The sequence below is a fragment of the Mycobacterium dioxanotrophicus genome (assembly GCF_002157835.1).
Lineage (GTDB): Bacteria > Actinomycetota > Actinomycetes > Mycobacteriales > Mycobacteriaceae > Mycobacterium > Mycobacterium dioxanotrophicus.
In genome coordinates this window covers 1-230,686 of record NZ_CP020809.1, presented here as the reverse complement: position 1 = coordinate 230,686, position 230,686 = coordinate 1, and the positions used below count along the sequence as shown (strand labels likewise).

Sequence of the window (230,686 nt, the reverse complement as noted above, 5' to 3'; positions counted from 1 at the left end):
TTCCCGTGACGGCCGGTCGCCCGCCGGTGCGCGCACCGCCCCGCGGTCACGTCCGCAGGAGACGGACCTTGACCGGGTGAGCGCGGCAACGCCGAAAATGGTGGACTGTCCGTCACTCCTTACGCCAGAGCACGCCGGTACCGTCGATTTCGACGATCTCTGCGGTGATCCCGTGCTTCGCGCGGTAGTCCGTGACGGCCTTCTTGCAGCCGTCGATCGCGTGGTAGTCGTCGATGATGCAAAAACCACCGGGCGACAGCCGCGAGTACAGGCCGTCGAGCGCCTGGATCGTGGATTCGTAGAGGTCGCCGTCGAGTCGCAGCACGGCGATCTGTTGGATCGGGGCGTCGGTCAACGTGTCCTTGAACCAGCCCGGAAGGAAGCGGACCCTGTCGTCCAACAGACCGTAGCGCTCGAAATTGGCGCGCACGTCCTTCTCTGGGACCGCAAGGATGGGAGCAGCGAGGTGCAGCTTGTCGCCCTTGTCGGCCTTGTAGTTGTCGGCGTCCGGCGCAGGCACGCCTGCGAACGAATCCGCCAGCCAGACCTGCCGCGTCTGGTCTCCGTACGCGGCCAGGACTGCGCGCATCAGGATGGAAGCCCCGCCTCGCCACACGCCGCATTCGACGAGGTCGCCCGGAATCTCCTCGGCGAGCACCGTCTCGATGCAGTTCTGCAAACTCGTCAGGCGCTGCATACCGATCATGGTCAGCGCATCGGCCGGCCAATCCAGCCCCAAGTCGCGTTTGCGGGCATCGAACGGCCGCTTGCGCACGAGCATGAGGTTGCCAAACTTGAAGACAGGACGGTGCAGGCGAGCCCATCCCACAGGCACCAACTCGTCGACCCCGTACCTGGTGAGATCCTGCCGAAGCAGGTCCAGATAGGCGGATCGAGTGCCACGGTCGGTCACGGTCAAAAAAGTGCCCCTTATCTCCTCAATCGGTACTCCCGGTGACAAGACTAGCGCCCTGAACAGGGCGCTAAAACTTTTCCGAAGTGACGGCAGGCCTTGCAGCCGAGAGGCTTTCGGCGAAATCGCCGGAACTTCACATCGAGTTGCAAAACAGGCTAACGAGTTTGACTCGACGCTTTCATCGACGATATGGGGCTATCACTGATCAGTGCGGCCGTGGCAAACAAAGAGAATAAACTGTCAGCAGTGCAAATTCATCGGAAAGCCGCACGGGACAAGTGCTTCGGTTCGGCGGCTCGATGGACCACCACGACTGAGTCAAACACCTCGATCCGGTCGATGATGGTTGCCGCCAACGGCACCTCCACCTCCCTGGCCCGCTTCGGGTGCCCCTCCATGAACTCGAACACCGATGACATCTTCATGTATGGCGCGTGCATCGCATCCATCAACCATCGGGTGAAATCGATGAACGATTCGGAGCGGTCGCGGTAACCCGTCCAATAGTTGGCGCAAACATCCTCGACCGCATACACCCCACCTGGCGCCAAGCGGGGAAACAGATACTGGAAGGAACCGATCATCTGGCTGGGTTGATGCCCGCCGTCGTCGAGAATCGTGTCGAACGGGCCGAACTCGTCGAGGACACGGCCCAGGAATCCGGTGTCGGACTGATCCCCGATGCGCACATGAATGTCGTCCTCGGGGGCGTCGTACTGGGCAGACTTCGGGTTGAAGTCGAGCCCCACGATCGTGGCCTTGGGCAGGTATTCCCGCCACATGCGCAATGATCCGCCTCTGTCCACGCCGATCTCGAGCATCCGCTCGGTCCTGGCCAGCACAGACTCGTAGATCGGCAGATAGTGGCGGAGCTTGTGCACGTTCTCGGTCTCGCTGAAGATCCGCCCGATGGCGGTCTCCTCCGGAGGACTGTCGTCCGCGCTCATCACCACGGGCCGCGCCAGATCGGGCCCCAACGCTTCGAGCATCCGCCGGCGGCCCTTGTACGGGTAGCGGCGAAATATGAATGGCGGTTTCGGCAGCAATGTCAATCGGAACATGGCCATAGTCACGTGATCCTATGGACAGCCGAGGTGGCTGCGGTTCGGATCACGAGAATCGTTGCAAATCACAGGGATAGCCTATCGACACATCAGCACCATCCGTCCCGCCGCGAGCGCAGCGGGCGATGCAGACGGATACGAGCAAACTGCGCAACAGAAGGCAGTCAGGGTCTTTACTGCGCCACCTTCCGCGAGGGGCAAATGAAGCAAAGCGACAGGCATCAGCCGATGTCGGCGGGTCGACGGCCCAGATCCGTTATTACTCTCGCTAATTCAGCGTGCTCGACGCCAGGCGTTGCGGAACCTCAGAGCAGACCCATGCCCCTGAAAACAGCCGATACGCCGATCACCGTGAAGATGACGGCCAGGATCTGCTGGCGGTGAGCCAATGCCCACCCACGCAGCCGCCGCAGCACGGCCTCGGTCCTCACCGGCGCCAACAGATGACTGACGAGCACGATTTCGACGACACCCAGAACGCCCACGATGTAAGCGATGGCGGTGCTGAGTTGGGCGCCGATCGCGGCTCCCGAGGTCAGGATGGTGGCGAGCACAAGTAGGACGATCTCGGGCGCCGGCCCCATCGCCAGCCCGATCACAAATGCCACCCACAGCGATCCGTTCTCCCAGGCGTTGCGGGCGCGGGTGATCAGGCGTCGAACCGCGGACCCGATCTTCGACGGGACATCGGTGCCGTCCCCGCCCACACTTCCGGCGGAAGAACCCGGGTCGAGTGCCAGGATCAGCTTGCTCGCGGCCGGCATCTGCACGTTCGCGCCCTGGCGTGCCCGGGACCGCGCGATCAGCAGCACGGCGATGGTCAGCGCGAATGCGCCCAACCCGATCTGGAAGTGACCGACGCTGGAACTTGTTGCAGGCGTGGACAAATCATGAGTGAACTCGTCCAGCACCGGGGTGAAGTGAAGGACGACCAACGGCGCCAGAATCGAAAGGATGCTCGCTACCAGGCAGCCGGACCAGAAGACCAGGAGGTTCTGCGCCGGCCGCTGCCGGGAGATGAGCAACAGGGTCACGCCGAGACGCACCGGGTTGAGCGCACCCATGAGCGCCAGGCCCAGCACTGAGCTCCACACCGACGCCACGCTACCGTGTCGCTGTTGTCCACTGGTCTTTTTGGGGACTCCCCTGCCTCGCGGACGCATCACCGGACTGCACTGGCTCGCGTTCGAATTCGGGCATTTGCCGCGCTCCGATCAGCGAAACCCTGCCGCGGAGATCTATTCGAAATCGGCTGTGTACGAGAATCGCTCGGGCTAACCGACCGTGGGTATCGGACCGCCATTTTTCGGTGATGCCGCACCGTCGACCAACCCCGTCACTTATTCTGACCGAGCCGGCGAAGCCGGCACAGTACTGCCGCACCACGACAAATTCAGTGCCGATATCTCTGCGAAAATCCCGGAGAGGCCAAGTTTGGTGAAGCCCGAGTACCTCCGAGATCGATGAATTACCACCAATTTCCGTCGGCACCCATGGAGCTGGCAAATCGACGAGATGGAAACCCGCCTCAAACAAAGGAACATGTTCATGACAGTGCCCTCCCAGCAGAACCGGAGTTCGGCCCGCCCAGTGATTCTGTTCGTCTTGGGAATGGGAAGGTCTGGAACGTCGGCGCTCACCCGCGTTCTGTCCCTGTGCGGTGCCGCACTTCCGACGGGCATGATGGGCGCCGACACCGGCAACCCGCGTGGCTATTGGGAGCCCCGCGCAGCTCTCCTCCTCAACAGGGCGATCCTGGACCGGCACGGCAGCGCGTGGTGGGACCCGTCGTTTCGACTGCTCGAGGAAGGCACTTTCACGCCCCAGGAAAGGGCGCAGTGCGTCGCCGAGATCGGTGAGTTCCTCGACAAGCTGCCGCCCGCGCCGCTTGTGGTGATCAAGGAGCTCACCATCGGTGTGCTCCATGACATGTGGTTCGAGGCGGCGCGCCGGGCCGGCTACGACATCTCCGCAGTGATCTCCGTGCGTCACCCGGAGGAGGTCGTCGCCTCGCTAGGCGCTGCCGTCAAGGCCACACCCGAGCTAACAAGCGCGTTGTGGCTGAAGGGCAATCTGCTGGCCGAGCGCTACACGCGAGACATACCGCGCGCGTTCATCGAATACTCCAACCTGCTCGACGACTGGCGACGCGAGATCAAGCGGATCTCGGCTGCGCTCGGCGTCGACCTCACGCCCGCCGACGAGGCACCGATCGATGAGTTCCTGGCACAGGGTCTGCACCGCCAACGCCACAGCGCCGAAGTGGTGGACCGCTTCGGTACCGACTGGGTGTCGGAAGTATATGAAGCGATGCGGGCGGCCGCCGCGGATGGCGAACTCGACCTGGCGACGCTCGACCGGGTTTTCGACGCGTATCAGACGACCGAACACGACTTCCGCAAAGCGTTCGACTGTTCCCGTGGCTATCAGGACGGAGTACTCAACAAGCTCGTTCGCCCCTCCATAGCCAAACCGATCCTCGAACTGCGGGCGATTGCTCACCGGCGGAAGGGGACCTGGGTCTAGGACGCGTCTGCAGAACGTCGTTTGACCTGTCAGCCTTCACAATTCGTTGTGCCGATAGCCGGGACGGACCGTGGGATGCGGCGTCGTATCGCCGTATTCCCCGGATCCTGCCGCGATATGGTGGAATTTGTGTTCGCCCGACTCGACGAATGCTTTACCTGATAAGGGAATAGACATGCACGGCATCATTCTCGCCGGTGGCTCTGGCACCCGGCTACACCCGATCACGATGGGTGTCAGCAAGCAGCTGCTACCGGTGTACGACAAGCCGCTCATCTACTACCCGCTTTCCACTTTGATCATGGCGGGGATCCGCGACATCCTCGTGATCACCACACCGGCCGACGCGCCGGCGTTCGAGCGGCTCCTCGGCGACGGCTCCGCGTTCGGCGTGAATTTGCGCTACGCGGTGCAGAAGGAGCCCGAGGGTCTTGCGCAGGCATTTGTGATCGGCGCAGACCATATCGGCAACAACACTGTCGCGCTGGCTCTGGGTGACAACATCTTCTATGGGCCCGGGTTGGGCACCAGCTTGAAGCGGTTCGAAAATGTCAGTGGTGGCGCTGTTTTCGCATATTGGGTGGCCAATCCTTCCGCCTACGGCGTGGTCGAGTTCGGAGCCGACGGAACCGCGCTGTCGCTCGAGGAGAAGCCGGCAACACCGAAGTCCCACTATGCGATTCCAGGCCTGTATTTCTACGACAACAATGTCATCGAGATCGCCCGGTCCCTCCGGAAGTCTGCTCGGGGCGAGTACGAGATCACCGAGGTGAACCAGACCTACCTGAACCGCGGTCAGCTCTCCGTCGAAGTGCTGCCACGCGGTACCGCCTGGCTCGATACCGGCACGTTCGATTCACTGTTGGACGCCAGCGATTTCGTGCGCACTATCGAGCTCCGGCAAGGTTTGAAAGTCAGCGTGCCCGAAGAAATTGCCTGGCGGGCGGGCTTTATCGACGACGATCAGCTCGCTGCGCGAGCCAACGAGCTGCTCAAATCGGGATACGGCAGTTACCTGCTGGAATTGTTGGAGCGAAACTAGCCGACACTCACTGTAACCGGATACCGTGGTAACGCGCCGGAAACTCTGAGAGATAAACAGATACGGGTGTCACACCCGGCGCAAGAGTTTGCGGCTGATGAGTTGGTGGTGGCTGAGCCGATCGGCTGGCCCGGTTTCAGGTCTTGGCTGCATGGCTACAGTTGATGTTGTCAGTTACGAGGAGGGGACTGAACAATGAAGAAATTTTCGCTGAATACGCTCGCTGTCACGGTGGGGGGTCTGGCGTTGTCGTTGTCGGCCGGGGCGGGTCTCGCATCCGCACAACCCGACATCGGCCCGATGGTCGACTCACCGTGTACGTATGAACAGGCGATGGCAGCGGTACACGCGGAGAATCCGATGGCCGCGCAGTACCTCGACCAGTCGCCGCCCAACCAGCAGTTCCTGCGGGTGTTCCTCAGCTCGCCGCGGGATCAGCGCGTCAACCTGCTGAACCAGATCAAGAACAATCAAGGAGCGGCACAAGCCCTTCCGGTCTTCACGCAGATGTTGACCAGCTGCACGAAGTACTGAGCGCAGTAACGCGATACGGGTGCGGTGCACGCTATGTGCACCGCACCCGTATCTGCTTCAAGGGCTCTACCAGCATGCGACAGGCGCGCCAAACCGCCTGCTACACCGCCTTATTCGGGCAGTTTACTCCCGAATCTTCGCGAACTGCACCGTAGGTGCTTCGTACGGGTTCAGCGGGCTTCCGAGCAGTGACCGTACCGCCGGACGCGGACCGTAAGGGCGCAGCAACGCACTGGCGGGACGCGGCCGCACGCGCTGCGGCCACCAGAACCACCGTCCGAGCAACGCCGCGATCGATGGCGTCATGAACGAACGAACGATCAAGGTATCGAACAACAATCCCAGACCGATGGTGGTTCCGATCTGACCGATGACCTGAAGCTCACTGACCACCATGGAGGCCATGGTCGCCGCGAATACCAGCCCGGCCGACGTGACCACCTTTCCGGTGCCGCCCATGGCCCGGATGATGCCGGTGTTGATGCCTGCGCCGATTTCTTCCTTCATGCGGGAGACCAGCAACAGGTTGTAGTCAGACCCGACCGCAAGCAGGATGATCACCGACATCGCCAGCACCATCCAGTGCAGATTGATGCCGAGGATGTACTGCCACAGCAGCACGGACATGCCGAACGACGCACCCAGCGACAGCGCGACCGTACCCACGATCACGAGGGCAGCGATGAAACTGCGCGTGATGATGAGCATGATCGCGAAAACCAGGCAGAGCGCGGCGATCCCCGCGATCAACAGATCGTATCCGGATCCGTCTTTCCAGTCCTTCGCCGTCGATGCGGCGCCGGCGAGATAGATCTTGCCGCCCACCAGCGGCGTCCCTTTGAGCGCTTCCTCTGCCGCAGTTCGGATTTGCTCGATGCGCTTGATGCCCTCCGGGGTGGCCGGATCTCCGTTGTGGGAGATGATGAATCGAACCGTCTTGCCGTCCGGCGACAGGAATGAACTCATCGCCCGCTTGAAGTCCGGGTTCTCGAACACCTCCGGCGGCAGGAAGAACGTGTCGTCGTTCTTCGCGGCATCGAACGCCTGTCCCATGGCGTTGGCGTCCTTGCTCGATTCGTCCATCTGGGACAGCAGTCCCGCCATGGTGGCGTGCGAAGTCAGCGTCATGTCCCGCATGGTCTGCATGACGGCGATCATCTGCGGGTACTGCATCAGCAGCTGCGGCAGGATCGCGGCCATCTCGTCCATGTTGTCGACCAGGACTGCGAGCTTGTCATCAAGGGCGTCAACAGAATCCAGTGCATCGAACACCGACCGCAACGACCAACAGATCGGGATGTCGAAGCAGTGCGGCTCCCAGTAGAAGTAGCTGCGGATCGGTCGCAGGAAGTCATCGAAAAGGGCCAGATTGGCCCGCAATTCATCGGTGAGTTCCTGTAGGTCATGCGTATGCGCGACCATGCTCTGCATCGTCGCCGAAAGCTCTTTCATCACCTCGTAGGTGTGCTGCATCGCGTCGATCATCTTGGTCATGTCGTCGGCCTGCTTCACCATGTCATCGATGCGAGCCTTCTGGAATTCCGTGGCTTGCGTCTGACCGGCGTTCTGCAGACTGAGCAGGAAGGGGACCGACGTGTGATCGATCGGGGTGCCCTCGGGTCGGGTGATGCCCTGCACCCGCGAGATACCGCGCACCTTGAATATCGCCTTGGCGAGTCTGTTGAGCACCAGGAAGTCGGCGGGGTTCCGCAGATCGTGGTCGGTTTCCACCACGAGCACATCGGGGGTTACCCGCGACTGGGAGAAATGCCGTTCTGCCGCATCGAATCCCTGTTTGGCGGGGATGCTGCTGGGGATGTACTGCCGGTCGTTGTAGCTGGTCTTGTAACCCGGCAGCGTCACGAGGCCGACCAGTGCCACCGCTAACGACGCGACCAGGATGGGCCCGGGCCAGCGGACCACTGCTGTGCCGATGCCACGCCAGCGATGGACCCGCAGCTTTCGCTTCGGCTCCAGCAACCCGAATCCGGTGGCCAGCACGATGCCTGCGGGCACCAGCGTGATCGCAGCGAGGACAGAGACGACCATGCCGACCGCGCAGGGGATTCCCATGGTGTGGAAGTAGGGCAGCCTGGCGAAGTGCAGGCAGAACACGGCCCCGGAGATCGTCAGCCCGGAAGCCAGAACGACCGGGGTGACGCTGCGATACGTGGTGTAGTAGGCCTTTGCCGGACTCTCACCGGCTTGGCGCGCTTCCTGATATCGGCCGAAATAGAAGATCCCGTAATCGGTTCCGGCCGCGATGCTGAGGAAGACCAGCATGTTGACCGCATAGGTCGACAACACGAAGACGTCGTTGTGCCCGAGAAAGGCGACGATGCCGCGGGCCGCGGCCAATTCGAGGCCGACCATGGTCAACAGCAGAATCACCGTGATGGCCGAGCGGTAGACCAGCAGCAGCATCGTGAAGATGATCACGACGGTGACCGCGGTGATTTTCAGAATGGAGTTGTTACCGCTGTGCTGGATGTCGGAGGCCAGCGGCGCCGCTCCGGTGACATAGGTCTTGACCCCGTCGGGAGCCGGTATGCGAGCGACGATGTCGCGGACCGCGGCAACCGATGCGTCGCCCTCGGCGGTGCCTTGGTTACCGACCAGGTTCAGCTGCACATAGGTCGCCTTGCCGTCCGGGCTCTGCACGCTCGACGACGTGAGGCGGTCTCCCCACAGATCCTGAACATGCTCGACATGCTGAGGGTCGGCACGGAGATCGCGAATCAGTTGGTCGTAGTACTTGTGGGAGTCCTCGCCGAGCGGCTGCTGCCCTTCGAGGACGATCATCGCCGCGCTGTCCGAATTGGATTCTTTGAAATCCTGACCCATGCGCAGGATGGCCTTCACCGACGGCGCGTCCCGGGGCATCAGTGCGACAGACCGCTCTTCGGCGACGTGCTCCAACGCCGGGATCGCCGACTTCCACTTCCAATCGACGGATGCCAAGGTGCTGAACAGGATCAGCGCCAGCCACGCCAGGATGACCAGTGGCGAAAGCTTACGTATCGCGCGCGCAACGAACGGCGGCGAGTGCTCGGTCCTCATCGGTGCTCGCTAATCCCTCATCAGCAGGGAACGCACCAGCGGGCGCGGACCAACCGGTCGCAGCATCGAACTGGCGGGGCGGGGACGCACCATCTGCGGCCACCAGAACCACCGGCCCAACAGTGCGGCGATGGACGGTGTCATGAAGGCGCGCACGATCAAGGTGTCGAACAACAGGCCCAGACCGATTGTCGTACCGACCTGTCCGATGGTCAGCAGGTCGCTGACGATCATCGACGCCATCGTGGCCGCGAACACCAGGCCGGCGGCCGTCACCACCTTGCCGGTACCGCCCATGGCCCGGATGATGCCGGTGTTGATGCCGGCCGCCAGTTCCTCTTTCATGCGCGACACCAACAACAGGTTGTAGTCGGAACCGACCGCCAACAGCACGATCACCGACATCGCCAGCACCACCCAGTTGATCTGGAGGCCCAGAATGTGCTGCCAGACAAGGACGGACAGGCCGAACGACGCGCCCAGCGACATCGCCACCGTACCGACGATGACCAGCGCAGCGACCAGACTCCGCGTCATGATCAGCATGATGACGAAGATCAGGCACAGCGCCGCCACACCGGCGATCAGCAAGTCGTATTTGGAGCCGTCGACCAGATCCTTCACTCCCGCAGCGGTACCCGCGAGGGAAAGTTTGGCGGTCTCCAGCGGCGTGCCCTTGAGCGCTTCCTCGGCCGCGATCTGAATCGGTTCGACTCGCGAAATGCCCTCGGGCGTCGCGGGATCGCCGCGCTGGGTGATGAGCATGCGCGCGGCCTTCCCGTCGGGCGACAGGAAGATCTTCATGATGCGCTGGAAGTCCTTGTTGTTCAGGACATCTGGGGGCAGGTAGAAGGAGTCGTCGTTCTTCGACGCGTCGAACGCCTTCCCCATCGCCGTCGCGTTCTCGGTCGAGTCGTCCATCTGGGAGAAGATGCCGGACATGGTGCTGTGCATCGTCAGCATCATCTGACGGGTGCTCTGCATCGACTCGATCATCGGCGGGAACTGATCGAGCATCTGCGGCATGAGCGTGTCCAAATGGTCGAGATCTTTGACCATGATCTGCATCTTGTCGGTCACCCGGTCGACACCGTCGAGTGCGTCAAAGATCGACCGGACCGACCAGCACAGCGGAATGTCGTAGCAGTGCGGTTCCCAGTACAGGTAGTTGCGGATCGGGCGCCAGAAGTCATCGAAATCCGCGACATGGTCCCGCAGTACCGCCATGTCCTCCTGGAGATCGTGAGTGGTCCCGACCATCCGATGGGTCGTCGCCACCATCTCCTGCATCAGGCCGTACATGCGCTGCATGAGCGCGATGGTCTTCGACATCTCGTCGGCCTGCGTGAGCATGTCTTCCATCCGCTCCTTCTGGAACGGCAGGCTCAGACGTTGACTGGCGTTCGACATGCTGAGCATGAACGGGATCGACGAGTGTTCGAGCTGAGTTCCCTCGGGCCGCGTGATCGACTGCACGTTGGCGATACCGGGAACCGCGAACACTGCCTTGGCCAGCTTGTTCAGCACCAGCAGATCCGCCGGGGTGCGCATGTCGTGATCGGACTCGATCAACAGGAGATCCGGCGTCGTCATCTTCGATTGCGGGAAATGGCGCTCGGCGGCCGTAAATCCCTGATTGGCCGGGATGTCCTGCGGAATGAACTTCTGGTCGCTGTAACTCGGGTTGTATCCCGGCAACGTCAGCAGACCGATCGCCGCCACGGCAATCGTCGCGGCCAGGATGGGGGCGGGCCAGCGCACGATCGCGGTGCCGATCCGCCGCCACCGGCGCGTGGTGACAAGGCGTTTGGGGTCGAAGAAGCCGAACCGGCTGCCGGCAGCGATGGCGGCGGGCACCAACGTGAGGGCCACTGCGACCGCCACCAATATGCCCACGGCGCCGGGAATGCCCAGCGGTTTGAAGTAGGGCAACCGGGTAAAGCTCAGGCAGGCAATCGCTCCCGCGATCGTCACGCCGGATGCCAGGACGACCTTCGCAACTCCGTGGTAGGCGGTGTAGTACGCGGTTTCGCGGTCCTCGCCGGCCTGCCTCGCCTCTTGATATCGCCCGGTGAAGAAGATCCCGTAGTCGGTTCCGGCGGCGATGCCGACGGACACCAACAGATTGACGACATAGGTCGTGAGCCCGACTATGCCGTGCAATCCGAGAAATGCCACCAAACCGCGGGCCACCTGCAGCTCGATGGCCACGGTCAGCAGCAGGATGATGACGGTGATGAAGGAGCGGTAGAGCAAGAGCAGCATCAGGAAGATGACCCCGATGCTGACCACCGTGATCAGGATGACGGTCCGGTTCCCGCTCTGGCCCATGTCCGCGACGATCGCGGCGGGACCGGTTACATAGGTGCGGAGACCCGGCGGCTGCGGCGTGTTCTTCACGACGTCCTGAACGGCCTTCACCGACTCGTTCGCCGCAGCCTGCCCGAAGCTTCCGTGCAGGTTCAACTGAACGTATGCGGCCTTACCGTCGGCACTTTGAGCAGCACCGGCGGTGAGCGGATCTCCCCAGAAATCCTGGACGTGCTGGATGTGCGTCGGGTCGGCCTTGAGCTGCCGTATAACGCTGTCGTAGTACTTGTGTGCCTCGTCGCCGAGAGGTTCGTCGCCCTCCAGGACGATAACCGCGACACTCTCCGAATTGGATTCCTGGAACACCTCGCCCATGCGCTTCATCGCCAGCACCGACGGCGCATCGGGCGGGCTCAGCGACACCGAGTGCTTGGCCTCGACGACTTCGAGCGGAGGAATGGCGACCGTCACCAGAACCGTGATGGCCACCCACCCGAGAATGATGAGCACGGAGCTCTTCCGGATGAAAGTCGCAATCCGAGAGCGAGGAGCCTGGTCCGCGACTACTTGTGCGTGGCTCATGCGGCCTTCAGGAGGCAGGAGGTAAACGCGTTCACTTCGTTCGACACCTTCTCGGCCTTGACCTCATCATCCACGGTGATGCGGCAGCCGATGTTGTCACTATCGCCCTGGGCCATGATGCTTCCGATGGCAGTGGTCTTGGTGATGTCGAATTGCAGCGACCAGGGCAGGCTGACGTTCTTGATGAACTGCGGATCGGTATTGATGTCGAAGTAGCTGATGGACGCCACGGTGCCCGGGGATCCGAAGACTTCGTACGTCAGTCGCTTGGGGTTGAAAGGTTTGGTGTCCGCCAATTGGGTATCGGCATATGATTGGCGCTTTTCATTGCCGAATATGCTGTGCAGACGGGACACGGTAAAGCCTCCGGCACCAATCACCGCGAGCACGAGTAGCGGAATCCATAACCGCCGCAGAAGCCCAAAAATCGTAGCCCTCCTCGCCTATCCCCGCACCCGGGCACCATGCTGCGGCATGTGCAGCTTGATCGCAATCCCGAGACACCACCGGGGCGCAACGTAGTCGTTGAAGACTAGACCATGCCGGATACGGGCATATAGGTCCGTTCCCCACGCGATATCTGATCGGAACGCACACTACATGCGTGCGTCACTCCCGCTTTTCTACACATAGTCTTGAATACTTCTTCGCTGGTTGCAAAACGCGCAGCACACGTCATAAATAGCAAATTGGCCATTTATTGACGATATGTGCGAAATCCAGCCAGAATCCCGGATGTCGCCCATGCTGGCGAACAACCGGCTCAGCGGCTCGACGGCCGGCCGGGAGGCCCGGCGCCAGCCGGCCGAACCAGATGATCGGATCACGTCTGGATCACGAGAAGTCAGCAAGATCGCGGGAAATCCACACCGTCCTGCCGGGATCGTGCCCGTCGCCGGCCGGCCCGCAGCAGGTGGCTGGCGGTCCGACAGGCCGGCGGATCGCGGTCTCCCGGCCAACTCGCGACCCGTGCCGATCGATCGAGAACGCGCCCGACATCGATCCGAGCGGCGGTATCGGCCGTTCCTGCGGGCTTCCGGCCCCGCCCCGCAGACCGGCGCGCCTGCGCCTCGCCAAAACTCGCAGGTCGGCGCAGCGACAGCGCCTCATGAGCGCAAGCTGTGAAGGTCCTCGCAGGCCCGTCGGCCCCGAGCGGCTGCGGTGGCGCGCCGCAGGGGCAGGAGAGCCCGACATGAATTAACGCAAGCGCAAACAAACCGCTCGATGCGTTCAAGTTTCTTCCGGAATATCGCGATAATCGCCCCGCCGGCATAGTCGGCGTTCGCCATTTGCCTGTTTATGTCGACGGTGCATCTGCGAAATCGACCGGCATCGGCGTTGACGGTGGAGTGACTGGCGCCAAAGCCATTTTGAACAAACTCCGAAAACCCGGACCGATGTCACAACAAGGCGCGGATTTCTCGACCCAAACCGTTGTCGGTCGAAGTTCGCCGATGGCCTGTTCCAGACCGGCGACGATATTCGTCGTGCGTTGTTTCTATGTATTCGTCAGCCCCGCCCAGCCGTACCGGACGGCCCCGTCTGAACGCATATTTCTCGGCGTCAGTTCGATGAATTCGTCGCGCAACCTGCCGGCCCGATATGCGGGTCGCAAAATCGGGTAAAGGGGTTCTCGGGGCCGACCCTGATCAGGTCCCGTCCGCTGCGCTGCGCCACGCCGCACTGCGCAACAACCGAAGTCCGTTCAGCCCCACGATGACGGTGGAACCTTCGTGCCCGGCCACACCCAACGGCAGCGGCAAGGTCGCCGTGAGGTCCCAGATCACCAGCGCGGCAATGAATGTCGCAGCGATGGCCAGGTTGGCGACGACCACGCGGCGTGCCCGGCGCGACAGCGCGATCACGGTCGCGACCGCGTTCAGGTCGTCACCGATGATCACGGCATCGGCGGTCTGCAACGTCAGATCCGACCCGGCACCGCCCATGGCCACACCCGTATGGGCCGCGGCCAACGCCGGTGCGTCGTTGATGCCGTCGCCGACCATCGCCAACCGCGTTCCATCGGCCTGCAGTTCCGCGACAGCGTCGACCTTGTGGTGCGGAAGCAGACCCGCACGGACATCGGTGATGCCCACGCGGTCGGCCAATATCGTTGCCGCGGTGTCGTTGTCGCCGGTCAAGAGCACCGGAGTGCACCCGGTCAGCCGGGCGGCGGCCGTCACCGCACCGGGCGCGTCCGGCCGCAGTTGGTCAGTCAAGCCCAGCACTCCGACCGGGCGATCCGCAGCAGTCACGATCACCGCCGTGCAGCCCCGCTGTTGCACGAGCCCGACCACCTCGGCGTCCGCACCGGCGAGGGTGTCGGGCAACGCCGTTGGCGACGCGACGGTGACGCGCGTGCCGTTGACGGTTGCACTGACACCGAGCCCCGGTTTCGCGATGAAATCGGTTGCGGCGGGCCATCGCAGCCCACAGGTCTTCGCCGCGCGCACAATCGCCGCACCGAGTGGGTGCTCGCTGGGATGCTCGACCGCAGCTGCCAGCACCAGCACGTCGTCATCGGTCATACCTGGTGCGAGGACGTGGATTTCGGCGAGTTCCGGGACACCGCGGGTCAGGGTGCCGGTCTTGTCGAATGCAATCCTGGTGGTGGTGCCGAGTTGCTCCATGACGACTGCCGACTTGACCAGCACGCCGTGGCGGCCGGCGTTGGCGATCGCGGCGAGCAGCGGAGGCATGGTCGCGAGTACCACAGCGCACGGCGAGGCGACGATCATGAACGTCATCGCGCGCAGCAGCGATGCCTGCAAGGTGTCGCCGAACAGCAGCGGGATGACGAATACGGCGATGGTGACCGCGACCATGCCGATCGAGTAGCGCTGCTCGATCTTCTCGATGAACAACTGCGTGCGGGCCTTGGTCTGGCTGGCCTCGTGCACCAGCGCGACGATCCGCGCGACGACCGAATCTTCGGCGCGGCGGTCTACCCGAATCCGTAGCGCCCCAGTGCCGTTGAGAGTGCCCGCGAAGACCTCGTCGCCCGCCGATTTGTCGACCGGCAGCGGTTCGCCGGTGATGGTTGCCTGGTCGATCTCGCTGGCGCCGGTGATCACCGTGGCGTCGGCGCCGACCCGCTCCCCGGGCCGCACCAGCACCACATCGCCGATCTCGAGGTCGGCTGCCCTGACGGTCTCCTCACTGCCGTCGTCGGATATCCGGGTGGCGGTGTCCGGGGCAAGGTCGAGCAGGCCGCGCACGGCGTCCTCGGTACGGGCGGTGGCCACGGCCTCCAGCGCACCGGAGGTCGCGAAGATCACGATCAACAGCGCCCCGTCGGTGATCTGGCCGATGGCGGCTGCGCCGATCGCAGCGGCGACCATCAGCAGATCCACGTCCAGCGTCTTGTCACGCAGCGCCTGCAGGCCGGCCAGCGCGGGTTCCCAGCCACCGGTCAGGTAGCTCGCCAGGTACAGCGTCCACCAGGACCATGCCGGGGCGCCCGCGAGCTGCACCGCCAGCCCCGTCAGGAAAAACGCTAATGCTGCTGCAGCCCAACGGCTTTCGGGCAGATCGAACACTCTGCGTCGGCCGGCAAGTGCTGACGACGCGACAGTCGCACGCTGGGCGGGCTCCGTGAGCGCCGGCATGACGTCACCTCCAATGACGATGAGCACGTACGGTCGCGACGATATCAGAACACATGAACATGTCTTCATTCGTTGCTGTCAGTACACTGCAACGATGGGCCACGGTGTCGAAGGACGTGATCGCCCTGCCGGGCGGCTGGACGCGGATGCTGCCGCGCAGGTGGCCACCACACTGCAAGCGCTCGCCACACCGAGCCGATTGATGATCCTGACCGAGTTACGCCAGGGCTCGTGCTCGGTCTCGGAGCTCGCCGATGCCATCGGATTGGAGCAATCCCTGGTCTCGCATCAACTCCGGCTGCTACGCAATCTCGGGTTGGTCACCGGAACTCGCTCGGGCCGAAGCATCGTCTACAGCCTGTATGACAACCACGTCGCCCAACTTCTCGACGAAGCCGTCTACCACAGTGAACACCTGCGACTCGGCCTCACCGATCGCACCAACGACGTCGGCTGAGCGCGCCTACCGTGCAGCGCTGCGTCTCGAGCGGGGCGCCCCGACGAGAACCGCCAGCGCGGCCAACACCAGGCCGATTGCCAGCATTCCGGCGTTCAGGGTCACGGCAGTGGCAACAACACCGACGAGCAGCGGTCCCCCGGCATCACCGAGCTCGCGGCCGATCTCGGCGGATCCCATGGTCTGGCCAAGCCGTTCGGGTGGGCTGGTCTGAGCCAGGTGCGCGAAGCCCAGAGGGGTGATCAGCCCGGTGCCGGCTCCGATGGTGACCGCCGCCAGCAGGATGCCTGCCAGCCCCGGCACCACAGTGGCGACCGCGGTTCCGGTCGCCGCCAGCAGAAGACCGACGGTCATGCCGGTCCGGTCCTGCAGCCGCCCGGCGTCTCGAGCGCGTCCCACTCGCGGCTGGATCAGCGCGGCAGCGGCCGCCAACACCGATACGACCGCACCCGTGGCCAAGGGCCCGAGGCCGTGGCGCGCACCGATCGCCGGCAGGAACCCGACGCCGACGGCCAGGGCTGCGGTGGCGCCGGCCAAAGCCGCTGTCGGGCGCAAGAAACTGCCGCTGGCCAGGCGTCGCGCCAAGTCCACGACGGTCTGACGCTTCTTCGGGAGCACCTCGGCGGCAGGCACCACGACCAGCGCCCAGCCCGCCACCAGTGCGGCGAGCACCGCCAATGTGCTGAACAGCAGCCGGTACCCACCCGCCGCGATCAGGACGCCACCCAGAACCGGGCCCAGGGTGTACCCGAGCCCTTTCCATGCGCCGTAGCTGCCATAGGCACGACCGTGCGCGGTGGCCGGTGTCAGCCGAGCAAGCATCGCCCCGGCCGCGGGCGAGAAGGCCGCAGCCGCAGCGCCCTGGCCGAACCGGGCCAACCCGATCAGGCCGGGATTGCCTGCCAGCACGAACGCGGCGGATGCCAGGGCGAACGCCACCAGACCACCGAGCAACACGGGGCGTGCCCCGACGCGGTCCGCCAGCGTTCCGAACACCGGTTTGAGGAGGACTTCCGCGCCGTCGTACACGGCCAGCAGCAACCCCAACGTGAGCAGGCTGGTGTGCTCGGCCTGTGTATAGCCCGCGAGGCTGGCCGCAATGCTGTGCGCCCCGAATGCGGTGACGAAACCCGCGGCGTACAGCGGCAGTAATCGGGCCCGAGGAATACGTGGGTCCACGGTCATGGTGCAGACTCCGGTTTCACATCTGGTGCAGGGCCGCGAAGACCCGCTCGGTGTAGTCGGCCAAGCGGTCGGCGCAGTGCTTGAGCTGCTGATCGGCCTCCGCGGCGGCGGAAGCGCCGAACACATCCCGGGCCTTGATGTCGCGATGCCAGCGGCGTAACCGCTCGAGGCTCTGCTCCTCTTCCTCCAATTCAGCCATGGTGAACTTGCCCTTGGCGATCTCCTTGTCGATCTCGGCGTCGAAACCCCTACAGTCAGAAAGGAATTCCGACCACTCCTCGGCGCGCTCGGCGGTGAACATGGCTTCGAGCCGATCCGCATCGGGCTCCTGATGCCCGGCGGCGTCAAGCATCAGCACCTCGCCTTCACCGCGTCGGGCCAGCTCGATCACGCGCGCGACACCCTCGGCGAAGACCGGCACGTTCGGCACCACCCATACGCCCTGACCGATCTGCAGGGCGCCAACGCGGCGCAGCTCCCGCCAGACCGCGACCCGATGACGCGAGGGCTCCGCCGGCACCCGCACCACCAGTACGAGCCAGCGCACCACCTCGGGTTGTTCTGTCACGACAGGGAATGTAACAGGCGTTACTTCTCCAGGTGAACCCACGCGCAGTTCTCCGGAGCCGACCCGGAAGCGCGTGAGAAGGCCGCCCTGCGGGTGATCGCACTGTCGTTCTTCGCCCTCGCCGGCTACATCGTCGTCGAATCGATCCGCTCGCTCACCGGTGCCACCGAGGCGCGCCATTCCGTGATCGGCATCGCCCTCACCGCCACCAGCCTTGTCGTGATGCCACTGCTGTCGTTCGCGCAGCGGCGCGCCGGCCGTGAGCTCCGCTCCCGTTCCGCGGTCGCCGATTCCAAACAGACCCTGCTGTGCACCTACCTGTCAGCGGTGGTGCTCGCCGGGCTGGTGCTCAACAGTCTGTTCGGCTGGAGCTGGGCCGACCCGGTCGCCGCGCTGCTGCTCGCCGCGGTCGCCGTCAACGAAGGCCGCGAGGCGTGGCGGGGCGAAACCTGCTGCGACTGAACAGGTCACGCCTGTCAGCCGCGCCCTCACGCGTCGGGTGCGATGACGAGGTCACGGGCCCGTAGCGCCAGCCACAGTTCGGCCGTATGGGCGGTGGCAGCGAGGTTGCGGCCGGTGATCTCTTCGATGCGCCGCAGCCGATAGGCGACGGTCTGCCGATGCACCCCGACCTCGTTGGCCGTGAGCTGCCACGACTTGTCCAGTCGCAGAAACGTGTCCAGCGTCTCGACGAACGTGGTGCCGTGTTCGGCGTCGTAGGCCAGCAAGTCACCGAGGACCCGGTCGACGACAAGCTGTGCCTCGTCGGCGTCACGCAGGACCGACAGCATCGTCGCATCGGCGTAATGGCATTGGCGCTCGGCCATGTTGGCGGCGTCGCGCACGGCCCAGTTGGCTTCCCGGACGGCCGCGGGCGCCCGCCCGGCAGCCACGAGCGGATCACTGATCCCGATCAGCGCATCAGGTCCCAGCCGGCGGCGCAGCACCGCCACCGGCTGGGGTCCTGCCGGCAACAACGCATAGAGCAATCCGGCCCGACGCAACAGCAGATGGGAGGTCCGGTGGCGATCGAGACTCAGATGCAGATCGCGTTCGCCGGTGCTGCTGCCGCCTTGCACCGCCACGAGAACACAGCGTTCGGCCGGGAGCCCCGCCTCGTCGAGCTGACGCGCCAACTCGCGTTCACCCAACCGCAGGTCGATCAGATTGGCCAAGGTCTCCGCACCCCGCCGGCGCCGGTGCTCACGGCGGATGCCCTGTTGCACCAGAAGCACCCCCGCAGCAGTGGCCACGTGTTGCAGGACCACGAGGTCCGGCGGTGCGCCGCGGAAGTCATAGGTCACCAGGACCGTCGGATCCGGATCGGGGACCTCCACGATCTGGCCCCGGAAGCCGTCGGCGTCCAGGTGCAGAACTCCGGGAAGCATCCCGCCGCGTTGCGCGATGAGATCGACCACCGCGCGCCGCAGTCTCTCGGGCGGCTCCGCACTGCCGTCGAGCACCGCAATACCGGTCTCACCATCGAGAAGGGCCAGGCGGCAACGCAATTCGCGGGAGAACTGGTCGAGGATCCCGCCCTTGCCGGGATTGAGCACCGACCGCTGGATGAGGGTGTAGACGCGTTCGGTCATGGCAAGCCGCCGGCCCTCGTCGGACATGTTGGCCTCGGCGACCGCCCGCCCGATCGTGGTGAACCCGGCCGAGAACGGTGCGATGAGGATCGGCAGGCCCAACTGGTCGGCGACATCGACGGCGTCCTGCTGCAGTTCCGGAGTGTCAGGGTCCATGCCGAGCACCAGGCCTGCGGTACCGGTATCGGACAACGCGCGCAGGAGTGCGATCTGAGACTCGACGTCGGCGGGCAGGGTGCGGCCGTTCTTCATCAACAGCTCTCCCCCGGTCATCCACTCCCATGGAGTACTCAGATCGGACGCTTGGGCCCAGGTCACATGCCGGTCGACGCCCTTACCGCCCGCGCGCAGCTTCAGACGCAGGTGTGGCATCTCGATGAGATCGAGCACTGTCGGCCCCATGCATCTCTCCCCGTACCCAAGGCTGAATGACGTCTAGGAATTCATACTGACTGAGTATTCACGGGCGTGCACGACCGCTGCATAGTCAACCCTCAACACCTTCTGTGAGGAGCGCCCCCATGCGTCCGGACACCCGAAGTCACAAAGCCCCAGCCGACCCCCCGCACCACGAGGTCGAGAAACTCAATCGCGGGTTCACGCTCCGCTCGGCGTTCTCCCTTGCCTTCGCCGACGTGTCACCGATCGTGGCGCTCTACGCGATCTTCACCCTGGGCCTGTTCACCGCCGGGCCACGGTTCTTCTGGGCCTTCCCGATCGTGCTCGTCGGCCAGCTGGCGGTGGCAGCTGTGTTCGGCGAGCTGTCCTCACGATGGCCGTATGCCGGCAGCGTGTATCAGTGGGCGCGCCACGTTCGCGGCACCACCGCGGGGTGGACCGCCGCATGGGCCTACATGTGGGGCTTGACCATCGCGCTCTCGACACTCGCGTACGCCGCCGCCGGATTCCTCCTCGAAGTGCTCGGCATCGAGGAACGCAGCCGGTGGACCACCACGCTGGTGGCCATCGCCATCATCGCGATCGGCACCGCCACCAACATGATCGGCCGACGGGTGCTCAAGGTGATGGTGATCGCCAGTATCACGTGCGAAATCCTCGGATCGGTCGGGCTGGGCATCGTCCTGCTGATCTTCTATCGCGAGAACCCGTTCTCCGCACTGCTGCACGGACTGCCCGGCTCAGGAGGCTGGATGTCAGGCCCGATGCTGCTTGCCATCGCCTACGCCGGCTGGGCATTCGTGGGGTTCGAGTCGGCGGGTTCCATCGCCGAAGAGGTCGACGACCCCGCCCGCAACGTGCCCAAGGCCATCATCGGCAGCCTGTTCGGTGTCGGTCTGATCGTCATGTTCTCCAGTGCCGCACTGATTTTGGCCATACCCGATCTCGACAAGGTGCTCACCGAGCAGACCGGCGACCCGGTCGCAGGCACCCTGACCGCACATCTGGGATCCGGGGTCGCCAAACCGCTGCTCATCATGTTCGTCATCGGATTCATCTCCAGCTTCCTGGCGGTGCAGGCAGCGGTGTCCCGGTGTATCTGGGGTGCCGCGCGCGACCGCGGGTTGCCGTCGTCCAAGCTGTTCAGCAAGCTGGCCGGGCCGGAGCGCATGCCGATCAACGCCATCGGCCTCACCGCTGTCGTGGCGATCGCGCTCGTGCTTCTCGCCGGCTCCAACTTCTACAACATCCTGGTCAATTTCACGGTCATCGGCTTCTACATCGCCTTCGGCATCCCGGTGTTGGGTGCGGCGTGGGCCCGGTTGACGGGCCGCTGGACGCCAGGGGTGTTCACCCTCGGGCGCTGGGGAGCGCCGATCACCTACTTCGCCGCGGTGTGGATCGTGGTCCAGACGATCAACGTGGTGTGGCCCCGGGTTCAGCCGGGCCAGCCGTGGTACATCAACTGGAGCATGGTCATCACCACCGTGGTGCTCGGAGCGATCGGCGCGGTGATCTATGTGAGCCTGCGCGGCCGCATCGCCGAGCCGGTGGCCGACCGCTTGCGGCTCGAGCAGCAGGCAAAACTGTGAGCCCGCGGGTCGCGGTGGTGACGGGTGCAGCGTCGGGCATCGGCGCGGCCGTCAGTGCCGAGCTGGCAGGGCACGGGTGGACGGTCGCTGGCCTGGACCTCCAACCCGCCGACATCGGCGAATTATCCGTGACCGCAGACGTTTCCGATGCGGTCCAGGTCCGCGAAGCCGTCGGCATCGTCCGCGCCGAGCTCGGCCCGATCGAGGCGTTGGTGACAGCCGCCGGTTACTACGAGATGGTGCCGGTCTCGGAGATCACAGCGCAGGCGTGGACCCGCATGCTGCGCGTGCACCTCGGCGGCCTGCGCAACGCCACCTGCGCGGTCCTGCCGGAGATGCGTGAGCGGCGCCGCGGCGCCATCGTCGCGATCGCATCGGAGCTGGCGATCGGCGGTGGCGACGGCGACGCGCATTACGCGGCCGCGAAAGGCGGCATCATCGGATTCGTCCGGAGCCTGGCAACCGAAGTGGCGGCCGACGGCATCCGGGTCAACGCGGTCGCACCCGGCCCGACGGACACGCCGCTGCTCGCGGCCAATTCCCCGTGGCGGGCTCCCGACTACCTGGCGACGCTTCCGGCAGGCCGCCTGTGCCGGGCCGACGAAGTGGCACAGGTGGTTCAGTTCCTGATCGACGAATCTTCCTTCTGCACCGGTGAAGTCGTATCGCCCAACAGCGGAGCGGTGATCTGATGAGCTCACGTCGCATCCCCGTCGCGGTCGTCACGGGTGCCACACAGGGCATCGGGCAGGCGATCGCCGAGCAGCTGGCCGGCGACGGCTACTACGTCGGCGTGAACGGCCGCAGCGAGACGCCCCAGATGAAAGAGGTCGTCGAATCCGTCCGCGGGTTCGCCGTGCCCGCCGATATCCACGACCGTGCGGCGGTGTCGGAGGCCATCGCCGAGATCGACCAGCGGCACGACGGCATCGACGTTCTGGTGTGCAACGCGGCCTACATGTCGATGGCGCCGTTGACCGACCACGATGAGGACGACTGGTGGAAGGTTGTCGACACCAACCTCGGCGGCACGTTCCACACCATTGCGGCCGTGCTGCCCGGCATGCGCCGAATCGGCCAAGGGCGCATCGTGATCGTGACATCCGAATGGGGTGTCACGGGTTGGCCCAACGCCACCGCGTACGCCGCATCGAAGGCCGGCCTGATAGCGCTCACCAAGACCTTGGGCCGCGAACTGGCCCGCGAGAACATCGTCGTCAACGCGGTGGCACCCGGCGTCATCGACACCCCGCAACTTCAGGTCGACGCCGCCGATGCGGGTATCAGCCTCGCCGAGATGCACCAACGGTATTCCGAGGGCATACCCGTCGGCCGGATCGGCCACCCCGAGGAGATCGCGGCCGCCGTCGCGCTGCTGGTGCGGCCGCAGCTGGGATCGGTCATCGGGCAGACATTTCAGATCAACGGAGGGACCACCCGATGCAGAGTATGACCAACGGCCAGCCCACACCGACCCCCGCCCCGACCGGTCCGATCGACGGGCTGCAGGTCCCGCGTTACGCCGGGCATACCACCTTCGCGCGGCTCCCGCGGATCGAGGACGTGCAGCGGCACGACATCGCAGTCGTCGGCATCCCGTTCGACACCGGGGTCACCTACCGCCCCGGTGCCCGTTTCGGGCCTGCGCACATTCGTCAGTCCTCCCGGCTGCTCCGCCCGTACAACCCGGCGCTGGACGTCGCACCGTTCGCCCATCGACAGGTGGTCGACGCCGGTGACCTGACCTTCAATCCGTTCGACATCGAAACCGCCGTCGCGCAGATCGAACACGGTGCCGTCGAACTCCTCCGCGACGGCGCCACCCTGGTCTCGCTCGGCGGAGATCACACCATCGCCTATCCACTCCTGAAGGCCGTCAACAGGATTCACGGCCAAGTGGCACTCGTGCACTTCGACGCCCACCTCGACACATGGGACACCTACTTCAACACCCCGCTGACCCACGGCACGCCGTTTCGGCGGGCCGCCGAGGAGGGTTTGTTCGTCTCGGGCCACAGCGCCCATGTCGGCATCCGCGGGTCGCTGTACTCGCGCAACGATCTGGCCGAAGATGCCGACATGGGGTTCCACGTCGTGCACTGTCGCGATCTTCACCGCCGGTCGATCGACGACATCGTCGACGCGCTGCGGCGCAGCATCGGCGAGCTGCCGCTGTACGTATCGGTCGACATCGACGTGCTCGATCCGGCACACGCACCGGGCACCGGGACACCTGAAGCCGGGGGTATGACGAGCCGCGAATTACTGGAAATAGTACGGGGATTCGACGGGCTCAACCTGGTGGCCGCCGACATCGTCGAAGTGTCACCCGCCTACGACCACGCCGAGATCACCGGTGTCGCGGCGGCCAACCTCGCCTACGAATTCGTCTCACTGCTGGCGAGAAAGTCATGACCATGCGCGCCGCAGGGCCGGTGTCGTGGCCGCGCGGCAACCGCGCGGCCGCGAGCTTCACCTTCGACGTGGACGCCGAATCGGCTCTCCTCGGGGTCGACACCGCGTTGGCCGGTCGAATGTCGGTGATGTCCCATCAGGCCTACGGGCCGCTCGTGGGTGTCCCCCGTATCTTGGCCCTCCTCGCGCGACACGACGTGCGGTCGACCTTCTTCGTACCCGGCTACACGGCGGTGCGCTACCCCGACGTCGTGCGCGCGATCGCCGACGCAGGCCACGAGATCGCGCATCACGGTTACCTGCACGAAGTGCTGACCGGCATGACTCCCGAGCAGGAGAGTGTCGTGATCGACCGCGGCATCGAGGCTCTCGCCGCGGTGACCGGTAGCGCACCCGTCGGATTCCGGGCGCCGATGTGGGAACTGAACTGGCACACCCCGAAGCTGTTGGCCGACCGGGGGTTTCTCTACGACACGAGTCTGATGGACGCCGACCACCCGTACGAGTTGACCGTGGCCGGTGGCGGGCAGCTCGTCGAGATCCCGATCCAGTGGGCCCTCGACGACTGGGAGCAGTACTGCTACATCCCGGAATTCTCCGGGTCCGGGTTGATCGAAAGCCCACGCAAGGCCGCAGAGATCTGGCGGCTGGAGTTCGAAGGGCTGCGTTCGGCCGGCGGGTGCTTCGTGTTGACCAACCACCCGTTCCTGTCGGGTCGGCCGTCGCGCGCGGCGGCGTTGGAGGAACTCGTCGAATACGTGGCTTCGTGTTCCGATGTGTGGCTGGCGCCCCTGCACGAGATCGCGGCGCATGTGCGCGGCCTGGCGCTGACACCGCGGTCGATCGTGCGGCCCGACCCTGCCCAATTCTGAACCCGCATGGCCCGTTTCAACGTGGCCGGATGCGCCGACTAAACCGTTGCCCGCGTGGATTGTTGGCGCGTCACATACCACGTCGTCGCGCCGACCGGACATGACGGTTTGGCATCGGTGTGGTCACGCCCGCGGCGCGACCGCATGTCGACCCCGCATCTAATTACACGGATGTATGGACGCCGTGCGCGCGCGGCTCTACATTTCAGCTGCACAAATTTTCGTGACAGTCATTTCGAAGCACGATCGAGGGAGTCGTCGGGGATGATCAGCTTTGCTCGAATCGCAGTCAAAGTTGTTGCCAGCGCCGGAGTTTGCGTGGCCGCCGCGGCGGTGTGCCCGACCGCCGGGGCCGCTACGCTGAAGGCGGGCGGATACAAATGTCTTGACGCGGCCGCAGGAACGGCAGCGCCAGGTGCCGCACCCGTAGCAGCGGCCGCCCCGTGCGCCGCGCCGGCCGTCGAAGCCGCAGGAGCGGCCGTGCCTGTCGTGCCCGCGGCCATCGCACCGGTCCCGGTCGTACCCCCGCAGGCATCCCACCGGTGCCCGTGGTGCCCCGCTGGGCGCCCGCCCGTACCGCTCGCACCACCGCTGCCTGTCGTGCCCGCGGCCGCAGGCGCACCCATCGCCGCGGCGGCCGGACCCGCCGGTGCTCCGCTGGCGGACATGGTCGGCGTGGGGGCCGGAAAAGAGGCGCCCACGAGCCGGCCCGCCGATGCCGGCGGACCGGCACCGGGCGTTCCGGTTCAGCCCGGTCCCCAGGGCTGATCCGCGCCCGCACGACGGGCGCACCTGAAGACGGGCGGCGATCACACGATCGCCGCCCGTTGTCGTATGTCGGACCGCCGAAAACGGCTGTCGCAGTGACTATTCCTGCACGATCACCGGGTCGCCGACGTTGACCGTCTTGAAGTACCACTCGGCGGCGGCCGGGGTCAGGCTGATGCACCCGTGGCTGGTGTTCTCGAATCCGATCGATTGCACGGCCCACGGAGCAGAATGCACGAACAGCCCTCGGCGGGTGAACCGCACGGCGTACTCGACGTCGGTGAGGTAGCCGTCAGGAGATTCCACGGGTATGCCCACACTGCTGGAATCCATTGTCACAGAGCGTTCTTTCCCGAGAACCGTGTAATTGCCGACGGGAGTGGCGTACTCCGGCCGACCCATGGAGGCCAGCAGCACGCCAGGTTCGCCGAGGTGCGGCAGGTGGTGCGGGGATGGCATGTCGAGCGGTGACTCCCCGTCAATCGTCACGGTGAACGTGTGCTCGGAGATACTGGCTACTCCGACAACTTTCGGCCCCGTCTTGAATTCGAGCGGCATACCGCCGACGGACAGGCTGATGGTGCTGTGCGCCGGCCAGTACTGGTCGGGCACCCATTGCACGACCTTGTCGTCAAGCCACTCGTACTTTCCGGTCATCGCCGGTGCGGACGTGAGTCCGATGGCGCGCTCGGCAGCATCGCGGTTGGCGACGGGCCGCTTGAACGTCAGCAGCACCGGGTGCGCGACACCTACGGCGGCAGTCCCGGTCGGCAGGATCGACTCGATGTCCGAACTCAGCGGCAGCCGAACCGCCGCGGTATCGACGCGTGCGGTACCCCCGGAAACCATCAGGGCTATGACGACCAACGCGAGAACACAATGAAGTACCGCCCGCATCAGCCTGACCCCTTGATGATGACCGCCTGGTTGTGAACCCCGTCATGGTATGGGCAGTCCCTCGGCCGAACGCTTCGGCGCGCGTTGATGATTCGGTCAAGAGTTCGTCACGGTTCGGCCACGCCGCGGGAGGCACGGGCGGGCGGCTAACGTCGACGGGGCCGACGCTGGATCCGGTTCAACACCACGATGGTTATCTGGAGTCCGGCCGCCGCGAGTGCGAGCAAGAGCACGACAAACACATCACGCACTTGCAGGCCTTTCATCGTCCGAGAGCGTATGCACCGTTCGTGCCGTCGCTCAGCTCACCGCACAAGAGCCTACGTGGTGATGCACGTTGATCGCACCCACAATATGTGCAGAAACAGTGTTCGGTGATGCCCACACCGAGGCACGGTTGACGGGTGCGGTCACCTCTACAGTGAGACCTCGACAGGTCGAAGCTTCTGCCATGGAGAAGATGCGTTGAAACATGTGTTGCGCACGTTGGTGATTGGCACGGCGGCCGCCGCCGCGCTCGCGGTTGCCACTCCACGGGTCCCGCGCAGCCGCCCGCCGAACACTCTGCACCGCCGGTCACCGGCGCCGTCTTCTTCGGGGACAGCCTGACCGACGCAGGCACCTATGGATTCCGCTTCACCACGAACCCCGGACAGACCTGGGCTCAGCACATCGCCACCTCGCTCGGCCAGTCCACCGAGCCCAACGAACATGTCGGCAGCTGCGACGACGTATACGTAGGCAAGCCGGGTTCGGCAAGGCCGGGCGGCCTCAACTACGCCGAAGGCGGTCCTCGTGCCGGCCTGCCCTACTCGATGGTGTCGCAGAATCCCGAGGGCACGCCCATTTCGACGCAGGTGCAGCTACAGCACTTCCTGCACATCATGTGACTTCAAACCACGCTCACGAACTGCTCGCTGATTATGTCCGGCAACAAGCGGGATTGCGGTAGCCGCACAGTGGATCGGCCAATTCGTCAACGCTTGCATGCGAGGTCGACGTACACCGTGGTGTATTGCAATACCTGACCGGGCCCCATTGTGGTGATTCCATTGGCCACTGCCGGCGGCTGCGGACCGGTTACCGAACGTCCTTGCCGAACCGCACTGACCACGCAATCATCGATCGACCCACTGCCAACCTTGCTGACGATGACACGGTAGCCCTCGCTCTGTAGCTGACCGATGGTCTCGCTCGCCGACGATTCCGGCGAAGGTGCGGCAGAAGCAGACACAGCGTTCACCGCCCCAACAGTCCCCAACCCGATGAACGCCATTGCCGCCACATTCGCACCTATTGTCATTGAGTCCGTCATGCCCTTCTAGGAATTTGTTCATCGATTCGTCAACTTTATAGAGCGACATACAATGGCGCGCGACTTCATATCGAATTCAAATAGAAGTGAGTTGCATATCGAATTCAGGCCAAACACATACCGAACAATGCGGCGCCGGCCGATCCGGTGGCGGAGCCATCGCGTGCCCGCTCCTCGGCGTTATCGTTAGCACCGAGCGCCGACGCGACTGCGGTCGAATGAGGTGCACCGGTGCATCTCGGGCTGTGTCGAAGGAGGTTCTCGTGTCGGAACCCGTGACCCTCTGGATCATCAAGAAACTCTTCGATGCGGCATCTGACCCGATCCGTAAGAAATACAGCAAGAAATTCAGCGCACTCATCCTCGGGGACCCCCTGGAGAACGCGCTCAAGGGGCCGACCGACGTCGCCCTGAAAGCAGCGGTCGCGTCCGCCCTGGGTGCCGAGGCCACCGAGGCACAACGTCAACGCGCGTTCAACATCTTGGAGATGTTCTGGAAGGACGGGGTCAATGTCGGCGGCGCCCCGCTCGGCTCCACCATTACCGAGACCCTGCACAGCATCGTCGCCGCAGGAATCAACGAGGCCAACGCGCCGGTCCGGGGGCTCCCGGAGGACTACCCGGCGACGACCTCGTTGACGTCGCTGTCGGACGAGATGGGCATCCCCAAGATCGATGCCGATGCGTTCGCTGCGGTGTTCACCGCGACGTGGCTCGCACAGGTCCGCATACAGTCCGTGACCAACGCCGACCTTCAACAACTCGCCAAGCTGCTCTCCGACGAAGAAACCCGCGATCAACTCGCCGGCGTCGAGTCTCGGCTGTCCGAGGAGATCCGTTCGGCGGTGCAGTCATTCGTCGAGCATGTCCTGGCCGATGGAGACCTGAGCACGGCGAAACGACGAGTGTGGTTCAACAATCACATCCGCCCCGCCCACCAGCTCATGCACGAAGTCGCCGAGGATTACCAGTCGGGGTTCGGGGAAACACTCGAGGCGCTGCGCACCGGCACGAGCCTGACAGAAACAATGCAGCGACTCAGAACACTGCGACGCAGGAAGATACTCGGGCGCACGAGCCTCGATCGCGTCGCCGCGAAGTTGGAGGCCGACCGCAAACTGTTCGGCACATCCGTCGACGCACCCTTGATCGAATACGTCAAAGCGGTCCAGGCGTTCAAGCGCGCTGATCGGTCCTTGGATCCGCCCTACGGCACCTGGTACAGCACCTACATCGACAAGTTCGTCGCGCTGATCGAGCGGGGCGCAGACCCACACGAACGATCGAACTACTCAGAGATCGCGGCCGTCACCGACCTTCCCGGCCAGCTCGCGGTCGCACTCGAGAACGTGGTCGACGTGGTGATCCCGCAGCGATGGGCCGCATACACGGATGCCTACCTCGAGCTCCAAAAGGTCGTCGAGGCAACCGACTAGCGGTCGTGGTCGACGGTCCCACCGCCGGGCGGCGCGGACGCGGGTTGCGGCTCATCCGATGTCGGTGTGCCACCGATGAAGTCGTCCCAGTGCCGGCGTACCGGTGCCCAGCGTCGGTCGAAGGCGGCGGCACGGCGTTGGGCATGTGCCAGCTTCTTCGCGTCGTAGCGCCAGCGCGCCCACGGTGAGGTCGGTCGGGCCAGCCGCACGGCGGCCACCCAGGCGACCGGTGAGACGAACAAGCCGACCAGGGCGGTCGGGTACTTGCCTTTCAAGGCCGTGAGGGCGACCACCAAGAAGTGGAACACGAGCAGCACCACCGCCGCGATCCGCACCGCGGTGACGGCCCCGGGGACGTCATGCACCTTGACCGGTGACACCCCGACCGCCGCCAGACCGATGCATGCCGCCGCGAGGGTGACGATGTTCACCGACAGCTGGCCTTCCTGCGACCAGTACACGTCCTGCAACCGGAAGATCATCGCGAATTCGTCGAGCACGAGGGACGCCCCGACGCCGATCAGCACACCCGCCACATAGGTCCACACCGACAGCGGTGGCGAACCGACGCCCATGAACGCACCCGCGATGAGCAGCAGCACTCCCGGCGTCGAGTGGTGCATGTGGACGCCACCGGTGCTGACGTTGTGGAAGGGGCCCTTGCCGGCTCGGATCAGCCGGGTGATGGTCCGGGTCGTCACGAAGGTCACGACGAACGCCACGAAGCTCAGCAGCAGCGGCCCTTTGTACCCATGGACGATCTCGTGCTGCCACCACTCGTTGAGCCAGACCATCCCCAGATAGTAGGGATCAGGCACGTGACCTGCAGTTCGTGCCCTACTCTCCGCGGGCGGGTGCGGTCTGCAGGGTCGGGGCGGCCGCTGCCAGCAGTGCCGTCCTGTCCCGATCCAGCGGCGGGTAGATGCGTTGGGTGTTGATGACGCGCTTGGTGATCTTGGCCTGCTCACCGTCGGCCACCACGTGGCGGTCCCAACCTTCGGTATAGACGGCGCCCGCCGGACCGAGGTCGAGAACCGTGACGTACCAAGGGATTCGCAGGGGCAGCAGGGGTTCACCGCACAAGTCGCTGATCACGTTGTAGCCCGCGTACCGGCCCATCGGCCGCGAGTGCTGGCACGACATCACCGAGAGATGTTCGTCGTCCATGCGCGCTGCGGCGACATCGCCCGCGGCGAACACTCCGGGCACGCCGATCACCCGCAGATAGTCGTCGACCGGTACCCGCCCCAAACCGTCTCGCTCGACGCCGAGTTGCGCGGTCAACGGGTTGGCCCGCATGCCCGCGCACCACACGACGGTGGCCGCCGGCAGCACCTCACCCGAGGACAGCGTGATGCCCGTCCGGTCGACGGTGGCCACCCGAACACCCGTCATCGCCTCTACTCCGTTGTCCGCCAACGCTTTCTCGATGACCGGACGTGCGGATTCACCCATGTTCGAGCCGACGTAGGGGTTGTGGTCGATCAGCACCACATGCGGTGTCACGTCGCCGCCGAATGCCGTCCTCATGATGTCCGGCAATTCGCACGCCGTCTCGATGCCCGTGAGACCGGCCCCAACCACCACCGCCGTCGCCGCCGTGGGGTCCCCGACGCAGCCGGCGAGGGTTCGGAGGTGATCCTGCAGCCGCTGCGCGGCGTCATAGGTGTCGACGTCAAACCCGAACTCCAACAAGCCAGGGAGGCTGGGGCGGACCACCTCGCTGCCCACCGCGAGCACCAACCGATCGAAGCCGTACGTCGTGCCATCGGCCAGGGACACGGTGCGTGCCGCTGTGTCGATGCCGGTCACGTCACCGACGACGTGCTGGACTCCGGCGGGTTCGAGTACATCGTCCAGCGGTATGCGGCACGCACTGATGTCGGCTTCATAATTGCGGACCCGGATGTCGTGGAACGGTTGCGCGCTGATGACCACCACCTCGACGGCGTCGGGCGACACACCGAGCTCGTCAAGGCGACGGGCTGCTCCGAGCGCCGCCCACAAGCCTGCGAAACCGGATCCGAGGACAAGCACGCGATCGGTCACCGAATACATGATTCCAAGAGCCGGTTCGAAGGGGACCGTTTTGCGGCGCCGAAAGGCCGCGCTGATACGGGCTCGGTCACGTGACATCGATAACAAACACGTACGGACACCCAGCGGGGACGGGCATCAGCGTGTATTGGGCCCGGTCGGCACGTTAATGTGCTGTGGTCGGCTTCAGCGAACAAGCCGATGGAAGAGTTGAGCACATTCATGACCGCAGCAGAGACGTCGGCACTCGAATCCCGGGTCGGCCACTATTACCAGGCGGACGACACCTACCGAGTCGGCCGCGAGAAGGTGCGCGAGTACGCCCGTGCCGTGCAGGACTACCACCCCGCACATTGGAACGTCTCCGCCGCCGCTGAGCTGGGCTATTCCGGTCTGGTCGCGCCGCTGACGTTCACTTCGACCCCGGCCATGGCGGCCAACCGTCGCATGTTCGAGTCGGTGGTCGTCGGTTATGACACCTACTTGCAGACCGAAGAGGTCTTCGAGCAGCATCGCCCGATCGTCGCCGGCGACGAGTTGCAGGTCGACGTGGAGCTGACGTCCGTGCGCAGGATCGCCGGCCGAGATCTGATCACGGTCACCAACACTTTCACCGACACCGGCGGCGAGCGCGTGCACACCTTGCACACCACGGTGGTCGGCGTCACTGCGGACGACATCAACCCAGGGACGATGGCGGCCGTGCAGAACGCGATGATGCACGACGTGGACTTCTCCGGTATCGGCGCGTCCGACGCCGACTATCAGAAGACCGTGCGGCCGGAAGGCGAGGTGCGCATCGCCCGGCCTGACACGCGTACCCCGGGGACGCCGTCCTTCGAGGACGTGAAGGTCGGTGACGAGCTGGGCGTGCACAACTACCGGCTCTCTCGCGGCGACCTGGTGAACTACGCGGGCGTCGCAGGCGACGCCAACCCGATCCACTGGGACGAGGACATCGCCAAACTCGCGGGTCTGCCCGACGTGATCGCCCACGGCATGCTGACCATGGGCTTGGGCGCCGGATTTGTCTCCGCTTGGTCGGGCGACCCCGGTGCGGTGACCCGCTACGCCGTGCGGCTGTCTCAGCCTGCCATCGTGTCGGCCAAAGAGGGATCGGACATCGAGTTCAGCGGCCGCATCAAGTCGCTGGACCCGCAGACCCGCACCGGCGTCGTCATCGTCGCGGCGAAATCCGGTGGCCGCAAGATCTTCGGCCTGGCGACGATGGATGTACGCTTCCGCTGAGCCGTCATCTCGCGAGCTCCCACTGGCCGAAATCGGCTGCCAGAACGTCATTTACGTCAACATGGATGCCGTCGATCACGAAACCCGGGTCGGACGCGGTGACGACCTCCCTCTGGAAGAGCACGGCGGCCGGCTCACGCTCGCCCCGTGACCAGGCCTTCGTCTGCCAGGCCCACCGATAGCCTGGGTTGCTCGACGCTCCGATGACGCCGTCGGCGATGGCCCAGCCGCACTGGCGGCGCCCACCGTAGATACCGGTGCGGGCAACGCCGAGGACGGAGTTGATACCTCGAAACCATTGCACGGCTGTCGATTTCCATGTCGCGGCGTCGATGTCCTCGTCGACACTGAAGAAGATGGGTGCCGTCACCGGGCCGCCGGCGGCGGTGTGCAGTCCCACAGCCGTCTGAGCGTCGGCCACGCCTCCTTCGTAGCCGCGGGTGAAGTCTGACGGCGTCGGCCACCCAGGCTTGCCGAACTGGTAGCAGCTGACGATCTGCAGGCCCGCCGCCCGGAGGCGGTCGGCATAGTCACGAGTGACGGGCTTGAAGTCGAAGGTGGCCCCCGGCCGCAGTTCGGAGACGTAGACCAGGGCTCCGCCGAATCCGGCGGACTTGATCTGCTCGGGCTGGACCAGCCGGTCGGCGAAATCGACGAGTTGCAGGCCGTCGGCCGATGCTGCCGGCATCCCGAGTGTCGCGGCCAGAGCACCGGGAACGGCCAGCGCCGGTGCGAGCAGCGCCGCACGTTTGAGAACTTCGCGCCGTGAAGCAGTTTGCGTCACGCAGGGTAGCGTATCCGACCATTGCGGTCTCACCCCATGCGTTGGTCGAACCGGGCGCCCGCAACTCTTTGACAAATCAGACAACAGCAACGAACTGTGCCGTAACTGTCGCCGCCGCCGGGACTGCCGGCAGCGACCTCAAGTGTTTTCATTCGCGACGACTGCCGCGAGTCCCCCTGCGCCTGTGGGAAATTGGAGTAGTGCACTACGCATTCACTGCGGTCACCTCGATGGCTACCTTGGCACCCAGATCAGATCCGCCGTGGGAGGAGACCACCCGTGACTACCTCATCCATGGAGAGCGAGTCCTACGCTCCCCTCTCCCCGTTCACCGAAACGTTCGACTTCGCCGAGCAGGGAGAAGCATTCCCGGCAGAGTCGGAGAATCTGGAATCAGCCAGCAGCACAGGCGGTTTCGAGTTCTTCACCGAACTGGAAAGCCCGTTCCGCTCGGCCTACGACGAAGTCGTCGCCGAGGGCTCGGACATCCACCGGGAAGCGTACGACGAAGTGGTCTCGAGCCTGTACGAGAGCGAGTTCTCCGAGGCGCTGTACGAGCTCGCGGCCGAGGCGTCGTCGAGCATGTCCGAGCAGATCGGCGAAGCCTCCACGAACGAGGCCGAACGCTACCTCGAGAACTACATGACACCGGTAGCGCGCGAAGCAGAGTCGTTTCTGGAGCGGTACGCGGAACAGTATGCCCAACACGACATCTCGCAGATCACCGAGCAAGAACTGGATCGGCTCTTCGAGACCATCCAGCCCAGCTTCGAACACCTCTCACCGGGTGTCGAGAACTTCCTCGGGGGACTCTGGAAGAAGGCAAAGGCGGTCGCCGGCGGAGCAATCAGACTGGCCAAGAAGGGAATCGCCGCGGTAGGTAAGGTCATTCCGCTCGGCTTCATTCTCAACGGCCTGAAGAAGATCGTCCGGCCCCTGCTGAAGCGAGTACTCGATCTCGCACTCAGCCGGCTACCCGTATCACTGCGGCCCGCCGCACGGAAAGTCGCGACCAAACTGTTCGGGATCGGCGAGACCGAGGGCGAATTCGAGAGCTACTTCGGCGGTTCCGCAGAACAGATGGAAGCCGCAGGCAACGAACTCCAAGCACTGGCACATACCGACGTCGACTCCATCCAACACGAGATCGACGCCAAGCTGGTCGGTGAACTCTTCGCCGAGTCCAGCGAGAGCTCCGAAGCCTGGATGTCGGGCGAGTCCGTCACCTCAGAGACCGAAACCGACCACCGGCTGGCCGAGCTCGACGCCGCCCGTGAGCGGTTCATCACCGAGATCTCGCAGGCCACCAACGAGGCCTCCATCAACACGGCCATGGAGAACTTCATTCCGGCCATCATCGCGGCGCTGCGCATCGGTATCTCGGTCATCGGGCGCGACCGGGTTGTGGGGTTCCTCGCCAAGTATCTTGCCGCGCTCGTACGTCCCTACATCGGGCCCACGATCGCCACCCAACTGTCACAGGCCATCGTCTCGACCGGTATGAGCATGATCGGCCTCGAAGTGCCCGGCAACCAAACCCAACTGGCCGCTGAAGCCGTCGCCTCGGCGGTGGAAGGTACTGTGCAGCGGCTCACCGAACTCGAATCCGAGACTTTCGAGGACCAACGCCTGCTGGAGGCGGTGGTGCAGGAAGCATTCGCCGAAGCGGCATCAGAATCATTCCCCACCAATGTGATCCGGGAGCAATACCAAGAGGTCTCCACGCGCCTGCGGCATCGCGGAACGTGGATTCTGCGTCCGCGCAACGGCCGTAAGCGCTACCGCTTCTACTCCCGGCCGCTCGATGTGACGGTGACACACCAGTTGGCCAAGTCGGTGACCGGCTTCGGCGGAATTCACTTGGGTACCTTCCTGAAATCGCGTTACGGCGTTACCGGGCCCGTCGCGTGCAAGGCGTACCTGTTCGAGGCCATGGTCGGGACGAAACTCTCCACGATCGCGCGTCTGGAGACCCACGTGCCCGGTCTGGGTCCCACCCACCCGCGCGGCTGGCGGCTGTTCATACCGCTGACCCGGCACAATGCGACCGCTCTCTTCGGCGAGCCTGGCCTCGGTCGAGATGTGCCCAACCACTACCTGCATTCACACCGCCGCATCGCAGTCCGACAGCGGTTCGTCGTGCTCGTACCCCAGCGGGCACACACCACGGCACACCCGACAAGCCCGGGCACATCGTCGCAGCCGGTGAAGCTGCGTGGTCACTCGAGTCAGGTGAACATCACGCTGGACTTCCCGACTTCCACTGCGCGCCTGTGCATTCACCTCGACGAAAGCGACGCGCAGGCAGTGGCAGCCTCGATCCGGCGCGGCGAATCGGTAACGCCCGCTTTGATTCTGCTCAGGCGTGTCTACGTGGCCGGGGTCAAGAGCGTTCTTTCGGGAAATGCGTCCCGCCACGTCAAGATCATCCACGAGGTGGCATCCGAGGAACAGTTCGTCGGTGGTGCGCTCAGTGCGATCGGCGCGAAGATCCTCGAAAAGCTCGCGGACAAGGTCATCGAGTGGGTCGGTACCGCGGTCTCCGAATACCTTCAGCGCCGCAGACAAGAGTTCCTCACCGCAGCCGACAAGCCGGCCCAAGGGGTCACCATCGTCGTCGCCATCCGCCACGCGGGCGCGATGAAACTGCTCGACGACGCGCTGCGCGGTAAGGGTCTGGGCTCTTTCACAGCGGTGGCGCGGGCCATCCTGGGTTCTCCCGAAGTCACCGTGCGTTCGGTAGCGGGCTTCCAGTCATGATCAGCCAGCAGGACTCCATCGTCTTTGAGCTCAGAGGCGAGATCGCACACTGGCAAACAGCGATGGTCGGCCTCAGCGACTTGGAGAACTTCGCCGCCACCAGCGCTTGGCAGTCCCTGGAACGGTACGTCGGCGTCGCGCTGCGTCGCCACCTGACGAGCCTCATCGGGGCCACCCAGCTCGAACTCGACGCCCTCCAAACCGATCTGCGCGCAGCTTCCACGGTTGACGACCTGCGTCGCTGCCACGCCCGGGTCACCCGGTTCCGCCGACGGTTTCTGCAACTCGAGACGGTACTGAGCTTCTACGGCAATGCCGTTCGTTCCCGGACGAGTGCGGCACTCGGAGAACTCCTGCGTGCCTTCGACTTTCTCGCCGCGGAAAGCATGCGGGCCGCGTTGCGCCCGCTGCGCCTCGACACACCGCCTGTTCTCGTGTATCTCGACAACGGGCTCGGTGCGTCGATTCTGCGGGCAGGCTGGCGGGCGTGGGAAGGCGGATCACCGTCCCCGGCCGCGGCGATCAAACTCACGCGGTTCAACATGATGCGGCCGACGTCGATGCTGCACGAAGCAGGCCACCAGGTGGCACACCTGACCGGATGGAACGACGAGTTGACCACCGCTCTGCGGCGCGGCATCGCCGATCCGATCGTCGCCGAGATGTGGTCAGGCTGGGCGACTGAACTCGGACCAGACCTCCTTGCGTTCGCGCACAGCGGGTTCGGTGCGGTGGCTGCGCTGCACGACGTGGTCAACGACGTCCAGCGGGTGTTTGCGTTGCCGCTCGGTGATCCGCATCCGATCGCCTACCTGCGGGTGCTGGTGGGTGTCGAGATGTGCAAGCGCTTCTATGGCACGGGCCCCTGGGATACCCTCGCACAGGCTTGGCAGGTCGCCTATCCGCTCGCGGCGGCACCTGCCGCGGTTCGGCCGTTGATCGAACGCAGCATCGAGTCGCTTCCGCGGATCGTCGAGATCGGCCTGCGAACACCGATGCGGGCCTTCGCCGGTAAGGCACTGTGCGACGTCGTCGACCCGGGCCGGGTATCACCGGCCGCGCTGGCGGACCTCGAGCGCACAGCCGGAACCGCGCTGACGGTGTCGAGTCATTACCTGCAGTCCGAGGGACTGCGTCTGTTGGCGCTCGCGTCCTACAACGTGGCAGCCAAACCGGAGAGTGCCGCCGCGTCGGCGCGCGATTTCGAGATCTGGATGCGCCGGCTGGGAACCCTCACCGACGCGGCACAAGTAGCGTGAAAGGGATTGAGAGCCATGCCAACAACAACGTCGGAGTCCGCGCGCGGTGCCAGCGGCGGACAACCTTCTGCCGGTAACGGCCACCAGTCCGGCGGCGACATCGAGCTGCTCACGACTGTGGTCAGAGCATTCGGTAACCAGCTCAAAGAGGGCAATCAGACACTGCTGGATCAGCTGATCAATGCCCTCGGTACCCGTTTCGTCATGCCGGGTACCGACTACACCGCCGAGGAACGGCAGATCGTCAACCGGTATGCGGCACTGCGACAACAACTCGCGGGCCCCGATGACGACGATGTGATCGGCCCCGGACGGCTGGTCTCGCTGCACGTCTACGAGTGCGAGACTCAACCGGTGGTGGTCTTCGTGCTCCAGTCTGCCGCTGCCGCAGACGATGTCGCGTTCAGCACCGGTGTCGACGGCGGCGTGCTCAATGTGGTGCCCACGCCCTTGACAGTCCGGTGCGCCGGCTCGACCAGCGGCCGCCAGTGGTACCAGGCAGTGATACCGGACGGCGCGACGACCGGACCCGTCACCGTTCGCACGACGGCTAACGAATCCTTCACCACCACGTTCGATGTGCACATCCCCACCGCAAAAGGAGCAGTCCGATGATGCTCGAACTGGCCAGTTGGTTCGCCGACCTGGAACGTGCCAGTGGCACAACCGATGTCATTGAGCAGGCCACCAAAGCGGCCAACGATGTATTCGCCCTGCACCCGGAGGAGATCCTCCGGTTTCTCGAGGAGTCATGGGCGTACGGAAGTCAATCACTGCCGGGCTTCCAGTTGCCGCCGGCACTGCTCTACGGCCAGGCACCCGGCTTCGAATCCGGGCTTCATAAGCGGTTGAGCGCTGTCAACGGCACCATCTACGGCACCCTGCCCACCTGGGCCTCGGCGCCGCCGCCCGATTCCGGCACGGGAGCGCGCTGGGACCACCTCATCTACGCGTATCTCATCGAGAACACACGTCTGCTCCCGATCTTCTTCCGGGTGGTCACCGAGTTCCTGCACGGCGAGCGTCTCGAAGTACCGTCGCCGGCCACACAGCAGTGGTTGAGAACCACCGAGGCCCTGTTCATGCGTGACCTACCCTCCCGATCCATCGGGGCGATCACCAGTTCGGTCCGGCCCGACCTCGAGGCCACCCGGCGAAACGCCTACTACCGGCTGTTCGGGGTCGACCTCAACCACGGAGCCAACAACGGGGCCCCGTACAGCTATGTACGCGCCCAAGCCGCCAACACCGGCCTCATCCGCACCTTCGAGGATTTCCTTCGCGAGGTGTGGACGGCGTCGGAGAATTACCGAAATACCAGTGGCATCAACAGCAAAGACGACGCAGCCATCGCGACGCATGCCCGGGACATGCAGGACATGCTGACCACCCGACGTCGTTTCGGCAACCTGGCGCGCGAAGAATTCGTGATCGTCAGCATGCTCTCGTGGTTCGACCTGACTCTCGAATCGAACAACTCCGTCGTCGTCGATCTCAAGGCCACCGCCGCCAGCCCCGAGGAACGGCTCCGGAAGATCGGTGAGCGCGTCGGGCTCGCACCGCACGCGCAGTCGGAGAGCTTCTTCCGGCTTGCGCCCCGGATGTCACCGCTGTTCCGGCACATCGAGGAGGGCGTCTACAACTCGATCAGCGCAGTCAGCGCGCTCTATGCCGACCCGACCTCGGGTCCGCCGAACCAACTCCGCCGCGACATGCTCGACATCATCAACCAGTGGTCGATCGCGACCGGCCGCGACATGAAGGCCAAGCGCACGACCCCGACACCGCGAACCGCTCCCGTCAACGGGCGGGCGCTGTTGGCAGTCGGAAATGGTTCTGCCGCACGGTAGCTAGCCGATCGCCCGCGCCACCCCCTGGATGGCGCGCAGCCGTCCGTCGGCGAGCGCGGCCGTGAGGTTGTGGGCCTTGCGAGCGAAATCGGGAACGAAGGTGTGCAGCCCGAGCGCCCTGACCGGCTGCGAGAGCACCGTCTGCATCAAGGCACCGGCCTGATCGGTGAGATCGTTCCACTGCTCGACGGCGAACCCGGCGTACGCGACCGCACTTCGTAATTCGTCGGGTGTGACCAAGAAGCTGACGCCGGGTTGATCGGCCCACGGCAAGGGAAAGTCCGGCTCCTCGCCCTCACCACGCGTGATGTCCCACAGCGCCAGGACTCCCCCGTCCTGCAACACCCGGCGGGCTTCCCGGTACAAGGCCGTCTTGTCGGCGACGTTCATCTGGACGTGCTGGCTCACCACGGCCTGAAACGCGCCGTCGGCGAAGGGCAGCGCCGTGACGTCCGCCGTGCGGACGGTGATTTGGTCCTCCAGTCCCACAATATGATTGAGCCAGCGGGCGGTATCGCAGTACTCCTCGGTCAGATCGACCGCGGTCACCGCGCAGCCGTACCGGTCTGCGAGGTAGCGGGCAGTGCCTCCTACCCCGCTGCCCGCGTCGAGTACGGCGGTATGGCCGGTGATTCCGGCGAGATCGATCAGTTGGCCGGTGGCGATGCGGCCCATGGTGTGGAAGTCCTCGAGTATCCCCAGGTCCGCGGGTTGGAGCTTTCCGAGGTTCAACCCTGCGCCGGTCAGAGCCTCCTCGATGTTGCTGCGGGAGAGGCCGGTCGCGTACTGGTCGTCGATCCGGGTGGTCCTCATGGTGTGGCCTTTCCGTCAGGCAATGCGATGTGTACGAGTTCAACGGGAACCGGCAGGCCGAGCATCCGTAGCAGCGCTGCAAGTTTGTCATCGAGCTGTGCTCCGACCTGCGCGATACGCGCGTCGCCGAAACTGTCGAACTTGCTCGACGGCTGATCGATGCTGAGATGCACGGCGCCCTCGGTGTCTTCATAGATCTCGACGCGCAGCGGTGCGTACAGCATGACACCGGGATGGTGACGGTACATGGTCTCGACGATGACGTTGTTGCCCATCATGTAGGTGATCGCGCGGGTCGTATGCCCCACCAGCCTCATCATCGGGGTCGGGTCGAGCGTCCAGAAGGTGGCGAACGAATGCGGCGCGTGGTCGGCGGTGTAGCGCTGCACCTGCGCCAGGTCGCCCGACTCGATCTGCTCGGTCAGCTCTGCGAAATCCATTGCCGGAACCAGTGATTCAAATCGGTTCCGGAGGTCGTCGAACGGCGCGTCCGAATCGATCACAAGGCGGTTGACGAGGTGGGCAATGGTCTCGGGCATGTCATGCTCCAATGGGTGTCGGGACGGATGCGGGCTTGCTGGCCACCGCGATCTTGCGCAGCGACAGCACGTGCAGTGCCGCGGCGAGCGGTACCACGGTGGTAGGGATCAGGACCAGCGGCAGCAACGCGAGTTGCTCGGTGGTCGGGTGCAGCGACAGCACGTGCGCGACGCCGGGGGCGGCGGCGACACCGATCGTGGTCGCCACTACCAGGTCCAGCAGCCCCAGAATGTTGAACCACACCGCCCGGCGGCCGACGACACCACGCCGAATGCTGCGCGCCACATAGACCGCGCCGATCCCGGTGGCGATATCGCCCAGCCCTGCCGGCAGCGCGAACCCGGCCGGTAGTGCGCCGAGAGCCATCGCCATCAGAAAGACCACACCCTCGACCCGAAAGTACTGCGGTACCGTCAGCCGCCACAGCGCCTGCTGTTCGGCCAGGATGCGCGACACCACCGGGACACGGGTGGCGAGTAGCACCGCCGCCAGCGCCGTGAACATCGCGACGGGAAGCCACGGCTGTGCCTTGTTCGATGCGAACCGATATACGTCGGCGTGCGCGAGGATCGCGCTGGCGAAAACCCAAGTCGCCCAGGATGTTCCCGCTATGAGCGCGACCCCGGCGGAGATGCGAGGACCATGGCCGGTGCCACGCGCGCCATGCCACAGCATCACGCAGATCGTTGCGGTGGTGCCGATCAACCCGGCCAGCACGATCGCCGAGACGTAGATCGGGAGTGTGCTCATGACGCCTCCAGGCGATGTGGCCAAACACTGGGTACGTTTCCGTACATCGTGTTCAATTAAAGTGACGCCGCCGGTATTCCGTCAACGACCAGTGGAGGCCAGATGTCCAGTATCGAACACGGACGCCGAAATGTACGGAAACCAACGGGTTCCGGCGCCGCGATCGGCGATCGGCGCGTGAGGCGCACCCGCAAGTTGTTGCACGACGCGTTCTTGGAACTTGTGCTCGAAAAGGGCTACGAGAAAACCACAATCCAGGACATCCTCGACCGAGCCGATGTCGGCCGCTCGACCTTCTACGGTCATTTCCGGGACAAGGAAGCGCTGCTGACGGCGAGTTTCGACGGCATGCGCGCTCAGCTCGAACACGACCTCGCCGGCATCGACGCCACCGGGCCCGTCGACGTCACGCTGCCCGCCGCATTGCTCTACGAACACGCCCACCGAAACCAGCGGGTGTATCGGGCCCTGTGCGGGCACCAGGGCGGTGCTCTGGTTCAGCGCTACCTACGCGGACTGATCAGCGATCTCCTGCGAAAGCACCTGCAGCCCAGCGCCGCTCACCCGGACGTACCTGACGACGTGGCTGCCGAGTTCTATACCTCTGCGACCCTGGGCCTGATGGTGTGGTGGATCGACCACGATTTCTGCAACGGTCCAGCCTGGTTGACGGCAGCATACCGAGCGCTGGCAATCCCGGCCGAGGGAGATGCTCTCGTGCAACGCATTTCACGGCATTAGCTACGTCACGGCTGAACGCCGTCGCCCAGAATCGTGGGGAAGAACTGCAGCGCCGCCCCGATGACCGTAAGGGAAATCGGTGTGCCGATCGGGATGGGCTTCGCGGTGCCGGGTGCGGCGCTCGCGGCGCGGTCGTGGCCGGTCGTCCCGGTGGCATGAACGCGAGCGGACCCGGCTGCAGCACGCATGTGCCCGGCGGCCCCAACGGTGTGGGCGTGCGGTCCGGCTCCCATGGCGTGGGTGGATGCGTTGGCCACAGCGGGTGAGAGGGCCCCGAGCATCAGGCCTGCCGCGACGGCGCCGATCAGCGGTAAACGATTCATGAGCGTGGCCTTTCGATGAGGAAAAGTTCAATGTGAACTTGCCTGCACGAAGTTAGGTGCCCGTGGTCGCGGCGTCGCGCTTGTGCGCGCTAGTCGCGAAAGCGGCTGTTCTTCTGCTTTTGCGCATTGCGCTCACCGCCGGATCGCGGGAATACAGTACGGGCGCGCCGGGCTGCGGTCGGGTGACGCGACACCCGCGCCCGGCTACCGTTGGTCCGGTGTCAAGATCGCGCGTCGCACCGATCCACGCGATTGCAGTCGTCTTGCTCGCCCTCGGCGCTGTGCCGTCGTGTGGGCAATCAGCGTCACCGCCGCCGGCTACCAGCACCTCGATAATCGCTCCTCCGATCACGACGACAACCACGACCACGACGCCGCCACCGGTCGTTCCCGAGGGAGATTTCACCCCCGTCGCCCGGCTGGTCGACGATTCGATTGCGGCGCACCGACTGCCCGGCGCGGTGGTTCAGATCGGGCATGCCGGCAACGTCGTCTTCCGCCAGGCGTTCGGCTCGCGCAAGCTAGCCGACGAACCCGGGCTCGACGGGGCACCCGCACCGGCCGAGGCGATGACCGAGGACACGATCTTCGACCTGGCATCGTTGACGAAGAGCCTCGCGACCACCGTCGCCGTCCTCCAGCTCTATGAACAGGGCCGCCTTCAGATCGACGACCCCGTGCAGAAGTACCTACCCGAATTCAACCCGGGGAATGACCCACGACGCGCGCAGGTGACGCTGCGCATGCTGCTGACGCACACCTCGGGCATCGCCGGCGATTTGAGCCTCGACGGGCCTTGGGGACTGGACCACGCCGACAAAGCTCAAGGCATTCGTCGTGCACTCGCCGCATGGGTGGTGTTCGACCCCGGAACGCTCTTTCACTACTCCGACATCAACTTCATCATCCTCGGCGCACTGGTCGAGAAGATCACCGGTGAAACGTTGGATACGTACGTGCCGCGCAACGTCTTTGCTCCGTTGGGCCTGGCCGACACCCGCTACCTTCCCGCGGACAAGGCGTGCGGACCGCACCAGATTCGGGGTACGGCAATCGTTTTCGACAAGAACGCAGACCCGCCGGGGGCATGCCCCGAAGGCACCTGGAGCACTGCTCTCCTGGCCCGGATCGCACCCACCGCCCACGACGGGGACACCCCGGGCCTCAACCCCGACTTCGATCAGCTGCTGCGCGGCACCGTGCACGACCCGACGGCCCGCCGCATGGGTGGCGTGAGCGGCAGCGCCGGGGTGTTCTCGACGGTGCACGATGTCGGAAGGTATGCGCAGGCCCTCCTCGACCGGCTCGCCGGACGACCCAGCCCGTTCCCGCTGAAGCGGTCCACGCTGGAGGCGATGACGACGCCGCAGCAACCTGGGCACAACGCTGCGCAACTGCAGGCTGCCAACGAAGCGACCCGTCGAGCGGTCGAAAACAACCCCAACACGACGGATCCCCTGCTCGCGCCGAACTATCCGGCGATCGCCGGCCAAAACCTCCGCGGCTTCGGCTGGGATATCGACACCGAGCAGTCCCGCCCGCGCGGAATGCTCTTCCCGATCGGTAGCTTCGGCCACACCGGCTTCACCGGGGTATCGCTATGGATAGACCCCGGCTCGGACACCTATGTGATCGTCCTGGCAAACGTGATCCATCAACCGGGCGGCCCGCCGATCGTGAAGCTCAGCGGCGACATCGCCACCACGGCCGCGCGAATCCTGCATCTGTACGGTGCGTAGCAGCGTCCATGGCCGCAGTCACGACAAGACGACGCGGACGAACCTGGTCACCTCGGAACCGGCGTTGACGTAAGCATACTGCTGAGCGCTGCCGTAAACCGCGTGGTCACCCAATTCGAGTGTCATATCACCGCTTTCGCGCTCGATCCGCAGCCGCCCGGCGGTGACGAGCACCATCTCGTGCCATCCGGCAGGGTTAGGGTTGGCGTCATACCGGTCACCCACGCCAAGGCTCCAGACCCAGAGCTGTCCCTCCCGGTGTGCCACCGCGCTGCCGAGCAGTACCGCGTGGCTGTCGTCAGCGTCGCCCCTCCACAACAGGGCATCGATGCGCTCCGGGGTTGCGGCGGGTGCGAGGACCAGGTCGACGAACGTCGCACCGAGGGCATCGGCAATCGTATCCAGCGACGACAGGCTGACGTTTGCTGAGCCGGCCTCCAGATTCACGATGGTCCGCCGGCTGAGCCCCGCGGCGGTGGCCAGCTCCGACTGGCTCAGCCCCGATGCCGCACGCAGGCGCCGTACGTTCGCCCCGACGCACGCCAGGACATCGGTTCGCTCACCAGCACTCATCGCTGCCACTGTAACCGATGTGCATTATTTTGCGCATCGCGCCGCTCCGCCCTACAGTGTGCAGAATGTTGCACACCTCGATTCGCGAGCGGTTGCCGTCGGGTCCCGAGCTGGCCCTGATCGGCGTCACCGCGATCTGGGGATCGACGTTCCCGATCGTGCACGAGGCCATGAATCACAGCGGGCCGTCGTTCTTCGTGGGCCTACGGTTTGTGATCGCAGGTGTGCTCGCTGCCGCCGTGTTCTACAAGACCCTTCGAGGCATCAGTCTCGCCGAGGTCGGGGCCGGTGTGGCGATCGGTGCAGCCATCGCGTTCGGCTACGGCTTACAGACCTATGGCCTGCAGTCCATCAGCTCGAGCGTCTCCGCGTTCATCACCGCTCTCTATGTGCCGCTGGTGCCGCTGTTGCAGTGGGCGGTGATGCGCCGCCGCCCCGATCGAGGGGCACTGGTCGGGGTGGTGCTCGCCTTCATCGGTCTCGTTCTGCTGGCTGGTCCGAGCGCCACCGGCATCAGCCTCGGCCACGGCGAATTGGCGACGCTCCTGGGCGCTGTGGCCATGGCTGCCGAGATCCTGCTGATCAGCGTTTTTGCGGGCAAGGTAGACCTCGGCAGAATCACCGTCATCCAGCTGCTGGCCGCCGGGGCCTTCGCCTTCCTCGCCATGCCCGTGACGGGCGAGACCGTTCCGGCGTTTTCGTGGTGGTGGTTCGGGGCCGCGGTCGGGATGGGCGTCTCGAGTTGTTTGATCCAGGCGACCATGAATTGGGCCCAGCGCTCGGTCTCGCCGACCCGCGCCACCATCATCTATGCGGGCGAGCCCGTCTGGGGCGGCATCTTCGGCCGGATCGCAGGAGACCGCCTGCCCGGACTCGCGATCGTCGGCGCCATCTTCATCGTGGTCGGCGTCATCGTCAGCGAGCTCAAGCCCCGATCGCGCCGCGAAGAAGCCGCCGCCGCCGAGGAAATCGACTGCGCCACAGCAAGTCAGGCGTAGTCCGAACGAGAATATCGGCGGATGATCGTGCGCTTCTGATCGGCGTTGATGTCCGTAGCGGCCTCGACGCCGTCGCGCCGGCAGGTAAGGATTAGCCCATGACCACGATCGACGCGACCGCACCGGTGCTTGTCACGGGCGCCAGCGGATACATCGGCAGCTGGATCGTCCGACGCCTCCTCGAAGGCGGGCACACCGTGCACGGCACGGTGCGCAATCCGCAAAAAGACACCGGCCTGGAGCATCTGCACAAGCTCTCCGCCGACCACCCGGGCCGACTCCGGCTGTTCAAGGCAGACCTCCTCGACCCCGGCAGCTTCGACGACGCCATGGTCGGGTGTGAGCTCGTCATGCACACCGCATCGCCATTCATCCTCTCCGGGTTCACTGATCCGCAGGAGGCACTCGTGCGGCCGGCCCTGGAAGGCACCCGCAACGTGCTGGACTCGGTGAACCGCGCGCCGAGTATCAAGCGTGTGGTGCTGACCAGCAGCGTGGTCGCGATCTACGGCGACGCCCGCGAATCACGGGACGTTCCCGGTGGCGTCTTCACCGACGAGCGCTGGAACACCACCAGTAGCGTTGACCACCAACCATATTCGTATTCCAAGACGGTGGCCGAGCAGGAGGCCTGGCGGTACCAGAAGGCGCAGGACCGTTGGGACATGGTCACCATCCATCGCGGCCTGGTGCTGGGGCCTTCGCTGACCAGTGCCAGCGACTCGGCCAGCCTGAGCACCATGAAGCAGTTCATCGACGGCACCCTGCTGACCGGGGCTCCGGCGTTGACCATGGGTGTGGTGGACGTCCGCGATGTCGCCGACGCGCACGTGCTCGCCGGCTTCACTCCCGAGGCCCACGGCCGCTACATCGTCAACGCCGACTCCCTGACCCTGCTGCAGATCGGCAAGATTCTGCGCCGCGGGTATGGTCCGTTCTATCCGTTCCCGAGGGCCACGGCGCCCAAGGCCGTCGTCAAACTCGTCGCTCCGCTGGCCGGGCTGACACGAAAGTACGTCGATACCAACGTCGGTTACCCGTTGGCCTTCGACAACAGCCGCAGCCGGGGTGAGCTCGGGCTGACGTATCGGCCCGTCGAAGAGACCATCACCGACCACTTCCAGCAGATGCTCGACGACGGCATCGCTCCGCGCCGACCCGGCGGGCGGTGACCTGGTCAGTCCGGTCTGCTGTCGAAGAGACGCCCGAGCGCCTGCCTGCCGATGATGCCAGATCGATTGCCGTACCTGGCGTTCGGCGACAGCGGGTTTCACCACCACATGTTGAACTAGTCAGCAGAAGGGAATTGAGGCGATCATCGCTCCGTCGCCGGTGACGAGGCTGTCCTTCGCCAACGTCGCACCGAAGTAGGTCGCCTGTCGATCGACCACCACCCGCTGATCGTCGTGGTGCAGCGCCAGCACCTCCCGCGCCAGCCGGGCGAACGAGATCTTCTCGGGCCCACCGATGTTGATCACGCGGTTGCGCGGCGGCGATATCGCGACCTCGGCCAAGAAGGCCGCCACTTCGTCGGCCGCGATGGGCTGGATCAGCGCATCCGGCACCCGGACGTCATGCTCGTCCTCCTCGTCCGCGTCGGTTTCGACAACCAGCGACTCGACGATCGCGTCCGCGAACTCACGAAACTGGGTCGCTCGCACGATGGTGTACGGCAGCCCCGACGACGAGATGATCTGCTCCTGCGCGACCTTGGCCCGCATGTAGCCGCTGTCCGGTAGTTCGTCGACGCCCACAATCGACAGTGCCACGTAATGGCCCACCCCGGCCGCCCGCGCCGCGGCCACCAGATTGGTGGTCGACCTGACGAAGAAATCCGTCACTTCCTCGTCGTCGAATGACGGCGAGTTGGTGACATCGACCAGGGTGTCAGCGCCGGCGAGCGCCTTGGGGAGGCCGAGGCCACTGAGCACGTCGACACCGGAACGCCGGGACGCTGAGACCACGTCCTCACCCTCGCGGGTCAACAGCTCGACGAGCAGACCTCCGATGAGGCCGCTGGCCCCCATAACTGTGACCTTCACTGTGCGAACACCTTTCGTCGTGGCCCCGACTTGGGAGTCGGAGACCCAGACTACGTCGCGCAGTGCGCCGCGGGTTGCGAAAACAGGATCCGGTAGTCGCCGACGAGGCGGGCGGTGTTTTAGGGCGAACAACCAGTGTGGCGTGCACTTGATATGGGAACCGTGAGGTATGACCGACACCAGAGCCGAGGACGAAAAGGAACATGCCGAGGAGAAGGAGCGAGCGCCAGATCCCGACGACGCGAGCAAGCCAGAATCGCCCGACGACCTGACCAAGGCCTCGTGGCGGTTCGTGTTACGTAAGACGGCCCGCGAATTCACCGAAGACCAGTGCACCGACCTGGCCGCGGCGCTGACCTACTATGCGGTGTTGTCGCTCTTTCCGGCCTTACTGGTGATGGTGTCGTTGCTCGGCGTGTTCGGCCAAGGAGAGCGCACTGTCAACGCCCTGATCGAGGCCGCCGGCAATGTGGCGCCGGCATCAGCACTCGACATATTGCGTCCGACTGTCAAGCAGGTGGTCGAAAGTCCGTCGGCCGGATTGACCCTTGTCGTCGGTGTCCTCGGCGCGCTGTGGTCGGCGTCGGGCTACATCGGTGCTTTCGGGCGCTCGATGAACCGCATTTACGAGATCGCTGAGGGCCGCCCGGCATGGAAGCTGCGACCCATGCAGCTACTCCTCACCTTAGGGGCCTTGATCCTTGCTGCTGCAGTTGCGTTGATGCTCGCGATCAGCGGGCCCGTCGCCGCAACCGTAGGCCGCACCCTCGGCCTCGGCGACGTGGCGCAGACTTTGTGGGCAGTCGCCAAGTGGCCCGTGGTGCTGGTACTCGTCAGCGTCGCCGTCGCCATCCTCTACTACGCCGCCCCCAACGTACGGCAGCCTAAGTTCCGATGGCTCAGCATCGGCTCGGCCGTCGCGATCGTGGTGTGGGTGCTGGCATCGGTCGGGTTCGGGTTCTACGTCAGCAACTTCGGCAGCTACAACAAGACCTACGGCACGCTGGCCGGAGTGATCGTATTCCTCCTGTGGTTGTGGCTGACCAACCTTGCCCTGCTGTTCGGCGCCGAACTGGATGCCGAACTGGAGCGCGGTCGTCAACTGCAGGCCGGCATACCCGCCGAGCGCGAACTGCAGTTGCCGCCCAAAGACACCCGCGTCATGAAAAAGACCGAAGCCGCCGACGACAAGGACGTCAAACTCGGACGCCGACTGCGCCACACCCGGGGACGCAGCGAGTGAAAGTCGCCGAAGCGAGGACCGCGCTGCTGTTGTGCAGCCCCACCGGCGCACGTGAACCCGGCGCGACTTTCCCGATCCGCCCGTAGCGCAAACGAACTCGACCGGTGAGCGACAGACCGAACTACGATCACCTGCAAAGAGTGCACCGCTGAAGCTGGTGCTACTCGTTGTGCCCGCAGACCGACAGTGGTATTGCTAAGTGATGCGGTGCCCGACGTGCGGGGCTCCGATCACCATCATCGCCGCCGCTGCTCTCGATGAGCTCGACAGAAGCGAATGCAGCTCCTGCCCATGGTCGATCTATGTCGACGGCTCTGTGCAAAACAGACGTTATGTCCCGTTCGTTGCGGATTCAGAAACCAAGGGCACCAACGTAAACGAGCCATCGCGACCCTACAGATCGGAATAGAGGCGCTCTAGGTCGACTAGACCGCACATGTGGGCCGAAGAGGACAACCCGTGAGCACAACACAGAACCACCCGACGTCGGAATACCGGATTGAGGAAACGACGAGATCGCACGCCCCGTTCGGCGATACGGTTGGGGCCGCGGCAACGGCCCTGGAGCACCTCGACACGCTGCCACCCGGCGCCGCCATGCTGGTCGTCAAACGCGGCCCCTCCGTCGGACTACGGTTCGTATTGCATCAGCCCATCACCGTCGCCGGGCGTCATCCCCGCAGCGACATCTATCTCGACGACATCACGGTCAGCCGGCTGCACGCCGAATTCCACTGCGACAAGGGAGAGTTCCAGATCATAGACACCAACAGCCTCAACGGCACCTACCTCAACCGTCAACCGGTGGAGTGCGCGACACTGACCAATGGCGACGAAATTCAAATTGGCAATTTCCGCCTGCTGTTCTTCACCAGCACCGCAGCCAGCTGATCAGAGTGCGATGCGCGATGTTCACTGGCTGGTCCAGACCATCCGGTCCTGTGCGCCATCGTTGTAGGCAACGAGCGTGGGAGCGGGACCGGTCACGTCGAAATAGATGTGCCCGGTGGTGCGCTGACCTTCACTCATCGGCGACACATCAAGATCGGGCGCCAGTGCCTGGTCCAGCACCCGGTAGCTCTGGCCGTCTGCCGTGCGGGCGTTGAATGACCGCATCGCGGGGACGACCGACCCGCGGACGGCAGCCACCGTGGTCGTCGCGTACCAAAGCCGGCCCGCCAATGGGACACCGGTGGTTCCCGGCACATTCAACATCGTGCTGTTGGTTGGCTGCAGGTCAGTGACGCTGTAGGCGACCACAGACCCGTTCGGGTCGACCAGCTGCTGCTCGCTGCCGATGGGGCTGGCCGAGGAAGTTGCCGGCGCGCCGATCCCGAGCGCCAGCACGACGGCGACTGCACCCGCCGTTGCTGCAGCGGTTCTCAATCCACTCATGGCCTTCTCCTCCCTTGTCGCGCGAACGCCAGGGGCGTGTGGTCACGTGTTTGCCGGTTTCAGCAGGTTTAAACTCCCCGATCGCTACTCCGGGACGCGGCCACCTACGCCAGCTGCGGCAATACGTCGTGCTGCCAGGCGGTAAAGAAGCCGTCCATGTCCGGGCCGATCTGCTGTACGTACACTTCGTCGGCGCCGGCGTCCAGGTAGCGCCGGACCTGTGCGGCATGCTCGTCGGCATCGTCACCACACGTCACGGATTGTGCGACCGTTTCGGCCGGTACCAGGGTCATCGCGTCGGCGAAATCCTGCGGGGTCGGGAGGGTTTGCGCCAAACGTCCCGGCAACTGCTCGTTGGCCCACAGCCGGTGGGCGGCCTTGAGGGCGGTGTCGTGGTCGCGATCCCAGCTGACCTTCGTGCCGGCTTGCACCGTCTTGGATCCGCCGCCGCTGTCGCGGAAAGTCTTGATCAGTTCGCTGTCGGGCATCGCGGTGCAGTAGCCGTCACCGATACGCCCGGCCAGTGCGGCCGACTGCGGCCCGAAGCCCGAGACGTAGATGGGAACCGGCTGGTCCGGGCAGGTGTAGATCCGGGCCTCCTGGACCTCGTAGTGCTGGCCGTGACGGCTGACCTGGTGTCCCTTGTGCAGCAGCCGGATCACCTCGACCGCCTCTTCGAGCATGTCCTGGCGCACCCCCACCGACGGCCATCGGTCACCGAGCACATGTTCGTTCAGCGCTTCGCCGCTGCCGACACCCAGAATGAACCGGCCATCCAGCTGGACAGCGGCCGTCGCCGCAGCTTGGGCGATGATCGCCGGGTGTATGCGGGTTGTAGGGCAGGTCACCGCGGTGGACACTGGCAGCGACGTCACCTGCGAGAGCGCGCCGATCACACCCCAGACGAAAGGACTCTGGCCCTGCTCATCGTTCCAGGGATGGAAATGATCCGAGATCCACAGCGCCTCAAAACCAGCTGCCTCGGCACGTTTGGCTTGATCGATCAGCTGCGCTGGACCGAACTGTTCACACGATAAGAAGTATCCGATTTTTCCCATGTCCTCGGACTACCCACACCCCATGGGGCTACGCACCTGCACGGGATAGCGGGATAGACAGCCCCGCCTTCCCGGCGAATGATCAACGGAGACGCGACTGTCACAAGGCATTCGAGTTCTCGGATGCATGGGTCGCTGCCCTCCCGAGGAGGAATCATGGCTACGACAGATCCCACGTTTTACCGCAGCCCGGGCGTCGCCGTGGCGGCCGCGCCCGAGCAGTTGGCCTATGTCGTCGCTTTCGACCCGGCGGGCCAGGCGAAGGACGCGCTCGCGGTGGTGGATTGCGACGCGGCGTCGTCGACATACGGTGGCGTGGTCGGCTGGGCGGAGTTGCCGACGGCGGGCAACGAACTGCATCACTTCGGGTGGAGCGCATGCTCGAGTGCACTGTGCCACGACGGGCATGGCGGCGATCACGGGACATCGCTCGAGCGGCGCTATCTGCTCGTCCCCGGCATTCGCTCGTCGACCACCTATGTCCTCGACACCAAGCCGGATCCCCGCCGCCCGATCGTGACGCGGACGATCGAGGCCAGTGAGCTGGCAGCCAAAGCCGGATACTCGCGCCCACACACGGTGCACTGTGGCCCGGGCGGCATCTTCATGTCGGCGTTGGGCGGAGCCAACGGCGAGGACGGTCCCGGCGGCATCGCGCTGATCGACCACGACACCTTCGAGGTGATCGGACAGTGGGAGCTGGACCGCGGATCGCAGACCTTGGCCTACGACGTGTGGTGGCACCTTAATTACGACACACTCGTGACATCGGAGTGGGGGCCGATCTCGATCATCGAGCGCGGGCTCAACCCCGAAGACTTGCTCGGCCGCAAATTCGGGCACCACGTGAACTTCTGGAGCATGTCCGAGCGCAAACTGACCCAGCGCGTCGACCTCGGTGACCAGCACCAGATGGTGCTCGAGCTGCGTCCGGCCCACGACCCGTCCAAGGCATTCGGCTTCGTGGGAGTGGTGATCAGCGTCGAGGATCTGTCGGCGTCGGTGTGGCTGTGGCACCAGGACGGTGATCGATGGTCGGTCGACAAGGTGATCACCATCCCGCCCGAGCCAGCCGACCCCGAGGACCTGCCGCCGGCGCTGAAGCCCTTCGGTGCGGCGCCGCCGCTGGTCAGCGATATCGATCTGTCGGTCGACGATCGCTGGCTGTACGTATCCTGCTTTGGCACAGGCGAACTCAAGCAGTACGACGTCAGCGACCCGTTCCACCCCCGAGAGACGGCATCGGTGCGGCTCGGCGGCGTCGTGCGGCATGAGCCACACCCGGCGGTGCCGGACCTGCGGCTCAGCGGCGGGCCCCAGATGGTGGAAATCAGCCGCGACGGCCGGCGGGTGTACGTCACGAACTCGCTCTATGGATCCTGGGACGGCATCTTCTATCCCGAAGGCGTCGGGGCATGGATGGCCAAGCTCGACGCCGACGTCTCCGCCGGCGGTCTGATCCCCGATACCGGCTTCTTCCCGCACGGCGACGACTTCCGCGGCCACAGCATCCACCAAACCCGACTCCAAGGCGGCGACGCGTCCAGCGACTCGTATTGCTTCACCGACTCAGCGTGAGCGCGCCGGCCAGACGTTGTCCTGTAGCGACGTCGTGAAAGATTCCGGCCGCTCATTCGAATGTCGTTGTCGCCGCCCCTAATTCGTCGATGACGTCTTCGACGTTTTCGCGACGGTGCCATACGCGGCGCTGCCGCATCGCGCCGTTGCCCGCCTGCGCGATGCGCGCCAACTCGTCGCGGGCCATGTCGTAGTCACCCAACGCTTCGAGTGCCGGCCGCACGTGTTCGATGAGCCCGGCCACCAGCAGCCGCGTCGATGCCAATGAATAACCGGCCATCAGATCGATCGCCTGGCCGCCGAGCCCATCGTGGGCCGCTCTCCAGTGGGCGGCGCGTAAGGCCCAATCCGTGGGCCGCGGTGCGCGATCCCCGTCCTCCCGGGCTTGCAGCGCCGTCATCACACAGGCCCGGATAAGCGTGGCCAGCAACACCGTCTCGGCCACCGTGGCGGGCACGTCGGCCACGCGCACCTCGACTGTCGGAAAGCGGGCGGACGGCCGCACATCCCAATAGACCATGCCGTAGTCGAGCGCGGCACCAGACTCGAGCAGGGCATGGACCGTGGCGTCGTACTGCTCGACCGTCTCGAAGTACGGCGGCGGCCCAGAGCTCGGCCAGTGGGCCCAGAGCATGCTGCGGAAACTCGCGTAGCCGGTGTCGGTGTTGCGGTAGATCGCCGAGTTGGCGGTCAATGCCAGCAATAGATGCAGGACGGGTCGGATTCGGTTACTGACGTCGATGGCGGCCGCGCGGCTGGGTACCGCGACGTGCACATGGCACCCGCAGACGCCCTGCTCGTGGGCGATGATGCCGAACCGATCGGCAATCCGGTGGTAGCGCGGCTTGTTGGTGACCGGGAACGCGTGCGGCACGGTCGGTGGCAGCGCGACGGCCAACAGCCGCGTGTCATTGGCCTCCGCCGCCTTCGAGGCGATGCGACGCAGTCGACTGAGCTCGGCGCGCAACTCAGTGCTGCTACTGACCACGTCAGTCGTGGTCTCAACCTGGCAACTGGTCAGTTCGAGCTGCAACTCGACGCCCTGCTTGGCCGCATACTCAGCGACAGCTTTATTGCGGGCGGCAGGGTAGCCATGTCGCCCATCCACGAGGAGAAACTCCTCCTCCACGCCGACCGTGGGATGACTGCTCATGGCTTGGGATTGCCCGGCGCGCGGCACACCAAACGTTGCGCCGCCATACCGACGATCCCGTGTTGCGCAAGGGTTTCCGATATGGGGTCTCCCTCGTGTTCACTCGCGAGGGCTTGGCCGGCAAACGGCCACCTGCCGATCTGCTGACTGTGCTCTCAGCCAGCCGGCGTATACGGTCCGCCGTTGAGGGCCTTTGTGCGGCTGATGGCCTCAGCCAGGCTTGGAGCTGTCTGCAACTGGTCGAGCAGCACCCACAGCCGAGTTGCCCGGTACGGGGCACCGTTGGGTATCGGCTCAAACGGGGGCAACTGGGGCCCGAGGCTGTAGACCGCATGGGGCCGTGCTGCGAGCGGATTCTTCTTGGTCGTCATATACGGATAGCGGTCTTGGAGGTGCGGCACCACGTCAGCATCGATGACGCGGTGGATGCGACGCACGGCTCCATCCCATCGAAACGCCATGAAGTTCGGCGGCTCGGTAGGCCAGCCGCCTTCACCGTAGGGATGGAAGTAGGCGAGTTGATCGGTAACGATCTCCTTGAAAGTCGCTCCCCCACCCGGTCGTTCGTCGTTGAGCACAACGCTGTAGGTCCAACTCTCGGCGACATTGCGCACCTTCACGACCTCCTTGAGGTATGCCCGCAGCTCATCCAGCCATACTCGTTCGCGCCCCCTGCAGTCAGGTTTGACCGCCTCGATATCAGCCAATACCTCAGCCCATGGCAGGTGGACAACGCGAATCCCGTCCACAGTCGCAGGCAGGCTCGTTCGAGCCAGGGCATGCGATGCCTGGGACAGACTTATCAATGCCCCTCGGCCGTGGTGTTCGATGCGGTTCGCGTACTGCTCGAGCTGGGCTTGCGACGGCAGCAGCCAGCCGCGCTTCGCCTCCACGATGAATAGCGCGTTTCCCACGCGAATCTCAAGATCGGTGCGACCAACCTCCCCACGCACCTCAAGTGCCAACGATGACTCACCTTCCACGCGAATCTTCAACGCGTGCGAAACCCGACCCAAGAGCTCGACCGCTAGTTGCGGACACCGCGATAGCCCGAATCCGAAGGCGGCGGTGAGGTCGTTCTCGTTGTGGCCGAGAAGGTCGAACGCCGACACCACTTCAGCCCCGTGAGGGGGACCCAGTTGGTGGTCCAGCCGTTATGCGACTTTCGGTTGGTGGGTCGCCGACCACTGTAGGGCAAACTCGGCAGGGGTGAGTTCGCCGTGGGCTGAGTGGGGCCGGTTGGCGTTGTAATCGCGGCGCCAGTCCTCGATGATCACCCGGGCTTCCAACAGAGAGTCGAAGCGCCACGAGTTGAGCAGTTCGTCGCGCAGTCGGCCGTTGAATGATTCGACGAAGGCGTTCTGCCACGGCGAGCCGGGATCGATGAAAAGTGATCGGGCACTGTTGAATCGGCACCAATCAGCCACCGCGTGCGCCACGAATTCGGGGCCGTTGTCGAAACGTACGTAGACCGGTGCGCCGTGCACCAGCGCGAGGCGGTCCAAGACCTCGACGACACCGTCGGCGTCGATGGATCGGGCGACCTCGATCGCCAGTGCTTCGCGGGTGAACTCGTCGATGACGTTGAGCATCTTGATGGTGCGCCCATCAGCAGTGGTGTCGAACTGAAAGTCCATCGCCCAGATCACGTTCGGGCGAATCGGCGACATCGCACCCACGGCGACACCGATGCCGGTCAACCGCTTCTTGCGGCGCCGTTGCGGCACCCGCAGGCCCTCCTCCCGCCAGAGCCGGCGGATGCGCTTGTTGTTGATCTTCCAGCCCGCTCGGCGGGCCATCTTGGCAGCCCGGCGCCATCCCCAGCGGGGCCGGTCGATGGAGAACCGGCGCAGCCAGGCCCGTAGTTCGGCTTCCTCGGAGGCGATCGGTGATGGCGTCAAGCGCATCGTGGAGCGGTGCAGACCGACCACGGTGCAGGCGCGGCGCTGCGACACCCCGAACCGCTCACGCAGCATGGTCGCTGCGCGGCGTTTGCGGTTCGGGGTCAGAAGTTTCCCGACGAAATCTCCTTGAGCATGTCGATGTCGAGAGCCTGGTTGGCGACCAGCTTCTTGAGCCGGGCGTTTTCGGCCTCGAGCTCTTTGAGGCGCTTGGCGTCGTTGGCCTTCATGCCCCCGTATTGGGCCAGCCAGCGATGCCACGTCGATTCCGCGATCTCCAGGTGCCGGCACACCTCGGCCAGTTCCTGGCCCGACGCGAGCAGCTTGTTGCCCTCGGCGAGCTTGCGGATGATCTGATCCGGCGTATGCCGCCGGCGCTTGTTCGATGCCATGTCGTTGTCGATTCTTCCTACCCGAACACTCGGGCAACAGAGTCCCACAACGACTGGACCACTACAGAGGGCTCACCTCACTGCTCCCCCTGTTTCACCAACACCTCGAGCAGCGGGCCAACAGTCGGACTATGAACCACCGCACCGCGTGGCTATTCCCCGGTTACACTCCCGGACAACATATCTCGGAGCAGTCGCTCATGCACCGGCTACGCGGTCTCGGCATCGACATCAAGGCCGCACGCAACGCGGCACTGCACGACCTCACGAAAGAAATCGACGCCGCCTCACTGGCCGACCTGCTCGGCTACTCCACCCAGGTCATGAACATTCACGCCGCTCGTGCCGCAGTACCCATGGCCACCTACCCCGCCATCGGAGCCCTCCGACGCGGACGCGCAGCGGGTGCGGACCCGAAACACACCGCGGCTGGCACTCCCACCCCGCCAACACAAGGCCGGATGTGATCATGCCCGGCCAGCCGAATGAAACGGGGATAGCGATAGCGCGCCGCCTAGTCGCGGAACGCTACCCGCAATCACGGGCAGCATGGTTGGGTGGCAGCGTAGCCGCTGGAACCCACAGAGAGACATCGGATCTCGACATAACTGTCCTACTCGCGGGGCCACCGGCACCATACCGACATTCTGAAACCATTGACGGGTGGCCAGTCGAATGGTTCGTTCAGACCGAGGAATCTCTGCTGCGATTCTGCGACGATGACCGCACGCGGCGGCGGCGCCCCACCACGATGCGCCTCGTCGGCTCAGCGATAGTGCTGGTCGACACGGATGGATCAGGACTTCGGCTGCAGCACGATCTTCACGAAATGGATCGCCAGGGACCGCCACCTGTCTCCTTCTCCGAACTGGAGAATCAGCGCTACGCGGTCACTGACCTCCTTGCGGATCTAACCGCTGCACACAGCGACGATGAGCTACTTACAGTTGCGGCAGCATTGACTTGGGCGGCCGCCGACTTGCTCTTGGCGGTCAACCGACGATGGAGTGGCAGTGGGAAATGGCTGCTGCGCGAAGTTGAGCGCCTCGACAGCGATCTCGCTGCCACTCATGCTGCCCAACTCATTAGCGGACTTCGCAGTGCGGGTACCGGCGACCCAGTCCCTCTACGCGACAACGTCCTTGACATTCTCACCATGGCCGGTGGGCCCCTCTTTACTGGCTACCGGCGCGGTGCTGACGGCGGCGAGCCAGCCCAGACCAATTTCACCGCGGAGAGCAACCGATTCACCCTGGTCGAACTGGGCCACCGAAACCATAGAGATCGTCGACGCAGACCCAGACTGGGAAGCGCAAGGAAAACGCCTGTGCGACAACCTGCAAGCACTTCTCGCGCCATGGCTCGTCGCCCGCATCGAGCACGTTGGCTCCACCGCGATTCCAGGCCTGCCGGCCAAACCAATCATCGACCTCCAAGCCGCAGTGGCTCATCTGGACGCTTCAGACTCGATGGCAGCGGTCCTCTCCAAGCACGATTGGCATTACGTCACCCCGGATCTGGACCGACGACCTTGGCGACGATTCTTCGTAAAAGTCAACGAGGGCCACCGATCTGCTCACCTGCACATCATGACCACCGACAGCGCACGCTGGCACCAGCAGATTGCGTTTCGTGACGCCCTTCGAGCGGATCCATCCACGACGGCCAATTACGCAGCGCTCAAACGTTCCCTCGCGGCCGAACATGGCGACGACCGCGAGGCCTACAGCGCGGCCAAGTACTCATTCATTCAAGCCGTTCTCAACGCGCGATCCGACTAAGCGCCGGTTGTAAAGCCGTGCAAGCGGGCCTTCGTACGCCCGAAATGGCAGGAGATTTCGACTAAACCTGATAATGCCGTTATCCAGTGAAGTACGCCATGTTCATCAGATGAATCAGCACGAACCACGGGGCTTGACCCCGGATGTTGGACACGGGATTTGGATTAAGCAGCTGTCTGCAGCGTAGCGGGTGTGTGGCTCTTTTCGTAGGTGGCGGGGCTGGAATAGGCGCAGCGGGAGTGCCGTCGTGTGAGGTTATAGCGAACCAACCAGCGGAACACTTCGCGGCGACAGACAACAGCGTCAGGCCATTGGCTGCGGTCTTGGAGGATCTCGCGCTTTAGGGAGGCGTTAAACGATTCGGCCAACGCGTTATCGGCATGACCCCACGCCACCCATAGACTGGGTGGCACCTAGATCTGTGCAGAGTTTCGCGAAATCCTTTGAGGTGTACTGACTTCCGTGATCGGTATGGAACACCGCACCGGTCAATGAACCCCGCAGTGAATCAGCGGCTTTGAGCGCGTCCTCGACAAGCTCGGTGCGCATGTGATCGGCAATTGCCCACCCCGCGACCCGCCCCGAGGAGCAGTCGATCACCGTCGCCAGATACAGATTCGAGCCGGTGGCCAATGGCAAGTAGGTGATGTCCCCGACATAGCGGATGTTGGCTGCTGGTGCGGTGAAGTCCCGTTTGAGCAAGTCCGGAACCTTCTGATTAGCCGGATCCGGCGTGGTGGTCTTCACCCGGCGTCTTCGCCGGTATCCGACGATCCCGACGGTACGCATCACCCTGGCCACCCGTTTATGGTTGACCCGCTGATCAGCGCAGGCACCATCGTTGAGCTCGGCGGTGATCCGCGGTGCCCCGTAGGTGTTGTCGTCGTCGTGCACGGTGCGGATCCTCTCGGCCAGCACCTGGTCAGCCTCAGCACGGGCAGCGCGGGCATCCGCGCCGGCCAGCCAGGCATAGAACGACGATCGCGCGACCTCGACAACCGCGCACAGCCACTTCACCTCAAAGGCGTCGGAGTGGTCGGCAACGAACTGGAAGCGGCTCACCAGTTCGTCTCCCCGGCGAAATATTTGGCCGCCGACCGCAGAATGTCACGCTCAGTGGACAACCGAGCCTCGGTGGCGCGCAACGCCTTATTCTCGGCCCGCAGCCGGGCCAACTCCTGCTCTGGCGTCTCACCGCCGGAGGCTGGCTCACCGACCGCCGCGGGATTGCGGTGGCGGATCGCCACCCCCGCCGCCTTGCACCACGCCGAGAGCGTCACACCGGAGACGCCCAGCTCAGCAGCGATCTGGGTGACCGTCGCGCCCTCGGTATCTCGGTACAGCGCCACCGCGTCCCGTTTGAACTCGTCGGGATAGTTTTTCCTTGCCATCGTGTTGGATCATCTCGCTTCCCCCGGCAATCTTCCGGGATTAAACGTGTCCAACACACGGGGTCAGGACCCCTTAGCGGTGGCGGGCTTGGCGGTCATGGTGTTCATCCTTTCTTGGTCTGGTGGCGGCGTAGCGTTTTCGGGCGCGGGCGATCTCGGTACGTTCATTTTGGCGCTGTTTGCGGAAGGTGGTCAGGGTGACCAGTGACGGTCGGGGTCGGCGGTGTAGGTGATGTGCTGGTTGACTTGACCGCAGCGAAACCGCAACTCCCACAGTTTGTCTGAGAGGCGCCGGTTTCGGGGCTGGATTAGCATCCGCCTTCACTTCTCCACGGCGCTGAAGGCGGCCGCTATCCAGGCGCTGAGTGGGCACTACAGCGGGGACGGCCGGTGCTCACTGTTCCAGAGTGAGCGCCAGGACTCCGCTCTGTTTCAAGGTCGCGAGAATCAACGATGTTTCGAAGCGATAGGAGAGACGGAACCAGGGTTCCTTGAACATCAGATCGTAGAGTTCGGAGCGGCTGGACGCTCGCACTTCGGCCATGATCTGGTAGTCGCCCATCACGACGACGGCGTACCTGACCATGGGGTTCTCTTGGATCGCCTGTACGACGGTATCGAAGTTTTCCGGAACTGGTGCGATGCGAAGCAGGGCGCCGACCGGAAACCCGAGGAGCGCGGGATCAACGAGCGCGCGGATGACCAGAAGACCCGCCGTTCGCATCTGGTCGATGCGGCGGTTTACCGTCTGCTCTGACACATCAGAACGTAACGCGATGTCCTCGAAGGATCGGCGGCCATCTTCCACCAGGCATTTGAGGATGTACTTCCCGGTTCGGTCCAACTCGATGGGCGCGGAGAACTGGGGCCATTCTGCGAGGCGGGGGATGTTCCGCAGTTCGTCGATCTCGTCCGCGGTGAGAATGTTCGGCTGCCAGTCGTGAACCGTCCTGAGGTAGCGCATGATCGGCGAAACGGTGAAGGAGTTCACTCCGGAGATGGCGCCGAGCTCGTGGCCGAGCAGGTTGGCTAGTTGAGCGTCCGGGCTCCACCAGTCCACGAAGCAGTCGGCGGTGCCGCTCGTCAGGTGCGCCACGACGGACTCGCGTCTGCGTGCGAGTGAGGATGCCACAGCCCAAGCCTTGCCCGGCACGCAGTGGGTGTGCACCACTGCGGGCTCTGCCTTATGGATCCGATGTGGGTCTGCCAGCCCGTGCACGGACACCGCCTTTCGGGCCAGCAGATCACTTCCGCGCCGGTGGACGGTGCGTTCGGGGATGTCTAGCACCTGGGCGATGCGACGCCACGATGCCCGTCCGTCGACGTGCAGAGCAGCGACGATGCGTTGATCTGTCGGGGGCAGCGGGCCCTCGATGTGCTTCATCTGAGCCATAATTGTGGCTATATCCTCCAGATTTCTCCGTGTTATGGCGATTCACCTTCGGCCATGTGACTGTTGTGTTGCACGTCATACTAGTGAGGAGAATTGATGACTACCACAGCGCCTCGCCGCCGCGTCACGATCAAGCAACTGCATGAGAAGAAGCGGAAGGGTGAAATCATCACGACGCTCGGCGTATACGACGCGCCGATGGCGAAGATCGCCGAACGCATCGGATTCGACATGGTGATGAACGGCAACGGCGGTCCGATGTCGATTCTGGGTCACTCCGATCCCACCACGGTCCTCTTCGAGGAGCAGTTGGCTCTGACGAAAGCGGTTGCGCGCATGACGAAGACGGCCATGGTCGTCAGTCATCTACCCTTCTTGAGCTACCACGAGAGTAAAGCTCAGGCGATCCGCAGCGCCGGCCGCATGGTTTCCGAGGGCGGCGCCCAGGCCGTCAAATGCGAAGGCAATGTGCGCACCGCGGAGTACATCGGCGAAATCGTCAGCGCGGGTGTTCCAGTCGTCGGGCACATCGGAATGCAGGCATCACGAAGGACTGAACAGAGCGGGTTCGGAAAGAAGGGCCGCACCGCCGAAGCCGCCAAGGAGATCGTAGACGGGGCAAAGGCATTCGTCGACGCAGGTGTCTTCGCCTTCATTGTCGAGCAGGTGCCGGCGGAAGTTGCGACCTACCTGGCCAAGACCCTTTTGATTCCCGTCATCGGGGTGGTGGCGGGTCGTGACCTCGACGGAATCTACGAGATCAGCGGAGACCTCTGTGGTTACAGCTCTTTTCGGCCTCCGACGGACAAGCGGGTGTTCGCCAACGTCGGCGAGACCATCGAGGATGCATTGCGGCAGTACAAGCAGGAGTCGCTGGAGGGTAAGTACCCGCCGGACGAGCACACGCTCGACATGGACGCCGACGAGTACAAGAAGTTTCTCGACCTGGTTTAACAGCAGCACCGCCGACTTCCCTATCGTGAAAAGGACGAGAATACGTTGACTTCCACCGATCTCTTTGAGAGCGCGATCGCTAAAGCACGTTGGGAGATCGTGCCCGTACGCGATCCGGAGAAAGCGATTGCGGCACTGCCCGAGCGGTCAACCGTGACCGTGGGCTGCTTCGCCAAAACAGCGGACGGTTATCTACAAACGCTGTCGATCGTCGAACGGCTGTCGGGAGCCGATTTCCACGCCGTTCCCCACATCCCGGCCAGGTCATTCGACTCGAAGAACCACGCGTTGGAGATAGCCAAAAGGTACGTAGACTCCGGAGTGACCGAGGTTTTTGTGGTGGGCGGCAACGCCGACGAGCCACATGGACCGTTCAACGGCGCCATCGACCTGCTGCGGTGCCTGGCCGATTCCAACGTGTCCTTCTCCAGCGTCGGTGTGGCCGCTTACCCGGAAGGACATCCTTCTCCGGCGTTCGACTATTACGGTGGCCTGCGGGAGAAGTCGGAGTTTGCGTCGTACTGCGTCACTCAGGTGTGTTTTGATGGCTCGGCCATCAAAGACGAGGCGAGACGGCTCCGCGAACAAGACATCGAGTTACCGATGCATGTCGGCGTGCCAGGGGTGCTGGCGCAGACGGAACTGCTCAAGTTGTCACGATGGATGGGCATCGGAAACTCGATGAAATTCCTGCTGAAGCAGCGAAAGTTGGCCACGCGTCTGCTGCGGCCGACGGAATACAACCCACACGAACTGATCGAAGATCTGCTGCCCGCCGTCCACGAGCCGGCCAGCGGGATAATCGGCCTACACCTGAACACGTTCAATCAGGTGGCCAGGACCCGGGAATGGGTGCGAGGGATGCTCGGAACCGATGAGCCACTCGGTGCTGGTAATCATGGCAACTCGTAGCGAAAGTCCTCAGCTGGGCAATGCCCAGCAAGACGGGTCGACCGGCATGCGTAGAGTGGCCTCTTCGAGCCTTCTGGGTTGTGTGCTCGAGTGGTATGACTTCTACCTTTACGGCTTTGCCGCCGCACTGGTTTTCAACAAGGTGTTCTTCCCGTCGTTGTCGCCTGTGGCCGGTACCCTCATGGCGCTCAGTACGTTCACGGTCGGGTTCATCGCCCGGCCGCTCGGCGGGGTCCTTTGCGGACACTTTGGCGACCGCATCGGACGCAAGGCGATGCTCATTCTGACCATCGTCGTGATGGGCACCGCAACGATGCTCTTCGGTGTGCTTCCGACCTACGACCAAGTAGGGATCTGGGCCCCGATTTGCCTAGTGGTACTGCGATTCCTACAAGGCCTTGCGCTCGGCGGCGAATGGGGTGGCGCAGTCTTGATGGTGGTCGAACACGCCGACCAGCGGCGTCGCGGATTCTGGGGCAGTGTAGTGCAGTTGGGTGCACCACTGGGCCAGGCATTGGCGACCGGCGCCCTACTTATCTGCTCGTTGAGCCTGTCCAACGAGGCCTTCCAGTCGTGGGGCTGGCGAATTCCGTTCCTGGCCAGTGGACTACTGCTCGTGGTTGCGCTCTACATTCGCCTGAAGGTCGCCGAGTCGCCCGAATTCGAGCAGGTGAAGGCCAGCGAGGACCGAGTAGCGATGCCGATTGTCGAGACGCTGAAGCGTCACTTCAAGGGCGTCGTGCTGTGCTTCTCGCTCTACATGGGCGCCATCACCGTGCCGTTCTTCATCAACGGTGTCTTTATGACCTCTTACGGGACAAGTGTTCTGGAGATCAACCGGAACGCCGTGCTGTCCGCCGTTGTGTTGACCCACGCCGTGTTCTTCACCGCGGCCACTCTGCTTGGCGGCGCCCTCGCCGACAGATTCGGCAATCGGCGGATCTACATGTTCGGAAGTGTCGCGATCCTGCTGGCAGCCTTCCCGACTTTCTGGATCGTAGGCGGCGGTTCACTCGGGTGGCTGATCGTCGGCATGTGTTTGTTCGGCATACCCATGTGGGTGTGCTGGGGTGTCACCCCCGCCTATTTCACCCAGCAGTTTCCCGCGAATATCCGCTACAGCGCCATCAGCGTCAGCGGTCAGGCTGCCACGGTCGTGGGCGGCATCGTCCCACCGGCCGCCACGGCGCTGGTGAGTTGGTCCGGCGGACCGTGGCCGGTCGCAGCCATCGGGACGGTGGGCGCCGCAGTGGCCCTCATTGCCCTTGTCACGCTGGGGAAAGACCGGCACAAGACGTCTTCGAGGAGTTGAAATGGCCCCAACATTAAATGGCTCAGGCCGCAAGGTCACGCTCCCCGCAATCGCCGGCAAGAAGGCCGCGCGGGAACAGATCATCCAGTTTGCAGTGTCGAACTACCGCCAGGCGCGCGTCGCCGATCGGGTTGGTGCCGACATCGTGGTGGCCACCGACGCGGTAGCCATGACCGAACTCGGGCGCCCCAACGGCCTCACTTTGGATCTCGCTGAGATGAAGCTCTTCGGCGAGGCGGTTGCGCGGGGTACCACAACGGCACTGACGATGGTCACCATGCCCTACTGGTCGTACCACTCCTCGATCGAGAAGGCAGTGGAGAACGCCGGTTGGCTGATCCAGAACACCGGTGTCGAGGCTCTCGAGTGCGAAGGCAATGTCCATCACGCGCCCGCGATCGCGGCAATCGTCAAGGCCGGAATTCCGGTGCAGGCCCACATCGGCCTGACCAGCATGCGCATCCCCCAGATAGGTGGGCTGCGGGCACAGGGCAAGACTGTCGACAGGGCGAAAGAAATCATCGACGACGCATGGGCGATGGTGGACGCGGGGTGCTTCTCCGTCCTTTGTGAAATCACCACCGAAGAGCTCACCCAGCACCTGGCTGAAATCTTGCCGGTACCAGTGATTTCGATCGGAGCAGGCCGGGGATCCGACGGATCAGCTATCGTCGTCGACGACATTCTAGGCCTTTACGAGGAACATGTACCGCGCCATGTCAAGCTGTACTCCGATCTGATCACGTCGATGGAGACTGCAATGGCCGAGTTCGTCGATGACGTACGGAGTGGGGAGTACCCCCAGGAACGCCACGTGGTGCAGATGTCACACGAGGTCAATTCGAAGTTTCGTTCCGCGGTGTCGTCCCACGTGGACGGTCGGACTACGGCAGCCGCGCAGTAGAGCCGGGTTCCTATGGCAAACACTCACATTGATTCCCCGGCCGTCGACTATAGATTCACCCTGGCCAATGAGCGCACTTACCTGGCGTGGATCAGGACCGCCATGGCGTTTCTCGCCGGCGGAGTGGCAGTGGTTCATCTGATGCCGGAGACCATGGGTGCGAATTTGGGACCCGCGGTCGGCATCCCGTTGTTCCTTCTGGCGATCGGTATCTCATGCAGCTCGCTGCGCCGGTGGAGACTGAACAACGAGGCCATCGAACGCAACGGGGAGTTGCCGAAGACGAGCATGGTTCTGACGGTCGCCGTGGTCATCACCGGTCTCGGGCTGGCGGGCCTGGCCGTCATGATCTTCACTTCGGTGACACATGTCTGATCGCGACGAGATGCGGACCGACCGCGGCAGAGCGGGCTATCGCACGGTATTGTCGTGGCGCAGAACGGCTCTCACCACAGCGGCGGTCGGATTCGCCGCGGTCTTTTCCCTGGTGGACCAATCGGCCCCCACGGAATGGCTGTCCATCGTGGTGGTCGCAGGCACGGTGACGCTGCTTCTCACGGCGGCGGCGCTACGTGGTGCGCATCTCACCGCCGGTGTCGTGGAGATTGGGAGAAACCTCCCGCTAGCGGCAATGTCGGGCGTGGTGTGTCTGTGCGCGGGGGTTTTGCTCGTCGACTCGGCCCTGCGCGTGATCCGGTAGGCATGATCAGGAGGTGGAGATGGGTACACATGCCCCGGTGTTCATGGGCATCATCAATGTAACTCCCGACTCGTTCAGCGACGGTGGGCAGTACCACGCACGCTCCGCAGCAATCCGCCTCGCGGATGACTTGGTAGACAGCGGTGCGGGTTGGCTGGACATCGGTGGGGAGTCCACCCGACCGGGAGCAATGCCGGTCGACGAGGCGACGGAGCTGGGTCGCGTGATTCCGGCGGTTCGAACGATTGCTGCTCGGCATCGTCTACCGATTTCGATCGACACCAGCAAGTCAGTGGTGGCAGAACGGGCGATCGATGCAGGTGCGACCATTGTCAACGACGTCACCGGGGGTTGCGCAGATCCCGATGTCCTGAGCGTCGTCAAGGGTGCGCCTGCCCGTTTCATCATCGGGCACTGGCCGAAGCACATTCCCGAGCGCTACCGGGACACGCGGCCAGGCGCGGACTGCGCCGAGCGGGTCTTCGTCGAACTCGAGCGCCTCGTAACGTCTGCCGTGGATGCCGGACTGGAACCGTCCCAACTGCTGGTGGACCCGGGAATAGGTTTCGGCAAGGAGATGGTCGACAACTGGTCGATTCTGCGAAACCTCTCCCGGTTGGCAGACCGGTGCCGCTTACCAATCGTCGTCGGTGTCAGTCGCAAGCGCCTCCTGGCTGACCGGACGCCGGACGTGCCCAACGAACGCGACTTTGCGACCAGCAGCCTGCATGCACAGCTCATGAACGCGGGTTCAGTCGACGTGCTACGGGCGCACAACATCGTTGCATTACGCCAGGCCGCTCTGGTGGCGCAGCGGTGGAGTGGTGTGGTTTCCGAAGAGGACCGTTGAGGTGTTCAGGCATTTCCTGTGCGCCCGTGAAAGTTTGGATCCCCAGCGTCTCCTGGTGGCGTTGCACCGCCGCGCCGACATGCACGGTCAACCACCACCTGCCGCCGTCATGGGCGACTGGCTCGGCCTCGATGTGGTCATCGCCCCGTCGGTCGACATCACCGATTCTTCACCTCAGGAGTTCATGAATCTCCGCCTCTGGGATGCAGATCCGCGGGCCACAAGCGGGATGCGGGTGGGTGGAGGTTGGTTCGGATGCCTCCGATACCCGAGATCCGTTGACGCGCAACCCGTCGCATACCAAGGATGGACCGACGAGGTGATCGTGCTCGACGAGTACGGGTGGTGGTATGAGAGTCTGCGCCTTAGCGAGGTGCCCAAACACATCTCGAGCCAACTCGGACAGGCGATGACCTCGACCGCGGTCACACCCTGGGAAGTGCGGTGGACAGCCCCGGACCGGGACCACCATCAGCGAAGCGTGAACGCCTGCCTAGAGGCGATCACGGCGGGGGAAATCTACCAAGCCTGCGTGGTCACGCACTTCCTCGGTCGGCTGTCGGGACACCCGGTCGATCTGTTCAGCGATGTCGCCGCTGCGACCCAGCCGGCGAAGGCGGCCTATCTCAGTGGTGGCTGGGGTGCCATTGCGTCCTTCTCGCCGGAATTGTTCCTACGGCGAGAGGGATGCACCGTCGAGTCCCGTCCGATCAAGGGCACGATTCCGCGTCACCTCGATCCAGAGCTCCTGCTGCGGTCGGACAAAGATGTCGCGGAGAACGTAATGATCGTGGACCTGGTTCGCAATGACCTCGGCAAGGTCGCCGACACCGGCACGGTCCGTGTTTCGGAACTGCTGCGTGTGGTTGAGGCACCCGCGGTGTGGCATCTGGTGTCGACAGTCAGGGCGTCGATCGACCCTGCGGTAACCAATGCCGCCCTGATTGCTGCAGCATTCCCGCCGGCATCGGTCACCGGTACACCGAAGCGCAGGGCGCAACAACTCACCGCGGCCTGGGAGCCCCACAAGCGCGGAATCTATTGCGGCGCAGTAGGAATATGCTCTCCGATCGCCGGTCTCGACCTCAACGTGGCCATCAGAACCGTCGAGATCAGCGGAGCGGGTGCGTGCTCACTCGGCGTCGGTGGGGGTATCACTTCTGACTCCCGGCCTGCCGGAGAGTGGGACGAGTGCATGGTCAAGGCAAGTTCGATCGTCGATCGGACAACCACCGGGGGCCGCACCCAGGCAGCATCGTGACGGTCCTCGCATCGCCTCGTGACTACCTGGCGAACCTGCCGGGTCATGAGACCACGGGCACCATTTCAGCTCCCGGCCTGGATCGGATGGAGAAACTCGTCGACGCATTGGGCCGTCCCAACGAGCGTTACCCGGCCGTCCACATCACCGGCACCAATGGCAAAGGGTCTGTCGCGGCGTTAGTAACCCAATTGCTGGGCGTCCACGGTCTGGAGGTGGGGACGTTCACCAGCCCGCACCTGTCCTGTATCACCGAACGGGTGCGAATCGATGGGGCTCCGGTAACGAACAAAGTCTTCGACGGTGCACTTTCCCGCGTCGCGCAGGCAGCTCTGCGTGCGGGAGTGGTGCCCACCTGGTTCGAAGCGGTGACCGCGACTGGGCTGCTGGTTTTCGCGCAGGCCAAGGTGGATGTCGCTGTGATCGAGGTTGGCATGTTGGGTCGTTGGGACGCAACGAATGTGGTGCGCAGTGAGGTGGCTGTGGTCACGAACGTCGAACTGGACCACCTCGACTATGCCGGACCGACCAGGATGCACATCGCACGCGAGAAGGCGGGCATCGTCGGCCCGGAGTCCACACTCGTGGCGGGCGAGATGACGGACGGACTCGAAACGGTGTTCGCTGATCGTGGTCCGAAACGGATGTACCGGTACGGCCGCGAGTTCACGATGGCTCGGGCTCGGACCGCGGCGGGCTTTTCTGTGAGAATCGTGACCCCCAGCTGTAGTTACGAGTCGCTCGTGGTGCAGCTCAAGGGCGAGCATCAGTGCACGAATGCGGCGCTGGCGGTCATGGCCACCGAGGCCCATCTGGGCAGGTCGCTCGACATCGAGATGACTCGAAAGGCTCTGTGGTCCACAGTGCTTGCCGGACGCGCAGAGATCATCCGGGAATCCGATCCGCAGGTTCTGCTCGATGGTGCTCACAATCCGGCGGCAGCCACCGCGCTGGGCCGCATGGTAAACGAACAGTTCCTGCATGCGAACCCGCGAATACTGCTCTGCGCTATGTCCGGCTCCAGAGATCCCCGATCATTCCTGTCGAACATCGACGCGCCGAATTTCGATCTGATCGTCGCCACTCAACTCCGCTCGCGACGGGCAGTCGAGGCGAACGCCTGGACACAGCCTGCGCGTGACATGAACCTGCAGATCGTCTCCATCGAGGATGTGCACGCCGCCACGAAGTACGCGATGCGAGCGGCTCGGCATGGGCTAGTCGTCGTCACCGGTTCACTACACTTGCTGGCGTCCGTGAGCGAAACCGTTCTGGCCGGGTTCTAGCTTTCGCGCTGGCAGTCAAGGTTGAGGTGGGGCGTGGTTGATCGGCCGGGCGGGGTACTCGGCTTTTGGCGCGATGAACAGAGCGTCGTTGTTGGTCGGTGGGCCGTCGTGTTCCGGCAGGCTGATTAGTCGCCGTGAGCGGCAGGCTTTCGTGTGCGCCGTGGTTGGCGGCCCAGGGCGAGCGGGCGGCAAGCTAGGTTGCGCCGTCGTGCGGCATAGCTACCGTGGCCGTCACCGTTCGCCGCTGAGCCTTCCTTGACGATAGCGCTGTTCATCGAAGGGTTGTTGGGTTCGGAGCAGTCGGTATGCCAGCCGGCATGCGTGGCGGGCCAGCGCGACACGGGCCTGGATCGGTGCCATGCCACGGGCTCGCAGTTGGGCGTCGCGTTCAGCGAACGACGGTGAGTTTTGCGCCAACCCCCAGGCGATCCCCATCAGTGCATCGCGGTGCTCAGCCAGACCCTGTCGAGAGATCCGCCCTCGACGGTTCAGGGTCGCTGACTGATAAAGAGCCGGCGCCAAACCTGTTGCCGAGTAGAGATGTTCAGCATCGGGGAAGCGTTCGATCGGAAGACTGTGCGCGGCTGATGGCGCTAAAGAAGACTGCCCAGAGATGCTAAGCGAAATTGCCCAGTTGGCTTGAGTGGCTAAGGTTAGCAGGTTCGTCGTTGCAGGGGAACGATTGTGCCGTCGCCGGGGGTGCTGGGGCGGGCAGCTTCTGGAGTGGTCAGCAAAGCGACGATGGTGATGGGTTCGCCGCAATGCGGGCAGGAACGGGTGGCGGCCGGCTGTGGGGCGGGTGGCCGGGCCTCGGTGACGGTGGCGGCGGTGTCGCTGTGTTTGCGTTGCTCCCAGGCGTGTTTGCGGCAGCGGTCTGAGCAGTAGATCTTGGTCGGTGTGGTGGCGGTGAATTCGGTCCAGCAGGCTTGGCAGGAACGGGTCTCAGCTGACATGGGCGGCGACCGCCTTACGCATCGTTTCGGCGGTGGCTTGGTGGTTGCGCAGCCGGTAGCTGGGTCCGTCGATACCGACCACGGTGGCGCGGTGCAGTAGCCTGTCCAACATGGCGGCTGCGACGGTGGCGTCTCCGAAAGCGGTTGCCCAGTCAGCGATCCCAACATTGGTTGTCAGAATCGTACTCGACTTCAGATACCGTTGGTTGATCACCTGGAACAACGCGGATGCCCATCGCCGGGCAGCGGAAGGTAGCCAAGTTCGTCAATCACCAACAGTTTCGGTCCGGCGAAGAACCGCATGCAGGTGTGCCAGCGGCCTTCCAGGGCGGCTTTGTGGCAGCGGGCCGCCAGGTCGGCGGCGGTGGTGAAATACACCCGGTGGCCGGCCTCGACCGCGCCGCGGGCCAACGCGACGGCCAGCATGGTCTTGCCGACCCCGGGTGGGCCGACGAACAGCACGTTGGCCGCGTCGTCGAGGAAGCGCAGACTGGCCAGGTCGTTGATCAGTTTGGCGTCGACCCCGGGCTGGGCGGCGAAATCGAAATCGGCCATGGTCCAGGGTTCGGGCAGACAGGCGAACCGCAACCGTGAGGTCAGCCGGCGGGCTTCGGTGGCGTTGACCTCGATCTCCAACAGCCGCTCCAAAGCGGCGGTCAGGGACAGGTTTTCGGCGCGGCGGCATCGAGGATGCGGGTAGCGCTTCGGCTGCGTCGCCGAGTTTCAGATAGGACAGATGTGCCCGGAGTTGTTGGTATCGGCGGGCTTCGCTCATCTGTGGGACGGTTTTGCTCAAGGGGGTTACTCCTGGTTCTGTTCGGTTGGATGGTGTTGGGGAACAACGGATAGCCGTGCTGCGGTCGCCGCATAGACGGCCAGATCGATCACTACCTTCTGGGCGGGATCGTTCGCCGGGGCACCACGCAGCCGCGCGGCCTCGGCAACGGCGGCCACCGAGGGCGGTCGCCGGGTCTTATGAGTGCAAGGCCTGGCCGTCGAGAACCCCGATAGCACTGCCTGTTCGAGCGCGACGACGTGACCGGCATCGCGCACCACCGCGCCGCTGCCGTCGACCGCGCGGCGGTGCGCGGCAACAACGGCTCCCGATGCCGTGGTCAATTGCACGGTGTCAGAGCCCAGGCGGTGGGTGACGGTCACCGTGGCCCCGGCCAGCCCCGGCGGCACCGAGTACTGATTGCCCCGCCAGGACACCAACGCTTGTGGAGTGACGATGCGGTGTTCGGTCAACTCGGCCGGATACGAACCCGTCGGCAGTGACCGTAGTGGTTCGGCATCGGCCAGGGCGCCGACGGTGGTGGCCTGCCCGTCGCGGCGCCGGCGGCGCCCGTCGAGCTTCACGCACAGCCGGTCCAGCGACGCCTGGGCTTGCTCGATCGTGGTGTCGTCGGTGACGGTGCGCCACCAGCGTTGGGCGGCAGCGTGATTGGACTTCTCCACCACACCCTTGCGGTTGCCCCGTCGTGGCGGGCACACATCGACGGCGACAGCGTAGTGTTTGGCCACCCCGGCGAACGCCGCGGTGATCCGGCCCGATTCGGGATGACATACCGTGGCCATCCGGTCGAACCGCCACCGCTGGGTGACCCCACCCAACCGGATGCTGACCGCCTCGATCGCTTCCACGACGTGCGCGAAGTCCTCGGCCGGGGCCAGCGCCCGCGCCAGCGGCTCGAATGGGCCAACGCCCGACCAGCAGGTGGGCATGCCGGTCAGCCGCCCACGATGCTGGTGGATCGGGCAGCTCGACCCAGTCCCACTGAGTCTCGACCCCGGGCGGATGATCGATGACCGCGACGTCGCGGCCCTTGACCGACTGACACGGCTCGCAATGCGGTCGCAGCCCAGGTTTCGGATTGCCAGGGTCAGCGACGGATACGAGCCGGTAAAACCTAGCTCGACGAGTTCGTCGAACAGGGTTGAGGCCACAGGTGCGGATCGTCAGCCAGGCGGATCCGGCAGTACTCGACGAACGGATCGATCACCAGCGGTTCAGAGCGTTGGCGTTGCCCGGGTACTCGTTCCCCAGCCAGATAGGCCCGAACGGTTCGGCGATTGATCCCGAGATGGCGAGCGATCGCCGATATCGACCAACCCTGCTCCCGAAGCGCATGCGCTTCCACATCACCCTCCAGCGACAGCAAACGACGGCCCTCCCATTCATCAGCGGAAACACAACTCCGCTGACGATGAGCAGAACCCCGACAAGCAGTCCGACGACACGCCGAACCACCGCTGCCAACTGGGCACTTTCAATTAGCGAGACTGAGCACTTTCACTTAGCGCCATCACGGCGAAAGCCGCGGCACGAACGGAGGCGACGCCGGGAAGGGTGGTCAGGATCTGGCCGTCGGTCTCGGCGAGTAACGCCACGACTTCAACCTCGAGGGCATCGATGTCTGTCCGGAGTCGGCGGTATCGGTCCAGATCACGAGCCAGCCTGTGGGCACGTTGATCAGCATCATCCGGCGGAGGCAGACATCCGCGCCACCGCTGCAGCCAGTACTGAGCGGTGCTGGTCGTGAGCCGTCCCGGCGCCCGGCACATTAGTGACCGCAATTGCGGTGGCCGTCCTGCAAACGCAGCGGCACAGGCGAGTACCGCCAGACCCGTCGGCGTTTCCACCGGTAGGGATCGCCCATGGCCCGCCGGCGCTGACAATCCAGGGCATAGGACATTTAGCTGATCGTGCAGTCGCTGCTGAGCGACCTTGCGGTCAGCTACCAAACCCCGACGATGTCGCACCGCGGCACGTAACCCCTCCACCGGTGACTCCTGGCCATAGCGTCGACCGCCGCCCTGGCGGGCCATGTACGTCAACGCCGCGCAGTCGCGATCATCGGTCTTGAACCTGCCCGAGCCCAGTTGTGTGCGAGCAGACTTCGTCTCCGACGGCGCGAAGAGCCGCACTGAACCAGGATGGCGCCGTTCCAGTTCAGCGACCCACGGCCGATGCAGACTGCCGGTCGCCTCGATCGCGATCACGGGGTCATCTGGACCGTGCTTGTTCAGCGCCAGCTCAAGCTGCGCAATGCCTTCTCGCGAGACCGATAACGACATCGGATCAGCGAGCAGACCGGACCCGTTACTGATCCACACCCGATTGAACGCCTTACCAGGATCCACAGCGACGATCACCGTGGACGGATCAAGCGCGACCTCTAACACCGACATGAGCAGCCTCCTCCGAACCGGACCTCCTACGAGGATCCGCCCAGTGACTACTCATGGCCTATCAGCTACTTCGACCTGAAAAAGTCGGGCGTGCTTTCGGGCTCGGATGAGCTTTGAGCTGGGATAATGTCCTTGAAATCCTTGCCGAGAAGGATTCGAGGACATTGTGTTTCGTACTGCAAATGATCAGCCGACGCTGGGGGATGCGATCCTGCCGCTGGAGTTGTTGGCGTTGCCGGTGGAATTGGGTCGAGTTGATGAGCTGCTCGATGATCCGGTGTTCTTCGCGCCGTTCGCGACATCTCAGGTGAAATGGACGATATCATGATAGCATTGTTTGCATGGCGCAGATTCTCATCCGTCAGCTCGACGACGACACCAAGACCAAGCTGCAGCGATTGGCGCGTCAACATGGGCGCAGCACCGAAGAGGAGGTGCGCGAGATCCTGCGCAATGCGGTGCGTAGCGTCGACGAGCCTCTTGGTCGGCTGGGTTCGCGCATCGCCTCGCGGTTCGCCGGAGCTGGACTTGATGAGGAGATCCCGGAGTTGCGGGGGCAGGCTGTTCAGCCCGCGGAGTTCGACGCGTGATCGTGCTGGACACCAACGTGCTGTCGGCGTTAATGAAGACGGTGCCGGATCCAGCTGTGGTGCAGTGGTTGGACCAGCAACCAGCGGAGTCAATGTGGACGACCTCGATCACAGTGTTCGAGATTCGCACGGGCATCGACCTGCTGGCTCAAGGCCGGCGTCGCAGTCAGCTCGATGAAATGTTCTCCGATCTGTTGGCCTACGACCTCGAGGGACGCGTGCAGGCTTTCGATCAGTCGGCAGCGCAGGCAGCTGGCACTATCGCTGCGGCCCGCCAGCGGCAAGGGCGTGTCGTGGAGATCCGTGATGTGCAGATCGCTGGCATTGTCGCGTCGCGGCACGCGACCGTGGCTACCCGCAACGTCCGCCACTTCGAAGGAACCGGTGTGGAACTGGTGAACCCATGGGGCTAAACAACTCGGCGAACGCAGCCTTCGGCGTATCCGGCTGTCAATCCGGCGTCACGGGGCTAAATGAAGCCTGGGCCGCCCAGGGTGAGCATGGAACGCGTGGCGCGCATCGGCGCGTCTGAAGCGGTGGACATAAAAGTGAGACTTCGCGGTATGGACATCGCGTGAGAATGCCGCTGTCGGCGCAGCTCCCGGGAACGCGATTGGACACAACGTGTGAGAAGCCACACCTGGGTGAATCGATGACTGAACACTCTGCTAAGCAGTCCGCCGGCTGAAACCGGGTATTCCGCTGGGCTGCAATGCTATTCGCAGCCGCGGTCACCTTGCACGCCACTGACCACCTACGACCCGGCATGGACATCTTGCCACCGGCGGTGATGGTGGCGGGCATGGTGTAAATGGTGCTGGCGGCGGCCGTCGTCGCACTGGTGTTCCTTGGGAATCGGTGGGCGCCTCACGCGGCCGTCACCATCGGCTTTGTCAGCGCCTTCGGATTTACAGTCGCCCACCTCCTACCCTCCTGGGGCTTCTTTAGCGACAGCTTCATCAACGCAGCGCCCTCGGCGCATGTCACTTGGTTCTCATCGGTGACCGCCATCTTCGAATTTGTCGCTGGCGTTCTGTTTGGGCTCGCCGGTATTGCCGCGATGAGATCGCAGGACTCGGATGTAGGAGAACTAGACTGACTACGGCGACACAACTACCAAACGTCAGCAAACTACTGAGGCCTGCCGTCGCCTACACCATGCGCCCGCCTAGCGCTGCAGTCGTGAAGGTGGTCAAGGACGCGACGCGCGCCAGCGTGCCCCTTCAGATTCGCGTTCCACTCCGGAGGAATACGACCAGATCGAATATGGCGGGTTACCACTAACAGTTGGCAGGTGTGCGAACTGACACTTGACGTACACGAATCGTCTCAGAATACTTGGCGGTATGGCAATCCCCCGCATCGTCGATCTGATCGACAAGTACCGGGCCGCTCACGGGGTCAGCGAATCTGAGGTGGCCCGCCGGATCGGCATGTCCCGGGAGAATCTGCGTAAATGGCGGGTCAATGGTGTGAGCCGCCTACCGGACCGCGAGAATCTTGCGGCCGTCGCGCGCGTGATCGGCAAGCCCTATCGCGAAGTCATCTCCGCGGCCCTGTTTGATACCGGATACCTCACCGACGACCAGGCTTCCACTCCCAGGCCTCACGATGAAGTACTCCACGACGCGATCAACGTGCTTACCGAAGCAACCCGACTAACCAATCAGCCTATGCGCCAGACGAGCTCAGGCCAGTGGGAAGTGGACCCCGATCCACGCGCTGCGCTGCGAATCGACTGGGCTGCCTTCGTGACCCTGGCCCTGGCGGGCGCTGCCGCCAACGTTGGAAGCATCGAGGAGGCGCTAGAAGGCCGGCCGGGCTCGTGGGAGGCCGAAATGGTGCGGCGCACAATAGAAGCCACGGTTTTCGACGACAAGGACTTGTTGCGCCATCGCACCGAGCCGGTAGTGGTTGACCTCTGGGTGGAAAGCATCCTCGCCCAGGTCGACGACCGCAGCGACGACGCCTATGCCGACGCACAGGTCGAACTCGACGGCCGCGCCGACGCCGTTCCTGAGCCCACCGACGTGCCGCCAGGCCCCTTCTCCCCCGACGACCCCCGCATCGCGGCCGTGAACTGGGTGAACGTGGACGACAACGGCTACCTGGTCATCACCCCCGACGACTGGACCGGCGACGCTGACGACGTCGCCCTGCTGACCGAACTCTCAGCGGAGGCCGAAGCCTATCGCGATCCGACCCCCGGGGAGATCGCCTATGAGCAGGCCATGCAGTCGATCGCGGCGCTGGTCGACGCGCTCGATGACCAGCGAAGGCGCGAATACGCCGACTACGCGGCCCGACTCACCGAGGCTGTCGAAGCGAAGCTCGCGGCCCTGGAGCTGGCGGTGCCGCTCACGATCACTATCACCCCCGCCCCTGAGACCTGGGATCCCGAGGACTTCGACAAACACGCACCTCCGGCGTACCCACGCAGCGCCATCGAAGGCGCTGGCGTGTTCCCACTGATTGGGTCCATGCAGTTTTAGAGTCCTGTAGCCCGATGTCGGGCGTGAAGGGACGATGAACGTATGGCTGGTCGGAAGCGGCATTCCGCGGAGGACATTGTGCGCAAGCTGCGTCGCGCGGACGAGTTGGCTGCGGCGGGTAAGACCGGTGAGGAGATCGCCGCTGAGCTGGAGGTGTCGGCGGCGACGCTGTACAACTGGCGCCGCGCCTATGGCGGGATGGACACCGATGCCGCCAAGGAACTCAAGGAGCTGCGCGAGCAGAACGCTCGGCTCAAGCGGCTGCTGGCCGAGGCTGAGCTGGTCAAAGACGCCTTGCGGGAGGTCGCCAAGGGAAAATTCTAGGCCCAGCTGCCAAGCGCCGCGCCGTCGTCATGCTCACCACCACGTTGGGCATGTCGGAACGGTTGGCGTGCACCGCAGTTGGGCTGGCCCGCTCCACCCACCGCCGCCTGCCACTGTCGCAGACCCCCGTCGATCCGGACGCCGAGACGCGGGCCTGGCTGCGTTCCTACGCCACCAAACACCCATGTCACGGGTTCCGCCGCGCCTGGGCGGCGTTGCGCTACGACGAGCGCCGTGAGGTCAACAAGAAGAAGATCCACCGTCTGTGGCGCGAGGAGGGGCTGCAGGTGAAAGTCAGGTCGCCGCGTAAGCGGGCTGGGGTGTCGTCGATCCCGCCGATCGAGGCCGATGCTCCGAAGGTGGTGTGGGCGATCGACTTCCAGTTCGATTCCACTGTCGACGGCAAGGCGATCAAGATCGCCTCGATGGTCGACGAGCACACCCGCGAGTCGCTGCTGAACATGGTCGAACGCTCGATCACCGGCAAGGAGCTCGTCGATGAGCTGGAGAAGGTGTTCGCCGTGGCCGGCGGGCCGCCGAAGGTGCTGCGGATGGATAACGGTCCGGAGTTCATTTCTCAAGCGCTGCAACAGTTTTGCGACGGCAAGTTAGGTACGTCGTATATTCCGCCAGGGACGCCGTGGAATAACGGGCATATTGAATCATTTAACAACCGGCTTCGGAAGGAGTGCCTCAACCGCAATCACTGGAACACCCTGTTCGAGGCCCGCGTGGTCATCGGAGACTTCAAGGAAGAGCATAACCACCGACACCGCCACTCATCGCTGGGTTACCTAACGCCGGCCGAGTACGCTGCGGCATGCAGGTGCACCCACACCCCGGTGGCCTGCGAGATCAACTGAATCTGGATCAACCAAACCCCGACTCCAAGACCGGGTGGACTCAGAAACGGGGACTCGCCAGCGCCATCGAAAGCGCCGTCATGGACACCCCCACCCCTGCATCACTCCCCGGCAGTCCCCTCGAACGGCTCGAAGCAAGCCGGAAAGGTTAGCCCCATGAGCGAGGTACTTCTTCACCACGTCGAGTGCGGTCCCTTGCCGCTGCTCAACACCACCGCAGCGCCGGCCACGGTGCTCACCGGTCTGCCCGGCCCTGACGGCGATACCCACCTGTGCGCTCAACTGGCGACTCCGGTCAAGCACCGCTTGCCGGCGACTGCGGAGGCCGCCGACCATCCGGCGGCCCAGTTCGGCCGGGACGCGCAGGGGCCGTTCCTGTGGATCTACTACGTGGCTCTGCATCCGCGCGTCCCAGGGACCGACCTGGCCACGCCCGCCACCGACCTTCCCGTGGACATCTCCTACATCTTGGACCCCAGCATCGGCCAGGCCGATGTTCTCGACGCAAAGAAGATGGTTTGGGTCGCCACCGCATTCCTGGACCACCTCTCGGGCCACACCACGTCACCGCTACCTTCGTGGCCGGACCTCGGCGACCTCCACACGGCCGGCGAGGCACGCTCCGAAGCGGCGATCGAAGCCCGTATCGACCGCGCATTGGCGCAGCTGAGCGCGATCGCGAGGCTCGGGGTGAAGCGAAGTCTCCCCCGCCCGCGGTTCCAGGCATTCCCCGCAGTCGATATCCCCGGGGCTGCCTACACCGTCGAGGACGGCCTTGTCCGCTATCAGTCTATGGATGTCCTGACTGGCCGGCCACGCACGCGCCAGACCGCCGACGTCGACGAGCTGCTGTACTGGATCATCGACGACGCGGCCCGCGCGCTCGCGTGGAACACGGCCTACCGCTCCCCCGCCGCCACCAGCGGCGCCAGCGCCGACACACTGAAGGCGACCGTGGCCCTGCCGCTGTGGGCCGCCTTCGTCAGTGCCCTCGACCCGCAGTGGGGCTCGAAAACCCAAGCCACGATCGAGACTCTCCTCCACAGCTCCAAGCCCGCCCGCCGCGCGAGCTAGCGTCATCGGCGCAGGTGAGGCGCGTGGCGGACGAAGGCTGCACGGTCAATTTTCTACGGTTGACTCGCGGAACGAAAGTCGTGCCGCAACGAGAGGACCCCTGACCGTGAATACTGACACCGCCGACCCGAGATCCTCGTTTTCGAACGTCGCGCCCAGCCGCATGATGGAGATGTGCGTCGAGTACTACCGCGAGTGCCAAATATCGCCGGCCGGGCAACGTCGAGGCGCAACTGAGCGACCACGAGACCGTCATCGCCTCAGCCACCCGCTATCTGCCCCCCGACGCCGACGTTGCCGCGATGGTCGCCGACGGCGTGCTCCGGATGGCGCCGCGCATCGTCGGTCACCGTTGCGCACGGGCCGGGATTACCGTCGCGCGCACCAGCGTCGGCAGCGCCGCCGACCGGCGGTTCGAGCAGCCGATGCTGACGATCCACGACCGCCCATTCCCTGTCGACGACCGCTCCGAGGCCGGACATTAGAAGGGTGATCTCATCATCGGTGACAACCACCTTTCGGCGATCGGCACCCTCGTCGAACCACCCCGGAGCAGGCTGCTCAGGATTCAACCGGAGCTGACACCGATCCGTGACGACCAAAGGCGAAGCGCTCGGAGATCGTTACTGCCGCCCTTGACGCCAGCTACACGAGTGCGCGCAGCTGCTAGCGCAACAGCGGGTGCAACATTACGCCTGACAGGCTCGGCGACATCGCGTATGGCAACGGTGTGACCACTCGCAGGTGCCGTTAGTCAGGGAAAATTGTGCACGAGGGGCCTCGGCGGCGACCATAGGCTCGGGTGCATGAGCCTGCACGAGCAACCCGCGCCAGGGCGGTCTCTGGGAGTCGCTGAGAACACCCCCGCTGATGGCGACCGCCGCCGGGCCGGCACCTTCTTCATGGGGTGGCTGATCCTCTCGGCCTCGATGTCGTTAGCCGGCAATGTTGGGCACGCGCTGCTCATCGCCCCTTCGGAAACGCGCTGGCTGGCCGCGCTCGCAGCTCTGGTACCTCCAATAGTCCTTCTGGCAGCTACCCATTCGGCAACCTGGTTAGTCCGAGCCCGATCTGTCGGCTGGGTGTATTGGGTAGCGCTCGCGCTCACCGCAGCACTAGCACTGGGATCATTTGCGCTGTCGTTCGACGCGTTACGCTCCTTCGCAATGATGTTGGGCATTCGCGATTCCATGTCGTGGATCTGGCCGGCGGTGATCGACGTCGCGATCGCGCACGCGACGCTGTGCCTGCTATCGCTGACCAGACCCAAGCGCGCCAACACCTCTTCATGCGAGATTGCCGAAGCAACAACGGCTCCGGGCAGTGCGACCAATGCCGTGAAGGTTCACCGCCAACACACACAGACCCACATACTGGAGATGGCTCAGGAGCTGCCGCAACCGGTACCGCCGCAGCTTCCGATGCCATCGGTCGACACTGCGCCCATACCCACTGAGGGTCTAACGGAGGACGCTCCCGACAGCGCTGCGTGCAGCACGAATACGGTCGCCGAAACCACGAGTGTGAACGGCGCTGCGCGGGTGCCGAGCGCGCCGCTGTCAGCTGACGCCGCAACACAGGCACCGCGGCGACCGGAACGCGATTTGAGCGCGGTACCAGCGGCGGAATACCTGCCGCCCCGGAACGTCTCGCCGGGCCCTGCGGCAGCTGAGCCGAACACGGAGTGCGGTGCGGCTGTGGATTGTTGGCAACCGGTCGCTGAGTCACTGGTGCGCGAAGGCATTACGAACAAAGACCCTGACCTGATTGCCAAGATTCTGGCCGACAGCGCCGCGGGCACACCACCGAGCACCATCGGCCGCCGCCACGAAGTCCACCACACCACGGTCAGCCGGATTCTCTCGGCCGCCGAGCAGCTCGCCGAGGCCAGCACCGCAACGGGGTGAGGGCCCCAATCGGCCCATCACTCCGGCTCCACGGGTGAGCCTCGGGCAGTGCAGGCGGCGGCCTCTTGCCGAAGCTGCGCCCCTTGGCCTTCGGCAGGGCGGCGGTCGATAATACGGGACAGCTGGTCCGTATGTTGGCCTGGGTGAGTAAAAATGGCTCGGGCCGCGACGACCGCACGTAACAGCGAGGGGTTGCCACCGTCAAGTATCCTCCGCCACTTGGACCGTCAACCGGCAGTAAGCTATAGCGCCAACTGTGAGTTGGCTAACGTACCGGACGGATGGGCGTGACCAAGTCGCACAGAAATCCTGCCGACGACGCTCGACGATGCCGAGATGGGTTAAGACTAGATTTAGTCGTTGCGCCGGGCCGGACTGTCGTCCAGCAATAGGCTGACAGTGCCTGCGGAGCAAACAGCCCGGCATTCGTCACTGTGACGTTTCAAGGGATATCGTACCGGACGGATGGGCGTGACCAAGTCGGAACGGAAATCCTGCCGACGACGCCCGACAGTGCCGAGATGGGTTAGCTGTCCAGGCTGGATTTAGTCGTTGAGCCTGGGCGTCGTAGCGCCAACTGTGACGGCTTGATTTTCGTCAAAAGCTCTAAATGCGAATAATTTGTCGCTAACTACCGTTACCATCTGTGCCCGTCGGTGAGGGCAAACGTTGATTGACCTTTGAGTTCGATTAGTCACTCACGATGGTCAAGCGCGCGGTCTCCGAGCCGGGGCGAGGTGGCAGTTGATCCCATTGCTGCCGATCCAAGATCACCGGGAGTTCGGTGATGCTGACTCGCTGCCGGAAGATGGCGAGGGCTTCACCCAAGCCAGTCGCGGCTGGGGCCAATATTCCGTGATATTCGAGCTGATGGGCCGTCGCGGCGACGCGCTGACACGCTGTGTAGTCACCGACCGCCGAAGTGATGTCATCGTCGGTCAAGCCCACCTCGACACGCGCATCCGCCGGGCGCAGATCGAGCACCTTATGTACCTCGACACGAACTCGATACAACACACGCGGCCTTACCAGGTGCGCCGGCACACCGGCGTCGTCGACGAGATGGCGGTACGCCTCTTCGACGCAGCTGTCGAGCGGCCTGCCGACGTAGACGACGGGAAACGACTCACCCCAACGACCGCCGTAGCCACCGGCGAACGCCTCCCGATTGGGTGCGGCGTGGCGAAGGAACACTCCGGCGACGTCCAGGCCACCAACACCGGCGATCCGCTCCGCGAGCGTTCTCGGCCGGTTCATCGTCGAGGACCACCGGCCAGGCGCTCGATGGCGTCGAGCACTTCCGCGAACTGGCCGTCCCTTAGCAGCTCCAACGGCGATCGACCGGCGAGGCTTCGTTGGCGCGAGTGCAACCAGATCTCGATTCCCTCGTCTTCGTAGACATCGGCGAGACCTTCAATCACGTACTTCAGCTCAAGGAGGCGTTCCCTCGCGTCGCCCTCTGGCCGGCTCTTGCCTGCTGCCCAATTCTGCACCGCCCGCTCACTTACACCGGTAACCCCGCCGATCTCGCTGACCGTCAGCCCGCGACGCGTATCAGCCACGACCCTGGTGTAGACGAGGGACTGCGCCTTGCCCGCGGCCGTGTTCATACTTCTCCTTGCCGTTCATGCTAGAGTTCACTATGTACTTCGTACTGTAGTACGTCCAGAGATGTACATCAACTGGGAACTACGAGATGGGAGGGCGCTGATGGACCTGTTCTTGCGCGCCGGCCGGTCAGACAACCTCGTTGTCGATGAACTGCTGGCACCGGCCACCGCGGGCGTGCCCTTTGGTGGGCGCAGCGTGCCCATGCGCGGTCTCGTAATCGACGCCCCGACAGCTGCTGCGCAGCCAGCACTACGGCAGGCCGCAGAGGCCGCCGGCCTGCCGCTCATCGTTGACCCGCTCACGCACTTGTTTCAGGACGAGCAAGTCCCCGACAAGGGCTGGGCCGCACTCAATTTCGCCGATCCTGATCCATATTCACCGGAGCGCTTCCGCGAAGATTCCGTTCTGGCCACGCTGGTGCAGGAAACACTTGCCTTCCAACTCGACCATGGCGCATCAATCCTGGTTCCCCCGTACTTCTACGCGAAATCCCCACCGATCCTTGGTTTCAGGTCCAGCTCGCGGCCAACAGAAAAACCGCGGACTACCTCGCCGGGGAGCGCATCAGCCTCCCGGTCGCACCGATCTTCGTCGGCAGCTTGAAGAGTTTCGGCGCTCGACGGTTCTGGGAAACCGGCGTCGATCTGTTCCTCCGAAGCCTGTCCAAATTGAACGTGCGGTACGTGCCGGTAGCCCTGTCGTCGAGCCGCGGGCAGAACGGTGATACCGAAGACAGACTCGGCGCGTACTTGGCTACCGTACGACACTTAGGGGCAGCGGCTCCGGTCATCGCCTGGCGGCAAGGCCAATACGGTCTCGCAGCCGTCGCCGCCGGCGCGGTGGGATATCAGACCGGGCCAGGCATCGATGAGCGGTGCGACTTCGCCCAGCATTCCCGTACCCGGCGGCCGAAGCCGCCATCCGAGAAAAAGAACGAACCGAAGATGCCACGGCACATTTACCTCGGCCGCTTCGGTCGCAGCGTATCCGGTCGGGCAGCGAATGCTCTGCTCGGCAACGGCCAACTTCAGGGAACCATCACTTGCACGGACCCCATCTGCTGTCCTGACGGGGCATCCAGCATGACCACCAACTGGCGCCAACATGCCGTGCGATCACGCGCACGTGAACTCGACGAACTCAGTCAGATGCCCGACGCAAGCTGGCGGCTCAATCACGTTGCGCGCCTAGCTGAACGGGCTGCCGACGCCGCCCGCTCGGCCAACGAAGTCCTGGCCAAGTCGAACATCAAAGAGAGACTCCCCGAGGCAAGTTTTCGGTCGCTGACGATCGTGACCGATGCCATTCGTGAGCAGAGCAACCGTCGCGCCGGATAGCAGGCGGCTAGGTTGCTGACGCAATAATCGGCGATGCGTCGCAGCTGGTAACAAGCCTGACCCCGGCGCTCCATCCTGCCAACTCCGACGGCGCCCGCACTGGTTTTGGCGTCCAAGCGCAAGGTTTCGCCACTCCCCCGCCCGATCGCTCACGCCGATAATCAGGGATAATTGTCATTATCCATGAAAGACGGCGGCCGCTCCGGGTCACACGCTCGACAAAGGCGGCGACGAATTCGTCGCGTTTTGAGCGGGCGGCACGGCGTCCTTCCTGAGGTCCTCTCACGAGTGCCGGAGTTCTCGGTACCAAGCGGGTGTCAGATCCTCGCTGCGGCTGACCTGAGCTGCCCAGGACGGGTGCGCTGTTCGTAGGCGGTGATGACCAGCCCGACTCCGCCGGCCGCCGGTACGAGGACGCCCTGCACGTGCAGAAACCAGGCGGCGTGACCCACCGCTTGGCAGGCCGATCAGTCGTCGTCAACGATGTCGTCGTCGTCAAGCCCCACCGCGTCGCGGGCCTCGGCAGTGGTGAGGTCCACGACCGCGAGGTCGGTGGCATCGATGATGTGCAGCCGGTACTGGGCTTCGAGCATTTTCTCGGGGTCGTCGACGCCGCGTGCGCGGCCCGTTCGACTTCCACCACGCATGCGTGCGTGCGCGGAATCGGACAGATAGATCCGAGAACAAGCGGGCGGGTTCCACCTGCCGCCGGACCTGCGCGCCCCCTCCCCCGACCTCGACGTTTTGCACTTCGACGGGATCGTGCTGACCTCCAACGTCGGCGGCCACTACTTCGGGCAGCCCTACCTCGAACCCGTGCTCGCCGAGCTGGCGCGACGCGAGGTTCCGGTGTTCGTCCACCCCACTGAATGCCGGGAGGCCGCGGAGCTGAACTTCGGGCGGGTCGGATCCATCGTGGAGTTTCCGATGGACACCGGTCGCAACATCACCAACGCCATCCTCACCGGAGTGTTTTAGCGCCATCCCTGGTCTCATCCTGATTCTGGCGCACTGCGGGGGTGTGCTGCCGACGCTGGGCTGGCGCATCGCCGAACACCTCGGCCTGGGCAGGGCCCCGGCGACGTCGACCACGTGGCCACGGTCCAGCGCAACCCGCACTACGAAACCGCCCTGGCCGTCGCGCCCAACACACTGCTGCCGACACTGCAAGGTCACCGGCTACCAGAACATCCTGTTCCGCACCGACTACGCCGCGGCACCCGAGAACGTCATCACCCACAATATCGAGAACCTAGGACGCTCAACCACTTTCGATGCCGCTGAACTACGCGCGGTCGAACGCGCCAATGCCGAAGGATGTTCCCTCGGCTCGCTTTGCATCAGCCGAACTCAATGTAACAGCGACTGCGCCAATGTTCGTGGCTCAAGTAATGAAATGGAAGATCGCCGGTCCTTAAGGAGATCGATCACCAGCCGAGGACAGGTCCACGCAGGTAGGCGAGCTTGGTCAACGAATGCCACCGTCAGACCGGCCTTCGAGTGTTGAGCCTCCTGCGCCACGACCCAAAGCCAGGTCTAGTCAAGCAAATTCCTGAAGAACCGCCAGGCCGGCCTCCGCAATTGTTTGATTCTGCTCGCCCGAGCCTCCGCTGACACCTAAGCCACCGATGACTGCGTCACCGCGCCTGAGCGGAACACCGCCAGCGAAGATGATGACCTTCCCGTCGTTGGTGCCGTGGATTCCGTAGAACTGCTGAGTCGGTTGAGCGTTTTCGCCGAGATCCCTGGTCTGGATATCGAAGGCGCGGGAGGTCCAGGCTTTCTTGATCGCGATGTCGACGCTGCCGATCCAGGCACCGTCCTGTCGAATGTGAGCCCTGAGGTTGCCGCCGGCGTCGACGACGGCGATGTTGACCGGCTGGCCCACCTCATCGGCGCGCTTTGCGGCGGCGGCCATGACGTTCTGGGCATCGTGCAGGGTGAGTGTAGACATTCTCCTTCCTTACCGTGAGTACTGAATTGGTGAACCTAGGGGCGCCTATGTGATCGCGCTGGGTCGGTCTCGCTGCAATGCCGCTGCGGGCCCGGGTGTGCTGCCCACGGTCGCACGACGAGACTTTCAAGTAGCAGTCTTCGCGCTCGCCCGATGAGGACGTGATCGTCATCGCTGACCGCCGTTGCGAGACATTCGCGGCTCGCGATCTCTGCGAAGCGTTTCATTAGGAGGTCCTTGCGGAGTCCGAACTGCTCGAACACTTCGTCGTCGGGGGGTTCGCCAAACGGCGCCCACAGCAGAATGAACGTCAGGATGCGTCGGTCGAACCAGTCCATCGGATCCCTCATGTACGGCTTATCAGGTAACGGAGTGAGGTCCGGGCCCGTTAAGTTGATTGCGCGTTAGCCCAGCCGCTTTGCAGTTTGATGGTTGTGCTCGGTGAATACGAGGGTCGTTAGTCCGGCAAGACCGCAGGGTCCGAGTCCTTATGGCAGCCGGCGCGTTGCGGTCTCGCCCCGAGAGCTTCATCGGGGTTCTGCTCTAGCCACTGCAACACCTGCTCGGCCTGCATGCCCCGCTACCCTGGCTCGAACAAGCGTTAACGTCCACAGCCGCCCGGCGCGGGCGGCCCGGCGATCCAGGCCGACTGCAGGCGTCAGGCGGCGACAGCGGTAACAGCGGTGACCACGCTCAGTGAAACGTTATGGAGCCCAAGCGTGTTGCATGTTCAGTTTTCCGCGGAAAATTGGACTGCTTGCGTCGCATACCCGCTGGTCAGAAGGTTTCCTGGCGCGACTGCGGCCCCGCCAGTTCGTTACGAGGCGTGGCCGAGCACCGGGTCGCGCAAGCAGGTTTTCCGCGGAAAACTCGACCACTACGCCCTTGGCTTCGCCACCTTCCGGCTCGGGGCATGCCAATCGACATTGCTCGGGCCGTCAGTTTTCCGCGGAAAACTGGGTTGCACCAAGGGTGGGGCAGCGTCGACCCTCGGTGCAATTGCGAACACGAATTCAACCCGAATTTCAGCGTGTCTCTGGCGCGGATCGCGTCTCGTCGAAGTATCTTAAGATACCTCCCTACACGAAGGTCGCACCTCGACCGAACCATGCCAAGGACACTTCGCGCCATGACTAAAGTTGTCACTCTCCTCAACCAAAAGGGCGGGGTCGGAAAGAGCACCGGCACCGTCAACCTCGCCGCTGTTCGCGCCGAGAAGCTCGCCGCACAAGACGATCCCGGAGCCTCCTCCCCCGTTGCGGCGGTCTCCATCGATCCCCAAGGTTCCGCCTTGTGGTGGGGTAACCGAGTTGATGAGCTGCCGTTCCATCTCATCCAGGCACACGACGATCCCCTGGACTGGCTCGCTCAGCTCAACAACCTGCCCGGAATCGAGGAGGTGTATGTCGACACCCCCGGTTGGTTCGACCTCGATCCCGACTCTTCCGGGGACGGCCTCGGAGACGGCTACTCAGCCGAGGCGCTGCGGGTCGTCCTGGATGTGACCGACGAGGTGTTGGTGCCCATGTTGACCCAGCCAATGTGTTTCGACCCCACTGCACGCACGATCCGAAAGATCTTGGAGCCGCGCGGCCTGCCCTACCGCGTTTTCATCAATGACTGGCACGCGCGGGACGGCCGGAAATGGCTGGAGGAGACCCAGCGGTTCGTTCACAGGCGTGGTTACCCGCTCGCAGAGACCGCCGTCAGGCACTACATGATTCATACCAATGCCAGCAGCGAGGGCCTTGTCGTCACTCAGTACCCCCATGACAAGGTGTCTCAACTGGCAGCACAGGACTATCGCAACCTGGCTAATGAGCTCGACACGGCGCCGGCCACGCGCCCGGTCGGCTTGATCGGAGCTCGATGATGGCGCGTGGTGGTGTGAAGTCCTTCGAATCGCTAGTCGACGCCGTCGGAGATGACTCCTCCGTGGATGGAACCGCACAGTCGTCGATGGCTCCTTCGCGGTCTTCATTGTCGCGGTCGGTTCCGCTGCGGGATTTGGTGGGCAACCCCCATAACCCGCGGGACTCGGTCGGCGATTTGGCGGAGTTGGCCTCGATCGCCGAGTTTCAGCTCCAACCGGTCGTGGCCGTGACACGACAGGCGTTCTTGAGCCTGTACCCCGACGCAGCGCTGACCGCCCGTTGGGTGGTGATTCTCGGCAACCGGCGCCTTGCAGCGGCGCACAAGTTTGGCAGGACCACCCTTGACATCGTCGTCAAGGACGAGCTGGCTGTCGATCGCGGCACTCTTCTGAGCGCGATCATCGCCGAGAACGTTGATCGTTCAGGCTTCGACGTCATCGAGGAAGCCAAGGCGGTAGCCAGCCTGGTTCAGGAATTCGGCCGAGCCGACCAGGCGGCGGATCATCTTCGCAAGAGCAAAACGTGGGTCAGCCAGCGGCTTGGGCTACTCAAACTCGCACCCGACTTGCAGCAGGCCCTTCGCCGGGGGGATCTCGCGATCCGCGAAGCGAGGACCTTGGCGCAAGTACCTCTCGAACAACAGGTGATCCGGTGGAACGCCGGCCGCAAGGGGTCAGGCGGTGGTGCGGGGGAGGCCGAAGCTGGTGCGGAATCGGCGGACGACATCGCTGGCGAGAAAGCCGGTCGTGACACGGGCGCTCCGCCCATGCGCTCGCTTACTCGGGCCGTCCGAAACTTCCACGACGAGCCGGGTGCGCTGGCTGCGGCGTTACACGACCAGCTCGGGGAGTCCGGCACCCGAACACTAATGAGCCACCTCAGGAAGATTCTCAAGTAGCCGTTGACTTTCCGCGGAGAACGGTGGACCGTTTAGCCCCAGGCCCGCTCTGGGGTGGCGCTCGGTCGAGCGTCCGGCGGTCTGGGGTAGGTCCGCGCACGACTAGGCAAGCGCTAGGGGAGTCTGCGGTGACAGGTAGTCGCGACGCATGAGTGTGCGACCGGCGGGCGACATCGAACGGCGGGATTGACCGCAGTGCCGCGAGTCGAATGACCGGCGAGGCAAGGTCAGTTTTCCGCGGAAAACTAGGCTACCAGCGATCGATCACTCGTCTCGCGGCGAGGGCACCAAGGCGTCAATCCCGCTAAGGGGCAATAATTTTCGCGATTCGCCTCATGGTCTGCGCGCTCTGCGCAGGCGGGGAGTCGGCGCAGGTGATGGACTCGTTCGACGCACCCGGGCGCATTCCCCTTGCCGTCCCGCGTCTCTGTTTCGTCACTGTGACGATTCAACGTTCAGCAGGCACAACCTCCCGGCCGGCCGCGACCGTGCTGTCAGTTCTCATCCGATCTGAAGCATTCTCATTTGATGTGACACATCGGCGCGCCTTTCTCATTTGATCTGATACAGCCGGTACCGTTCTGGGCATGTCGATGCTGGCCGGTGATGCTGTTGCCGCGGGCCGGTGCGATGCGGTGTTTGAGGTAGCCGACGTGGATGGGACTTCCCGTCTTCCATTGGAGTTGGCTCATGGGATCCGGTTCGATGTCGATTGCGAGCCGGTGCGGTCGTTTCCGTCGTTTCGTGGGCAACGGAATTTTCCTGGGCTGTGGTGGTTCGCGACGACGCGCCGGCACATCGGTTATGAATCGTGGGTTGAGCGGGATCAGCTGATGGCATTGGATGCTAATCCTGAAACCGTTGGCGTTGCCTCCCAACCTTTTCGGCTGCGATGGCCCGATGGCCGTCATCATGTGCCCGACTACTACGCTCGCAGATCCGACGGCACGGTCGTGATCGTCGATGTTCGTCCCGATGACCGGATTCCTGAGTCTGATGCGGAGTTGTTCGCCCGCTCGGAGGTCGTGTGCATTGCGGCCGGCTGGCAGTACCGGCGCGTCGGTGTATTGGACCCTGTGCTGGCGGCGAACCTGCGGTGGCTGTCTGGGTACCGGCATCCGAGAGCGTTGCGACCTGGCGTGGCGGCAGAACTGTTGAGCTGTTTCGCCCGCGAGCAGCCCCTTCTGGAGGGCGCGACGGCGGTGGGCGACCCGCTGGTGGTGCTGCCTGTGCTGTTCCATCTGCTCTGGCATCGACGCTTGGTGGTCGATCTGTCCGGACGGTCCTCGACGATCGGACGGCAGTGAGCGCGGCAGCGTTATGAGTTCGCTTCGAGGCGGTGTGATCCGTGAAGGCGATGAAATCCGTCTAGGTTCACGGGTTTTCACGGTCGCAAGTCTGGCCGGAGGATCGGTACGGCTTGTCGACGCTGTTGGTGAACGCACAACCGTTCCCCTGTCGATGGTATTGGCCGATTCGACTCTGGAGGTTCTGGCGGGGTCACGACCGGTGCTGTGGTCTGTTGAGGCGCTCGAAGGTGTCCCCGAGGAGGTCGCTGATCGCGCACGATGGTGGGAGCAGCACATCGTTGAGGTATTGACCGGGCGCCGACCCGAAAGTCCGCCTGGGCAGCCAATCCGGCCAGAGTTCGATCCGGCGGTCCGATCCCTTCGCCAGAGGGAGCTGACCAAGCTTGAGGAGCTTCGAGCAGCCGGTCACGATCTGGCGTTGATCACCCTGCAGCGTCAGCGATCTCGCTACGAGGCCAAAGGTCTTCTGGGATTGGTGGACGGCCGCTATCTCGCCAAACGTCCAGTGTTGGGCCGTGTCGATGAGCGTGTCGTTGCCGTGGTCCGGCGTCTGATCGACAACGAAACTGAGCTATCAACCGGCACGGTGAGCAGACTTCAGCGCAAGCTGGAGAAGGCGCTGTTGGCCGAATACGGTCCCGACGACGCCCGAAGGCCCGTCACAGGCGACCTTCTACCGGCTCGTCAAACGCCTGGAGGAAGGCAAACACACCTTCGGTTCCGCCCGTACTCGCAGGTCATTGGCCAAGCAACCCGACGGCCCCTTCGGCACGGTAACCGCGGCCCGTCCCGGTGAAATGGTGGAAATCGACTCCACCCCGCTGGACGTGCGGGTGGTCCTTGACGACGGTGTAGTCGATCGGGTGGAGCTGACCGCCATGGTCGACAACGTCACCCGCTCGATCCCGGCGGCAGTTCTGCGGCCCACCACCAAGGCCGTCGATGCCGCGCTGCTGTTGGCCAAGGCGCTGACCCCAGAGCCGATGCGCCCGGGTTGGTCCGATGCGTTGCGGTTGTCACGCTCGGTGTTGCCGCATCGGCGTTTGACCGATATCGATCAACGGCTCGCCGATGCCGCGGCTCGCCCGGTGATCGCTCCCGAGACCATCGTCTGTGATCACGGGAAAGCGTTTCTCTCCAAGACATTTGAGCAGGCGTGCTGCTCACTGGGCATCAACCTGCAACCCGCTCATCCGGATCAGCCCACCGACAAACCGAAGGTGGAACGCACCCTGCAGTCGGTGGGTACATTGTTCGCCCAGTATGTCGCCGGGTATGTCGGTTCCAGCGTGGAACGTCGCGGCAAGAACGCCGACCAGGACGCAGTGTGGTCGCTGGTGGAACTGCAGGCGTTGCTCGATGAGTGGCTCGTCGCGGTGTGGCAGAACCGTCCCACGACGGACTACGTGACCCGGTGACCCGGGCAAAGCGCTGACGCCGAACGAGAAGTTCGCGGCCCTGGTCGAAGTCGCTGGTTACGTCCCGGTGCCTCTGAGCGCTGATGCTTACATCGAGTTGTTGCCCGCGACGTGGCGCACCATCGGCTCAGCGGGTATCCGGGTCAATCACCGGACCTACGATGCCCGGGCATTGAACCCGTACCGGCGAGTCGACTCTGGGGTTCGTTCCCGCAACGGCCGGTGGGAGGTTCATTACGACCCCTATGACGTCTCTCAGATTTGGGTTCGCAATCACCACGACGACGGTTGGATCACCGCGACCTGGACCCACATGCGCACCGCTGCAGTGCCGTTCGGGGACACCGTGTGGAAACAGGCCCAAGCGATCGTCGCCGAAAGGGGCGCAGATCCGGTGACCGAAGCCGAGATCGCGGCGGCGGCCGACGCCCTGCTGGACCGTGCCGAACGCGGCCCCGACACCCAGCAGGACCCGCCAGCAGCTCGACGCGCAGCCGCCAGGGCCCGATCCATCCCCGAGCCGTCCTGGCCACACCCCAGTGTCGAGGGCACCAACCAGAACCAGGAACCGTCTGAGGTGAGCACCGACAGGCCAGCGAACTCCGACGATGACGATCTTGCTGATGTCATCCCGTTGCCGGTGTTCGACGCACGTAAGGAGGCCGAGCAGTGGCATTGGTGAGTCCGATCAGTCAACTCGAGGAGCGCCGGCAGCCGACGACAACCCTGGAAGGGTGGCGACGGTTCATTGACGCTGACCGGCCTGAATTCACCTTGCTGCCCGACCAAGACTGGTCCGATCTCGACGATGCTGATCGGATCGCCTACAACGAGGCCAGGGTGGCCCACCATTCCGAGCTCGTCGTGGTGACCACCTCGGCGATCCAGAAGATCACCAACGAGGGTCAGCTGCTCACTTTGCTGAATCAACGCGAGATCGGCGCCCGGCGAGGGCTGATCGTCTCCGGTGGCGCAGCCACCGGAAAGACCACGGCCATCAAACAACTCGGCCGGTTCCACGAACTTCGGATCCGCACCCGTTACTCGGACAAAACCCGCATCCCTGTCGTCTACGTGACCGCTCCACCGAAGGGCTCAGCACGCAAGCTCGCAATGGAATTCGCCCGCTTCCTCGGGCTTCCACCGGTACGACGGATGAACGTCACCGATATCGCCGACGCGGTGTGCCAAGTGCTCATCGATGCGCGTACCGACATAGTGGTCGTCGACGAGATCCATAACCTCAATCTCGATACCCGTGCCGGAGAAGAACTTTCCGATCACCTCAAGTACTTCACCGAACACCTGCCCGCGACCTTCGTCTACGCCGGCATTGACGTCGAACGCTCCGGAGTGTTTACCGGTACTCGCGGCCGCCAGCTTGCCGGGCGCTGCGGTGTCATCAACACAGCGGCCTTCCCGTATGGGCAGGAGTGGCGGCTCTGGTCGCCGCGATGGAGGGAACCCTGCGACTGCACCGACACGAGCCGGGCACGCTCGTGCGCCAGACGAAACACCTGCACCAGCGCACCGGCGGAATGATCGGAAGCCTCGCCCACCTCATCCGCTCGGCAGCCATCCGGGCAATGCTGGACCACACCGAACACATCGACCGCGAGGGCTTGGACAGCGTCCTCATCGACTACGCGGCTCAGGCCTCAGCCCAACGCAGCGCCGGATAGCAGTGATCACCGACTGGCCCCGACTCCCACCACGACCACTTCCGCAGTCAGTCACCGCATTTCGCGATGAGACCGTGTACTCCTTCACCACCCGACTCGCCCACGCCAACAGAATCCCACCCCAAAGCCTGCGCGACTACGCCGCACGCGAGAGCCATTACGTCGACCCTGAGCGCCTCGCCCGCCTCAGCGGCTACCCACGACATGTCCTCTGCGCCCGACTGCGGGGCCTGACCGCTGATGAACGTGATCTCACCCGCCAGCGGGCACGTGCCCGCCCGATTTGCCGGTACTGCACAGCACGGCGAGGGGTGCCCCAGCCGGTCCATTGCTGGTTGCCCGACCACCTCACCGTCTGTCATCGCCACGGCCGCTGGATTGGCCCCTCCGCCCAGCGATGGGACGATCAGATGTCACTGAAACACCATCCAGCTGTTGCCCGATCTGCCAGGGCACATCATGCCCTGGCCAAGCGCAATGCCCCCGACATCGTTGAGCTAGCGATCAACGACGCATCACGTATAGTGCTGCGGCAGCGCCGATTCCGACGGGATGACGGTCTCGGTGATAGCGCGGCCACCGGTATCGCATTACGGGGGCGATGGGCCAGCATCTCAACGGTCAACCTGCACATCGCCACCTACGTCGAAACAGTCCGGATGGCCGCAGTCATCATTGACCAGCGGCCAGCATTGTTGAACCGCACCGGCGATCCCAGTGTCGCCCGCGTAGCTCTCTTGGCAGCCGCGAACGCAGTGTTCGGCGCCGAGGATGAGACGGCGACCACCGCGGCCCTCGACGGCTGGCTGAACAACCAGCAGATCATCCGGAAGTCCCGCGATAAATCAATGATCGTTCATACCTGATGCAAAAGTCTTTATCTTGCAACCATATTCGTAGGAAAACCCATTGCCAGCCGACCGTGAGGCATACGTAGATGGAAATACTAGACGAGCTAGAAAGCTAGGCCGCCGATCAGGATGACAATACCCAGTCCGATCAGAACAATCGGGAACAGGATGTGTTCCCATCGTTCGAGGATCTCCGCGATCGGGCGGCGGGTGGCAACATATCTGGCGATGACCACCAGCACCCCGACGAGAAGAAGGAAGACGACGCAGTAGGCCACGACGGCTGCGTGTCCGACGCTGAGGAAGACCGGGACGTAGACGCCGACGTTGTCGCCGCCGTTGGCGAAGGTCACGCCAGCGACCGCCCAGACGCTGACGGTCTTGCCCGCAACCTTCGCGTCACCATCATCGTCACCGTTTCCGCGCCAGGCTTGCCAAGCCGCCTTCAGTCCCAGGGCGAGGGGGATGAGTCCGAAGAACGGGATGACGTCGGGCGGCAGGAATGCGCCCGCACCTAGGGTCACGAGGACGGCGGCGCCGAGAATTCCAGCGAATCCCAGGTATTGGCCGGCGGTGATCCGGGAGGTGGTCCCGCGTTGTCCTGCGCCGCGGGCGAAGAACAGTGAAAGCACGATGATGTCGTCGATGTTGGTGACGATGAACAGCCCGATCGCGGGCAGAACCGACGACAGGATCATGGTGTGTGCCATCGGTGGTCACGACGGGGCACCCACTGCGGTCGCGGTGGCTAGGTTGGTTGACCGCTGTGCGGTGAGTGCGGTCAGTGCTGTGGTGCGGCCGGCGCGCACACCGTTGGCGATGACCACGATTTCGGCGAGTTCATGGACGAGCACGACGGCGGCCAACCCGAGCACCCCGAACAAAGCCAGCGGCATCAGCACAATGATCAGTCCGAGGGATAGGCCGACGTTTTGCAGCATGATCCGTCGGGCGCGGCGGGCATGGGTGAATGTTTGTGGCAGGTGGCGTAGGTCTTCACCCATGAGTGCGACGTCGGCGGTTTCGATGGCGACGTCGGTGCCCATGGCGCCCATCGCGATGCCGAGGTCGGCGGTAGCCAGTGCGGGGGCGTCGTTGACGCCATCGCCGACCATCGCGGTGGGGCGCTGGGTGCGGAGCTGTTCGATCAGTCGGGCTTTGTCTTCGGGGCGCAGATCGGCGTGCACGGTGTCGATGCCGACTTCGCGGGCCAGGGCGGCCGCGGTGGCGTGGTTGTCGCCGGTGAGCATCGCCACCTGGTAGCCGTCGCGGCGCAGCTGGGTGATGACTTCGGTTGCCTCGGGCCGCAATTCGTCACGCACGGCGATGGCACCGATCACCTGTCCGTTGTCTTCGACCAGGACGGCGGTGGCTCCGGCCTGCTGCATCCGGGTGACCTCGGCGGTGAGCGGACCTCGGTCGAGCCAGCCGGGGCGGCCCAGCCGGATGCGGTGCCCGTCGCGGTGGCCGGTGAGTCCGGCGCCGGTGACTGCCTCGACGTCGGCGGCGGGGGTGACGGTGCCGGCGGCGGCCAGGATCGCCGCGGCCAGGGGGTGTTCACTGCGGGCCTCTACGGCGGCCGCGAGGTCCAGGACGTGCTCGGGGGTGACGTCGGGGGTGGTGGCCACCTCGATGACGGTGGGCCGGTTGGCGGTGAGGGTACCGGTCTTATCCAGGGCGACCCCACGGATCCTGCCCAGCGCTTCCAGCGCGGCGCCACCTTTGACCAGGGCGCCCAGCTTGCTGGCGGCGCCGATGGCGGCGACGACCGTGACCGGTACCGAAATCGCCAGAGCACAGGGCGAGGCGGCGACCAGCACCACCAGAGCGCGTTCGATCCAGGTGGCGGGGTCACCGAGCAGGCTCCCCGCGACGGCGATCAGGGCGGCGGCGATCATCACGGCGGGGACCAGGGGTTTGGCGATGCGGTCAGCCAAACGTTGGGCGGCGCCCTTGCGGGACTGCTCGGCTTCCACGATGCGCACGATGCGGGCCAGGGAATTGTCCTCGGCGGTGGTGCTGACTTCTACTTCGAGGGCGCCGGCTCCGTTGATCGACCCGGCGAACACCTCATCACCGGGGCCGGCTTCAACGGGCACTGATTCGCCGGTGATGGCCGAGAGGTCCAGGGCGGTGCGGCCCGGGTGATGATGCCGTCAGTGGCGACTCGTTCTCCGGGTTTGACGACCATGAGGTCACCGATGCGCAATTCTGTTGGCGCGATGGTTGTTTCGGTGCCGTCGCGGCGAACGGTGGCCTCATCGGGCACCAGCGACAGTAGTGCGCGCAGTCCGCGGCGGGTGCGGGCCAGCGAGTATTCCTCCAGGCCTTCGCTGATGGAGAACAGGAACGCCAGCATCGCGGCCTCACCGACCTCGCCGAGCAGCACCGCGCCCACGGCGGCGATGGTCATCAGCGTGCCGACCCCGATCTTGCCCTTGGCCAGCCGCCCCAGGGTGGACGGCACGAAGGTATAGGCGCCGGCCAGCAGCGCCGCTGCCTCCAACGTGAGCACCACCGGGTCGGCGGCGCCGACCAGGTTGGCGATCAACGCCGCCAGCAGCAGTACCCCGGAGAGCGCGGCGAACTGCAATTCTGTGATCTGCCAGAGCCGTTCGGGTTCACGCTCCTGCTCCTCGGCGCTGCGGGGTTCGTCGCTGCCGCAGCCACAGGCATCGCTCATTGCCGCGTCTCCTCGGTGTCGATCGCCGCACCCCGGGCGCCGGTTCCATAGGTGGGACACAACGCCACCGCGTTGCCGGTGGCCGCCAGCAGCGTTTCCGCCGCAGCGAGCACGTCCAGCAGCTCGGGGCGAGACAAGGAATAGAACACCTGACGGCCTTCTGGGCGGCCGGTGACCAGCCCACAGTCCCGCAGGCACGCCACGTGCGCGGAGACGGTGGATTGCGCCAACCCCAGCTCACCGATCAGATCGACAACTCGCGCCTCCCGTCAGCCAGGCGGCGCACGATCGTCAACCGCGTCGCATCGGAGAGACTGTGGAACAGTGCCACCGCGGCATCGAGGTCGGACGTGTTGCCGGCCAGGCAGGTGTCCCGCTTATTCATCGTCACACAACGATGATAACCATCGAAGCCGATTTAGCGAAAGGGGCGCATTCGTGACAGCCATTCTCGGAGCTGCTCCCGGTCGCGGCGAGCGTCGCAGACGAATTCGGTCGTGCATCAGATCGGCTGATAAAGCTGGTCAAGTGGAATTCTCATCCGATCTGATACACCGCAGTTCAGCTCACTGGTCCTGTGTCAGATCAAATGAGAACGGACACGTGCCGCCTGCAGTCGCTTGGCGGCGCCACTGTACGGGCCCTGGGACGATACTCGAAGCGAACCCTAAGGTCGGCTCTCGAGGGCAACGTCGTGGGTGAGGGCCTGAGCGAGGAGCTCGATCACGGCCTCCCATATCGCGTGCTGATTGCGTCGGTAGTGCACTCGCCCCATGCCGTCCTCCCGAGTGATGAGCCCGGCAGTCGTGAGGTCTTTGAGCGGTTGCTGAATGGCGCTCTGTGCGCGGAATCCGAGGTCGGCGGCCAAATCGGTGGGATTCACCAACCCGTCGCTCTGGGCGATCGCAGCCATCACCGCGAGGCGATGCTTCTGGCCGAATACCACCGATGAGAGTTCTTGGACTCTCGCCGATTGCGCATACGACACGACTGAGATGCTATTACAGCATTTCCGTTACGGGATACTTGTTACTGATATCCTGTTATCTAAATCGTGTAATGCCAGTTCAGGGAACCAGGACCAGTCAACCACGATCATGAGGTGAACGGAGCGACTATGGCGGACACGACCGCAGAGACGAAGGCGGCTCGTCGTCGCGGCGACTGGCGGCATCGCGAGAACCGCGCGTCGTCGAAATACATCGCCAAGCGTGTCACCGAGGAAGACCACTTGGCCTTGACCAAGTACGCAGAGGACCACGGTGTGAAGATCGCCGAGCTGCTCACTCCGTTTGTGCACGATCTCATTCAGCGAGCCCACGAACATTGCGGGCAGCCCCAGGCGTACCCGACTTCGGCGAAGGCGTCGTAACCGTTCGGTCGTCATCGAGAAGGATCGGTTCAGCCAGGTGATGTGCGCCCGCACTTCGGCCCGCCTTGCGGGAGAGGGGTGGGACACATCGCTGCCAGCCGTCGCTGCGTGTGGCCGCCGCTATAGGCGATCAATTGAACCCCGGCAAGACGCCACATGTAGACGGTCATCGGGCCCAGCGCCCGGGAAACCTCCTGGGCTAGAGACGATCCGGCCGCGAACGCCATAGATTCCCACGGCAATTCAGCCAATGCTCTTGCTGAGCTCTTGCGTTTCAGGCGGCTCGGGTCGGCCAGACACAGACTGTGATTCGCACGCCTGGACGAGCATCTCGACCGGCAATGTCCTCGGTGCCCGCGTCCGGGCCGCCCCATCTGCGCGGACCACAAGACGGGGTCAAGGACCCGTCTCCCGGCCAGCGCATGCTCGGCGTCGGTCATTTAGAGGAATCTAGGGCACGTCAGCCTTGGGCGTAGGAGTCCACGTGGCCGAGAGTTGAACTCTGAGGTCGGCGCTCCACAGTCGAGCTACTGAACCGTCGAGGTTCATGAAGAGCGGCACTACCTCAGCCTCCTCACCTTCTCGTTCGGTGATCTGCAGCGCGACAATGGGCAGCGCGTTGCCAGCCGAGTCCGACACCAGTCAGTCCGGGTGGCGCGGGGATGACACTCCGGTGCCTGACTCATCGGGACATGTCTGACATGTCCTCCACGGTAGCGGCGTGCACCGACTTTTCGCCACACACCTCGGCGGCGACGAACCCGGCTGCCGAGAGGTCAACCCCATGAAAACAGAGCATGGACCATCACTTTGACGGCCATAGGCTTGAGACAGGTGTGGACGGCTCACTCCGCATCGTCTGTGTCCGGCACCTTCATACCTCCAGCGCCTCCGAAACCGCCACGTGGGCCTTATTGAGACGGCCTATCTGACAAGGGGATACGAGTAGTGCGATCCACACCGTCAACGACTAACGACCACGCAGCGGCGTGGTCGACGATGCGTGCGGATCGCCGCTTCTTGTGCCCTCTGCTGACAGTGGCCACCACGCTTTCTGTGGGAGGCAATGTCGGGCACGCCTGGTTAACCGTCGAGACGGCTGCGAGTAGGGGAGTGGCAATCGGGTGGGCTGCTGCTCCACCGGCGTCGTTGATGCTCGCCATTCACGGGTTGCCGACCCTGGGACGGGTGCTTGGTAGCGAAGAGCGCGACAGGCTGCTGACGTTCGTTCACCGTCGGTGCGTTCGGGTGGTCGGCGTTCAGCATCTTTGGCTTCACCACCGAGACGGGTGTGCCGGAACAGATGGCATGGGTGGCGCCATTCGTCATCGATCTATCGGTCTTCGGTGCTACACGAGGGCTGGTGCTCACTGCGCCACTGGCGGCCCGCACGGACGACGATGCCAGGCATCGACCTGCAGCGTGCGTTCCGAGGCCGAGGTGACACCGGTGGCCGCGGACGCCGAGGTGAAGGCGGCCGTGGCCTGGCGCGGTCATCGGCGCTGCCCCGGCGGCCAACCCCACGGTATCTGACTCGGTGGAAACCCAACCCGCCGTCGCAGCCATTACGACGCCCGTCGTAACCGCCGAACCGATGCTCGGGAATGAGTCAGTCAAAACTGAATCACCGTCGCCTGCCGTGGATCTCGGAACAGATGGGCTGGCCCCTGCCTGTGTGACCGACGCCCCCCGGTCAACACCAACCGTCGCTGCGGGAACGCGGGAACTGGCCGAGCAGATCGTGGCTGCCGGTGCGGTGCGCAAGCCGGTCGAGACGGTGATCGCAATCCTCTCTGCGGCTGAGAGGGAACCCCGCAAAGCGGTTATCGCCGAGCACACCGGAGTGCATCATCCGGTCGTGACCAAGACTCTGGAGGACGCGGCGGCCGATCGCCGCAAGCCCTTGGCCGTGATCGGATAGCACTGGCCGTCGACGAGCCGTTTCACCCGGCCTATCTGTCTAGGTGCCGGCGCCGACCAAGATGCGCGCGCCCATCACCTCTGTGACGAGTGCGATGGCCGCGGCTTCCTCGTCAATCGGAGGTGGCCCGTGCGCCAGGACTGCGGCCAGGTACTCCGCATTCTCTCCCGGAACCGGCTCCTCAACGGCGATTTCACGCCATTCACCGGTCGCCGGGATGATTCCCTTCAGCTTGTCCTGTAAGGCCAGCCAATCGTGCCAGGCGGCCCGTTCTCGCCGGTATCGCGCGATGCGGTCAGCCTGCACGTCGTCGAGGTGGTGGGCGGCGGCGACGTCGTCGAGGGTCACCGTGCCCAGCGCCACCGTCCGCCCCGAACGGGAGACAAGCCCAAACGTTGCGAGCGTCGACAGCGTCAGTTGTCCGGCGCGTGCGCTCAACCGGGCCCCGGCGTAGATGTCGGCCGGCGATGTGAGCCCCGTGTAGGTCATCAGCTCGAAGACCGCCCGGTGCTGGCGGCCGATGACGCTCCACGCTGGGTGTACGTCTTGGACACGAACACGCTCGAGCGGGATCGGAGTTATGTGGTCCGGACCCCCGGTCGTCAGCGCATAGTAATCGGGTTCTCGTCCCACCCTGGGTCGGACGAGAACGATCGGCGACCCCACCATGTCCCTGATCCGCCGGAGGACCTCGAATACCGTCGTAGCCGGCATCAACCCAGCCGACAGTGACAGTCCTCGACCACCGACCCCGACGATGGGAGTACCTGAACGGACCTCACCGGCGACTGCAGCCTTGACCGCGAGGGACTGAAGCACATCACGCACCGTCCATCGCGCCGGCCTTCCCTGGAACTCTCTGTCCGCCCAGGCGAGTGCGTGGGCTAGCTGTACTGACCACGGACGTTAGGTACGGCGTGGCGTGGTGACATGAAGAAGACCTCCGAGTGAAGTGCGAGCTGTCTAGGAACGCACCAACCCTCTCGGAGGTCTTCGTGTCACACCGTAATGCCCCGCTGTCAGAAACTGGTCGTCTGCGCTTGGCCCGTTGTGTCGTCGATGACGGCTGGTCGCTGCGCCGCGCGGCCGAGCGATTCCAGGTCGCGGTTACCACAGCGGCACGCTGGGCAGGCCGCTACCGCGAGCAGGGTGAGGCCGGCATGGTCGACCGCAGCTCACGCCCACGCCACAGCCCCAACCGCACGCCCACTCGTATCGAGCGGCGGATCATCAAAGTTCGCGTACTGCGTCGCTGGGGACCTGCACGCATCGCATACCTGTTAGGACTCAACGTTTCCACGGTGCACCGGGTCTTGACTCGTTACGGCCTGGCCAAATTGCGTTGGCTCGACCGCCCCACGGACGGGTCATCCGCCGGATGGAATCGGCTGCCTGCGGCGACATGGTCCACGTTGACGTCAAGAAACTGGGCAAGATCCCCGCCGGCGGCGGCTGGCGGATGCTGGGAAAGTCAGTCGGCAAACGCAACAAACAAGCCGATAAGAGTTCGGGCAGCAGACCAAGCACCACAATCCAGTGCGCGGCTATCACTTCCTGCACAGCGCGATCGACGCGCATTCGCGTTTGGCCTACTCCGAGCTGCTCTCTGATGAGCGCAAGGACACCGCCGCCGCTTTCTGGCTGCGAGCCAACGCCTGGTTCACCCGGCACGGCATCACCGTACGAAAAGTATTGACCGACAACGGTTCCTGCTACCGATCACACGCATTCGGCGAGGCACTGGGCGGCATCGAGCATCGCCGCACTCGGCCGTATCGACCGCAGACTAACGGCAAAGTGGAGCGTTTCCACCGCACTCTGGCTGACGAGTGGGCCTACGCGCGTCTCTACACCAGCGACGCCGAACGCTGCGCCGAATATCCCCGCTGGCTGCACACCTACAATCACCACCGCGGCCACACCGCACTCGGCGGCCAACCACCCGCCAGCCGCGTACCTAACCTCTCAGGTCAGTACAGCTAGCCAGCGCGACTGCGGGCTGTCTGCGGGAGAGCCCCCCGACTGTGAGTATCTGTACCTGTGTGCGGACGGATTCGTTTTCGCGGGCAGTGTGGAGGCGTACCGCAAGGCTTTGCGGACGTCGCGAGCGAGTTGCGCGTCGGCGTTGGGTCCGTGTTTGGTGCGGTAGGACTCGCCTAGCCCGCTCCATTGCTGGCCGGGAAAGCTCTGGGCGCGGATCTCGGCGTGGCTATGGCCGCGAAGGACGGCATTGAGGACCGCTGACATGCGGGCCTCGGACTGACTGCGCCACGTCGTGCGGGTGAGCACGCCGCTGGAGAGGAATGCGGCGACGTCAAGGGGCATGGGCTTCGTCCAGCGGGCGCCCTCGGTCATCCGTTCGTGCTCACCGCGGCCGGTGGTGCCCTCGGCGTGGCGGGAGGTGCCCTCGGCGTGGCGGGAGGTGCCCTCGGCGTGGCGGGAGGTGCCCTCGGCGTGGCGGGAGGTGTGGGTCGACGACGTCGGGGTGCTTGGCAGTGTTCCGAGTAAGGCGTAGAGCGCCGGCAGAAGGGTGGGTTCGCTGCGTTCTGTGAGGGCGTTGATGGCGTCGACGAGCGATCCGTCAAGGATCCGGTGGCCGCCCCCGGCACAAGGGGTGCTAGGGACCGAGATGCAGCCCTCCTTCGGGTTCTGCATCGGTTTGGGGTCGAAGCTGGGCAGGCGCGCTTGCAGCTGACGCAATAACGGTTGGATCTCGTCGAAGCTGGCGGTCGTGCCGATCGCAAGGGGAACCAGGATGTGACGGCCGCCGTTGGTGGATCTGTCGGTGACAACGCGGGCTCCGCAGGCGGTGAGCCATTCCAGGGTGCGGGCGAAGTCGGCGTCGACTTGATCTCGGCCGTGGGTCTTGCTGTCGAAGTCCAGCGCGAGCAGGGTGGTACGGCGGTTCTTGTACAGATAGACGGCGGCCATGAAGGGGGGCAGCCTATCGCTGATCCGCCGCGTCTTGGCGTACTCCTTGGTCTCCGGATCGAAGACCTTCATTCTGTCGCGGCCGGGCTGCGAGAGCCGCCGCGCGAGTGCCTTCCAGACCGCCGCTGGGGGAGGCGGCGCACTCATCGTGGGGGGTGGGTATGACGCGGCCGTCGAGTGGGTTGGTGCGGAGTGGGTCCTGGCTGTGGGCCAGTATCTTGGACTATTGCGGCTCACGAGGGCGTCCTCTATCCTGAAGCCACCTGCAAAGGTGGCAGCTACACGGGGTGTGACATGTTTCGTTGTGGCGGCCTTCCGGATGAGAGGTGAGGCTCCCGTCCGGGAAATCAGATGGCCCCGCTTCGGCGGGGTTTTCTGCATTCTGGGCCGTACTGTGACGAGCTCGGCTGCGTGGGGTTGATGTGCCTCCTGATGGTCGTGTGCCGACGAGTTTGGCATGACGTGGCGGATTATCCGGTCAGACACGCTGGTCACTACCCAGATTGAACGCGGCCCCACAGCGTACGACGTGGTGCGGGACCGGCCAGCGGATGACTGATAATCATGCTGTTTGCTCCCATGGACGAGGGGTGCTGCCCAGGTAGGGGACCAGCAGTGCGGTGTCACCGCCTGGGCGGACGTTCCACCCGGCCGCAGCGAGCCGCTCACGCTGCTCGACGTCGGGGATGAATGCTGCGGAAGCGGTTGTGTGACTACTGCGGTCAGTATCGAGCGCAGGGTAGAGCTGGTGCCGGTGATACCCCACTATGGTGCGGCGGTCGTCGAGCAGTACCCAGCCGCCGCCGGCGCACGTCCGGGTCGCTGAGCATGAGATATTCGCGAGCGCTCAAAGGGGTGACGAACACCGCGCCAAACTGGCGATCGACCGACGGAGCCAACGCGGGCCGGGCCGGACGTCGAGGAGTGCGTGTGCAGACGGCGTCGAGCGATCTCGGTCATCGGAGGTCACCGCATCCGCCGTCTCCGAAATCTTGCCGGGGGACGAATCGTTCCCGGTCACACCAGAATCCCCACGGCCGCAGCCACGGACCGGTGACGACCAAGGTGGTGCAGGGACTCTCGCATCCACGCTCATCGGCCGCGAGCACGACGCGATGGGTATGGGTAGCGCGCCGAAACGCCACCTGTCCTGGTGTGCGCCAACGGCCGGGCCGACTGACTCCTCGAAATCTGCCCCGCAACACCATTGAGAAGAAGTGCCACGGCTGATCATGAGGTGTTGACTCGTCGGACGATGAAGCGATATCGGTCCTTACACATGTTCGATCGGCGCCGTTACCGTCCCGGGGTAGGTCAGGAAGTGTCCGACAAAACTGGGCCGTGCTCATCGGTACAGCCGCGTGTCCAGATCGGACAATGTTTGCGCACAGCGCATTTCGTAGTCGTTGTGGGTTTCCCATGTCGCCGCCAGCGTTAGTCGTCTGCGCCGGCCTCGTCTGCGACGTTGAATCCGCCATGGGCGGCTAGTGATCGAAGTTGGCGCAGCGCGAATTTGCGGCCTCGGCCCTCTTTGGGGAGGTTGACCCCTGACCACATGCCTTCGGCGCCGGGGGTGTCGAGGGCATCTTTGGCGCATTGCCAGCGGCGCGGGCAGCCACGGCATAGTGCTTTCAACTCCGGATCTTCGCCGCCGGCGGCCCACCGATCCGGATCGGAAATGCATGGCAGGGTGCTGTCGCGCACCGTTGGTCGTTCCAGTGTCACTGTCACCGTCGCTCCTCCCACTGAGCTATCGAATCACCCGAACTTTAGCACCTAGCTTTAGCAGTGCACTATCTACCGATAAATTTCAACGATGAAGTTTTGCGCCCTGGACCGCCCATCGCAGCCGAGCAGCGTTAGCGCGTACTTCACTGGAATCGGGCCAATATGTGCCTCGTGATGTTCGGAAACCGTGATAACCGCTGGTTACACTGACGCGGTGGAGGAAGGCGACACAGACGACGGGATTGCCCGCGCGGGTGCCGCTGCCGCAGCTCGCCGACGTGAATTGGGGATTTCCCAGCGCGAGCTGGCACGCCAGAAAGTCATCACCGCCCCGGCGCTGATCCACTTCGAAAAGGGCCGGTCCTGGCCCAGGGAGCGCACCAGGCACACCCTGGAAGAACTTTTGCAGTGGCCGGCGGGAACGATAGCGCGCATCCGGGCCGGGAGCACAGCTGATGAAGTGGCCGCCCCGCCGCCGGATGGGTCCGAGAGCGCTGTGCTGGTGGTGGATGCGCTCAAGTTGGCCCTAGCCCGCTTCGACACTGCGATCGACGATCTGCCCCCGGCCTCGTCACCCGACTTCGCAAAACGCGCGTCGACGATCCTGGCTGACCTGCGCAAGCTAGAGGCTCTTGCCGCGCGGGCGATGCGCCACAGCCAGGGCTCGCCAGCTGAGGTGGTCAAGTCTCTGGGGCTCATTCGCCGCCGCTATGACGAACTCATGCTCAAGGCCGCGGCCCATCCGGACGCCTCACTGGGCCAGCGGCTCTACGCCGCACGGCGCCGGGCGAACTTAAGCGCCGGTGAGGCGGCCGCGGTGGGCGGGCTCTCGGCGGAGCTGGTGGAGTCTGCCGAAACGGGCAAGCCGATGGACCCAGGAAGCGCTGCGCGGGTGGAAGCGTTGATCGCCGAACTCGCCGAGCCGTGACGTGTAATCGAAATTCGTGCAGGCGGGTTTCGATGTGGGCATGAAAATGGATACATGAGAACACGTTTTGGTGACTGCGCTGACATTGGCCGCCGCTGTGGCGGCGGCCCCCGCCTCGGCGTGCGCCGCTCCGGTTGAGGCGGCGGCGGCCACGGCGACGGTGCTGCGCGTAGTTGACGGTGACACAGTGGACGTCCTCGACGACGCTCGCGGACGTCTGCGCGTGCGCGTGCTGGGCATCTTCCCCGATGCTGCGTCACGCCCTGCCGCTGCTGCGGGCGCCGGACAAGGCGAAGAAGGGCCAGCAGTAGCAGAACACAACCTGAGCCCGTCCAGCGCGGGAAGCCCGCACGGCGAGAGGGGTCACGCAGTGCCGCGTGCACGGCTAGGCGTCGACGGTGAATGCGTGCACGTAGTCCGGTCCGCCGAGGTGCTCATAGACGTGTGTGATGGCGACGCGGTTCCAGTGATGTCCCATCAGGACTGCCAATCCGAGTGGACCGATGAGGAACAGATGCAGCGGTCCCGTGCTGGCGTGGCGGCGGGCGAGGTCGCGCACCGCGACAGCGAGGCTGTTGGCGGTAGCTGGTGTGGGCACCGCCCGTGGGCCCGTTCCGGCCGACGGTGTGGCCGTCACGATGGTCCCCACCGGCAGTTCCGATTGTTGTATCCATTCGATGGCGGCGGATGCGGCGTCGGCGGCGACGTTAACGATGAGCGCGGTGCCCGCGCCGGAGCCGACGGTCTGCTCCGCCACGTCCAGCGGGTAGGTCTGAGTGGCTTCTTCACTACTCCAGAGTTGGTCGCCCTGGCGGATGCCGACCTCGTACCCCAGGACCCGACGGAGTTCGGCGCCCACGAGAAAACCGGTGGCCTGCCGCAAGTGGCCACCGACGAGGATGCGGCGCGCACCACCTAGTCCGGGCGGCAGCGTGGCGACGTCGGCGGCCAACTCGTCCCACGTATGCGGCGGCGCTGGGGCCACCCGGGTCCAGTCCTTGTCGCCGGCGATGCGCTCGACCCAATCGATGCTGACTGCGGCCTGGTCGGCGAGCGGGTCATGTTTGATGGTCGCGATGGAGACGGTGGTCCACGGGGAGCCCGCGCGTAGATTCAGGGAGGTCACCGCGTCCTTGATGTCATCGAGGCTCAGCCGGCGGTGTCCGGCACGGACCTGCGCGGCGATCCAGCCCGCACCCTGATCGACCGCGTTGTCGTCTGACCTGAGTCCGTTGGCGGTCATCAACAGGCTGATCTCGTGGCGCAACCGCTGCACGTCGTAGGCGACGTCGAGGTAGAAATCGTTGAGAAAGCGCATCAGCGTCGGCTCGTCGGTGTCTGCTGTCTGAGCCCACGCCGTGCGGGCCTGGCCCCGTTCGGATCCCGGCGTTCCTTGAGCTGCGCGTGGAACCAGTCGTCCGTCACGGCCATCGCGGTCACGCAGCAGCAGGTCGTGAGGGTCGATGGTGCGGTTGGTGACCAGGCGCATCTCGACGAGGACGCTTTCGGTAGTCAACGTCGTGTGCGTGGCGACCATCTTCTTAAGGATGCCCTTGTCGTCCAGATAGGTCAGGCCCACCGGGGTGCGGTGGTCGACGGCGTACTTGACTTGCATGTACGCATGTGGTGGTTGTCGGCGGTGTCGGACGACGTCGTCGCCGTTGCCGACACCGGGTTCCTCGACGCCGACGGCGATCGTGGGATTGCCCGCGTATGCCGTCGAGTCCTGGTGCAGGGCTTCCATACACACCCGCCATGCGTGCAACCACTGGTAGTCGTCGCCGGCGATCCTGACGCCGGTTGCGCTGGGAAGTTGCATGCCGGTCACGGTCACGCTCCTAGGGGTGAGATGCTGCGGGCCAGGGCGTGGGGGACTCACCGCGGATCGCCGCGGTCGTGGGGATCGTCGATCTGTGGTGCGGCCGTGGGGAGGCCGCCGGTCAACCGGATGGTGCAGACGCGCGGGGTGAGCGCGACGATGCGGCGGGCGTCGAGCACGTATCCGTGATTGGTTCTGCGGACCACGATCTGGGTGGGGTTGGGCTGCCGGGGATGCTTCATCGAGATGACACCCAGCGTCGCCATGTCGGTCCGGCTGGGACCGACATCCTGGGGATGGGTGTGCCAGTCCCCGAGATAGCCCAGCCGCCGATCGAACGCTCGTGCGTCGAGAACGGCGGTCTGGGTGGCTCCGGCGGGGATGCGGTAGTGCGAGCGGCCCCGGTCGCTGGTCTGGATTTCGATGGCCCTGGTGACCCAGGGGTGTCCGTCGAGGTAGACACCGACCAGGATGCCACCGGTTTCGCAGGGATGGGTCCGAGCGGCGGCGATCGTCATCGTCGACAGAGCTGTCTCGGCGATAAGAAGCTCGGCACGCACGTCACACATCCACGGAGAGGTGGGGGTCCAGGGTGCCCCTGCGATCGAATGGGGGGCCCATGGTGCGGAGCACGGTGATGCGCTCATCGGGACGTTCGCATCGATCGGTGAGCAGATCCACTGCTGCGCAGGCGATGTCGGCGGCGATCGAGAGCACCGCGATCGGTGGGGCGTTGTTCACCGGGGCAGTGCAGCCCAGTTCCAGGAAGCCGGCAGTGGCGGGGCTTTGGTCCTCCGCCGGTAGAGGAAGGTACTTCGCGTCCGATTGACGTGCCGCGATCAGGGTGTCGCCGTCGGCTTGCCGCTGTACGCGCGCGAGCGCACCGTGGTGATACAGGGCGCCGTTGATGAGGGGCACCGTGCTTCGACGGCAGGTTTCCGCGAGCGCGGCGGTGATCGAGAAGATTCCGGTGCAGTCGATGACCAGATCGGCGCCTTCGATGGCGGCTTGCAACTCGTGTGGGCCGTAAGGCAGGTCGTCGTGATGGGTCACTGCGCACCACGGGGCGTGCTGTGTGACGACGTGACCCACGGCGTGGGTTTTTTTGTAGCCGACGTGCTGGCGGCTGCAGACGTGGCGCACGAGGTTGACGCTGGTGAGGCGGTCGCTGTCCCAGAGATGGAGGGTGCCCACACCGCTGGAGGCGATGGCGACTGCTACGTGGCCGCCGACGGAGCCGACGCCGGCGAGCAAGACCGTCTTGTCCGCGAGCAGGTCCGCGTCGGGTCCGGCACGTCGCCGAAGGGACGCAATGTCGTTGGAGGTCGGCGCCATCACCGACGCCTGCAGGGTGTCGTGGGTGCCGGCGAAACCGAGCACGACCGCATCGTGGTCGTCGTCGTGGCGGGGCCAGGCCAACACAACGAAATCGTGCCCGCCGCTGGGCTCGTTCAAGGACACAGCGGATCGGCGGGCCAATCCTCGGTCAAGGTGCCTGCGTTGATGGCGGGACAGCGCCGCGCGGACATCGTCGAAGGTGCGAGGCGGAACGTCGACGTCGGCGCGCAGATAGAACGCGCCGTGGAGGACGGCCTTGCCGATCGTGCGCGGATCCGGCGGATTGCCGTGGTCGATGAGCAGGGCTTCGCCTTGCACGGTGGCGAACAGTTCGGCGGCGTAGCCGTCGGATCCGCCGTCAATCAACTCACGCAGTGGTAGTTCCGCGGCGAAGGTGTTCTGGTCAACGTAGAGGCGGTAGGCGTCGAGGGCTCGGTCTACAGGGGCGAAGCCCTGCCGGGCAGCCGCAGCCCACTGATCGAGCCGGTCCCACAGTGCATTGAGCTCGCGCCCATCGATCTGGGCGGGGTCGTCCTCGGCCCAGAGGCAGATGGTGCCCTGGGCGTCGTGTTCGGTTTTGAGTCCCGCAACGAATACGTGCGCGTAGCGCAGCGGCCAACCCGGATAGAACCGAATCTGCATGCGGGTGGCGTCGGTCAGAGAGCGCAGACTTGCCCTGATCGGTCCTGTCCAGCGCGGCAGGTCGTCGTCGTGGACCGGCGAGAAGCCGGCATTGACCAGTTCCGAGCGGAACCGGTCGTACGCGGCATCATCGTAGGTGTCCAACGCTGCTCAGTTGCGACCGACGCAGGTGCCGTCGGGCAGGGCGAAGCCGCGCGGCTGGTTGCTTCCCACCGCAGACACGGCGGTGACTGACCCGACCGGAAAACCGGCCGCGTCGCAGCCATCGGGCAGGAGCAGGACGTGGCCACGCTCGTTAGTGCCGAGGATGTCGCGCCAGATCTTGGCTGCTCGGCATCGCTCAGCGGCCAGCGCGTCCCGAGCTTCAGTGGCGAGACGGTCAAAGGTTTGGGCTGCTGAGGTCCACTGCCAGTATTCGAGTGCAGGTTTCAGCGGCGTGCCGAGCACGGGATCGCGCAACCCGTCTTCGGCACTGTCGTTCAGCCGAGCCGACACCTGCTCCAGCGTCGAGGCGAGCAACTCCGCCCAGGAGGTCCCGGTAACGAGCTGGTCGTTCCACACGTAGTAGGCCGCGATTTCGACGAACAGGCCACCAGGCCGTTGCCCGCCGAGGTGGACGTGGCGCACCTGACGCAGCAGCCGAACAATCGGCCGGTAGGCGTTCGTCGTGCCGACGATAGGACTCCAGGACGCGGTGGCCAAGGTGTTGGTGTCGGCCGCGAACTGCACCGGGTCGGTCTTGATCCATCGCTTGTCATCGTTGTCCCACTTATCGCGGTCGCGGTTGGGGATCGCCCAATGGCCCTGCCATGGCACCGCCGGGACCGCATCGATCGCGAAAGAGGTGTCGCTGAAGTGCTCCTCAGGATCAGGAAAGTCGATTTTCAGCGACCGTGACTGGCGGGTGATGCGCCCCCCCCCCGAATCCTCGTCTTTGAGGCCGTACTGCTCGACGAGGACCCGTTCGACCGCGTTATAGATTTTCTCGGGGCTGTGGTGCACCGAGAGGTTGGTGAAACGCAGGAAGACGTCGACGTCCTTGCCGGGATAGCGTGCAGTTTGACGCGCGTAGGAACCGATGAGGATCGTGTCGATGCCCCAGTCGCTCAACTCGGGGTCGGCTTCCAACAAACCGCGGACTTCGGTATGCGCGGCGATCGCCCGGTCGCGCTTCTCGCCGTGGACGGTGACATTGCGGACTGCCTGGGCGAACTCATCATTGAGCGTTTCCATCGGGATCCTCGGCCTTCTAGGTGTGGAACCACCATAAGTGCTGCGTGGCCGCGTCCATCGCCGACGCGTGCGACGCGCTCGTACCGACTGCAGAACGCTCACCGATGGCCCGGCGGAAGGCTGTCGTCGGCCCCGTCGTGGCGCAGAGCGTGTCCTCACCGTAGACTCGAATGTGATTCAAAATGAATCATGGGAGGTGAGGGTCATGTCGACTGACGTCGCCGACGCCCAGCAGCGGCTGACGGCCAGAGCCGCACGGCAACGCATCGATGAGCGTGAGCTAGAGCGCGCCATCTACCAGGCCGCCAACCATGCGGGGCTCTCGCAGCGGCAGATCAGCGACATCGTGGGCATCCATTCGCAGGCCACCGTCCAGCGCATCCTGCGCCGCCTCACCGAGGACCCCGCGCTGCTCGAGGAAAGACCCGCTGAGATCATCGATCGCCGCGCCGCCGGACTCATCAACACCAAAGACATGATGGACAGGCTCCTTAACTGGAGATACTCCTTCGGAGGTGTCGTACGTATCGATGGTGTCGCCACTGACGCCTACGCTACCGGCGACTGGGACGAGATCGAGATGGCCTTTTACCGAGGCTTGCTCAGCGACGACGAGTTCCAAGCCCTGGCCGCCCGCCACCTCAAGAGCATGGGCAGTGGCCTCGGAGGCTGACCTGCGCGCTGCAGTAGCCGAACAGCTCACCACCCGATCGGTGGCAGGCGGACCGCTACATCGGGAGGCCGCCGAATGCACTGAATACCGGTACGCCACCGATGTCCGCCGCGCGCAGTTGCACAAACACCTCATTGACAGGTATCTCGCCCGCGAGAATCCCCGCCGTGATGGCCGCTCAGCGATCGTCACCGCTGGCGCGCCAGGTTCGGGAAAAAGCTCGATGTTGCGCACCGTCGTCCCTGATCTGGGCGACTACCGCGTGATCGACGCCGACATCATCAAGGACTACCTCATCGAGCAGGCCCTCGACGATGGCATCTATGACCACCTACGAGCCGTGATTCTTGCCGACGGTCACGCACTGGCACCTCGCGAACTTGCCGCGCTCGTACACCTCGAATCGGTGAAGCTGGCCGACCAGATTCGACGACTGTGCATCATCCGCAAAGAGAACATCGTCGTCGAGGGCACGCTCACTTGGGATGGGCAGGGGCCGAGGATCTTTCGTGAACTCGCCGACTCCGAATACACCGATATCGAGGTGTATGGAGTCGACATCGGACAGGCCGGCGCCCACGAGCAGGCCCTGGCCCGGTGGTGGCAGGGCCGGCAACTCTGGGTCAACAACGCCGACCCGTTCGGGGGGCGATTCACACCGGCCGATGCCATCGATATCTGCTACACGAACGCCGGAGTTTCCGTATGCACTACCCACGCAATGCAATTCATCGACACAGCCCAATCCGGCGAGATCCCGCACGTCCATGTCAGCATCCTGGGCAGGAACCCAAGTGGCGCGCTGGAAGTGACCGACGAACGGCACTACCGCCAGTAATCTCGACCGCACGCCAAAGCCGAGAGCAATCACCCGAGGCTTGTACTGACAGTCAGGGCCCTTGACGTCCTGGCCACCAACATCTGGCTGAGTCGCTGCAGGCCGTCAGCGTCGGCTTGAGCTAGTGTCGTGCGTCATTCATTAGTTTACAGCGTGGGATGATGGTGTATGCCGTCACCTGCGTTGGTGATCAGTCCTGAAGTTCGTGCGACGTTGGAGTCGTGGGCGCGGTCCTCGACCGCATCGCCCGGCCATGTCGAACGGGTACGGATCGTGTTGGCGGTCGCTGATGGCGCCGGCACCTCAGGTGCAGCGCGGCAGATGGGAGTGTCTCGCCCGACAGTGATCAAGTGGCGGGATCGGTTTGCCCGTTCAGCATCGCCGTTCCTTTACCTTTGCCTGCAAATCAGCGTTTGTCGGTGTGACGATTCCGCCTGAGAGGGTGACGTCGATGATCAGTTGCGAGATCTGACTGCTCATCGGAGAGCGCAGGAGGGCTGGAGGCCGGCGCAGTCGACGCGGCATCCGAGGGTGTCGGGTCGACGCAGCCGGCGGTGAGCAGTGCCACTGCGGTCAATGCCTTGAGTGTCCTATGCGCTGTCACGGTTACGCCCATCATGGCCAGGTGAGTCAGCGTGCCCCGTAAGAGTCCGGCCATCCCGTTTACGCCGATCGCGCATCGCACCGAACATCACCACGGCGGCCACGACGATGGCGGGTCCGAACGCGGGCACGGTCGGCAGAAACGACTGATCGGCGAGGTGCAGGGGGTCGAGGAGCAAACCCGCCCAATCCGGCGCTAAGGATTTACCGCACATAGTGTCATACTATGTGCGATCGGATAACGGGTCGATGCGCCCCAGTCGGGCGACTCGAGAACCTGTGCGCGGTAGTAGTTCGAGGTTGATGACATGGGGCGGGTTCACAGGTTGTCGACGTCGGCGAGTGATGTGCGGCTGGCCGATGCAGTACAGATCTACTTGGCGACGATTATGGTGTCGAACACCCGCGCAACCTACGCGGCGGCGCTGAATCGGTTGGTGGTCGACTTCGGGCGGATACGAATGTGGCGTTGCTGGGCTCGGAGCCGGATCGGGTCAGTGGCTGGTTCACCTTCGTGTGGGGTGGCAAGTCGGCGAAGACGTTTAACATCCGATTGACTGCGCTGGGGTCGGCGTGCGCATATTGGCGCGATCAGCAGTGGTTGGCCGGCGATCCGTTAGTGCGGTTGCGAACGCGGCCCGCACCGCCGGACACCAGTAGGGCGTTGAGCAAGGATCGGGTCACCGAGATCTTGGGATCGGATGCGGCCCAGAGGGAACAGGTGTTATGGCACATGCTCTACGAATCCGCGGCGCGTGCCGAGGAGGTGTTGATGCTGGATGTGCCCGACCTCGACACAGCGAACCGCTGCGCGGAGGTGACACGCAAGGGCGGGGCACGCGAACTCTGAACCACCCTGGATCTGATGGAGACCTGGTTCAAGCCACGTCGCGGTCGGAGGTGGCTGTCGAGCGTTGTTGACGGTACTCGTTTTCGTAGTCGATGGGCGGTTGGTATCCGATCGAGGAGTGCAGGCGGCTGGTGTTGAACCAATGCACCCAGGAAGCCGTCTCGCGCTCGACCTCGCTGCGCCCGCTCCACGACTTCTGCCGGTCGATCAGCTCGGTCTTGTACAACCCGATCGTCGATTCCATCAACGCATTGTCGAGCGCGTCGCCGACGCTGCCGATCGATCCAGCGATGCCGGATTCGATCAACGCCTCGGTGAACGCCAGAGACGTATACTGGGAACCGCGTCCGAGTGATGGACCAAACCCGTTGCAGTGAACGCGAAGTCGGACCGGCGACGTGTGAACAATGCTTGCTCGAGTACACCCGACACCAGCGGCGTCGCCTTCGTCGTCATGACCCTCCACCCGAGAATCCGGCGGGAGAACACATCGACCACGAACGAGGTGTACACGAAACCAACCAACGTCCAGCAATAAGTAAAATCGGCAACCCACCACTGGTCCGGTTGAGTCGGCGCGCCCCACTGCCGGGCAATCAGATCCGGATGTCGAGGGGCACGATCATCGCGTTCGGTGGTCACCGTACGCCGGCGTCCGCGGACAACACCCTCTGCTCCGCAGATCGTCATCAACCGAGCGACCTGATCGCGGCCGATCTCGTGACCAGCGCGTTTCATTGCATGCCAGATTTTCTTGGCTCCGTAGAGGCGTCTGTTTGCCACGAAGAACCCGTGAACGGTGTTCGTGGCGTACGCCTCTTCCAGTGCCGCTGCGGAGACGGTGCCGCGTTTCTTGGCGGCGTAGTAGGTGGACGGGGCGATCTTGATGCCGTGCTCTTTGAGTACGGTGCAGATCGGGTCGACCCGAAAAGGTGGCGGTATTCGTCGATGTACTCGACGATCACCGAAGTCGGCGGTCGACCTCCGCCGCTGCGAAAAACGCTGACGCTGTCTTGAGAATCTCGTTGGCTCTTCGCAATTCGGAGTTCTCACGCCGTAGCGCCTTCAACTCCTCGTCGCGGTCAACTCCTGCGACGGGCCCGTGTGCCTCGGTGGCCGGATCGTTCTTCTCGATCCAGTTTCGGATCGTCGCCGGGTTGATATCGAGCAGAGCCCCGACGTGCTTACGGGCCGTTACTTTCGGCTCGCCGTACTCCTTGAGCCGGTCGCGATACATCCGAACTGCCCGCTCCCGCGTCTCAGCATCGAACTTCCTTGGTGCACCCATATCTGCATTCTCCTGGTGAGATCACAGTCTCCACCAGCCCCAGGGTGGTTCACTCGTCGCGTGGCAGAGCGCTACCGCGCGCCTGTTGCCGCGGATGCTGGCCGACCGCACGAGCGGTCCACTGTTCCTCACCGCCCGAAAAGCCCGATCGTCCGTGGCTGCACGCGATGTCGACTCGTCGACGGGGCGGGCACGGCTGTCTTATCGGCGCGCGGCCGAGATGTTCGAAGGCCACACCGTCCACTACGACGACGGCCCGTACACGCTGCACCAACTACGGCATTCACGGCTGACGCATGCGGCCGAGGATGGCGCGTCGATGCCGGTGTTGATGACGCTGTCGGGTCAGATGTCGGTGCGAGGCCTTGTCGAGTACGCAAGAATCTCCGACGATGGGCTACGGCGCTTTCAGGCCGAGAGCGATCCGGCGGCGCGTCGGCCAGGGCGGTGATCGGCGCAGTGAGTCGCACCGTCAATCGCTCTCGTGGGCATCGGGATCGCGCAGCGGCCGGTGTGTTCCACCGAGGTCTGGTAAGTGGAAGGCGTAGTGGCCGTCGATACCGATGTGGGTGCGGATAAACGCCGATAGTCGCTGCGCGTCGGCGTCGAGCACCGGATAGCCCTGCGCGCGTAGCTGTTCCAGAGCGCGGTTGGTGTATAACGTATTCCACAGAACTGTGCAGTTGAGCACCAACCCCAGTGCGGAGAGTTGATCTTCCATGCCTTCGTAGTAGGTACGGGTCATCTCCCCCTTCTTTCCGTGGTAGATCCGGCGCGCCAGGTCGTGACGCCCTTCTCCGAGATTGGCCTGAATCTTGCCTTCCCTGCGGTACGGTTCGTCGTCGGCCAGGCGCAGGATGTGCAGGGTTTTGAAGATCCGCCCATAATGGGCGATCGCTTGACCCAAGGGGGTAGGTTTCCCGTCCGGGAGATCATCCGGGTGACGTCGTGAGCGGAGACCTCACACTCGTTGATCGACACTGCAACTCGGCACATGTCCTCCCAGTGCGCGGCGATCTTGTCGGTGTCGATGTGACCCGAGCGGCCTGGTTGAGTGGCCCGTAGTCCGCGGACCGGTCGAACCGCCATAACCGCTGATCGGGCAGATTCGCTAACTGCGGCCGGTATCTCTTGCCGATCAGGTGCATCAGACCGAACACGATGTCGCTGTAGGAGCCGGTGTCGGTGACGATCTCGTCGGGAGCTTTTCCGCCCTGCTGAAGCTGCACCACATCGATGAAGTTCAGGGAGTCGCGGGGCGTCCCGGACACGACCTTGGCCGCCAGCCCGGCGGACTGGTCGTTGAGCATGTTCAACCAGGTGATCCCGCGCTTACGGCCGAAGTACTTCGGGTTCGGTCTCGCGTGGATGGTGCGGACCGGAACCACGAACCGCATACCGTCCACCGAGGCGAGTAGCCCACCACCCCACAGCTGCGCCAATTCGATCTCGGACTGGGCCTCTACCAGCTCGACGTTGGCCGCAGTCAACGTCTCCACGCGAACGTAGTTCTGGTCGACATGGTGCAGACGGTCACGGGTCAGCGCGTGAACACCAGGGCTGGTCACCGGTGTGAAACCCACGTTCATCGCGTGCGCGCACAGTACGGCCGCGACCGACAATCCGAGATCGGCGACGCGGGCACCGTTGCCGGAGGCGTGGGTGAACGACTCGGTGAACCGGGGCACCCAGGACATGACTTCCAAGACCAGCTCGGGCAGGTCGACCTCGGGCAACATTGTCTGGACCCGGCGACGTAGATCGACCAGCGACGGCGGGTCCGGTTCTGCTTTCAGCGAGGCGAGGTGGAGACGCCCGTCCTCGCCGACGCTCGCCGGACCGTCACTGTCCAACCTCGCGGCGACCTCACGGTAGGCAGTGTCCATCGTGGCGGCATGCTCGGCGAGCAGCGGTGCCGGATCGCCCGGTAGGTTCAACGCGTTCATCCCGGCCTCGCGGGAGCGATCCCATGCTTGCCCGACCAGCAGCTGGGCTCGAGGGTCACGCCATCGCGTCGAGTGCGGGGCAAAGATGTTGCGATACTTGAGATGTCGATGGAACTGCTCCAGTAGGCACAAGGTGTAGGCGGCGCGGTCGACCGTCTCCGGTGGCCGAGGATCGCGATAGACCAGCCTCTTCCAGCCGCCACCGATGAGATCATGGTCGATCTGGCGGGCATCGAGCCAGCTCGCGGGTAGTTTCGACTTCGTCGACATCAGCTCACCGAGGGTCTTCATCGCTGCCAGTACCGCCGCACCGTCCGCGGTCGCTCCGAACGTCACGGTGTTCATCAGCCGGGGCAGGAACACCCGGACCGTGGCCAAGCGTCCCGCCAACTCTTCCAGGCGCTGCCCATCGAGTTCCGCGTCATCGACCGGCACCAACTCGTCGATCACCGCTACCGACGCGCGCAGCTCACTTTTGGTCGCGATGTTCTCGATCAGATCCCACAGCATGTTGACGCTGAGGTTCGGCTCGACCTCACTCATCTCCAACAGCATCTTGACCGCTGCCGAGAGCTTGCCTGCATGACGTGAGACGCGTGGGTATCGGCGCAGCTTCTCATCGCGTGACTCACGTTCGGCCTTCGACATCAGGTTCGTGACCATCAAAAGATCGAACAACTCGAGCACGTCATCAGTTGCCCTGTTCGACAGCACTTTCACCGTGGCGACCAGCACCGCCAGGCGATTGCGGCGGGCTCGATGCGCCGCAATGTAGGGGCCTTACTCGATAGCCCGTAGGTGGCCAGTGCGATCACTCGACGCTGCGGAACCATCGACACATCCAGTGATTGCCCGCCCAGCCCGATGAGGTCGGTCAACCGTTCCAGGGCGTCGAGCATACCCTTCGAGCTGGTCCGGAACACGCCCCGGCGAAGCCGCTCCAGTTCGCTGACACGACGTTTGCCCTCGGGTACATCGAGCAACGCCAGTAGCGCCGAAGCAGAACCAGCAGTGAGTTGATCGGTCAGCTGACTCCACAACCGCTGATCAGCGGCCTGTCGCCCGTCGGTCACCACACGTACCAGAGTGCGGGGACCGGGAAGCAGCGCCTGATGTTCACGTAACCAGTCGACCGCACTGGCGAATATCGCTTTCGGCCCATCGCCGGTGACCCACGCCTGATCGGCGACCCACGCCGCCAACTCCGCCTCGACCTCAGCATAGGAACTCAAGCCGTACTCGCGCTGGATCTCCCAAGCGTGTTCGAGTTTGGTTTTCTTCCGCTCGGTGTACTGCTTCACACACGAGGAGTCCTCGATACCCAACTGCTCGGCGAGATAGTCGACCAGCTCCAGGGGCGCATCGAGCGGATCAGCCAAAAACATTCCGAGTTGGCGGACTGTCACGATCTGAAGGGCGAACCCCAACCGGTTGTAGTCACGACGCCGACCAGCGATCAGCTTCCGGTCCTCGTCATCGAGGTAGAAAAACCGTTCCAGCTCAACACGGGACAACGCCCCGAACCGGCCGTAGCCGCCCTCATCGGTCATGCCGACATGAAATCACCTGTAGGTCCACGCCGCCGACGTCACCGCTCGATGTTCATCGCTTAGCGCCGGATTGGGCGGGTTTTGCTCCTCGACCCCCACATCGCCGATCTCTTGTATGGCATCCACCGCTGCACGCACGGCCATGGCGACGAACTCCCCGATGGCTTCGAATTGACTCCGTACGTCAATGGCATCGCGTTGTTCGAAGGCAGCCGCGGAAAGCTCCGACTGTCGGCTTCCGCAGTGCTCGGGTTGCTCGGCGTCGCCGTCTTCGCACCCGAGAACCACGACCAGCGCGTTCCCAATCCGAACTACAACCTAAGTTGGGGAGGCTACATCTTCCCGATCAACGCATGGTGGGGCTGGCAGGAACACTTCCGTGCGGTCATCAGTCAGGACGCTTCCCCACGCGTCACCCTCGAGTTCGGCGACTGGTGGGACGGCTGGGTCCCAGCTAAGTGACAGTTGTGACATCGCGTGACAACGAACCGACCGGCACCGACAACTGACAGAGATGAGATTTGGCATCACCGCACGTGAAGCGGTGTTTTCAACTGTGCCCCCGGCAGGATTCGAACCTGCGGCCTTCTGCTCCGGAGGCAGACGCTCTATCCCCTGAGCTACGGGGGCTCAACGGGCGATGGCTAGCGTAGCGCACTCGCAACGCTCGACCCAATCCGGCTGGTCACAACGCCTATCGCCCTCCGCCGGAACCGATATGACTGTTTCGCGGCTGCCGACGCGTTGTGGATACGAACTGGGCGCGAACTGGCTAGACACCGTCTGTTGCGATGCCCCACACTGGTTACCCACAGATATGACATCGGTCACAGCCTGGCCGACGTCGAGCCAGATGGTTTGGAGGCCTGAATGGGAACGTCGACGACGAGCACGTCGCGGCCGGCCAGACCGACGTCGTCCGTCTTCTCGCTGAAGAAGCTGGAGGAGTCGGAACGGGCGGTGACCACCGCCTTCTATCCGCACAAGGCGTCGATGGAGCGCAATCAGCAGCAGTTCCGGGGGATTCTCACCGTCCAGAACGTCGGTCCGATCACCATCGGTGAACTGGACTACAACAGCGAGGTCTCCCTGGACTTCCCGCACATCACCAACGGGTACCACGTGAACGTCCCGGTCGAGCACTCGATGTCGTCCAGATCGCGCGGGCGGGAGGTCCACATCACCCCGAAGCACGGCGCGATGTACCGCAAGGAGGCGGACGCGCTGCTCAAGGCGAGCAGGCGACTGCACATGACCGCGGTCAAGTTCGACAGCGCCGCCCTGGAACAGACGTTGTCGGCCCTGCTCGGCGAACCCGTCGAGGTGGATCTCGAACTCGCATCCGGGATCAATCTCGAGCGCGGCCTGGGCAAGGAGTGGTGGGACCTGCTCTCCGACGTCCGTCGGCAGATCGACGGCGGCAACACGCTCTTCAGCTGCCGGATGGTCGCCGACCCGCTGGCCCAGTCGCTCATGACCGGCTTCCTCCTCGCGAGTACCCATCAGTTCTCCGAGCAACTGCATTCGGGCGACTCGGTGGCGACGCCCGAGTCGTTGAAGCTCGTCGAGGACGCCATCATGGCGCGGCTGTCCGAATCGTTCACGTTCACCGAGATCGCGCAGGAAGTCGGGATCAGCCTCCGGGCCATCCAGCGCGGATTCGCCCACCACATCGGCACGACCCCGTCCCAATTCGTGCGGACCGAACGACTGCGACGGGCCCACGTCGACCTCGTCGCCGGTGATCCGTCGACCACCCGGGTCGCCGATGTCGCAGCCCGCTGGGGCTTCACCCATCTCGGCCGGTTCTCGGCGCAGTACCGAAAGCTCTACGGCGTGAGTCCCTCGGACACCTTGCGCTCCTAGGGTTCTCGACGCCCAGCCCTACTCCCCCCTCACCCACCCACCCACCCCATCTCCTCTCGATGCCGACCCCCTGCGGGGTACGGCCAGTGACGTGATCCCGAAACCCCTCTCCGGCAATCGACGCATGCCCTTGCCGCGCGTGAAAGGAAGCGAAGTTGACGACGACCTGCCGGTCACCACCGACCTCGACGGGCTCCGGCTGGAGGTCCCCGACGCGTTCTGAACGCGTCCGGCACCAGCCGCCTCCCACCACACAAGAACTGTTCGCAGTACCAATCACCAAGGAGTGCACCATGTATCAGATCGTGGCCTGCTACGGCCAGCCCACCGACACCGAGGCGTTCGACACCTACTACGACAGCACCCACGTGCCGCTGGCGAACAAGCTCCCCGGCCTCGTCGACTACATCACGGTCAAGTGCGTCTCGGCACTGCCCGGGGAAGGGGTCCCGTACTACATGGTCGCGACCCTGACCTTCAACTCGGAGCGCGACGTCAAGGCCGCGCTTGAGTCGCCGGAGATGGACGCCGCGAAGGCCGACGTCGCCAACTTCGCCACCGGCGGCATGGCCCTCTACATCGGGGATGAGGTCGACCGGACCTAGTTCGACCGGCCACCGTGTGCGCGACGATGGGAAACATGCTGCACCACAGCGTGTTTCCCATCGTTCGCACCGTCACGACCGAGTGCGCACCACCCCGAACATCACGATCCCCGACTGTCACGATCCCCGGCCCCAGGAGCCGCAACCATGTCCGCCTTGATGAAGACGTTCACCATGCTCGAGGTCTCCGTCCTCGTTGACGGTGACCGACAGGTGCGGGTCGGCATCGTCGTCGGGTACCGCGGTGGCGTCGCTCATCGCTGCGTTCCTCCTTCGCTCAGGACTCGTTTCACCACGAGCGAGCTCGTCGGTGAAATCGTTACCAGTGTGACGGGCTGGCCGCGTGTTGTGGGAACGGATGTCGCCAGCGTTGCGCTGATGGCGATCATCACCGTGCGGGGCTGGGTGCCGGTGAAGTCGGAGTAGATCAGATCGGCGGGGGAAATGGCGGTGGGTGCCACGCGTTGTCCGATGGTGATCTGCTCGGCAATGGTCGCCGGCATGGTGATTCCTACGCGGTGAAAGACGTACTGGACTGCCTGGGTTTGGCCGATTCGGCCGTTCTGGGGGCCGTCGACGGTGCCTGCCGTGTCGTCAGCGGTGATGCGGTCGGATACGAGCATGGTGGCGTATCGGGCGACGGTGGCTGCGGTGCTGGTGGTGAGGGTGGAGGTCAGCGGGGGTTGTTGGTAGGGGGGCGGTGGACAGTTTCGTGACGCATTCGCGGATTCGGGTCGGCAGGGTCGAGGGGATGTCGGTGAGGGAAGCGTAGGGGTTGGTGCTGGGGAGGGTGGCGGTCTCGGTCGGCTGGGCGGTGGTGTGGAGGGTGGTGGTCGAGGGGGTCGTCGGGTCTTGCGTTGCCGGTGCGGTGGTGGTGTCGGAGGAGGGGGCAGAGGGGTCGAGGCCGAGCACGCTGTCGCATTGATAGAGGAAGTCTTGCTGGGTTTGGCTCATGCCGCCGCCTCCGACGAAGGCGGTCATCATCGCGCAGGATGCTGCGGTGATGAGTATGGCTGCGGCCGTGAGGATTCCGGCGACGGTTTTCATGGTCGAGCTCACCTAGGAGTCCTGTCTGACGTGGTGGTCGGGCGCTAGGCGGGGGCGGGGTTGTTGCGCCTGGCTCTCGGCTGCTGAGGTCGTGGGGGTCGAGGAGCAAACCCGCCCAATCCGGCGCTAAGGATTTACCGCACATAGTGTCATACTATGTGCGATCGGATAACGGGTCGATGCGCCCCAGTCGGGCGACTCGAGAACCTGTGCGCGGTAGTAGTTCGAGGTTGATGACATGGGGCGGGTTCACAGGTTGTCGACGTCGGCGAGTGATGTGCGGCTGGCCGATGCAGTACAGATCTACTTGGCGACGATTATGGTGTCGAACACCCGCGCAACCTACGCGGCGGCGCTGAATCGGTTGGTGGTCGACTTCGGGGCGGATACGAATGTGGCGTTGCTGGGCTCGGAGCCGGATCGGGTCAGTGGCTGGTTCACCTTCGTGTGGGGTGGCAAGTCGGCGAAGACGTTTAACATCCGATTGACTGCGCTGGGGTCGGCGTGCGCATATTGGCGCGATCAGCAGTGGTTGGCCGGCGATCCGTTAGTGCGGTTGCGAACGCGGCCCGCACCGCCGGACACCAGTAGGGCGTTGAGCAAGGATCGGGTCACCGAGATCTTGGGATCGGATGCGGCCAGAGGGAACAGGTGTTATGGCACATGCTCTACGAATCCGCGGCGCGTGCCGAGGAGGTGTTGATGCTGGATGTGCCCGACCTCGACACAGCGAACCGCTGCGCGGAGGTGACACGCAAGGGCGGGGCACGCGAACTCTGAACCACCCTGGATCTGATGGAGACCTGGTTCAAGCCACGTCGCGGTCGGAGGTGGCTGTCGAGCGTTGTTGACGGTACTCGTTTTCGTAGTCGATGGGCGGTTGGTATCCGATCGAGGAGTGCAGGCGGCTGGTGTTGAACCAATGCACCCAGGAAGCCGTCTCGCGCTCGACCTCGCTGCGCCCGCTCCACGACTTCTGCCGGTCGATCAGCTCGGTCTTGTACAACCCGATCGTCGATTCCATCAACGCATTGTCGAGCGCGTCGCCGACGCTGCCGATCGATCCAGCGATGCCGGATTCGATCAACGCCTCGGTGAACGCCAGAGACGTATACTGGGAACCCGCGTCCGAGTGATGGACCAAACCCGTTGCAGTGAACGCGAAGTCGGACCGGCGACGTGTGAACAATGCTTGCTCGAGTACACCCGACACCAGCGGCGTCGCCTTCGTCGTCATGACCCTCCACCCGAGAATCCGGCGGGAGAACACATCGACCACGAACGAGGTGTACACGAAACCAACCAACGTCCAGCAATAAGTAAAATCGGCAACCCACCACTGGTCCGGTTGAGTCGGCGCGCCCACTGCCGGGCAATCAGATCCGGATGTCGAGGGGCACGATCATCGCGTTCGGTGGTCACCGTACGCCGGCGTCCGCGGACAACACCCTCTGCTCCGCAGATCGTCATCAACCGAGCGACCTGATCGCGGCCGATCTCGTGACCAGCGCGTTTCATTGCATGCCAGATTTTCTTGGCTCCGTAGAGGCGTCTGTTTGCCACGAAGAACCCGTGAACGGTGTTCGTGGCGTACGCCTCTTCCAGTGCCGCTGCGGAGACGGTGCCGCGTTTCTTGGCGGCGTAGTAGGTGGACGGGGCGATCTTGATGCCGTGCTCTTTGAGTACGGTGCAGATCGGGTCGACCCCGAAAAGGTGGCGGTATTCGTCGATGTACTCGACGATCACCGAAGTCGGCGGTCGACCTCCGCCGCTGCGAAAAACGCTGACGCTGTCTTGAGAATCTCGTTGGCTCTTCGCAATTCGGAGTTCTCACGCCGTAGCGCCTTCAACTCCTCGTCGCGGTCAACTCCTGCGACGGGCCCGTGTGCCTCGGTGGCCGGATCGTTCTTCTCGATCCAGTTTCGGATCGTCGCCGGGTTGATATCGAGCAGAGCCCCGACGTGCTTACGGGCCGTTACTTTCGGCTCGCCGTACTCCTTGAGCCGGTCGCGATACATCCGAACTGCCCGCTCCCGCGTCTCAGCATCGAACTTCCTTGGTGCACCCATATCTGCATTCTCCTGGTGAGATCACAGTCTCCACCAGCCCAGGGTGGTTCACTCGTCGCGTGGCAGAGCGCTACCGCGCGCCTGTTGCCGCGGATGCTGGCCGACCGCACGAGCGGTCCACTGTTCCTCACCGCCCGAAAAGCCCGATCGTCCGTGGCTGCACGCGATGTCGACTCGTCGACGGGGCGGGCACGGCTGTCTTATCGGCGCGCGGCCGAGATGTTCGAAGGCCACACCGTCCACTACGACGACGGCCCGTACACGCTGCACCAACTACGGCATTCACGGCTGACGCATGCGGCCGAGGATGGCGCGTCGATGCCGGTGTTGATGACGCTGTCGGGTCAGATGTCGGTGCGAGGCCTTGTCGAGTACGCAAGAATCTCCGACGATGGGCTACGGCGCTTTCAGGCCGAGAGCGATCCGGCGGCGCGTCGGCCAGGGCGGTGATCGGCGCAGTGAGTCGCACCGTCAATCGCTCTCGTGGGCATCGGGATCGCGCAGCGGCCGGTGTGTTCCACCGAGGTCTGGTAAGTGGAAGGCGTAGTGGCCGTCGATACCGATGTGGGTGCGGATAAACGCCGATAGTCGCTGCGCGTCGGCGTCGAGCACCGGATAGCCCTGCGCGCGTAGCTGTTCCAGAGCGCGGTTGGTGTATAACGTATTCCACAGAACTGTGCAGTTGAGCACCAACCCCAGTGCGGAGAGTTGATCTTCCATGCCTTCGTAGTAGGTACGGGTCATCTCCCCCTTCTTTTGATGGCGCTAAAGAAGACTGCCCAGAGATGCTAAGCGAAATTGCCCAGTTGGCTTGAGTGGCTAAGGTTAGCAGGTTCGTCGTTGCAGGGGAACGATTGTGCCGTCGCCGGGGGTGCTGGGGCGGGCAGCTTCTGGAGTGGTCAGCAAAGCGACGATGGTGATGGGTTCGCCGCAATGCGGGCAGGAACGGGTGGCGGCCGGCTGTGGGCGGGTGGCCGGCCTCGGTGACGGTGGCGGCGGTGTCGCTGTGTTTGCGTTGCTCCCAGGCGTGTTTGCGGCAGCGGTCTGAGCAGTAGATCTTGGTCGGTGTGGTGGCGGTGAATTCGGTCCAGCAGGCTTGGCAGGAACGGGTCTCAGCTGACATGGGCGGCGACCGCCTTACGCATCGTTTCGGCGGTGGCTTGGTGGTTGCGCAGCCGGTAGCTGGGTCCGTCGATACCGACCACGGTGGCGCGGTGCAGTAGCCTGTCCAACATGGCGGCTGCGACGGTGGCGTCTCCGAAAGCGGTTGCCCAGTCAGCGATCCCAACATTGGTTGTCAGAATCGTACTCGACTTCAGATACCGTTGGTTGATCACCTGGAACAACGCGGATGCCCCATCGCCGGGCAGCGGAAGGTAGCCAAGTTCGTCAATCACCAACAGTTTCGGTCCGGCGAAGAACCGCATGCAGGTGTGCCAGCGGCCTTCCAGGGCGGCTTTGTGGCAGCGGGCCGCCAGGTCGGCGGCGGTGGTGAAATACACCCGGTGGCCGGCCTCGACCGCGCCGCGGGCCAACGCGACGGCCAGCATGGTCTTGCCGACCCCGGGTGGGCCGACGAACAGCACGTTGGCCGCGTCGTCGAGGAAGCGCAGACTGGCCAGGTCGTTGATCAGTTTGGCGTCGACCCCGGGCTGGGCGGCGAAATCGAAATCGGCCATGGTCCAGGGTTCGGGCAGACAGGCGAACCGCAACCGTGAGGTCAGCCGGCGGGCTTCGGTGGCGTTGACCTCGATCTCCAACAGCCGCTCCAAAGCGGCGGTCAGGGACAGGTTTTCGGCGCGGGCGGCATCGAGGATGCGGGGTAGCGCTTCGGCTGCGTCGCCGAGTTTCAGATAGGACAGATGTGCCCGGAGTTGTTGGTATCGGCGGGCTTCGCTCATCTGTGGGACGGTTTTGCTCAAGGGGGTTACTCCTGGTTCTGTTCGGTTGGATGGTGTTGGGGAACAACGGATAGCCGTGCTGCGGTCGCCGCATAGACGGCCAGATCGATCACTACCTTCTGGGCGGGATCGTTCGCCGGGGCACCACGCAGCCGCGCGGCCTCGGCAACGGCGGCCACCGAGGGCGGTCGCCGGGTCTTATGAGTGCAAGGCCTGGCCGTCGAGAACCCCGATAGCACTGCCTGTTCGAGCGCGACGACGTGACCGGCATCGCGCACCACCGCGCCGCTGCCGTCGACCGCGCGGCGGTGCGCGGCAACAACGGCTCCCGATGCCGTGGTCAATTGCACGGTGTCAGAGCCCAGGCGGTGGGTGACGGTCACCGTGGCCCGGCCAGCCCCGGCGGCACCGAGTACTGATTGCCCCGCCAGGACACCAACGCTTGTGGAGTGACGATGCGGTGTTCGGTCAACTCGGCCGGATACGAACCCGTCGGCAGTGACCGTAGTGGTTCGGCATCGGCCAGGGCGCCGACGGTGGTGGCCTGCCCGTCGCGGCGCCGGCGGCGCCCGTCGAGCTTCACGCACAGCCGGTCCAGCGACGCCTGGGCTTGCTCGATCGTGGTGTCGTCGGTGACGGTGCGCCACCAGCGTTGGGCGGCAGCGTGATTGGACTTCTCCACCACACCCTTGCGGTTGCCCGTCGTGGCGGGCACACATCGACGGCGACAGCGTAGTGTTTGGCCACCCCGGCGAACGCCGCGGTGATCCGGCCCGATTCGGGATGACATACCGTGGCCATCCGGTCGAACCGCCACCGCTGGGTGACCCCACCCAACCGGATGCTGACCGCCTCGATCGCTTCCACGACGTGCGCGAAGTCCTCGGCCGGGCCAGCGCCCCGCGCCAGCGGCTCGAATGGGCCAACGCCCCGACCAGCAGGTGGGCATGCCGGTCAGCCGCCCACGATGCTGGTGGATCGGGCAGCTCGACCCAGTCCCACTGAGTCTCGACCCCGGGCGGATGATCGATGACCGCGACGTCGCGGCCCTTGACCGACTGACACGGCTCGCAATGCGGTCGCAGCCCCAGGTTTCGGATTGCCAGGGTCAGCGACGGATACGAGCCGGTAAAACCTAGCTCGACGAGTTCGTCGAACAGGGTTGAGGCCCACAGGTGCGGATCGTCAGCCAGGCGGATCCGGCAGTACTCGACGAACGGATCGATCACCAGCGGTTCAGAGCGTTGGCGTTGCCCGGGTACTCGTTCCCCAGCCAGATAGGCCCGAACGGTTCGGCGATTGATCCCGAGATGGCGAGCGATCGCCGATATCGACCAACCCTGCTCCCGAAGCGCATGCGCTTCCACATCACCCTCCAGCGACAGCAAACGACGGCCCTCCCATTCATCAGCGGAAACACAACTCCGCTGACGATGAGCAGAACCCCGACAAGCAGTCCGACGACACGCCGAACCACCGCTGCCAACTGGGCACTTTCAATTAGCGAGACTGAGCACTTTCACTTAGCGCCATCATCTTTCCGTGGTAGATCCGGCGCGCCAGGTCGTGACGCCCTTCTCCGAGATTGGCCTGAATCTTGCCTTCCCTGCGGTACGGTTCGTCGTCGGCCAGGCGCAGGATGTGCAGGGTTTTGAAGATCCGCCCATAATGGGCGATCGCTTGACCCAAGGGGGTAGGTTTCCCGTCCCGGGAGATCATCCGGGTGACGTCGTGAGCGGAGACCTCACACTCGTTGATCGACACTGCAACTCGGCACATGTCCTCCCAGTGCGCGGCGATCTTGTCGGTGTCGATGTGACCCCGAGCGGCCTGGTTGAGTGGCCCGTAGTCCGCGGACCGGTCGAACCGCCATAACCGCTGATCGGGCAGATTCGCTAACTGCGGCCGGTATCTCTTGCCGATCAGGTGCATCAGACCGAACACGATGTCGCTGTAGGAGCCGGTGTCGGTGACGATCTCGTCGGGAGCTTTTCCGCCCTGCTGAAGCTGCACCACATCGATGAAGTTCAGGGAGTCGCGGGGCGTCCCGGACACGACCTTGGCCGCCAGCCCGGCGGACTGGTCGTTGAGCATGTTCAACCAGGTGATCCCGCGCTTACGGCCGAAGTACTTCGGGTTCGGTCTCGCGTGGATGGTGCGGACCGGAACCACGAACCGCATACCGTCCACCGAGGCGAGTAGCCCACCACCCCACAGCTGCGCCAATTCGATCTCGGACTGGGCCTCTACCAGCTCGACGTTGGCCGCAGTCAACGTCTCCACGCGAACGTAGTTCTGGTCGACATGGTGCAGACGGTCACGGGTCAGCGCGTGAACACCAGGGCTGGTCACCGGTGTGAAACCCACGTTCATCGCGTGCGCGCACAGTACGGCCGCGACCGACAATCCGAGATCGGCGACGCGGGCACCGTTGCCGGAGGCGTGGGTGAACGACTCGGTGAACCGGGGCACCCAGGACATGACTTCCAAGACCAGCTCGGGCAGGTCGACCTCGGGCAACATTGTCTGGACCCGGCGACGTAGATCGACCAGCGACGGCGGGTCCGGTTCTGCTTTCAGCGAGGCGAGGTGGAGACGCCCGTCCTCGCCGACGCTCGCCGGACCGTCACTGTCCAACCTCGCGGCGACCTCACGGTAGGCAGTGTCCATCGTGGCGGCATGCTCGGCGAGCAGCGGTGCCGGATCGCCCGGTAGGTTCAACGCGTTCATCCCGGCCTCGCGGAGCGATCCCATGCTTGCCCGACCAGCAGCTGGGCTCGAGGGTCACGCCATCGCGTCGAGTGCGGGGCAAAGATGTTGCGATACTTGAGATGTCGATGGAACTGCTCCAGTAGGCACAAGGTGTAGGCGGCGCGGTCGACCGTCTCCGGTGGCCGAGGATCGCGATAGACCAGCCTCTTCCAGCCGCCACCGATGAGATCATGGTCGATCTGGCGGGCATCGAGCCAGCTCGCGGGTAGTTTCGACTTCGTCGACATCAGCTCACCGAGGGTCTTCATCGCTGCCAGTACCGCCGCACCGTCCGCGGTCGCTCCGAACGTCACGGTGTTCATCAGCCGGGCAGGAACACCCGGACCGTGGCCAAGCGTCCCGCCAACTCTTCCAGGCGCTGCCCATCGAGTTCCGCGTCATCGACCGGCACCAACTCGTCGATCACCGCTACCGACGCGCGCAGCTCACTTTTGGTCGCGATGTTCTCGATCAGATCCCACAGCATGTTGACGCTGAGGTTCGGCTCGACCTCACTCATCTCCAACAGCATCTTGACCGCTGCCGAGAGCTTGCCTGCATGACGTGAGACGCGTGGGTATCGGCGCAGCTTCTCATCGCGTGACTCACGTTCGGCCTTCGACATCAGGTTCGTGACCATCAAAAGATCGAACAACTCGAGCACGTCATCAGTTGCCCTGTTCGACAGCACTTTCACCGTGGCGACCAGCACCGCCAGGCGATTGCGGCGGGGCTCGATGCGCCGCAATGTAGGGGCCTTACTCGATAGCCCGTAGGTGGCCAGTGCGATCACTCGACGCTGCGGAACCATCGACACATCCAGTGATTGCCCGCCCAGCCCGATGAGGTCGGTCAACCGTTCCAGGGCGTCGAGCATACCCTTCGAGCTGGTCCGGAACACGCCCCGGCGAAGCCGCTCCAGTTCGCTGACACGACGTTTGCCCTCGGGTACATCGAGCAACGCCAGTAGCGCCGAAGCAGAACCAGCAGTGAGTTGATCGGTCAGCTGACTCCACAACCGCTGATCAGCGGCCTGTCGCCCGTCGGTCACCACACGTACCAGAGTGCGGGGACCGGGAAGCAGCGCCTGATGTTCACGTAACCAGTCGACCGCACTGGCGAATATCGCTTTCGGCCCATCGCCGGTGACCCACGCCTGATCGGCGACCCACGCCGCCAACTCCGCCTCGACCTCAGCATAGGAACTCAAGCCGTACTCGCGCTGGATCTCCCAAGCGTGTTCGAGTTTGGTTTTCTTCCGCTCGGTGTACTGCTTCACACACGAGGAGTCCTCGATACCCAACTGCTCGGCGAGATAGTCGACCAGCTCCAGGGGCGCATCGAGCGGATCAGCCAAAAACATTCCGAGTTGGCGGACTGTCACGATCTGAAGGGCGAACCCCAACCGGTTGTAGTCACGACGCCGACCAGCGATCAGCTTCCGGTCCTCGTCATCGAGGTAGAAAAACCGTTCCAGCTCAACACGGGACAACGCCCCGAACCGGCCGTAGCCGCCCTCATCGGTCATGCCGACATGAAATCACCTGTAGGTCCACGCCGCCGACGTCACCGCTCGATGTTCATCGCTTAGCGCCGGATTGGGCGGGTTTTGCTCCTCGACCCCCGAGGTGATCTGATTCTGGCCGCCCAACGTTGCCCCGACTGCGGCGCTGAGTTCCCGATCCGGTACGCCTCCGGGTACATCTATGGCGTTGCCGGTTGCCGGTGTCGCCGGCTCAATCTCCCCGCGATGTGTGCGAGAAATCAGGAGTAACGATTTCCGGGAACCGCACGTTTTCAAGGTTCCGTTATCCGCGGGCGTCGCGCCGGAGGACAGGCTGCAGATCAAGACATCTGGGCGGCACGCGTAATCAGCGTGTTCCCCCCGGCGTGATGATCCCGAACCTCCACACCCCAGAGGACATCGATCTCGGCAACCAAATCGCATCCTTGACAGTGGCGAATACGAAGCGACGCAGCGTGAACCACACGATCCGGAGGCAGAGACACATCCCCGGCGTCGGCGCCTCGTGGCGGCCGACCACGACGCCTCCGGGCTGAGCCCCTTCGGCCGGGTACCTGGGTGATTGTCGGTCGAATTAAGCAGCACTGCAGCATAATCCGACTCTTAGGCCAGCCGCCTCCCAGCCTCGCGCCGACTGCTGTCGAGTATCGCTGTCGCCAATCCGCGCCGCCTCATGTCGTTTCCCACGCGTGCGACGCGCGATCGTTGCGGGGTGTTCCGGAACCTGCTTTCGGATGCCGTCTCAGGAGCGTCGTCGGAGGTAGCGAGAAGAAACCAGTCCGGAAGCGCCAATTTGCAGATTGTGCGCACGGTGAGCATGTACTGACGAAGCAACGGACCTGTCGTATAGGGCAGGTCGTAGAAGGCACACACATCGCGCACTCGCTCGGCGATCTCGGGATACCGATTACTCGGCAGGTCGGGATAGAGGTGATGCTCGATCTGATAGCAAAGGTTTCCGCTCATGAACGCCATCACCCTTCCGGCCCGGAAGTTCGCGGTCCCCAGTATTTGCCGGAGGTACCATCCAGCTTTCGTCTCGTCCACCAGCACTGACGGGGTGAACTTCTCTGCTCCGTCCGCGAAGTGACCGCAGACGATGACCGCGTACGCCCAGACGTTGCGCAGTCCGTTGGCCACCACGTTGGCCGCCAGCGTGCGCCACCACCGGCGGCCACTCAGCGCGGGAAAAGCGACGTAGTCCTTGCTGACCTGCCGAACGATCTTGCGGACGAGCGCTTTGCTATGAGCGGATTTGCCCGCGCTCGTCGTCTCCCGCTCTTGCACCGAATACAAACCGTGCAATGCGACGCCCCACTCGAACAAGACCGCCAACAACACCGCGCGCAAGGGTTGCATCAAGGCACGCGGCCGCCACTTCTCGTCGCGCGTCACCCGGAAGACTCCGAAGCCGAGATCGTCGTCTACGCCGATGACATTAGTGAAGACGTGATGCCGGTAGTTGTGAGAGTTCTGCCAGTGCGCCGTGAGACCGGCCATGTCCCACTCCCAGGTCGTGGAATGGATCTCGGGGTCGTTCATCCAATCCCATTGGCCGTGGCTGATGTTGTGGCCCAGTTCCATGTTCTCGATGCATTTGGCCGCGGCCAGGGTTGCCGTTCCGACAACCCAGCCGAGCTTGCCTTTGCTTACGCCGATGGTCAGCCTTGCCGCAATCTCAAGCATTCTATGCAAAGCAATCGCACGCTTGATGTATGCCCGATCATCGGCGCCGCGCGAAGACTCGATATCGGACCGGATTGCGTCCAGCGCGGCCGCCAACTCATCGAGGTCTGTATCGCTCAGATGGGCGTATTCAGGTATGTCGGTGATTGCCATAGCTACTCAACGCAATTCGCGCGCAGTGGTGGAGCTCGTTCGCGACGACGCACAGACGGGCAAGGCTCGCCAAGGCCGACATTCTCCTTACGTCCGATCTTCTGCGGTGGTCGTGCCGATTAGATTGCCCCGCAGTTGGGCGTGGTCGGCAGACCGTTGAACCGGTCGGCGACCCACTGCATCGAGCGCTCCCCGTCGACCCAATAGGTCAGCAGGTGATTGGTCGCCGTCTTGTTCAGGAAAGGGGGCTGCTCGTTTGTCCAGAACTGCACGTCGGCGCCTTGGGCACACCAATCCAGGGCCAGCTGATGGCCACCACCCCAGGGCACAAACGGATCCCACCTGTTGGCAAGAATGAAGGTCGGCGCCTGGGGCTTGAGGCGGCCGATCCGCTGGGCGTCAATGACCGTCTTCAGCGGTTCCGCTGCAATCAGTTCAGCTGGATTGGTGGTGAAATACGGTGCCGCGTGGCGTAACCCGAAACTCATCATGGTTTCCACCAGACACATCACCTGGTTACGTTCGAACATCTCGACACCACGTGGTGTCAGGGTCGTACTCAGCGGTTGCGCCAGCTCAGGGTAGGCGGCAGCAATGCCGTTCAACAGATAACCCAAGGCCCCGACCAAGATCGATCCGTCGGCGTACGGCAGGATCAACGACAGATCGGCAGGCACGGCGCCGGCCCATGCGCCAACCAGATTCAGTTCCGGAGCGTAGGTTGGCGCGAGTTCGGCGGCCGATGCCGAGGCGGCGCCACCGGACGAGTATCCCCAGAAGGCGACGGGGCCATTCGGGTCCAGCGACGTATTGGGCAGCTTCATCGCAGCCCTAGCGGCGTCGATCAGCGTCTGCCCTCCGGACAACCGGTTCAGGAACGTCGGGATCCCCGGCGTCCCCAACCCTTCTCCGTCGGTGACGACGATGGCAAAACCACGGGCGACCATCGTGGCGATGAAGGTCTCCTCAAAGTTCAGCATCAGGTCAAATCCTGAGTTCCCCACCGAAGCGTGCATTCCCTGGTTGAACATTCGAGACGGAGCGCACTGATCGCCGAGTCCATACGGAATGGTGGAGAATGCGATGAGGGGCCTCGGCCCATTTCCTGGCCACGGATTATGCGGCTCGAAATATGTGCCGGTCACCGCGATCAATTCTCCCTTGGCCCCGGTGCTCGTGTACATGATTCGGGTGCCGTCGGCGACAAACGCACCCAGCTGGCCCGAGGGTTCCAACACCAGGCGAGAAGGCTCGCTACGGATAAGGTCTCCCGGCGCGCTATCACCCGGCAAAGGACTTGGTGGCGTGTAGAATTCGGCGTAGTGGGACTCGTCGGCCTTGGCCAGCGGAAGGCTCCCACCGATACAAAAGATCAGAGTCAACGGTAGGGACAAGATCAAAAACACACGCAACATCGCAACTGGATGCGGTAGGGCGTGACCAGGCATCAGCATAATTCCTTTTCGTAGTTGCCGTTCTCAGCTTTGGTGAAAATTTCGAGACCGCGTATTGCGCAAGGCGAAATACAGGCAGAGTTATTCAAGGGCCTCATTTTGCGTCGGCCACTTGACATTCCCCCGTAAAGGCACCGGGCATCAGGTGGAGACTTATCCGGGCAGCAGCGCTAACTCCAAACGTCAGCCCACTGCCACTTTGTCTCCGATCGCTCCCCCGTTGGCTCGTAAACCGTTGCGATGGGTGGCACCTCCTGGCGCTGCGTGATGATTGCATTCAATCACAGCACATATGTCTCGTCTGGAGCCATATATTCGCAGTTCACATCAATAGCAGGCCCCGCATTGCATACAGGAATGTAGCCTGCGTCACACCTTCCGTCAAGCGGATTCCCAACTTTGCATCGCTCTAGAGCGCACAGATTGGATACAACCTGCCGCCAGGCGCGGCCGGCATGTGCCTCACCTCTACCTTCGAGGGGAGCGAGATGAGCCCGATTGAATACATCTGTTGACCGTACGTAGATGCTCACGTGAGAGCTGTAACTGGGGGTCGAGGAGCAAACCCGCCCAATCCGGCGCTAAGGATTTACCGCACATAGTGTCATACTATGTGCGATCGGATAACGGGTCGATGCGCCCCAGTCGGGCGACTCGAGAACCTGTGCGCGGTAGTAGTTCGAGGTTGATGACATGGGGCGGGTTCACAGGTTGTCGACGTCGGCGAGTGATGTGCGGCTGGCCGATGCAGTACAGATCTACTTGGCGACGATTATGGTGTCGAACACCCGCGCAACCTACGCGGCGGCGCTGAATCGGTTGGTGGTCGACTTCGGGGCGGATACGAATGTGGCGTTGCTGGGCTCGGAGCCGGATCGGGTCAGTGGCTGGTTCACCTTCGTGTGGGGTGGCAAGTCGGCGAAGACGTTTAACATCCGATTGACTGCGCTGGGGTCGGCGTGCGCATATTGGCGCGATCAGCAGTGGTTGGCCGGCGATCCGTTAGTGCGGTTGCGAACGCGGCCCGCACCGCCGGACACCAGTAGGGCGTTGAGCAAGGATCGGGTCACCGAGATCTTGGGATCGGATGCGGCCCAGAGGGAACAGGTGTTATGGCACATGCTCTACGAATCCGCGGCGCGTGCCGAGGAGGTGTTGATGCTGGATGTGCCCGACCTCGACACAGCGAACCGCTGCGCGGAGGTGACACGCAAGGGCGGGGCACGCGAACTCTGAACCACCCTGGATCTGATGGAGACCTGGTTCAAGCCACGTCGCGGTCGGAGGTGGCTGTCGAGCGTTGTTGACGGTACTCGTTTTCGTAGTCGATGGGCGGTTGGTATCCGATCGAGGAGTGCAGGCGGCTGGTGTTGAACCAATGCACCCAGGAAGCCGTCTCGCGCTCGACCTCGCTGCGCCCGCTCCACGACTTCTGCCGGTCGATCAGCTCGGTCTTGTACAACCCGATCGTCGATTCCATCAACGCATTGTCGAGCGCGTCGCCGACGCTGCCGATCGATCCAGCGATGCCGGATTCGATCAACGCCTCGGTGAACGCCAGAGACGTATACTGGGAACCCGCGTCCGAGTGATGGACCAAACCCGTTGCAGTGAACGCGAAGTCGGACCGGCGACGTGTGAACAATGCTTGCTCGAGTACACCCGACACCAGCGGCGTCGCCTTCGTCGTCATGACCCTCCACCCGAGAATCCGGCGGGAGAACACATCGACCACGAACGAGGTGTACACGAAACCAACCAACGTCCAGCAATAAGTAAAATCGGCAACCCACCACTGGTCCGGTTGAGTCGGCGCGCCCCACTGCCGGGCAATCAGATCCGGATGTCGAGGGGCACGATCATCGCGTTCGGTGGTCACCGTACGCCGGCGTCCGCGGACAACACCCTCTGCTCCGCAGATCGTCATCAACCGAGCGACCTGATCGCGGCCGATCTCGTGACCAGCGCGTTTCATTGCATGCCAGATTTTCTTGGCTCCGTAGAGGCGTCTGTTTGCCACGAAGAACCCGTGAACGGTGTTCGTGGCGTACGCCTCTTCCAGTGCCGCTGCGGAGACGGTGCCGCGTTTCTTGGCGGCGTAGTAGGTGGACGGGGCGATCTTGATGCCGTGCTCTTTGAGTACGGTGCAGATCGGGTCGACCCCGAAAAGGTGGCGGTATTCGTCGATGTACTCGACGATCACCGAAGTCGGCGGTCGACCTCCGCCGCTGCGAAAAACGCTGACGCTGTCTTGAGAATCTCGTTGGCTCTTCGCAATTCGGAGTTCTCACGCCGTAGCGCCTTCAACTCCTCGTCGCGGTCAACTCCTGCGACGGGCCCGTGTGCCTCGGTGGCCGGATCGTTCTTCTCGATCCAGTTTCGGATCGTCGCCGGGTTGATATCGAGCAGAGCCCGACGTGCTTACGGGCCGTTACTTTCGGCTCGCCGTACTCCTTGAGCCGGTCGCGATACATCCGAACTGCCCGCTCCCGCGTCTCAGCATCGAACTTCCTTGGTGCACCCATATCTGCATTCTCCTGGTGAGATCACAGTCTCCACCAGCCCCAGGGTGGTTCACTCGTCGCGTGGCAGAGCGCTACCGCGCGCCTGTTGCCGCGGATGCTGGCCGACCGCACGAGCGGTCCACTGTTCCTCACCGCCCGAAAAGCCCGATCGTCCGTGGCTGCACGCGATGTCGACTCGTCGACGGGGCGGGCACGGCTGTCTTATCGGCGCGCGGCCGAGATGTTCGAAGGCCACACCGTCCACTACGACGACGGCCCGTACACGCTGCACCAACTACGGCATTCACGGCTGACGCATGCGGCCGAGGATGGCGCGTCGATGCCGGTGTTGATGACGCTGTCGGGTCAGATGTCGGTGCGAGGCCTTGTCGAGTACGCAAGAATCTCCGACGATGGGCTACGGCGCTTTCAGGCCGAGAGCGATCCGGCGGCGCGTCGGCCAGGGCGGTGATCGGCGCAGTGAGTCGCACCGTCAATCGCTCTCGTGGGCATCGGGATCGCGCAGCGGCCGGTGTGTTCCACCGAGGTCTGGTAAGTGGAAGGCGTAGTGGCCGTCGATACCGATGTGGGTGCGGATAAACGCCGATAGTCGCTGCGCGTCGGCGTCGAGCACCGGATAGCCCTGCGCGCGTAGCTGTTCCAGAGCGCGGTTGGTGTATAACGTATTCCACAGAACTGTGCAGTTGAGCACCAACCCCAGTGCGGAGAGTTGATCTTCCATGCCTTCGTAGTAGGTACGGGTCATCTCCCCCTTCTTTCCGTGGTAGATCCGGCGCGCCAGGTCGTGACGCCCTTCTCCGAGATTGGCCTGAATCTTGCCTTCCCTGCGGTACGGTTCGTCGTCGGCCAGGCGCAGGATGTGCAGGGTTTTGAAGATCCGCCCATAATGGGCGATCGCTTGACCCAAGGGGGTAGGTTTCCCGTCCCGGGAGATCATCCGGGTGACGTCGTGAGCGGAGACCTCACACTCGTTGATCGACACTGCAACTCGGCACATGTCCTCCCAGTGCGCGGCGATCTTGTCGGTGTCGATGTGACCCGAGCGGCCTGGTTGAGTGGCCCGTAGTCCGCGGACCGGTCGAACCGCCATAACCGCTGATCGGGCAGATTCGCTAACTGCGGCCGGTATCTCTTGCCGATCAGGTGCATCAGACCGAACACGATGTCGCTGTAGGAGCCGGTGTCGGTGACGATCTCGTCGGGAGCTTTTCCGCCCTGCTGAAGCTGCACCACATCGATGAAGTTCAGGGAGTCGCGGGCGTCCCGGACACGACCTTGGCCGCCAGCCCGGCGGACTGGTCGTTGAGCATGTTCAACCAGGTGATCCCGCGCTTACGGCCGAAGTACTTCGGGTTCGGTCTCGCGTGGATGGTGCGGACCGGAACCACGAACCGCATACCGTCCACCGAGGCGAGTAGCCCACCACCCCACAGCTGCGCCAATTCGATCTCGGACTGGGCCTCTACCAGCTCGACGTTGGCCGCAGTCAACGTCTCCACGCGAACGTAGTTCTGGTCGACATGGTGCAGACGGTCACGGGTCAGCGCGTGAACACCAGGGCTGGTCACCGGTGTGAAACCCACGTTCATCGCGTGCGCGCACAGTACGGCCGCGACCGACAATCCGAGATCGGCGACGCGGGCACCGTTGCCGGAGGCGTGGGTGAACGACTCGGTGAACCGGGGCACCCAGGACATGACTTCCAAGACCAGCTCGGGCAGGTCGACCTCGGGCAACATTGTCTGGACCCGGCGACGTAGATCGACCAGCGACGGCGGGTCCGGTTCTGCTTTCAGCGAGGCGAGGTGGAGACGCCCGTCCTCGCCGACGCTCGCCGGACCGTCACTGTCCAACCTCGCGGCGACCTCACGGTAGGCAGTGTCCATCGTGGCGGCATGCTCGGCGAGCAGCGGTGCCGGATCGCCCGGTAGGTTCAACGCGTTCATCCCGGCCTCGCGGGAGCGATCCCATGCTTGCCCGACCAGCAGCTGGGCTCGAGGGTCACGCCATCGCGTCGAGTGCGGGCAAAGATGTTGCGATACTTGAGATGTCGATGGAACTGCTCCAGTAGGCACAAGGTGTAGGCGGCGCGGTCGACCGTCTCCGGTGGCCGAGGATCGCGATAGACCAGCCTCTTCCAGCCGCCACCGATGAGATCATGGTCGATCTGGCGGGCATCGAGCCAGCTCGCGGGTAGTTTCGACTTCGTCGACATCAGCTCACCGAGGGTCTTCATCGCTGCCAGTACCGCCGCACCGTCCGCGGTCGCTCCGAACGTCACGGTGTTCATCAGCCGGGGCAGGAACACCCGGACCGTGGCCAAGCGTCCCGCCAACTCTTCCAGGCGCTGCCCATCGAGTTCCGCGTCATCGACCGGCACCAACTCGTCGATCACCGCTACCGACGCGCGCAGCTCACTTTTGGTCGCGATGTTCTCGATCAGATCCCACAGCATGTTGACGCTGAGGTTCGGCTCGACCTCACTCATCTCCAACAGCATCTTGACCGCTGCCGAGAGCTTGCCTGCATGACGTGAGACGCGTGGGTATCGGCGCAGCTTCTCATCGCGTGACTCACGTTCGGCCTTCGACATCAGGTTCGTGACCATCAAAAGATCGAACAACTCGAGCACGTCATCAGTTGCCCTGTTCGACAGCACTTTCACCGTGGCGACCAGCACCGCCAGGCGATTGCGGCGGGCTCGATGCGCCGCAATGTAGGGGCCTTACTCGATAGCCCGTAGGTGGCCAGTGCGATCACTCGACGCTGCGGAACCATCGACACATCCAGTGATTGCCCGCCCAGCCCGATGAGGTCGGTCAACCGTTCCAGGGCGTCGAGCATACCCTTCGAGCTGGTCCGGAACACGCCCCGGCGAAGCCGCTCCAGTTCGCTGACACGACGTTTGCCCTCGGGTACATCGAGCAACGCCAGTAGCGCCGAAGCAGAACCAGCAGTGAGTTGATCGGTCAGCTGACTCCACAACCGCTGATCAGCGGCCTGTCGCCCGTCGGTCACCACACGTACCAGAGTGCGGGGACCGGGAAGCAGCGCCTGATGTTCACGTAACCAGTCGACCGCACTGGCGAATATCGCTTTCGGCCCATCGCCGGTGACCCACGCCTGATCGGCGACCCACGCCGCCAACTCCGCCTCGACCTCAGCATAGGAACTCAAGCCGTACTCGCGCTGGATCTCCCAAGCGTGTTCGAGTTTGGTTTTCTTCCGCTCGGTGTACTGCTTCACACACGAGGAGTCCTCGATACCCAACTGCTCGGCGAGATAGTCGACCAGCTCCAGGGCGCATCGAGCGGATCAGCCAAAAACATTCCGAGTTGGCGGACTGTCACGATCTGAAGGGCGAACCCCAACCGGTTGTAGTCACGACGCCGACCAGCGATCAGCTTCCGGTCCTCGTCATCGAGGTAGAAAAACCGTTCCAGCTCAACACGGGACAACGCCCCGAACCGGCCGTAGCCGCCCTCATCGGTCATGCCGACATGAAATCACCTGTAGGTCCACGCCGCCGACGTCACCGCTCGATGTTCATCGCTTAGCGCCGGATTGGGCGGGTTTTGCTCCTCGACCCCCCGAAACTGCTCAGCATGATGAGGCAGGTCGCGGCGTATATCCAACGTTGCAGACGACGGCGGGTCATGGTGACTCTCCTGTGGTCGGGGCCGGGCCTCGCAGTGGTGGCCGGCCCAATGGCTAGCCCGATTGTCAGCGGGTGACCAGGCCAGCGGTGGACCAGCGTTGGATGAGACCGAGTCAGCTTGAGCTGGTCGTCGGGTCGAAGCAAACCATGCGGGATGGTTTCTCAATCGACGTATCACCGCGGACCCCGAGACCAATGGTCTTCCCTAGGTGTTGCACCCATTCGCTACCCCGGCTAGGCTACAAAACGTATTGTTCCCCTACAAACGAGGTTAAGTAGTGACTCAAACATCGGTAAGCCTGCCAGACTGGTATGACGCTGCGGTCTATCCGGATTTCCGCGTTGGTGCACCCTGGGTTATGGACGACATGATCGATTTGCAGCCAGCGACAGTCGTAGACACCCTCAAAGCGGTTGATGCAGCCGCACGTGGGGTGGCGAGCTGGATACAAGAAGCGGGCGATGCACCGGTCGTGGTCGTTGGCGTCGGGACTGGCGGTCACGCCGCCCGCGGCGTGACGGTGGCGTTGAACGCCGCACTTGGAGATTCAACCGGTCGGCGAGTCGAATTCCGAGAGTCAGAAGACCAGGCGCGAGCGCCCCGCAAGGGAGGCGTCTGCATTGCTGTTTCACACGGCGGACTGACGGTTTCCACGCTGAACGCCTTGGCAGCAGCGCGCGCGACTGGCGCTCGAACTGCGGTCATCATTGCGGCGCCTTCGTCTTTCGCCCACGATCTGGCGGATCTGGTCCTTCAGCTCCCCATGCGCGACAAAAGCTATTGCCACACGGTGGGGTACACGTCGCCGATCGCCGCGGGCCTCCAGATCGGAAGCCATCTGAACGGCGAACTGCTGGATATGGAGCTGGTCGCTTCATATCTCCAGCAATCGGTGACGGCACTGCGTGCCGCTGCTGCTTCCATCGGTCCGGCGTGGAAGGACGTCGAACGCTTAATCAGCGCGGGGAGTCTGGTCGACGAACCGAGTGCCCGCGAGCTCGCACTCGACTTTGCCGAGGCGGCATGGATCCCTGCCAGCCCATTCGGGGTCGAAGACGTTCTACATGGTCAAATGGTCGGGCACGATAGCAAAAGCGCACTCACAATCACACTAACCGGTGGTCCAGAGCCCGAGGCGGCCGCGGCAACCGCAGAGAAACTGCTTCGCGCCGCCGGCCACATCGGCCTGCACGTCACTTTGATTGCATCGGAGGATATCTCCAGTCTGATCGCTCCGGATAGCACACCGGAGGGGCGACTCGTAATCCCCTCCACAACACTGCCTCCGGTTGTGCAGACGCTGCTCGGCGGCGCCATCGCACTCCAGGCCCTCACCATGTCCCTCGTGTACGTGCGGGGAACGAATCCTGACTTCCTCCGGCGCGAGCAGCAACAATACCGTGAAGCAGTGCCGCTGGGCGGTGCCAAGCGCACCGCTTCCGACCCGCGACATTGAACGCGCAGCACCTGCGACCGCTGCGACTCGGACTACTCGGCGCGTCCCGGGTAAACGCGCGCATCGTTGCGGCGGCTACCCGCCTTCCTGATTTGGTACAAATTGTGGCCTTGGCATCACGCGATGGCGACCGAGCCAGGTCGGAAGCAGCGCGGTTCAGCATCCCCCGTAGCTACGGCAGCTACGAGGGCTTGCTGGACGCCGACGACATCGACGCTGTTTACATCGGCTTACCCAACTCACTCCACCTGCCTTGGGCGCAGCAGTCCATCCTGCGGTCCAAGCACGTCCTGGTCGAGAAGCCCCTTAGCAGAAACCCTGAGGAGGTCATGCGAACATTCCAGATGGCCGAAAAAGCCGACGTACGCGTGTTCGAGGGATTGATGTTTCGTTACCACCAGAACACTGTGCGCGTGCTAGAAGTCCTCCAGGACGGACGGCTCGGCAGACTCAAACTAATCCAGGCACACTTCAGCTTCCCACTCGATCGACCCAGCGACGTGCGACTGAGCAGCGAACTCGATGGCGGCGCCGTGATGGACCTAGGTTGCTACTGTATCGCGGCAAGCAGATTGTTCGCTGGCGAACCGCGAAGCATCTTCGGCACCGGCGTATTGACTGACTCAGGAGTCGACCGGAGGGCCTCTGTGACACTGGTTACCGCAGACGATGTCATCACTCGTTTCGACGTGGATATGACGTTGCAACGCCACCAGTACTTGGTCGCGCATTGCGAAGAGGGTCGAGTGGAGATGTTGTCTCCCTTCCACTGCGCAGGTGGTGTGTACTTAACAAACAGTCAAGGCCAACGTTCGGTCCTCTCAATGGACGACACTAACCCCTTCGATTGCGAACTAGGCGCATTCATTGACGAAATTGCGAACCCATTAGGCGCTGGTCGGGCTCAGGACGCAATTGACCAAGCAACGGTGCTTCAGCGGGTCGTTGCCGCAGTCCATCAGTAATACCAAATGTACTAGCCTACTCACCGCAATTAGAGATCCTGCAGACGCGACAGCGGAGTCGGCGAAATCTACTTGATCTGACGTATCAAGAAATTCGAAAGTCAAACACGATGAATAGCATATCTCGCCGTACGTTATTGCGTTGCGCGCAATCTCTATGCGCGTTGACATTAACCGCCGTCACAGCGTGCTCCCCGCTAAGCGACACAGCCAGCAACCCCAACACCATCAACATTCTGACTTACGCTGGGCTGTTTCAGGACAGCTACAGACAGGCAGTGGTCGACCCGTTCCTGGAAGCTAATCCGGGATACGAAGTGAATCTGCTCTCAGCTTCTGGCTCCAGTGAGATGCTGGCCAACCTGCGTGCCGATGGCTCCTCAGGACAATTCGACGTGGTGATCATGGATACGTCCGTAGCCGATACAGCTATCGCCGAAGGGCGATTCGCAAAGCTATCGGCCGACGGTATCCCCAACTTGGACAACGTCATCGACCGGGCTGTCAACGCCAGCGGATACGGCCCAGCGTTGACCTTCGACAGCATCGTCCTCATGTACAACCCCGTTGAGCTCGGCTTCACCCCGGACAGTTGGAACTCCCTTTGGGACGACCGAGCCACACAGATAGCGTTACCATCGCCACCAAGCTTGATGGCAATCGGCTGGATAGCGATCATGGCCGATGTAATGGGGGTCGATTACAAGCAGGACGTCGGCACGGTCTTGGACCGCATGGCAGAACTTCGACCCAGAGTTTCTACGTTCGATCCAAGCCCCGAACAGTACACCTTGGTGCAATCGGGAGCAGCAAGCATTTCGATTGGGTGGAACGCTCGCGCTCGAAGCTATGCATCCGAGTCCGGGGGAGCATTGGCCGTCGCGAACACCGAGGGCTCCATATTTCAGACGAACACCATCAACATCACCGAGTCAAGCTCTAATGCTGAAGCGGCACAGCTCTTTACAAACTATGCGCTCGATGCGCAGACCCAAAGCCGATTCTCACAACTCATGCCCTACGCGCCGTCAGTTGAGGGGGTGACGCTTCCCCCAGAAGTCGAGAGCGTCATTCTGCGAGCCGACAGCCCCGACGCCATCCCCTTCGACTGGCCGTGGCTGACCGCTCAGGTTCGTGACCAGTGGGGTGCAGATTGGCGCAGCGAGGTTGTCGGTGGCTAATCACACTGCGGTTCAGCAACAGTCGCACGTTAAGAACCTAGGTTCTTCGCAGGAGCCCGGTGCCGAGCTTACTCTCCGCGACTTGCGTAAGGCATATGGGAACGGCGGACCAGACGTGGTCGGTTCGCTGAGTTTGACCGTGCCGCGGGGAAAGCTGGTTGCGCTTCTGGGCCCGTCTGGTTGTGGGAAGACCACCACACTCAGGATGGTTGCGGGGCTACTCGCTCCCACTTCTGGTCGAATAATCCTTGATGGTCAAGACATTTCCCGCACACCCATCCACAAGCGGAACATGGGGATGGTGTTTCAATCTTATGCCTTGTTCCCGCACATGACTGTCGATGAGAATGTGGCGTTCGGGCTCCAGGTCCGCAAGATGAGTAAAACCAAGCGGGCCGAATTGGTGGACACTGCCCTCGCGATGGTGCATATGAAAGATCTTGGCAAACGGAGCCCAAGGGAACTCTCGGGCGGACAGCAGCAGCGTGTCTCCTTGGCGCGGGCACTGGTGGTAGAGCCGAAGGTGCTTTTACTCGACGAGCCACTGTCGAATCTCGACGCAAAGTTGAGAGAATCGATGCGCACCGAAATCAGCCAGATTCAACAGCGCTTGCACACGACGACTCTCTTCGTCACACACGACCAGGATGAAGCCCTGGATATGTCAGATTTAGTGGCGATTATGAACAACGGAATAATTGAACAGATCGGCACACCGGCCGAGGTCTACGAGCAACCCAGGACAGAATTCGTCGCGAGATTTATTGGGAATGCGAACTTGATCCCTGTTACGGCTATTGGTTCTGCCGGGCCTGCGGGGAATTACGAAGTTAGCCTGGAGGGGCGCCGATTTGCCGCTAGCGGGCCAGATGTCCTCGACGTCAAGCGTTGTAATCTCCTGATCCGCCCCCACCACCTGATTATTGATCATCCGAGGGATCAGAGTGTCCGAACCCCCCTGAAACCCGGGCTGGGAGGAGTGGTGCAAACCAGTGGGTATACGGGTGATCGGGTGAGCCTGACGATCGAAGTCGGGGACCGGTCATTGCGAGCGAGCTACCCAGCCCGGGGAGGTCACCGGCCTCAACCGGGAGATCGGGTCACAGTTAGCTGGGAGCCGAGTTCCGGTTACCTGGTGCCAGAAACTTCAGCCTCTGAGACACCGTGTCCACATACAATCTGAGCGACCAGTTGGAGAACGGTACTAAGGGAGTGCCGGCGAGTTCGGGACTGGAGCGGCCCAAGAGTGGACTGCTTCATCTCACCCCAGCGCTAATTGGTCTACTTGTCTCCTTCTTGATCCCGTTTGCTTGGGTTGTGCGTATCGCTTTCGACGAAATAGGCCCGAGCTATGAGGTTCTGGGAAGGCTTTCGCTCCAAACGTATCGTGACGCCTTCACTTCCCCGCTCATTTGGTCGGCCCTTTCGGACACTGTTATTCTCGGTGTTGTCGTCGCGGCACTAACAACAGTAATTTCATACCCTGTAGCTTTGTTTCTAGCGAGAACGACGACACGCTGGAAGGGCCTTCTCATTGCCTTGGCGATCGCGCCCTTATTAACCTCCTCCATAGCGCGTACATTCGGCTGGATAGCAATTCTCAGCGATAACGGCATTCTGAATAGCGCCCTCATGGCCGTAGGCCTGATTAGCCAACCCCTCCAGCTGTCTGACAATTATCTCGGAATAGTGATTGCCCTCATCGAAATCATGATGCCTTACGCAATTCTCGTGATGCTGTCCGGCTTCGGACGTGTCGACGAATCGCTTGAGGAGGCTGCTCGGTCGCTTGGCGCGTCTCGCTCCCAAGCATTTTGGAAGATTACATTCCCGCTGAGTGCACCGGGCGTCCTCGCAGCCGCACTACTCGTTTTCGTGTTATCGATCTCGTCCTTTGTGACTCCGCAGCTCATGGGCGGCGGACGGGTATTCCTCCTTGCAACAGAGATCTACAACGAAGCAACCCAGACGTTGAACTGGCCCCTCGCGGCGGCTATGTCGACAATGCTTGTAATGATTTTTGCACTTTTCATAATCGTTCAACGACGACTGTTGAGCGTGGTGAACAAATGACCGGCCGACACATTTATTCTCACTTTCGGGGCGATTCGTTTAAAGCTGGCCTATCCAGAACCAGCAGCATATGTGCGTTATTGAGCGTTTACTTGTTCCTCTTGGCACCATTACTTGTGATCGTCGTTATGTCATTCAGCAACGAACCCACTCTACGCTTTCCACCAGCGGGGTTCTCCCTGGATCCATACCGGGTATTGCTTCGCAACGATGATTTTGCGAGAGGCTTGGTGGTGAGCTTAATCGTGTCACTCATTGTGACGGCCCTAGTTGTGGCAGCCGCTGTTCCGGCAGCGTTAGCCATCGAGCGGCGAGATTTCCCCTTCAAACGTGCTATAGAAGGTTTTTTCTTGATGCCGCTGTTAGTTCCCACAGTTGTCCTCGGTCTCGGTCTACTTCTCGTCTTGGCACCAGCAGGACTCCGCGGGACGTTCACAGGCTTGGTTGTGGCTCATTTCAGCATTGCATTTCCCTACTGCGTTCGCACGGTTCTCATGAGCTTGCATACCTCCGACATTTCTTGCGAAGAAGCTGCTGCGGTCCTGGGCGCTAAGCCCGCCTATGTTTTCCGGCGGATCACTTTACCCATTATCATGCCGGGCGTAGTTACGGGATCACTGATGGCCTTTATTGTATCGTTTGACGAATCCGTGCTTTCGATGTTCGTCTCGGGTACTGCTATCTCGACACTTCCTGTGGAAATGTTTCAATACTTGGAGGTCCGCGCAGATCCTGTAATCGCCGCACTATCAGTAGCTCTGATCGGCGGGTCGATGATCATCGTGATGCTGATCGAAAGGCTGGTTGGTCTCCGATTTGTAGTACGTTGATCACTTTTTCTGATATCAACCCCAATCATTTGCAGCAGGTCGTGTGAACTTTAAGCAAGGATGTGAAGTGCAATGTCCGTACGTGTAGCTGTGACGCAGTATGCGGTGCAGGTAGATATTGAAGCAAACATTAGTCAGATCAGAGCAGGCGTCGACCGTGCGGTCGAGGAGGGCGCAGATTTATGCGTCTTCCCGGAAAACTCGATGTGGACGGACCCAACCCGAAGTGGCCTTATCGCTCCGGCGCAATTCATTACCGGACCGTTCGTCCAGGAACTTTCCCGACTGTCGAATGCACACGGTGTCCATATTGTTTTCGGCATGAGCGAGAAGATCGACGACGGTGATACCCGATATTCCAACACACTTGTGCATCTCGATAGGCACGGTGCGGTGCAGGGGACGTACAGCAAGGTGCATCTCTTCGATGCGTTCGGGGTTGTAGAATCCAAAAAAGTCAGGCCCGGGCCGCTGGCGGACCCTTATGTCTTCAAGATCAACGATCTGACGTTCGGAATGATGACTTGTTACGACGTCCGGTTCCCAGAATCCGCTCGCAGGCTAGTCGACGCAGGCGCGAATGCACTTCTCGTGCCCTCAGCATGGGGTTCCGGTCCGATGAAGGAAGTACATTGGGAGTTGCTGAGCAGGGCACGCGCAATCGAGAACACGGTATACGTCGTGGCGTCAAGCCAGACCGCGCCAACTTACATAGGGCAGAGCCAGATTCTGGATCCGATGGGCGTTGTTGTCGCCGGTGCAGGGGAGGAGCCGGGGACATTCTGTGCCACCTTGCGCAGTGAAAGAATAGAGGAGGTTCGCCGAATTGTGCCGTGTCTTGCGAACAGGAGGTTTCAGATCTCAAACCCGTAAGGCCGTGGGCATCGGAAGCCTCCTATTTGTAAGGTCATCGTATGGTCTTTCGTGACGTGGACATCCTCGACGGTGCCGCAACCGCCCTCGAAATAGGCGAAAGGTTGGAAAAGGCAATCCGCTCAGGAGCGTTGGCCCCGGGCGACGCACTGCCCACGATTCGAAATTTAGCAGAACAGCTCGGGGTGAACTCAACGACGGTGGCCAACGCCTATCGACAGCTACAAACATGGGGCTTAGTGCATGGCGACCGTCGGCGCGGTACCCGCGTCATCGGCTCTGTCGTTGACCCTGTGGGTGACGGTGCGCCACATGGATCGATCATGGACCTCGCGTCGGGCCGGGCCGACCCAGCGCTACTACCGGACTTTAGCACTGCCCTGATGACCGGCGGAAAGAGGACCATCCGCGAGGGCAGATTTGGCCCGGTGTCTTCAAATCTGCGGATCGCTGCTGCGCGGCGCCTTAGCGCTGACGGCATCTCAGCAGCGCATCTGACTGTGGTCGGAGGTGCATTAGACGGCATCGAACGGGTTCTGATGGCCCACACGAAGGCTGGAGACAAAGTTGCGTTAGAAGATCCATGCTTTTCCCGCACCCTCAGCTTGGTGCGTGCGCTGGGACTGATGCCCGAACCGGTCAAGTGTGATGATGCCGGCATGATCCCTGTCAGCTTGGATCAAGCTCTACGGCGTGGCGCACGTGTTGTCATCGTCACGCCTCGTGCACAGAATCCAACTGGATCGGCGCTGACGTTCGAGCGAGCTAGCCAGCTTAAAGGGGTTTTGGATGGTGTTGATGACGCCCTCATCGTGGAGGACGATCACGCCGCATTGATCGTGGGGGTTCCAGCGATTTCATTGGTGACAGAAGGCCGAAAGCGTTGGGCAGTTGTTCGATCCTTCGCGAAAGCTTTCGGCGCTGATTTCCGGCTGGCCATTCTGGTAGGGGACGAGACGACGGTGTCTCGCGTCGAGCGTAGACAACAACTCGGCATCGGGTGGGTGAGCCACATCCTGCAGGAAACTGTTGCGGAGATGCTCAGCAGTGAGAGTATCGAAATGACGCTGAACGGCGCGAGGGAGACCTACTCTCTACGTCGGGACGCTCTGGTTGCGGGCCTGCAGCAGGTAGGCATCCCGGCACGTGGGCGTTCAGGTTTCAACGTGTGGGTACCCGTCATCCATGAGACAGAAGCTGTTATTGGCCTGCGGGACAGGGGATACGCAGTGTTGGAAGGCGACCGATTCAGAATTTCAACCCCGTCTGGTGTCCGCGTAACTACGTCGGCGCTCCGCGCGGATGACGTTCCCGATTTAGTTGAGGCCTTCACAAACGTGCTTGGATCCCGGGAGGCGGGACACATGCGCTGAAGGACCATTGCGCCGGGTGACTGCGAACTTCGCTGCATTGGTAGATCATTGAGCCAGACCATCGCTCACGGTTCACGAATCCGTTTGGGTGCTGGCGGTCAGTTCGACCCTTGACATCGATGTCGTCGGGATATCGAAATCCGAGCTCCGTCGAGCGAAAGCCGTTGTTACACAAGAGAATGAGGGTGACCGTGACGACTACGGTCTGGCAATCTGTCACGCCAAGGATCGGCCGATCTTTATTGGCTACCAGGGGGATCGACGGACAGGCCGGGAGATCAGCGGTTCACCGCCGGTAGTCACATCCCTTGCTGGGCAATCGGTGGATACACGAAAGTCTGTTTGATCTGTCCGAACGTAAAGCTGGAATCGATGGAAGTAATTCCGGGCAGACGTTGGAGTCGGGTTCGGATTACTCGCTCGTACTGCTCGAGGTTTGTGACCACAATTCGCAGCAAGTAGTCACTCTCGCCAGTGACAACGAAACATTCCAGGACGTTCTCGATGAGCCGGATTGCCGATTCGAATGCATCGACCGCATCCTGTGAATGTCTATCCAAGCGAATTCGCACGAAAGCGGTGATGGACATACCTAAAGCTCGGGGATCCACTACTGCTGTATAGCCGGTAATGACCCCTGCCGTTTCGAGCTGTTTGACGCGTCGCAAACATGGCGATGCCGTCAAACCTACCCGATCCGCTAACTCTTGATTAGTTATCCGGCCGTTCTGCTGCAACTCCCGCACGATGGCTTGGTCTAAGTCGTCCATTCTTCTCTTCCTTGGCAGATTGTGCCAACAAACCCTGATTTGATGTCAGTTTCAGCAATCCTATTGCTTGAGAACTCCTCTATCCTTACACATGAGATCGGTCAGCACTGAAACGCCCTGGGTTTCCCGGAGGCTCGGGCTATTGGATTCCGATCAAGGGTTGGTCGGTCCGGTATGCATCGTAGAACGCAGCTTCGAACTCGGCAGGTGGGATGTCGCCGAGGTAGCTGTGCAGTCGGCTGGTGTTGTGCCAGTAGACCCAGCTGAGCGTCGCCAACTCGACGTCCTCGACGGTCTTCCATGGCCCGGTGCGGGCGGGGCCGTAGATCAGTTCAGCCTTGTAGTAGCCGTTGACTGTCTCCGCGAGAGCGTTATCGAAACTGTCCCGACGGTCCGATTGACGGACTGCGCCGATCTCAGCGAGCCTTTCTCCGTAGCGAATGGAGGTGAATTGCGACCCGGCATCTGAGTGACATCTCAAGCCTGGCAACGTATTTCCACGTGACCACCGCGCCATCTCCAGTGCATCGAGCACCATCGAGGTCCGCATATGCGAGGCCACCCGCCACCCCACGATCATCCGCGAATAGGCATCGATGATGAAACACACATACCCCACCCGGCCCAGGTCGGCACGAATGTCAGGTCCGTCACCCAAAGGTCGTTCGGTGCCGTCGCGGTGAACTTTCGCTTCACCAAGTCTGGATGCCGCGCCGCGGCTGGGTCGGGTTTGGTGGTGCGGACCCGTTTGCCGCGCCGGACTCCTTCGATGCCGGCATCCCGCATCAGCCGGGCCACCTGATCCCGGCCGACGTCGTAGCCGTCGCGGCGGGCGGTTTTCCAGAGCTTGCGGGCCCCGTAGACGCAGTAGTTGTCTTTCCAGAGCTGACACAACGCCGGCCCCAGGACGGCGTCACGCTGGGCCCGCGCCGACGGGACCCGTGCTTTGATGTCGTAGTAGGTGCTCAGGGCCACCTGCAGGCCTGCGCTTCGCAGGACGGTGCAGATGGGCTCGACCCCGAACTCCTCGCGATTGGCGTCGATGAACTCGACTATTTCTTGTGTTGGCGGTCGAGCTCCGCCCCGAAGAAACTCGCCGCTCGTTTCAGAATCTCGTTGGCGCGCTTGAGTTCTCGGTTCTCCTGCTCGAGGTCTTTGATGCGCTGGGATTCCACGGTGGACACCCCGGGTGAATAACCGTCGTCGATGTCGGCTTGACGGACCCAGGTGCGCACCGATTCCACGCCGTAGCCGAGCTGGCGAGCGACCCGCTGCACCGTGCCCTGCTCGGTGCCCAGCTCAGCCCGCAGCGTGCGGACCATCCGCACCGCGGTGGCCTTCTCTTCAGCACTGTATCGACGTGTCGTCGGCTTCCCGGGCGACTGTTCCTTCGGCATACCTGCATCCTCGTTTCCAAGGTCAGGAGCCTCCGGGATTTCCAGGGCGTTTCAGCACTGCCCTAGAGGGCTGCCTTGAAGGGAATCGCCAGAATGGCCGCAATGGCTACCGCCCCGGAGGGCCCCGCAGCCGATGAGACTCAACCCGACCGCGCGTTGTTCGGTTATGCCGCAATGGGTTTGACGGTGGCCGTATGGGCTGCATTCGCATTGAGTATCCGATTCATTGAGGTATCAGAAATGGCCGCGGGCGAGGTTGCGTTAATCCGCTTTGCTGTCCCCATGGTGGTGTTGTTGCCGTGGCTCCCCTCTCGGTGGCGGACGATTTGTCGTATTCGATGGAGTATCGCAGCGATGATCTTTGTGGGAGCGGGACTCCCGTACTTTCTCACCGCGTCCTGGGGCGGTTCGTTGAGTACCGCCATCTTTGTCGGGGCGCTCATTCCAGGCCTGGTCCCGGTATTCGCCCTCGCTCTCGCTCTGACGCGCGCTGGCCGTAAAGCGACCACGTATGAAATCAGCGGCGCTGTGGTCATTACTTGCGGTGTCGGCGGATTGCTATCTAATCCCCTGTCGAATGCTAATATGACATTGCTCTTCGGAGCCTCGATTCTGGTTGCAGCAAGCATGATGTGGTCGATGTACACAACTGCGCTTAGTGCAACAGATTTGGACGCAGTCGGATGCACGTTGCTTTTGAGTATCCCATCGGCGGTGGTCACGTTCATTTTGCTGGCTATAGGTGTCCTGCCCGGCAATCTTCAAGGTGTATTCACCCACGACGCAATCGTGTTCGTGCTGGTACAAGGCCTCGGAGTCGGAGTCATAGCGAATTTGTCCTACCGGTATGCGATCCGCACGATAGGTGCCCAACGCAGTTCCGTTCTGGGGTCGCTTAGTCCGGTCGCTACCGTTCTCCTCGCGGTGCCTCTACTCGGCGAGAAGCCGACGGAGGCAGTTGTGTTCGGCGTTGTGCTGATAGTTGTCGGAGTTGCGTTGTCCTATGTTCGATCGAAGAGTAAAAGAGAAATAAATGCTTGAACTAATCGAGTCCGTAGCAATTGATCCGCTTTGGGCAGTCGCCAACCGGCTGCAACGAGACACCCGACCCGATGTGCTCGACCTTGTGGTTGGTGTGTATCGCGACAGGAGCGGTGCCACTCCCGTGATGGGCGCAGTCGCTGAGGCCGAACGTAGACTCACCGAGAATGGACTGACAAAGGCCTATCGTGGGCTTTCTGGCAACGTTGAGTTCAACCAGCTGATGACCCAGTGGGTACTCGGAGATGTCGACGTCGCGAGCCGCGCCTATGCGATGCAGACCATCGCCGGCACCGGGGCTCTCCGACTGTTGGCCGACTTTATCGCCTCGACAACGCCGTCTGCTACCGTCTGGCTGAGCTCACCCTCCTACGTCAACCATCAACCGATCATGATGCGCGCGGGACTTCGCGTCCGCTACTACCCGTACGTCAATAGCGACGGTTGCCTCGACCTAGACGGCATGCTCGCCGCATTCGAGTGCGCCGAGGCAGGTGATGTCGTGTTAATACAGGGCTGTTGCCACAACCCGACAGGCGTCGACCTTTCGGATGCCGCGTGGGTCGCTGTGACCGACACGATCCTTAAAAAGCGGTTGCTACCCCTGGTGGATATCGCATACGTGGGCCTCGGTGATGGGATCGACGCCGACCTGGCAGGCCTGCGATACATGATTGCAAGAGTTCCAGAAGCCCTGGTCGCGGTGAGTTGCTCAAAGAACTTTGGCCTCTATTGCGAGCGGGCAGGATGCTGCATCGTCGTTGGATCCAGCGGGGCGGTGGCTCGTGCAGCTTCTCCGATTCTGGAGAGCATTGCTAGAGTGAACTATTCAATGCCGCCCGACCACGGAAGCGCTGTAGTAGCGGCAATACTGTCGGACGTCAACCTTAGAGAAATGTGGGTCACAGAACTAGACGGTATGCGATCGCATATCAGAGAGAACCGGGTCGCACTGGGTTTGGCATTCGGTGCGGAAGTTTCCAAAGCGCTGCAGTCCGTCGCTCACCACCGGGGAATGTTCTCCCTATTACCGCTGTCGAAGTCCCAGATGAATTCTCTTGCAGAACACTTCGGAATCTACGGGACGACGTCGGGGCGAATCAACGTAGCTGGAATCCGGCCCATTGACGTTGAGCGCATCGCGAATGCGATCTTGAGGGTAGACCGATTGCATGTGAGGGCGATCCAACAGCAGAGCTAGCGTTTCGACTGCTCGCGTGAGGTTCGGGGACGTGGCGCCGTCATCATTCCAGCGGGCTCGACGCAAAAGTTGGTGACCAAGCAGATCGACGAGGACGACGAGGCGCTTACGCGGATCCGGACTCACGAGGCTATCAACCGACTGGTGGAGCCGAGAGATCGCAACCCCACTGATCGGCTGGGCAGGCCTCACCCGCAGGATTAGCCTGAAAGCACCGATCGGCCCTGTGGTGTCGGGTCGAGATCTTGATCTTGATTGCTGCTGGGGGTTGCCATGGTGGGACCGCTGGTCTGCCCAGTTTTCCTGTTGGGGTCCTGGTTGTCGGGTCGAGTTGGTGCTGGTTCAGGCGCTGGATCGGTGACCGATGATGTTGTGCCACAGTGTGGTCCAGGAGGATTCCCAGGGCCAGTGGGTGGGTAGGTGCAGGATCGGTTTGCGTTGGGGGCGGGCCAGGCGGGCCGGGACGTTGACCAGGTGGCAACGCAGCGTGGCCCCGCGCGCGGTGCGATGACGGATGCCGGCCAGCGTCGCTGCGGCGCGCAGCAGATTGTGGGCGATGGCCGCGCAGATGGCCCAGGCACTGTTGGCGCCGAAACGTCCTGAAGGGATGTGGGCCAGGGGGCCGTCGATGAGGTCGGCGAAGGTCGTTTCGATGATGGCGTGGCGGCGGTGGGTGATATCGGCGTCGGTGGCCAGCTCGGTGGTGTTGGTGAAAAACGGGTGATACCGCCAGATCGGGAACAGACCGTCTTCGGGTTGGGTGGCGTCCTTGACGCGGCGCACGATCAAGCGGGCGGTGACCGCCTCATAGCCGTCCGATTCGGCCATGGTGTAGCTGGTTTCAGCGACCTCAGCATCAGAGATCCAGGCCCCAGTCTCGGGGTCATGGACTGCACCCGGGTACCGCACCGGGGTCCACGTGTCCTCGGGAATCGCATTGATGGCGCGTTGCACGGCGGTGTTGCGGGTCAGCACCAGGGAGAACACCGCCCCGTAGCGGCGGCACACCCGGATCACCGCCCGTGATCCGTAGGCACTGTCACCGCGCACCGTGATCTGTCCGCTGACCCCGGCCGCACGGGCGGTGGTCAAGGCTTGGGCGACCATCCGGGCGGCCCCTTTACCGGAGTTGGCTTTCCCGGCCCGTAACCGGATGCCGGTGACCACCGGCGCGGCGGTGTCGGTGCTCAAGGTGGTGACCAGCGGGGACAGCCCTTTGCGCAGGACCTGTTTGCCGGCGATCTTGGTGTGCCCGTAGGAGGCGCCCTGTTTGGCGTGTCCGTAGACCGGGCGTACCAGGGAGTCGATATCAACAAAGGCGCGTACATCCGATCCCGGGAGCAGATCCACCCGCTCACAGAGACCAGCCAAATGCTCGGCCAGCACCGAATCGAGTTGGCGGGCGTGACCGAAGGTGAACTCCCGCAGCAGGGTTCCCACAGTCGAAGGGGCATACACGCGCTCGAACAGGGTCTTCATGCCGCCGGCGCGGACCAGGTCGACATCGTCGATGTAGTCCGCACCGGCGCACATGCCCGCGATCAGGGTGGCCAGTTTCGGGGCCGGGTTGGCCGCACCGGACTTGACCCGCGTCGACTCAATGTGAATCTTGTTGTCCAACAACCGTGTCAGGCCGGCTTGCTCGGCCAAAGCCATCACCGGGACCAGGCCGGCACACGACACGAGATTGTCCTCGTCGAACACAGCGGAGTCGGGACCGAACGTGTGGGACACTTGCACTGAAAGTGCCTTTCTTGTGCGGGTCAGATTGTTGCCTAGAGAACATCAATCTTTCCAGCTCAGAGGGCACTTTCTTCATTACGACACCCCGTCAACCAGCCGATCATCGGTGGAATCAGATTAGACGCCACCGGCAGAAAGCGATGGAAGGCGGTCAATCGGCTCGGAGTGATCCGTCTACTGGTGCGGGCGGACTATGGCGCGATGACGCCTCGATTATTGCGACTGCTGCCGATGCGTGGCCGCGGGCAGGCGCGAATAGCCGCTGACCAGTCCCCCCAGTTGACCGCCGAGCTCAACGACGGCGTGCCCGATATCGGGCGGGTCAACCACAAGCGGGTGGCGCGGGTGATGCGTGTCGCCGGGATCGCCGGCGACGACGGGGTGAAGACCACCACACCGGATCCGGCCAACCAGAAGGTTTCTGACCTGCTTCGTCGTGACATCCAATGCCGCGACCACCAACGTCAAGTAGGTCGGGGACATCACCTCTTGCCGCTGGCCACCGGCGCCAACCTGTATCTGGCCACGGTCATCGACTGCTGCTCACGGAGGTTGCAGGCGGGACGATTGCAGCGCATATGCGCTGCGCACCGAACTCGTCGAAGACACGCTTAAAGCCACCTCCGCCCATCTGATCACATCCTCGGCTGAACGCAAACCTCGGCATAATCCGAATTAAGCCGGATCCGGCTTAATTCAGATCACGGAAGTCAGTACCCTGTCAGAGGATTTCGCGAAACTATGCCGCGATCTCGGGGTAACTCAGTCTATGGGTGGCATCGGGTAAAGTGCCGACAATGCCTTGGCAGAGCCATTCACCGCGCCTCCGAACACACCGGGCGGATCACTATGGGAAAGCGCGCAAGCGGCTCCTGGTCGCGCCGGACCGAGCCCAGTTTGGTCAGAACGCCGCGAAGTACTCCTGGTGCTCCCAACGGGAGACACCATTGGCATGCTCGGCTTGATTTGACGTGTCCTGGTCGAAACGCTTGAGTTCGTTGCGCTTCAGCATCGTCAGCACCGTCACCAGTGAGTCCCCAAGCTGGTCTCGAAAAAGTGAGCTTTCCTCGAGGGCAGAAACGGCTTCCTCCAACGAGATCGGAAGTCGCTGACCGGTGCTGTCGTGATGTGGGTCGGACGACATCTCGCCGGGAGTAGCTCCCCGGTCGATTCCATCGAGTCCGGCAACGAGCTGTGAGGCCATGTAAAGGTAGGGATTCGCTGCTGGCTCACCGATTCTGTTCTCTAAATGAGTGCTAGCCCGGATTTTTCGTCGATGGTGATGGCGGTGGATCTGTAGGGCGTGATGGTTGGTCGGGTGACGTCTGCGGTCACAGGGCATGGTGGGTTGGTCCCGTGTCGCCGGGTGGGGCGGGCTTTCCTAGGGCCGGTATGTCTTTCGTGATCGATCGGTCAGGAGGCCGGCTGTTATCCGAAGGCGGTGCGGATCGTCTGCCAGGCGGTCGCGATCGAGGTGGCCCAGCGCCAGGTGGCGTCGATGCGCAGCCGGAGTTGGCGGGCGCCGCGGGTGATGCGGGCCGCGACGTGCAGCACGCGGTAGCGGAACGTGGCGATCTCGGCGCGGGCCAGCGTCGGATCACTGGTGAATCCGATGAGCCGTGCCCAGATGACCAGGTCGGCGGCGGCCAGGACGATCTCGAGCCAGGCGGCGTTGGCCCAGAAGCCGTGACACGGCAGGTTGCGCAGGCCGGCGTTCTTGAGTTCGCGGATGCGGTCCTCGACGCGGGCGTGCTGGCGGTGCCGCAACTCCAGGCCGGCGACTTGGCCGGCCACGACACCGGGCGGTGTGTCGGTGATGAACGCGGTGACGCGCATCCCGTCGGTGTCGGTGAACCGCAGCTGGGCGCCGGGATGCGGTCTCTCTTTGCGCAGGATCAGCCGGGTGCCCGGCGGCCAGCTGTTGAGGTTGACCAAGGTGGTGGCCTCGGCGACCCAGGCGCCGTCGCGCAGCCCACCGTCGGTGTCGATGGCCGGGTACCAGCCCTCGGCAAGGTTGAGTGTGTCCACGGCGTCCTGGACGCGGGCGTCGACGGGTAGCCGAAGGAGAATCCGACCCCTGCTCACGGCAGGCGTCGGCGAATCGGTGGGTGGCTCCGGCGGTGTCGCAACGCACCAGCACCTGGGGCCGGTCGGGATCACCGCCACGACTCGAGTCGGGCCGCCACGGCGCGGGCAGCGCTGCCAGCGCCTGGGCCAGGACGATGACGTGGTCGCTGGCGGTGTTGGAGCCCGCGTTGCCGCTGCGCAGCAGCCCGGCCAGGGCTTCCCCGCCGGCGATCTCGGGGCGGTCCAGGAACGCCAGCAGCGGATGGTGCCCGAACGACTTCTTCCAGGTCGGCGTCGCGCCGTGTTTGTTGTCGGAGTGATCGATCACCAGGGTGGCGTCGATGTCGATGTGCAGCCAGCCACCCGGTTCGGGGCCGCACCGGCGGCCCAGGCCGCCGCCGCGCGCTGGCGCGGGCCGCGCGCACCGCAGGCAGGTGTGCAGCGTCGATGCGCTCATTGACCAGCCGCCACATCGTGGTCGTGGAGGCTTTCGCGCCGAACGCGTGCTCACGGTCGCCGCACAGTTGGCCGACCCCGTCAATGCAGTCCGCGCCGTCGGCGACCGCCGCGGCCAGATCAGCGAACACCTCGCCGGGTGCGTAGCTCCACGGCCCGCGGTAGGTGTCGGCCAAAGCCCGGTGACCTGCGCTGATAACCCGGTCCGGTCGGCCAGTTCCCGCAGTAGGCCCATCCCGGCGTGCGACACGACCCCGTGGCCGTCGGCTGACACTTTCACCCGCGATGCGGCCGCGATACTCTTCACCTGCGAAGTGCCTTCCCGTCAGGATGGTTGAACCCTAGAGAAGTCCAATTATCCCTTGCAGGACAGGCACTTTCGCTTATCTACACGCCGTCACCAGCGATAATCCCCGAAAAATCTGGGCTAGGGTCGTGCGGCGCGCCGAGCACTCGAATCATCGCTCCACGATTGTCGTCAGCCCAGCCTGCCAAAGTCGGTGCGAGTGTGTGCGATTCGGAATATCGCTGATAGCCGTTGATTGTCGGCGTGGTGAAAAGACTGGATGCCGCCGCGTTTGCGATCAAACCACCGGCGAAGTTCTCCGCGAGTTGCGATACCAGCTGCCCAGGTACGTCGGACATGAAGAGATTGTGACCAGTCTGGCTGTCGGCGATCGACTGGTGGAGGTGCCATCCGCTCGGGTCGCAGCCTTGCAGGGCAGGCTTGCACATGAAACTGGCATGAAATCCGTTACGCCGGGCGAACTGTCGCACCGCTGCCTTAAAGAGAATGACTGCATCAGCGCCAGCAAGTCCTTCTAGCGGTTCGAACGTGATCTCGATCTGCCCTGGCCCTGATTCGTGCTCAGCACTGCGCAGCGGCAAACCCAGATCGACGAGGGTGCCACACAGTGGCATGAGAAAGTCCGCAATCTGATCGAGATGGTCATCGCCATTGAACTGGTAACCGAGGTCGACCGGCTGAACGGTTGGAGCAGTCCCCGGCGTCCCGAATCCGCCGACGTCGCCAAAAGATAACTCGTTCCGCACAAGTCGAGTGAGATAAAACTCGATCTCCAGCCCGACGACGTACGTTTGTCCTCGACGCTCGAGCCGTTGGACTTGCTGGCGTAGAGCATTCCGTGGGGACAGCGGTAAACGGCTACCGGTCTTGAAGAACTCGTCGGCGAGTACCCAGCCTGTTCGAGGCGCCCACGGCAGCGAGCGGAACGTCAGAGGATCGGGAACAGCGACAAAATCCGATGACCCCTCGAACTCAGGAAGGTCGTGGCCCACTCCGCGGGCGAACAGATCTACGGCGATATCCTGGCCGGTATCCTGTATGAATGGCGCCAGGCTGTAGTCGAGTCCGCTGCGCAGAGCTGATGAAAACACTTGAGGAGCAAGCCATTTAGTACGCGGAAATCCGTGGGGATCGACGAATGAGACACGAATCATGTCGAATTCGCCGGCATCCATTCGACCGGCGAGGACCGCTGCGCGATCCGACTGTTCATCGGTCCAGTTCGCGTAGCGTTCTACGAATCCGGGCACGCCCGTTGATGTCCGATTCGTGGTCGTAGCTTGAATGTTGGGAGCGATGGTCATACTGATGCCTTCGTTGAGTTGGTCATGCCAGGTGGCGGATAGCGATGTCGTTGAACCGAGAAATGGCCGGACGTAACGACGGCGCCTCTGCCGCGTTCACCCCTTCTTGTGCTACAGGGTCCAGGAGTTGGGTGACCATTGGCACATAACCTGTCCAGATACTGTCGACGGGAGAATCATCCGGGGCACCAGCACGGATCTTCACACTCACTTGGTCGAGAGCGAGCTTGAGCACGTATGTTGCAGCCATTTGACGGGTAGTCGGGGGTTCGACCTCATTCCAACGGCCCGGCATGAGTCTTTCGGAGATCGCCTTGATGGCGGTCGTCTTTGCTTCACCTTCGACGGGTATCGCCGTGCCAAAGACGATGGCGCAGCGGTAGTTGAGAGTGGAGTCGAATAGGTTCTGTGCGTAGACGAGCCCGTCGCAGATGCTGATAGTGGCACATAACTCAACCCCTTGCTTTGCCGTCCGGTTCAATCCCGCACCGGTGGAGCCGTGCATCAGCATGTGACCATCGACCAAGGCGTACGCCATTGGTATCACCATGGGCTTCCCATCTCGCAGGAAGCCGACGTGAGCAATGAGACCAGCCTCCAGTACCTCGTACAGATCCGACCGGCTGGTGCGCTGCAGCCAACGGTACCGATGAACCTGTGTTTCCTCATTCACGGGCAGAGCGTCGTCGGCGACGTCTTCGCTGTTCGCAGAGAGCGGTGTGTGGGTCATGACGACAATGCTGGTGTGCGTATGTCCGCGTGCACAGTCCAGTCCGTCTGGTTGGGGTGCAACCACTGTGTTACGAACTTAGAAACTCGGTTGGCGTTGACCCGGCTGGAACGCCGGTAATTCAGCGAGAACCCGTACGGCCCGGCGGATCTCCGACGGGTTGGCTTTCGAGTACCCGAGCGCCAGAATGGGGTTCGAGGGATCAGGCACGGTGCGAAACTCGTCCAGATCGGCGATCAGGACTCCGCGGCGCCGGGCTTGGCGGGCGACAGTCGCGGCTGACATGCTCTGCGGGAGGGGCAGAACCAGGTGCAGGCCTGCGTCGGCGCCTTGGATCTGAGGGTGGGATGGGAGCGCTTCGAGGGCATCGACCAATGCTTTCCGCCGGTCTCGGTACACCTTGCGGACTCTGGCGACGTGGCGGGTGAGTCCGCCTGTTCTGAGTAGCTCGTGCAGCGCCCACTGACATGGTGCGGAGACGGTGGCGCCGATCGCAGCGCGAACCTCCAGCACCCGCGGCAGGAGGTGCGGGGGGACCCGCAGATAGGTGACGCGCAAACCGGGGTCCAGCGCCTTGGACACGGTCCCGACGTAGATACAGTTCGCGTTCGGTGCCATCGCGGCGACACTGCTGATCGGCGGCACGCCGAAGCGGAATTCTCCGTCGTAGTCGTCTTCGAGCAGGATTGCTCCGGTGGTTGCTGACCAGTCAAGAAGTTCCAGTCGCGAGTCGTAGCTCAGGCGGTAGCCCAATGGATATTGATGGCTGGGGGTGAGGTATACAGCGGCCGGTGTCGGTGAGACCGCGCGGAGATGGTCGACATAGCGGTCGGGATCGGAGGCGTTGAAAGGCGTCCACGAAGCGCCTGCCGCCTCCAACGCGCGACGGACCGGGTGATATCCAGGGTCTTCGACGGCAACGGGAGCATTTCCTGCCCAGCCGAAGGCCAAGGTGAGCAGCACGATCGCTTCACCGGTGCCGGCGCACAGCACGATCTCTTGGGCATCACACGCCAGGCCTCGTGCGGAACCGAGATAGCCGGCGATTTCGTCACGCAGTTCGAACAGACCAGCGGTGGGTGGGGGCGCGCTGGACGGCCGGGCTGCCCGCCACATTCCTCTCCAGGCCGAGCTCGCAAGCAACGCGGGGTCGAGGTCGCCAGGTCGCAGATCCAGAGGTTCTTGCGGCGACGCGGAGAGGGTGTCGGGCTTGTCGCTCCGCAGGGCAGGATCTTCGCTTCCACGGTCCGCCACGAAAGTGCCGGCGCCATGGACGCTGTCGACGAAACCTTCACCTTCCAGCTCGAGGTAGCACTCGACGACTGTGCTGCGCGATACGGCGAGGCTGCGGGCCAGAGCGCGACTGGACGGCATCGGCGTACCCGCACGCAGCATCCCGCTAGCAATGGCCTCCTTGACTTGACTCAGAATCTGAACCTTCACCGGCTCGGGGCTCGCCATGTCGATTCGAAGGGGTAGATCAACGTCCTCTGGTAGCAACCTCGCGCCTCCTGTAGTCGGTGTTTTGATTGTCCCGTACGTTTGCCCAATCAATCGGCTGATCGGCTCGCGTAACAAAGTGGTCGGGCATTCGTGGGCCAGGAGGTCGCGCCACCCTGGGCGTGTACGGCAGACACTGACGTTGCCCGGGGCGACGACTCGGTGCCCATTCATCTCAGTGGTCGGTGCACCGAAGCGCCGCGTGTGTAGCGCCAGATACGACGAAGGAGAATCATGTCTGCAACGTGTTCCGAGCCGTGGCAATTGTCCGGTGTCGAACTCCGAGACGCTTACCAGAACCGGACCCTCAAGGTCAGCGAGGTCATTCAGTCGGTACTGGACCGGATCGCCGATACGGTCGACCCGAGCAACGCCCTCGTGCTCCAACTCGCAGACAGCGCGCTGGGTTCGGCGGCTCGCGCCGATCTCATACTCAGCGATCTCACGCAGGTACCGTTCGGCTTCGGGATGCCGGTGACTGTGAAAGACATTTCGGCGACCGCTGGCATCCGCACGACGCGCGGTTCTTTGCCGATGCGGCTGAACGTGCCGGATCGGGATGCCGTCGCCGTGGAGCGTCTGAGACGCGCCGGTGCCATCATTATCGGCAAGACAAATACTTCGGAAGACGCCTGGAAGGCTGAGGCCGGGAATCGTCTGTTCGGTCCGACCTACAACCCATGGATTCCTACGGCCACCGCAGGGGGGTCCAGCGGCGGTGCAGCGGCGGCGGTGGCGTGGGGTTACGGCCCGATCGCGACCGCCACTGACGGCCTGGGCTCAATCAGAATCCCGGCGTCGTTCTGCCACGTCGTCGGATTCAAGCCGACACTGGGCCGGATCCCCTACGTTCCGGTGAGCGCTGACTTTCTGGCACATTTCGGGCCCTGCGCCCGGACCGTCGCCGACGCAGGAGCCTTTGTTGAACTCCTCGCCGGTCACGATTCGCGGGACCCGGTCTCGTGGTCGGGCGATACTTCAGCCAACTCCGATTCCGAGCACCTGCGGGTTGGCGTGATCAGTAGTGTCGATGGCTTGCATGCCGAGCCGGCCACCGCCGACGCCTTCGAGGAGTTCGTCACCGAGTTGCAACGGTGGGGACACCACATCCGCCGTGTCGTTCTTCCGGATGGACCGACCAGGATCGCAGGATTGCTGTCCACTGCCTTCGCCGCGGCAGGGTACCGCGGCTGGAGTGACGAGCTGCTCGCCGAACTCGACCCGGATTACCGCGCGCTGATCGCTTTGGGCGGCACGCTGACAGGACCCGAGGTCGCTGTGGCGCTCGAGACCCGACTGATCTTGCGAGCCCAGATCCAGGAGGTTTTCGACGATTGCGATGTTGTCGTCAGTCCTACGGTGGCCGCGTTGCCGTTCACGCCCGGCGCGTACGGACCCGCGGGCTGGGACACCGACGTCTCTCAATTTCATCAGTGGTGTGGCTTCACTTCGGTGTGGAACGTCGCCGGGAATCCGGCGGTTTCGGTGCCCTGGTCACTCACTCCTGGTGGACCAGTCGGTATGCAGATCATCGGTCCGGATCGCCACGACGACGTAGCGCTCAGGCTTGCTGGGCAGGTGGAGGTTCGGCGGCCATGGCGGGCCGATTACTCCCAGCTAGACGCCTGCAATTCGCCTGCCAGGACGCCACCTACTGCGATCTGAGTCCGAACGACAGAGCTGCGCTTTCACCGCGTATGTAGCCAGTCGGTAACACAGTGGCCGGTGCGGGGTCAGCGGAGTGGACTGTATATCGGTCCGCGAACTCGCCAAGATCAGTGTTATGCCCACTGATCCCGCACGCAGCCGGAGCCTCGGTTCGCGCCGAACTGATCGCTTCCCCGAGGCCAGAGCGAATGTCGCGACCGGATCGACAATGAACGAAGCGGCGGCAACCAGAGCGCTGAGGGGGACCCAGTTGGTGGTCCAGCCGTTATGCGACTTTCGGTTGGTGGGTCGCCGACCACTGTAGGGCAAACTCGGCAGGGGTGAGTTCGCCGTGGGCTGAGTGGGGCCGGTTGGCGTTGTAATCGCGGCGCCAGTCCTCGATGATCACCCGGGCTTCCAACAGAGAGTCGAAGCGCCACGAGTTGAGCAGTTCGTCGCGCAGTCGGCCGTTGAATGATTCGACGAAGGCGTTCTGCCACGGCGAGCCGGGATCGATGAAAAGTGATCGGGCACTGTTGAATCGGCACCAATCAGCCACCGCGTGCGCCACGAATTCGGGCCGTTGTCGAAACGTACGTAGACCGGTGCGCCGTGCACCAGCGCGAGGCGGTCCAAGACCTCGACGACACCGTCGGCGTCGATGGATCGGGCGACCTCGATCGCCAGTGCTTCGCGGGTGAACTCGTCGATGACGTTGAGCATCTTGATGGTGCGCCCATCAGCAGTGGTGTCGAACTGAAAGTCCATCGCCCAGATCACGTTCGGGCGAATCGGCGACATCGCACCCACGGCGACACCGATGCCGGTCAACCGCTTCTTGCGGCGCCGTTGCGGCACCCGCAGGCCCTCCTCCCGCCAGAGCCGGCGGATGCGCTTGTTGTTGATCTTCCAGCCCGCTCGGCGGGCCATCTTGGCAGCCCGGCGCCATCCCCAGCGGGGCCGGTCGATGGAGAACCGGCGCAGCCAGGCCCGTAGTTCGGCTTCCTCGGTGGCGATCGGTGATGGCGTCAAGCGCATCGTGGAGCGGTGCAGACCGACCACGGTGCAGGCGCGGCGCTGCGACACCCCGAACCGCTCACGCAGCATGGTCGCTGCGCGGCGTTTGCGGTTCGGGTCAGAAGTTTCCCGACGAAATCTCCTTGAGCATGTCGATGTCGAGAGCCTGGTTGGCGACCAGCTTCTTGAGCCGGGCGTTTTCGGCCTCGAGCTCTTTGAGGCGCTTGGCGTCGTTGGCCTTCATGCCCCCGTATTGGGCCAGCCAGCGATGCCACGTCGATTCCGCGATCTCCAGGTGCCGGCACACCTCGGCCAGTTCCTGGCCCGACGCGAGCAGCTTGTTGCCCTCGGCGAGCTTGCGGATGATCTGATCCGGCGTATGCCGCCGGCGCTTGTTCGATGCCATGTCGTTGTCGATTCTTCCTACCCGAACACTCGGGCAACAGAGTCCCACAACGACTGGACCACTACAGAGGGCTCACCTCACCCGTGCCGGCTCAGCGCAATCACCCGCACATTCTGTATCGGGATCTCGTTGTGTGCGACTGCATCGCGGCGATTCGGTCGTGATGTGTCGTTCACCGGGCCAACAGGGACACTCGCCCGGAACGGGCCGTGATTGCCCTTCGCTAGTCACGCGCAAGGATCGGTGCTCATCTGAGCCTCAGTCCATTTCGGCAGTCGGAGCACGCACGTTCTCACCGGCTGCAGCGTTAGAGACATTGGCGATCCGAACCAGACGATGTGCCGGTTGGGTGCCGCCTGCCGATCGCGCAGCTATGAGTTGCGCTACGAGCCCTGTCGCAACTCGGCCTCTGCCCGGTGCCAATTCTCCTCATCTGTCCCACGGATTTCCGAACGTGAGATGTGGTAGGCGCGTTCGGCAATCATCTCGTGGGTCAAGTTTGGCAATTTGGCCTTCACCGTCGCCCTGCCGGCGGCCGGCTTCTTCGCTCTCGCCGGCTTGTTCTCCTGCGCCGCAGTCCTCTTCGAAGGTGCGCGGCGGGTGGCCGGCTTCGCCGTCCCCGCGTCGGTCAAGGTCTCTTTCGCTGCCATAACGGCACTCCTTTTCATGTGCGATCAAGGCGAGGCGTCGATGCGCTCTCGCTGCCCGTAACATTCTTCCTCCGCACCCGCTGTTCATCACTCACTGCGCGTGCGTGTCGCGGGGCGTGTCAATCAGTCGGTCGGCCGGCTGATACACGTTCGAGCCGTACCAGGCCTGGTTGGGCACAAGTCGTCAGTGCGAAAGTGACTGGCTTGCAATAGCTTCGCCGCAACGGGGCGTCATGGTCGGGTCATCGCGCGATGTCGGCGCACCGATCATGAAGCAGCTGCCTCAAATTCCGTCGTGCCGGCGCAGGGTTTCCCAGTCGTGTTCGTCCTCGAGCTGCGCAATCAGGTTGCGGGTGCGCTCCTTGAGCAGCAGAGTCAGGCCGATGCCGCCGATGATCGCGACAACCAGTGCCACCCAGGAGAATCGCGCCAGCCATTTCTCGGCGGCCAGTCCGAGGTAGTAGACCACCGCGGTGGTGCCGCCGGCCCAGCAGATGGCACCGGACGCGTTCGCGGCCAGGAAGTGGCTATAGCGCATACGCAGTGCGCCGGCCAACGGGCCGGCCAGAATCCGCAGCAGCGCGATGAAGCGCCCGAAGAACACCGCCCACGCGCCCCAGCGGGCGAAGAGTTTCTTGGCCAGTGCGACATGGCCGGGACCGAAGTGCTTGGGGAAGCGTTTACCGAGGCGCTCGAACAGCCCCATGCCGTAGCGCCGGCCGATCGAGTAGCCGATGGAGTCGCCGACAATGGCTCCGATGGTGGCCGCCGCCCCCACCCACACCGGACTGATGTCGAGACTGTGCCGAGAGGCCAGCACCGCCGCGCTCACCAGCGCGATTTCGCCTGGCAACGGGATGCCCAGGCTCTCCAGGCCGATGATCAGGCCGATGACGAGGTACACCGCCAGCGGTGGGATGGATTCCAGTATCGAGTCGACCGTCACCCGCCAAGGATGCCGTATGCGGCTAGGTGACCGGTTGCAGAGTGGCGCCGACGGCCTGGCCGTACAGGTCGGAAGCCGCGCCCATCGCAGCCTTGACCGTGTTGTAGTAGTCGGTTCCGACCCCGCCGCGATACCTGAGTAACTGCGGGTTCTGCGCGAGCGTGGCCGCCAACACACTGTCGCTGCCGACGCCGTATTTCTTGAACGCCTCCGTGAACCGGGCGATGAACCTGGCAATCGCCTTGTTAGGGTCCTGACGTTCAGCGACGGTGCCGAAACTGGCTTTCTCTTGGAACAGGCCGATGACCTCGTCAGCCGCCGCCCCCTGGCTGCCGTAGGCCTGCACACCGCCGGAGGCGGTCGGGCGGAACGTGGACTCGATTTTCGCCGTGGCGATGACGGCCTTGATCTGCTCTTCGCTCAGCCTGGCGGCCTGGCCCTGGCTCACGATGGCCCTGACGATGTCGTGCGGACTGGAGTCCTTGGTCACGACCACCGGTCTGCGGGTGATGGCTGCGGCCACTCTGGTGACTGTGCCGTCGGCAGGCCGTTGCTCAACCGCGACCGCGGCCGTGGTATCGCGGTGCACCGGGGGCGAAGACAACGTGGTGACACCGCCGACGCCAGTGGCAACGAGAACGGCCGTGATGATCTTCTTCACTTGTTTGTGTTTTCCGAGCGCCTCGGTCAGTCGGTCCGCTTTCGGCAAGGTCGTGCTCTCTTTTCTGAACTTGTGGATCCGTCGGCCGACACAGACACGCCTTCCAACCGCCTCTTGGCGTCGAAAGACAGGGCCGAGCTGCGCACTGGCATGCGGCGACCAAACGCCAACCACACCAGACGCGCGCTGATGAAATTTGCTGCGTGCATTACGGCGGCGACGACGCTGCAGTGAGTTCGTCACCCGCACATCACACTCGCCACAACCGTCGCTCCGGTTGCCATGGTGTGATCTGTGCCACTTCACCTGGTACTACGGGGTTGTAGCAGTCAGCCGAGCACTGTATTGGAACTTTCGGGATCTGGCAAAACCGCGGCAAACGATCGACGTCCGGCGGCTTGTGCGCGCACCGTCGACGATTGGTGTTTCGTTTGCTGGTTACCTACCAGTGCCCCGCCCGGGCGCGGGCGGTACGGGCAGCGGGCTTATCGACGTGGCGGTTCCCACGGGCGTAGCCGCGGCAGCCAGGCCGGGACCGCACGTCGGTACGCCTCATACTCGTCTCCGAATTGCCGTGCGAGAGTTGGCTCTTCATACCACCGGACAAACGCTGCAGGAGCCACCCACGCCGCTACCGCATACATCAGTAGCCGCACGTTTCCGAACAGCAACGCCTGTCCGATGATCACCAGCAACAGCCCGACATACATCGGGTTACGCACGTAGCGATTGAATCCGGAGACGACCAGACGATCGGTCGGCGCGACCGGGATCGGGGTGCCACCGGCCTTGACGAACTCCGCGAAGGCCGAAACCGGCGGGACGAGGCCCGCGGCGATCAGAAGTCCGCCGATGACGCGCATTACCGCCCAGCCCGGTAGCGGACGCTGAAACTGCCAATGGGTGATCAGCCATGGGATCAGTCCGACCACCGTGCCGGGGGCGACCACGAAGAATCCCGCGCTCAGTGCTGCAGCTTTTGATCTTTGCATCGTCAGCTCCTGTCAGACCCCTTGTGGTACAGCCGATCTGATATCACGCGGCGGCGTCCCTCGACCGGACTCGACCTCCCAACGGCCGGCCGAGATCGTCGTCTGCGCCATGGATCCGATTGTGCGCGCACTTCATAGATCGGTGAAGGGGCCGGTCAGGTGCTGGAGACCGGAGCCAGCGGATTGCCGATCTGGGCGACGACCACGGCCGTCACCGTCACCCCAACAGCCGCGGCAGCCAGCGAACCGGAGTAACCCGACGATGCGGCGAGGGCCGCCAGCACCGCGATGCCGAGGCCAGAGCCGAGCGCGAATGCCACCTCTTGCACCACGCCCACCTGGGACACCGCGTCGGCGGGAGCTGCCACGAACAGCGCCGTGGTGCCGAGCGTGCCGATGACGCCGAAGCCCGCGCCGATCAGCAGCAGGGCCGGGCCGATCGCCGCCGGATCCCTTGCCGCCCAGGCCAGCCCGGCCGCCTGCAGGATCAGCGCCGCCGGTAGGACCAGGCCGCGGCGGTCGATCCGGGCCAGCGTGGGCGCCACGATGCCGCCGATCGTGGTGGCGATCGCCTGCCAGAGCAGTACCAGGCCGGTCGCCGACGCCGACCATCCCCGATCGTTCTGCAGATGCAGGCTGGTCAGATAGATCGCTCCGAGGGTGACCCCGGCCGAAACGACGATCGTCGCCACCGCCGCCGAGAAACCCCGGTCACCGAACAGGTCCACCCGCAGCAGTGGATCCCGCAGCCGTCGCTGGGCCCGCAGGAACACGGTCAGAACTACCGCACCGGCCAGTCCGACGACGGCGCCGACAACCGGTACGAACGGCAGGCGTTGCACGCCGTATACCGTGACGCCGAGCCCGAGCGCCGCGACCATCACCCACCCCGGATGCCACGCCGGCCGCACCGAGGCCCGCGTGTTCGGCACTGTCGCCCGGGTGAGGAGCGCGCCGATCGCCGCGATCGGTACGCAGATCCAGAACACCCACTGCCAGCCCCAGTGATCGGTGAGGTAGCCACCGACGAGCGGGCCAATCGTGTTGGCGGCACCGAACACGGCAACCCAAAGGCCGTTCGCCATCGTCCGGGCGTGACCCTTGAACACAGCGCCGATGGTGGACACCACGTTCGCCAGGATGAGCGCGCCGGCGATGCCGAGGCCGAGTCGTGCTGCGAGCAGTCCGGGGGCAGGCAGTACCGGGGCCACCGCGCTGAGCAGCGCGAAGACAGTCATGCCAGCGACCAGGGCGCGGCGGCGGCCGGAGCGGTCACCCCACCGCGCGGCCGGCACGATCGCAGCTCCCACGGCGAGCGGGTAAATGTTGACGACCCACGACTGGTCCGCCGGAGCGATCCCGAGATCGTGGGCCAGCTTCGGCAGGGCGGTGTTGATCATGCTCACCGCGAGACTCTGCGCGAGGATCCCCACAAGCAGCGGGACCATCACGGGCCACGAGATCCGCGCACTGGCCCGCGGCGCATCCTTATCGCACGGTGGGGTCACACCCCGATACTGACAGGTCGACGTTGCCCGGCTCATCCGTGCTGCTCGCAGAGTTTCCGGCAGAGCTCCATGAAGCGTTTACTCCGCCACGTTTGTCTCCGGAACCGGTTGAATTCCTACGACTGACCCCTACCGGACAGCATTGACCCCGTCGCCTGTCTTCCGAAGCGTGATCGACGGGGCGAAAAGCGCAGGCAAACGAAGAACTTCATTGGACGGAGATCAGGGGTTAATGGTGGTGGGGTTGGTGCCATCGGCGCGCCACCCGCTCTCCATTCATTCGCCCGCGTAGCTGCTGAACGTCCAGATGTGTCCCTCTAGATCAGCGCAGGTGTACTCCCTGACTCAAGCCAGCGAATCATGTATTCGGCTCAGGATCGTGGCGCCAGCCGACTCGGCGCGGGACTGATGCTCGTCGAGTGCGTGGTCCGCCACCCAAACACACAGTGCGTGCGTGGTGCCGTGCAGTATCAGCGGGCTATGCATGCTGTATGGATTGTTGCCATGCTCTCGACCAAGGAAGATCAGATCCGTGCCCACGCTGAGTTGCGCGTGCTCCACGGAACTGTCGTCGGCTTCGGTTTTAAAGTGCAATTCGAATCCGAATGCGCCCGTGAGAAACTCGATCGCCGATCCAGGATCCACGTATCGGAGATTCGGATACACAGCTTGACGAGGCGGAGTGTCGACCATATGCCTGCACGCTACGCGCCGGGCGGCGACGCGAAGACGAGCACACCTTTCGGTGCGCCTGTCGACTGGTCAGTGAAGCGGTTTACCGAACTCATCTCACTTCTCTCCCGAAACTCCCACTGGCACTTGACTACTGCATGCTTCATCACCAGCGTTCGTGCCCCTTCGGCATCGTTAGTCCGCCTCGGACCGATCTGACCGTCGCTTACCGGAACGAGCGAGCACCACTCCAACCGCCACAACGAGCAGGTACCCGAGCAGTCGTGCCGCGAATCCGCCTGGCAGCCAGCCCAACACGCCCGCATTGTCATGATCGGCCAGCAGGCGAATCGCGCCCTGAGCGCCCACCACCAACAGAACCATGCCCCCGACCAACGTGAAGACGTTACCCATCGACTCCCCTTCCCTCGTAGCGCCGATGTCGTGGTGCGATCGAACCATAACACGTTTTGTTACGATCGCACCACAAAGCACACCGGGATGACAGGGAGCAGATGCCGCGGCAGGTGGATCATGATGAACGGCGCCGCCAAATCGCCGAGGCTGTCTGGCGTTTGGCTATCCGCGGTGGACTAGAGCAGGTCACATTGCGACGAGCGGCCGCCGAGGCGGGAGTCTCCCCCCGGCTTCTGCAGTACTACTTCGGCACAAGGGACCAGTTGTTGCTCGGTGCGCTGGAAATCTTGAATGCCGAGGCCGAACAACAGGCCAAAGACCGCATGGCCAGCCTTGGCGCGGCACCGAGCACGCGCGCGATTGTGCGCGGTGTCCTGCTCGAGATGCTCCCACTGGACGCGCAGCGCCACGACCGGCATGTGGTCTATGCGGCCTACTTCGTCCGCTTTCTGGTCGAACCAGCCCTTGCCGCAGTCGCGCGCGTTGCACCACCGGAGCTTGCGAATCTGGTGGCCGACTTGATCACTCGCGCACAGGAAGTCGGCGCGGTACCGCAACACATCGACGCTGCCGCCGAAGGCGCCTTCCTCGTCGCCGGAGCCGAAGGACTGCAGGCCCAGGTCTTGCTCGGCCAGTGGACATCAGAGGAAGCAGTCGCCGTCATCGATCGACAGCTCACGCGCATCTTCGCAGCGGAATGAACATCTTCACCGAACCCTTCACGACAGATCGACGCGACGACGTTCCTTGGGTCGGAGATGATGTCTAGGCGGAGATCGGCTCCCAGCGCCAGCCGTCGTTGTCGCTGCACTCTATGCTCTCGCCGTCACCGGCCACCCCGAATGCTCCATGGTCACTTCTACGACAGAATTCCCCGGGCTCGTAGCAGTTGCCCTTTTTAGTTTGCGGATAGCAGCCAGATGGCGGCGCGTGTGCGTCAGCGGTCGAGTGCGGCTGCTCGGCGTACGCAGAGTGCGCCGCAATCACTTCGGCGGCCGGGAATCCGACGGTTGCTGCCACTAGAACCGTGGCGGCCACTGCTCGTAACATGTTTGCCCCCTTCAGGGGGTTATCGTCTAACCAGAAAAATGGTATCTAGTGAACGCGCCGGTGGTGGTGACCTTGGCGCGGTCCAAGCGAATTCGCAGCCATTGGTGCGGCGGTTGCCAGACAGTTGTGCAATGCAACACTTGCCGCCAGCACAGCGTGCGCCGGCGGGGCTGCCGTCCTGTCAGATGTGGACTTTCAACGGCCCCGACTGCTGCACCGGAACCGACCCGCAGAGGCTGGGCGATGAGCGGACAGATCGAACTGTCGCGCCGACCAAGCGGCGCGCAATAAACTCCGACGCACGACGGCCCAATAATGGCCCCCTGATCGGCCATGTCCGTTGCCGCACTCTTGGATTGAAGGACTCGCGCGTCTCTTAACCCCAGGATCAGCCATCGCACGGCCACCATCTGTGCGATTCCGCCACGTTCGGTGATGAGAACCACTTCAGCAGCACGCGTGTCAGTTCTCAAACGCGGTGTCAGCCCCGAGGACCCTGAACTGGGTTGATCGCTCCGTTTTGATGGGATGTCGCCCCAGATTTTTCTGAGCTCTGTGTCACTTTCAGTCTGACGGCCACCTAGTTGTGATGTCCGTGCACCGAATCCGGTTTACAGCTGTTTTAGCGTAGGACCGCCTAACGCCTCACGGCCGACGTGTCGGAGCGCTGGTATAGCTTTTGGCAATGCGCTGGTTTGCCCGCCCGGAGAACGATGCCCTGCAGTTGCGTGTCGCGCCGCGGTTGGCGGCCTGGGACGCGGCCGCTCATCCAGATCAGGTTCGACTACGCGAATATCTGATTGACACCGAAGATCTTCTCGCCGCTTCAAAAGTCCCGGGCCCGTGGACGTTACGCCTGGACGTCGGGCGCCGGGCCGATCGGGATTTACTCGACCAGGCCGACCTCGACAATTACGCCTACCCGCTCGCAAAGCGCTTGCTCGACGGGGAGTTGGTGTCGGTCTGGTGCACCAAGGAACATGCTGCGCACTCGTACGTCCGCGTGGACTCTGCCCGCGAGGTGATCGGGCCGGCGGATGTTCTGGTCGTCGAAACGACCGCGTCATGGGAGAGTCGCCGCGGTGGTAGCCCCGCCCAGAAGCAGATCATGGCCGGCGTTGCCGACGCGCAGGCGCTGCCCACGAGCCAGCCGGTCAGGCTGGAGTTGTCCTTCGTGGTCGGTCCGCAGCGGATCTGGCCGAACTTGTGGAAGCAGACGATCGACTCTCTTGATTCAATTTTGGGTCGCACCGATCCCGGCCGGTCCAGTCACCCGCTCGACGGCCGGATCACAGAACTGGGGCTGCACGTGGAGGTCGACCCGCGCGCCGGCAACAAGGTCGTGATCGGCATCCATGCCGCACCTGGCGGCATGCACGTCAGCCCGCGCGGGCGCGTCCTTGTCGGCGATGCAGTTCTCATAGACCAGCCCAGCTCCGGCGCGCGTGGCGCGAACGGCTCAGCAAGCGTTGATGACTCGGCGCAAGCGGATGTGCGACCCGGGGCCGCTGCGGTGTTTGGGAATGCGCGTGAGTTCCGTGACGATGATGACGGCTATTTGGCCTGGATCGCCGATCATCCCGACGGCTACGTGATCAATATCGTGCGCGGCCACACCCCTGCCGGTGCACGGATTCACCGTGCGAGTTGTTGGACAGTGAGCCGGCCGGGCCCGCGCGCCGCCTCGTGGACCGAGGGCCAGTACGTGAAGATTTGCGCAGACCGATTGGCCGACCTCGAACACTGGGCGGCCACCGTGCTGCCTGGGCCGATCGAGACGTGCGGGACCTGCAGACCTGCGTCGACGAGCCGAACCTAGGTTTACGTGGTGAGGCGGCCACGAAACATTGTTCGGGCGCCCTCGCGTGACCGACGGATTCCTAGTTCTTTGTCTCACTGCAATGTTGAAAATGACAAGCGGATGACAGTCCGCTTGAGAATATTATATGCAGTTTGAGAATCGACAACGCGGAACGTCGGAACGTTGTAGGTTCTCACGCTTGGCGACATCGCCGGCGCCGCTGACCCGCCGCTTTCCTTGTTGTCTCACAGTGCTTTCGGCGCCATCTGTCTCACGGAACGCTTCATTTCCTACGGGCCAACCCCACGGGTGGTGAGCCCCACACCCAACGTGCATGGACCGGCAAAGCCATGACCGGATAGGAGGTGCTCGACCGGCAAGGCCCGCAGCTGCCAGTCATGGGACCATGCCATGAACGCGAGCTGTCCTCCGTTGCGGAAGCATGTTCGCCGATCGAAAGGGACTGCCCCGAGTTCAGTTGACTCGCGGGGTGTGAATTTCAGGCCGCGGTTGCGACTGGTGTGTGGAGCAGTTCGAGTTCTATCGGGGTGAGCTTGCCGATTGCGCGTTGGCGCCGGCGTCGATGGTAGGTCCGCTCGATCCACGACACGATCGCCAGGCGCAGTTCGGCTCGGGTAGCCCAGCGTCGCCGGTCAAGCACGTTGCGCTGCAGAAGGGCGAAAAACGACTCCATGGCCGCGTTGTCACCGCACGCGCCGACGCGGCCCATCGATCCATGTAACCCGTTGTGCGACAGCGCTTGAACGAACTTTCGCGACCTGAATTGACTGCCCCTGTCCGAATGGACGATCGTAGCAACAGGTGAGCGTAAGGCCACCGCATGTTCCAGGGCGGCCACCGCGAGCGAGGACTTCATCCGCGAGTCAATCGAATAGCCCACAATCCGATTGGAGAACACGTCCTTGATGGCGCACCACCACCTCACGGTGGACGGTCGGCAGCTGCGGGCCGACAGAATCTATCCGAACGTCGGCGCTCGAGCGTTCGTGCCAAACATGCCAGGGCTGTCCGACATCGAGTACATGACGAATGTCGAATTGCTCGAACTCGACACCGTGCCAGAGCATCTCGTAATCATGGGCGGCAGCTACATCGGCTTGGAATTCGCGCAGATGTACCGTCGTTTCGGCGCCCACGTCACCGTAGTCGAGAAGGCACCACGGCTAGTACCCCGCGAAGATGAGGATGTCTCAGCAACGATCAGGGAGATTCTGGAGTCCGAAGGCGTCGCCATCCGCGTCGACGCCGGCGATGTTCGATTCAGCCGGCACCACAATGGCTTTCAGGTGATACCGCGTAATGGTGCGCAACCAATCATCGGAACACACCTCCCCGTTGCAGTCGGTCGCCGGCCGGACACCGACGATCTGGGCCTGGAAATGGCCGGGGTTGAAACCGACGCCCAGGGCTACATCGCGGTCGACGACGAGCTACGAACGAATGTCGGGCACATCTGGGCGATGGGCGACTGCAACGGGCGGGGCGCCTTCACCCACACGGCGTACAACGACTTCGAGATAGTCGCGGCCAACGCAGGACTCCTCGACGGCGTCTCACGCCGGGTCAGCGACCGCGTCCCCGCCTATGCGCTGTATGTCGATCCTCCTTTGGGTCGGGCCGGCATGACTGCCGACGAGGTTCGCAGATCGGGCCGAAAAGCATTGGTGGGCAAACGCCCAATGGCACGGGTGGGTCGCGCGATCGAGAAGGGCGAGACCTTCGGCTTCATGAAGGTGGTGGTGGACGCGGAAACCGAGGAAATTCTCGGAGCGGCGATCCTCGGCGTCGGGGGCGATGAAGTGGTCCACGTTATCCTCGACATCATGGCGGCCAAACAGCCCTACACCGCGATCTCACGCACTATGCACATCCACCCGACCGTCAGTGAATTGGTGCCGACAACGTTCCAGGATATGGTCCCGCTGGCGTAGTTCGTCGACCATCGGCTGACGTCACCTGCGGGTCGAACCCGAATATCTTCAGCTGGGTTGATTTGCCCTTCAGCGCAAGCGATCCCCGGTCGACGAGTTCGGGTGGCCGGGAAACCAAAACGTCGACGGTCTGCTGGGTGAGGAGTATCGCGTCGCCGGTGATCCTGGTGAGCTGCTCGACGCGGGCTGCGACATTGATCGCGTCGCCGATAAGGGTGAATTCGAGATGACCTGCGCCACCGATGGTCCCGGAGATGACAACGCCGGTGTTGATCCCGATGCCGATCGTAAGCTCGCCGGCGAATTGCTCGGCAACAAGGCAGTGAGTCAACACCGCAGCGGTCACGACGGCATCGGCATGATCCGCGAGGCCATTCGGGGCACCAAAGACCGCCAGAGCGCCGTCACCGAGCAACTTGTTGACGTGCCCGCCCGCGTCGACGACGGCAGGACCACGATTTCGAACAGCGCGTTGAACCGGGCGACCGTGTCCTCGGCGGTGTCCGCCTCGGAGAACGGGGTGAAGTCGCGAATGTCGACGAACATCACCGTCACCTGGCGGCGGCCACCGGTGAACACGTCATCACCTTGCGCGAGTAGCCGAGCCGCGAGAGCGGGGGGACGTAAATCCCGAACGCCGCCTGAAGTCGTTGCCGCTCAGCCCAACCGATCTGCATGCGGTTCAGCGACGCCGCAAGCAGGGAGCCGACGTCTTGGCTCCACTGTGGCCCACGGCAATCACCTCGGCCCTGGATCGGATCAGACTGCTTCGGTGAACTGATCGTCACATGGCCGTCGACGGACGCTCGGGATTGAACAACCCGCGTGTCTCACGAACCTGGCGGATCCGCCATCACTCCGCGATCACTCGTGAGATTCCGCCACGATCCGTGAGACCCTACAACCGTCGTCGCCTACCGCGCCATATTCGTAAACCGCGACAGATGCAGTTGGTGCGCAACGGTTATCGTGGCGGTCGGCCCGTTGCGGTGCTTGCCGAGGATGATGTCGGCTTCGCCGCCACGTGGGTCATCGCGATCAAACGCGTCAGGCCGATGCAGCAGCATGACCATGTCGGCATCCTGCTCGAGACTATTATGTAGGCTAACTAAATTTGCGACAAAGTTGTGCGTTCCCGGCACGGTCCCGTCGTAGACGTCATGAGTACCAATACTTTTGATTTCGACGATCTTGTCCCAGAACACATCGTTAGTTGCAAGATCGTGGAGTCTCCGGTCTTGCAGCGCCGCCGCTACACGATGCAGTGTCGAGCGGCCCGGGTCATGCTTCCACCGTGCTTCTGACACCGTTACGTTCGCTGCGAGACTCAGATCGCGGTTCGTCCACTGGCGCACTTCCATCACTGATCGCACGGTGCCCCAAACCTCGTGGGGCACAGTGTCGGAACCTGGCCTACACGTCCGCTTCTCGAGTTCTTGCAGAACTTCGCGGGCCTTCTCGCCACGCGCACCGTGTACTCCGATATGCGCAAGGAACCGCTTCTGGTTCTCAGCTCGATCGACACACACGTGCCAGCAGTCCCGGTAGCCAACTTTCCGTGTGCGAACGATACGTCCGTACACCCCGACCCGCAGCAACAGCTGGGTCACGTCGTCGGCCAGCTGCCGGCTTGTGGTGGCGTAGTAGATCCGCGCCTGGCCGCCCTTGGCGTCCCAACGGACCGACCCGTCGGTCGCCCAGAGGTGCTTCAAGAACAACGCCACCTGATCGTTCGGCAGCGCGAAAACCTCTTTGGGAACGAACTTCTCGTGGCTGCGCTTGCCGAAGAGACCCAGCTCGTCCAGCCAGGCGGCGATCGGATTGCGCTTGCCATGAGTCAGTCGGTACGGCGCGGGCAGCCGCATCGTCGTGACGCGAGCGGCCGGGTACTCGTCCCGAACCGGAGTCACCCCGAAGTAGGCCGCTGAGATCTCCACCGCATCGAGGTTGGCCTTGTCGATGCTGGCGTAGCGGATCGGCTGGCGTTTCACGCATGAGCCGTCGCCGATCATGTGCGCGAGCATCACGACTTCAGAGTCATGCATGCGTTCGGTCTGAACCGGTTCGGGAACACGGCGTGGTGTCGCCAACCGATCGCCGATGGCCAACTCGCCCAACGGAATCCAGCCGTCGAGCGTCAGGAACGGATGGTTCGCGGTGGCCTCGACCTCGCGGCCGGACGCCAGACGGAGTTTGAAGACCTCTTTGTGGCCGCTGTAGAAGACATTGGTCATCGGCCGCGCCACCATGCGCTTCTGCTCGTCGAGGGACCAGACCAGTGGGCGCTCACCGGTCGCCATCAACTCACCGAAGGTGACCTCAGCGCCGGTGTCGGCCCGCAGGATTCGCGTGTTCGCGGTCATGCAGCCCGACTCACGAAGGTCGGACACCTGCGGGCGCTTGTCGGTGCGCTGCTCGGGCCCACGGTTCAGCTGGCTGATCGCCACCACGGGCACGTCGAGTTCCTTGGCCATCAGCTTGAGGCTTCGGGAGAAGTCCGACACTTCCTGCTGACGTGACTCGTACTTCTTGCCGGAGCTCATCAGCTGCATGTAGTCGACCACGACCAGCCGCAGATCGGCTTTTTGCGCCAGTCGTCGGCCCTTGGCGCGGATCTCCATCATGGTGAGGTTCGGCGAGTCGTCGATGTAGAGCGGCGCCTCGCTGATCTCACTCATCCGGCGCGCCAGCCGCGTCCAGTCGTCATCGCTCATGCGGCCCGAACGCATATCGCCGAGTTTGATCTTCGCCTCGGCCGAGAGCAGGCGCATGACGATCTCGGACTTGCTCATTTCCAGCGAGAAGATGACGCTGGCCATCCGGTGCTTGATGGAGCAGGACCGCATGAAGTCCAGGCCGAGGGTGGAGTTGTGGGTCGGCACCATGGCCGGCCCGGCCAGGTACAGATGCGCGGGATTGTCGACCTCCACGCAGCGCACCGGCACACTCGGCAGGCGCCGCACGCCGACGATCTGACAGACCGGCGTCAACACCGCGGCGCCGCCGCCGGAGGCCGGTGCGGCGATGGCGTGCAGCCCGGGTCGCAGCGCGGCTGTCGTCCGAATCCCGTCCCCCGTCGGCCATTGGTGCTGCGCGTCGGCGACGATCACGGTGCCGTCGGCGAATTCGACCTCGTAGCACGGCCGATCCAGCAGCACGTCGGTCGCGGCCAGCACCTGCGTGGGCTCACCGTCGGCGCCCAGCAGAAGATCCCCGGCCACGACGTCGCCCATCGTGGTCCACCCGTTGGGGGTCGGCAGCGGGGTGTCGAGCGCGAGTGCCTTCCCGACACCGGGACGCGCGGCGATGATGATCATCTGCCCGGCGTGCAGGCCATTGGTGATCTCGTCGAGTTCGGTGAACCCGGTCGGCACACCACGCGAGATACCGCCCTGGGACGCGATCGCGTCGATCTCGTCCATGGTGGGCTGCAGCAGGTCTTCCAGCGGGACGAAGTCCTCTGACGCGCGCCGCTCGGTCACGTCGTAGATCTCGGCCTGCGCCCGGTCAACCACATCGGTCACGTCGGCGCCGTCGGCCCCCGCGTAGCCGTACTGCACCACACGTGTCCCGGCTTCCACCAGACGGCGCAGCAGGGCCTTCTCGGCCACGATGCCGGCGTAGAAGCCGGCGTTGGCGGCGGTGGGCACCGTGGAGATCAGGGTGTGCAGATACGGGGCTCCACCGATGCGGCGCAACAGACCGCGCCGGTCGAGTTCGGCCGCCACGGTGACCGCGTCGGCGGGCTCACCGCGGCCGTAGAGGTCCAGAATCGCGTCGTAGACGTTCTGGTGGGCCGGGCGGTAGAAGTCGCCGGGCCGGAGCCGCTCCAGCACGTCGGCGATGGCGTCCTTGGAGAGCAGCATGCCGCCCAGCACCGACTGCTCGGCTGCCATGTCCTGCGGAGGCTGGCGGCCGAAGTCCTCGCTCGGCGGTGCGCCGTCCATATCAGGAGGCCCATCTGGATGCCCCAGATCATCGACGACAGCCACGGACTTCCACCCCCACTTCAAGACCGGTCTGACGACAGGCTCGAACGTCTATTCGAAACGGTACTGCGACTGTAAAACAGGGTTCCGACAAAACCGTGGAACGCCTCGCGGCAGCTTACGGTAGACGTTGCTGGCGACCCCGCAAACCCGGCCTGTTAACGAACCTGTGGATGGCGTGGGGATATCTGTGGGTAGCGATGTTGACTCATTGGGGAGAACCTGTGGATTACTGCCGAGTCAGTTCGCATAGGCCCAGTTCAGGTGGATAACGACCCAGTTCGCAACTGTGGATGGGAATTGTCACGGCGTGTCGCGACGGGTTGCCACCTCGGGCGTGTTGTGTTGCACACAAGGGCCGGTGAGGTTAACGCCGGGTTAGATTCGCTGTCCAGCGTTTCACTCATAATGTTCGCGGTAGACACAGCAACGCCCGGGTGGGATCCGATGACGGACCCGACCCGGGCGTTTTGACGCTGTCGTTAGACCTCGGCCACTTACGTGGCTGTTATCCGGCCACCACGTTCAACGAGACCGTGGCTTCGACGCCGGTGTGCAGCCGAACCGTCACCGGGTGGGTGCCGACCGACTTGATGTGCGCCTTGGGCAGCTGGACGGTGCGCTTGTCCAGGTTCGGCCCGCCGGCCTTCTTGATCACTGCGACGACATCAGCCGCGGTGACCGATCCGAACAGCTTGCCGGTGTCGGCAGCGGCGTGGACGGGCAGCGACACCTCGCCCAGACCCTCGAGCGCGATCTTGAGCTCGTTGGCGTGCTCAACACCCCGCACGGCCTTGGTCTCGCGGGCCCGGCGGATCTCTTCGGCCTGGCGCTCGGCACCACGGGAGGCCACGATGGCCAGCCCACGGGGCAGCAGGTAGTTGCGGCCGTAGCCGTCCTTGACCTCGACGGCGTCGCCGGCGACGCCCAGATGCTCCACCTCAGCGGTGAGAATCAGCTTCATGATGTTCCCCTCTACCGCGTCGACGAGCTGAACGGCAGCAGAGCCACCTCGCGGGCGTTCTTCACGGCGACAGCGATGTCGCGCTGGTGCTGGACACAGTTGCCGGTCACGCGGCGGGCGCGGATCTTGCCACGCTCGCTGATGTAGGTGCGCAGCAGCGCGGTGTCCTTGTAGTCGATGTTCTGCCCCTTCTTCGAGCAGAACACGCACTTGCGGGTCTTGACCGGCTTCTCCGGTGCCGGCCGCCGCTTGGTATTCGACTTGGCCATTGGTTATCTCTTCCTTGCAAAAATTTCGATGTTGATCAGAAGGGCGGTTCGTCGTCAGCCCCGCTGAAGGAGCCCGACGCGGGCGCGCTGCCCCAGGGATCGTCTTTCGGCTCGGACTGGCGGGAGCCTCCCCCGCCGCCACTGAAGCCTCCGCCGCCGCCACCACCGAAGCCGCCGCCACCACCGCCGCTGCGGCTGGCCTTGTTGACCTTGGCAGTGGCGTAACGCAGGGACGGGCCGATCTCGTCGACCTCGAGCTCCACGACGGTGCGCTTCTCACCCTCACGGGTTTCGAAGGAGCGCTGTTTGAGCCGGCCCTGAACGATCACCCGCGAACCGCGGGTGAGGCTCTCGGCCACGTTCTCGGCCGCCTCGCGCCAGATGTTGCAGCGCAGGAACAGCGCCTCGCCGTCTTTCCACTCATTGGTCTGACGGTCGAACGTGCGTGGTGTCGACGCAACGGTGAAGTTGGCGACGGCCGCACCGGACGGCGTGAACCGCAGCTCCGGGTCGGCGGTCAGGTTTCCGATAACGGTGATGGTGGTGTCACCAGCCACGAGATCCTCCTGAGGATGGGCTTGTTTCGCGCGAGCCTACGCAACGCGAATGACAGCCTGGGGCGGTTCGCCTAGTGCTTGTCGGTCCGCAGCACCTTGGTCCGCAGCACGGACTCGTTCAGGTTGAGCTGACGGTCGAGCTCGGACACGGTGGCCGGTTCGGCCTTGACATCGACGACGGCGTAGATGCCCTCGGCATGCTTGGAGATCTCGTACGCCAGCCGGCGACGGCCCCAGATGTCAACCTTGTCGACAGAGCCGCCATCCTTGCGGACGACGTTCAGGAACGTCTCCAGCGAGGGAGCTACGGTGCGCTCGTCAAGTGTGGGGTCGAGAATGACCATGATTTCGTATGGACGCATTAGAACCTCATCACCTCCTATGGTCGTTTCGGCCACGGCGGATTCCGTGGCAGGAGGGTCGCCTGCGTCGGCAACCGGCCCAGGCTACCCGAAACGCGCCTGAGCTGTGAAATCGCTATAAGGTGAGGTCGTCATTCTTCGAGGATCGGGGGATCTGTGAGCTATCCCAACGGGCCCTACGGTCAGGGGTTTCCCGGGCAGCAGCCCGGTTACCCCCAGCAACCCGGTTACCCGCAGCAATCCGGGTATCCGCAGCAGCCGGGCTATCCACCGCCGGGCTTCCCGCAACAACAGGGCTACCCGCAACAGCCCGGGTTTCCCGGCGGATACCAACCGTCCGCGATGCCGCCCCTGGCGCCCGCATCGCCGAGCGGTGGCACAGGCATCACCGCGGGTGTGCTGGCCGGACTCGGCGCTCTGGCCAACCTCGGAGCCGGAATCTTCGGGCTGATCGGCCTTGCGGCGATCAACAGCGACTCGACCTTGGGAAGTTCGGAGCTCTCCGGCGGCGTGTCCGCCCTGCTGGTCGTCACGGTGCTGATCAGCGTCGTCGTCGGGATCGTGCTGTTGGCTGGAGCCATTACGTTGTTGCAGCGCAAGATGATCGGCCGCTGGCTCGTGGTCGCGGGATGCGCCATGACCATCGTGGGCAGCCTGATCAGTCTCGGTCTGAGTGCAGCCGTCACAGCGCGCTACGGCTACTACGGCGGTGGTGGTTTTGCCGTGCTCGGTCTGGTCTTTCCGGTGGCGACGCTGGTGCTGGCCCTGCTTCCTGCGACCACCGCATGGATCCAGGCCAAGCCCAATCCACTGGCGCCGCAGCCATATTCGCCGTTTCAGGGCTGAACTGAAGCACTCTCGGCGGGTTGCGGTTCGGGCGCCGGTTCCACGCGCACCCGGTCGCGGTCGGGCCGCAGCCAGTCCGGCAACCAGCGCGGCGGGTTGTCCGGAGCACCGTCGAACACCCCACCGGTCGGATCGTCGATCCGGCCGCCGTGGCGCACGAGGTCGAGTTCGGGCCGGTAGATCTGGCGGATCACCAACGCGCACAACGCCATCACGGCGATGTCACGCAGCAGAACCGTCGTGGTGAACCACTGTTCGGGCAGCCCACGGTTGGCCTCCCCGTACAGATAGAGCATCCGCGGTATCCAGACCAGCGCGTCAATCGTCATCCACGCCAACAGGATTCGGCGGTGCGGCAAGGCGAGAACGGCGAGCGGCACCAGCCACAGGGAGAACTGCGGACTCCACACCTTGTTGGTCAACAGGAATGCCGTGACCACCAGGAACGCCAACTGCGCCACCCGGGGCCGCTGTGGCGCGGTGAGCGCGATGTAGCCGATGACGATCAGGCATGCCGCGAACAACACCGCGGTGACCGCATTGGTCACCGTCGGCGGTTGCCAGAACCCGAGATTCGGGTCGAACCCATGCCACCCCGTGAACGACTTCACCACGTTGTACAGCGAATCCATGTCGTCGCCGCGCCGGGTGTTGAGCCGGAAGAACTCCGACCAGCCCCGCGGGAACATCACCATGATGGGCAGGTTCACCACCACCCAGGTGCCGACCGCGGCCAGTGCGGTCGTGCCGACCTGCCGCATCCGCCCGGTGCGCACCGCCAGCATCGCCAGCGGCAGCAGCAACAGCAGCGGATAGAGCTTGGCCGCCACTCCCAGCCCGATCAGAACACCGGCCAGCGCGGGTTTACGGCGGGCCCACGCGAACATCGCCCCGGCCGCCGCGGCCGTCGCCAAAGCGTCGAAGTTGGTGAAGATCTGAAAGATCAAGATCGGTGAGCCGGCCACCAGCGCGGCATCCCAGATGCGTCGGCCCGCCATGCGCGCCGTCGCCCAGATGGTGGTGAGCCACGCCAGCGCCAGCCCGACCGCGGCGATGTTGAAGAACATCACCACCTCGGCGATGACCGGAAGCGCAATCACCGTGGTGGCGGCCGTGTACGTCTTGGCCAGGGCCATCGACACGTACTGGTAGATGCCGGTGAGCACCGGATACTCCATGTACCGCACCGCGGGCTCGCCGTCGTACTGCATGCGCTGCTTACCCGTCGAGTCGTTCTCCTGCCAGCTCGACTTGTACGGGAACTTGCCGAGGTTCAACAGCTCTGCGGTGTAGAGCGGAACGGTGTCGGAGTAGCAGAGCTCGTAGTACGCCCGGTTGTTCTGCCAGTTGGCGACGCGTTGGCCGGCGGTGCCCGTGCCGGTGGTCTGCAGGCAGGCGGCCTTGGTCGAGTAGCCCAGCGCCAGGAACACCATCGCGATGATGAACATCACGCGCAGTGGCGTCATGAACCGCGCCCGCCCGATCACCGCATGCCGGCCGACCGGACCACCGAACGGATACGACAGCGCCCGACTCAGGACGTCGTTGCGGCTGGGCAGGTCACGATCGTCCGCCTCACGGGTGTCCCCCGCGAGCGGCGCCGGTGAAACCAATTCCCGTTCCGTCACGGAGGCGGCATGGGCGCGCCGGGACCACCGGGGACAACCGGTTCAGCCGGCTGCGCCGGTGCGATCGGCACGGTCGTCGGGGGGCCGACCGGGATCGTGATGCCCGGCGCCACTTCGATGGTCGGCTGGATGACGGTCTCCGACGGCATCGTCGGATTGGGCACCAGGGGTCCGTTCTGCTGGCCCGGTGGCGGCGGTGGCGGCGCCTGTGGCACACCGGCGTAGCCGCCGATCTCCGTCGGCTTCGGGAAGGACTCGTTGTCGGTGCCCTGCAGGGCGCCGTCCATGGTCGACTTCCAGATGTCCGACGGCAGACCGGAACCGTAGACGGGCGAACCCCACTGGTTCACCAGCGGTTTGACGCCCTCGGTGGTGCCGACCCAGACCGCCGTCGACAGCGACGGCGTGTAGCCGACCATCCATGCGTCGCGGTTGGCTCCGGAGTCGCCGAGCTGGACGGTGCCGGTCTTGGCTGCCGACGAGCGTCCACCCGCGAGGTTGTGCCCGCGCGAGTACCCGGCGATCGGCTGCATGGCCGAGGTGACGTTGTCGGCAACGGCCTTGTCGATGCGCTGGTCACCGTTGTCCTGCGCCGATGCGTCGAACAACACCTGGCCCGCGGAGTTCACGACCTTCTGCACGAAGTGCGGCTTGTGGTAGACGCCCGACGCGGCCAGCGTGGCGTACGCCGAGGCCATGTCGAGCACCCGGGACTGGTACTGGCCCAGCACGACGCCGTTGTTCGGCGGGCCGCCCTTGCCGTCCTCGGACAGCGTGTGCTCGACGCCGGGGAAGCTCTCGGCGACGCCCGCGTCGTGGGCGGCCTTGGCGACATCCTCCGGCCCGTTCTTGAGCTTGAGCATCAGCCGGTAGTAGCTGGTGTTGAGCGAACGCTTGAGCGCCTCGGCGATGGAGCAGACCCCGCAGCCCTCGCCCTCGACGTTGGTGATCTTGATGCCGTTGACGGTGACCGGCGAGCTGTCCACCTGATAGCCCAGGCCGATGCCCTGCTGCAGCGCGGCGACCAGCGCGAACACCTTGAACGACGACCCGGTCGGCAACCCCGCCTGGGCGAAGTCGAACCCGTTGGCGTCGGAGCCGCCGTAGTACGCCTTGATGGCGCCGTCATGCGGGTCGACCGACACCACCGCGGCCCGCATGTCCGGATCCTGGCCGTCCATGTACTTGGTCACGGCTTTCTCTGCGGCCTGCTGCGCCTGCGGGTCGATCGTGGTGGTGATCTGCAGGCCCTCGGTGTTCAGCGTCTGCTCGCTGACATCGAAGAGCCCCATCAGCTCCTTCATGACCTGCCGCTCGATCAGACCGTTGGGGCCGGTGGTCTGGTTCTGCTGGGTGGCCTGGTCACGCGACACGGTCGGCGGGAACACCTGCTTGGCCCGGTCGCCGGCCGACAACGCACCCATGTCGACCATGCCGTCGAGCACCCAGTTCCACCGCTCGGCGGCGCCGTCGGGATCGACCGCGGGATCCAGCGTCGACGGGCGCTGGATCAGCGCCGCGAGCAGCGCCCCCTCGGCCACGTCGAGCTGTTCCACGGGCTTGTTGAAGTACGCCTTGGACGCCGCGGAGATCCCGTACGCCCCGCGACCGAAATAGATCATGTTCAGGTAGGCCTGCATCACGGCGTCTTTGGACCATTCGCTGGACATCTTCGTCGAGATGACCAACTCCTTGGCCTTGCGCACGAGACCGCCCAACCCGGAGCGCTCGTCGCCCACCAGCGCGTTCTTCACGTACTGCTGCGTGATGGTCGACCCACCCTGGAGTTCGCCGCCGAACAGGTTGTTCTTGATGGCACGTAGGAAACCCGTGAACGAAAAGCCTGGGTTGGTGTAGAAGTCGCGGTCCTCGGCCGCCATCACCGCGTTGCGGACGTGCACCGGGATCTGATCGATGTTGACGTCGACCCGGTTGCCTTCCGGCGGCACGATCTTGGCGATCTCGGAGCCGTCGCTGGCCAGGATGGTCGACACCTGGTTGGTGCGGATGTCCCCCGGCTGCGGGACGTCGACGATCATGTAGGCCATACCGAAGGTCACCAGCGGCAGCAGAACCATCACCGCCACCGCCGCGACGAGCCCGCGCCGCACCCACTTCCAGTTGACCCGGAACTGCTTGCGCGGTTGCGGCGGTCCCGCCGGCGGCTCGGACGGTCCGCCCGGACCGCGGCCGCCCGGGGGCGGGGCGGAGGAGGCGGCGACTTCGGTGGCGGTGTGCGGTCCATCGCCGCGCGCACGACGTCGATCGGGGCCGGGCCGCCTTCGCGGACCGGGGGCAGCACAGTGGTCAGCCGGTCATCCGGCGGCACCGCCGAGCGCGAACGATGGGCGCCCCGGGGCCCGCGTGCACCAAGACGGCCAGCCGCGTTCTGGACGTCGTCGGCTGACCGGTGCTGGCCCTCTTCGCTATTCACTGGCCGTACGCGCGGGCTTGCGCGTGGTGGGAGTTCGTCGTGGCTTGCGCGCCGCCGGAGGACGGGGCGTACCGAGCACATACGACTTGACCAGATGGTTCCAACTGCAGGTCCGGCATACCTCCACCACGTGTACTGCGAACTCGTCGTAGCGCGTCGCCAAAAGGACCAGTTCCTCTGCCGTCCGCGCAGAACCCGACACCGGGCCCAGATGCTCTCCGAATACCCACGACACCAGCGTGAGCTGTTCCTTACGGCAGATCGGGCACATCACCGAACTGGTTTTTCCGTGGAACTTCGCGGCGCGCAGCAGGTACGGATTGGCGTCGCAGACCTCGGAGACGCCAGTGCGCCCCGAGTAGACCTCAGCCAGCAGGGACCGCCGCCGAAGCGCGTAATCCACCACCTGTCTCTGCAATCGCACGTTGACCAGAGTACGTCGGCCCTCACACCACCGAGGCGCGACCGTGTCTGCAGCTCCTACGATCATCGGCGTGGCAACAAGGCAATCCTCCCCGCGAAGCGCCATGACGCGGGCCAAGGACAGCGACCGCAACGACACCTGCAAAGTGCTCGACAGTGCCTTGGAGGAAGGTCAGCTGTCGATGGAGGAGCACCGCCAGCGGGTCAGCGCGGCCACCAACGCGACCACGCTGGGTCAGCTCGCCACCCTCGTCGAGGACCTGCAGAACTCCAACGCCCCGGTGCAGCTGCCGACGCTGAACGAACCGCGGGTACGACGCCTGACGGGAACGGCGCGCGCCGGCTGGGGTGTGCGCTTGGCGATGGCGGTGGTGCTGGTGCTGCTGGGCATCGGTATCGGCTGGGGTCTGTACGGCAACACCACCTCCCCGCTGAGCTTCACCACCGATCCGGGCGCCAAATCCGACGGCATCCCCGCCAAGGTGCTCACCTCGCCACGCCAACTGCTCTCGCTCGGCGGGTTCAACGGGCTGTTCGAGCAGATGCGCAAGAAGTTCGGCGACACCACGGGCTACGAGCTGCAGATCAGGGAGGACTGGGCCTCGCTGGACCGCGCCGACCCCAACGACAACCGTCGCAAGATCGAGTACGACTACCGCGGCGGCTGGGGCGACCCCAGCTCGTCGCCTCCCAGTGCGCTCAGTGACGGGGACCGCCTCGTCGACCTGGCCAAGTTCAACTTCGACGCGGTCATCGGCATGCTGCGCGGCGCCCCGGAATCCCTCAACGTGCCGCGGGCCGACGTGAAGTACACCTGGGTGGAGATCACGCCGTCGAAGGATCCGGCGACCCCGGATGCGGTGAACATCACCATTCGCGTCAGCGGTGATTTCGGCGGTGGCTACATGGTTCTGGCCCCGGACGGCACACCCAAAGAGGTCTACGCGAAGCAGTGATCGGCGGCCGCTGACCAGCCCTGACGAGCGCTGCGACGGCAAAACCCCTGGTCGGGCGCGGTCGAGGTGACAAATGGTGCACTTTGGCAATTCGTTTGTCACGCAATATATCGGCGCGATACAGTGGCACGAGGTGTTGATCCGTCGTAGCGATCGACACATGTCCTGTCGAGGGGGTGATGTCGGTGCTGGAGCTCGCCATCCTGGGTCTTCTGCTCGAATCTCCCATGCACGGCTACGAGCTGCGTAAACGCTTGACGGGTCTACTTGGCGCCTTCCGGGCCTTCTCGTACGGTTCGCTCTACCCGGCACTGCGACGCATGCAGACCGACGGGCTGATCGTCGAGGATGCAGCACCGCTCGGGCCGACCAAGGTGCGCCGCGCGCGCCGGGTTTACCAGCTCACCGACGCCGGCAAGCAGCGGTTCGCGGAGCTGGTGGCTGATACCGGCCCGCAGAACTATTCCGACGACGGTTTCGGGGTACACCTCGCCTTCTTCAACCGCACTCCGGCCGAGGCCAGGATGCGGATCCTGGAGGGGCGCCGTCGTCAGGTAGAGGAACGCCGGGAAGGTCTGCGCGAAGCCGTGGCGCGGGCCAGCAGCTCGTTCGACCGCTACACCCGTCAGCTCCACCAGTTGGGGCTGGAGTCCAGCGAGCGCGAAGTGAAATGGCTCAACGAATTGATCGCGGCTGAACGACTGGGTCAAAGCCGCCCAGAGAACACCTGAGTGCAGCCCAGCCCAAAACCCAGGCCACTGCCGAGCAGTACCGAATTGAGTAAGGAGACCGTCCATGTCTGAGCACGCAGGAGATATCCGGGTCGCCATTGTCGGCGTCGGTAACTGCGCGTCGTCCCTGGTCCAGGGCGTGCAGTACTACCAGAACGCCGACGAGAACACCACCGTGCCCGGGCTGATGCACGTGAAGTTCGGCCCGTACCACGTCCGCGACGTGAAGTTCGTCGCCGCGTTCGATGTGGACGCCAAGAAGGTCGGCTTCGACCTGGCCGAGGCGATCTTCGCCTCCGAGAACAACACCATCAAGATCGCCGACGTGCCGCCGAGCGACGTCATCGTGCAGCGCGGCCCGACCCTCGACGGCATCGGCAAGTACTACGCCGACACCATCGAGGTGTCCGACGCCGATCCGGTCGACGTCGTCAAGACGCTCAAGGACGCCAAGGTCGACGTGCTGGTGTCCTACCTGCCCGTGGGCTCCGAAGAAGCCGACAAGTTCTACGCCCAGTGCGCCATCGACGCGGGTGTCGCGTTCGTCAACGCCCTGCCGGTGTTCATCGCGTCGGATCCCGTGTGGGCCAAGAAGTTCGCCGACGCCGGTGTCCCGATCATCGGCGACGACATCAAGAGCCAGGTCGGCGCCACCATCACCCACCGCGTGATGGCCAAGCTGTTCGAGGACCGCGGCGTGCAGCTCGATCGCACCATGCAGCTCAACGTCGGCGGCAACATGGACTTCCTGAACATGCTCGAGCGCGAGCGCCTGGAGTCCAAGAAGATCTCCAAGACCCAGGCCGTCACCAGCAACCTGCAGCGCGAGTTCAAGACCAAGGACGTGCACATCGGCCCGTCCGACCACGTCGGCTGGCTCGATGACCGCAAGTGGGCCTACGTGCGCCTGGAGGGCCGCGCCTTCGGTGACGTGCCGCTGAACCTGGAGTACAAGCTCGAGGTGTGGGACTCGCCGAACTCGGCCGGTGTGATCATCGACGCGGTGCGCGCCGCCAAGATCGCCAAGGACCGCGGCATCGGTGGCCCCGTCGAGGCGGCGTCGGCCTACCTGATGAAGAGCCCGCCCAAGCAGCTGCCGGACGATGTCGCCCGCGCCCAGCTGGAGACCTTCATCGAGGGCTGATTTTTCGTTGAGTCTGCGCCCGGGGCGTGTGCTTCTCGCACATCGACGCCCTGGGCGCAGAGTCGTTTTCGAGTAAGAGTGGGCGAGGACGGCGCGGTTGACCTCGCCGCGGCCGGGTATCGGTCCCTGACAATGGATTCGGACACCCGAGTACGCCGTGAGATCGCAGCGCAGGCCACCATCGACGTCGAAGTACCGGGTGATGTTCTTGGGGCCCTGGCCCACCGTGTAGTCCGTAACGCCGTCGATGGCATACCGACGAGGATCGGGAAAAGCACTGGGCAGAACCGCGACTGGAGTGAGCGCCGTGGCGCCCGCCTCGATGACGAACCCCGCCGCCGGGTCACCGGGAAACCGGCACGCCGTCAGCTGCTGAGAATCCACAACGCATTCGGAGCCTCCTGCGGTCAGCCGCGAACCAGGCGGCAACGGCGCCGCCTCAGGTGGCGGCGTCACCGTTGTCTTCATGAACCAGGCCGGTTGCCCGAACCGCACCGCCACCGCGTTCGCTGCGGCGGGTGCCCCGGGAATGGTTCCGTAGCAAGATATTTCGGATGAGCCGAAGCCACACGTGGCGCCCGTGGGAGTGGAGAACCAGACGCCGCGCCCTGGCAGCGCGTAGGTCTGCTCTCCTACGGCGGTGAAGTCGTCGAAGCGGGGGAAGTTCGGCGTGGCCGCGGATGGCGGCGGGGCCGGTGGTGGTGCGTGTTCAGAGGTGGCCGGACCTGACGGCTCTCACCCGGTGGGGCTGTGACAGCCTGCGACCGTCGCCGCGATCAGAAGCGCTGCCGATATCACCGTTCCCAGCTGCCGCACGATGCCCAGCCTATTCAGGTCACAATTCGCGGTGAATTCACGATGGCATCGCAGGCGGTGCGGGCCCGAATGGATAACGTGAGGTGATGACCTCACCCATTCGTATCGGCGTCCAGCTGCAGCCGCAGCACTCCCCCACCTACAGCTACATCCGCGACGCGGTCCGTCGCTGCGAGGACATCGGCATCGACATCGCGTTCAACTGGGACCATTTCTTCCCGCTCTACGGCGATCCCGACGGTGCGCACTACGAATGCTGGACGATGCTGGGTGCCTGGGCCGAACAGACGTCGCGCATCGAGATCGGTGCGCTGGTGAGCTGCAACTCTTACCGCAACCCCGAACTACTCGCCGACATGGCCCGCACGGTCGACCACATCAGCGATGGACGGCTCATCCTGGGCATCGGATCGGGTTGGAAGCAAAAGGATTACGACGAGTACGGCTACGACTTCGGCACCGCGGGCAGCCGGCTCGACGATCTGACTGCCGCCCTGCCGCGGATCCGGGCCCGGCTGGCCAAACTCAACCCCGCCCCCACCCGCGACATCCCGATCCTGATCGGCGGGCAGGGCGAGCGCAAGACCCTGCGCCTGGTCGCCGAGCATGCCGACATGTGGCACGCATTTGTCGACCGCAACACCTACCCGGGCAAGGCGCAGGTGCTCGGTGAGCATTGCGCGAGCGTCGGGCGCGATCCCGAAACCATCGTGCGCTCGGCAGGCGTGCAAGACAGCGGCGGGATCGATGCCATGCTCGCCGAGGCCGACGCCCTGGCCGACCTCGGTGTCACGATCCTGACCGTCGGCGTCAACGGCCCCGATTACGACCTGGCCTCAGCCGAGGCCCTGATCCGCTGGCGGGATGGGCGCAACGGCGGCTGACGCGAATACCGTCGTCCATACGTACGACAAATATCGCTGTGCCGCCCATCGCATGCGACACTCTGCGCATCGGTGTCACAGAAGGGGGCTCGCGGGGTGCCGAAGAAGTACGGGGTCAAGGAAAAAGACCAGGTGGTCACCCACATCATCAATCTGGTGATGACCGGCAAGCTGCGCACCGGCGACCGGATCGATCGCAATGAAATCGTGCGCGATCTCGGCTTGAGCCGGGTCCCCATCCAGGAAGCCGTCGTGCAACTGGAGCACGACGGCATCCTGTCCACGCGGTATCACCGCGGCGCCTTCGTATCCCGGTTCGATGAGGCCACCGTGGCCGAACACCACGAGTTGTACGGCATCCTCAACGGCATCGCCTCGGCGCGCTGCGCCACCAACCCCACGCCGCGGATCCTGGCGCAACTCGACGACACCCTGCGGATCATGCGCTCGGCCAAGGACACCCGGTCGTTTCAGGAAGCCTGCTGGCTCTACCGCGACGCGATCAACGACGAGTACGCCGGCCCGCGGCTGCAGGCGGCCATCCGGGCCGGCAAAAGCTTTGCGCCCATCGAGTTCTGGGTGGGTTATCCGCGGGCCAAGACCGACTTCCTGGCGAGCTACGAGGACGAAACCGCGGCCATCCACGGCCGCGATCCGCAGGACGCGCAGAACGCCTGCGTGCAGCGGGCAAACCAGATGGCGCAGATCATGATTTCCGAGTTGACCCGCCGTGGCGTGTTCGGCGACTTGCGGTCGCCTTGAGCAGAACCCCGCACTGCTGCGGGCGTGACCACTAGGTTGCAACGATGAGCATCAGACGGCTACCGGCGCTGATGGCATCGATCCTGATGGTCATGGGGTTGACGCTGGCAGGCCCGGCCCGCGCCGACACCGACCAGTGCGCGCCACCCGGAATCAACAGCGCCAGTGCGCTGCCGACCAACCTGGCGGCCGCCGCCACAGGTCCAGGCGCCGACAAATACACCACGCCGACGGTGCAGCCGCTGAACACCGTCAAGCTGGAGAGCCTCGGGTTGGGGACGCCCGGTGTGCTGACCGTCGGCACGCTCTCGGACGCTCCGCCCAGCATCTGCATCAATTCCAGCGGACAGTTCACCGGTTTCGACAACGAACTACTGCGGGCCGTGGCGGACAAGCTCGGCCTGAAGATCAACTTCGTCGGCACGGAGTTCTCGGGGCTGCTGGCGCAGACCGCGGCGCGCCGGTTCGACGTCGCGTCGTCGTCGATCACCACCACCGACGCCCGCAGGCGCACTGTCGGATTCACCAACGGCTACGACTTCGGTTACTTCTCGCTCGTGGTCCCCACGGGCTCGCCGATCACCGGCTTCGGCAAGCTCGCACCGGGACAGCGCATCGGCGTGGTGCAGGGCACCGTGCAGGAGGCCTACGTCGTCGACACCCTGCACCTGGAGCCGGTGAAGTTCCCCGACTACGCCACCGTCTACGCGAGCCTCAAGACCCGCCAGATCGATGCCTGGGTCGCACCGTCGCAACAGGCCTCGGGCACCGTGCAGCCAGGCGATCCCGCGCAGATCGTCGAAAACACCTTCAGCTTGGACAATTTCGTCGCGTGGGCGGTGGCCAAGGAGAACAAGCCACTGATCGACGCACTGAACTCCGGGCTCGACGCCGTGATCGCCGACGGCACGTGGGCCCGGCTGTATTCGGACTGGGTGCCGCGCGCGCTGCCGCCGGGGTGGAAACCCGGATCGAAGGCCGCCCCGGTGCCGCAGCTACCGGACTTCAGCGCGATCGCCGCCGCGCGCGAGAAATCCGGCGACAACGGCGCCGTGGCACCGAAATCCACGCTGTCCCAGTTGGCCGACTCGTTCCTGGACTGGGAGCTCTACAAGCACGCGATCCCCATCCTGTTCAAGACCGGGCTGCCCAACACCGTGATCCTGACGGTCTGCGCCAGCATCATCGGACTCGTGCTCGGGATGGGACTGGCGGTCGCAGGCATCTCGCGGTCCCGCTGGCTGCGCTGGCCTGCCCGGGTCTACACCGACATCTTCCGCGGGCTGCCCGAAGTGGTGATCATCCTGCTGATCGGGCTCGGCATCGGGCCCGTGGTCGGCTCGCTCACCGGCAACAACCCCTACCCGCTGGGTATCGCCGCACTCGGTTTGATGGCCGCGGCGTACATCGGGGAGATCTTCCGGTCGGGCATCCAGAGCGTGGAGGCCGGACAGCTGGAAGCGTCTCGCGCACTGGGCTTCAGCTATACCTCCTCGATGCGCCTGGTGGTGATCCCGCAGGGCGTGCGGCGCGTGCTGCCCGCGTTGATGAACCAGTTCATCTCCCTGTTGAAAGCCTCGTCGCTGGTGTACTTCCTGGGCCTGGTGGCCAGCCAGCGTGAGCTGTTCCAAGTGGGCCGCGACCTCAACGCGCAGACCGGCAACCTGTCCCCGCTGGTGGCGGCCGGGTTGTTCTACCTGCTGCTGACCATTCCATTGACGCACCTGGTCAACTTCGTCGACAACCGGCTGCGCCGCGGCAGGCCCCCCGCCGAGGAAGACCCCGTGGCAGCCGTCGAGCAGGAGATGATCTGATGCCGGGTTCCGAACCAGTCTCGTTGACAGCCAAGGGCATCCACCTCGCGTTCGGTCCGAACGCGGTGCTGCGCGGGGTAGACCTGGATGTGCCCGCCGGTACCACCACCGCCATCATCGGGCCGTCCGGGTCCGGCAAATCGACCTTGCTGCGGACCCTGAACCGGCTCTACGAGCCCGACGCCGGCGACATCCTGCTCGACGGGCGTTCCGTACTGGCCGACAATCCCGACCAGTTGCGCCAACGCATCGGCATGGTGTTCCAACAGTTCAACCTGTTCCCGCATCGCAGCGTGCTGGACAACGTGACCCTGGGCCCGCGCAAGCTCAAGGGCCTCGACGCCGACGCGGCCCGCGAGCTGGGGCTTGCCCAGCTGGATCGAGTCGGCTTGCGGCACAAGGCCGATGTCCGGCCCGCCACGCTTTCGGGTGGTCAGCAGCAGCGCGTCGCCATCGCGCGGGCGCTGGCGATGGCGCCGCAGGTGATGTTCTTCGACGAGGCCACCTCGGCGCTGGATCCCGAACTGGTCAAGGGCATCCTGGCGTTGATGGCGGACCTGGCCTCCGACGGGATGACCATCGTGGCGGTAACCCACGAGATGGGCTTCGCCCGGTCGACGGCGGACACCGTGGTGTTCATGGACCACGGCGTGGTCGTCGAGTCAGGCAGCCCGGAACACATTTTCGAAGCCGCCGAAACCGACCGGTTGCGGCGTTTTCTGTCCCAGGTGCTGTGAGCGGCAGAGGGAGCAGCTGTGAATTGATGCGCGAGTTTGGCAAACCTCGCAAGCTGGCGTCGCGTCAGGTCCAGACAGGTTAGACTAGCGAACTATGGTGGAGACCGAATCCCAGGTCACCGAGCTGGCAGGGGAACTGCAGCGGGTGCTCTCCAAGGTTTTCTCGGTGCTGCGCCGTGGAGACACGCACAAGGGCACAGCGGGTGAGCTCACGCTGGCCCAACTGTCCATCTTGCTGACCCTGCTGGATCAGGGCCCGATCCGCATGACCGAACTCGCCGCCCGGGAGCGGGTGCGCACCCCCACCACGACCGTCGCCATCCGCCGACTGGAGAAACTCGGCCTGGTCAAGCGCTCACGCGATCCGTCGGACCTGCGGGCCGTTCTCGTCGACGTCACGCCGCGCGGCCTCGTCCAGCACCGGGAATCCCTCGCGGCGCGGCGGGCCGACCTCGCGACCCGGCTCGCCCGGCTCAGCAGTGAGGATCTGGAAACCCTGGCCAAGGCACTGGCTCCGCTGGAGCGGCTGGCCGGACAGGACCCCGAGGACCAGGGCGGCGCGCACAACGCCGAACGGCGCGACAACGCTGACAGCCCAGCAAATTCGGACTGTCCCGGCTGCGGCTGAGCCCGCTCAACCCAACCAGTCGAGCACCGCGGCCGCGGTCCACGACTGTTGCATGCTGCCCAACGGCTCCCCGGTGAACGGCTCGTAGTACTCGGCGAACGTGCCGTCGCTGGCCTGCCGCAGCCCTTCCCGGCGCAACGCCGACGACCGCTCGGCCCAGCCCCGCCGGGCGAAGCACCACGAGAACAGCCACGTCATCACCGGCCACACCGGGCCGCGCCAGTACTCCCTGGGCCGAAAGTCCCGCGACACCGGCGACGTCGACGGGATCAACGCGTAACGCAGGTCCGGATGCCCGCAGAAGCGCGGCCCCTCGAGCAGTCGCAGCAGCGCCCGCTCCCGCTGGTGCGGCAACCCGCCGCACAGCAGCGGCGCGAACTGGGCGACGGTCTCGGTGGCCACCCACTTCTTGGTCCGCACGTCGTAATCCCTTGCCGCGCCGGTGCGTTCATCGGTGGTCTCCACCACGCCGGCACGGAACCGGTCGGCCCACGCGTAGAGATCGCGGACATCGGCGTTGGGTCGCTTGTAGTCCTCCCCGATCTCGGCGAGCACCTGACAGGCCACCGAGAAGATAGCCGAGACGAAGACGTCCTCGACCGCGAAGCTCATCACCTTCGGCAGCAGATGATCCTCGTAGCGCACCGATTTCATCTCCTCGAGCAGCCACAGGTAGCGGTCGTACTCGAGGTCTGACGGCCGCTGGCTGGCGTCGGTGACGATGGTGTTGTCCTCGCGCTGGTACTCCGGCACGGCGCCGGGAATCACGTTGGCGTAGGCGCTGTCCCACCGCGGCGAGTTGTCCATCCCGGACTCCCAGCCGTGGTACAGCGTGATCCGGCCGCGTCCGTTCTGATCGCGGCTCTCGGCGAGCCAGCGGTGCCAACGCACCAGATCGTCCCACCGCCGGTCCAGGAACGACGCCGCGAGCGCGCGGGTGGACCGGCCGCGAGTGCGGGCGTTGTCCAGGATGCGCTGCACGGCGATGGCGTGCACGGGCGGCTGGGTGATACCGGACGTGTGGCGCGTGCGGGGCGCATTGGCCGCCAGCGCCGAGGTGGCCCATCGCGCCGGGCCGGGGAAGTAACCGTCGACGCCGTTGGCGAAGACGATGTGCGGAATCATCCCGTTGTGCCACTGCGCCGAGAGCAGGGTGTCCAGTTCCACCATGGCGCGCTCGACGCTCAGCGGCGCCAGCCCGATCGCGACGAACGCCGCATCCCAGCTCCACATGTGCGGATACAGCAAGGGCGCAGCCGTGGTCATCACACCCAGGTCATTGCCGCGCAGCAGATAGGCGGCGCGGGCGGCGAGCTGCGTGGGAGCGAAGCTGGGATCCGGTGGCATCCGTACCATCATGCGACGCGCGCGCGAAACTCGCAGGCTCGCAGCCGCCCGCGCCCTCTCAGTAGAGTTGCGACCGTGCCCACCGCGTTGATCACCGGGGCCGGCGGCGGCATCGGCTCAGCCATCGCCGCCGCTCTCGCACCCACCCACACGCTGCTGCTGGCCGGCCGCCCGTCGGCCCGGCTCGACGCGCTGGCCGAGCGCCTCGGCGCGCCAACCTGGCCGCTGGACCTCGCCGACCAGGATTCGATCGAGGCCAGCTCCGAAGTGCTCGCCGAGCTCGACGTGCTGGTGCACAACGCAGGCGTGCTCTATCCCGGCCGGGTCGGCGAGTCCTCGGCGGAGGAGTGGCGGGCCAGCTTCGAGATCAACGTCACCGGTGCCGTGGCGCTGACGCTCGCGCTGCTGCCTGCCCTGCGGGCGGCCCGCGGGCACGTGGTATTCATCAATTCCGGTGCAGGACAGAAGGTTTCGCCCGGCATGGCGTCGTACTCGGCGACCAAGTTCGCGCTGCGCGCTTTCGCCGATTCCCTGCGTGACGACGAGCCGGCACTGCGCGTGACGTCGATCTTCCCGGGGCGCACCGATACCGACATGCAGCGTGACCTGGTTGCGTACGAGGAGCGCGACTACGACCCGGGCCGGTTCCTGCGCCCGGAGACCGTCGCGGGCCTCGTCGCCACGGCCGTCACCACCCCGCCCGACGGGCACGTGCACGAGATCGTGGTGCGCCCCGGTTGATCTGAGCCTCAGACGACGAGGTTGACCAGCCGCCCGGGCACGACGATGACCTTCTTGGGCGTCTTCCCGTCGAGGAACGCCTGCACCTTCTCGTCGGCCAGAGCCGCCGCTTCCAGCGCGCCCTTGTCCGCATCCGCGGCCACCGTGACCTTGCCGCGCACCTTGCCGTTGACCTGGACGGGCATCTCGACAGTGTCGTCGACCAGGTAGGCCGGGTCGGCCACCGGGAACGGTCCGTGCGCCAGCGAGGTGTCGTGCCCCAGCCGCTTCCACAGCTCCTCGGCCAGGTGCGGTGCCAGCGGCGCCAGCATCAACACTAGTGGTTCGAGCGCATCGCGTGACGACACGCCTTCCTTGGTGAGGTGGTTGGTGTACTCGATCAGCTTGGCGACGGCGGTGTTGTTGCGCAGGGCCGCATAGTCTTCCGTCACCCCGGCGATGGTCCGATGCAGGATCCGCAACGTCGCGTCGTCGAGCGCCTCGTGCTCGGCGGCGCGTTCGGCGCCGGTGGTCTCGTCGATCACCGCGCGCCAGACCCGCTGCAGGAACCGGTGAGAGCCGACGACATCCTTGGTGGCCCACGGCCGCGACGCCTCCAGCGGACCCATCGACATCTCGTACACGCGCAGCGTGTCCGCGCCGTACTCGTCGCAGATCTCGTCGGGCGAGACCGAGTTCTTGAGGCTCTTGCCGATCTTGCCGAACTCCTGGTTGACCTCGTTGTCCTCGTAGTAGAACTTGCCGTCCCGCTCGACGACCTCGGCGGCGGGCACGTAGCTGCCCCGGGAGTCGGTGTAGGCGAACGCCTGGATGTAGCCCTGGTTGACCAGACGCCGGTACGGCTCGCGTGAGGTCACGTAGCCCAGGTCGTAGAGCACCTTGTGCCAGAACCGCGAGTACAGCAGGTGCAGCACCGCATGTTCGACACCGCCGACGTACAGATCCACCCCACCGGGATCGGCCGGGCCGTGCAGTTCGGGGCGCGGGCCCATCCAGTAGGCCTCGTTCACCTTGTCGCAGAACTCTTCCGAGTTGTGCGGGTCGGCGTAGCGCAGCTCGTACCAGGAGCTGCCGGCCCACTGCGGCATCACGTTGGTGTCGCGGGTGTAGCTCTGCAGGCCGTCGCCGAGATCCAGCTCGACATGCACCCACTCGGTCGCCTTGTTCAACGGCGGGGACGGTTCGCTGCTCGCGTCGTCGGGGTCGAACAACACCGGTGAATAGTCGGGCACATCCGGAAGTTCCACCGGCAGAGCGGATTCCGGCAGCGGATGGGCCTGGCCGTCGGCGTCGTAGACGATCGGGAACGGCTCGCCCCAGTACCGCTGCCGCGCGAACAGCCAGTCCCGCAGCTTGTATTCGATGCGGCGCTGCCCGCGGCCCGCGGCCTCGAGGTGCTCGACGATGGTGGCCTTGGCCGTCTCGATGTCCAGCCCGTCGAGGTAGGCGGAGTTCACCATGGTGCCCTCGCCGGTATAGGCCGACACCGAGATATCGCCTCCGGCAACAACTTCCACGATGGGCAGGCCGAACTCGGTGGCGAAGTCCCAGTCCCGCTGGTCACCGCCGGGCACCGCCATGATGGCCCCGGTGCCGTAGCCGATCAGCACGTAGTCGGCGATGAAGACCGGGATCTTGTGATCGTTGACCGGATTGGTGGCGTAGGCACCGAGGAACACGCCGGTCTTGGTCTTGTTCTCCTGGCGTTCCAGATCCGACTTCGCGGCGATCGCGGCCCGGTAGGACGACACCGCCTCGGCGGGCGTGGCGCCACCGTAGGTCCACCGGCTGTCGACGCCGTCCGGCCATGCCGCGGCGGTCAGCCTCTCGACCAGCGGATGTTCGGGCGCCAACACCAGATAGGTGGCGCCGAACAGCGTATCCGGGCGGGTGGTGAACACCTCGACGTCACCGGCGTCGGTCCCGAAATGCACCTGCGCGCCCGTGGAGCGGCCGATCCAGTTGCGCTGCATGGTCTTGACCTTGTCCGGCCAATCCAGCACATCGAGATCCTCGAGCAACCGGTCGGAGTAGGCGGTGATCCGCATCATCCACTGCCGCAACCGCTTACGGAACACCGGGAAGTTGCCGCGGTCGCTGCGGCCGTCGGAGGTGACCTCCTCGTTGGCCAACACTGTGCCCAGTCCCGGACACCAGTTCACCATCGAATCGGCGCGATACACCAGCCGATGCGAATCGATGACGGTGGCCTGCTCGGCACGGCTCAGCTGCGACCACTGCCGACCGTCGTCCAGAACCCGGGCACCCGAGGCGAACTCGGCCTCCAGCTCGGCGATGGGCCGAGCCTTGTTCTGCTCCGGATCGAACCAGGCGTTGTAGATCTGCAGGAAGATCCACTGGGTCCACTTGTAGAAGTCGACGTCGGTGGTGGCGAAGCTGCGACGGGCGTCATGGCCCAGGCCCAGCCGGCCCAGCTGACGCCGGAAGTTGACGATGTTGGCCTCGGTGCGGGTCCGGGGATGCGTGCCGGTCTGGACCGCATACTGCTCGGCCGGCAGACCGAACGCGTCGAAGCCCAACGCGTGCAGAACGTTACGACCCGTCATCCGGTAGTACCTGGCGTACACGTCAGTGGCGATGTAGCCCAGCGGATGACCGACGTGCAGACCCTCACCCGACGGATACGGGAACATGTCCTGCACGAACATCTTGTCGACGGGGACGGCCGAGCCGTCCGTCGGCGCCAGCGTGCCGACCGGGTTGGCGACATTAAAAGTACCCAGCACGTGCCACCGTTCCTGCCAGGCCTGCTCGATTTCCCCGGCCAGCTCCGCGGTGTAGCGGTGCCCCGGGGTGTCGCCCGCACGCGAAGTATCTGCGCCTGGCTGGGTGGTTGCGGGTTCGGTCACGACCAACAGGGTATAAGGCGACCGCTGCGGGACCGAAATGCCAGCTCACCAGCCATCCGTGCACCCCCGAAGGGCACGGCTTGGTATCGGTTCCGTCGCAGCCGTGTCAGGGGTTGATTCCAGGTCGGTTGAGTGTCTGGTGGCAAACCCATGCCGGTGGATACAGTCGGCGCCTACGCAGGGAAGGGCAGTATCTGCCCGCACCTTTTGGAAGGACCGAGGAATGATCGAGATCGCCCGCCGCTGGCGGGTTCTGGCAGCTGGACTGGCCGCGGGGATGGCCGGTGTCATCGGCGTGGCGGGACAGACTGCCTCTGCCGAGCCACTCCTCCCGCAACCTCCCGCACCAGGCCCGGCCACCGTGACCCAGACCGTGACCGTCGCCGCCGCACCGGCGGGGCTGGCCGGCCCCGTCGCCCCCGGAGCCGCAGCCCCGGGCGTCCCCGCACCCGCGCCGGGGGCTGCGCTTCCGGTCGCCGCTCCCGCAGCGGCGCCGCAACTGGCCACCCCGGCCATCGTCCCGGCGACCTCCGGCACCATCGCCGACTACTTCAAGAGCAAAGGGGTCAAGCTCGAACCCCAGGTCAGCCGCAACTTCACCGCGCTGAGCATCGTGCTGCCTATGCCGCAGGGCTGGTCCACGGTGCCCGATCCGAACGTCCCGGACGCCTTCGCGGTGATCGCCGACCGGTCCAGCACCGATCTGTACACGCCGAACGCCCAGGTCGTGGTCTACAAGCTCATCGGCAACTTCGACCCGGTCGAAGCGATCAGCCACGGCTATGTCGACAGCCTGCAGCAGATGGCCTGGCAGACCACCGACATGACGATGGGCGACTTCAACGGCTTCCCGTCGTCGTTCATCGAGGGCAGCTACCGGGCCGACAGCCAGACCCTCAATACGTCACGTCGGCACGTCATCGCGACCGTCGGTCCCGACCGCTACCTGGTGTCGCTGTCGGTCAACTCGGGAGCGGCCAGTCAGGGCGTGTCAGCAGCCGCCGATGCCACCGACGCGATCGTGGCCGGGTTCAAGGTGAGTGCACCCGGCGCACCCGCCCCGGCCCCCGTTGCGGCCCCGGCACCTGGTTTGCCCGCGCCCGCGGCAGCCCCCGCACCTGCGCCTGCGGCGGGTTTGCCGCAGCTCCTGGGCCTGCACGGCTAGGTTCCGCCCAGCCGAACCCGACCTGACAGGAGCCCCGTCCGCCTCGTATTGTGTGGCCCATGTTGATCGCCGCGCTGCTTTGCCTGAGCGTCGCCGTGATCGTCGGAATCCTCGGTCTGTGGTTGTTGACCAGGCCGCACTCCGGTGATCCGGTCCGCACCGTGCTGCGAGCGGTGGCCCCCACCCAACTTGCCGCGGCGGTGATGCTCGCCGCAGGCGGCGTCGCGGCCCTGTCGGCGGAGCCGCGGACCGGCGTCGTGGTGGTGACGGTGTGTGTCATCGGCGCGGTTGCCACGGTGGCTGCCGGCTGCTGGCAGAGCGCCAAGGTGGTCGCCCGTGCCGAGGCCGCTTCGACCGTCGGCAGCGGCGGTGGATGCACCGGATCGTGCGCCAGCTGCACCTTGTCGTGTAGCTGAACCCCCGGTCAGTTGCGGCTGGTGTCGATCGGATGAGTCGCCAGCAGCGAGGTCGGCAGCGGCTGACGCCGCAACACCCGGCCCCACAGGTCGATCCGCGGTTCGATCAGCACATCGGACGGCAACGCCGACAACACGATCCAGTCGTCGCGCTCGATCTCGCCGTCGAGCTGCCCGATGGTCCACCCCGAATAGCCCGCGAAGATCCTGACGCCTTCGAGTATCGGAGCGAGGGTGTCAGGGTCGGCGTCGAGATCGACCATCACGATGCGGCCCTGCACGTGCCGCAATCCCGGCACCCCGTCGGCGTGCATGCCCACGCGCAGCAGCGCCAGGCACAGCGCCGAATCGCGTTTCACCGGACCGCCGATGAACATGGTCTTGGGCTTGGCGGCGAGCTTCGCCCACTGCGGCAGCACGTTGTACACCGCGGTTTCGCTGGGCCGGTTCAGCACCACACCCAACGTGCCACCGGCGTTGTGTTCGACGATGTAGATGACGCTGCGACGGAATGTCGGCTCCAGCAGATCGGTGTTGGCCAGCAGGAGCGTCCCCGGTCGTACCCGGTGCGCCGCAGGCGCGATGAAGTCCTCCGGATCCTCTGACGGCGCCACCTGTCCATCATGTCACCAGCACCGCCGAGACGTGGCGAACAACCACGCGCGGTGCGCAATTTGTAGGCCCAGAAAGTTTGTACTGTGGAACAGGTCGCCGATCGTGGGCTGAACAGCCCCCGAACAGAATGTGATTGCCGTGGTTGACGCTGCCGCCCCCATTGCTCTGTGGCGGTCGCTGCGCGGCATGACGGAGTTCCGTCGACTGCTGGAGCTGCGGGCGGTCAGCCAGTTCGGTGACGGGTTGTTCCAAGCCGGGCTGGCCGGCGCGATCATCTTCAATCCGGAACGGGCCGCGGGACCGTGGGCCATCGCAGGCTCGTTCGCAGTGCTGTACCTGCCCTACTCGTTGCTCGGACCGTTCGCCGGCGCTCTGCTGGACCGCTGGGACCGCCGGCTCGTGATGATCGGGGCCAATCTGGGCAGGCTGCTGTTGGTGATCCTCACCGGCGTGTTGCTGGCCTTCGGCGCGGGCGACGTCGCGGTCCTGTTCGCCGCGTTGATCGTCAACGGGTTCACCCGGTTCGTGTCGTCCGGTCTGTCGGCGTCGCTGCCCGACGTGGTGCCCGATACCAGGGTCGTCACCATGAACTCGGTCGCCACCGCGATCGGGTCGGCCGCGGCGTTCTTCGGGGCGAACTTCATGCTGGTGCCGCGGTGGCTGTTCGGTGCCAGCGACGCGGGCGCGTCCGTAGTGATCTTCAGCGTGCTGGCCCCGGTCGCGCTGGCGCTGTGGCTGTCGGTGCGGTTCGGCCCGCACGTGCTGGGCCCGCACGAGAGCAAACGCACCATCCACGGCTCGGCGGTCTACGCGGTGTCCACCGGGTGGGTACACGGCGCCCGCACGGTGGCGTCGGTGCCGACCGTCGCGGGCACGCTGGCCGGACTGGCCGCCCACCGGATGGCGCTCGGTATCAACACCCTGCTGGTGCTGGTCATCGTGCGGCACACCGACACCCCCGCCCAGGTCGCCGGGCTCGGCCTGGGTACAGCCGTGGTGTTTCTCGCCGCCACGGGCTGCGGCGCGTTTCTGGCCACGGTCGCCGCGCCTGCGGTGATCGCACGCTTCGGCCGGTACGCGACCGCCAACGGATCGCTGGCATTCGCCGCGGCGGTCCAGCTGGCAGCGATCGGACTACACCTGCCGGTCATGCTCACGTGCGGATTCCTGCTCGGCGCCGCGGGGCAGTTGGTGAAGCTGTGCGCGGACTCCGCGATGCAGCTCGACGTCGACGATGCGCTGCGCGGCCACGTCTTCACCGTGCAGGATGCCCTGTTCTGGATCTCGTTCATCACGGCCACCTCGGTGACGGCTGCGGTGATCCCGGCCGACGGGCAGTCACCGGGCCTGGTGGTGGCCGGCACGGTGATCTACCTGGTGGGCCTGGGCCTCCACGCGGCGATGGCCTCGCCGCGACGCTCCTGAGCCCGGTCTACGCTGACCCGCATGTCGACTGCTGAGCAGATCGTGGCCGATCTTCGTGCCGAGAGCGACGAACTCGACGGGCTCGTCGCCGACCTGCCCGCCGAACAGTGGGCCGCCGAAACGCCGGCGGCGGGCTGGACCATCGCCCATCAAATCGCCCACCTGCTGTGGACCGACCGGGTCGCGTTGATCTCGGTCACCGATGAGGCCGGGTTCAACGACGTCGTGGCCGAGGCCATGACGAATCCCACCGGATTCGTCGACGCGGGCGCCGAGGAGATCGCGGCCACCCCGCCCGCCGGGCTGCTCGCCGACTGGCGTCAGACCCGGCGGCGATTGCACGACGCGCTGCTGACGGTCCCCGACGGCCGCAAGCTGCCCTGGTTCGGCCCGCCGATGAGCGCGGCGTCGATGGCCACTGCCCGGACGATGGAGACCTGGGCGCACGGACTCGATGTCGCCGACACGCTCGGGGTGCGCAGGCCCGCCACCGCACGTCTGCGCTCGATCGCCCACATCGGGGTTCGGACGCGCGATTTCGCGTTCGCCCTGCACGGATTGCCGGTGCCGGCCGAGCCGTTCCGGGTCGAGTTGCAGGGACCCGACGGTGATGTGTGGACCTGGGGTCCCGAGGACGCCACGCAGCGCGTGACGGGTTCGGCCGAGGATTTCTGCCTGCTGGTCACGCAGCGTCGCGCGCCCGCCGAGCTCGACGTGACGGCCGTGGGCGCCGACGCCGAGAAATGGCTGACCATCGCCCAGGCCTTCGCCGGCCCGCCGGGAACCGGCCGAGGCTGAGCAGCGCTTCAGACTCGTCGACTCTGCGGCCATGGCGGCGACCACCGGCAACGGGACGCCCTCAACGCAGAGTCACTGACCGCGAGCCACCGTGCCTGCCGAGTCGGCGAGCCCGTCACCGTCGCTGTCGGTCAGCGTGAGATCCCACCGCCCGTCACCGTCGGTGTCGACATAGGCGCGGTCACCGGTGACGACCCGGTCGGCCAGACCGTTGCCGTCGACGTCGAGCAGCTGATCGTCGGCGGAGCCGTCGCCGGCGAAGTCCACGAGCGGCGGCCCGGCGGGATGTTCCACACCGTCCAACCCGAACCAGCGCACCTGCCCGCCGCGGTCCACCCGCAACGCCCAGGTGCCCGAGCCGTCATCGGTGAAATAGGTCTCGGCGCGGCCGTCGTCGTCGCTGTCGAGCACCAGATGCTCGGCGCTACCGTCCCCGTCCAGGTCGGCCATCACATCGTCCAGCCGGCCGTCACCGTCGAAATCCAGGCCGACCCCGTCGGGTGTGCCGTCCCCGTCGATGTCGACCGCAGGATCGGCAGTCCAGATCGTGGCCGAGCCGTCGGGATCGCCAATGCAGTAGTCCATGACTGATCAGACGCACGGCTAGGTCCTCGCGTTCCACCATTCCTGCAGAGCGGCGACAGCCTCGTCATGCTCGAGCGGACCGCGCTCCAACCGCAGCTCCTTGAGGTACCGCCACGCCTCTCCGACCTGCGGCCCGGCCGGGATGCCCAGGATCGTCATGATCTCGTTGCCGTCGAGGTCGGGCCGGACCCGCTGCAGATCCTCCTTGGCGGCGAGTTCGGCGATCCGGGCCTCCAGATCGTCGTAACTGCTCCGCAGGCGCGCGGCCCGGCGCTTGTTGCGGGTGGTGCAGTCGGCCCGCACCAGCTTGTGCAACCGCCCGAGCAGCGGACCGGCGTCGGTGACATAGCGCCGGACCGCCGAATCGGTCCACTTGCCCTCGCCGTATCCGTGGAACCGCAGGTGCAGGTAGACCAGCTGGGAGACGTCGTCGACCATCTGTTTGGAGTATTTGAGCGCCCGCATGCGCTTGCGGACCATCTTCGCGCCCACCACCTCGTGGTGGTGAAAGCTCACGCCGCCGTCGGCTTCATGCTTGCGCGTCGCGGGCTTGCCGATGTCGTGCAGCAACGCCGCCCAGCGCAACACCAGGTCTGGGCCCTCGTCTTCAAGATCGATGGCCTGGCGCAGCACCGTCAGCGAATGCCAGTACACGTCCTTGTGCTGATGGTGCTCGTCGATGGCCATCCGCATCTCGCCGACCTCCGGCAGCACCACCGCGCCGAGCCCGGTCTGCACCATCAAATCGACACCCGCGACGGGATCGGTGCCCAGCAGCAGCTTGTCGAGCTCGGCCGCGATCCGCTCGGCCGTGATGCGACCCAGCTGCGGCGCCATCTCCAGCAGCGCCTCCAGCACCCGCGGCGCGACCGTGAACCCGAGTTGGGACACGAAGCGGGCGGCCCGCAGCATCCGCAGCGGATCGTCCCCGAAGGACACCTGCGGCGCCGACGGGGTGTCGAGCGTCTTGGCCCGCAACGCCGCCAAACCGCCAAGCGGATCACAGAATTCCCCTGGACCGTTCGCGGTGATGCGCACCGCCATGGCATTGACGGTGAAGTCGCGGCGCACGAGATCGTCGTCGAGGGTGTCGCCGAACTCGACCGTCGGGTTACGGGTCACCTGGTCGTAGCTGTCGGCGCGGAATGTGGTGATCTCGACCCGCTGATCGCCCTTGGCGGCGCCGATCGTGCCGAATTGGATTCCGGTGTCCCACAATCCGTCGGCCCAACCGCGCAGCATCTTCTGCACGGCTTCGGGCCGCGCGTCGGTGGTGAAGTCCAGATCGGTGCCGAGGCGGCCCAGCAACGCGTCACGCACGCTGCCGCCCACCAGGTAGAGCTCGTGGCCACCGGCAGCGAACACCTGCCCCAGCCCGCGCAGCAGTTCGCCGTGCCGGTTCAGCGCTACCAGCGCGCGGGCCAGCAGTTCGGCGTCATCGGGTGCAGCATCGGACACGTTCGGAGAGCCTAGTGTGCTCAGTGGGCCCGCTACCGGCGAGTGTGGCAGGACCGCCACCCCGTGGCAGCTACTATCGCTTGGGTGTCGGACGGCGAACAGGCCAAACCACGACGGCGCCGCAGTCGCCGCCGCGGCCAACGCCGTGCGCAGCGGGCCGCCGGCCCGCCCGACACGGGTAACGACCATCACACCGCCCAGCCCAGCGAACATCCCGCCGAGTCCGCGGACAGCGGTGACAAGCATCCCACCCCGCGGGACCAGTCCAAGCAACGCAAGCCGCGGCCGCGGCGCCCACCCGAGCGGTTGCGCACCGTGCACGAGACCTCGGCCGGGGGGCTGGTGATCGACGGTATCGACGGACCGAAGGACACTCAGGTGGCGGCGTTGATAGGCCGGATCGACCGACGGGGCCGGATGCTGTGGTCGCTGCCCAAGGGTCACATCGAGCTGGGTGAGACAGCCGAACAGACCGCCATCCGAGAAGTCGCGGAGGAGACCGGTATTCAGGGCACAGTGCTGGCCGCCCTGGGCAGCATCGACTACTGGTTTGTCACCGAGGGTCGCCGCGTGCACAAGACCGTGCACCACTACTTGATGCGGTTTCAGGACGGCGAACTCTCCGACGATGACGTCGAAGTGACCGAGGTGGCCTGGGTGCCGCTGGGCGAGTTGCCGTCGCGGTTGGCCTACGCCGACGAACGCAAACTGGCCGAGGTAGCCGGCGAACTCATCGACAAGCTGCACACCGACGGGCCGGGCGCCCTTCCGCCACTGCCCCGCAGTGCGCCGCGGCGCCGGGCCCAGACCCATTCGCACACCCGTAATCACCGCCGTGACGACTCCGGTCAGCCTCAGCCTCCCCGGCGCACGAACGGATGCGGACAAGGGCCGTGACCGCGGGCTCGGCGATGCCGCGTTGGCTCTCGACGGCGGCGCGCATCCTGACGGTCCTCAGTGTGCTGTTGCTGGTGACGGTCCCGGGTGCGCTGCCGCGCGCCGCGGCCGGCGAGCCCGGGCAGATGCCGTTTCTGCAGCTGCGCATCGATCATGTGTCCCCGGACCTCGTGACCACCACCAGTGAGCCCGTGGTCACGGTGTCCGGTGTGGTGACCAATGTGGGAGACCGTCCGGTCCGTGATGTGGTGATCCGGTTGGAGCATGCCCGCGCCGTGGGCTCGTCCACCGAGTTGCGCACAGACCTCAGCGGAAGCCTCGACAAGTTCTCCCCCGTCGCCGATTTCATCAACGTATCCACGGAAATGGCTCGCGGCCAGACGGTTCCGTTCACCCTGTCGTATCCGCTGCGGTCTGCCGACCGGCCGTCCCTGCAGATCGAGCAGCCCGGCGTGTATCCCGTGCTCGTCAACGTCAACGGCACCCCGGACTACGGGGAGCCGGCCCGCCTCGACGACGCCCGCTTCCTGCTGCCGGTGATCGGGGTGCCCTCGGAGCAACCGGCCGAGCCGGGCGGCGACGGCGCAACGTCCTCCGCCGAGGCCCTGAACGCGGTGGTGGCACCCGACACCTCGCGGCCCGTCGGGCTGACCATGTTGTGGCCGTTGGCCGATCGTCCGCGGCTGGCTGCGGGAGCGCCCGGCGGCACCACCCCGGTACGGCTCATCGACGACGATCTGGCCACGTCCCTGGCGCCGGGCGGGCGGCTCGACACGCTGCTGTCCGCGGTGGATTTCGCCACCGGCCCGTCGGTCGACCCGGCCGGTCAGGTCCGTGCCGCGCTGTGCCTGGCCGTCGACCCCGATCTGCTGGTCACCGTGAACGCGATGACCGCGGGTTATGTCGTCGACGATGCCCCGGACGCCGGCCCCGGCACCCGGACCCGGCCCGGCACCGGCCGCGACGCCGCAGTGGCCTGGCTGAACCGGTTGCGTGGGCTGGCCCAGCACATGTGTGTGGCGCCGACGACCTACGCGCACGCCGACCTCGACGCGCTCAACCGCGTCAACGACGCGGGCCTGAGTGCCATCGCCACCAACGGCGCGGGCGACATCGTCGACCAGATCCTGGGCGTCGCCTCGACGCGGGGCGCCAGCATCGTCGGCGACGGACCGCTCACCGGCCCCGCGGTCGACCTGCTCAGCGCCCAGGGACAGACCGTCGCGATCGCGGCCGCCCACACCACCGCGCAGGACTCCGCGACCGGCGCCCCGGAGACCGCGAACGTCACCCCGGTGCGCTACAGCTCCGATCTGGTGTCCGCGGCGTTCGATCCCGCGGTCGGCGCAGCGCTGGCCGGCGCAGGCAGCGACCCGGTCGCGCCCTCTTATCTCGATCCGACGATGGACATCCCGGTCCGGCACGACTCGGCGACGGCGCGGCGCCAGGACGCGGTGGGTGCCCTGCTGTGGCGGGGGCTGTCGCATGACACCGAACCCCGCACCCAGATCCTGATGCCGCCGCTGGTGTGGACGCTGCATCCCGACGATGCCCAGGCGATCCTGACGTCGGTGGCCACGACCATCCACGCCGGGCTGGCGATCCCCCGGCCGCTGACCGCGGTGATCGCCGACGCCAACGCCGTGCCCGCCGAACCGGTGCAGCCGCGGCCCGCCGACACGCTGGGCAATCCGCGCAGCCGCATCGATGACTCGATCACCGGCGGGATCGCCGGGGTGACCGCCCGGTTGTGGGGCCTGACGGCGGCATTGACCACCGACGAGCGCACGGGACTGACCGGTGCGCAGTACACCGCGCCCCTGCGGGAGGACATGCTGCGCGCGCTGAGCCAGTCGGTGCCGCCCGACACGCGCGACGGGTTGGCCCGCCAGCGACTCGACATCGTCACGCACAGCGTCGACGACATGTTCAAGGCCGTCACCGTGGTGAACCCCGGCGACTCGTACACGCTCGCGACCGAACGCAGCCCGCTGCCGCTGGCGCTGCGCAACGATCTTCCCGTGCCGATCCGGGTCCGTCTGCAGATCAACGCCCCGCCCGGGATGACGGTCACCGATATGGGCGTGATCGAACTTCCGCCCGGTTACCTGCCGCTGCGGGTACCGATCGAGGTCCACTTCACCCAGCGGGTCGCGGTGGATGTCGCGCTGCAGACCGTGGACGGTCTGCCGCTGGGTGACCCCGTGCGTCTTTCGGTGCACTCCAACGCCTACGGCAAGGTGCTGTTCTTCATCACGCTGTCGGCCGGAGCCGTGTTGGTCCTGCTCGCCGGGCGCCGGTTGTGGCACCGGTTCCGCGGGCAACCCGACCGGGCCGATCTGGACCGTCCCGACCCGATCGAGGTGGCACAGGCGTTCAATCCGGACGAGCCCCCGACCCGGGAGCCGCACCGATGACCGCACCGCGGCCGGAACCCGGCCCGCCGGCGCAGCCCACCCGAAGCCGTCCGGAACTTTCCGACGCCGCGGTGGTGTCGCGGTCCTGGGGCATGGCGTTCGCCACCCTGATCTCCCGGATCACCGGCTTCTTCCGCATCGTGTTGCTGGCCGCGATTCTCGGTGCGGCGTTGTCGAGCTCCTTCTCGGTGGCCAACCAGCTGCCGAACATGGTGGCCGCGCTGGTGCTGGAGGCCACCTTCACGGCGATCTTCGTGCCGGTGCTGGCCCGCGCCGAACGCGACGATCCCGACGGGGGTACCGCGTTCGTGCGGCGGCTGGTGACGCTGGCGACCACGCTGCTGCTGGTGACGACGGTGCTGTCGGTGGCGTGCGCGCCGCTGCTGGTCCGGGTCATGCTGGGCAGCGATCCGCAGGTCAACGATCCGCTGACGACGGCGTTCGCCTATCTGCTGCTGCCGCAGGTGCTGTTCTACGGGCTGTCCTCGGTGTTCATGGCGATCCTCAACACCCGCAACATCTTCGGCGCGCCGGCCTGGGCGCCGGTCCTCAACAACGTCGTGGCCATCCTGACGCTGGGCCTGTACGTGCTGGTGCCGGGCGAGCTCTCGGTGGACCCCGTGCAGATGGGCAACGCCAAACTGCTCGTGCTCGGGATCGGCACAACCCTTGGCGTGGTGGCCCAGACGGCGGTGTTGTTGGTGGCGATCCGTCGCGAGCGCATCAGCCTGCGTCCGCTGTGGGGCATCGACGACCGGCTCAAGAAGTTCGGCACCATGGCCGCGGCGATGGTGCTCTACGTGCTGATCAGCCAGATCGGGCTGATCGTCGGCAACCAGATCGCCAGCACCGCGGCGGCGTCCGGGCCCGCCATCTACAACTACACGTGGCTCGTGCTGATGCTGCCGTTCGGCATGATCGGGGTGACGGTGCTGACGGTGGTCATGCCGCGGCTGAGTCGCAATGCCGCCGCCAACAATGTGCCGGCCATCCTCGAAGATTTCTCGCTGGCCACGCGGCTGACCATGATCACGCTGATCCCGATCGTCGCGATGATGACCGTCGGCGGCCCCGCGATCGGCAGTGCGTTGTTCGCCTATGGCAACTTCGGCGAAACCGACGCCGGTTACCTGGGCATGGCGATCACGCTGTCGGCGTTCACCCTCATCCCGTACTCGATGGTGCTGCTACAGCTGCGGGTGTTCTACGCGCGTGAACAGCCGTGGACCCCCATCATCCTGATCGTCGTGATCACGGCGGTGAAGATCGCGGGCTCGCTGGTGGCCCCGCATCTCACCGACAACCCCGACATGGTGGCCGGATACCTCGGTCTCGCCAACGGCCTCGGATTCCTGGCAGGCGCGATCATCGGACACGTCCTGCTGCGGTCCAGTCTGCGGCCGCCGCGCGGCCATCTGGTCAGCCGGCCGGTCGTGCGGACCATCCTGGTGACCATCACGGCGTCACTGGGTGCGGGTCTGGTCGCGCACGTCGCCGACCGGCTACTCGGATTGGCGTCGCTGACAGCGCATCTCGGCGCGGGCGGATCACTGCTGCGGCTGCTGGCGCTGGGCCTGATCATGGTCCCGATCATCGTGTGGGTACTGATCGCTGCCCGCGTGCCCGAGGCCCAGGCCGCACTCGCGATCGTGCGTCGTCGGCTCGGCCGCCCGGTGCCGGGACGCGGCGCGGAGGTAGCCGCGACTCCGGCCGCACTGCCCGTCCAGCCACGCCGCCGGGGTGCGGTCCCGTACCCTGATCAGAGGAATTCTTCTCCACATCGGTGGCCACCAACCCCGGCGGCCACCTTCGGTGGGGCTCCGGCATCGGTTGCCGGAGCGGGGATGCGGAAAGGACCACCGGTGACCGACGAATCCGCGGGCGGCCCGGCACCCGGCCCTGAGAGCACGGCGACGACGAAGCTGCCGCGGCCGACTCCGGATGACTTCCAGCCTGATGTGCCCGACACCTCTGAGGCGTCCGAGGAAGCCCAGACGCGCGAACACGACACGTCGTCGGGCGGCCCGACCAACGGTGTCACCGCCGTCATCGACACGTCATCCAGCGGCCCGACCAACGGCACCACCACCCGGATCCCGGCCGACTACGGCGGTGACCCGACGCGTGAACCGATGTCGTTCGCGCCACCGCGCGAACAGGTCGAAGCCGCCACCGCCGACGCTGACGTGCAGCTGATCCCGGGCGCAACCATCGCCGACGGCCGCTACCGGCTGCTGGTGTTCCACGGCGGACCGCCCAACCTGCAGTTCTGGCAGGCGCTGGACACCGCGCTCGACCGCCAGGTGGCGCTGACGTTCGTCGACCCCGACACCGTCATGCCGCGCGAGCAGGTGCAGGAGATCCTGTCGCGCACTCTCAAGCTCAGCCGCCTGGATGTGCCGGGTATCGCCCGGGTGCTCGACGTCGCCCACAGCGGGTCCGGTGGCCTGGTGGTGTCGGAGTGGATCCGCGGCGGCTCGCTGGCCGAGGTCGCCGCCACCTCGCCGTCACCGATCGGCGGGGCCCGGGCCATCCAGTCGCTGGCCGCTGCCGCCGAGGCCGCACACCGGGCCGGGGTGGCGTTGTCCATCGACCATCCCAGCCGGGTGCGTGTGAGCATCGAAGGCGACGTGGCGTTGGCCTTCCCGGCCACCCTGCCCGAGGCGACTCCCGACGAGGACATCCGCGGTATCGGCGCGGCGTTGTACGCCCTGCTGATCGACCGGTGGCCGCTGCCCGAGTCCGGTATGCGCAGTGGACTCGAGCCGGCCGCGCGGGACGCGACGGGCCAGCCCGTCGAACCTCGCGCCGTCGATCGCGACATTCCGTTCCAGATTTCGGCGGCAGCCGCCCGCGCCGTGCAGGAGGGTGGCGGCATCCGCAGTGCCCCCACGCTGCTCAATCTGCTGCAGCAGGCCACCGCCATCGCCGACCGCACGGAGCTGATGGAAGCCCCGCCGGAACCACCGGCACCCGAGCCGGCCCGGCCGTACGCCGCCACTGGCGACGCCGAGACGGCAGCCGCTCGCCGGCGCAAGGGTCTGATGATCGGCCTGGCCGCAGGCGGCGCCGTGATCGTCGTCGCGCTCATCGTGCTGGCGTCAGTCCTCAACCACATCTTCGGCGACGTCGGCGGTGGCCTGAACAAGGACGAGCTAGGCCTCAACGCGCCCTCGTCGTCGACCACCGCGACGACCGGCTCCGCGCCGTCGGGCAGTGTCGTCAAACCCAGCAAGGCGACGGTCTTCTCGCCCGAGGGTGAGGCGGACAACCCGAGTCAGGCCGGGCAGGCCATCGACGGTAATGCGGGCACGGCATGGTCCACCGACGCCTACACCGACTCCGCGCCGTTCCCGAACTTCAAGAACGGTGTCGGTCTGCTGCTGCAGCTGCCGCAGCCCACGGTGGTCGGCTCGGTGACCGTGAACCTCGACAGCACCGGGACGGCCGTGCAGATCCGGTCGGCACAGAGCTCGTCGCCGTCGTCACTGAACGACACCACCGAGCTGAGTCCGCCGACCCCACTCAAGCCCGGGTCCAACACCATCACGGTGAACAAGTCTGCAGCGACGTCCAACGTCCTGGTGTGGATCACCACGCTGGGCACCGTGGACGGCAAGAACCGCACCGACATCTCCGAGATCACTGTGCGCGCGGCGTCCTGATCGGTCATCCACAGCCCGGCCGCGGCGCTGACCATGCGTGATGCGCACTGCGGCAAAGAAGTGTCGGGAGGCGCCCGCGGCAGCCTTTAGTGTTCGGCTGTGGGAAGGTTCGGGGGGACCGGGGATCCGGCAGCACCAGCGTCGACGCGCGCCGGTACGCGTACGGATGCCGAGTTGCTCGCCGCTCACGTCTCCGGGGATCGCTACGCGTTCGAGGAATTGGTCCATCGCTATCACCGGCAGCTGCGCCGGCTGGCGTATCTGACCAGCCGCCACGACGACGACGCCGATGACGCCGTGCAGGATGCCCTGCTGTCGGCGCATCGGACCGCGGCGTCGTTCCGGTACGACTCGGCGGTGAGCAGCTGGCTGTACCGCATCGTGGTCAACGCCTGCCTGGACCGCCTGCGCCGCGCCAAGGCCCAGCCGGCCGCAGCCCCCTACGATGCCGACCTCGGGCATCTGCGCGACCCCGCCGGCGACCCGGCACACCGCGTGGACACCGCGATCGTGGTGGAACGCGCACTGCTGATGCTTCCCGTCGAACAGCGGGCCGCGATCGTCGCGGTGGACATGCAGGGCTACTCGGTGGCCGAGACGGCCCAATTGCTCGGGGTCGCCGAGGGCACCGTGAAGAGCCGGTGTGCGCGCGGCCGGGCCAAACTCGCCCGCTCGCTGCGATACTTTGATCCCGATGAACGGCAGCACGCACCCAGCGCCGTCAGACGAGCCGATCACGCCTGACCGGCTCGCCGAACTCCAGGCCGGGCTGCTCGACGATGCCACCGCCGCGCGCCTGCGCCACCGCGTGCGCACCGAACCCGAGGCGGCGGCCGCGCTGGCCGCGCTGGACCGGGTGCGACGCGACGTGGCAGATCTGGCCGACGACGGGCAAACCGCGCCCCCGGTGCCCCACGACGTGGCCGCTCGCCTCACCTCTGCGCTGCGGGCCGCTCCCCCGCCCGAACATGGCCTGCAGCCGGGTGCCCGACGCGTACGCCGGGCCGCTGCCGTCGCGGGTGCGTGCGCGGCGCTGCTGGCTGTCGGGCTCGGCAGCGCCATGCTGATGCGTCCCGACCCGCCCTCCGCGGCGAGCACGGCCCGGTTCGAACGCATCACGGTGTCCCCGCCGCAGCCCACGGTCGACCTGCCCGAGCCGCAGCTGCTCGGCCTGCTGGCGGCCCGCCCCGATCTCGGGCCGCTGACCGATCCCGAGCGCCGCGCCCAGTGCCTGGCGGCTCTGGGCTACCCGCCGGGGATCAAGGTGCTGGGTGGCCGGCCCCAGGATGTCGGGGGCAGGCGCGGGGTGCTGATCCTGGTGCCCTCCGACGTGCCTGGCACGGTCGTGGGCCTGGTGGTGGCCCCGGACTGCGACGCCGCCCACGCCGGGTTGCTCGCGGACACCGTGGTCAAACGCCCGTAGTCTGTCCCCCGAGTTCGCCGGGAACAGCCCGGCCTAGGCTGGCGTTACACGCATGCCGAGCCAAGATCCGGCAGAAAGGCCGATATGACCACCTCAGAGACCGTCCACGACGTCATCATCATCGGATCGGGTCCTGCCGGTTACACCGCTGCCGTGTATGCCGCTCGCGCCCAGCTCAAGCCGCTGGTGTTCGAGGGCACGCAGTTCGGTGGCGCGCTGATGACCACCACCGAGGTGGAGAACTATCCCGGCTTCCGCGAGGGCATCACCGGACCCGAGTTGATGGACCAGATGCGCGAGCAGGCGCTGCGCTTCGGGGCCGACCTGCGGATGGAGGACGTCGACGCGGTCGACCTCACCGGTCCCGTGAAGACGGTCACCGTCGGTGACGAGACCCATCAGGCCCGTTCCGTGATCCTGGCGATGGGCGCCGCGGCGCGCCACCTCGGGGTTCCCGGCGAGGAGGCACTGACCGGCATGGGCGTCAGCACCTGCGCGACGTGCGACGGCTTCTTCTTCCGCGACGAGGACATCGTCGTGGTCGGCGGCGGCGATTCGGCGATGGAGGAGGCGACGTTCCTCACCCGGTTTGCCCGCAGCGTCACCCTGATCCACCGCCGCGACGAATTCCGCGCGTCCAAGATCATGCTGGAGCGGGCCCGGGCCAACGAGAAGATCACGTTCCTCACCAACACGGAGATCACCGAGATCGAGGGTTCGCCGAAGGTCACCGGGGTACGCCTGCGCGACACCGTGACCGGCGAGGAATCCAAGCTTGCCGTCACCGGGGTGTTCGTGGCCATCGGGCACGATCCGCGCTCGGAGTTGGTGCGCGGGCAGATCGACCTGGACGACGAAGGTTATGTGCTGACCGTCGGTCGCACCACCGCGACGTCGATCGACGGCGTGTTCGCTGCGGGTGACCTAGTCGACCACACCTACCGCCAGGCCATCACGGCCGCGGGCAGCGGCTGTTCGGCGGCCATCGACACCGAACGCTGGCTGGCTGACAACGACTGAGCCCGAACACCTTTCGATCGACAGGAGAGAGACCATGAGCGAGGACAGCGCAACCGTAGCGGTCACCGACGCTTCGTTTTCCAGCGACGTCCTGACCAGCAGCACGCCGGTGCTGGTGGATTTCTGGGCGACCTGGTGCGGGCCGTGCAAGATGGTCGCGCCGGTGCTCGAGGAGATCGCGTCGGAGAAGGCCGGTGAGTTGACGGTCGCCAAGCTCGACGTGGACGCCAACCCCGCCACCGCACGGGACTTCCAGGTCGTTTCGATCCCGACGATGATCCTGTTCAAGGACGGCGCCCCGGTCAAGCGCATCGTGGGGGCCAAGGGCAAGGCCGCGCTGCTGCGTGAGCTCGCCGACGCGCTCTGACGCTGCGTTAACGGATGGTTAGACCCGCGCCGGATTCGCCTGGCGTTTTCCGGTATGTGGTCGAAATCTGAGACAATGCTGGCTGGTCAGTTTCGGCAACCCGCCGAAAAACCAGCCTGGAGGGGCCCGTATGTCGAGTCTGCGTCACGGCGATCGTGGCGGTGCGGTCACCGAGATCCGGGAAGCGCTCACGTCGCTGGGTCTCATCGACAACCCTGACGCCGATCTGAACACCGGCAGGCACGTCGCACTGGATGTGTTCGATGACGAACTCGACCAAGCGGTGCGTGCCTTCCAGCAGCATCGTGGTCTGTTGGTGGACGGCATCGTGGGTGAGGCGACCTACCGCGCACTGCGCGAGGCGTCCTACCGGCTGGGTGCGCGCACGCTCACCCACCAGTTCGGGGCACCGATGTACGGCGACGACGTCGCCACCCTGCAGGCCCGATTGCAGGATCTCGGGTTCTACACCGGAATGGTCGACGGCCACTTCGGGCTGCAGACCCACAATGCCCTGTCGTCCTACCAGCGTGAATACGGGCTGTACCCCGACGGCATCTGCGGTCCGGAAACCCTTCGCTCGCTGTACTTCCTGGGATCGCGGGTGACCGGTGGCTCGCCGCACGCCATCCGCGAGGAAGAGCTGGTCCGGCGGTCCGGGCCACGGCTGTCCGGCAAGCGGGTGATCATCGATCCGGGCCGCGGTGGGTCTGATCACGGCATGATCATGAATGGCCCCGAGGGGCCGATCAGCGAAGCAGACATCCTGTGGGACTTGGCAAGTCGGCTCGAAGGCCGGATGACGGCCATCGGGATGGACACCTTCACGTCCCGCCCGGCCGGGCACAGCCCGCTCGATGCGGAGCGCGCGGCGACGGCCAACACCGTCGGCGCCGATCTGATGATCAGCCTGCGCTGCGCCACTCAGCTCAGTCCCTCCGCCAACGGGGTGGCCTCCTTCCATTTCGGGAACTCGCACGGTTCGGTGTCGACCATCGGTCGCAACCTGGCCGATTTCATCCAGCGGGAAGTGGTGGCCCGCACCGGGTTACGCGACTGCCGTACCCACGGCCGAACCTGGGATCTGTTGCGGCTCACCCGGATGCCCACGGTTCAGGTGGATGTCGGCTACATCACCAATCCGCGTGACCGCAATCTGCTGGTCTCCACCGCGACCCGCGACGCCATCGCAGAGGGCATCCTCGCCGCGGTCAAGCGTCTCTATCTGCTGGGCAAGAACGACCGCCCCACAGGCACTTTCACGTTCGCAGAGCTGCTGGCCCACGAGCTGTCGGTCGAGCAGACTCCGCGCGGCGCGTAACCGTCCGGCCCGTCACCACGGCGGCGGGTCTTCGGGCGCGATGTCGAACGTGAATTGTTGGTCGCCGACGCGGATGACGTCTCCGCTCACGAGCGTCTCGCTGGGGTGGATCCGTCGATCCCGCACATACACACCATTCTTCGAGTTCAGGTCGGCGATCACGAACCTGTCGCCGGTCTCTATGATCGCGGCGTGGTGACGGCTGACCCTGGCATCGGCGAGAACGATGTTGTTGTCGGGGCTCCGGCCGATCCGAGTGCTCAACGCGCACAACGGATGTACCCACCCGTCAGCGCCCCGCAGGACAGGTCCGTTCGGACGTTCGGTCACCGCGGTGGCCTGTTCATGGAAGGCCTCGATGGTTTCGTCGGCATGCAACTGAGCCGCCTTCGCCGGATCAAGCGGCTGTTGGCGTAGGACTTGCACATACAGTGCTTGCACGACGGGGCCGGGATCGATGCCGAGATCCTCGTCGAGTGCCGTCCGCAATCGGTGGTACGCGTCGAGCGCATCGGATTGGCGTTGAGCCAGATAGTAAGCCGTGATGAGCTGCGCCCATAACGGCTCCCGGTAGGGATGCTCACCAGCCAGCGACTCGAGTTCGTTGGTCACCAAACCAGCGTGGCCACAAGCGATTTCGGCCTCCGCACGGGAGATCTGCGTCATGAGCTTTTCCTCGGCGAGCGCGGTAGCGAAGGCCTCGAAAAAGCTGAATGCACGCAGATCATCCAGCACCGGTCCGCGCCACTGCGACAGCGCGTCTGACAGATACTCGCAGGCCCGCTCGAAGTCCCCGGCGGCAAGGGCGCGGATGCCCCTGCCCCGCTCGTTGATGAAACGTCCGGCGTCACAGTCTTCGTCGGGAACCGACATGCGATACCCCGGTGGTGTCCTGGCCAGCACCGTGTGGCTGTCGGTGCCCGAGCCGGCCATCAGGCCCCGCAGATTGGACACGTAGGTGTGCAGGGCCGCCCGCGCTCCTGCGTGCGCGGCATCTCCCCACACCGCGCTGATCAGTTCGTCGATCCCCACTGCCCGGTTGCGGTGAATCACCAGCATCGCCAGCACCGCACGCTGCTTGTGCGAGCCGAGCGGAACCGTCCTTCCGCCGACCCACATCTCGCACGGCCCGAGAATGCCGAGCTGGATGCTGTTCTGCGGCAGCAACTTCGACTCCCCCTCGGGTGGAACCGGGTGCCCGGTCATGCAGTGGCGCCGTCGATCACGGGTTTGTCGATCATGCCGCTCTCAATCCCCCACTTCGTGGCGATGGTTCGGTATTCGCCGGTCTGCATCAGGTGCTCGAGGGCCCGCAGGAGCGGCTCCGACAGGGCGGAGTCCTTGCCGACCGTCCAGCCGTACGGCGCGACGTCGGTGACGTCGCCGGCCGCTACCAGCCGGCCAGTACTGAGCTTGATCGCAAACGCGGTCGCCGGCGAATCGGCGGCCATCGCATCGATTTGGCCGTTGAGCAACGCCGCGGTGAGTTCGTTGTGCAGCGTGAAGACCACCTTCTGGATCGGTTTGAGTCCGGTCGCCACGCATGCATCACTTTTCGCCGGGAGCTGATCGTTTGCCTGGACACTCCCGGACTGCACCCCGACCTTGAGCCCGCATGCGGCGTTGGGGTCGATCGGCGGGCCGGGTCGTTGCGCCCACAAGGTTCCGGCCTGGAAGTAGGTGACGAAATCGACCGCCTGTTCCCGCTCGCGGGTATCGGTGATGGCCGACGCTCCCATGGTGAGGTTGCCGTGCTGCACTTCGGGGATGATGTCCTCGAAGGCCGCCACGTCGCGGTAGTCCGCAACCAGGCCGAGGGTCCGCGCGACCGCGTTCATCAGGTCGACATCGAAACCGACGATCTGGCCGGCAGAATTTTTGAACTCCAGCGGCGCGTAGGGAACCTCGACCCCGATCACCAACCGGCCCGCACTCTTGATTCCGGCCGGCAGCGTCGCCGCGATCCCGGGCACCACACCGCCGGGTTGCGCCGCGAGGTTGCGCGGGGTGCCGTCGTCGGCCCTGCCGGATCCGCCCCTCCAGTGCAGAACTCCAAACACGGTCGCCGACACCAACAACACGGCGGCTGTACCGGTCAGGATGCGGCGACGCAGGCGCCGCGGGCCATGAACCATCTGGGACGGCTCGGGGGCGGCCGGTTCTGCCGCACTGTGCCGTGCCTGCAGCCTCCGCAGCTGCTCCCCCAGCTCCGACGCCGTAGGCCTCGACTCGGGATCGCGGGCCATCGCCCGCGCCACCACCTCGGCCACGTCGGCGGGGACACCATGCCTACCTAGATCAGGCTCCGGCCCGGTGGTGATCCGCACAAACTGCGCGACCACCTGTTCACCATCGAGTCGTTCGAACGCGGCATGACCAGTCAACGCGGTGAACAGTGTCGCGCCGAGGCCGTACACGTCGGAGGCCGCACCGGCGCACTGCCCGGACAGCACCTCGGGCGCGGTGTAGGCCGGGGATCCGGTGAACACGCCGGTGGCTGTCTCGAATCCACCGGCGAAGTGGGCGATACCGAAATCGGTCAACGCCGGCTCTCCGTAATCGGTGAGCAAGATGTTGGCCGGTTTCACGTCACGGTGCACGATGTCCTGCCGATGTGCGGAATCGAGCGCCCCCGCCAGCTTCACCCCGAGGTGCAGGACCTCCTCGATGCCCACGACGCCGTCCTGAAAGATCCGGGCGTGCAATGAACCTCGCGGGTAGAAGGGCATCACCAAAAACGGCTGGCCCTGATCGGTCTGGCCTACCTGGAGCACCGGAACGATGTTGGGGTGCCCCGTGAGCCGGGCCATCGCCTGCTGTTCACGCATGAACCGGGGGCGGTTGTCCTCCAGGTCAGCGGTCAACACCTTGACCGCCACGACCCGATCCAACCCGGTCTGCAGGCAGCGGTACACCACCCCGAACCCACCCCGGCCGATCTCCCGGGCCCGCTCGAATCCCGCCGCGGCCAGCAAAGCCGGCAGCGGATCACCCTCACCGCGCTGCGTCGTAAACAGATCACCCACCATCGCCCGCACGACCTGCCTCTTGAGTCAGACATCAATGATTACCTACGTCCTCGACCGGCGCATGGGCATTGACCTCGGCTATTGCGGGATGGGCCGGGCACGACAGCCAGTTCATTTGAGGAGTCCTTGAGGTCGCCGCGCGATCGTGATTGCCGTCGTCTCGGATATCCCGGGGTGACGACACACCAAACAAGGAGCAAGAACCATGAATGCGATCAGCACCCTGGCCACAACGCACCGCAAGCGGGGAATCAACGCCAACCACACCCTGGTCACCGTCCGGCCGAAGCGGGCCCTCGTCAGCAACCACAGCCTGACCACCACTCGCCCACGTCGGTCGCTGACCCAGAACCACAGCCTGGTCACTGCTCGAATCTGACGGACGAGACCGATGGCTGAATCCGGGCCGGTGTGTCTGGCGGTAGCGCAGCACGACGGCGCACTTGCTGCGCTGGCGCACGGGCGACTGCAGGACGCGCGCTTGTTGGGGACGGCCGCGGTCGACGCCGCAAGAGCGACCTTCGGCCCGGATTCACCCGACCTCGCCAATGTGATCTTGACGTGTGCCGACATCGAGGAAACCGCCGGGGATTTCGGAACAGCCCGGGCGCTGGCGGAGCGGGCCGCCGGGATCGCGGAACCGTTGGCCGAGACGTGCGACCCCGCGCTGATGTCATTGTGGGTCGACATTGAGCTGATGCGCGCTCGAATGTTGTTGAACCATGCAGCTTTCGAGTTGGCCGACGCGAGACTGGCTGCCGCGCTGCGGATCTCCCGCCGGATACTGGCTGCCGATGACCACACCGTGCTCTCGATTCACAACCTGCGCGGTGTCACCGCGAAATACCGCGGCCGCTTCGACGACGCCGCAACGCATTACGAGCACATCCGGGTCGTGCTGGATGTCGAACCGGTCCGTGACAGGCAGGCGCTGGCGGTGCTGCTGCACAACCTCGGCGGCCTCGCCCACGCTCGAGGACGCATCGCCGAAGGTTTGGCTCACGCGCAGCGCGGTCTTGAGTTCCGCATCGACGCCGTCGGCGACGACGATCCCGACGTGGCATGCGATTTGAACGCGATCGGCGCGCTCCACCACGACTCCGGGGATACGACGGCCGCCGTATCGTGTTACCAACGGGCCCTGCGGATCTTCGAAAGTGCTTTGGGCGCTGACCATTACGAGGTCGGCATGACTTGTGCGAACCTGGCGGTCAGCACCGCGGAGAGCGACACCACCGAGGCCCGACGACTGTACGAACGTAGTCTGCGGATCCTGCAGTCCACGCTCGGGACCAGCCATCCCGATGTGGCGCTCGTGCAACACAATCTGGCCGTGCTGCCGGCCGGTGCGGGCGACGCGGAGAGCTCATCGCAGAGGACGCGGCGATGACGCAGACAACTGTCGAGACCGCCCGATCGGCCCGCTTGATTCCTCAGCTGCCGCGGGCGGCGGCGACCGTCCTGGCCGGTGATACCTTGTCCGCGTTGGGATCCGGCATGTCGCTACCGTTCATGCTGGTGTACCTGCACCAGGTGCGCGGCATCGATGTCGCCACCGCCGCCCTGGCGCTGTCGACCATCGCGCTGGCGTCGTTCGTCGGCAATCCGGTCGGCGGATTTCTCAGCGACCGTGTCGGACCACGGCCCGCACTGCTGGTCGGCTTGGTGTTCTCCGCGGCGGGTGCGGCGACACTCGGGTGGGTCACCTGTGCACCGGTGGCATTCCTGGCCGCGGCGCTGCTCGGGCTCGGCAATTCGATCGCCTGGCCGGCGTTCGACGCGCTCTTGGCGACCGTCGTGACGCCCGCGCAGCGGTCCGCGGCGTTCGCGGTGCGCCACGCCACCCTCAACGCGGGGATCGCGATCGGCGCCGTCATCGCCGGACTCATCGTCGACCCTGGTCGCCCGACTACCTTCCAAGTCGTCTATCTGATCGACGCCGCGACATTCTTGCTGTTCATACCACTACTGCTGCTCGTCCCTGTGCCGGGCGGCCCGGTAGCACCAGCAGCCGAACACGGCGGCACCAATTTTCGCGCAGTGCTCCAGGATCGGCTGTTCCTGTCCGTGGCCGGTCTGTCCGCGTTGGTGGTGATGATCGGCTTCGGGCAATATCACGCCGCGTTCCCCGGGTGGGCCACCCGTGATCACGGCATCCCGGTGAGTGCGCTCGGGATCTGTTTTGCCGCCAACGCCGCGGCCGTCGTGGTGCTGCAGCTGCCGGTACTGCGCGCCCTGGTCGGCCGTACCCGCACGACGGCGATCTCCGTCGCCTGTACAAGTTGGGCGTTCGGGTGGACGTTGGCATTGGTATCCGGACACGCGGGCAGCGGGTGGCCGGCGATCTGGGGATTCGTCGCGGCCATGGTGACGTTCGGTCTCGCCGAGACAGCCCTGGCCCCGACGCTGACGGCGATCGTGAATGATCTTGCGCCCGAGGCTCTTCGCGGGCGGTACAACGCGGTATCCGCACTCGGTTGGACCACGGGATTCTTCGCCGGCCCGGCATTGAGCGGTTTGGCTTTCGGCACCCACCACGGAACCGTTCTCATGGCGCTGCTCATCGGCACAAGTCTGCTTGGCGCCCTGTGGGCCACTCGCCTGGCCCGACATCTGCCCGCGTCGGCGAACCGGATCGCGATTTAGGCCGGCCACCGCACCCATTCCCCCGGAATCAACCGTGCGACAGCCACCGTCGCACGGTGGCATCATATTCGGCCACCGACGCCGAAAGCATTGCCGCACTTTGATCATCGCCGGGGCCGTCACCGCGGAGCGCTTCGACAGCCGACTGCGAGGTCCACTGCTCGTACACGTTGATCCGGCGCGGGTCGACGAGGTCGGCCGAGATGGCGAAGTCGATACAGCCGTGGGTGCGGCGGGCTTGTTCGACGACGGCGACGCATCCCGCCAGATACGACGCCCGCTGTGCGGGTTCGACGATGATGTGTCCGGCAACGATGACCACGTCGCCCCGCTCATCCGATGCTGCTGGCATATCCAGGTAGACACCGCGAGGCAGCGGAAGTCATCGACCATCCGGTCAAGACGACGTGTTGCGCTGCGCCGGCCGAGTGATGTTCATCGTGGCACCGGTCATCCCGGCACCGATCGGCAATTCGATCCGGGCATTTTCGAGCAACCGCTCGAGCGCGGCTTCCACCTCGGCCTTCCAGCCCAGGCCCTTGTCGAGCTCGAGCCGCAGTCGCGGAAAGTACGGATGGGGAGCGATCACCGTGAAACCGACGTCCAGCAGGAAGTCCGAGTCGATCATGCATTGGTCGACCGCGCAGTCCCCCAGCACCTCGACGACGGGCGCCAACTCGCCGGGCAGTGAGCCGCAGTCGCCCAACTCGGTAACGGCGGGGGTGTAACCGAATGCCTCCAGGGACCGAACACCGCGCCGCACAAGGTCGTTCACCACCGCAGCGAGCAGGCTCCCCGGCAGACCTTCGGTGCCGTCGCCGGATTCGACTGCGACAGCGGTCAACAACACGGCGTCGGCGCTGACGGGTGCCGTGGGGAACAGTCGTGCCCGCGGCACCGCGCCGGGTGGTGCATAGAACGCATAGCCCAGGCACGGTTCGTCCCCGGTGATCGGAGGTCCGAACTCACTGCCGTCATCGGGCGGTGATTCCACGGCGAGCTGGCCGCACGATCCCCACTCGAGCATGACCATGGACAGCCACGCTTCTTTCTCGAACTCGGGATCGCTGAGGTGATCGTCGCCGCGCAGCGTCGAGGGGTCTACCTCCCAGAAGACACACCGCCGTGCATGCTTGGGCAACTGCTCGAATCCCTCGAGCCGGAGCGGCGTGATACGTGCTGACACTAGACTCCCCGGGTTCCACACGATGCCGGTGTGCGCGGCGCACCCTCAAGGATAGGAGAGCTTGGCGGCAACGGCGTAGTCCGCGACGAATCTCTCATCTTTCGCCGCCTTTCGAACGAATTCTGATGCAGCTCAATTGCTTTCCCGATCGCGCCCCAGTCACGCGATGCGACGGTGACGTCATGTGTCACAGTGACGGAACGGCCGCGTGTGGTTGGTCGTCGACTTTCAGAGCTGTTCGGTGCTCATAAGTTCGACAATCCGCTGCAGATCGTCGACCGACCCGAACTCGACGACGATCTTGCCCTTGCGTTTGCCGAGACTCACCGTGACGCGGGTGTCGAATGTCGTCGACAGCCGGTCAGCAACGTCCTGCAGGCCGGGCATCTGGATCGGCTTGCGGCGGGGCGCCGGCGGCGCCGTCCCGTCGCGGTTGGCCAGGGTGACGGCCTCCTCGGTGGCACGCACCGACAGGCCTTCGGCCACGATTCGCGCGGCGAGCTCCTCCTGCTTTTCCGGGCCGCCCTCAAGGGCGAGGAGCGCACGGGCGTGGCCCGCCGAGAGCACGCCGGCAGCCACCCGACGCTGCACCGCGATCGGCAACCGCAGCAGGCGGATCATGTTGGAGATCAGCGGGCGGGACCGCCCGATTCTGGCTGCCAGTTCATCGTGGGTGACGCCGAATTCATCGAGCAGCTGTTGATAGGCCGCGGCCTCTTCCAACGGGTTGAGCTGCACCCGGTGGATGTTCTCCAGGAGCGCATCGCGAAGCATGCTGTCGTCGGCGGTCTCTCGGACGATCGCCGGAATGGCCGCGAGCTCGGCGACCTGTGCCGCGCGCCAGCGCCGCTCCCCCATCACCAGCTGGTAGCGCGTCGATCCGTCGGTCTGCACGGCACGCACGACGATCGGCTGCATCAGGCCGAATTCGCGGATCGAGTGCACCAACTCGTTGAGTGCTTCTTCGTCGAAGACCTGGCGGGGCTGGCGGGGGTTCGGATCGATCAGCGCGGGATCGATCTCGCGGTACGTCGCGCCGACTCCGTCGATCTCCGCGGGCGGTGCTTCGGGTGACGGCGATGGCGACGAAGCCGGCGGGCCGAGGAGAACATCAGCGGCTGTCGCGCCCATCCGGGGACTCAGATTGTCGGTGCCGTCCTCGGCCGGTCCGGTCGGAATCAGCGACGCCAGACCCCGTCCGAGTCCACTGCGCTTCTTCGCCTGCTGATTCATCATCGTCTCCTGCTCATCGCTGCCAACTTCCCGACCTTCTCGCGTTGTCGCCCTACTGTGCGTCGGACGGCGCCCCGCGTTCCGCGATCTCGCGGCTCGCGTCGAGGTAGCTCAACGCACCACGGGAACCCGGGTCGTAGTCGAGGATCGTCATCCCGTAACCGGGCGCTTCCGACACCTTGACGCTGCGCGGGATCACGGTCTTGAGCACCTTGTTGCCGAAGTGCTCCCGAACGTCCTCGGCAACCTGGTCGGCCAACTTGGTCCGGCCGTCGTACATGGTCAGTATCACCGTGGACACCGACAGCTCCGGATTGAGGTGCGCCTTGACCATCTCGATGTTGCGCAGCAACTGGCCGACACCTTCCAGTGCGTAGTACTCGCACTGGATGGGGATCAGCACCTCCGGGGCCGCGACCAACGCGTTGATGGTCAGCAGGCCCAGCGACGGCGGGCAGTCGATGAATACGTAGTCGAAGTTGTGCTGTTTGAGTTCGGCGAGGGCAGACCGCAGCCGGCCCTCGCGGGCGACCATGCTCACGAGTTCGATCTCGGCACCGGCCAGATCGATGGTGGCGGGGATGCAGAACAGACGCTCGTTGTGCGGGCTCTGCTGCAGTGCCTCGTTGACGGGGATGTCACCGATCAACACCTCATACGAGGACGGCGTGCCGGGACGATGTTCGATGCTCAGCGCGGTGCTGGCATTGCCCTGCGGGTCCAGATCGATCACCAGGGTCCGCAGTCCCTGTCGCGCGAGGGCAGCGGCGACGTTGACGGCGGTCGTGGTCTTTCCGACGCCGCCCTTCTGATTGGCGATGGTGAAGACGCGCTGACGCGCGGGGCGTGGGAGCTGTCCGTGCGGGATGTGCAGCAAGCGCGTCGCCCGCTCGGCCTCGACCGCGATCGGCGTGTCCATGCTGGTGTCCGCTGCCCAGTCGGCGGAGCGCTCGGAGCCGCCGAGTGTTTCACGTGAAACAACGTCGTTTTTGGCGGCCGCGGCCTTGTTCTGTCCAGAACCCAACTTCATTTCCTGCCCGCTTTCCCCCGCGCCCCGCGCCGTGCGACGACGACGGTTGCGGGTGGGTTCAAATAGCTCGCGCCACATCTCACTACCCTGGCATCCACTGCACCGACGGACCTCATCACACGCCGATGCTCCTCGATCTCAAGTTCGGCGCGCTCACCCTTGATGGCCAACATGCGGCCGTCCTGGCGCAGCAGTGGCATGCCCCACCGACTCAGCTTGTCGAGCGAGGCGACCGCGCGGGACGTCACCACATCCATCTCCCCCACCTCATCGCGAACGACTCGATCCTCGGCACGGCCGCGAACGACCGCGACATTCAGATCGAGCTCGGCGATGACTTCACGAAGAAATTCGCTTCGCCGCAACAGCGGTTCGATGAGAGTGACTGTCACGTCCTGCCGAGCCAGAGCCAACGGTATCCCTGGCAATCCGGCTCCGCTACCGATGTCGGCAACCCGTTCACCGGCCGTCACAAGCTCGCCGACGGCGGAGCTGTTCAAGACGTGGCGTTCCCACAGACGATCGACTTCACGGGGACCGATCAAACCCCATTCCACACCTGCCCCGGCAAGGATGGCGGTGTATCGCTCCGCCAACTCCAGCCGGTCACCGAACACGTCGGCGGCAACTTCCGGCGCCGCAGGAACCGGGCCATGTTTCACGTGAAACATCCTCCGCACTCCCGCGGCGACGGGCTACTACACACGAACTACACCGATGTAACTAACGAATCAGCCAAGCAAGACAACGACGCGTCGCGACGGCTCCACGCCCTCGCTCTCGCTGCGGACGCCTTCGACAGCCGCGACGGCATCGTGGACGATCTTGCGCTCAAAGGGAGTCATGGGAGCCAGCTCTTCGCGCTCACCGGACTCCAGCACGCGGCGGGCCACCTTGTCCCCGAGCGCCGCGAGTTCGTCACGACGACGACGACGCCACCGCGCGATGTCGAGCATCAGCCGGCTGCGCTCACCGGTCTTCTGGTGGACGGCCAGCCGGGTCAGCTCCTGGAGCGCGTCGAGCACCTCGCCCTTGCGGCCGACCAACTTGCTCAGGTCCCCGCCGCCGTCGATGCTGACGACCGCGCGATCGCCTTCGACATCCAGATCGATGTCGCCGTCGAAGTCGAGCAGATCAAGCAGCTCCTCGAGATAGTCGCCGGCGATCTCGCCCTCGGCGACCAAACGCTCTTCCAGATCGTCCGCCGACGTCGTCGCCTTCGCCGCCTCCGGCTCGACGCCCGCATCAGTGGTCTGTGCATCCGTCATGTCAGTCTCTCCCTACTACTCGCCAGCCGGAGCTGGTCAACGCTTCCGCTTCTTGGGGCGCGCGCCGGGCTTCGGGGTGCGTCCGGCGGTATCAGCCGATCCGTCCCCGGCGCTGCTGTCTCCCGTGCCCTCGGTCGGTTCGGCGGGCGCGGTATCCGCCTCGTCCTCATCGCCGGGATTGGACTGTGCCTTGCGCGGCCGGTTCGGCTTGGCTCCCGGCGCCGGCGCGTTGGCCGCCCGCCTCTCCATCGCCTCGACCTTCTTGGCTTCTTCTTCCTTCTCGATCATGCCGAACACGTAGTGCTGCTGACCGAAGGTCCAGATGTTGTTGGCGAACCAGTAGAGGATGATCGCGAGCGGCAGGAACGGACCGCCGGCGACGACGCCGAACGGGAACACGTAGAGAGCCAGCTTGTTCATCATCGCGGTCTGCGGATTGGCAGCGGCCTCTGGGCTCTGCCGCGCCACCGACGCCCGGCTGTTGAAGTAGGTCGCGATGCCGGCGAGGATCATGATCGGCACGCCGACCGCGATCACCGCGGGCCGGCTGAATTCCTTGAACGCGTCCAGACCCGTGGTCTGGATCATGGTGGCACCCAACGGCGCACCGAAGAGGTGGGCGTCGAGGAAGTTCGCCACATCGGTCGGGCTGAAGACGTAGTTGCCCGTGGCCCGGTTCTCCGCGACCGACAGGTGCACCTGGCCGAAACCGCCCTGGGTCCGGTTGAAGGATCGCAGTACGTGGAACAGTCCGAGGAACACCGGCACCTGCGCGAGCATGGGCAGACAGCCCAGGATCGGATTGAACCCGTGTTCGCGCTGCAGCTTCTGCATCTCCAGCGCCATGCGCTGGCGGTCCTTGCCGTACTTCTTCTGCAGCGCCTTGATCTGCGGTTGCAGTTCCTGCATCTGCCGCGTCGTGCGGATCTGCTTGACGAACGGCTTGTAGAGGATGGCGCGCAGGGTGAACACCAGGAACATCACCGACAGCGCCCAGGCGAAGAAGTTCTGCGGGCCGAGGATGAAGGCGAACGCCTTGTACCAAACCCACATGATCGCCGACACCGGGTAATAGATGATGTCGAGGCTGAAGAAGTTAAACATAGGACTCGTTTCTGCCATCTCCGACGGCATCAGCGTTGCGGCGCTCAGGTATCGGATCCCATCCTCCCCGATGCCACGGGCCGCACTTCAGCAGCCGAACCGTGGCGAGCCAGCCACCGTAGAAAAGCCCGTACTCGGTGAGTGCATCCACGGCGTACTGACTACACGTCGGAGTGAATCGGCATGTGGGCAGGCGCAGCGGAGAGATCATGTGCCGATACAGCTGGATCAAGAAGATCACAGCGCGAGCCGCACCCGCGCCTGCCCGCCGGATCATGAAGCAGTTCCGTGCCGCGCCACCCGCTCGAGCGCAGCAGTGAGTTGCCGTTCCAGTCGTGACGAGAGCGCGTCCCGGCAACTCGGCCGGGCTCGGATCACCACACGGTCCGTGGGTTCGAGCCGGGGCAGCACGGTACGGGCGGCGTGCCGGAGACGACGTGCCACCCGATGACGTGCTACGGCGTTACCGACGGACTTGGAGACCACCAAACCGACGCGTGGGCCACTGGGGTCCAGCTCGTCGCGCAACGCATGAACGACCACATCGGGTTGTACTGCGCGCACGCCACGGCTGACGGTGACACTGAATTCCGCGGACCGCCTCATCCGGTTCTGAGCCGGAAGCACCGCGCTAGATCCTGCGTCGAATCACGCAGTGAGCGAGCGACGGCCCTTGCTACGGCGGCTGGAGACGATGGCGCGACCGGCACGGGTCCGCATACGCAGCCGGAACCCATGAACGCGCGCACGGCGACGGTTGTTCGGCTGGAAGGTCCGCTTGCCCTTGGCCACGGCAATCTCTCCTTGTTTCTATGTGGCACCCGCGACTCGCCGACCCGAAGTGTGTCGGAGATGACGCGACTGCCCCTAATAAGCTTGTGGTGCGTCGTGCTCTACTTACCGGCGCAGACTCCGGGCGGACCAGGATCGCAGCCGTATCGCCACGTGCGGGCGACTGCTCGAGGGTACTGACGAGTTTTCGCTGGGTCAAACCTGCGCTCCGCGTCTGGCGCCAATGTTGCAGAACGGTTGGCACGTCGAACGAAAACTGTTAGCTTCTGCCAATACCGTTCGTAGCCGCCCCGCACCGGGACTGGCCCCAGACAGGAACCGAGGACGTCAAACAGCCGCCACATCCCCACACTATGTGAGCCACGGCTGCGACATCCTCCGCACAAGTCAACAGAAACGACGACGACTGTCCTTTTTCCACAACCTGTGGATAAATATGTGGACAGTTCGTCTTCGTTCTATTGGTCGTCCGTGGATGGACCTCCAGGACAGTAAAGGGGGTAATCGTCGATGACCGCTGACCCCGACCCACCCTTCGTCTCCATCTGGAACGACGTCGTCGCCGAACTCAATGGCGACACCACCCCTCAGCAAAGGGCCTGGCTGAAGCTCGTACAGCCGTTGGTCATCACTGAGGGGTTTGCTCTGCTGTCGGTGCCCACCCCGTTCGTCCAGAACGAAATCGAACGTCACCTGCGGGAACCCATCGTTTCGGCGCTCAGCCGGCGACTCGGCCAACGCGTCGAACTCGGCGTCCGCATCGCGACGCCGAGCCCGTCGGACGAGGCCGACATTTCCGACAGCCACCTCGAGCCTCCGCCGCTGGACATCGACGAGGTGGACGACGACCGCGCGGCCCGCGTCAACGTCGAGGAGAGCTGGCCCACCTACTTCAGCAACCCACAGCCGAGCGCCGCGGCGCCCGACGCCAATGCGGTCAACCTGAACCGGCGCTACACGTTCGATACCTTCGTCATCGGGGCGTCCAACCGGTTCGCCCATGCCGCGACCCTCGCCATCGCCGAGGCCCCCGCCCGGGCGTACAACCCGTTGTTCATCTGGGGTGAGTCCGGGCTGGGCAAGACCCATCTGCTGCACGCCGCGGGCAACTATGCCCAGCGTCTCTTCCCCGGCATGCGCGTGAAGTACGTGTCCACCGAGGAATTCACCAACGACTTCATCAACTCGCTGCGCGACGACCGCAAGGCGTCGTTCAAGCGCAGTTACCGCGACATCGACATCCTGCTCGTCGACGACATCCAGTTCATCGAGGGCAAGGAAGGTATCCAGGAAGAGTTCTTCCACACCTTCAACACGCTGCACAACGCCAACAAGCAGATCGTGATCTCGTCGGACCGGCCGCCCAAACAGCTGGCCACGCTCGAGGACCGGCTGCGTACCCGCTTCGAGTGGGGCCTGATCACCGACGTGCAGCCCCCCGAGCTGGAAACCCGCATCGCGATTCTGCGCAAAAAAGCTCAGATGGACCGGCTCGATGTGCCCGGCGACGTTCTCGAACTCATTGCCAGCAGCATCGAACGCAACATCCGTGAGCTCGAGGGTGCCCTGATCCGTGTGACGGCGTTCGCCTCGCTCAACAAGACGCGCATCGACAAGTCACTGGCCGAGGTGGTGCTGCGTGACCTCATCGCCGACGCCACCACCATGCAGATCAGCACGGCGGCCATCATGGCCGCCACAGCCGAGTACTTCGAGACCACCGTGGAGGAACTGCGCGGGCCCGGTAAGACCCGGGCACTGGCGCAGTCCCGGCAGATCGCCATGTACCTGTGCCGAGAACTCACGGATCTCTCGCTGCCCAAGATCGGGCAGGCGTTCGGACGCGATCACACGACGGTGATGTACGCCGAGAAGAAGATCCGCGGTGAAATGGCCGAACGACGCGAGGTTTTCGACCACGTGAAGGAACTCACCACCCGGATCCGCCAGCGCGCCAAGCGCTGA

199 protein-coding genes, 1 tRNA gene, 28 pseudogenes and 4 other annotated features are annotated in these 230,686 nt (G+C 64.4%); of the genes and pseudogenes, 112 read left to right on the top strand and 116 right to left on the bottom strand.

The features are described 5' to 3' along the window. Positions 1–112 precede the first annotated feature (112 nt). The 3 genes from BTO20_RS01090 to BTO20_RS01080 all read right to left on the bottom strand — a co-directional run bounded on the left by BTO20_RS01090 (position 113) and on the right by BTO20_RS01080 (position 3,074). Positions 113–913, bottom strand: coding sequence for a TylF/MycF/NovP-related O-methyltransferase (locus BTO20_RS01090; RefSeq protein WP_198344440.1), 801 nt, complete (start codon positions 911–913; stop codon positions 113–115). A gap of 257 nt (positions 914–1,170) precedes the next feature. Beyond that, the gene (locus BTO20_RS01085) at positions 1,171–1,905 is read right to left on the bottom strand and encodes a class I SAM-dependent methyltransferase (RefSeq protein ID WP_198344439.1); all 735 of its coding nucleotides are present in this window, start codon (positions 1,903–1,905) and stop codon (positions 1,171–1,173) included. 380 nt (positions 1,906–2,285) lie between these two features. Continuing rightward, positions 2,286–3,074: a GAP family protein gene (locus tag BTO20_RS01080; protein WP_157680109.1), complete on the bottom strand. Its 789-nt coding sequence runs from the start codon at positions 3,072–3,074 to the stop codon at positions 2,286–2,288. Between the two features lie 454 nt (positions 3,075–3,528). Between BTO20_RS01080 and BTO20_RS01075 the strand changes: the two genes are divergently transcribed. From BTO20_RS01075 to BTO20_RS01065, 3 genes are all read left to right on the top strand, one after another. Continuing rightward, complete coding sequence (locus BTO20_RS01075) at positions 3,529–4,506, top strand: sulfotransferase family protein (RefSeq protein WP_087081414.1); 978 nt, start codon at positions 3,529–3,531, stop codon at positions 4,504–4,506. A gap of 175 nt (positions 4,507–4,681) precedes the next feature. After that, positions 4,682–5,548: a glucose-1-phosphate thymidylyltransferase RfbA gene (gene rfbA / locus BTO20_RS01070; RefSeq protein WP_087072642.1), complete on the top strand. Its 867-nt coding sequence runs from the start codon at positions 4,682–4,684 to the stop codon at positions 5,546–5,548. A 195-nt stretch (positions 5,549–5,743) separates the two neighbouring features. After that, positions 5,744–6,082, top strand: coding sequence for a hemophore-related protein (locus BTO20_RS01065; protein WP_087072640.1), 339 nt, complete (start codon positions 5,744–5,746; stop codon positions 6,080–6,082). Between the two features lie 123 nt (positions 6,083–6,205). On the opposite strand, the gene BTO20_RS01060 is transcribed toward BTO20_RS01065, so the two are convergent. The 4 genes from BTO20_RS01060 to BTO20_RS01040 all read right to left on the bottom strand — a co-directional run bounded on the left by BTO20_RS01060 (position 6,206) and on the right by BTO20_RS01040 (position 15,642). Then, a complete protein-coding gene (locus BTO20_RS01060) occupies positions 6,206–9,142 on the bottom strand; it encodes an MMPL/RND family transporter (protein ID WP_087072638.1) in 2,937 nt (978 codons plus the stop codon). 9 nt (positions 9,143–9,151) lie between these two features. Next, on the bottom strand, positions 9,152–12,034 hold the full coding sequence (locus tag BTO20_RS01055) for an MMPL/RND family transporter (RefSeq protein WP_087072636.1): 2,883 nt from the start codon (positions 12,032–12,034) through the stop codon (positions 9,152–9,154). Continuing rightward, positions 12,031–12,450 carry an MmpS family protein gene (locus tag BTO20_RS01050; protein ID WP_087072634.1) on the bottom strand — a complete coding sequence of 140 codons (420 nt, stop codon included), beginning with the start codon at positions 12,448–12,450 and terminating at the stop codon, positions 12,031–12,033. Before BTO20_RS01050 ends, BTO20_RS01055 begins: the two co-directional genes overlap by 4 nt. 1,233 nt (positions 12,451–13,683) lie before the next feature. Then, complete coding sequence (locus tag BTO20_RS01040) at positions 13,684–15,642, bottom strand: heavy metal translocating P-type ATPase (RefSeq protein WP_087081412.1); 1,959 nt, start codon at positions 15,640–15,642, stop codon at positions 13,684–13,686. Positions 15,643–15,736: 94 nt separating this feature from the next. Here BTO20_RS01040 and BTO20_RS01035 point away from each other — a divergent pair, with 94 nt between their 5' ends. Then, a complete protein-coding gene (locus BTO20_RS01035; RefSeq protein ID WP_064948644.1) occupies positions 15,737–16,099 on the top strand; it encodes an ArsR/SmtB family transcription factor in 363 nt (120 codons plus the stop codon). A 6-nt stretch (positions 16,100–16,105) separates the two neighbouring features. Here BTO20_RS01035 and BTO20_RS01030 read toward each other — a convergent pair whose 3' ends face one another. After that, a complete protein-coding gene (locus tag BTO20_RS01030) occupies positions 16,106–17,284 on the bottom strand; it encodes an MFS transporter (protein WP_087072630.1) in 1,179 nt (392 codons plus the stop codon). A 16-nt stretch (positions 17,285–17,300) separates the two neighbouring features. Beyond that, positions 17,301–17,852, bottom strand: a complete 552-nt coding sequence (locus BTO20_RS01025) for a Chromate resistance protein ChrB (protein ID WP_087072627.1) — start codon at positions 17,850–17,852, stop codon at positions 17,301–17,303. A 45-nt stretch (positions 17,853–17,897) separates the two neighbouring features. Here BTO20_RS01025 and BTO20_RS01020 point away from each other — a divergent pair. After that, positions 17,898–18,314, top strand: a pseudogene (locus BTO20_RS01020) (cation transporter); the annotation flags it as partial. A gap of 26 nt (positions 18,315–18,340) precedes the next feature. On the opposite strand, the gene BTO20_RS01015 reads toward BTO20_RS01020, so the two are convergent. Continuing rightward, positions 18,341–19,846 carry a PucR family transcriptional regulator gene (locus BTO20_RS01015; protein WP_087072625.1) on the bottom strand — a complete coding sequence of 502 codons (1,506 nt, stop codon included), beginning with the start codon at positions 19,844–19,846 and terminating at the stop codon, positions 18,341–18,343. Positions 19,847–19,965: 119 nt separating this feature from the next. Between BTO20_RS01015 and BTO20_RS01010 the strand changes: the two genes are divergently transcribed. The 6 genes from BTO20_RS01010 to BTO20_RS41220 all read left to right on the top strand — a co-directional run bounded on the left by BTO20_RS01010 (position 19,966) and on the right by BTO20_RS41220 (position 25,490). Then, on the top strand, positions 19,966–21,435 hold the full coding sequence (locus BTO20_RS01010) for an APC family permease (protein ID WP_087072623.1): 1,470 nt from the start codon (positions 19,966–19,968) through the stop codon (positions 21,433–21,435). Further along, positions 21,432–22,127, top strand: coding sequence for an SDR family NAD(P)-dependent oxidoreductase (locus BTO20_RS01005; protein ID WP_087072620.1), 696 nt, complete (start codon positions 21,432–21,434; stop codon positions 22,125–22,127). Before BTO20_RS01010 ends, BTO20_RS01005 begins: the two co-directional genes overlap by 4 nt. Further along, the gene (locus BTO20_RS01000) at positions 22,127–22,888 is read left to right on the top strand and encodes an SDR family NAD(P)-dependent oxidoreductase (protein WP_087072618.1); all 762 of its coding nucleotides are present in this window, start codon (positions 22,127–22,129) and stop codon (positions 22,886–22,888) included. The genes BTO20_RS01005 and BTO20_RS01000 overlap by 1 nt, the downstream gene beginning before the upstream one ends. Next, positions 22,876–23,850 carry an agmatinase gene (speB, locus tag BTO20_RS00995; RefSeq protein ID WP_408632141.1) on the top strand — a complete coding sequence of 325 codons (975 nt, stop codon included), beginning with the start codon at positions 22,876–22,878 and terminating at the stop codon, positions 23,848–23,850. The genes BTO20_RS01000 and speB overlap by 13 nt, the downstream gene beginning before the upstream one ends. Beyond that, entirely contained in the window at positions 23,847–24,722 is an 876-nt protein-coding gene (locus tag BTO20_RS00990) for a polysaccharide deacetylase family protein (RefSeq protein WP_087072613.1), read from the top strand. The genes speB and BTO20_RS00990 overlap by 4 nt, the downstream gene beginning before the upstream one ends. A 480-nt stretch (positions 24,723–25,202) precedes the next feature. Continuing rightward, positions 25,203–25,490, top strand: a complete 288-nt coding sequence (locus tag BTO20_RS41220; RefSeq protein WP_332460264.1) for a hypothetical protein — start codon at positions 25,203–25,205, stop codon at positions 25,488–25,490. Between the two features lie 99 nt (positions 25,491–25,589). Here the strand turns inward: BTO20_RS41220 and BTO20_RS00980 are convergent, their stop codons facing one another. Next, on the bottom strand, positions 25,590–26,387 hold the full coding sequence (locus BTO20_RS00980; RefSeq protein ID WP_087072609.1) for a L,D-transpeptidase: 798 nt from the start codon (positions 26,385–26,387) through the stop codon (positions 25,590–25,592). A 1,578-nt stretch (positions 26,388–27,965) separates the two neighbouring features. Here BTO20_RS00980 and BTO20_RS00970 point away from each other — a divergent pair. Next, positions 27,966–29,138 carry a hypothetical protein gene (locus BTO20_RS00970; RefSeq protein ID WP_157680108.1) on the top strand — a complete coding sequence of 391 codons (1,173 nt, stop codon included), beginning with the start codon at positions 27,966–27,968 and terminating at the stop codon, positions 29,136–29,138. Here the strand turns inward: BTO20_RS00970 and BTO20_RS00965 are convergent. Beyond that, positions 29,135–29,932 carry a hypothetical protein gene (locus BTO20_RS00965; RefSeq protein WP_087072603.1) on the bottom strand — a complete coding sequence of 266 codons (798 nt, stop codon included), beginning with the start codon at positions 29,930–29,932 and terminating at the stop codon, positions 29,135–29,137. The two genes, BTO20_RS00970 and BTO20_RS00965, sit on opposite strands and share 4 nt — an antisense overlap. A 43-nt stretch (positions 29,933–29,975) precedes the next feature. After that, positions 29,976–31,196, bottom strand: coding sequence for an NAD(P)/FAD-dependent oxidoreductase (locus BTO20_RS00960; protein ID WP_087072601.1), 1,221 nt, complete (start codon positions 31,194–31,196; stop codon positions 29,976–29,978). A 201-nt stretch (positions 31,197–31,397) separates the two neighbouring features. Between BTO20_RS00960 and BTO20_RS00955 the strand changes: the two genes are divergently transcribed. Beyond that, positions 31,398–32,423: a fused (3R)-hydroxyacyl-ACP dehydratase subunits HadA/HadB gene (locus tag BTO20_RS00955; protein WP_087081410.1), complete on the top strand. Its 1,026-nt coding sequence runs from the start codon at positions 31,398–31,400 to the stop codon at positions 32,421–32,423. A 4-nt stretch (positions 32,424–32,427) separates the two neighbouring features. Here BTO20_RS00955 and BTO20_RS00950 read toward each other — a convergent pair whose 3' ends face one another. Beyond that, complete coding sequence (locus BTO20_RS00950) at positions 32,428–33,162, bottom strand: DUF1906 domain-containing protein (protein WP_408632222.1); 735 nt, start codon at positions 33,160–33,162, stop codon at positions 32,428–32,430. A gap of 324 nt (positions 33,163–33,486) precedes the next feature. Between BTO20_RS00950 and BTO20_RS00945 the strand changes: the two genes are divergently transcribed. Genes BTO20_RS00945 through BTO20_RS00930 form a run of 4 tightly spaced genes read left to right on the top strand, consistent with a single transcriptional unit; the run spans position 33,487 to position 39,076 of the window. Continuing rightward, a complete protein-coding gene (locus BTO20_RS00945; protein WP_157680107.1) occupies positions 33,487–35,967 on the top strand; it encodes a hypothetical protein in 2,481 nt (826 codons plus the stop codon). Next, the gene (locus BTO20_RS00940; protein WP_087072594.1) at positions 35,964–37,226 is read left to right on the top strand and encodes a hypothetical protein; all 1,263 of its coding nucleotides are present in this window, start codon (positions 35,964–35,966) and stop codon (positions 37,224–37,226) included. The genes BTO20_RS00945 and BTO20_RS00940 overlap by 4 nt, the downstream gene beginning before the upstream one ends. A 15-nt stretch (positions 37,227–37,241) precedes the next feature. Beyond that, complete coding sequence (locus BTO20_RS00935; RefSeq protein ID WP_087072592.1) at positions 37,242–37,841, top strand: hypothetical protein; 600 nt, start codon at positions 37,242–37,244, stop codon at positions 37,839–37,841. Further along, positions 37,838–39,076: a hypothetical protein gene (locus BTO20_RS00930; protein WP_087072590.1), complete on the top strand. Its 1,239-nt coding sequence runs from the start codon at positions 37,838–37,840 to the stop codon at positions 39,074–39,076. The genes BTO20_RS00935 and BTO20_RS00930 overlap by 4 nt, the downstream gene beginning before the upstream one ends. Here the strand turns inward: BTO20_RS00930 and BTO20_RS00925 are convergent, their stop codons facing one another. The 3 genes from BTO20_RS00925 to BTO20_RS00915 are packed head-to-tail and all read right to left on the bottom strand — an operon-like array spanning position 39,077 to position 41,179. Beyond that, complete coding sequence (locus tag BTO20_RS00925; protein ID WP_087072588.1) at positions 39,077–39,889, bottom strand: class I SAM-dependent methyltransferase; 813 nt, start codon at positions 39,887–39,889, stop codon at positions 39,077–39,079. After that, complete coding sequence (locus tag BTO20_RS00920; RefSeq protein ID WP_087072586.1) at positions 39,886–40,428, bottom strand: hypothetical protein; 543 nt, start codon at positions 40,426–40,428, stop codon at positions 39,886–39,888. The genes BTO20_RS00925 and BTO20_RS00920 overlap by 4 nt, the downstream gene beginning before the upstream one ends. 1 nt (position 40,429) lies before the next feature. Continuing rightward, a complete protein-coding gene (locus BTO20_RS00915; RefSeq protein WP_087072584.1) occupies positions 40,430–41,179 on the bottom strand; it encodes a hypothetical protein in 750 nt (249 codons plus the stop codon). Positions 41,180–41,356: 177 nt separating this feature from the next. On the opposite strand from BTO20_RS00915, the gene BTO20_RS00910 reads away from it, so the two are divergent. Next, complete coding sequence (locus tag BTO20_RS00910; protein ID WP_232491002.1) at positions 41,357–41,920, top strand: TetR/AcrR family transcriptional regulator; 564 nt, start codon at positions 41,357–41,359, stop codon at positions 41,918–41,920. 5 nt (positions 41,921–41,925) lie between these two features. Here the strand turns inward: BTO20_RS00910 and BTO20_RS00905 are convergent, their stop codons facing one another. Continuing rightward, positions 41,926–42,243 (bottom strand): hypothetical protein, encoded by a 318-nt coding sequence (locus BTO20_RS00905; protein ID WP_087072581.1) that lies wholly within the window; start codon positions 42,241–42,243, stop codon positions 41,926–41,928. A gap of 218 nt (positions 42,244–42,461) precedes the next feature. Here BTO20_RS00905 and BTO20_RS00900 point away from each other — a divergent pair, with 218 nt between their 5' ends. Continuing rightward, positions 42,462–43,982 (top strand): serine hydrolase domain-containing protein, encoded by a 1,521-nt coding sequence (locus tag BTO20_RS00900; RefSeq protein WP_198344210.1) that lies wholly within the window; start codon positions 42,462–42,464, stop codon positions 43,980–43,982. Between the two features lie 18 nt (positions 43,983–44,000). Here BTO20_RS00900 and BTO20_RS00895 read toward each other — a convergent pair whose 3' ends face one another. Next, entirely contained in the window at positions 44,001–44,555 is a 555-nt protein-coding gene (locus BTO20_RS00895) for a helix-turn-helix domain-containing protein (protein WP_087072579.1), read from the bottom strand. Between the two features lie 65 nt (positions 44,556–44,620). Between BTO20_RS00895 and BTO20_RS00890 the strand changes: the two genes are divergently transcribed. Further along, positions 44,621–45,553: a DMT family transporter gene (locus BTO20_RS00890; protein ID WP_087072577.1), complete on the top strand. Its 933-nt coding sequence runs from the start codon at positions 44,621–44,623 to the stop codon at positions 45,551–45,553. 98 nt (positions 45,554–45,651) lie between these two features. Beyond that, the gene (locus BTO20_RS00885) at positions 45,652–46,725 is read left to right on the top strand and encodes an SDR family oxidoreductase (protein WP_198344209.1); all 1,074 of its coding nucleotides are present in this window, start codon (positions 45,652–45,654) and stop codon (positions 46,723–46,725) included. A 120-nt stretch (positions 46,726–46,845) separates the two neighbouring features. Here the strand turns inward: BTO20_RS00885 and BTO20_RS00880 are convergent, their stop codons facing one another. Beyond that, positions 46,846–47,595: an SDR family oxidoreductase gene (locus BTO20_RS00880; protein ID WP_087072575.1), complete on the bottom strand. Its 750-nt coding sequence runs from the start codon at positions 47,593–47,595 to the stop codon at positions 46,846–46,848. Positions 47,596–47,764: 169 nt separating this feature from the next. Between BTO20_RS00880 and BTO20_RS00875 the strand changes: the two genes are divergently transcribed. Together BTO20_RS00875 and BTO20_RS00870 are read left to right on the top strand one after the other, a co-directional pair. Further along, complete coding sequence (locus BTO20_RS00875; RefSeq protein WP_087072573.1) at positions 47,765–48,838, top strand: YihY/virulence factor BrkB family protein; 1,074 nt, start codon at positions 47,765–47,767, stop codon at positions 48,836–48,838. A gap of 459 nt (positions 48,839–49,297) precedes the next feature. Beyond that, positions 49,298–49,729 carry an FHA domain-containing protein gene (locus tag BTO20_RS00870; protein WP_087072571.1) on the top strand — a complete coding sequence of 144 codons (432 nt, stop codon included), beginning with the start codon at positions 49,298–49,300 and terminating at the stop codon, positions 49,727–49,729. A gap of 21 nt (positions 49,730–49,750) precedes the next feature. Here the strand turns inward: BTO20_RS00870 and BTO20_RS00865 are convergent, their stop codons facing one another. Continuing rightward, the gene (locus BTO20_RS00865) at positions 49,751–50,233 is read right to left on the bottom strand and encodes a DUF1942 domain-containing protein (RefSeq protein ID WP_087072569.1); all 483 of its coding nucleotides are present in this window, start codon (positions 50,231–50,233) and stop codon (positions 49,751–49,753) included. A gap of 104 nt (positions 50,234–50,337) precedes the next feature. Continuing rightward, positions 50,338–51,291: a TIGR03557 family F420-dependent LLM class oxidoreductase gene (locus BTO20_RS00860; protein ID WP_087072567.1), complete on the bottom strand. Its 954-nt coding sequence runs from the start codon at positions 51,289–51,291 to the stop codon at positions 50,338–50,340. A 156-nt stretch (positions 51,292–51,447) separates the two neighbouring features. Here BTO20_RS00860 and BTO20_RS00855 point away from each other — a divergent pair, with 156 nt between their 5' ends. Then, positions 51,448–52,869, top strand: a complete 1,422-nt coding sequence (locus BTO20_RS00855) for a selenium-binding protein SBP56-related protein (protein ID WP_087072565.1) — start codon at positions 51,448–51,450, stop codon at positions 52,867–52,869. A gap of 52 nt (positions 52,870–52,921) precedes the next feature. On the opposite strand, the gene BTO20_RS00850 is transcribed toward BTO20_RS00855, so the two are convergent. The 3 genes from BTO20_RS00850 to BTO20_RS00840 all read right to left on the bottom strand — a co-directional run bounded on the left by BTO20_RS00850 (position 52,922) and on the right by BTO20_RS00840 (position 56,315). Next, a complete protein-coding gene (locus BTO20_RS00850; RefSeq protein ID WP_087072563.1) occupies positions 52,922–54,022 on the bottom strand; it encodes a glutamate--cysteine ligase 2 in 1,101 nt (366 codons plus the stop codon). Positions 54,023–54,177: 155 nt separating this feature from the next. Beyond that, positions 54,178–55,134, bottom strand: a complete 957-nt coding sequence (locus BTO20_RS00845) for a hypothetical protein (RefSeq protein ID WP_232491001.1) — start codon at positions 55,132–55,134, stop codon at positions 54,178–54,180. Between the two features lie 42 nt (positions 55,135–55,176). Continuing rightward, a protein-coding gene (locus tag BTO20_RS00840) for an IS3 family transposase (RefSeq protein WP_087072559.1) occupies positions 55,177–56,315 on the bottom strand; the annotation gives its coding sequence in 2 pieces (ribosomal slippage) (positions 55,177–56,045 and positions 56,045–56,315; 1,140 coding nt in all). A 131-nt stretch (positions 56,316–56,446) separates the two neighbouring features. Here BTO20_RS00840 and BTO20_RS40175 point away from each other — a divergent pair. From BTO20_RS40175 to BTO20_RS00830, 3 genes and pseudogenes are all read left to right on the top strand, one after another. After that, positions 56,447–56,782 carry a hypothetical protein gene (locus BTO20_RS40175; RefSeq protein WP_087072557.1) on the top strand — a complete coding sequence of 112 codons (336 nt, stop codon included), beginning with the start codon at positions 56,447–56,449 and terminating at the stop codon, positions 56,780–56,782. A 2-nt stretch (positions 56,783–56,784) separates the two neighbouring features. Next, positions 56,785–56,934 (top strand): annotated as a pseudogene (locus BTO20_RS41315) (nucleotidyltransferase domain-containing protein); the annotation flags it as partial. 394 nt (positions 56,935–57,328) lie between these two features. Then, entirely contained in the window at positions 57,329–58,096 is a 768-nt protein-coding gene (locus BTO20_RS00830) for a GrpB family protein (protein WP_232491000.1), read from the top strand. Between the two features lie 164 nt (positions 58,097–58,260). Here the strand turns inward: BTO20_RS00830 and BTO20_RS00825 are convergent. Beyond that, positions 58,261–59,487: pseudogene (locus BTO20_RS00825) on the bottom strand (IS3 family transposase). Between the two features lies 1 nt (position 59,488). Here BTO20_RS00825 and BTO20_RS39105 point away from each other — a divergent pair. Further along, entirely contained in the window at positions 59,489–59,695 is a 207-nt protein-coding gene (locus tag BTO20_RS39105) for a hypothetical protein (protein WP_157680106.1), read from the top strand. Positions 59,696–59,881: 186 nt separating this feature from the next. Here the strand turns inward: BTO20_RS39105 and BTO20_RS00815 are convergent, their stop codons facing one another. Beyond that, a complete protein-coding gene (locus BTO20_RS00815; protein WP_232490999.1) occupies positions 59,882–60,619 on the bottom strand; it encodes an Lrp/AsnC family transcriptional regulator in 738 nt (245 codons plus the stop codon). Positions 60,620–60,751: 132 nt separating this feature from the next. Beyond that, a pseudogene (locus BTO20_RS41310) lies at positions 60,752–60,871 on the bottom strand (AsnC family protein); the annotation flags it as partial. Positions 60,872–60,976: 105 nt separating this feature from the next. Between BTO20_RS41310 and BTO20_RS00810 the strand changes: the two are divergent. From BTO20_RS00810 to BTO20_RS00770, 9 genes are read left to right on the top strand one after another with little or no spacing between them, the layout of a single operon-like run. Further along, positions 60,977–61,834 carry a 3-methyl-2-oxobutanoate hydroxymethyltransferase gene (locus BTO20_RS00810; RefSeq protein WP_087072551.1) on the top strand — a complete coding sequence of 286 codons (858 nt, stop codon included), beginning with the start codon at positions 60,977–60,979 and terminating at the stop codon, positions 61,832–61,834. Positions 61,835–61,879: 45 nt separating this feature from the next. Then, positions 61,880–62,746, top strand: a complete 867-nt coding sequence (locus BTO20_RS00805; RefSeq protein WP_087072549.1) for a methylenetetrahydrofolate reductase — start codon at positions 61,880–61,882, stop codon at positions 62,744–62,746. Continuing rightward, a complete protein-coding gene (locus tag BTO20_RS00800; protein WP_087072547.1) occupies positions 62,709–64,058 on the top strand; it encodes an MFS transporter in 1,350 nt (449 codons plus the stop codon). Before BTO20_RS00805 ends, BTO20_RS00800 begins: the two co-directional genes overlap by 38 nt. Continuing rightward, positions 64,012–64,962 carry a 3-methyl-2-oxobutanoate hydroxymethyltransferase gene (locus BTO20_RS00795; protein WP_157680105.1) on the top strand — a complete coding sequence of 317 codons (951 nt, stop codon included), beginning with the start codon at positions 64,012–64,014 and terminating at the stop codon, positions 64,960–64,962. The genes BTO20_RS00800 and BTO20_RS00795 overlap by 47 nt, the downstream gene beginning before the upstream one ends. Before the next feature lie 12 nt (positions 64,963–64,974). Further along, positions 64,975–65,337: a YidH family protein gene (locus tag BTO20_RS00790; RefSeq protein ID WP_087072543.1), complete on the top strand. Its 363-nt coding sequence runs from the start codon at positions 64,975–64,977 to the stop codon at positions 65,335–65,337. Continuing rightward, complete coding sequence (locus BTO20_RS00785; RefSeq protein ID WP_087072541.1) at positions 65,330–65,662, top strand: DUF202 domain-containing protein; 333 nt, start codon at positions 65,330–65,332, stop codon at positions 65,660–65,662. The genes BTO20_RS00790 and BTO20_RS00785 overlap by 8 nt, the downstream gene beginning before the upstream one ends. A 43-nt stretch (positions 65,663–65,705) precedes the next feature. Then, complete coding sequence (folP, locus tag BTO20_RS00780; protein ID WP_232491311.1) at positions 65,706–66,512, top strand: dihydropteroate synthase; 807 nt, start codon at positions 65,706–65,708, stop codon at positions 66,510–66,512. Further along, a complete protein-coding gene (locus BTO20_RS00775; protein ID WP_332460263.1) occupies positions 66,484–67,773 on the top strand; it encodes an aminodeoxychorismate synthase component I in 1,290 nt (429 codons plus the stop codon). Before folP ends, BTO20_RS00775 begins: the two co-directional genes overlap by 29 nt. Continuing rightward, positions 67,770–69,059 (top strand): bifunctional folylpolyglutamate synthase/dihydrofolate synthase, encoded by a 1,290-nt coding sequence (locus tag BTO20_RS00770; RefSeq protein ID WP_087072537.1) that lies wholly within the window; start codon positions 67,770–67,772, stop codon positions 69,057–69,059. Before BTO20_RS00775 ends, BTO20_RS00770 begins: the two co-directional genes overlap by 4 nt. Positions 69,060–69,290: 231 nt before the next feature. Here BTO20_RS00770 and BTO20_RS41305 read toward each other — a convergent pair whose 3' ends face one another. From BTO20_RS41305 to BTO20_RS00745, 5 genes and pseudogenes are all read right to left on the bottom strand, one after another. Further along, positions 69,291–69,821, bottom strand: a complete 531-nt coding sequence (locus tag BTO20_RS41305) for a transposase (RefSeq protein ID WP_157680103.1) — start codon at positions 69,819–69,821, stop codon at positions 69,291–69,293. After that, complete coding sequence (locus tag BTO20_RS00760) at positions 69,713–70,012, bottom strand: hypothetical protein (RefSeq protein ID WP_087072533.1); 300 nt, start codon at positions 70,010–70,012, stop codon at positions 69,713–69,715. Before BTO20_RS00760 ends, BTO20_RS41305 begins: the two co-directional genes overlap by 109 nt. Beyond that, positions 70,002–70,787 (bottom strand): annotated as a pseudogene (istB, locus tag BTO20_RS00755) (IS21-like element helper ATPase IstB). Before istB (BTO20_RS00755) ends, BTO20_RS00760 begins: the two are co-directional and overlap by 11 nt. Before the next feature lie 26 nt (positions 70,788–70,813). Further along, a pseudogene (locus BTO20_RS00750) lies at positions 70,814–72,174 on the bottom strand (Mu transposase domain-containing protein). 112 nt (positions 72,175–72,286) lie between these two features. Further along, entirely contained in the window at positions 72,287–73,204 is a 918-nt protein-coding gene (locus BTO20_RS00745; RefSeq protein WP_087072531.1) for an IS110 family transposase, read from the bottom strand. Between the two features lie 166 nt (positions 73,205–73,370). Between BTO20_RS00745 and BTO20_RS39100 the strand changes: the two genes are divergently transcribed. The 7 genes from BTO20_RS39100 to BTO20_RS00715 all read left to right on the top strand — a co-directional run bounded on the left by BTO20_RS39100 (position 73,371) and on the right by BTO20_RS00715 (position 78,547). Then, positions 73,371–73,532 carry a hypothetical protein gene (locus BTO20_RS39100; RefSeq protein WP_157680102.1) on the top strand — a complete coding sequence of 54 codons (162 nt, stop codon included), beginning with the start codon at positions 73,371–73,373 and terminating at the stop codon, positions 73,530–73,532. A gap of 13 nt (positions 73,533–73,545) precedes the next feature. Further along, positions 73,546–73,794 (top strand): FitA-like ribbon-helix-helix domain-containing protein, encoded by a 249-nt coding sequence (locus BTO20_RS00740; RefSeq protein WP_087072529.1) that lies wholly within the window; start codon positions 73,546–73,548, stop codon positions 73,792–73,794. Next, complete coding sequence (locus tag BTO20_RS00735; protein ID WP_087072527.1) at positions 73,791–74,207, top strand: type II toxin-antitoxin system VapC family toxin; 417 nt, start codon at positions 73,791–73,793, stop codon at positions 74,205–74,207. Before BTO20_RS00740 ends, BTO20_RS00735 begins: the two co-directional genes overlap by 4 nt. A gap of 398 nt (positions 74,208–74,605) precedes the next feature. After that, the gene (locus BTO20_RS00730; protein ID WP_087072525.1) at positions 74,606–74,893 is read left to right on the top strand and encodes a hypothetical protein; all 288 of its coding nucleotides are present in this window, start codon (positions 74,606–74,608) and stop codon (positions 74,891–74,893) included. A gap of 247 nt (positions 74,894–75,140) precedes the next feature. Further along, a complete protein-coding gene (locus BTO20_RS00725; protein ID WP_087072524.1) occupies positions 75,141–76,286 on the top strand; it encodes a helix-turn-helix domain-containing protein in 1,146 nt (381 codons plus the stop codon). Between the two features lie 42 nt (positions 76,287–76,328). Next, positions 76,329–77,473, top strand: a protein-coding gene (locus tag BTO20_RS00720; protein WP_087072522.1) for an IS3 family transposase whose coding sequence is annotated in 2 segments (ribosomal slippage) — positions 76,329–76,596 and positions 76,596–77,473 — 1,146 coding nt in all. Because the reading frame shifts where the segments join, the coding sequence is not laid out codon by codon here. A 156-nt stretch (positions 77,474–77,629) separates the two neighbouring features. After that, positions 77,630–78,547, top strand: a complete 918-nt coding sequence (locus BTO20_RS00715; protein ID WP_087072520.1) for a hypothetical protein — start codon at positions 77,630–77,632, stop codon at positions 78,545–78,547. A 260-nt stretch (positions 78,548–78,807) separates the two neighbouring features. Here the strand turns inward: BTO20_RS00715 and BTO20_RS41510 are convergent, their stop codons facing one another. Continuing rightward, positions 78,808–79,029 (bottom strand): hypothetical protein, encoded by a 222-nt coding sequence (locus tag BTO20_RS41510; protein ID WP_157680101.1) that lies wholly within the window; start codon positions 79,027–79,029, stop codon positions 78,808–78,810. A 324-nt stretch (positions 79,030–79,353) separates the two neighbouring features. Between BTO20_RS41510 and BTO20_RS00705 the strand changes: the two genes are divergently transcribed. Further along, entirely contained in the window at positions 79,354–80,454 is a 1,101-nt protein-coding gene (locus tag BTO20_RS00705) for a DUF2637 domain-containing protein (RefSeq protein ID WP_087072518.1), read from the top strand. A gap of 690 nt (positions 80,455–81,144) precedes the next feature. Here BTO20_RS00705 and BTO20_RS00700 read toward each other — a convergent pair. Both BTO20_RS00700 and BTO20_RS00695 read right to left on the bottom strand, forming a co-directional pair. Beyond that, the gene (locus tag BTO20_RS00700; RefSeq protein WP_087072516.1) at positions 81,145–81,711 is read right to left on the bottom strand and encodes an RES family NAD+ phosphorylase; all 567 of its coding nucleotides are present in this window, start codon (positions 81,709–81,711) and stop codon (positions 81,145–81,147) included. Then, a complete protein-coding gene (locus tag BTO20_RS00695; protein ID WP_087072514.1) occupies positions 81,708–82,064 on the bottom strand; it encodes an antitoxin Xre/MbcA/ParS toxin-binding domain-containing protein in 357 nt (118 codons plus the stop codon). Before BTO20_RS00695 ends, BTO20_RS00700 begins: the two co-directional genes overlap by 4 nt. A 100-nt stretch (positions 82,065–82,164) precedes the next feature. Between BTO20_RS00695 and BTO20_RS00690 the strand changes: the two genes are divergently transcribed. Together BTO20_RS00690 and BTO20_RS00685 are read left to right on the top strand one after the other, a co-directional pair. Further along, positions 82,165–82,668, top strand: coding sequence for a hypothetical protein (locus BTO20_RS00690; RefSeq protein ID WP_157680100.1), 504 nt, complete (start codon positions 82,165–82,167; stop codon positions 82,666–82,668). Next, complete coding sequence (locus BTO20_RS00685; RefSeq protein ID WP_087072510.1) at positions 82,665–83,402, top strand: hypothetical protein; 738 nt, start codon at positions 82,665–82,667, stop codon at positions 83,400–83,402. The genes BTO20_RS00690 and BTO20_RS00685 overlap by 4 nt, the downstream gene beginning before the upstream one ends. Positions 83,403–83,869: 467 nt before the next feature. Here BTO20_RS00685 and BTO20_RS41215 read toward each other — a convergent pair whose 3' ends face one another. Further along, the gene (locus BTO20_RS41215; RefSeq protein WP_332460262.1) at positions 83,870–84,178 is read right to left on the bottom strand and encodes an RES domain-containing protein; all 309 of its coding nucleotides are present in this window, start codon (positions 84,176–84,178) and stop codon (positions 83,870–83,872) included. On the opposite strand from BTO20_RS41215, the gene BTO20_RS00675 reads away from it, so the two are divergent. Further along, positions 84,165–84,380 carry a hypothetical protein gene (locus BTO20_RS00675; RefSeq protein WP_087072508.1) on the top strand — a complete coding sequence of 72 codons (216 nt, stop codon included), beginning with the start codon at positions 84,165–84,167 and terminating at the stop codon, positions 84,378–84,380. The genes BTO20_RS41215 and BTO20_RS00675 overlap by 14 nt on opposite strands. A gap of 562 nt (positions 84,381–84,942) precedes the next feature. Here BTO20_RS00675 and BTO20_RS00670 read toward each other — a convergent pair. Next, positions 84,943–85,356: a GlcG/HbpS family heme-binding protein gene (locus tag BTO20_RS00670; RefSeq protein WP_087072506.1), complete on the bottom strand. Its 414-nt coding sequence runs from the start codon at positions 85,354–85,356 to the stop codon at positions 84,943–84,945. Between the two features lie 1,129 nt (positions 85,357–86,485). Between BTO20_RS00670 and BTO20_RS00660 the strand changes: the two genes are divergently transcribed. The 7 genes and pseudogenes from BTO20_RS00660 (at position 86,486) to BTO20_RS40155 (ending at position 93,404) form a co-directional block, all read left to right on the top strand. After that, the gene (locus BTO20_RS00660; protein ID WP_087072502.1) at positions 86,486–87,229 is read left to right on the top strand and encodes a ParA family protein; all 744 of its coding nucleotides are present in this window, start codon (positions 86,486–86,488) and stop codon (positions 87,227–87,229) included. After that, positions 87,229–88,128, top strand: coding sequence for a ParB/RepB/Spo0J family partition protein (locus tag BTO20_RS00655; protein WP_087081402.1), 900 nt, complete (start codon positions 87,229–87,231; stop codon positions 88,126–88,128). Before BTO20_RS00660 ends, BTO20_RS00655 begins: the two co-directional genes overlap by 1 nt. 587 nt (positions 88,129–88,715) lie before the next feature. Beyond that, positions 88,716–89,435: a TnsA-like heteromeric transposase endonuclease subunit gene (locus tag BTO20_RS00650; RefSeq protein WP_232490995.1), complete on the top strand. Its 720-nt coding sequence runs from the start codon at positions 88,716–88,718 to the stop codon at positions 89,433–89,435. A 154-nt stretch (positions 89,436–89,589) separates the two neighbouring features. Next, positions 89,590–91,538 (top strand): annotated as a pseudogene (locus tag BTO20_RS00645) (Mu transposase C-terminal domain-containing protein). Next, a pseudogene (locus BTO20_RS00640) lies at positions 91,526–92,538 on the top strand (TniB family NTP-binding protein). Before BTO20_RS00645 ends, BTO20_RS00640 begins: the two co-directional pseudogenes overlap by 13 nt. Positions 92,539–92,540: 2 nt before the next feature. After that, positions 92,541–92,897: pseudogene (locus BTO20_RS40160) on the top strand (TniQ family protein); the annotation flags it as partial. Positions 92,898–92,948: 51 nt separating this feature from the next. Next, on the top strand, positions 92,949–93,404 hold the full coding sequence (locus BTO20_RS40155; protein ID WP_232491329.1) for a hypothetical protein: 456 nt from the start codon (positions 92,949–92,951) through the stop codon (positions 93,402–93,404). An 89-nt stretch (positions 93,405–93,493) separates the two neighbouring features. Here BTO20_RS40155 and BTO20_RS00630 read toward each other — a convergent pair whose 3' ends face one another. From BTO20_RS00630 to BTO20_RS00615, 4 genes and pseudogenes are all read right to left on the bottom strand, one after another. After that, entirely contained in the window at positions 93,494–94,087 is a 594-nt protein-coding gene (locus BTO20_RS00630) for a cadmium resistance transporter (RefSeq protein WP_011894055.1), read from the bottom strand. A gap of 18 nt (positions 94,088–94,105) precedes the next feature. Then, positions 94,106–96,072: pseudogene (locus tag BTO20_RS00625) on the bottom strand (heavy metal translocating P-type ATPase). After that, positions 96,069–96,463 (bottom strand): annotated as a pseudogene (locus tag BTO20_RS00620) (ArsR/SmtB family transcription factor). Before BTO20_RS00620 ends, BTO20_RS00625 begins: the two co-directional pseudogenes overlap by 4 nt. Positions 96,464–96,739: 276 nt before the next feature. Beyond that, complete coding sequence (locus BTO20_RS00615; protein ID WP_232490994.1) at positions 96,740–97,060, bottom strand: helix-turn-helix domain-containing protein; 321 nt, start codon at positions 97,058–97,060, stop codon at positions 96,740–96,742. A gap of 129 nt (positions 97,061–97,189) precedes the next feature. Here BTO20_RS00615 and BTO20_RS00610 point away from each other — a divergent pair, with 129 nt between their 5' ends. Next, positions 97,190–97,444 carry a hypothetical protein gene (locus tag BTO20_RS00610; protein ID WP_087072500.1) on the top strand — a complete coding sequence of 85 codons (255 nt, stop codon included), beginning with the start codon at positions 97,190–97,192 and terminating at the stop codon, positions 97,442–97,444. A 450-nt stretch (positions 97,445–97,894) separates the two neighbouring features. Here the strand turns inward: BTO20_RS00610 and BTO20_RS00605 are convergent, their stop codons facing one another. Then, complete coding sequence (locus tag BTO20_RS00605; RefSeq protein ID WP_087072498.1) at positions 97,895–98,083, bottom strand: hypothetical protein; 189 nt, start codon at positions 98,081–98,083, stop codon at positions 97,895–97,897. A gap of 1,036 nt (positions 98,084–99,119) precedes the next feature. Between BTO20_RS00605 and BTO20_RS40150 the strand changes: the two genes are divergently transcribed. Further along, positions 99,120–99,365 (top strand): hypothetical protein, encoded by a 246-nt coding sequence (locus tag BTO20_RS40150; RefSeq protein WP_232490993.1) that lies wholly within the window; start codon positions 99,120–99,122, stop codon positions 99,363–99,365. A 39-nt stretch (positions 99,366–99,404) separates the two neighbouring features. On the opposite strand, the gene BTO20_RS00595 is transcribed toward BTO20_RS40150, so the two are convergent. After that, entirely contained in the window at positions 99,405–99,854 is a 450-nt protein-coding gene (locus BTO20_RS00595) for a hypothetical protein (protein WP_157680098.1), read from the bottom strand. A 506-nt stretch (positions 99,855–100,360) separates the two neighbouring features. On the opposite strand from BTO20_RS00595, the pseudogene BTO20_RS00590 reads away from it, so the two are divergent. After that, positions 100,361–101,348, top strand: a pseudogene (locus tag BTO20_RS00590) (IS481 family transposase). Here BTO20_RS00590 and BTO20_RS00585 read toward each other — a convergent pair. Further along, positions 101,331–102,443 carry a hypothetical protein gene (locus BTO20_RS00585; RefSeq protein ID WP_157680096.1) on the bottom strand — a complete coding sequence of 371 codons (1,113 nt, stop codon included), beginning with the start codon at positions 102,441–102,443 and terminating at the stop codon, positions 101,331–101,333. The pseudogene BTO20_RS00590 and the gene BTO20_RS00585 overlap by 18 nt on opposite strands. A 1,287-nt stretch (positions 102,444–103,730) precedes the next feature. Further along, positions 103,731–104,027, bottom strand: coding sequence for a WhiB family transcriptional regulator (locus tag BTO20_RS00580; protein WP_087072493.1), 297 nt, complete (start codon positions 104,025–104,027; stop codon positions 103,731–103,733). Between the two features lie 211 nt (positions 104,028–104,238). Between BTO20_RS00580 and BTO20_RS00575 the strand changes: the two genes are divergently transcribed. Then, positions 104,239–104,952 (top strand): transcriptional regulator, encoded by a 714-nt coding sequence (locus tag BTO20_RS00575; protein ID WP_087072491.1) that lies wholly within the window; start codon positions 104,239–104,241, stop codon positions 104,950–104,952. 173 nt (positions 104,953–105,125) lie between these two features. After that, positions 105,126–105,263 (top strand): hypothetical protein, encoded by a 138-nt coding sequence (locus tag BTO20_RS39090; protein ID WP_157680094.1) that lies wholly within the window; start codon positions 105,126–105,128, stop codon positions 105,261–105,263. Between the two features lie 74 nt (positions 105,264–105,337). Here the strand turns inward: BTO20_RS39090 and BTO20_RS00565 are convergent, their stop codons facing one another. The 4 genes from BTO20_RS00565 to BTO20_RS00550 are packed head-to-tail and all read right to left on the bottom strand — an operon-like array spanning position 105,338 to position 109,984. Then, positions 105,338–106,771, bottom strand: a complete 1,434-nt coding sequence (locus tag BTO20_RS00565) for an SAVED domain-containing protein (RefSeq protein WP_232491310.1) — start codon at positions 106,769–106,771, stop codon at positions 105,338–105,340. Positions 106,772–106,827: 56 nt separating this feature from the next. Next, positions 106,828–107,331 carry a Mov34/MPN/PAD-1 family protein gene (locus BTO20_RS00560; protein WP_157680092.1) on the bottom strand — a complete coding sequence of 168 codons (504 nt, stop codon included), beginning with the start codon at positions 107,329–107,331 and terminating at the stop codon, positions 106,828–106,830. Between the two features lies 1 nt (position 107,332). Continuing rightward, positions 107,333–108,895 (bottom strand): HesA/MoeB/ThiF family protein, encoded by a 1,563-nt coding sequence (locus tag BTO20_RS00555; protein WP_087072487.1) that lies wholly within the window; start codon positions 108,893–108,895, stop codon positions 107,333–107,335. Between the two features lie 6 nt (positions 108,896–108,901). Then, complete coding sequence (locus BTO20_RS00550; protein WP_087072485.1) at positions 108,902–109,984, bottom strand: nucleotidyltransferase domain-containing protein; 1,083 nt, start codon at positions 109,982–109,984, stop codon at positions 108,902–108,904. Positions 109,985–110,189: 205 nt separating this feature from the next. Here BTO20_RS00550 and BTO20_RS00545 point away from each other — a divergent pair, with 205 nt between their 5' ends. The 4 genes and pseudogenes from BTO20_RS00545 to BTO20_RS00525 all read left to right on the top strand — a co-directional run bounded on the left by BTO20_RS00545 (position 110,190) and on the right by BTO20_RS00525 (position 112,948). Further along, complete coding sequence (locus BTO20_RS00545; RefSeq protein WP_087081397.1) at positions 110,190–110,657, top strand: winged helix-turn-helix domain-containing protein; 468 nt, start codon at positions 110,190–110,192, stop codon at positions 110,655–110,657. Then, complete coding sequence (locus BTO20_RS00540) at positions 110,641–111,495, top strand: zeta toxin family protein (RefSeq protein WP_087072483.1); 855 nt, start codon at positions 110,641–110,643, stop codon at positions 111,493–111,495. Before BTO20_RS00545 ends, BTO20_RS00540 begins: the two co-directional genes overlap by 17 nt. Positions 111,496–111,663: 168 nt before the next feature. Next, positions 111,664–111,864: pseudogene (locus BTO20_RS00535) on the top strand (helix-turn-helix domain-containing protein); the annotation flags it as partial. Between the two features lie 697 nt (positions 111,865–112,561). Continuing rightward, positions 112,562–112,948: a hypothetical protein gene (locus BTO20_RS00525; protein WP_232490992.1), complete on the top strand. Its 387-nt coding sequence runs from the start codon at positions 112,562–112,564 to the stop codon at positions 112,946–112,948. 28 nt (positions 112,949–112,976) lie between these two features. Here BTO20_RS00525 and BTO20_RS00520 read toward each other — a convergent pair. Then, a pseudogene (locus BTO20_RS00520) lies at positions 112,977–114,236 on the bottom strand (IS3-like element ISRru1 family transposase). Further along, positions 113,822–113,952: a sequence feature (AL1L pseudoknot), on the bottom strand. Its footprint overlaps the pseudogene before it by 131 nt. 154 nt (positions 114,237–114,390) lie before the next feature. Between BTO20_RS00520 and BTO20_RS00515 the strand changes: the two are divergent. After that, positions 114,391–114,687, top strand: coding sequence for a hypothetical protein (locus tag BTO20_RS00515; RefSeq protein WP_232490984.1), 297 nt, complete (start codon positions 114,391–114,393; stop codon positions 114,685–114,687). 21 nt (positions 114,688–114,708) lie between these two features. On the opposite strand, the pseudogene BTO20_RS40145 reads toward BTO20_RS00515, so the two are convergent. Both BTO20_RS40145 and BTO20_RS40140 read right to left on the bottom strand, forming a co-directional pair. Next, positions 114,709–115,933: pseudogene (locus tag BTO20_RS40145) on the bottom strand (transposase). A gap of 965 nt (positions 115,934–116,898) precedes the next feature. Beyond that, on the bottom strand, positions 116,899–117,732 hold the full coding sequence (locus tag BTO20_RS40140; RefSeq protein WP_232490991.1) for a DUF4158 domain-containing protein: 834 nt from the start codon (positions 117,730–117,732) through the stop codon (positions 116,899–116,901). 81 nt (positions 117,733–117,813) lie between these two features. Between BTO20_RS40140 and BTO20_RS00505 the strand changes: the two genes are divergently transcribed. After that, positions 117,814–118,194: a hypothetical protein gene (locus tag BTO20_RS00505; protein WP_087072479.1), complete on the top strand. Its 381-nt coding sequence runs from the start codon at positions 117,814–117,816 to the stop codon at positions 118,192–118,194. Positions 118,195–118,289: 95 nt separating this feature from the next. On the opposite strand, the gene BTO20_RS00500 is transcribed toward BTO20_RS00505, so the two are convergent. Beyond that, a tRNA-Arg gene (locus BTO20_RS00500) sits at positions 118,290–118,362 on the bottom strand. A gap of 197 nt (positions 118,363–118,559) precedes the next feature. After that, the gene (locus tag BTO20_RS39825; RefSeq protein ID WP_161976605.1) at positions 118,560–118,700 is read right to left on the bottom strand and encodes a hypothetical protein; all 141 of its coding nucleotides are present in this window, start codon (positions 118,698–118,700) and stop codon (positions 118,560–118,562) included. Here BTO20_RS39825 and BTO20_RS00495 point away from each other — a divergent pair. Next, on the top strand, positions 118,693–119,598 hold the full coding sequence (locus tag BTO20_RS00495) for an AraC family transcriptional regulator (protein WP_161976604.1): 906 nt from the start codon (positions 118,693–118,695) through the stop codon (positions 119,596–119,598). The two genes, BTO20_RS39825 and BTO20_RS00495, sit on opposite strands and share 8 nt — an antisense overlap. A gap of 293 nt (positions 119,599–119,891) precedes the next feature. Beyond that, positions 119,892–120,203, top strand: a complete 312-nt coding sequence (locus tag BTO20_RS00490) for an EthD family reductase (protein WP_087072475.1) — start codon at positions 119,892–119,894, stop codon at positions 120,201–120,203. A 117-nt stretch (positions 120,204–120,320) separates the two neighbouring features. Here the strand turns inward: BTO20_RS00490 and BTO20_RS39085 are convergent, their stop codons facing one another. The 4 genes and pseudogenes from BTO20_RS39085 to BTO20_RS00475 all read right to left on the bottom strand — a co-directional run bounded on the left by BTO20_RS39085 (position 120,321) and on the right by BTO20_RS00475 (position 123,319). Next, positions 120,321–120,461 (bottom strand): hypothetical protein, encoded by a 141-nt coding sequence (locus tag BTO20_RS39085; RefSeq protein ID WP_157680090.1) that lies wholly within the window; start codon positions 120,459–120,461, stop codon positions 120,321–120,323. Continuing rightward, on the bottom strand, positions 120,458–120,826 hold the full coding sequence (locus BTO20_RS00485) for an NlpC/P60 family protein (protein ID WP_087072472.1): 369 nt from the start codon (positions 120,824–120,826) through the stop codon (positions 120,458–120,460). The genes BTO20_RS39085 and BTO20_RS00485 overlap by 4 nt, the downstream gene beginning before the upstream one ends. Next, a complete protein-coding gene (locus tag BTO20_RS39080) occupies positions 120,798–121,262 on the bottom strand; it encodes a hypothetical protein (RefSeq protein ID WP_198344207.1) in 465 nt (154 codons plus the stop codon). Before BTO20_RS39080 ends, BTO20_RS00485 begins: the two co-directional genes overlap by 29 nt. Before the next feature lie 796 nt (positions 121,263–122,058). After that, positions 122,059–123,319 (bottom strand): annotated as a pseudogene (locus BTO20_RS00475) (IS3-like element ISRru1 family transposase). Further along, positions 122,904–123,035: a sequence feature (AL1L pseudoknot), on the bottom strand. Its footprint overlaps the pseudogene before it by 132 nt. 15 nt (positions 123,320–123,334) lie before the next feature. Between BTO20_RS00475 and BTO20_RS00470 the strand changes: the two are divergent. Next, complete coding sequence (locus BTO20_RS00470) at positions 123,335–123,769, top strand: site-specific integrase (RefSeq protein ID WP_232490990.1); 435 nt, start codon at positions 123,335–123,337, stop codon at positions 123,767–123,769. A 21-nt stretch (positions 123,770–123,790) separates the two neighbouring features. Here BTO20_RS00470 and BTO20_RS00465 read toward each other — a convergent pair. The 10 genes and pseudogenes from BTO20_RS00465 to BTO20_RS00440 all read right to left on the bottom strand — a co-directional run. Continuing rightward, a pseudogene (locus tag BTO20_RS00465) lies at positions 123,791–124,069 on the bottom strand (Tn3 family transposase); the annotation flags it as partial. Positions 124,070–124,431: 362 nt separating this feature from the next. Then, a complete protein-coding gene (gene istB, locus BTO20_RS00460; RefSeq protein ID WP_087072468.1) occupies positions 124,432–125,220 on the bottom strand; it encodes an IS21-like element helper ATPase IstB in 789 nt (262 codons plus the stop codon). 26 nt (positions 125,221–125,246) lie between these two features. Beyond that, positions 125,247–125,603 (bottom strand): hypothetical protein, encoded by a 357-nt coding sequence (locus BTO20_RS40135; RefSeq protein WP_232490947.1) that lies wholly within the window; start codon positions 125,601–125,603, stop codon positions 125,247–125,249. Further along, on the bottom strand, positions 125,600–125,935 hold the full coding sequence (locus BTO20_RS40130; RefSeq protein WP_232491328.1) for a Mu transposase domain-containing protein: 336 nt from the start codon (positions 125,933–125,935) through the stop codon (positions 125,600–125,602). Before BTO20_RS40130 ends, BTO20_RS40135 begins: the two co-directional genes overlap by 4 nt. 565 nt (positions 125,936–126,500) lie before the next feature. After that, a pseudogene (locus BTO20_RS40125) lies at positions 126,501–126,587 on the bottom strand (helix-turn-helix domain-containing protein); the annotation flags it as partial. Positions 126,588–126,720: 133 nt separating this feature from the next. After that, positions 126,721–127,974, bottom strand: a complete 1,254-nt coding sequence (locus BTO20_RS40120; RefSeq protein WP_232490989.1) for a transposase — start codon at positions 127,972–127,974, stop codon at positions 126,721–126,723. Beyond that, on the bottom strand, positions 127,947–128,285 hold the full coding sequence (locus BTO20_RS40115; RefSeq protein ID WP_232490988.1) for a hypothetical protein: 339 nt from the start codon (positions 128,283–128,285) through the stop codon (positions 127,947–127,949). The genes BTO20_RS40120 and BTO20_RS40115 overlap by 28 nt, the downstream gene beginning before the upstream one ends. Positions 128,286–128,293: 8 nt before the next feature. Beyond that, on the bottom strand, positions 128,294–129,499 hold the full coding sequence (locus tag BTO20_RS40110) for a DUF4158 domain-containing protein (protein ID WP_232490987.1): 1,206 nt from the start codon (positions 129,497–129,499) through the stop codon (positions 128,294–128,296). Positions 129,500–130,099: 600 nt separating this feature from the next. Next, the gene (locus BTO20_RS00445) at positions 130,100–131,335 is read right to left on the bottom strand and encodes a fatty acid desaturase family protein (protein WP_087072464.1); all 1,236 of its coding nucleotides are present in this window, start codon (positions 131,333–131,335) and stop codon (positions 130,100–130,102) included. Between the two features lie 119 nt (positions 131,336–131,454). Then, the gene (locus BTO20_RS00440) at positions 131,455–132,750 is read right to left on the bottom strand and encodes a lipase family protein (RefSeq protein WP_087072462.1); all 1,296 of its coding nucleotides are present in this window, start codon (positions 132,748–132,750) and stop codon (positions 131,455–131,457) included. 732 nt (positions 132,751–133,482) lie between these two features. On the opposite strand from BTO20_RS00440, the gene BTO20_RS00435 reads away from it, so the two are divergent. Next, positions 133,483–134,025, top strand: coding sequence for a site-specific integrase (locus BTO20_RS00435; RefSeq protein ID WP_232490985.1), 543 nt, complete (start codon positions 133,483–133,485; stop codon positions 134,023–134,025). Positions 134,026–134,053: 28 nt separating this feature from the next. Here BTO20_RS00435 and BTO20_RS00430 read toward each other — a convergent pair. Further along, positions 134,054–135,314: pseudogene (locus BTO20_RS00430) on the bottom strand (IS3-like element ISRru1 family transposase). Beyond that, positions 134,900–135,031 (bottom strand) — a sequence feature (AL1L pseudoknot). It overlaps the preceding pseudogene by 132 nt. Positions 135,315–135,468: 154 nt before the next feature. Here BTO20_RS00430 and BTO20_RS00425 point away from each other — a divergent pair. Beyond that, positions 135,469–135,765 (top strand): hypothetical protein, encoded by a 297-nt coding sequence (locus tag BTO20_RS00425; RefSeq protein ID WP_232490984.1) that lies wholly within the window; start codon positions 135,469–135,471, stop codon positions 135,763–135,765. Positions 135,766–135,786: 21 nt separating this feature from the next. Here the strand turns inward: BTO20_RS00425 and BTO20_RS40105 are convergent. The 3 genes and pseudogenes from BTO20_RS40105 to BTO20_RS40095 all read right to left on the bottom strand — a co-directional run bounded on the left by BTO20_RS40105 (position 135,787) and on the right by BTO20_RS40095 (position 138,808). Then, positions 135,787–137,011, bottom strand: a pseudogene (locus BTO20_RS40105) (transposase). A gap of 245 nt (positions 137,012–137,256) precedes the next feature. Further along, positions 137,257–137,922, bottom strand: coding sequence for an amino acid kinase family protein (locus BTO20_RS40100; RefSeq protein ID WP_232490983.1), 666 nt, complete (start codon positions 137,920–137,922; stop codon positions 137,257–137,259). Between the two features lie 53 nt (positions 137,923–137,975). Continuing rightward, a pseudogene (locus tag BTO20_RS40095) lies at positions 137,976–138,808 on the bottom strand (DUF4158 domain-containing protein). A 442-nt stretch (positions 138,809–139,250) separates the two neighbouring features. Between BTO20_RS40095 and BTO20_RS00415 the strand changes: the two are divergent. The 8 genes from BTO20_RS00415 (at position 139,251) to BTO20_RS00380 (ending at position 147,724) form a co-directional block, all read left to right on the top strand. Next, positions 139,251–140,429: a hypothetical protein gene (locus BTO20_RS00415; protein ID WP_157680085.1), complete on the top strand. Its 1,179-nt coding sequence runs from the start codon at positions 139,251–139,253 to the stop codon at positions 140,427–140,429. Further along, positions 140,426–141,394, top strand: coding sequence for a Gfo/Idh/MocA family protein (locus tag BTO20_RS00410; RefSeq protein WP_087072458.1), 969 nt, complete (start codon positions 140,426–140,428; stop codon positions 141,392–141,394). Before BTO20_RS00415 ends, BTO20_RS00410 begins: the two co-directional genes overlap by 4 nt. A gap of 110 nt (positions 141,395–141,504) precedes the next feature. Beyond that, entirely contained in the window at positions 141,505–142,575 is a 1,071-nt protein-coding gene (locus BTO20_RS00405; RefSeq protein ID WP_087072445.1) for an extracellular solute-binding protein, read from the top strand. Continuing rightward, a complete protein-coding gene (locus tag BTO20_RS00400; protein WP_332460260.1) occupies positions 142,529–143,758 on the top strand; it encodes an ABC transporter ATP-binding protein in 1,230 nt (409 codons plus the stop codon). The genes BTO20_RS00405 and BTO20_RS00400 overlap by 47 nt, the downstream gene beginning before the upstream one ends. Then, positions 143,740–144,648, top strand: a complete 909-nt coding sequence (locus BTO20_RS00395) for an ABC transporter permease (RefSeq protein ID WP_198344205.1) — start codon at positions 143,740–143,742, stop codon at positions 144,646–144,648. Before BTO20_RS00400 ends, BTO20_RS00395 begins: the two co-directional genes overlap by 19 nt. Before the next feature lie 128 nt (positions 144,649–144,776). Next, entirely contained in the window at positions 144,777–145,478 is a 702-nt protein-coding gene (locus BTO20_RS00390; protein WP_198344204.1) for an ABC transporter permease, read from the top strand. 72 nt (positions 145,479–145,550) lie between these two features. Then, positions 145,551–146,351: a carbon-nitrogen hydrolase family protein gene (locus BTO20_RS00385; protein ID WP_087072440.1), complete on the top strand. Its 801-nt coding sequence runs from the start codon at positions 145,551–145,553 to the stop codon at positions 146,349–146,351. Between the two features lie 56 nt (positions 146,352–146,407). Beyond that, complete coding sequence (locus tag BTO20_RS00380) at positions 146,408–147,724, top strand: aminotransferase class I/II-fold pyridoxal phosphate-dependent enzyme (protein WP_198344203.1); 1,317 nt, start codon at positions 146,408–146,410, stop codon at positions 147,722–147,724. 299 nt (positions 147,725–148,023) lie between these two features. Here BTO20_RS00380 and BTO20_RS00375 read toward each other — a convergent pair whose 3' ends face one another. Continuing rightward, positions 148,024–148,494: an Lrp/AsnC family transcriptional regulator gene (locus BTO20_RS00375; RefSeq protein WP_087072436.1), complete on the bottom strand. Its 471-nt coding sequence runs from the start codon at positions 148,492–148,494 to the stop codon at positions 148,024–148,026. Between the two features lie 139 nt (positions 148,495–148,633). Next, positions 148,634–149,891: pseudogene (locus BTO20_RS00370) on the bottom strand (IS3 family transposase). Further along, positions 149,461–149,592 (bottom strand) — a sequence feature (AL1L pseudoknot). Its footprint overlaps the pseudogene before it by 132 nt. A gap of 102 nt (positions 149,892–149,993) precedes the next feature. On the opposite strand from BTO20_RS00370, the gene BTO20_RS00365 reads away from it, so the two are divergent. Next, a complete protein-coding gene (locus tag BTO20_RS00365; RefSeq protein WP_157680083.1) occupies positions 149,994–150,932 on the top strand; it encodes a DMT family transporter in 939 nt (312 codons plus the stop codon). Then, the gene (locus BTO20_RS00360) at positions 150,925–152,133 is read left to right on the top strand and encodes an aromatic amino acid transaminase (RefSeq protein ID WP_087072432.1); all 1,209 of its coding nucleotides are present in this window, start codon (positions 150,925–150,927) and stop codon (positions 152,131–152,133) included. The genes BTO20_RS00365 and BTO20_RS00360 overlap by 8 nt, the downstream gene beginning before the upstream one ends. A gap of 342 nt (positions 152,134–152,475) precedes the next feature. Here BTO20_RS00360 and BTO20_RS00355 read toward each other — a convergent pair whose 3' ends face one another. Continuing rightward, positions 152,476–153,873 carry an IS1380 family transposase gene (locus tag BTO20_RS00355; RefSeq protein WP_157680082.1) on the bottom strand — a complete coding sequence of 466 codons (1,398 nt, stop codon included), beginning with the start codon at positions 153,871–153,873 and terminating at the stop codon, positions 152,476–152,478. Between the two features lie 204 nt (positions 153,874–154,077). Between BTO20_RS00355 and BTO20_RS39065 the strand changes: the two genes are divergently transcribed. After that, positions 154,078–154,491, top strand: coding sequence for a hypothetical protein (locus BTO20_RS39065; RefSeq protein ID WP_157680081.1), 414 nt, complete (start codon positions 154,078–154,080; stop codon positions 154,489–154,491). A 286-nt stretch (positions 154,492–154,777) separates the two neighbouring features. Here BTO20_RS39065 and BTO20_RS00345 read toward each other — a convergent pair whose 3' ends face one another. The 5 genes and pseudogenes from BTO20_RS00345 to pdxR form a co-directional block, all read right to left on the bottom strand. Continuing rightward, positions 154,778–155,080, bottom strand: coding sequence for a glutamine synthetase (locus BTO20_RS00345; protein ID WP_232490982.1), 303 nt, complete (start codon positions 155,078–155,080; stop codon positions 154,778–154,780). A gap of 224 nt (positions 155,081–155,304) precedes the next feature. Beyond that, positions 155,305–156,706: pseudogene (locus BTO20_RS00340) on the bottom strand (IS1380 family transposase). A gap of 80 nt (positions 156,707–156,786) precedes the next feature. Next, positions 156,787–158,010, bottom strand: a complete 1,224-nt coding sequence (locus tag BTO20_RS00335) for a type I glutamate--ammonia ligase (RefSeq protein WP_087072424.1) — start codon at positions 158,008–158,010, stop codon at positions 156,787–156,789. A 22-nt stretch (positions 158,011–158,032) separates the two neighbouring features. Beyond that, a complete protein-coding gene (locus BTO20_RS00330) occupies positions 158,033–158,740 on the bottom strand; it encodes a pyridoxamine 5'-phosphate oxidase family protein (protein ID WP_087072422.1) in 708 nt (235 codons plus the stop codon). A gap of 78 nt (positions 158,741–158,818) precedes the next feature. Beyond that, on the bottom strand, positions 158,819–160,201 hold the full coding sequence (gene pdxR / locus BTO20_RS00325; RefSeq protein ID WP_198344202.1) for a MocR-like pyridoxine biosynthesis transcription factor PdxR: 1,383 nt from the start codon (positions 160,199–160,201) through the stop codon (positions 158,819–158,821). 273 nt (positions 160,202–160,474) lie between these two features. On the opposite strand from pdxR, the gene BTO20_RS00320 reads away from it, so the two are divergent. Beyond that, positions 160,475–161,905: an amidase gene (locus tag BTO20_RS00320; RefSeq protein ID WP_087072416.1), complete on the top strand. Its 1,431-nt coding sequence runs from the start codon at positions 160,475–160,477 to the stop codon at positions 161,903–161,905. Between the two features lie 268 nt (positions 161,906–162,173). Here the strand turns inward: BTO20_RS00320 and BTO20_RS00315 are convergent. The 8 genes and pseudogenes from BTO20_RS00315 to BTO20_RS00280 form a co-directional block, all read right to left on the bottom strand. Then, a pseudogene (locus BTO20_RS00315) lies at positions 162,174–163,310 on the bottom strand (IS3 family transposase). A gap of 383 nt (positions 163,311–163,693) precedes the next feature. After that, positions 163,694–163,960 (bottom strand): DUF2934 domain-containing protein, encoded by a 267-nt coding sequence (locus tag BTO20_RS00310; protein WP_087081394.1) that lies wholly within the window; start codon positions 163,958–163,960, stop codon positions 163,694–163,696. Between the two features lie 283 nt (positions 163,961–164,243). Further along, the gene (locus BTO20_RS00305; RefSeq protein WP_087072414.1) at positions 164,244–164,906 is read right to left on the bottom strand and encodes a DedA family protein; all 663 of its coding nucleotides are present in this window, start codon (positions 164,904–164,906) and stop codon (positions 164,244–164,246) included. Positions 164,907–164,928: 22 nt separating this feature from the next. Beyond that, the gene (locus tag BTO20_RS00300; protein ID WP_232490981.1) at positions 164,929–165,810 is read right to left on the bottom strand and encodes a hypothetical protein; all 882 of its coding nucleotides are present in this window, start codon (positions 165,808–165,810) and stop codon (positions 164,929–164,931) included. Positions 165,811–166,052: 242 nt separating this feature from the next. Continuing rightward, the gene (locus BTO20_RS00295; RefSeq protein WP_087072410.1) at positions 166,053–166,559 is read right to left on the bottom strand and encodes a methyltransferase family protein; all 507 of its coding nucleotides are present in this window, start codon (positions 166,557–166,559) and stop codon (positions 166,053–166,055) included. Between the two features lie 155 nt (positions 166,560–166,714). After that, the gene (locus tag BTO20_RS00290; protein ID WP_087072408.1) at positions 166,715–168,067 is read right to left on the bottom strand and encodes an MFS transporter; all 1,353 of its coding nucleotides are present in this window, start codon (positions 168,065–168,067) and stop codon (positions 166,715–166,717) included. 345 nt (positions 168,068–168,412) lie between these two features. Continuing rightward, positions 168,413–168,712 (bottom strand): VOC family protein, encoded by a 300-nt coding sequence (locus tag BTO20_RS00285; RefSeq protein ID WP_232490980.1) that lies wholly within the window; start codon positions 168,710–168,712, stop codon positions 168,413–168,415. A 222-nt stretch (positions 168,713–168,934) separates the two neighbouring features. Next, a complete protein-coding gene (locus tag BTO20_RS00280) occupies positions 168,935–169,153 on the bottom strand; it encodes a hypothetical protein (protein ID WP_087072406.1) in 219 nt (72 codons plus the stop codon). A gap of 101 nt (positions 169,154–169,254) precedes the next feature. Between BTO20_RS00280 and BTO20_RS00275 the strand changes: the two genes are divergently transcribed. After that, the gene (locus BTO20_RS00275; RefSeq protein WP_087072404.1) at positions 169,255–169,857 is read left to right on the top strand and encodes a TetR/AcrR family transcriptional regulator; all 603 of its coding nucleotides are present in this window, start codon (positions 169,255–169,257) and stop codon (positions 169,855–169,857) included. Positions 169,858–170,891: 1,034 nt separating this feature from the next. After that, entirely contained in the window at positions 170,892–172,025 is a 1,134-nt protein-coding gene (locus BTO20_RS39820; protein ID WP_198344201.1) for a hypothetical protein, read from the top strand. 481 nt (positions 172,026–172,506) lie between these two features. On the opposite strand, the pseudogene BTO20_RS00265 reads toward BTO20_RS39820, so the two are convergent. Beyond that, a pseudogene (locus BTO20_RS00265) lies at positions 172,507–172,941 on the bottom strand (DDE-type integrase/transposase/recombinase); the annotation flags it as partial. A 1-nt stretch (position 172,942) separates the two neighbouring features. On the opposite strand from BTO20_RS00265, the pseudogene BTO20_RS00260 reads away from it, so the two are divergent. Next, positions 172,943–173,959, top strand: a pseudogene (locus BTO20_RS00260) (mercuric reductase); the annotation flags it as partial. Here BTO20_RS00260 and BTO20_RS00255 read toward each other — a convergent pair. The 6 genes and pseudogenes from BTO20_RS00255 to rpsF all read right to left on the bottom strand — a co-directional run. Then, a pseudogene (locus BTO20_RS00255) lies at positions 173,910–174,672 on the bottom strand (adenylate/guanylate cyclase domain-containing protein); the annotation flags it as partial. The pseudogenes BTO20_RS00260 and BTO20_RS00255 overlap by 50 nt on opposite strands. A gap of 201 nt (positions 174,673–174,873) precedes the next feature. Then, entirely contained in the window at positions 174,874–177,951 is a 3,078-nt protein-coding gene (locus BTO20_RS00250) for a replicative DNA helicase (RefSeq protein ID WP_198344200.1), read from the bottom strand. A gap of 505 nt (positions 177,952–178,456) precedes the next feature. After that, on the bottom strand, positions 178,457–178,912 hold the full coding sequence (rplI, locus tag BTO20_RS00245; protein ID WP_087072398.1) for a 50S ribosomal protein L9: 456 nt from the start codon (positions 178,910–178,912) through the stop codon (positions 178,457–178,459). Positions 178,913–178,923: 11 nt separating this feature from the next. Further along, positions 178,924–179,181: a 30S ribosomal protein S18 gene (gene rpsR / locus BTO20_RS00240; protein WP_018603057.1), complete on the bottom strand. Its 258-nt coding sequence runs from the start codon at positions 179,179–179,181 to the stop codon at positions 178,924–178,926. Positions 179,182–179,216: 35 nt separating this feature from the next. Continuing rightward, complete coding sequence (locus tag BTO20_RS00235; protein WP_083164282.1) at positions 179,217–179,738, bottom strand: single-stranded DNA-binding protein; 522 nt, start codon at positions 179,736–179,738, stop codon at positions 179,217–179,219. A 71-nt stretch (positions 179,739–179,809) separates the two neighbouring features. Then, a complete protein-coding gene (gene rpsF / locus BTO20_RS00230) occupies positions 179,810–180,100 on the bottom strand; it encodes a 30S ribosomal protein S6 (RefSeq protein WP_087072396.1) in 291 nt (96 codons plus the stop codon). Between the two features lie 156 nt (positions 180,101–180,256). On the opposite strand from rpsF, the gene BTO20_RS39815 reads away from it, so the two are divergent. Continuing rightward, positions 180,257–180,946 carry a hypothetical protein gene (locus tag BTO20_RS39815; RefSeq protein ID WP_198344199.1) on the top strand — a complete coding sequence of 230 codons (690 nt, stop codon included), beginning with the start codon at positions 180,257–180,259 and terminating at the stop codon, positions 180,944–180,946. Here BTO20_RS39815 and BTO20_RS00220 read toward each other — a convergent pair. From BTO20_RS00220 to BTO20_RS00210, 3 genes and pseudogenes are all read right to left on the bottom strand, one after another. Beyond that, positions 180,937–182,574, bottom strand: coding sequence for a glycosyltransferase family 87 protein (locus BTO20_RS00220; RefSeq protein WP_087072394.1), 1,638 nt, complete (start codon positions 182,572–182,574; stop codon positions 180,937–180,939). The genes BTO20_RS39815 and BTO20_RS00220 overlap by 10 nt on opposite strands. Continuing rightward, a pseudogene (locus tag BTO20_RS00215) lies at positions 182,571–185,008 on the bottom strand (transglycosylase domain-containing protein). The gene BTO20_RS00220 and the pseudogene BTO20_RS00215 overlap by 4 nt, the downstream one beginning before the upstream one ends. Then, complete coding sequence (locus BTO20_RS00210; protein WP_062828870.1) at positions 185,001–185,432, bottom strand: DUF5318 domain-containing protein; 432 nt, start codon at positions 185,430–185,432, stop codon at positions 185,001–185,003. The pseudogene BTO20_RS00215 and the gene BTO20_RS00210 overlap by 8 nt, the downstream one beginning before the upstream one ends. Positions 185,433–185,535: 103 nt before the next feature. On the opposite strand from BTO20_RS00210, the gene BTO20_RS00205 reads away from it, so the two are divergent. The 8 genes from BTO20_RS00205 (at position 185,536) to BTO20_RS00170 (ending at position 193,903) form a co-directional block, all read left to right on the top strand. Then, positions 185,536–186,387 (top strand): DUF1707 SHOCT-like domain-containing protein, encoded by an 852-nt coding sequence (locus BTO20_RS00205; protein WP_087072392.1) that lies wholly within the window; start codon positions 185,536–185,538, stop codon positions 186,385–186,387. 185 nt (positions 186,388–186,572) lie between these two features. Then, positions 186,573–187,118: a PadR family transcriptional regulator gene (locus tag BTO20_RS00200; protein WP_198344436.1), complete on the top strand. Its 546-nt coding sequence runs from the start codon at positions 186,573–186,575 to the stop codon at positions 187,116–187,118. A gap of 64 nt (positions 187,119–187,182) precedes the next feature. Further along, the gene (locus tag BTO20_RS00195; protein WP_064945917.1) at positions 187,183–188,262 is read left to right on the top strand and encodes an inositol-3-phosphate synthase; all 1,080 of its coding nucleotides are present in this window, start codon (positions 187,183–187,185) and stop codon (positions 188,260–188,262) included. A 902-nt stretch (positions 188,263–189,164) separates the two neighbouring features. Beyond that, a complete protein-coding gene (locus tag BTO20_RS00190; RefSeq protein ID WP_087072388.1) occupies positions 189,165–189,962 on the top strand; it encodes an LLM class F420-dependent oxidoreductase in 798 nt (265 codons plus the stop codon). 96 nt (positions 189,963–190,058) lie between these two features. Then, entirely contained in the window at positions 190,059–190,724 is a 666-nt protein-coding gene (locus BTO20_RS00185; RefSeq protein ID WP_087072386.1) for a GntR family transcriptional regulator, read from the top strand. 44 nt (positions 190,725–190,768) lie between these two features. Then, positions 190,769–192,538 (top strand): ABC transporter substrate-binding protein/permease, encoded by a 1,770-nt coding sequence (locus tag BTO20_RS00180; RefSeq protein WP_087072384.1) that lies wholly within the window; start codon positions 190,769–190,771, stop codon positions 192,536–192,538. Beyond that, positions 192,538–193,275, top strand: a complete 738-nt coding sequence (locus tag BTO20_RS00175; protein WP_087072382.1) for an amino acid ABC transporter ATP-binding protein — start codon at positions 192,538–192,540, stop codon at positions 193,273–193,275. The genes BTO20_RS00180 and BTO20_RS00175 overlap by 1 nt, the downstream gene beginning before the upstream one ends. A gap of 94 nt (positions 193,276–193,369) precedes the next feature. After that, positions 193,370–193,903: a MarR family winged helix-turn-helix transcriptional regulator gene (locus tag BTO20_RS00170; protein ID WP_087072380.1), complete on the top strand. Its 534-nt coding sequence runs from the start codon at positions 193,370–193,372 to the stop codon at positions 193,901–193,903. A 6-nt stretch (positions 193,904–193,909) separates the two neighbouring features. On the opposite strand, the gene ggh is transcribed toward BTO20_RS00170, so the two are convergent. After that, complete coding sequence (gene ggh / locus BTO20_RS00165; protein ID WP_087081390.1) at positions 193,910–195,250, bottom strand: glucosylglycerate hydrolase; 1,341 nt, start codon at positions 195,248–195,250, stop codon at positions 193,910–193,912. Between the two features lie 75 nt (positions 195,251–195,325). Here ggh and BTO20_RS00160 point away from each other — a divergent pair, with 75 nt between their 5' ends. After that, positions 195,326–195,991, top strand: coding sequence for an SDR family oxidoreductase (locus BTO20_RS00160; protein WP_087072378.1), 666 nt, complete (start codon positions 195,326–195,328; stop codon positions 195,989–195,991). Positions 195,992–195,999: 8 nt separating this feature from the next. Here BTO20_RS00160 and leuS read toward each other — a convergent pair whose 3' ends face one another. Further along, positions 196,000–198,861, bottom strand: a complete 2,862-nt coding sequence (gene leuS, locus BTO20_RS00155; protein ID WP_087072376.1) for a leucine--tRNA ligase — start codon at positions 198,859–198,861, stop codon at positions 196,000–196,002. 223 nt (positions 198,862–199,084) lie between these two features. Here leuS and BTO20_RS00150 point away from each other — a divergent pair, with 223 nt between their 5' ends. Continuing rightward, positions 199,085–200,026: an LpqN/LpqT family lipoprotein gene (locus BTO20_RS00150; protein WP_087072374.1), complete on the top strand. Its 942-nt coding sequence runs from the start codon at positions 199,085–199,087 to the stop codon at positions 200,024–200,026. A 59-nt stretch (positions 200,027–200,085) separates the two neighbouring features. Beyond that, entirely contained in the window at positions 200,086–200,442 is a 357-nt protein-coding gene (locus BTO20_RS00145) for a hypothetical protein (protein WP_087072372.1), read from the top strand. An 8-nt stretch (positions 200,443–200,450) separates the two neighbouring features. Here the strand turns inward: BTO20_RS00145 and BTO20_RS00140 are convergent, their stop codons facing one another. Further along, entirely contained in the window at positions 200,451–201,056 is a 606-nt protein-coding gene (locus BTO20_RS00140; protein WP_087072369.1) for a YqgE/AlgH family protein, read from the bottom strand. A gap of 139 nt (positions 201,057–201,195) precedes the next feature. Between BTO20_RS00140 and BTO20_RS00135 the strand changes: the two genes are divergently transcribed. Together BTO20_RS00135 and BTO20_RS00130 are read left to right on the top strand one after the other, a co-directional pair. Then, entirely contained in the window at positions 201,196–202,482 is a 1,287-nt protein-coding gene (locus BTO20_RS00135; RefSeq protein ID WP_198344198.1) for an MFS transporter, read from the top strand. 21 nt (positions 202,483–202,503) lie between these two features. Further along, on the top strand, positions 202,504–203,280 hold the full coding sequence (locus BTO20_RS00130) for a TIGR03084 family metal-binding protein (RefSeq protein ID WP_087072364.1): 777 nt from the start codon (positions 202,504–202,506) through the stop codon (positions 203,278–203,280). A gap of 72 nt (positions 203,281–203,352) precedes the next feature. Here the strand turns inward: BTO20_RS00130 and BTO20_RS00125 are convergent, their stop codons facing one another. After that, a complete protein-coding gene (locus BTO20_RS00125; protein WP_087072362.1) occupies positions 203,353–203,865 on the bottom strand; it encodes a pullulanase in 513 nt (170 codons plus the stop codon). A gap of 18 nt (positions 203,866–203,883) precedes the next feature. Continuing rightward, positions 203,884–205,323 (bottom strand): CCA tRNA nucleotidyltransferase, encoded by a 1,440-nt coding sequence (locus BTO20_RS00120; protein WP_087072360.1) that lies wholly within the window; start codon positions 205,321–205,323, stop codon positions 203,884–203,886. 84 nt (positions 205,324–205,407) lie between these two features. Between BTO20_RS00120 and BTO20_RS00115 the strand changes: the two genes are divergently transcribed. The 8 genes from BTO20_RS00115 (at position 205,408) to BTO20_RS00080 (ending at position 216,433) form a co-directional block, all read left to right on the top strand. Then, a complete protein-coding gene (locus tag BTO20_RS00115; protein WP_087072358.1) occupies positions 205,408–206,220 on the top strand; it encodes an NUDIX hydrolase in 813 nt (270 codons plus the stop codon). A gap of 14 nt (positions 206,221–206,234) precedes the next feature. Further along, entirely contained in the window at positions 206,235–208,637 is a 2,403-nt protein-coding gene (locus tag BTO20_RS00110; RefSeq protein WP_087081388.1) for a hypothetical protein, read from the top strand. Then, entirely contained in the window at positions 208,634–212,302 is a 3,669-nt protein-coding gene (gene murJ, locus BTO20_RS00105; protein WP_087072355.1) for a murein biosynthesis integral membrane protein MurJ, read from the top strand. The genes BTO20_RS00110 and murJ overlap by 4 nt, the downstream gene beginning before the upstream one ends. Positions 212,303–212,401: 99 nt before the next feature. Continuing rightward, the gene (gene sigM, locus BTO20_RS00100) at positions 212,402–213,046 is read left to right on the top strand and encodes an RNA polymerase sigma factor SigM (protein WP_087072353.1); all 645 of its coding nucleotides are present in this window, start codon (positions 212,402–212,404) and stop codon (positions 213,044–213,046) included. Beyond that, a complete protein-coding gene (locus BTO20_RS00095; protein WP_087072351.1) occupies positions 212,997–213,725 on the top strand; it encodes a hypothetical protein in 729 nt (242 codons plus the stop codon). Before sigM ends, BTO20_RS00095 begins: the two co-directional genes overlap by 50 nt. An 84-nt stretch (positions 213,726–213,809) precedes the next feature. After that, positions 213,810–214,745 (top strand): thioredoxin-disulfide reductase, encoded by a 936-nt coding sequence (gene trxB, locus BTO20_RS00090; RefSeq protein WP_087072349.1) that lies wholly within the window; start codon positions 213,810–213,812, stop codon positions 214,743–214,745. Between the two features lie 34 nt (positions 214,746–214,779). Next, positions 214,780–215,112, top strand: coding sequence for a thioredoxin (gene trxA / locus BTO20_RS00085; RefSeq protein ID WP_087072347.1), 333 nt, complete (start codon positions 214,780–214,782; stop codon positions 215,110–215,112). Between the two features lie 130 nt (positions 215,113–215,242). Further along, complete coding sequence (locus BTO20_RS00080; RefSeq protein WP_064942942.1) at positions 215,243–216,433, top strand: N-acetylmuramoyl-L-alanine amidase; 1,191 nt, start codon at positions 215,243–215,245, stop codon at positions 216,431–216,433. A gap of 12 nt (positions 216,434–216,445) precedes the next feature. Here BTO20_RS00080 and BTO20_RS00075 read toward each other — a convergent pair whose 3' ends face one another. Next, on the bottom strand, positions 216,446–217,639 hold the full coding sequence (locus BTO20_RS00075) for a BTAD domain-containing putative transcriptional regulator (protein WP_087072345.1): 1,194 nt from the start codon (positions 217,637–217,639) through the stop codon (positions 216,446–216,448). Next, positions 217,636–219,462: a bifunctional serine/threonine-protein kinase/transporter substrate-binding domain-containing protein gene (locus BTO20_RS41505; RefSeq protein ID WP_087072343.1), complete on the bottom strand. Its 1,827-nt coding sequence runs from the start codon at positions 219,460–219,462 to the stop codon at positions 217,636–217,638. The genes BTO20_RS00075 and BTO20_RS41505 overlap by 4 nt, the downstream gene beginning before the upstream one ends. Positions 219,463–219,667: 205 nt before the next feature. On the opposite strand from BTO20_RS41505, the gene BTO20_RS39060 reads away from it, so the two are divergent. Genes BTO20_RS39060 through BTO20_RS00060 form a run of 3 tightly spaced genes read left to right on the top strand, consistent with a single transcriptional unit; the run spans position 219,668 to position 222,108 of the window. After that, positions 219,668–219,841, top strand: a complete 174-nt coding sequence (locus tag BTO20_RS39060) for a hypothetical protein (RefSeq protein ID WP_157680080.1) — start codon at positions 219,668–219,670, stop codon at positions 219,839–219,841. Between the two features lie 12 nt (positions 219,842–219,853). Beyond that, positions 219,854–220,852, top strand: coding sequence for a tetratricopeptide repeat protein (locus tag BTO20_RS00065; protein ID WP_087072340.1), 999 nt, complete (start codon positions 219,854–219,856; stop codon positions 220,850–220,852). Next, a complete protein-coding gene (locus tag BTO20_RS00060; protein WP_087072338.1) occupies positions 220,849–222,108 on the top strand; it encodes an MFS transporter in 1,260 nt (419 codons plus the stop codon). Before BTO20_RS00065 ends, BTO20_RS00060 begins: the two co-directional genes overlap by 4 nt. Before the next feature lie 28 nt (positions 222,109–222,136). On the opposite strand, the gene BTO20_RS00055 is transcribed toward BTO20_RS00060, so the two are convergent. From BTO20_RS00055 to rpmH, 10 genes are all read right to left on the bottom strand, one after another. Continuing rightward, positions 222,137–222,430 (bottom strand): putative quinol monooxygenase, encoded by a 294-nt coding sequence (locus BTO20_RS00055; RefSeq protein ID WP_087081386.1) that lies wholly within the window; start codon positions 222,428–222,430, stop codon positions 222,137–222,139. A 75-nt stretch (positions 222,431–222,505) separates the two neighbouring features. Beyond that, positions 222,506–223,294 carry an acetyltransferase gene (locus BTO20_RS00050; RefSeq protein WP_087072336.1) on the bottom strand — a complete coding sequence of 263 codons (789 nt, stop codon included), beginning with the start codon at positions 223,292–223,294 and terminating at the stop codon, positions 222,506–222,508. A gap of 228 nt (positions 223,295–223,522) precedes the next feature. Beyond that, positions 223,523–224,527: a ParB/RepB/Spo0J family partition protein gene (locus BTO20_RS00045; RefSeq protein WP_087081384.1), complete on the bottom strand. Its 1,005-nt coding sequence runs from the start codon at positions 224,525–224,527 to the stop codon at positions 223,523–223,525. 52 nt (positions 224,528–224,579) lie between these two features. Beyond that, positions 224,580–225,446 carry a ParA family protein gene (locus BTO20_RS00040; protein WP_232491306.1) on the bottom strand — a complete coding sequence of 289 codons (867 nt, stop codon included), beginning with the start codon at positions 225,444–225,446 and terminating at the stop codon, positions 224,580–224,582. A gap of 107 nt (positions 225,447–225,553) precedes the next feature. After that, positions 225,554–226,228, bottom strand: a complete 675-nt coding sequence (gene rsmG, locus BTO20_RS00035; RefSeq protein ID WP_198344197.1) for a 16S rRNA (guanine(527)-N(7))-methyltransferase RsmG — start codon at positions 226,226–226,228, stop codon at positions 225,554–225,556. Between the two features lie 60 nt (positions 226,229–226,288). After that, entirely contained in the window at positions 226,289–226,825 is a 537-nt protein-coding gene (locus BTO20_RS00030; RefSeq protein ID WP_083163966.1) for a Jag family protein, read from the bottom strand. Positions 226,826–226,861: 36 nt separating this feature from the next. Further along, on the bottom strand, positions 226,862–227,947 hold the full coding sequence (yidC, locus tag BTO20_RS00025) for a membrane protein insertase YidC (protein WP_408632140.1): 1,086 nt from the start codon (positions 227,945–227,947) through the stop codon (positions 226,862–226,864). Continuing rightward, positions 227,922–228,206: a membrane protein insertion efficiency factor YidD gene (gene yidD / locus BTO20_RS00020; protein WP_087072331.1), complete on the bottom strand. Its 285-nt coding sequence runs from the start codon at positions 228,204–228,206 to the stop codon at positions 227,922–227,924. The genes yidC and yidD overlap by 26 nt, the downstream gene beginning before the upstream one ends. Beyond that, the gene (rnpA, locus tag BTO20_RS00015; RefSeq protein WP_087072329.1) at positions 228,203–228,556 is read right to left on the bottom strand and encodes a ribonuclease P protein component; all 354 of its coding nucleotides are present in this window, start codon (positions 228,554–228,556) and stop codon (positions 228,203–228,205) included. Before rnpA ends, yidD begins: the two co-directional genes overlap by 4 nt. Before the next feature lie 21 nt (positions 228,557–228,577). Beyond that, positions 228,578–228,721, bottom strand: a complete 144-nt coding sequence (rpmH, locus tag BTO20_RS00010) for a 50S ribosomal protein L34 (RefSeq protein WP_070355130.1) — start codon at positions 228,719–228,721, stop codon at positions 228,578–228,580. A 510-nt stretch (positions 228,722–229,231) separates the two neighbouring features. Between rpmH and dnaA the strand changes: the two genes are divergently transcribed. Beyond that, positions 229,232–230,686 carry a chromosomal replication initiator protein DnaA gene (gene dnaA, locus BTO20_RS00005; protein ID WP_087072327.1) on the top strand — a complete coding sequence of 485 codons (1,455 nt, stop codon included), beginning with the start codon at positions 229,232–229,234 and terminating at the stop codon, positions 230,684–230,686.

What these genes read in the sequence shown, in the direction of transcription:
- BTO20_RS01085 (WP_198344439.1), bottom strand. Translation starts at nt 1,905, where the DNA reads ATGCTCGAAGCGTTGGGGCCCGATCTGGCGCGGCCCGTGGTGATGAGC.
- BTO20_RS01075 (WP_087081414.1), top strand. Translation starts at nt 3,529, where the DNA reads ATGACAGTGCCCTCCCAGCAGAACCGGAGTTCGGCCCGCCCAGTGATT.
- rfbA (WP_087072642.1), top strand. Translation starts at nt 4,682, where the DNA reads ATGCACGGCATCATTCTCGCCGGTGGCTCTGGCACCCGGCTACACCCG.
- BTO20_RS01065 (WP_087072640.1), top strand. Translation starts at nt 5,744, where the DNA reads ATGAAGAAATTTTCGCTGAATACGCTCGCTGTCACGGTGGGGGGTCTG.
- BTO20_RS01060 (WP_087072638.1), bottom strand. Translation starts at nt 9,142, where the DNA reads ATGAGGACCGAGCACTCGCCGCCGTTCGTTGCGCGCGCGATACGTAAG.
- BTO20_RS01055 (WP_087072636.1), bottom strand. Translation starts at nt 12,034, where the DNA reads ATGAGCCACGCACAAGTAGTCGCGGACCAGGCTCCTCGCTCTCGGATT.
- BTO20_RS01040 (WP_087081412.1), bottom strand. Translation starts at nt 15,642, where the DNA reads ATGCCGGCGCTCACGGAGCCCGCCCAGCGTGCGACTGTCGCGTCGTCA.
- BTO20_RS01035 (WP_064948644.1), top strand. Translation starts at nt 15,737, where the DNA reads ATGGGCCACGGTGTCGAAGGACGTGATCGCCCTGCCGGGCGGCTGGAC.
- BTO20_RS01030 (WP_087072630.1), bottom strand. Translation starts at nt 17,284, where the DNA reads ATGACCGTGGACCCACGTATTCCTCGGGCCCGATTACTGCCGCTGTAC.
- BTO20_RS01015 (WP_087072625.1), bottom strand. Translation starts at nt 19,846, where the DNA reads ATGGGGCCGACAGTGCTCGATCTCATCGAGATGCCACACCTGCGTCTG.
- BTO20_RS01010 (WP_087072623.1), top strand. Translation starts at nt 19,966, where the DNA reads ATGCGTCCGGACACCCGAAGTCACAAAGCCCCAGCCGACCCCCCGCAC.
- BTO20_RS01000 (WP_087072618.1), top strand. Translation starts at nt 22,127, where the DNA reads ATGAGCTCACGTCGCATCCCCGTCGCGGTCGTCACGGGTGCCACACAG.
- speB (WP_408632141.1), top strand. Translation starts at nt 22,876, where the DNA reads ATGCAGAGTATGACCAACGGCCAGCCCACACCGACCCCCGCCCCGACC.
- BTO20_RS00990 (WP_087072613.1), top strand. Translation starts at nt 23,847, where the DNA reads ATGACCATGCGCGCCGCAGGGCCGGTGTCGTGGCCGCGCGGCAACCGC.
- BTO20_RS00980 (WP_087072609.1), bottom strand. Translation starts at nt 26,387, where the DNA reads ATGCGGGCGGTACTTCATTGTGTTCTCGCGTTGGTCGTCATAGCCCTG.
- BTO20_RS00965 (WP_087072603.1), bottom strand. Translation starts at nt 29,932, where the DNA reads ATGGTCTGGCTCAACGAGTGGTGGCAGCACGAGATCGTCCATGGGTAC.
- BTO20_RS00960 (WP_087072601.1), bottom strand. Translation starts at nt 31,196, where the DNA reads ATGTATTCGGTGACCGATCGCGTGCTTGTCCTCGGATCCGGTTTCGCA.
- BTO20_RS00955 (WP_087081410.1), top strand. Translation starts at nt 31,398, where the DNA reads ATGACCGCAGCAGAGACGTCGGCACTCGAATCCCGGGTCGGCCACTAT.
- BTO20_RS00940 (WP_087072594.1), top strand. Translation starts at nt 35,964, where the DNA reads ATGATCAGCCAGCAGGACTCCATCGTCTTTGAGCTCAGAGGCGAGATC.
- BTO20_RS00935 (WP_087072592.1), top strand. Translation starts at nt 37,242, where the DNA reads ATGCCAACAACAACGTCGGAGTCCGCGCGCGGTGCCAGCGGCGGACAA.
- BTO20_RS00930 (WP_087072590.1), top strand. Translation starts at nt 37,838, where the DNA reads ATGATGCTCGAACTGGCCAGTTGGTTCGCCGACCTGGAACGTGCCAGT.
- BTO20_RS00925 (WP_087072588.1), bottom strand. Translation starts at nt 39,889, where the DNA reads ATGAGGACCACCCGGATCGACGACCAGTACGCGACCGGCCTCTCCCGC.
- BTO20_RS00920 (WP_087072586.1), bottom strand. Translation starts at nt 40,428, where the DNA reads ATGCCCGAGACCATTGCCCACCTCGTCAACCGCCTTGTGATCGATTCG.
- BTO20_RS00915 (WP_087072584.1), bottom strand. Translation starts at nt 41,179, where the DNA reads ATGAGCACACTCCCGATCTACGTCTCGGCGATCGTGCTGGCCGGGTTG.
- BTO20_RS00905 (WP_087072581.1), bottom strand. Translation starts at nt 42,243, where the DNA reads ATGAATCGTTTACCGCTGATCGGCGCCGTCGCGGCAGGCCTGATGCTC.
- BTO20_RS00895 (WP_087072579.1), bottom strand. Translation starts at nt 44,555, where the DNA reads ATGAGTGCTGGTGAGCGAACCGATGTCCTGGCGTGCGTCGGGGCGAAC.
- BTO20_RS00890 (WP_087072577.1), top strand. Translation starts at nt 44,621, where the DNA reads ATGTTGCACACCTCGATTCGCGAGCGGTTGCCGTCGGGTCCCGAGCTG.
- BTO20_RS00885 (WP_198344209.1), top strand. Translation starts at nt 45,652, where the DNA reads ATGACCACGATCGACGCGACCGCACCGGTGCTTGTCACGGGCGCCAGC.
- BTO20_RS00875 (WP_087072573.1), top strand. Translation starts at nt 47,765, where the DNA reads ATGACCGACACCAGAGCCGAGGACGAAAAGGAACATGCCGAGGAGAAG.
- BTO20_RS00865 (WP_087072569.1), bottom strand. Translation starts at nt 50,233, where the DNA reads ATGAGTGGATTGAGAACCGCTGCAGCAACGGCGGGTGCAGTCGCCGTC.
- BTO20_RS00860 (WP_087072567.1), bottom strand. Translation starts at nt 51,291, where the DNA reads ATGGGAAAAATCGGATACTTCTTATCGTGTGAACAGTTCGGTCCAGCG.
- BTO20_RS00855 (WP_087072565.1), top strand. Translation starts at nt 51,448, where the DNA reads ATGGCTACGACAGATCCCACGTTTTACCGCAGCCCGGGCGTCGCCGTG.
- BTO20_RS00850 (WP_087072563.1), bottom strand. Translation starts at nt 54,022, where the DNA reads ATGAGCAGTCATCCCACGGTCGGCGTGGAGGAGGAGTTTCTCCTCGTG.
- BTO20_RS40175 (WP_087072557.1), top strand. Translation starts at nt 56,447, where the DNA reads ATGAACCACCGCACCGCGTGGCTATTCCCCGGTTACACTCCCGGACAA.
- BTO20_RS00810 (WP_087072551.1), top strand. Translation starts at nt 60,977, where the DNA reads ATGACTACCACAGCGCCTCGCCGCCGCGTCACGATCAAGCAACTGCAT.
- BTO20_RS00800 (WP_087072547.1), top strand. Translation starts at nt 62,709, where the DNA reads ATGAGCCACTCGGTGCTGGTAATCATGGCAACTCGTAGCGAAAGTCCT.
- BTO20_RS00790 (WP_087072543.1), top strand. Translation starts at nt 64,975, where the DNA reads ATGGCAAACACTCACATTGATTCCCCGGCCGTCGACTATAGATTCACC.
- BTO20_RS00785 (WP_087072541.1), top strand. Translation starts at nt 65,330, where the DNA reads ATGTCTGATCGCGACGAGATGCGGACCGACCGCGGCAGAGCGGGCTAT.
- folP (WP_232491311.1), top strand. Translation starts at nt 65,706, where the DNA reads ATGGGCATCATCAATGTAACTCCCGACTCGTTCAGCGACGGTGGGCAG.
- BTO20_RS00760 (WP_087072533.1), bottom strand. Translation starts at nt 70,012, where the DNA reads ATGTCAGCTGAGACCCGTTCCTGCCAAGCCTGCTGGACCGAATTCACC.
- BTO20_RS00745 (WP_087072531.1), bottom strand. Translation starts at nt 73,204, where the DNA reads ATGTCGGTGTTAGAGGTCGCGCTTGATCCGTCCACGGTGATCGTCGCT.
- BTO20_RS00740 (WP_087072529.1), top strand. Translation starts at nt 73,546, where the DNA reads ATGGCGCAGATTCTCATCCGTCAGCTCGACGACGACACCAAGACCAAG.
- BTO20_RS00730 (WP_087072525.1), top strand. Translation starts at nt 74,606, where the DNA reads ATGGTGCTGGCGGCGGCCGTCGTCGCACTGGTGTTCCTTGGGAATCGG.
- BTO20_RS00725 (WP_087072524.1), top strand. Translation starts at nt 75,141, where the DNA reads ATGGCAATCCCCCGCATCGTCGATCTGATCGACAAGTACCGGGCCGCT.
- BTO20_RS00715 (WP_087072520.1), top strand. Translation starts at nt 77,630, where the DNA reads ATGAGCGAGGTACTTCTTCACCACGTCGAGTGCGGTCCCTTGCCGCTG.
- BTO20_RS41510 (WP_157680101.1), bottom strand. Translation starts at nt 79,029, where the DNA reads ATGTCCGGCCTCGGAGCGGTCGTCGACAGGGAATGGGCGGTCGTGGAT.
- BTO20_RS00705 (WP_087072518.1), top strand. Translation starts at nt 79,354, where the DNA reads ATGAGCCTGCACGAGCAACCCGCGCCAGGGCGGTCTCTGGGAGTCGCT.
- BTO20_RS00700 (WP_087072516.1), bottom strand. Translation starts at nt 81,711, where the DNA reads ATGAACCGGCCGAGAACGCTCGCGGAGCGGATCGCCGGTGTTGGTGGC.
- BTO20_RS00695 (WP_087072514.1), bottom strand. Translation starts at nt 82,064, where the DNA reads ATGAACACGGCCGCGGGCAAGGCGCAGTCCCTCGTCTACACCAGGGTC.
- BTO20_RS00690 (WP_157680100.1), top strand. Translation starts at nt 82,165, where the DNA reads ATGGACCTGTTCTTGCGCGCCGGCCGGTCAGACAACCTCGTTGTCGAT.
- BTO20_RS00670 (WP_087072506.1), bottom strand. Translation starts at nt 85,356, where the DNA reads ATGTCTACACTCACCCTGCACGATGCCCAGAACGTCATGGCCGCCGCC.
- BTO20_RS00660 (WP_087072502.1), top strand. Translation starts at nt 86,486, where the DNA reads ATGACTAAAGTTGTCACTCTCCTCAACCAAAAGGGCGGGGTCGGAAAG.
- BTO20_RS00655 (WP_087081402.1), top strand. Translation starts at nt 87,229, where the DNA reads ATGGCGCGTGGTGGTGTGAAGTCCTTCGAATCGCTAGTCGACGCCGTC.
- BTO20_RS00650 (WP_232490995.1), top strand. Translation starts at nt 88,716, where the DNA reads ATGTCGATGCTGGCCGGTGATGCTGTTGCCGCGGGCCGGTGCGATGCG.
- BTO20_RS40155 (WP_232491329.1), top strand. Translation starts at nt 92,949, where the DNA reads ATGTCACTGAAACACCATCCAGCTGTTGCCCGATCTGCCAGGGCACAT.
- BTO20_RS00630 (WP_011894055.1), bottom strand. Translation starts at nt 94,087, where the DNA reads ATGATCCTGTCGTCGGTTCTGCCCGCGATCGGGCTGTTCATCGTCACC.
- BTO20_RS00610 (WP_087072500.1), top strand. Translation starts at nt 97,190, where the DNA reads ATGGCGGACACGACCGCAGAGACGAAGGCGGCTCGTCGTCGCGGCGAC.
- BTO20_RS00595 (WP_157680098.1), bottom strand. Translation starts at nt 99,854, where the DNA reads ATGACCTACACGGGGCTCACATCGCCGGCCGACATCTACGCCGGGGCC.
- BTO20_RS00585 (WP_157680096.1), bottom strand. Translation starts at nt 102,443, where the DNA reads ATGAGTGCGCCGCCTCCCCCAGCGGCGGTCTGGAAGGCACTCGCGCGG.
- BTO20_RS00565 (WP_232491310.1), bottom strand. Translation starts at nt 106,771, where the DNA reads ATGCAACTTCCCAGCGCAACCGGCGTCAGGATCGCCGGCGACGACTAC.
- BTO20_RS00550 (WP_087072485.1), bottom strand. Translation starts at nt 109,984, where the DNA reads ATGGAAACGCTCAATGATGAGTTCGCCCAGGCAGTCCGCAATGTCACC.
- BTO20_RS00545 (WP_087081397.1), top strand. Translation starts at nt 110,190, where the DNA reads ATGTCGACTGACGTCGCCGACGCCCAGCAGCGGCTGACGGCCAGAGCC.
- BTO20_RS40140 (WP_232490991.1), bottom strand. Translation starts at nt 117,732, where the DNA reads ATGACCGATGAGGGCGGCTACGGCCGGTTCGGGGCGTTGTCCCGTGTT.
- BTO20_RS00490 (WP_087072475.1), top strand. Translation starts at nt 119,892, where the DNA reads ATGTATCAGATCGTGGCCTGCTACGGCCAGCCCACCGACACCGAGGCG.
- BTO20_RS39085 (WP_157680090.1), bottom strand. Translation starts at nt 120,461, where the DNA reads ATGAGCGACGCCACCGCGGTACCCGACGACGATGCCGACCCGCACCTG.
- BTO20_RS00485 (WP_087072472.1), bottom strand. Translation starts at nt 120,826, where the DNA reads ATGCTCGTATCCGACCGCATCACCGCTGACGACACGGCAGGCACCGTC.
- istB (WP_087072468.1), bottom strand. Translation starts at nt 125,220, where the DNA reads ATGAGCGAAGCCCGCCGATACCAACAACTCCGGGCACATCTGTCCTAT.
- BTO20_RS40120 (WP_232490989.1), bottom strand. Translation starts at nt 127,974, where the DNA reads ATGGGATCGCTCCGCGAGGCCGGGATGAACGCGTTGAACCTACCGGGC.
- BTO20_RS40110 (WP_232490987.1), bottom strand. Translation starts at nt 129,499, where the DNA reads ATGACCGATGAGGGCGGCTACGGCCGGTTCGGGGCGTTGTCCCGTGTT.
- BTO20_RS00445 (WP_087072464.1), bottom strand. Translation starts at nt 131,335, where the DNA reads ATGGCAATCACCGACATACCTGAATACGCCCATCTGAGCGATACAGAC.
- BTO20_RS00440 (WP_087072462.1), bottom strand. Translation starts at nt 132,750, where the DNA reads ATGTTGCGTGTGTTTTTGATCTTGTCCCTACCGTTGACTCTGATCTTT.
- BTO20_RS00435 (WP_232490985.1), top strand. Translation starts at nt 133,483, where the DNA reads ATGGGGCGGGTTCACAGGTTGTCGACGTCGGCGAGTGATGTGCGGCTG.
- BTO20_RS40100 (WP_232490983.1), bottom strand. Translation starts at nt 137,922, where the DNA reads ATGGTCACGAACCTGATGTCGAAGGCCGAACGTGAGTCACGCGATGAG.
- BTO20_RS00405 (WP_087072445.1), top strand. Translation starts at nt 141,505, where the DNA reads ATGAATAGCATATCTCGCCGTACGTTATTGCGTTGCGCGCAATCTCTA.
- BTO20_RS00390 (WP_198344204.1), top strand. Translation starts at nt 144,777, where the DNA reads ATGTCATTCAGCAACGAACCCACTCTACGCTTTCCACCAGCGGGGTTC.
- BTO20_RS00385 (WP_087072440.1), top strand. Translation starts at nt 145,551, where the DNA reads ATGTCCGTACGTGTAGCTGTGACGCAGTATGCGGTGCAGGTAGATATT.
- BTO20_RS00375 (WP_087072436.1), bottom strand. Translation starts at nt 148,494, where the DNA reads ATGGACGACTTAGACCAAGCCATCGTGCGGGAGTTGCAGCAGAACGGC.
- BTO20_RS00365 (WP_157680083.1), top strand. Translation starts at nt 149,994, where the DNA reads ATGGCTACCGCCCCGGAGGGCCCCGCAGCCGATGAGACTCAACCCGAC.
- BTO20_RS00360 (WP_087072432.1), top strand. Translation starts at nt 150,925, where the DNA reads ATGCTTGAACTAATCGAGTCCGTAGCAATTGATCCGCTTTGGGCAGTC.
- BTO20_RS39065 (WP_157680081.1), top strand. Translation starts at nt 154,078, where the DNA reads ATGACGCCTCGATTATTGCGACTGCTGCCGATGCGTGGCCGCGGGCAG.
- BTO20_RS00345 (WP_232490982.1), bottom strand. Translation starts at nt 155,080, where the DNA reads ATGGCCTCACAGCTCGTTGCCGGACTCGATGGAATCGACCGGGGAGCT.
- BTO20_RS00335 (WP_087072424.1), bottom strand. Translation starts at nt 158,010, where the DNA reads ATGACCATCGCTCCCAACATTCAAGCTACGACCACGAATCGGACATCA.
- BTO20_RS00330 (WP_087072422.1), bottom strand. Translation starts at nt 158,740, where the DNA reads ATGACCCACACACCGCTCTCTGCGAACAGCGAAGACGTCGCCGACGAC.
- pdxR (WP_198344202.1), bottom strand. Translation starts at nt 160,201, where the DNA reads ATGGCGAGCCCCGAGCCGGTGAAGGTTCAGATTCTGAGTCAAGTCAAG.
- BTO20_RS00320 (WP_087072416.1), top strand. Translation starts at nt 160,475, where the DNA reads ATGTCTGCAACGTGTTCCGAGCCGTGGCAATTGTCCGGTGTCGAACTC.
- BTO20_RS00310 (WP_087081394.1), bottom strand. Translation starts at nt 163,960, where the DNA reads ATGGCAGCGAAAGAGACCTTGACCGACGCGGGGACGGCGAAGCCGGCC.
- BTO20_RS00295 (WP_087072410.1), bottom strand. Translation starts at nt 166,559, where the DNA reads ATGCAAAGATCAAAAGCTGCAGCACTGAGCGCGGGATTCTTCGTGGTC.
- BTO20_RS00280 (WP_087072406.1), bottom strand. Translation starts at nt 169,153, where the DNA reads ATGGGTAACGTCTTCACGTTGGTCGGGGGCATGGTTCTGTTGGTGGTG.
- BTO20_RS00275 (WP_087072404.1), top strand. Translation starts at nt 169,255, where the DNA reads ATGCCGCGGCAGGTGGATCATGATGAACGGCGCCGCCAAATCGCCGAG.
- BTO20_RS39820 (WP_198344201.1), top strand. Translation starts at nt 170,892, where the DNA reads ATGCGCTGGTTTGCCCGCCCGGAGAACGATGCCCTGCAGTTGCGTGTC.
- rplI (WP_087072398.1), bottom strand. Translation starts at nt 178,912, where the DNA reads ATGAAGCTGATTCTCACCGCTGAGGTGGAGCATCTGGGCGTCGCCGGC.
- rpsR (WP_018603057.1), bottom strand. Translation starts at nt 179,181, where the DNA reads ATGGCCAAGTCGAATACCAAGCGGCGGCCGGCACCGGAGAAGCCGGTC.
- rpsF (WP_087072396.1), bottom strand. Translation starts at nt 180,100, where the DNA reads ATGCGTCCATACGAAATCATGGTCATTCTCGACCCCACACTTGACGAG.
- BTO20_RS00205 (WP_087072392.1), top strand. Translation starts at nt 185,536, where the DNA reads ATGACGCGGGCCAAGGACAGCGACCGCAACGACACCTGCAAAGTGCTC.
- BTO20_RS00195 (WP_064945917.1), top strand. Translation starts at nt 187,183, where the DNA reads ATGTCTGAGCACGCAGGAGATATCCGGGTCGCCATTGTCGGCGTCGGT.
- BTO20_RS00190 (WP_087072388.1), top strand. Translation starts at nt 189,165, where the DNA reads ATGACCTCACCCATTCGTATCGGCGTCCAGCTGCAGCCGCAGCACTCC.
- BTO20_RS00180 (WP_087072384.1), top strand. Translation starts at nt 190,769, where the DNA reads ATGAGCATCAGACGGCTACCGGCGCTGATGGCATCGATCCTGATGGTC.
- BTO20_RS00175 (WP_087072382.1), top strand. Translation starts at nt 192,538, where the DNA reads ATGCCGGGTTCCGAACCAGTCTCGTTGACAGCCAAGGGCATCCACCTC.
- BTO20_RS00170 (WP_087072380.1), top strand. Translation starts at nt 193,370, where the DNA reads ATGGTGGAGACCGAATCCCAGGTCACCGAGCTGGCAGGGGAACTGCAG.
- ggh (WP_087081390.1), bottom strand. Translation starts at nt 195,250, where the DNA reads ATGCCACCGGATCCCAGCTTCGCTCCCACGCAGCTCGCCGCCCGCGCC.
- BTO20_RS00150 (WP_087072374.1), top strand. Translation starts at nt 199,085, where the DNA reads ATGATCGAGATCGCCCGCCGCTGGCGGGTTCTGGCAGCTGGACTGGCC.
- BTO20_RS00145 (WP_087072372.1), top strand. Translation starts at nt 200,086, where the DNA reads ATGTTGATCGCCGCGCTGCTTTGCCTGAGCGTCGCCGTGATCGTCGGA.
- BTO20_RS00130 (WP_087072364.1), top strand. Translation starts at nt 202,504, where the DNA reads ATGTCGACTGCTGAGCAGATCGTGGCCGATCTTCGTGCCGAGAGCGAC.
- BTO20_RS00125 (WP_087072362.1), bottom strand. Translation starts at nt 203,865, where the DNA reads ATGGACTACTGCATTGGCGATCCCGACGGCTCGGCCACGATCTGGACT.
- BTO20_RS00110 (WP_087081388.1), top strand. Translation starts at nt 206,235, where the DNA reads ATGCCGCGTTGGCTCTCGACGGCGGCGCGCATCCTGACGGTCCTCAGT.
- murJ (WP_087072355.1), top strand. Translation starts at nt 208,634, where the DNA reads ATGACCGCACCGCGGCCGGAACCCGGCCCGCCGGCGCAGCCCACCCGA.
- BTO20_RS00095 (WP_087072351.1), top strand. Translation starts at nt 212,997, where the DNA reads ATGAACGGCAGCACGCACCCAGCGCCGTCAGACGAGCCGATCACGCCT.
- trxB (WP_087072349.1), top strand. Translation starts at nt 213,810, where the DNA reads ATGACCACCTCAGAGACCGTCCACGACGTCATCATCATCGGATCGGGT.
- trxA (WP_087072347.1), top strand. Translation starts at nt 214,780, where the DNA reads ATGAGCGAGGACAGCGCAACCGTAGCGGTCACCGACGCTTCGTTTTCC.
- BTO20_RS00080 (WP_064942942.1), top strand. Translation starts at nt 215,243, where the DNA reads ATGTCGAGTCTGCGTCACGGCGATCGTGGCGGTGCGGTCACCGAGATC.
- BTO20_RS00075 (WP_087072345.1), bottom strand. Translation starts at nt 217,639, where the DNA reads ATGACCGGGCACCCGGTTCCACCCGAGGGGGAGTCGAAGTTGCTGCCG.
- BTO20_RS41505 (WP_087072343.1), bottom strand. Translation starts at nt 219,462, where the DNA reads ATGGTGGGTGATCTGTTTACGACGCAGCGCGGTGAGGGTGATCCGCTG.
- BTO20_RS39060 (WP_157680080.1), top strand. Translation starts at nt 219,668, where the DNA reads ATGAATGCGATCAGCACCCTGGCCACAACGCACCGCAAGCGGGGAATC.
- BTO20_RS00065 (WP_087072340.1), top strand. Translation starts at nt 219,854, where the DNA reads ATGGCTGAATCCGGGCCGGTGTGTCTGGCGGTAGCGCAGCACGACGGC.
- BTO20_RS00060 (WP_087072338.1), top strand. Translation starts at nt 220,849, where the DNA reads ATGACGCAGACAACTGTCGAGACCGCCCGATCGGCCCGCTTGATTCCT.
- BTO20_RS00045 (WP_087081384.1), bottom strand. Translation starts at nt 224,527, where the DNA reads ATGAATCAGCAGGCGAAGAAGCGCAGTGGACTCGGACGGGGTCTGGCG.
- BTO20_RS00040 (WP_232491306.1), bottom strand. Translation starts at nt 225,446, where the DNA reads ATGGACACGCCGATCGCGGTCGAGGCCGAGCGGGCGACGCGCTTGCTG.
- rsmG (WP_198344197.1), bottom strand. Translation starts at nt 226,228, where the DNA reads ATGTTTCACGTGAAACATGGCCCGGTTCCTGCGGCGCCGGAAGTTGCC.
- BTO20_RS00030 (WP_083163966.1), bottom strand. Translation starts at nt 226,825, where the DNA reads ATGACGGATGCACAGACCACTGATGCGGGCGTCGAGCCGGAGGCGGCG.
- yidC (WP_408632140.1), bottom strand. Translation starts at nt 227,947, where the DNA reads ATGGCAGAAACGAGTCCTATGTTTAACTTCTTCAGCCTCGACATCATC.
- yidD (WP_087072331.1), bottom strand. Translation starts at nt 228,206, where the DNA reads ATGATCCGGCGGGCAGGCGCGGGTGCGGCTCGCGCTGTGATCTTCTTG.
- dnaA (WP_087072327.1), top strand. Translation starts at nt 229,232, where the DNA reads ATGACCGCTGACCCCGACCCACCCTTCGTCTCCATCTGGAACGACGTC.